This window comes from Helicobacter sp. 23-1048 (genome assembly GCF_053654545.1).
Window position 1 is genome coordinate 1,152,317 of sequence record NZ_JBSIUT010000001.1, and the last position, 202,896, is coordinate 1,355,212.

Genomic DNA, 202,896 nt, shown 5'->3' on the forward strand with positions numbered 1-202,896 from the left:
TCATCGTTGATATTGTCCGTATATGCAAATATTGCAAAACCCACGAAACCTATGAATCCCAAAATTGCGAATCCAAAAATCAAAGAATTTTTATTTTGCATAATTTATTCCCCATTTTTTCGCTTGTAGCAATAAACTTGCGTCTTAACCACCTACACATTAAACCGAAAGTGCATTACATCGCCGTCTTGGACGATATAGTCTTTGCCCTCGCTTCGCATTGCGCCCGCTTCTTTTGCCTTTGCCTCGCCTCCGTATTTGATAAAGTCATCATAGCTAATCGTCTCCGCACGGATAAAGCCTTTTTCAAAGTCGTTGTGGATTATGCCTGCGGCTTGCGGGGCTTTGCTCCCTTTTGCTATCGTCCAAGAGCGCACTTCTTGCACGCCCGCAGTAAAGTAGCTAATAAGCCCGAGTTTTTCAAAGCCTAAGCGAATGATTTGCTCTAGCCCAGATTCTCCCACGCCTAGCTCACGCAAAAATTCTGCCCGCTCTTCCTCGCTTAGCCCCACCATTTCCTCTTCGATTTTAGCGCATAGCTTTATCGTTTCAAAGCCGTTTTTTGTGCCATATTCACGCACTTTTTGCACATATTCATTCTCATTTGCTAGCTCGCCCTCACTCACATTCGCACCATAAATCACCTCTTTTGCACTTAAAAATCTTAGCTCTTTATTTAAAATCTCATATTCTTTGCTTGCAGATTCTGCGAAACTTCTCGCAGGATTATTCCCCTCTAAATGCGCTAGTAACGCCTTTGCACATTCTAAAATCTTTCCTGCGTCTTTGCTTGCTTTTGCCTCGCGCTCTAACTTCCCCACTCGCTTTAGCAAGGTGGCAATGTCGGCTAAAACTAGCTCTAGCTCGATGATTTCTATGTCGCCTAGCGGGTCGATACGATTCTCAATATGCGTAATGTCAGAATCTTCAAAACACCGCACGATATGCAAAATCATATCCGCTTCTTTAATGTTTGCTAAAAATTGATTGCCAAGTCCCTCGCCCTTGCTCGCCCCGCGCACAAGCCCTGCAATATCGACAAACTCGATTTGAGAATGCAAAATCCGCTGTGGATTGACAATTTTTGCTAGCTCATTTAAGCGCGTATCAGGCACTTCGACAATGGCTTTATTTGGCTCGATAGTGCAAAATGGATAGTTTGCGCTTTGGGCATTTTGTGCTTTTGTCAGCGCGTTAAAGGTGGTGGATTTGCCGACATTTGGCAAGCCCACTATGCCTATGCTAAGTCCCATTTCACGCCTTTATTTGGATTTTTTGGGAGGGGTTTTTGGCTGTTTTGATAAGGGCTTTACTTGCTTAGAGTTGCGCGCAGGCAATTTTTGCTTAGAATCTTTGGCGTAATTATCTAAGATAAATTCCACTCCCGCTCTAACGCCAGCCCCGCTCGCACCATAGGGGTTTATATCCCACTCTTTCTCTACAAACGCAGGTCCAGCAATGTCGATATGAAGCCATTTGTCCTTATACTCATCGCGGATAAACTCGCCCAAAAACATTCCAGCACTTATCGCCCCGCCATAGCGCGAAGAGGCGGCATTGCTGACATCGGCGATTTTGGATTCTATGAGTTTGCCTATGTGGCGGTTAAATGGCAGGCGTGCGACTAGCTCGCCACTTTTTAGCGCGGATTTTTCAAACTCCTCTTTGAGATTCTCATTATAGCCCATTATCCCGCTTGTATATTCGCCTAGCCCCACTACGCACGCCCCTGTGAGTGTGGCAAAATCAATCAGCACATCAGGCTTTAAATCCTGCGCGTAAGAGAGACAATCAGCAAGGACTAATCGCCCCTCTGCGTCCGTATTTTTGACTTCGATAGTAACGCCCTCACGCGAGAATAACACATCATCGGGCTTATAGGCATTGCCTCCTATCATATTTTCAGCCGCCCCGATAATCCCGTGAATCTCATAATTTACTCCCAGTTGCGCAGCGATATTTAAGATTCCAATTACTGCACATCCTCCGCCTTTATCAGCTTTCATCGTTGTCATATAATCCGCTGGCTTTAAGCTAAGTCCTCCGCTATCATAGGTTAGCCCCTTGCCTACAAAAACAATTTTTTTGGCATTTTTATTTTTTGGCTTATAGTGGAGGTGGATAAGGTAGGGTGGATTAGTCGAGGCTTCATTCACAGCGAGATATGCCCCCATTTTTTCCTTAATGAGAGCTTTTTTATCTAAGATAGTGCATTTAATGTCAATGTCTTTTGTCATTTTAGTGCAAAAATCAGCGAGATACTTTGGTGTGGCGACTTGAGGTATTGTATTGACCAAATCGCGCACCATATTAAGATTTCTTGCTATGATATGTGCTTTTTTGGCGAGATTCTTAAGTGTGGGTTGTGCGAGTTTTTTACTTGGGCTTATAAATATTTTTTTGTAAGTTTTTGGCTTCTTTTCACTTTTATATATTGCACAATCATAATCTCCTGCTAAGATTCCAAGCATTAGTGCATAAGTGAGATTCTCATCATCAAAGGAACGAATGCCTATACTTTCGTATTTAAGCGTCTTAAAATACTTGCTTATGCCAGCTCCAGCTTCACGCACACTATCGCAATCCACGCTTTCAAGCACAATGAGAAGTGTTTTTTTGGCTTGTAAGAAAAACTTTCCTTTACCTTCAAATCCTAATGCTTTTGCTTCTTTGAGTAGCGTAGATTCTACTTTCTTGCTGATAAACTCTACTTGCGCTTGCGTGTTTTTATTTTCTGCTATTTGTAGTTCAAACATAGCGTTATTGTGTAATTTCATTATTGCTCTCCTTTTGTAGTTTTTTATCTATGCGCCTTGTTTGTGTGTGAAAATACCAAAAAACTCCTCCACCAATGCAAATAGCAAGCGGAATAAGTAAATATGGGTGATTCTTAAACCAATCAAGCACAAGAAAAATTTCCTCACCAAAATACCAAGTGAGTAAAATCGTAATTGCCGCCCAAACTTGCGCACACAAAAAGTTGATAATACAAAACTTTAGCGCGCTATATCGTGTAGTGCCGATACTCATTGGGATAATGGTGCGCATACCATACATATATCGTTGGATAAAAATAATGCTCCATCCATATTTTTGCAATAAAAGATGAGCAAGCGCAAATTTACGCCGTTGGCTTTCAAAATTCTTTTGAATGCTTTTGCGGTTAAGTCGCCCGATGTAAAAATAAATTTGGTCTCCCGCAAAGCCACCGAGCCCAGCGATAAAAATGGCAAGCCATAGAATCATTTTGCCATCGTGCACTGCTAATCCAGCAAAGATTAGCCCAAGTTCTCCCTCCAAAATCCCCCAAAAAAACAAAATCACATATCCCCATTGTTCGACATATTCTTCCCATAGATTCTTAATAAACTCCTCTAATGAGAATCCTGAATTTTGATACAAGATAAATAGGGTAATTACAGCAATGGCTAGCAATATCCAAACAGCGAATTTTTTGGGTTGTGAAGTGATAAAATCCTTTGTGCTTTGAGTGATTTTTGCAATATCCATTTGCTTACTTTAATCCTTAATTTATGCTCAAATTTCTAACGCGCTAAAAACTCTTGTATGTTCTTGGAGTTTTTTTGCTCCACCGAGTTCTACAAGGTTAAGCAGGAAGCACGCCTCAATGCACTGGGCATTAAGTGATTTAATGAGATTGAGGCTTGCTAGTGCCGTGCCACCTGTGGCTATTAAATCATCGACAAGCACCACGCGTGCATCTTTTTTGCTTTTAAACGCATCAATGTGAATCTCAATTTCATCAAATCCATATTCAAGTGCGTATTTTTCACTGACTGCCGTGCTAGGGAGTTTTCCCTTTTTTCGTATGGGGACAAATCCTATTTTAAGGGCATTTGCTAACGCCGCACCAAAGATAAATCCCCGCGCTTCAATACCCACGATAAAATCGATGCGCTCATTTTCATATCGCGCTTTAAGAGATTCTATAAACTCACCAAAAACCTCCCCATTGCCTATCATTGTGGTAATATCATAGAATAAAATCCCAGCCTTTGGGTAATCTTTAATTGTTCGTATAGAATCTTTGAGTTTTTTGCTATCCATTCTCTCTCCTTAAAATAAAAGCAATATTCTAGCGAAAATTTAGAGTAATGCTTCAATTTTTTGCTCTAACTCTTTAATGCGTGATTTGTATTTATCAGTTTCGATTCTGTATTGTGAGTTGCGTGCTTTTAGGAGTTTGACTTCATTTTTGAGCGCATTCATTTCTTGTTGCATATTATCGATATTTCCTAATGCGCGTTGGAGTTGAAGCTGGTGCTTACGCACAAGCACTTCTGCTTCGCTTAGTGTGAGTTTCATCGAGGCGGAGTTGCGCTCTTCCTTGCGTGCCACACTTTTGTAAAAAAATGTCCTAATAATCATATAAAGCAAAAAAAGGATAAAACCTGCGAGGAAAAACCATCGCGCAAGAATACTCTCTCCCATATCAATCCTTTGTGTGTAGTTTTTTTATTCTATCAATATGTCTGCCACCCTCAAACTCTGTGTGCAAAAAAGCATTAAGTATGCCAACTAATGTATCCTTTGGTGTGATTCTCGCGCCAAGACATAACACATTAGCGTCATTATGCGCTCTTGAGAGTTCTGCCATTTGAGAATCTTTACAAAGCGCAGCACGAATGTGTGTGTATCGATTTGCAGCAATGCTCATTCCAATGCCACTTCCACAGATTAAAATCCCTTTTGTTTGTGGATTTATGGATTCACAAAGTTCCTGTGCGTAATCAGGGTAATCTACGCGCTCATTTGAATGCGTGCCAAAGTCGCGCACTTCGTAGCCTTGTTGTGCGAGAATCTCTTTGATATATTCCTTTATTTCATATCCTGCGTGGTCGCAAGCAATGCAAATTTTCTTTTCTTCCATAATACATTCTCCCTTTAATGTAAGAGCATTTCCTTTAAAGTTCCTTAACGCCCATTGGAACTACAACTTTTTTATTCTCTTGTATTGTTTGAGCAAGATTATCTAATCCATTAGTTCCTTTAAACATTCGCTCCCAACGGACAATATAACGCTTTTTCTTATCCATATCTGCACCCATTTCTTCGCTATTTGCACGATTGATACTAAAGTAAATAAACCAAGGTTTTCCCACAATGTCCTTGTATGGCACACTACCAAAAAACCTAGAATCAAAACTATTGTTGCGATTATCGCCTGTCATAAAGAAATTGTCTGGTTCAATTTTGATATAAAAAAATGTTTCTCCATTCTGTGTGTGTTTGCTCATTTTTGTGTCTATGCCCTTTGGACTAAGCATTTCCTCATAAGTAATATTTTTGACTAAGACAAAGTTTTGTGCTTCCTCATCGCTAAAGGACTTTTCAAACAAATCACAATCCGCGCGCATATCTGCATCTGAGATTTTTATCTCACCTTGTGCGCAGACTTTTTTGTAAAACTTCATAGCTTTTTCATCGTAAAAATATTTTGTTCGCGCCGCAGGGCGAGTGAATGGATTTACATCGTCTTTATGCCAAAAAACTTCTTCATACATTATTCCGTTGAATTGCTCAATAAATGGGTCTTTGATGAAAGTTTTGCCAAAAAATTCTCTTTTTTGTGCGTGAGGATACATTTTTGAAATTTCCTCATCGCCACCATTTGGGCGTAAAAAATAGCCTTCTTTGGTAAAAATCACTTCATCGCCACCCACGCCATACACACGCTTAACATAATGTGTTTGCTCAATAGGAGGGATAAACACTACCACTTCGCCTTTTTTGGGTCGCTCTCCCTCGATGATATGTCCATTGCCACGAAAGTCTGGCATAAGCACAACATCAAAATACGGGGCTCTAGGAAGCGGTATCCCATAACTGAACTTTTTAACAAAGAGAAAATCTCCCTCTAAAAATGTCCCAACCATTGAGCGAGTAGGGATTGTAAAGGCTTGAGCGAAAAAGAATATTAACAAGAGTGCTAAAATTATCGCTCCCGTCCAAGTCGAGCAAAATTCCCATAGAGATTTTAAAAGTTTCATTTGCTAATCCTTTAATGATGAAGTTTTGTGTGAGTTTATAGAATCTTGCGCCATTTGAGTGGCTTTAAGTGTGTTTTGTAACAATGAAGCAATCGTCATTGGTCCAACTCCACCCGGCACAGGAGAGATAAAACTACATTTTTTTGCCACATTATCAAAATCTACATCTCCTACAAGTTTGCCAGAATCTAAGCGGTTAATGCCAATATCTATCACAACTGCACCTTGTTTTATCATTTCTGCTTTGATGAGATTGACCTTTCCTACGCCGACACAAACAATATCAGCGTTTTTGGTATAAAGACTTATATCTTTAGTAAGGATATGACAAATGCTTATCGTTGCTCCAGCATTAAGCATAAGTGTCGCTAGTGGCTTGCCAACGATATTGCTTGCCCCTATGATAGCGACATTTTTACCACTCACTTCAATGCCATAATGTGCGAGCAAATTCATCACGCCTAATGGTGTAGCTGGCGCAAAAGATTCTAACCCTGCACTTAAACGCCCAATGTTGTAAGGATTAAACCCATCAACATCTTTATGAGGAGCGATAGATTCTAAAATTGTCGCACTATCTATGTGTTTGGGAAGTGGAAGTTGAACTAAGATTCCATTGATTTTTTCATCAGCGTTAAGTTTATGAATAAGTGCCAAAAGTTCTTTTTGTGTGGCATTTTTGGTGAGTTCAAATTTTAGCGAATAAAATCCAACGCGCTCGCACGCCTTTTGTTTCATATTGACATACGCCTTGCTTGGTGCATCATCGCCCACTAAGATGACCGCAAGCCCGGGTTTTATATTACTAGCACTTAGGGTGTTGATAATGTCTTGTTCGATTTTTTGTGCGAGAGGCTTGCCCTCTAGTAAGGCGTATGATGAGCTTAGAGATGAAGATTGCGACATATATTTCCTTAAATGTAAAGTGTTTTGTATTTTTAGGGTTTTGTTTTGTGATTATAGTATAATAAGATTTGTAAAATACAAAATTTGGTGGCTTTTAGTATGAAAAAATTTCTAACTTTTTTTTTAGTTAGTGTGGCAGTGGCGTTTTTTAATACTACAAATGCCCAAGAAAACGATGATGGATTGGATTTAATTTCAGCAAAAGATGAAGACCTTGATGTGCTCTCAAGCGCAAGAAGCAACCAAAATGAGGACTTTGAGGGGCTTATCAGCTATTTTGAGTATGGAAAAAACCTCTATGAGAATCCGCGTGGTATCGGATGCAATAAGTGCCACGGAGCGCAAGGGCAGGGCAGTGTAATAGCCAACTACACACACAAGGGTGTTGATAAGATTCTTAGTGCGCCAAGTATTAAAACACTATTATATGAAGATTTTATTGAAGTATTGCAAAATCCCAAACAATCAAGCGTTATGCCAAGATATTATCTTACACAAAAAGAAATTGAGGCAATTTATCACTATGTAAAAGAGCAAAGCAACAAACAAAGTGAATGATATTTTCTTATTTAGATTGCAACTTAGTATTTGTTTAGAATCATTACTTACTTAGTGCAAAATTAAGAAAATTACGCTACAATTATTTCTCGGTATTTTTGATATAAGGCATAATGTATGAGAGTAAATCTAGATAATGACGAAAGCAATAATGGCTTAGAAGATGGCTTAGATTTTGGAGCACTTCTTAAAGAACACGAAAACGCTACAAGTGGCGAGATACAAGTAGGAAAAATAATCCAAATAAACGATGAGTTTGCGATGATTGCTCTTCCTTATAGTAAGGTTGAGAGTAGGCTTCCTGTTAGTGAAATCAAAGATAAAAATGGTAGCCTTTTGTTTAAAGAAGGCGATGAGATAGAAGTCTATGTAGAAAGAGGCAGGGTATCTCACCAAAAAGTAATGCGGACAAAGCGCACCGCACAGAAAATCAAAGAGCTTGGCAACGAGATTCTTAATAGGGTTATTGAAGCAAAAGTTATCCAAAAAAACAAAGGTGGCTTTGTGATGGATTATGACGGGATAGATGTGTTCTTACCGCGTAGGGAATCTGCCTTTAAAGAGGGACTTAAGGTTGAGGATAAAAGCTATAAGGTTATGGTTACAAAAATTAGCGAGGAGAAAAACTCTATCATCGTTTCACGCAAAAAGTTTTTTGACTTTGAAAAAAATAATAGAAAAGCAGTAGTAGAGCGATTGTTAAGTGGCGATAAAGTGGTGAAAGCACGCGTTAATAGCACGACTACATTTGGTGTATTTGTAGATATTGATAATGTTGAGGGGCTTATCCATTATACAGAATTAAGCCATAAAGGACCTGTAAATCCACAAAAATACTTTAAAGTCGGTGATGAAGTGGAGGTGAAGATTCTAGGATATGATGAAGAGAAAAAGCGACTTACGCTTTCGTTAAAAGCGTTGATGAGCGACCCTTGGCAAGAAATTGGCAATACGCTAGAAGTCGGTTATGCGATTAAAGTTGTGGTTACAAATATTGAAGAGTATGGTGCGTTTGTGGATTTGGGTAATGATATTGAGGGATTCTTGCATATTTCAGAAATCTCTTGGGATAAAAATATCAAGCACCCTGCAGATTACTTAAAAATTGGACAAGAAATTGATGTGGAGATTATTGAGATTGATTTGGTTAATAAACGCTTGCGCGTATCACTCAAAAAACTCTTACATAAACCTTTTAGTGCTTTTGCCAAAGCACATAAGGAAAATGAAACAATCACAGGCAAAATTGTTACTCTTACAGATTTTGGTGCATTTATCAATCTTGGCGCGGTTGATGGGTTATTGCATAACGAAGATGCGTTTTGGGAGCGTGGATTGCGTTGCAAAGATACATTTAAAGTCGGCGATGAAATAGAAGTAAAAATCGTAAGGATTGATTCCGCGAACGAAAGAATTTCTCTAAGCAAGAGACTTTTAAGTGATTCTCCAGCTAAAGCGTTTGCTAAAAAGCACGGGATAGATTCTATTGTTGAGGGAGTCATTATGGACATCAAGGATTTTGGTGTGTTTATTGAGGTTGATGGCGTGGAAGTGCTCGTCAAAAATGAAGATATTCCAAAAGACCAAGTCGAAAATCTTAAAAAAGGAGATACTTTAAAATGCGCTATATATGCTATTGATGAGCGTAATAATAAAGTCCGCGCTTCTGTCAAACGACTAGAACGCGTGCAAAATAAAGAAAACCTTAAAGCGTTTAATCAAGCAAATAAAGAAAGCCAAACAATGACTTTAGGAGATAAGATTAAAAATAAATTTTCTTAAGGTGTTTGAATGAAGAAAGTTCTCTCCAGCATAGGAATTGTATTTTTTCTTGTTGCACTTGGGAGTGTAGCGGCGTTGGTGTATTTTAAGACGGATTTGATAAACCCCAAAGTCAAGCCAAGAGAATACCCAGACGCCCAAATCCCCGTGTCTAATATCACACGCGATAGCGTGTGGTTGGAGAATTTTGGTGTAGATTCTAAAGATAGCTTTCAATATCCTGCCACAGAACTTTTTGTGAAGTTTGATTTTTTAAATGGCGATGAGCAAGATATAATGCGTAGCATTGAGATTACAGGACTTGATGAGTATAAGTTTTTTTGCGTCTCTCAAGTGCTAAAACAAAATCGCCTTGATAGCACTTATTATAAAAGTGGCAATGCCTTAAAATTGCTCGTATTTATCAACGATAAAGCTAAATTAGAACGATTATTGGCAGATTTACAATATTACAGAATCCAATATGTAATGAAATAAACTTAAACTTAAGGAGTGCAAATGGCTACAAAAATCGTGGTGTGCGACCATATTCACAAGAGTGGTTTGGATTTATTAAAATCCCAAAAAAACATAACTTCACAAGACCTTTCATCTTTGCCAAAAGATGAATTGCTAAACAATCTCAAAGAATGCGAAGTTGCGATTACGAGGAGTTCCACAGATGTGGATAGTGCGTTTTTAGAGGCTGCACCAAATGTGAGGGCTATCGTGCGTGCTGGAGTGGGCGTAGATAATGTGGATATAGAATCTTGCTCCAAAAAGGGTATAGTAGTGATGAATGTCCCAACGGCAAACACCATAGCTGCAGTAGAGCTTACAATGGCACATCTTATCAATGCCGTGCGGAGCTTCCCGGGAGCAAATCATCAGCTCAAAAATGAGCGCAAGTGGAAAAGAGAGGATTGGTATGGCACAGAATTAAAGGGCAAAAAGCTCGGCGTGATTGGCTTTGGAAATATTGGTTCTCGTGTAGCAAAACGCGCTAAAGCCTTTGAAATGGAAGTGCTTGCCTATGACCCTTATGTGAGCGCATCAGTGGCGTTAGACGCAGGGATTAAATACACCACAAAGTTTGATGAGATTCTCGCTTGTGATATTATTACGATTCATACGCCCAAAAATAATGAAACAAAAAATATGATAACCAAAAAAGAAATCGCCAAATGTAAAGACGGCGTAATCTTCATAAACTGCGCGCGAGGAGGGCTTTATAATGAAGATGATTTATTCGAGGGATTAAAGAGCGGTAAAATTCGTTGGGCTGGCATTGATGTCTTTAACAAAGAGCCCGGCATAGACAACAAACTTCTTGATTTGCCAAATGTCTATGTAACGCCTCACATTGGCGCAAATACCTTAGAATCTCAAGAAAAAATCGCCATTCAAGCTGCTGAAGCCGCCATAGAAGCCGCTCGTGGCTCAAGTTATCCAAATGCGTTGAATCTGCCCATTAAGGAAGTGGATTTACCACCAAGCATTAAAATGTATTTAGAGCTTATTCAAAAACTTTCATTTATCTGCGCTCAAGCAAACAAAGGCGTTTTTAGCTCGTTAAAAATCACTGCGCAAGGCGAGGTAAGCGCATATAAAGATTCTCTTAGCACATTTGCTTTGGTTGGCGCGCTAAGTGCGAGTTTGGGTGATGCTATCAATTATGTTAATGCGCCATTTGTGGCAAAAGAGAGAGGATTGGAAGTAGAATTTAGTGGCAAAGAAATTTCACAAACCTACAAAAGCCATATACAAGTTACATTGCGTTCTCAACAAGATAGTTTCAGCGTTGATGGCGCAGTGTTTGAGGACAAATATTTAAGAATCACGGGGGTAAATGGCTTTATTTTTGATGTCGAGCCAAATGGGAAAATGATATTTTTTAAGAATACCGATGTGCCGGGTGTCGTTGGAATGGTGGGAAATACTTTAGCAAAGCATAATATCAATATTGCAGATTTTCGTATGGCACGCAAAGATAAAGAAGCGTTAGCGGTGGTTGTGGTCGATGATGATGTGAATGAAGCGATTTTAGGCGAGTTGGAATCTATCCCAGCGTGTCTTGGATTAAAATATGTCGTTGTATAAGATTACAATAAAGAAGCAACAATGAAAAGAAACACACAAGAACAATATTTACAAGACATTACGCGTAAAAGGCTAAGTGAAGTCTTTGTGGGCTTTATCAAAGCAGAATCTTTTAGTGGTATTTTGCTCTTTTTTTGCGCGGTATGCGCGATGTTTGTAGCAAACTCTTCTATTTCTCAAGAATATTTTGACTTTTTCACACAGAGGTTTGGAGTTTCTATTGGAGAAGAGAGATTCTATGGATTTAGCATTCAAGAGTGGGTGAATGATGTGCTAATGGTGCTTTTTTTTCTTATGGTTGGTTTGGAGATTAAGCGAGAAGTGCTTTTTGGTGATTTAGCTGGGTTTAAAAAAGCGGCATTCCCTGTCATTGCAGCACTTGGTGGTATGGTCGCACCGGGCATTATTTATTTCGCGCTTAATGCACAAACACCTTCTTGGCACGGCTTTGGAATCCCAATGGCTACGGATATTGCATTTGTTTTGGGCGTGATTTTGTTGCTTGGTAAATGTGTGCCAATGGCATTAAAGGTGTTTTTGGTTACCTTAGCGGTGGCTGATGATTTAGGCGCGATTATGATAATAGCCACAGCCTATCCATCACCTGAGGGCGTGCATTTTGTTTGGCTAGGATTTTCAGCACTCATAGTTGTCGCCCTCATAGTGCTTAATAAAATCGGTGTGCGAAATTTGGGAATCTACTTGGTGGTTGGTGGATTGCTTTGGTTTTGTGTGCATCATAGTGGGATTCACGCGACTATCGCGGGAGTTATTTTGGCATTTTGTGTGCCTGTGAAGCCCAAAATGCCAAGCGAGCAGTTTCTCAACCTTTTTGAAGAATTACCTCAAAAGTTTAAGCAAATGGATAGAGATAAAAAAAATGTGCTCCTCACACGCGAACAAATGGATATTTTAAGCACTATGGCAAAAGATTCTATCAATGTTCAAAACCCACTTTTGCGTTTAGAGCACGCTTTGCAGCCACTTTGTGCGTATTTTATAATGCCACTTTTTGCGTTTAGTAACGCAGGAGTAAATCTCTCTGGTGGCATTGATTTTGGATTGGATTATATCGCACCGGGCATATTTCTTGGGCTTGTAGTTGGCAAACCTATTGGCATTTTGCTTTTTACATTTCTTAGCGAGAAGTTGGGTGTCGCAGCGCGTCCTGTGGGGATACGATGGGCAGAGATTCTTGGGGCTGGAATGTTGGCTGGCATTGGATTTACAATGTCGATTTTTGTCTCAAATCTTGCTTTTGATTCATTTGGTGGGGGAGATTCTCAAAGTGCTGAAGATGTTGCGAAGATTTCTATTTTGATTGCCTCTAGCACGGCAGGTATTCTTGGCGCGCTTTTTTTGTTTGTGTATAGTTTTATAAAAAAGCGTTAGCCCACAGCACACTTATGTAGCTATTTTAGAGATTGCAGTAGCAATTCTTTGTGCAAAATCAAAATCTTTTAAGCAAAGAATTGCTACAATTTCACACCTAAATCACAAAAAGGATAGCAAATGAAATGTAAATTGTTCTTTTTAACTTTAATAAGTGCGTGCGTGCTTATAGCTGATGAGATTCCCGCTCAAAGACCTCAAGCTGGCGTTGATGATACGCTTATAGGATTAGCACCTATTGCGTTTTTTATCTTGTTGATTTATTTTCTCATTGTGCGCCCACAAAACACTCGCCGTAAAAAACATCAAGAAATGATAACAAGCCTTAAGAAAGGTGATAAAATTATCACCACAGGTGGTTTGATAGCTGAAGTGGTAAAACCAGAAGATGATTTCTTTAGTGTGCGCTTAAATGATGATACAATAGTAAAACTCTCAAGAGAGTTTGTCGCTTACAAAATCGATGATACACAGCAAAACAACTAAGTGATTATGACGCGATGAATCAGGGTATCAACTTTCGCCTCTTAAGTCTTATTGGGGCAGCAATTTTTGGAATCTTTTTTAGCCTGCCGTCATTTTTTGATATACAAGGGCGCAAGATTACGCTTGGACTTGATTTACAAGGCGGGCTTAATCTCCTTTTGGGCGTTAAGAGTGAAGAGGCGGTGAATGCAAAACTCTCAAGTCTAGCTTCAAGCATTAAGTTTGAAAGTGAAAACAAAAAACTTTTAGTAGATTCTATAAAAATGCGTGCAAACAAGCTTACTTTTGAGGTGTTAAATCCACAAGATAAACCAGAAATACAAGCAATGCTAGAAAAATTTGATGGTTTAGTAGTGCTTGAGGAAAACAACATCTACACCATATCGTTTAGCGAAGAAGAAATCAACAAAATCAAAGAAGACGCTATCGAGCAAGCTATCGGCACAATTCGCAAGCGATTAGATATTTTTGGTCTAAGCGAGCCTAGCGTTACAAGGCAGGGGAAGGAAAATATCCTAGTCGAAGTGCCCGGTGAAAATACACCGCAAGAAGAGGAGCGGTTGCGCAATCTTATCTCCAAGCCTTCGTATTTAGAGTTTATGGCGGTTGATGAGGAGCGCAACGCACGAGTAAATCTAATGAGTGATTTGGAAGCTGAGGAATATGGTGATATAATTTTGCCATTTGCTAAGAGCACTTCTACTAGTGGAGAGAGTGGCTTTTTGCTTGTAAAAAAAATCCCTATTTTAGATGGTTCATCAATCACAAGTGCTTCCCCAAGCAGAGACCAAAATAACCAATATGTGGTGAGTTTTACGCTAGATTCTGCTGGAGCGAGAATCTTTGGGGATTTTTCTGGTAAAAATATTGGCAAGCGATTGGCTATCGTGCTTGATGGCAAGGTGTATTCCGCGCCTGTGCTTCGTAGTAGGATTACTGATAGCGGGCAAATAAGTGGAGACTTTGATAAATATTCCGCTGCAGATTTAGCCCTCACGCTCAAAAGTGGTGCATTGCCCGCTTCTATGGAAGTCTTAGAGAAGCGTGGAGTGGGACCAAGTTTGGGTGAAGATAGTATTAGAGCGTCTATGATTGCCCTTATAAGCGGATTTGTGTTGGTAGTAATCTTTATGATAGCGTATTACAATGTCGCTGGAATCATTGCTGTGGTGGCATTGTTGGTTAATATTGTGCTTATTGTGGCTGTTATGGCACTTTTTGGCGCGACACTCACATTGCCCGGAATGGCTGGAATCGTGCTCACCGTCGGTATGGCAGTCGATGCCAATATTATCATCAATGAGAGAATCCGCGAAGCCTTACGGGGAGGGAACTCTATCACGAAGTCCATAGAGCTTGGCTATGCTAACGCCTCTAGGGCGATTTTTGATTCAAACATCACTACGCTTTTGGTCGCTATTTTACTTTATGCTTATGGCACAGGCGCGGTGCAAGGATTTGCCATTACGCTAAGTCTTGGAATCATTGCCTCGATTCTCACTGCTATTGTCGGCACACACGGAATCTATCAAGCCATTTTGCCAAAAATCGCTCATTCAAAGGCATTATGGCTATGGTTTGGTGTGAGCAATGCGACAAGAGATTCTCAAAAACTTGGATTAAGCAAGTAAGGAGGGCACAATGGAAGTATTTAAAAAAGTAAAGATTTATGATTTTGTCAAATATAGCCTCTATGGTCTTATTCTTTCTGTGGTGCTTTGCGTTGCTTCAATCGCGCTTATTGTGATAAAAGACTTTAAGTTAGGCATTGATTTTGCGGGCGGGAGTATTGTGCAGATTCAATACACCGATTTACAAAAAGCTCCAATTCAGCAAATTAGAGAGATTCTCTCAAATGATGAGCGATTTAAAGGATTCCAAGTAAGTGAGTTTGGCGAACCAAATGAAGTGTTGCTAAAGCTCCCTGAATTTGGCGAAAGTAGCGCGCAAGTAGCTCAAATTGTCCAATCTCTTTTGGTATCCACAGGAGCGTTTGAAATCCGCCGTGATAATACCATTAGCGGAAAAGTGGGTGATGAATTTAAGAAAAAAGGGATTATTGCCATTGTGCTTGCCTTAGCGGCAATGATGGTATATATTTCTTTTCGCTATGAGTGGAGATTCTCTCTTGCTGGGATTTGCACGCTCGCACACGATGTAATCATTGTCTCTGGCATTGTGATTATCACTGATATTGATTTTAATTTAGAGGTGCTAGCGGCGTTACTAACGCTTATTGGTTATTCGATAAATGACATTATCATCATATTTGATAGAATCCGCGAGCAAATGCTTTCAAAGCGAATGAGTGATATGAATTTTGTGATTAACGAGGCGGTTTCTGCCACACTTTCGCGGACGATTCTCACTTCTGTAACGGTGTTTTTGGTTGTCTTAACGCTCTATCTCTTTGGTGGGGATATTATCAAAGGATTCTCACTACCAATGCTTGCTGGCGTGTTGATTGCGACTTATAGCTCAATGTTTGTCGCACCAAGACTAGCGATTGTATTTGGCTTTAGTTTGGATACATATTACCAAAAAGAGCTAGAGAAGAAAAAAAGAGCACAAGAGAAAGAGCGGTTACGCGCAATGTATGAAAATGGTCGTGTATAGCACAATAAACTTAAAGGAGTGGTATAAATGAATTGGGGAAGAGTGTTTTTTGTATTTTTTAGCGTGATGGGACTAACGCTTGGCGTGGAGTTTTTATACGAGGGCAATATTGTGATTTTATTTTTATGTGCAAGTGTGAATTTCTTGTGTGCAACCTTTCGCATAGGCATAAAAAGCTCTCTATCAGCCGAGATTTTGGCGACTTTTGTGGTGGCGATATTTCATTTAGCAGCAGCATTTATCATTTTGCAAGTTTTTGGAATGAAGCACTTAGGATATGGGATAGTCATCGGCGCAGTGGTCGCAAACTTTTATGCCCTCGTGCTCCTTACTATTGAGAGCATAAAAGATGGGAGAGAGGAAATTTAAAGGAATAAAAAATGAGTGATATGAATGCAATAAACAAAGGAGAGGGAATGCAAGAAAATCAAAGCCCGCTTATCGAGCGCAAGAAAATCTATAATCCACATAGCACAGAGGGTGTGAATGAACGCAAAATATTTGGCGGGAATCCTACAAGTATGTTTGATTTAAACAAAATTAAATATCAATGGGCATATAATTTATGGAAGACAATGCTTGCAAACACTTGGTTTCCAGAAGAAGTCAATATGAATGCTGATAAACGCGATTATAATGGTGGATTAGCTCCACAAGAAAAACTTGGCTATGACAGAGCACTTGCTCAGCTTATTTTTATGGATTCTTTACAAACGAACAATTTGATTGACAATGTCAATCCCTATATGACGAGCCCAGAAATTAACCTCGTGCTTGTGCGTCAAGCCTACGAAGAGGCTTTGCATTCACAAAGCTATGCTGTAATGGTGGAATCTATCTCTGCTAATACAGAGGAGATTTATGATATGTGGCGCGTGGATATGCAGTTGCGTGCGAAAAATGACTATATCGCCGATGTGTATATCGAGCTTGCCACCAACCCAACGGAATATAACCTTATTAAAGCAATGTTTGCAAATCAAATTTTAGAGGGGATTTATTTTTATAGTGGATTTTGCTATTTTTACACACTTGCTAGAAGTGGCAAAATGCTTGGCAGTGCGCAAATGATACGATTTATCAATCGCGATGAAGTAACGCATTTAGTCCTTTTTCAAAATATGATAAACTCAGTGCGCAAAGAGCGACCCGATTTATTCACCAAAAACCTAGAAGAAGAAGTCATAGAAATGTTTAAAAAAGCCGTAGATGTAGAATCTTCTTGGGGTGAGTATATCACGCAAGGACAGATTTTAGGACTTACAGGCGATATTATCCGCCAATATATTGAGTTCCTTGCTGATGAGCGATTAAGCAGAGTAGGGCTACCAAAGCTCTACAACGCCACACATCCGATTAAATGGGTGGATAAGTTTTCAAGCTTTAATGACCAAAAAACCAACTTTTTTGAAGCGAAGGTAACGAATTACGCAAAAGGGAGTATTGATTTTGATGATTTCTAAGAATCCATATAGGAAACTTTACGCCTTGCAGGTGAAAATCGGACAAGATTTTGAGTTAAATTTAAAAAAAGTGCTTGAATGCCTTAAAAATGTCGAGCAAGATTCTATTGTTTGCACGCCAGAAGTGGTTTTTAGCGGGTTTGCGTATCAAAAAATGGAAGAGGCGAGCGAGTTTTCAAAAGTTGTTACGCAAAAACTTTTAGAATCTAGCGAAAAATGCACCATAGTAACGACAATGATAGAAAAAAAGCGCAATAAATTTTATAACAACCTTAAAGTATTTCATAAAGGCGAGGTGATACACAAACAATCCAAACACAAGCTCTTTGAGCTTGGCGATGAGAATCTGCACTTTGAAGCTGGAAGCGAAGATGAGATTTTGCCTTTTTTTGTGGATTCTATAAAATGCGCGGCGATTAACTGCTTTGAATTGCGTTTTATTGATTTATGGAAGCGCGTTCAAGGAGCGGATATTATTTTTGTCCCAGCAATTTGGGGCAGGGCGAGAAAAGAGCAATTTGAAACTCTCACCAAAGCCCTTGCTATTAGCAATCAAGCCTTTGTAGTGGCAAGTGATGGTGCAAATGATACAATGGCTAAGGGAAGTGCAATTATAACGCCGTATGGAATCGTATATAAAAATGATAAAAAAGAGATTGTAAGCACGCAAGTTGATTTGCGTGATAGTGCAAAAATGCGCAAACATATCCAAACAGGAATCCCAATCAACTCATAATAAAATCTAAAGAGGTGCGAATGTCCCAGCATTTGGTTAAAATGGTAGATGAGATTCAGCGGTTTGTGCGTTTATCGCCAAAAGTAATAAACGCTATGCAAAGTGTGGATAGGGCATTTTTCGTGCCAGAGATTTTTTTAGACAAAGCATACAGCCTCGATGCGTTGCCAATAGAGCAATCTCAATGGATTAGTTCTCCGCTTACTGTGGCGATAATGACGCAATCCCTTATGCCACAAGGTGGGGAAAGTGTGTTAGAAGTCGGCTGTGGAAGTGGCTATCAGGCGATGATTCTCTCTAAACTTTTTAGACGCGTTTGCACGATTGAGCGCATAGAGAGACTTTTTTTAGAAGCGCGAAAGAGGTTTAGTGCTCTCAGTGCGGATAATATTTTTAGCAAACTTGGTGATGGGCAAGATGGCTGGGAAGAGCACGCACCCTATGATGCTGTGATTTTTAGCGCGTGTGCGCAGGGTATCCCGCTAAAGATTATCGAGCAGTTAAAAGAGGGTGGTGTGCTTTTGATGCCATTTTTACAAGATGGCAAACAGCATATCACGCGTTTTGTGAAAATTGATGGTGTGTTAAGCAAGCCACTTGTGATTACACAATGTCTTTTTGTCGATGTGTGTAATGGAATCTTAAGGCAATAGTGTATGTTTGAAATCTATGTGCCTGTGCTCATAGTGGGTGTTTTAGCGAGTTTTTTTACTACGCGCTTTTTGAGTGAAAATTTTTGGAATCCTTATGGGCTTTTTGGGCTATGTCTTGGTATTTGTGTGTTGTTGCTTGTGCTTCTAGATTCTGCTTTTTTGTGTTATTCGCTATTCTTGTATGGATTTTTTGTAGTTTTATTTGTGTTGGCACTTGTTGATATGGAGTTTTTAGCATTGCCAAATGGAGGACTTTTGGTGTTTTTATCCATAAGTATTATGGTAGGTTTTTTTACACCAGATAAGTTAGTTTCTATGCAAATTACGCAAATCACACAAGGCTTTGCTATAATGGGAATATTGTTTGTCCTTAAAGTCTTTTTAGAATCTTTTTGGCAAAAAGAACTTTTTGGCGAAGCAGATATTGTCGTATTGGGTGGCATTGGAATGGTTTTTGGAGTGAAGTTTTGTGTATTTAGCATTTTTGTTGCTTCTGTATTTGCGCTTATTGTGGCGTTTGGTGTGAAAGCTATAAAACGCGTTATTTGGCGCAAGATTCCATTTGTAAGTTTTTTATTTCTCGCTGTTTGTGCGGTATTTTTTGGCGGAGCTGAATTTTTAGATGAGTTTATAGGCGTAATAGGAGGGGTGAATGTTTAAACGCTATTTGTTTTTGTCGTTCTCTCAACTTTTTTTCCCATTTTTGCTGGTGTTGTTATTTATCGCGTCTGTGGTGTTGCTTATATCTATTGCTGGTCGCACTTATGTGGTGAAAATGGACTTTTTAGACCTTTTTACGCTTTTTTCTTATTCGATACCTTCAAGCATTTCTTTTATCATTCCTATTGCATTTTTTGCTTCCTTAGTGCTTGGAATCTCGCGCTTAGCTTATGATTATGAGTTAATGGTATTTTTTTCATTAGGAGTGAAGCCTATTGCAATCCTTAAGGCATTCACTCCCATTATTTTGCTTGTTACGGCAATTTTGTTTGTTTTTTCATTGGTGGTTGTCCCACTCTCATCGAGCGCGAGTATCAACTTTGTCTCCAAAAAACGCGCTGATGTAGATGTGAATTTGCGCGCAGGAGAGCTCGGGCAAAAGATTGGGAATTGGCTTGTGTATGTCGATAAGGCAGACAAACGAAAATATGAGAATCTTATTTTGTATTCGCAGGGTGGGTTTGATAAGCGAGATAGCGCAGAGTCCTTTGTCGTGGCTAAAAATGGAAGCACAAAAAATGAGAATGGAATCTTTGAGCTGATATTAGAGAATGGTGAAGCGTATTTCGCTAGCGAGGAAGAAATCCGCAAGATTGGGTATGAATTGATGAATATTTACCAAGTGATTGCTGAACCACAACTAAGCGCATATCAACTTGTTGATTATTGGCGTAGTGCATTTGATGGCTCTTCTAAGAGCAAGAAGCGAAAATTCGCCCAAAGTGTGATGCTTTCACTTTTTCCATTATCTTCGATATTTTTGATTCTTGTTTTTGGCGTGGCTAATCCGCGTTTTCAATCTAATATGTCGTATTTTTATGTGATTGGTGCGAGTATTTTGTATTTTGTGTTGCTTTATATTAGCGCGGAGAATTTTCCTTTTATTGGCATTGTGTGTATCCCTAGTGCGTGGTTTATACTTTCTTATCTGCTTTATCGTAAGAGTATTAAGCCATATTATTAAATTGTGATGAGATTATTAGCTAAGATTGCTTATGATGGAAGTGCGTTTAGTGGATTTGCTATCCAGCCAGATTCCCACATACACACGATAGAAGGCAAATTAAGCAAAGTGCTACAAAGCGTGGGGATAGATTCAGTGCTTTTGTATGCTGGGCGCACGGATAAGGGAGTGCACGCAAGTGGGCAAATGATTAGCTTTGAGAGTGAAATACATTGGAATCTCGTGCGATTAAAAGAGTTGCTCAATCAAAAACTTTATCCACATATTTATTGCAAATGTATATGGAGAGTGCCAAATGATTTCCATCCTCGATATAATGCGTTATGGCGAGAATATCGTTATGTCGCCACTAAAAAAATGCCAAATGTGCTGTGTGCTCGCTTTGTTGGATTTGAAGATTATGGCGATATGTCTCGTGTGCGAGAATCATTAGGATATTTTATAGGTGAGCATAATTTTAGATTCTTTAAAAAGCAAGGCACGCTGAGCAAAAGTGATACGCGTCATATTTTTCGCGCAAGTTGCTACACTTATCGAGAATGCTTGGTTGTAAAGGTGCGCGGAAATGGCTTTTTACGCGCACAAGTGCGACTAATGCTAGGGACAATCTTTGCCTTTGGACGCGGCGAGATTGCAAAAGCAGATTTGCTTAGACAAATTGATGCCAAAGAGCGCGTATTTTGGCAGCCAATTAGTCCAAATGGATTGTATTTAAGTGCTGTTGGGTATGAAATATTTAGCTCGAAGTTATAAATGTATAAATTCTGTGCTACAATATAAGCATTTTTATGATTTGTGTAGCCAAATTAAGAGGATAAGTCTTTTAAAAAGAAAGGGATTGTTTTGAAAAAAAAGATTAAAACACTTGCAGGAAGCATTGATAAGGCGTTTGCAGATATAAAGGATTTAAAAGAACTTGAAAATCTAAGAATCCAAATGGTAGGGAAAAAGGGTGAGTTAAGCGCGCTCTTTGCTGAATTAAAGGAACTTAGCGAAGAGGTGAAAAAAGATGTAGCCAAAGAACTTAATGCCCTTAAGACACATTTTGAAAGCACTCTTGAAAAGACAAAAAAAGACTTAAGCGCACAGGAGGTGGCAAAAAATCTCAAGCAACAATATGTTGATGCCTCGCTTTTTACCACACTAAAAGCCACAAGTAACGGACATCCAATCAATCAAGTAATGGACAAAATTATTGAATATTTTGTCAATATGAATTTTTCTCTCCAAACAGGACCACTCGTAGAAGATGACTTCCATAACTTTGAAGCACTTAATATCCCAAAATATCACCCAGCACGGGATATGCAAGATACATTTTACTTCAAAGATTCTCTTTTGCTCCGCACGCATACAAGCCCCGTGCAAATCCGCACAATGCAAAATGCTAAACTCCCCATTCGCATTATTGCTCCGGGTGCGGTGTTCCGCAGGGATAATGATGTAACACACTCGCCAATGTTTCATCAAATTGAAGGGTTGGTGGTGGATTCAAAAGATAAGGTGAGTTTTGCGAATTTAAAATATATTTTAGAGGATTTTTTACGCTATATGTTTGGCGATGTGCGAGTGCGCTTTCGCTCGAGTTTTTTCCCATTTACAGAGCCAAGTGCAGAAGTGGATATTTCCTGTGTATTTTGCAATGGTGTCGATGAGAATGGCAAGGGAGGCTGTCGCGTGTGCTCGCATACAGGCTGGCTTGAAGTGCTGGGTTGTGGTGTCGTGGATAGCAATGTGTTTAAAGCCGTTGAGTATGAAAATGTAAGTGGATATGCGTTTGGTCTTGGTATAGAGCGATTTGCGATGTTGCTTAGTAGAGTGAATGATTTGCGCAGTTTCTTTGAGAGCGATTTGCGCGTGTTAGAACAATTTTAGGAGGAAGCAATGATTGTTACAAAGCACCTTCTCTCTGATTTTGTAGATATATCTTCTCTCTCACTAGATAAACTTTGTGTTGGACTTAATACTATTGGTTTGGAAGTAGAGAGTGTGGTGGTTTTTGAGATTCCACAAAAAGTCGTTGTGGGCAAGGTTATAAGCAAATCTTATCACCCAAATGCAGATAAACTTAGCGTGTGTGAAGTAGATGTGGGGAGTGAAGTGCTACAAATTGTTTGTGGGGCGAAAAATGTCGATGCCGAGCAATTTGTTGCGGTCGCATTAGAGGGCGCGACTATTCCAGCTAGCAATAAGGAATCTAAACCGCTAACAATTAAAAAAACTACCCTGCGTGGCGTAGAAAGCTGTGGAATGATTTGTTCAAGCGTGGAGTTAGGATTGCCTAAAATCAATGATGGGATTATGGTGCTCGATTCTAGCATTGGGAAGTTTAGTATAGGGCAGCAACTTTGCGATTTAGAGTTTTTTAATAATTATGCTATTGAAGTTTCTATCACTCCAAATCGTGGTGATTGTCTAAGTGTGCTAGGAATCGCGCGTGATATAAGTGCGTATTTTGACTTGCGTTTAAAGCCTATTAACGACATTGATAATATTTTGTCTCTTGGGCTTGGACGCGTGCTTGGGATAAATGTCGAAAACAAACTTTACTCGCACTTGCTGTATCGTGTGGCTCAAATCAATTCATTTTCCTTGCCACTCTCAGTGGCTCTTGTTTTAGGCTTTAATGATACGCTCAAAGATGATGTAGTGCAGAGTTTCTTAGAATATGGGCGGTATCTTAGTGGAGTGATATTTAACGCATATAAACTTGATGAGTGTCGATTGCGTGATAGCGATGAAGATTCCCTTGAAGCACAACTCTATGTCAAAAAGGATAAAAATGGTGTGGAAACAATTTGCACAAAGGATAAGATTCTCTCTCAAGTGGGAATCTTCCACAATGATACAAAGTTTGATTGCAAAAATGAGATTATCGTTATAGAGGCAAGTTATGCACCACCAAAAATTATCGCCGAAGCCATTTATAACCACAAACTAAAAACCACGCCACATATCGCCTATCGTTCTACACGAGGGAGTAATCCAGACTTAGAGCAAGGAATGAATATTTTATGTAGGGCAATGTTACAAGATTCTAAAACTTTGGTGTATTCAGGCACGCACAACATTGACCAATATGACCAAGAAAACAAAATTAAAACAACCTTTGATTCCATTACCCATATCATTGGCGATGTGCTTGACAAAGAAGAAATGAGCTCAATTTTGAAGCGATTGAAATTTGAGTTAGAAGTAACGGGTAGTGAAAGTTTTTTCATCGCTTCTGTGCCACCATATCGCCACGATATAAGTAATACACAGGATTTAGCGGAGGAAATTTTACGAATCTATGGGATTGATAATATCACTCCAAAGCCGTGTGCGTTTAGCGAACAACTTCAGCTTACACTCCCATACGCACGATATACTTATAGACGCAATGTTGCAAAGTCTCTTTTGGCGCACGGGCTCTATGAGTGCGTGCATTATGTCTTTGCTAGTTTGGCACATTTAGATTCTCTTGGCTTTGCGTGTGTAGAAAATGAGCTAGATTTGCAAAATCCAATTAGCAGTGAAATGGATACTTTGCGCACTAGCCTTATCCCAGCAATGATAGAATCTACTAAGCGCAATAAGAATCTTGGATTTAAAAACATTCGATTCTTTGAGATTGGCTCGGTATATAATGCTAAAAGAGAGGAGAGCACGCGTCTTTGTGTGCTTTTAAATGGAGCACTAAGTCAGGAATGCTATCCAAATATAAAACCCAAAAAATGGGATATATTTAGCGTGGCAAACATAATTTGCAGTGCAGTTGGAGAGTTTAGCTTGCAAAACGCCTTACAAACACCGCTTAAAGATGAATTATTTAACAAATTTGGCTTTAAGAGCGATGGGGAATTCCCACATATACTGCACCCATATCAATGTGCGTTTATTTTTCAAAACAATGAGTGCATAGGATTTATAGGCAAATTGCACCCAAGTTTAGAGATTGAGGATTGCTTTGTGTGTGAGGTATTACTTGATGAGCAATATGCAAAAATCCCGCATTTTAAGGATTTTTCAAAATATCAAAAATCACAGAGGGATTTGACCTTGCTTCTTAGCGATGATATTCCTTTCCATAAAATTCGCACGGCAGTGCTTTTAGCACAGATTCCGCATTTGCAAAATATTTATCCTGTGGATGTTTATGCTCAATCTAAGGGGGTTATTGCACTAAGCATTCGTCTTATCTTGCAATCGATGCAAAAAACCTTAGAAGAAAAAGATTTGGTAGATTCCACCAATGCGGTTTTGGCACTCTTAGAGCAAAAATTTGATGCCAAACTTAAAACTTAAGATGTTGGAATCAAATGCGAAATATAAGTATAAGCGCGAGTAAGAAATTTCATTGTGCGTTTGACGCAATCGCCCCAGATAAATCTATATCTCATCGCGTGGCTATGTTTGCGCTTTTAAGCAATGGAAAGTGTGAAGTGCAAAATTATCTGCTTGGCGAGGATACACTTGATACATTAAAAATCGCCCAATCACTTGGTTTGGAGGTTAAACAAACCGCACAAAATAGCTTTATTTTCACTCCGCAAAGCGTAGATTGCATAGATGAAAGAATCTTAGAGCCCCGTGATATTCTTAATTGTGGCAATGCTGGCACTGCTATGCGACTATATACAGGGCTTTTGTCAGGGATTAAGGGGTATTTTGTCCTAAGTGGTGATAAATATCTTAATGCTCGTCCTATGAGACGCATTATTGAGCCACTTAGCAGTATTGGTGCGAGTATTTATGGGCGAGATGGTGGTGCATTTGCTCCGCTTACCATCATTGGCAAACATTTGCAAAACTTCTCTTATGAGAGCAAAATTTCATCAGCTCAAGTAAAAAGCGCAATGATTCTCGCGGGACTTTTTGCTGGAGAGAGTGGCGGGGAAAATACTTTTAGCGAACCACTTTTAAGCAGAGACCATACAGAGCGTATATTGCAAGCTATGGGAGTGAATTTCACAACCTCGCAAAATGCGCAATCACACACACTGCGATTCCAATCGTTGCCTAAAAATGCCAAACTTCAATCCTTTTCACTCACAATCCCTGCCGACCCTTCTAGCGCATTTTATTTCGCACTTGCTGCGTGCATAGTGCCAGATTCCTGTGTGGTGATAGAAAATATATTGCTTAATCCTACGCGCATTGAGGCGTATAAAGTGTTAGAAAAAATGGGAGCAAAGATTTCTTATCATCTCAAAAGCTCGCATTACGAGGATATTGGCGATATAGAGGTGCGCTATGCTCCACTAAAGGCGGTGAATGTGAGTGAAAATATCTCGTGGCTTATTGATGAGATTCCTGCATTGGCTATTGCATTTGCCTGTGCTAACGGAAAAAGCAAGGTTTGTAACGCTAAAGAATTGCGCGTGAAGGAATCTGATAGGATTGCAAGTGTGGTTGAGGGTTTGCGTGCTATGGGGATTGAATGCGAGGAATTTGAAGATGGGTTTAGCGTGCAAGGTGGCGAGCTCAAATCTGGCACTATCGATTCTCACGGGGACCATAGAATCGCTATGAGCTTTGCTATTGGTGCGTTATTATGCGGAGCAAAGATTACAGATACGCAGTGCATTGACACTTCATTTCCTAATTTTTTAGAGCTTTTAGGTAAAATTACAACCGTTACAATACACAACGCTTAAAAGGGACATTTTATGGAAGTAAGATTGGCGCAAAATTATGGTTTTTGCTTTGGCGTGAAGCGTGCTATCAAAATTGCTGAAGAGCATAAAAATGCTATCACACTTGGACCGCTTATCCACAATGCAAAAGAAATCACGCGTTTGAAAATGGATTACAATGTCGATACAAGTGAAACTTTAGAGAATCTCCAAAAGGGTAGGCAGCTTATCGTGCGCACTCACGGGATTCCCAAAAAGGATTTAGAGCGTTTGCAATCGCAAAAATTTGAAGTCATAGATGCTACTTGTCCATTTGTGCGCAAACCACAAATGATAGTCGAGGAAATGAGTGCTAAGGGGTATGATATTATCGTGTTTGGCGATGAGGAACACCCTGAAGTCAAGGGCGTGGTAAGTTATGCGAATACAAAATCAAATGCACAAGATTCTAAATCGGCTGTAAAAGTAGTGGCAAATATGGAGGAGCTTAGTCATTTGCGTTTAGGCAAGAAAATCGCGCTTATCTCACAGACAACCAAACAACCAGAGATTTTTGGGCAAATTGCGAGTTATCTTATTATGCGTGTGGCTGAAGTGCGAGTTTTTAACACTATTTGCAATGCGACATTTGAGAATCAATATGCCGCAGACGCACTAAGCAAAGAAGTGGATATAATGATAGTCGTGGGTGGGAAAAATTCCTCAAACACAAAACAACTTTTAATGATTTGCAAGAAAAACTGCAAAAATAGCTATCTTGTCGAAGATGAAAAAGAATTGCAAAATGTGTGGTTTAAAAACAAAAAAATATGCGGAATCACCGCAGGAGCAAGCACGCCAGATTGGATAATCCAAAGAGTGAAGCAAAAAGTAGTGGCGTTGTAAATTATTGTGTTAAGAATCTCGCGTTATTTAAACATTTTCCTCAATCGCTTTTTACCAAACTCTACGCCGGGCTGGTCATAAGTGTTTATCTCTAACGCACAACCTGTCGCAGATGTAAGTAGTTCAAAATATGCTATAAGCCCACCTACACTCACTTCGTCTAAAGATTCTAACTCGATGCTATCCACAGGGATATTTTGGGCTTGAAGTGTCTCTAATGTCGCGCATTTTTGCTTTTCTAAGAGCTCACAAAATTTCACTTTATTGATAAAATCTGTGGATTGCAAATGTGGTAAGCTAAGATTTGGAATTTCTGGAGAATCTTTTGGTATAGCGTGTGGCGAGAGTGAAAGAAAACTCACACTTTTATCAGCGCGTCCCTGCACGATAAGTTGTAAAAATGAATGCTGGTCAATGCTCCCAATAAGCCCTATGGGACTTAAGCCTACATTATTGCCCTGTTTGTCAATTTTTCCCAAACTTTCCCCCCATAACTGCACAAACCACGCATTAAATTCTTTAAAAATGCTTGAATAAGAAAAAAGCACGCTCATTGGATATTGAATGTGGTTTTTTGCAAGAAAGAATGCCTTGTATAAAATGTGCTCCTCCTTGCGTGCAAAAAAGAGTTCCATAAATGATTGCGCCCCCTGCAAAAGCGCGTATGTATCATAGCCGAGCAATCTTAGTGGAAGTATCCCCACAGCACTAAGCACAGAGAATCTGCCACCGATATTAGGCGCAATAGTGATATGCGCGATGTCTTTTTCTTTAGCAAAACGCGCTAAAGCAGAATCAACATCTGTAATAATGGCTAAGTGTTTTTTTGTTTTATGAGATTCTAAGAGATTAAATTCATTGATGACATATTTTAGCAGACTTGAAGTCTCAATAGTCGTCCCAGACTTAGAAATAGCGATAAAAAGTGTGTTTTTACGCTTGCAGTTTGTAAGCAAATGTGGAATCATAAGCGCATCTGTATGCTCTAAAAATATAAGGTTAGGGCGTGAATCGTGGCGTTGTGTGTTTTTATGAGGTTTATGACGCAATAAGCAATCAATGGCTTTAAGTCCAAGAGAACTCCCTCCAATGCCAATAATCACAAGATTTTTAAGATTTTTGAGAATCTTTTTGCGAGATTGGATAAATTCTTCGCAATCTTGCAAGGCACGATTACTAAAGGGTAGGGCGTAATATCCGCTTGCTTGTTCTTCTCGCTCTTGCAATATCTTGGCAAACAACGCTTCAATTTGTTTATTTGGAGTATCTATATCAAAAGAACCTATGTAAAAATCTTGCTCAAATTCCAACATTTACTGCCTTTCTTTAAGATTAAACATTAGTGCAAAAGTGCATAAACACACATATCAACCAATCTACTAGAATATCCCATTTCATTATCATACCACGCGAGAATCTTAGCAAACTTCTCGCCAACGACATTTGTTTTATCAGGCACGATTATAGCACTATAACTTGTGCTGATAAAATCACTTGATACACATTGTTCATTATCGACATAAAAAATATCTGGACGCGCCCTTGCTGCGTCTATAAAGAGTGCATTGATTTGCTCTTTGCTTGTGGATTTGCTAAGATTCACGCTTAAATCTACAAGACTCACATCGGGTGTAGGCACACGCAGGGCATAACCACTAAATCGTCCCTCAAGCTCTGGGATAACGAGTGAAATCGCCTTCGCCGCTCCCGTAGAAGTGGGAATCATACTAAGATTTGCCGCTCGCGCCCTGCGCCAATCTTTATGCTTCACATCAAGGAGATTTTGGTCATTGGTGTAGCTGTGAATAGTTGTCATTTGCGCGGATTGTATGCCAAAATTTTCGTGTAAAACCTTAGCAATAGGCGCGAGGCAATTTGTCGTGCAAGAAGCATTAGAAATAACAGCCTCGCCATTATAGTTGTGTTCATTTACTCCATAGACAAAAGTCGGGGTATTTTGCGCTGGGGCAGAGATAATGACGCGTTTGATTGTATCGCGCAAATGCACACTTGCCTTATCAAGTGCATTAAATTTGCCCGTGCATTCAATCACAGCTTGTGCCCCAAACGCACTAAAATCAAGTTTGCTTGGGTCTCTGTCGCTTAGAATCTTTACACGCTTAGATTTGCCAATGCAAAGTGTGCTATCATCGACTTTGTGTGCTTCATATCGTCCGTGCACAGAATCATAGCGTAACAAATGTAAAAGTGTGTCAATATCAGCAGTGGTATTCATCGCCACAAGCTCTATGTCATCTCTATTTCCAATGATTCTCGCAGAGCAAAGTCCAATGCGTCCTGTGCCATTTATTGCTACTTTTAGACTCATATCTATCCTTTTGTTTTTAGATTGTCTTTTTTGATGTATTTATTACAGCGGTATTTTAATGCAAAAAGGCAAAAAAATATTGATTTGTGTGAAAAATGTAAGTAGAATCTGCATTCTAAGTGATTTGTCCTTGTAGCTCAGCTGGATAGAGCGTTCGATTCCTAATCGAGAGGTCGTGGGTTCAAATCCCGCCGAGGACACCAGATTCTCAAAGACACTTAGCTTAAGGATACTTATGTATATCATTTTAGCCACTTCAAATGTTAATAAGCGCATTGAAATTAACAATATTTTTTCACATTATGAGATAAAGGGCATTGAAGTTGTGAGTTTTAGCGATTTTATAAAGCCTTTTGAAATCGTTGAAAACGGAAGCACTTTCGCACAGAATGCCAAAATCAAAGCCAAAGCGATATATGAAGTATTAAGTGAGCATTTTAGCGATGCAAAGAGCACTAAAAACTTCTTAGTGCTAAGTGAAGACAGCGGACTTTGTATAGAGGCATTAAATGGTGCGCCTAGCGTGTATAGCGCGAGGTTTAAAGACATAAATATCCATAATTTTGCCTGTGGTAGCCCTCACACACACTTTGATGATGATAATGTGGATACTTGGGTGCGCTATCAAGCCACTCTTCCACGCACGCTAGACACAGATTCTATCAATGTGGAGCGGGTAGTTTATGAGTTGGGCTTAAGGGGGTTAGAATCTTCAAATGCCACCTTTGTGGCAAATATGTGTCTTTTTGGTAAATTAAATGAAGTAAAAAATCCATTATGCGAGCACTTTGAGGGGATTTTAAAGGGCAGGGTAGTAACGCAAAAATCTGGCGACAAGGGTTTTGGTTACGACCCAATCTTTATCCCTGATGGCTATACACAAACGCTCGCCCAAATACCCAATAAAGATTCTCTTTCGCATCGCAAAATGGCATTAGAACAATGTGTAGAGTTTTTGCGTAAAACTTTATGCCTAAGTGCAATGTAGTCCGTTTTTTGTTGTTTGCATTTCCTCTCACCACTGAGAATCTAAACACTAAAATCCTTCCCACCAACGCGTATCTTTGGGCGTATTGCCAATGATATACACTTCGCCAATTTGTGGGACATTGTAGCCTATATCACGCTCTTTGGCAAGATTGCCTAGTATCTCTACAGGCTCATTCCAGCCGTGAGAGCCAGCCATAAACCGCCCCCAATGGATTGGTTGAAGCACTTTGGCGCGAAGTTCTTGTGCGGCTTGTATAGTTTGCTCTGGGAATGAGTGGGAATATTTCCACGCTTGGTTGTATTGTCCATTTTCTAGCAAAACCAAATCAAACCCGCCAAAATAACTGCCAATTTCTTTAAACCGCTCATCATAGCCTCCATCACCACTGAGAAAAACTTTCTTTTCTCTCGTTTCTAATACATAGCTTAGCCATAGCATTTCATTTGTCTTATAGCCAAGTCGTTTGGTGCTATGCAGTGAGGGTGTGGCGGTAATTTTTAAACGCGTGAGATTCTCATTTTTGAGCTCTATGCCTTCCCACCAATTGAGCTCAACGATTTTTTTGGCTTCCACTCCGTATTTTTGTAGTAATGGCGCGGTATTTTCAGGCACGACAAAGAGTTGAGCGACTTTGGCAAGGGACTTTATCGACTTTTTATCCAAGTGGTCATAATGTGAATGCGTGATAAGCACAATGTCAATGGGTGGAAAGTCCTTTGATATGTAAGTTTTATGTGCCTTGAATGCGCGATTGATAAAGGGTAGGGGCGAAGCATAGGTATTAAAAACAGGGTCAATGAGGATATTCACACCATTACTAGAGATATACAGTGATGAATGTCCGAGCCATACGACAAAATCTTTTGTAAAAAGTTCAGAATCTAAGCTGATAAAATCTTTATTTGCCATAGGCAATGGCTTTGATGGTTTGGTGTTTTTGGCATTTTTAGACCTGTAATATTTCCACACATCGCTAAAGGTAACCTTTTGTGCGGAGAGTATATCAATGCGCTCATTAGTGTAAATAGAGCGATTTTTGTGTGGTATTTGTTGAGATTTTTGACGCGTGTTTGAGTGGATAGAAAATTTCACATACTCCATACATTTATCCTCTTGCATGTTCTCTAGCGTGCTGTCGATGTGTGCTGGCGTGATGATTTTAGATTCTGTGTAGTTGGCATTATAAGCACACGCATTCAAAAGCCAAACACACAAAAACGCTAGCAATACCTTAAATACATTTGTCATTTAAGTTTTAAGCCCTTTATTTTGGGTTAAAAGAGTTAAAAGCAACATTGTAGCATAAAAACTTTTTGAAACTTTTTTGTGTAATTTTAAATATGAAGTCGGGGCGGATAGATAAATAGTAATTTGAAAATTATAGTTTTCATAAATGAATTTAAGTATTCTCAATTTTATTTCAGCGTTTTGTTTAAGGCAAGTTTCTGGTTTCTGTGAGTTGTCCTTGTTGTGCCAAATACTTTGGATATTTTTTTGTTTTGGTTGCATTAGTTTTATTTTTACGAAAGGAGGTTACGAAAAAGTTTTTTCTATTGCTCGGTACAACAAGATTCAGTGATGACAACTCACAGGTATCCTATGTTTTAGTGGGTTATCCATAGGATACGCGCGTATTATAGTGTTTTTTTTTACAAAATTCATTTACCAAGTAAATTTTGTGTTAGAATTTCATTTACAAAATCTAAGAGAATCTGTAGATTCCACTAGGGGTGCGATAAATGAGCCTTTGGCAAAAAGTGAAACACTTTAGCGAATTAGTTGTGTTTGAGCATACAGCGTTTTCTGCAGCCTTTATCCTTGTGGCTATGGTTGTGGCAAGTTTGCAAAAACACGCAGGCATTTGGTTTGGTTTCCCTACCCTACTCCTTTGTGCCCTCGCACTCATTAGCGCGAGAAATTTTGCAATGGGTTTTAATCGTTTAGTTGATAGAGATATTGATGCTCTTAATGAGCGCACAAAAAGTCGTCCAAGTGTCGATGGACGCATTTCCGCTACACCACTTGTCATTTTTTGCGCGCTTAATGCCACGATTTTTGTTGTTACCTCATATTATATCAATGATTTAGCATTTTATCTCTCATTGCCGTTTTTGGTGATTTTGGGTGGATATTCGTTTATGAAAAGATTCTCATCAATGGCGCATATCGTGTTAGGACTTTCGCTTGGACTTGCTCCTATTGCAGGTTGCATTGCGATTTTAGGTAGTATGGAATTTTGGTGTTTAGCACTTTGCATTGCGGTGATGTTTTGGGTGGCAGGCTTTGATTTGTTATATTCTTTACAAGACATAGAGTTTGATTGTAAGCATCGCCTACATTCTATTCCAGCGCGATTTGGTGCAAAAACTACTTTATACATTTCAAGAATCTTTCATTTCTGTGCGGTGGTATTTTGGGCATTTTTCATTTCACAAACAGAAGTGCTTGGTGTCTTTTCATATATAGGGCTTTGTGTTTGCGCGCTAATGTTAATATATGAGCAATACTTAGTGCATAAAGACTTTGAGAATATTCCACGAGCATTTTTTACTACGAATGGATATTTAGGATTTGTTTTTTTGACATTTATTCTTATTGATGGGGGATTGCATTATGGAATCTAGCTTTGAGACACCACTCATTTTGGCGAGTGATTTTAAGCAAATACTTCAAACATTTGACATTCAAACACGACTAGGGAGCACCCACACTCAAATTACCTATGAATTTGTCAATGAAACAAATATCAAAACATTCCAAGATGAATTTAGTGCTTTAGCAAACTTAAGTGAAACACCGATGATGAAATGGATACATTCGAGGGGAGCTAAGGGGAAATTGGATTCTGGTGAAGAAGTGTTGTTTGAAATTTTAGTTGAAATGTATAAAAAAATTGAGAATCTTGAGCGACTTATCAAAAAGGAAGAGCGCACCCTCCCCCCGCTAGCAAACACCGCTAAACTTGGATTTGTAGGACATAATGTGCTTTGCCTTAAAGATGGACACAAATTTGACAATATGGGCGATATTTATGTGCGAATGTTTTTGCCGATTTTCCCTGAGCGTGATATTGGAATCTTTGCTAAAGTCATTCATTCGCAAATCGCACATATTCAAAAACTTCACTTGCGCGATACGAGAGGATTTGATAGTTTTGTGGTAGAATGCGAGCGTGCAATGATACTAGATGCTAAAAGCAATGAAATAAAAGAATAAAAGCAATTAAAGGAAAGTTATGGAGATTTCACTAGAGAATATCAGCATTGTTTGTAGTATTTCTTGCCTTGGCGCGGTGATTATCCTCTCTGTGTTAAATTTCTTTAAAAATAGCGATATGACCAAGCGTCTTAGGCGATTTGAGCGCGGATTTGAGGATATTAACAAAGAAGTGTATAAAATCAAAAAGTGGATAAAAGACACCGAATTAGAGAGCGAATACAACAATAACGCCATACACACGAAAATCAAAACCGAAGTCAAAGACGCACTGAATAATGGAATCATCAATGTCCAGCGACAAATTGAAGTTTTAGAATCTCAAACACTCAAGCAAAATGATTATGTCGAGGAGAAAATGCTCCAGCTCGAAGAGAAGCTACGGGGACTAAACTATACGCCTTCAAATGGCAATGCGATTGATGAGAAAAAAATCATAGGACTATTTAGAGATGGTTGGAGTGTCGATGCTATCGCTAAGGAAATGCGTTTAAATAAAGGCGAGATTGAATTTATCTTAAAACTTTCAAATATACGCTAATATGGTTTTTAAATGTGTTTCATCGCATTGGGGTTGATAAATAGAGGTTAAATTTGAAATATTACATTTATGGTGCTTTTGCGTTATGTATGTGTGGATGCTCGACAACTTATAGTGGCTTTTCATACAGCCCCATAACACAAACCGCAGATTCCAAACTAAGGGGCACATACCAGCAGGATTTACCAAACAAACAAATCCACAAACGCACTTCAGGGCGTAATACATTCTTCTCTCGTGATAGTATTTTAGAGCAATCAAGTCTTGCGCTAGAGAGTGCGTTATCAGATTTAGATTCCAATCGTGGTAAGGAGCTAAGAGCCGCACACGAGGCTTATAAAAAAGAAATTATCACTCTAAGTGATAAGGTGATAGAAAATTGGGGAAATGATGAAGTAGAGCTGACTTCACAAGATTCTATTATCAAATATTCAGACCATTATCTTTCGCGCTCAAAAATTAACTTTAGTGATGGAAAAATCCGCGTGGAAACGGTGGATAAATCAAACCCCGAACAATCCTTGCAAAACGCTATTGTATCGACATTGCTTACGCCCGATGACCCCAGAAGTATAGATTTGTATTCAGATTCTGCAGTGAAGTTCGGCGGGAAGCCATTTCTCTCGGGCTTAATCAAAGATAATGAGGGTAAAGAAGTGCTCTATGAGTGGAGAGCAAAAAAATATGCGCAATATCTCGTGCAAAATAAACTAAAAACGCGCAAGGATAGCAAAGGTGATGAAGTGTATTATGTGGATTTGCAAATGGAGGGAAATTATGCCGAGCTCGCGGGGAATAATTATCAAGCGTTTGTGAAAAAATACGCTAAAAAATATAATCTCCAACCTGCCCTGCTAATGGCAATTATCCGCACAGAATCAAACTTTAATCCCTATGCGATGAGCTATGTCCCAGCATTTGGACTTATGCAGGTTGTGCCAAGCACAGCGGGGGCAGATTCCCACGAGCTTATCACGGGGCAAAAAGGCGCACCAACCAAACAAATGCTTTTTACCCCAGAGACAAACATTCACTATGGAAGTGCCTATCTCCATATTCTTTATACACGCTATCTTAAAGATATTAAAAACCCACAATCCCAAGAATATTGCGTGATTGCAGCATACAACACAGGCAGTGGTAATGTGCTTAGAGCGTTTCATAATGATAGAACAAAAGCTATCGAAGTTATCAACTCGCTTTCTCCAAAGCAAGTGTATAAAAAGCTCGCAAGCAAACTCCAAAAAGCCGAAGCAAGGGAATATGTGCAAAAAGTAAGCGGTTTTAAGCAACAATATAAAGGTATGATATGAGGCTGTTTGAATTTTACGCTGAGCCAAAGGAATGTAGCTACCTAAGCGATAAAATTAGTAGATTTCGTTATTTTCATATACAAAATTGCTCAGATTCCTTTTATATTGGGCTTTTAGAGCGTGGATGGAGACGATTTGGGAATTATTTCTTTGTGCCAATGTGTGGCGAATGCCAAAAATGTATCACTATACGCACCCTTGTGGAAGAATTTAAATTTAGCAAAAACCATAAAAGAGTGATAAAAAATAACTATAACACCGAACTATACATACAAAAACCAACTATTAGTCAAGAGCATTTGAATCTCTATGACAAATATCACAAAAAAATGCACGACAAAAAAGGCTGGGAATATATCCCAATCACGCAAAAAAGCTACACAGAGATGTTTATCGAAGGACATCAGCATTATGGTTATGAATTTTTATACCTCGTGGATTCTCAGCTTGTAGGCGTTGGTTTGGTGGATATTTTACAAGATAACATTAGCGCGGTGTATTTTTTCTACGACCACGATTATCAACATTTAAGTCTTGGGACTTTTAATATTTTAATGCAGTTGCGTATCGCTAAGGAAAAGAAATTGAGATATTTTTACCCGGGCTATTGGATTGATGGACACGGCTCAATGGGATACAAAGAACGATTTAAACCATTTGAATGCCTAATAAACACGCCTGATATTTTTGATAGCACACAGTGGTTGCTTCATACTAAGGAGATTGACATTGCACAAAAAAAGGAGGAGTGTATCAATAGTGTGTTGCAAAAAGCACAACCAAGCCAACCTCTATATGAAGATTCTAAGCAAATGCAAGGTGTCTTGCCAGCGCAGGAGCAAAATGAGGATTTTTACAATAACACAGGAAAGCCCTAGATGAATAGCGCATTAAGCGGACTTTATGGCATTAGCGATACAGCCCTCACGCCAAAAGAAACAATCTGCACTCAAGTGCAAGAAGCAATCAAAGGTGGAATGAGAATCTTTCAATATCGAGATAAAATTAGCGATGATAACGATATTATAGAGATTATTTATCACTTAATGGATATTTGTGCTAAATCTAATGTTCTTTTTGTGCTTAATGATAGAGTGGAGCTTGCTATTAGACTTCGATGTCCTGCCTTACACATTGGTAAAGATGATGGAGATATACAAGTCATTCGTAAAAATTTTACAGGGATTTTAGGAGCTTCATCATATAGCGATATAACCCGCGCAAAAGAATTGCAAAAGCAAGGGATTGACTATGTGGCTTTTGGCTCGATATTCCACTCACCCACCAAACCAAATGCCAAATGCGTGGGTGCAGAGATTCTCTCTCAAGCAAAAAAAGAATTACACATTCCTATTTGTGCGATTGGTGGGATTAGCAAAGATAATATTTCATTGCTAAAAAATGCTAATATGTTTGCTGTGATAAGTGCTTTGTGGAATGGAGATGTGTATAAAAATGCACGGAATTTGTGTCAAAATACCTCATTATAAGTGGAATCTTATATGCTAACGCCTGTTTTCCTTTATAGTGGTGATTTTCACTGTGATGAGTTTTTGCGCGATGATGTCCATTGTCCTGCTCTTTTGTCAGGTAAAAATACTCTTTATCGCACACATAATATGTGGCTAAACAACGAAGTGCAAAAAACTATCCTCCCGCTTTGCCAAAGCACAAAATCCGTGCAATCTCACAAACCAAAAAACAATCAATCTCAACCTATTATCATCTTTGTTGGTGGATTTTTAGACAGCATTCATCGAGTCGTTTTTAGGGAGTTTGCGAGTTTTACCCTAGATTCTTGCGCGCAGTTTTCAAGCATTCCATTTATGGCAAAAATATACACCACATTTTATTGCAAACGACTTTTTGTTTCTCTATTGCCCGAGATTCTTGCTTTAGGCTATACGCCATATATCATCGCACACAGCTGGGGAGCAAGCAATGTATGTAAGGCATTAGAGAATCTAAAAGAAAAATTACCACGCAATTCAATTCCAATTTTACTCACACTTGACCCCGTTGGATATTGGCGACCTACGCACGAGATTGAGTGTGTGGAGAAATGGGTCAATATCTATATTGCTGATAAATGGAAATATTGCTTTAAATCCTCAAATATATGCACTTTTATCGGGCACGCGTGGAATGAATGTAAATACGCAAATAAGAACATTTCGATTAAAAACAAGCACTTAAGCGATATAAGTGATAAAAAATTTATAACTCCAAGAAAAAAACCCATAAATCACGCAAGTGTAAGGACAATGCTAAGTGTTTTTAATAAAAATTTATCTTAATTTTACTTTAAGTTGTGAGATTTGGATTGCAAATTTAACCTTAAAAAATAATACATTTTCTATCCCAAAATAATCGAAGATTCTCTAAAGTTAAGCACCTCGCCGATTATATCTGCTCTCTCATATCCTGCCAAGCGCAAGTCATATACTAAAGATTTCGCCTCGCTCGCTGGCAAACTAAACACCAATCCCCCACTTGTCTGCACATCATAGAAGATAATATCATCATCTATGCTACACTGCACGCTTACGCGTTTGGAGAAAGCTGATTTGTTGTTATGTGTGCCACCGGGGATTATCCCATCATTTACAAATCCTACCGCCCCATCAAAGAGCGGAATATCTTGGGTGTAGAGCAAAAGAGTTTTATCCCCACACATCTCAAGTGTATGCCCGATAAGCCCAAAGCCCGTAATATCCGTGCAAGCGTGGATTTGATATTTTTTTGCCTCAAGACTCGCGCGCAAGTTAAGCGTAGTCATTGATTGCACCACTTCGCGTTGATTAAAGGATAATCCACCCTTGATAGCCGTGCTTAAGATTCCCGTGCCAATAGGTTTGCAAAGCACGAGTAAATCGCCCACCTGCACGCTATTATTGCGCCATAGTGCGTTTTTTTGCACCAAACCATTTACACACAATCCATATTTTTGCTCATTATCACTCGTAGTATGTCCGCCAAGCAAGAATGCACCAGATTCTGTGATTTTATCTAATCCCCCGCGCAATATTTCCTTAGCCGCATTTGTATCGACATTTGTGCTATCCCACATAAAGAGATTCAGTGCGTTAATCGCCCTACCTCCCATTGCAAAAATATCACTTAGAGAGTTAGCCGCTGCGATTTGTCCATATAAATACGGGTCATCAACAATAGGTGTGATAAAATCCACCGTGCTAAGCAAGACCAATCCATTTGGTAATTCTCTGCTTTGTGGCATACCCTGCTGGGAATCTAGCAAGCAATCTAAGGCAAGCGCACCCGCATCATCACTGCTCTCAAAGCCAACTAAAAGTGCGTCATTGTGCGGTTGGGTAAGGCTACTTGTAATTTGTCGTAAGTCCTCCGGACCCATTTTTGCAGCTCACCCAGCACAGGAGACAAATTGCGTTAATTTATACTCATTCATTTAACCTCGCTTACAATGATATAACGCCCTCACCTTTTAGCATTTCTTCGATTGCTTCTAATGCGTTGCCTATCATTCCTACCTTTACTCGCTCTGTAAGCGCAAAGTAACTTAGGCAAGAACCACAGGAATATACCTGCACGCCGAGCTTTTCGAGCTCTTTTAGGGCTTCTACGATTTCATCATTTTGCACTTCGCCATTATCGGTGGTGAGAAGCACGCCACGATTGAGAAAGAATATTCTTTGCGGGAGAACTTGTGTGTTTGTAAGGGCTTTTAAAAATGCGTTGATAAGCATTACACCAAGTTCGCCCTCGCCTATTTTATCACTTCTTACAAGGAGTGTTTTAGGCAGAATCTTGTTGCTTAATTCCTGTGTTTTTTGTGCTTCTGACTTTGCTTTTATGATTATCATAAATTGTTTTTTGTCATTGGAGTGTCCAACTTCAAAAGCATAGCCTTCCTTTTTTAAAAATCGTGAGATATTTTCCTCTGCACTCACGCTATTGCCTATGACCTCATAATGTGCGTGCTTGAGCGTCTCGCTTGTTACTCCATTGAGTGTTTTTTTAACACGCAAAAGTGGCTCAGGACAAGCTAAATTGCGCACATCAATATTGACATTATCACCCATTGTTTATCCTTGTATTAAAACTTCAATGCAACGCGTATTGTAGCATATTTTGCTTTTTTTAAAGGATTAAATCATAAGCAAGTGAGAATCTAATGCCATTTTTGTGAGTGGAGGCGACATTTTCCACGCTTTAACTTTCCTAAAAAAAGGATTTTTGTGCGTGTTTTGCGTGTGATTCTCTTTAGTGCGTGTCTATGCTTGGCGTGGATACAAAACAATATCTCATACTCCTCTCCGCTTTGGATACGCCATTTTTGCCCTCCATTTTGAAATCGTTTAAATGTTTGGCTTGGGATAAAGGTTAAATTTGAATGCGATAAAAGTTTAGGAATGTCTTGGAGTAAGCCATCAGAAATATCCATACTTGAGCAAATGTATCTGCCAAAAGATTGCATAAAACAAATGCGCGGCAATGGGAGATAAAATCTATTATGCAGGCTTTTTCTTTGATTTTTTAGCACTTGCGTTGTAAGATTGCTTAGATTTTTTTGCATTGGCTTAAAGCGCAATAAATCACGCAATGTCTTTAAACTCAATCCTATTCCAAAATCTCCCTGTGTGCAAAAAAGCAAAGAACCACTTTGGCTATGGCGCGAAATAGGCTTGTTGGCAAATCCAAAAAGCGTGATATGAAAGGCGAGTTTTTCGCCCAACATTGTATCTCCGCCTATGATACGAATGTGAAAGTTTTTGCACACATCGCTAAATCCATTCACTATTTGAGTAATTTGAGATTTATTCATATCTTTGGCGATTACGAGGCTTATGAGGGCAAATGTTGGCGTAGCATTTTTGGCAATAAAGTCAGAAATATTGACTAAAAATGCCTTATAAGCGAGCATATAAGGACTAAACCATTCTCGCTTGAAATGAATATCCTCACAAAACCCATCAACCGCACTAATAAAATGAGAATCTTTTGCAAGGGGTTGAAAGTCTTTGGTAGAATGATTGCCTAAAGAAGGGGTATTCCTCCAAGGCAAATATTTGTGTGTGTGATGATGTAATTCTTTTTTACATACAAAGACATCATCATCAAATTTAGCACACACGCCATTTTTTTGTCCGACTTTTTGCAAAGAAGCGATAAAGAATTCTTCAATGCTTTGTGCCATTCACGCGTGCTTTATCTCTTTTATAGGGTGCGTTTTCTCTTGCTAGTCGAAAGAGAAAGTGTGTGAATCTCATCTAAGATTCTCACTTCAATGCGTAAAACCCCGCTTTTTAAGGACTTTGGAGGAATGACGATAAAGCCACCTTTTGCCTCTCCATTCGCCTTAAGTGTATTTTTACGCAAATAGCTTGAGAGGATAATAGACTTTATGCGCCGTTTTTCTTCTAATCGTTGCTCTTGTTCGATTCTATCGCGCGCGCCAAACCACGGGTCATAAAAAACAAATCCGGGGTATCCACGATAGATTAAAGAAGGATAGGTAGCGTAAGGATATGCTTTAGATTGCGATGGCTCTTTAGACACAACAACACCAAACGACTCAATAGCAAGCCCAAAATTCAAACCAGACTGCTTTACCTCTTCAAAATTTAAAATTTTCACAGGATTGGAGTTATAAAACGCGGACACACTAGGCGTATCAAAGATAAATTCCTCGTCATTTTCTTGTGTTTGTGTGTTTGATTTTTCTTGGGTTTTTAGCGTAGCACTAATGTAAATTGTTAAAGGCTCATTTTGGGTTTTGTTGAGTTGCTCTTGGGCGACTTCAAAACGCACAGAAGAATGAGTCTTTGTAGAAGTAACAAGCATAACGCCATTTGTATAAGCTTTTTCTTGTGTGCCATAGCGATTAGATTGAGAATCAAGAGTGTTGATAAAAATTTTCTTTTGCGTGCAACCAAAAAGCGTGAGAGAAACAACACCTATAAGCAAATACTTAAGGCAAGTTTTCAATGGATTGCCAAATGCCATATTTATCTCCTTTGTGTCTTTTTGTGTCAGTGATTGCAAGTCTAGCACAAAATTTACAGAGAATCTAAAACAAAATCTCATTTTATAAGAAAATTTTTTGCGAATACTCAGGTTTTTATAAGTTTTAAGGATTAAAACTTGCTTATCATCATAAAACAATCGTTTTAGAGGAATGCAATGGAATTTGTCAGCATTATTATGGGGAGCAAAAGTGATTATGAAGTAATGAGTGAGTGCGCCAAAACCTTAGAGAAATTTGGTGTGTCTTATGAACTTATCATATCCTCCGCTCACCGCTCACCTGAACGCACAAAGGATTATATAAAAGACGCTCAATCTCGCGGAGCGCAAGTTTTTATCGCGGCAGCTGGTATGGCAGCGCACTTGGCTGGTGCAGTTGCTGCGCAAACTTGCAAGCCTGTGATTGGCGTCCCGCTTACTAGCACACAAAGTGCTGTAAATGGGCTAGATTCCCTGCTTGCCACAGTGCAAATGCCAAGCGGTATGCCTGTGGCGACTATGGCGATAGGCAAGGCTGGAGCGATAAATGCCGCACATTTAGCAATGCAAATACTGAGCCTACAAGATTCTCGTCTTGCTAAAAAACTTAGCGATGAACGCGCTAACAAGCTAAAAGATTTAGAGCAAAGCTCACAAGAAATCCAAGTATTACTAAGAGGATAAAATGTCAGAAAATCAGATGCCACCAAATGAAATGCCACTAAGCGAAGCGAGTGAGATAAGTGAGAGAAATACAGATGGAGATTCTCCAAATGCACAAGTCGCTCTACCACAAACACAGCCAACTCCTGTGCCTGCAAATATCCAAGCCTCTACCACTTGGATTAGCGTTGATGAGTTTGCTCAACTTTCAGGATTAAGCAAGGAGAAAATCAACGAACTTATAGAATCTGGCACACTAAACACAAAAAAAGACGCAGAAGCGATACTCATTGATGCGAGTAGCGGGACTTATGCGCTTATCAAGCGCGTGCAAGGTAGCCTTGTAAGTGAGGGTGAGCTCAATCCTATGTTTGTCGAAAAGACTATCGCGACTATCCTAAGCCTACACGATAAGGTGATTGCAAGCAAAGATGAAACTATTAGTGCGTTTAAAAACGAAAACACATTCCTAAAAGATGCTCTTGTATCAATGCAAGAAGTCTATGATGATGATAAAAAGACAATGGAAACCTTGCGCCAAGAGCTCGAACACGCAAGAGAAGAAGTGGAATTTATGAAGCGCAAATACCGCTTAATGTGGGGAAAGGTTTCTACCATTACTGAGGGCAACAAACCCATTGATAGCAACAAAAGCTAACACGCGATTTTCTTGCATTGCATAACTTTATGATTCTAAAATTCCTTTCTTAGCGAAGCGTTTAGTCCTATTGTATTGTTGATACCATAATTTACAAAAAATCCACCCACATCAACAAAGGTATTATTTGCCAGAGTAAAACTTCCACCAAAAGCGATATTAAGTGTATTGTAAAGTGGTGGAGCATAAGTCAAACTTTGTGTGCCATAGAGCACTTTGATGTTTTTGTTTTCCTCCATAGTCATAACTTCATAATGAACCTTTCCAAATATATTATAACCATTAAACAAATAATTCCCCTTGATTCCAATCCCTACCCCAAGCGCATAAAAACTATTTGTTTGCGTTTGCAAGGCATTAGAAGCATTTTCTTTGAGTGCCTCTATGCTATACACATAATGGTGTAATCCTGCATAAGGCGTAAATGCAATGCGCTCACCCATAGAAAATGCCTTAAACAACAAAGAATCTATTTGGATAATACTCATATCTTGGGAAGCATTTGTGCGAGATTGCACCAATGTATTGTGGCGATTTACCTCTCCAAATGAGCTAAAATATGCTCCACCCAAGAGAAAATGCAGAGCTTGCGAGAGTTCGATAGTTTGTGTAGCCCTAAACATAACATTATGACTTGTGTGTGTGATAGACTGTGCGCTGTTTGTGTGCTCTATGTTTGCCTTACCATAACTTACACTAAAAGCTGTGTTGAATATTTTGCTACCCACTTGCGCCCCAATAAGCGTGCCGACATTATTCCCGTGATTTCCAGTGAGAAATTTTGAGCCAATCACACCAACTCTTAGATTCTCCCCTGCTGTGTTAGAATCCATAAAGTCAGCACTTGCATTTTTAAGGCTAAAAAGTGCGCTAAATGGAGCATTGATAATATCATTTATACTTTGATTAGTGCTACTCATATATTGCTTAATTTGCCCGCTACTCCCACTTGAGTAAATGACATTCCCCATAACAGCCTTATTTGCTTCAAAAATTGCGCGTTCATTGCCAACCAACCCTTGTGTGAAAGTATTTACTTTTGTGGAATCTAAGTTGTAAGTGGCACTTCCACCATTAAGGATAATATTAGCAAAGTCTGCGTTGGTGTAGGTTATGTTTGCTCCATTTATCGTGCCTGTGATGAATTGATAGGTTTGTCCATCACTTGCACCAGAAAAATCCACAACTACACTCCCACCATTATTGGTGAGATTCCCTGCGAGTTTTCCCATTGTGCCATTTTGTATCCCAAATGTAAGTGTGCTGCCACTATTGTTTTGCAATGTCCCAACTTGAAGCGTCCCGCCGTAGATTGAAATGCTAGAATTGCGTGGATTATAAATCCCGCCGCCATTGATAGAATCCCCACCCATTTGCGAAATCAATGTCCCTGTAACGCTCATCGTGCCACCATTTGTGATGATGAGATTCCCACCACCACCAAAGGCAGGGTCAAAGGCATTAAACAATCCACCGCCCGTAGTATCCACGCTCATATCTTTTGATTCTATTCCGTTGTAAAAATTGCCCGTGATTGTTACGCTTCCGCCATTTAGCGTGAAATTTGACACTGAATTACTTTGAATGCTACCTGAATAGCCGACATTATAGACATTGCCCGTTAGATTCACACTTCCGCCGTTGTTTGTTAGACTATTTTGCAATCGAATTGTATTGGCAGATATTTTAAGATTCGCGCCTTGAGAAAGGTTTGTGCTTCCATTGTGGATAAAAAATTTGGCATTACTAAAATCCGCAGTGGCATTTTGTGTGAGATTTAGTGTAGAGCCACTTCCAAATCGCACTTTGGATTCACCACCATATTCCGAGCCTTGTGCGTTGATTGTGTTTCCGCTTGAGATGACACTCAATTTCGCTCCATTGCCGATATTGACACTCCCATTTTCAATGCTAAGCGTATGCGCACTTATAAGCGTGGATTCTATCCCACTAGCCACGCTCAATCCACTTGAATAAAAAGTTGTAGTGCTGTCTTTGATTGTGAGCGCATATTGCGAGCCTGCCGCGCCGTTTATGCTTAAATGCGGATTACGATTTAGCCCTATGGTAGTCATTTGCCAGCCTTGCGGGCTTTTTGTCGAAGTTATAGTATCTTGCCTTTGTCCGCCATTTAGTGTGATGCTTGTCGGCAAAGTAGAATTCGTCCAATCAACGCCATAAGCACCGCTCAATGTAAAACATACAAGTAAGAATTTTGCACCGCGTTTATTACACATAATTTAATCTTTAGTTTAAGAATCAAAAAAGAGATGTTCTATGAGAATCTTTATCCCCAAAAGCACCAAAATTCCTCCGCCTAAAAATTCTGCCTTGCGCCCCAAAAATAATCCAAATTTATTGCCAATTTTGAGTGCAACAATACAAAAAATAGCCGTTACAATACCAATACAAGCTACACTCAATAACAAATTTGTCTCTAATACCGCAAAGCTAACTCCAACCGCAAGTGCATCAATACTTGTGGCAATCGCAAGAGGAAGCATTGTTTGGTATCCAAATTTATCACTATCGCTTGCGCATTCTTGTGGCTGGAAAGATTCTTTTATCATCTTAAAGCCAATACAACTAAGCAAGACAAAAGCAATCCAATGGTCATAATCGGCGATAAAACCTGCAAATATAATGCCAAGAAAAAATCCCAAAGCAGGCATTAAAGCTTGGAATCCACCAAAGTATAACGCAACAACCATACAATGCTTAGGAGTAACGCTACGCACACTAAAGCCCTTACATAAACTCACAGCAAAAGCATCTGCTGCTAAAGCACAAGAAAGCAAAAAAATACTCCAAGTATCCACACTTAATCCTTCCTAAAATATTGTTGTTGAGTTTTACTAAATCAAACAATATTCCGCGAGGTTAAGTAAGTTTGCTAAATTTTAAACGGATTCTCAACAACCTTTTTTCTATCCACAATATATGGAATCAATGCCATATGACGCGCTCGTTTAATCGCTACTTCTGCGCGCTCCTGCCATTTTTTTGTGTTGCCTGTAAGTCGGCGAGGCATTATCTTGTATCGCTCTGAGAGCGAATGCTTTAGCATTTCAATATCTTTGTAGTCAATAAACTCTAGCCCTGCCTCTGTGTATCGGCAGTATCGCTTTGAATATTTTCTTTTTTCCATTGTTTCTCCTTTAAAATGGTATATCTTCGTCATTTATGTCAATTTCTGGGATATTTTGATTATATCCTCCCGCGTTACCTTGTGTGTTGCGTGGTTGTGAATTTTGATAACCTTGATTTTGGGAATCTTGGCTATATCCATCACTTTGAGTATATTCTCCACCACCTTTGCTATCGAGCATTTGCATACTTTCAGCAATAATAGTGTGTTTTGAACGCTTTTGCCCACTTTGGTCGCTCCAGCTTTCAAAATTCAATCGTCCCTCAATAAGCACTTTTGAGCCTTTTCTTAGATATTGCTTGGCGACCTCTGCGGTGCGCCCAAATAGCTTCACATCGACAAAGCAAGTTTCCTCGCCCTTTGTGCCATCTTGCTTGTTGTATCGTCTATTTGATGCAAGCCCTAAGGTGGCTACTGCGCTTCCACTTGGCAAATAGCGAATGTCCTCAATATCACGCGTGAGATTCCCTATAATGATAACTTTATTATACATTACACAACCTTAAGATTCTGTAGATTCTTGCTTTGTTTCCACAGATTCTTGTTCTTTGGGAGAATCCTCAGGCACACTCACACGCTCTTTTGGCTTCCTCTTTGGTGCTTCCACTTTGCCATTTGCCCTATCTACAAGTGTTTGCCACGCTTTTTGTTCTTTTTTGCTCTCATATTTCACAATGAGGAATCGCAAAATATCCTCGTTGATTCTGTAATTACGCTCTAATTCGGCAATAAGGCTTGGGTTAGATTGAAAATAAATGACAAAATAATATCCGCGCTGATTTTTCTTAATCTCATAGGCAAGATTACGCATACCCATATCTAAGCAGGTTTCAATCACCCCTTCATTTTTAGTGATAATGTCCTTAAAGAAATCAATTTTTGCTTTGATTTCTTCCTCTTGTAGTGTCGGTTTTACGATAAACATCGTTTCGTAGTGTTTCATTGTGTCTCCTTTTGGTTATCGCCCTTTCTTTGAAACTACCTATCTTTCGATATTTGTAGTGATTTTACAAAAAAGAGCAAGGTTTAAAGTGCTAATTCTACCCAATCATTGCTTGAATTTTCATTAAAATCGTTGCAGAATTTTTACTTTTTCCACTTTTTGCCTCCAAATCCCACGAATTAAGCAAATCAAAAATTTCAACATAATCGCGCTCTTTTAATTTCATACAATATCGACTTTGTCGCTCAATAATAGCCTTAGGAGGATTAAAGCCTAAAATTTCTCCCGCATCTGGCGCACCTTTGGTCTTAATGTAGGCAAAAAATAAGAAAAGTTGATAAAAAAATCTCTGCACATCTCTAGCTAGTGCGACTTCATTCACGCCTTCTTCATAAAGCGTTTGGAGAATCTTCACAATAGGCTTTTTTTCCATAATGGCACAATTCAATTCTTCTGTGTTAAAGCTTGCCACTCCTTCGCATAAAAATCGCACCGATTGAGTATCGATAATTTTTGTTGGTTGAGCCTGTGATTTTGAATCTGCGCTTGGAGATTTTACGCCTATGCCAAATTTTTCAATCTCTTTGCAAGCAATGGCAAGATTGTTGTTTTGTAATTCTAAAATATAGCGCAAGTCTTGGCTATGAATCTCGATGCCAATCTCCTTGCATCGCGCCCTTAAAAATTCTAATCCTTCTTGTATGCTAGGCTCAAAAAACCGCACTTCAGCGACTTGCATATTTGGATTTTTAAAACTTTGAGCAAAGGCACGACAATCTTGCATATATTGCGCATCTGTTTTTGAGCTAGCGATGTAAAATTCAATGATAAGTCCGTTATTTGGGTGTTTAACAAGCGCGTTTAAAAACTTTTCACAAGTTTTTTTATCAAACTTTTTATCAAGTTTTAATACAATGAAAGTGTCTCCACCAAAAAGAGAATCTTGAGTAAGCATTGAGAGAATGCTATCTGGCTCGCATTCATCGTAATAAAAAGTAGTTATTTCTTGACCTTGTGCTAAAAGCGTGGAAATCTTCTTGCCATAATGGTGTATCAAAAACTCACTTGCACCATAAAGTAAATATGCACGCGGTGGATTTGGTTTAAGCAAAAGAGAATCAAGCTCTTTTTTATACATTGTTTCCTCTTTTTATCTTAGTTTTGGCACGCTTGCTGGTGCGAGCTGATTTTGCATTATATCGTTTTTGAGTTATTTTTTGTGGGTGTGTTTGTTTTTCTTGTTTTGGCAATCCCTCACTCTCACAGGCAATGACTTCGCCAAAAATTTCACGCGTTAAAATATTTGCCCCTATAATGCGTAAATACACAATACTTAGTTTCCCAAAACTTGCAGATTCTACTATAATCCTCGCCTCAGGAATACAATCTAGTGCCACACACACCATAGGAGAGCTATCATCGATAACCACTGCCCTGCAAGTGAGTTTTGGTGCATTTTTGGCGCAAAAACGCGCAAATTTCAAATCCAAAAAATCAAACCACAAACGCATATATTCACGCTCTTTTATGTTGAGCTCACGCGCTATTGCTTCGAGGTTTTGGCTCAAAAATCCCACTTCATTGCTTTTATGTAAATGTGCCTTTAAGATTCTATGCACGCAAAGGTCGCTATATCGGCGAATAGGCGAAGTAAAATGTGTATAACACGCAAACCCAAGTCCAAAGTGAGAATCTGCGATATGACTATAAATAGCTTTGCATTGGGCTTTAATTATAATCCAATCTATAATTTGCTCTAATCCTAGCATTTTTGCTTGGTTTTGAATCTGTGTAATTTGTGCGTGTAAAGAATGTAATGATTGTTTTTTGTCTTTTTTAACAAGATGAGAATCATTGCCCTGTTTGCGTGCATTATCAAAATTTTTTGCATACACGAATAATTCTGCAATTTTTTGAGGCTTTGGGGCTTCGTGGATTCTATACATTGCACTTTTTTTAGAGATTGTAGTGAGTAAATTTGCAGAAGCGACATTTGCTAGAAGCATTGATTCTTCAATAATGCTATGAGAAAGTGCGAGGGCTTGCTTTTGTGAATCTAAGAGTGCCTTTGGAGCGAATGAAGCAACCTCTCCATTGCCTTTAAGCCTAATGTGTGCTTGCAATCCCTCAAATTCATAGCCATTTTTTAGTCTTTTTGTGCGAAGTTTTTTTACTTGTGTCATATAGCTTTTGAGCCATAATAGCTCTTTGTTGAATTTATGAGATTCTATAAAGTTTGCCACTTGCTCATAAGTAAAATGCTCCCTTACTTTTATAATTCCCTCTTTAAGAGAGCAATCAAGCATTTGCCCATTGTTAATGTGGATTTCCCACACTAATGCCAAACGCTTTAATCCAGCCTGCAATGAGCAAAGTCCGCTTGAAAGAGCAAAAGGGAGCATTGGGACAACACAATCTGGGAAATACACACTAAAGCACCGCTGTTGTGCGTCTTTATCAAGTGGAGTGTTGTGCGCTACATATTCCCCCACATCGGCGATAGCGACATAGAGTTTTTTTGTCTTTGTATCATAATAAATCGCATCATCGTGGTCTTTTGCATCTTTGGGGTCAATGACGCAAAATGGAATATGCGTATAATCCTCTCTATGCGGATAAAGCTCTGAATCAATAACGAACTTCCCTCCTCTTTTAAAGGATTTTTCAATATTTTGTGTGTATTCAACGCATTTGTGGCTAAATTCTTGTTCCACAGCATATTCTTTTAACACAATATCTTTATCAATCACCTCATTATCAAACACTCCTAGCACCTCAATAATCTCGCAAGTTTGCATATTTACTTGAAGCACGGCTTGCTTTGGTAATGTTCGCAGAGATTTTTGCGTTGCCTTAAGGGAGAGAATCTTCCTCTCACGCAAGGCAAACCCCACAATCGTATTTTTATGCTCTATGGCGACACATACGCTTAGTGGCACTTTTGGCACAAGTGTGGCGATAAACTCCGCTACAAGTTTATTTATCATCACTCCAGCACGCTTACCTTGCTTGATATAGCGGATTTTAGCGATGAGTATATCACCTTTATTGGCATTTGGCGGGAAATCTTTTAACATAAAGTCTTTTTGTAATGTTTTAGAATCTAGTGAGATTCCAATATTTGTAGGTGTATAAAATGGCGATAAAAATGCCTTTTTTGGGGAATCTTTACTTTGAGTTTTTGAAGTATTTTTAGAATGTTTTGTAACAATATCAAGTCTTCCTACAAGCAAATGTGGCTTTAAACGCAAGGTATTATTTTCGCACTCAAGCGCGTCTATGGCGAGCAGATTCTCTATTATAGTGTGCGGGGGTGTAGATTTTTTTATGCTTTTTGCATTTATGCCCTTTGTGTAGAGCTCATAAAATAAGAGGTGGTATGGAAAATCTTTGTTATTGTGTATTTGAGGCGACTTCATTAGAGTCCTGCATTACCACTCTTACGCAAAAACACTTTGTTTGTGGGCAAATTTTTTGCGATAGTTTTGTAAAATTTCTCCTAGTGTGCGCGGGATAAAGGCGAGATTCTCACAGCTTACATTGATACAAAAGTCATTTCCACTTGGTTTTGAGTGTAAATGTCCGTGTATATTCAGCGAACATTGCGAAAGTTTAAACGCTTCATCAAGCACATCTCGCGCCGCTACAAATCTATCGCGCGCCTTGCGATTAAACACAGGAAAATGTGAAAACATAATCCGCTCACCATCAAAATCACACACAATGGCATTGAGATAAATATTTTTGAGACACATTTCGCCAAATTTTTTCTTTAATGTTCTTTTGATAAACTCACGCTCTGGGATTTGAAGTTTGAGTTTTTTGCACACCCTCCAATCGCTTTGTTTTTTGACATATTCAAACTTTCCAATATCGTTATTGCCTACGATAAGTGTTTTTTGCCCGTTGAGACGCTTGAGGCACTTTATCCCATCGCCAAAATACAAATCACCCAAATGCCACACTTCGTCTTTTTTGCCAATGCTCTGATTCCATAACATAATGCTAAATTCATCAAAATCTCTAAATCCGTGCGAAAGCGCACTATTTAAGCGGATTGGTTCTTTCACTAAGGCTGCGAAATGCCCAAAATGGGAATCTGAAATAAGAAAGGTTTTATCGTGTATGTGGTAATTCAATCTCTGCCTTTAATCGTTATTCTTTTGTCATTATAGCATTGTGGTTGCAATATTTGACAATCCTCAATAAAAATTCGTGCATTCATATCGCTTGTGAAATGCAAAACTTTAGCGCACTCCTTTTGTTGTGCTTCTTGTCTTTGTGTTGAAATAATGAGTAAGTTATTATCGTCTGTGTGGTTTGCGTGTAGTGGTTATTTCGTTGAGTTTGTTTTGTTTTTCTTGTTTTAAGGCAATATCTGCAATTTGGTCTTTTACGCTGATTCTATCTGGTGCATTTGAAATATCAAATTCTTGCATACATTTCCGCAACCAAGTAAATTTTTTGGCTAATTCTTCAATGATTCTATATATTTGATATTCACTTAAGGGTTCTTTTGATATATAGCCTGAATATTGCCTATGCTCAAATCCTTTATCCTCAAAGAATTTTTTAATCAATATGTAGGGCTCTCGTGTGCTATCGGGGAATATTTCTCTTAATTGTTTGGTGTCTAAATCAAAATTTATGCACTTAATGTGTTTTTCATCTGTATTATTATCTAATCCCATATACCATCTCCATTTTCTTTTGCTGATTTTATCACATTTGTAGATACAATGCCATCTTTTAACCAATACCATTCTTTGACATTGCGCGTGATTGCTTCATTGTGTATAGCATTGTTTATTGTAAAAATTGCAATATGCGCCATATCGCTTTCACTTTTTTGGGCTACATAGGTGTATTTATCGCGTTTGTGGAGTTTTGCCTCTTTTGCTATCTCATCTAAATACGCATATAAATCCTCTAACTTATACTTGCCCTCACGCAAGATTTTTTCCTCATCTAGCACGATTCTCACACTTTTTTCGCTTCTTGTTTCATTTGCTGACATTGTTTATCCTTTTTTTTTGCAAGTTTTGCAAACATAGCACAATCGCCTTGTTTGTTTAAGGCGATTATAGCACACTCATTGCCTTTTAGCAGATAAGATGCCCTCTTTTATTGTTTTTAGGTATATTTATTTTTTAATGTTTGCTATGTCTGTTTCGCTGCGTGCTTGAGAAATGTAATTCTCTCCTTTATAAGCAGAATTAGCGCGCTTTACTATGTGGGTCAAATGCGTCTCTAATGCCCTCCCCTATGAATACAAGGATTGAAAGCAAGATTGAAAGCACAATAAACACACTAATGCCAAGATGAGGGGAAGTGAGATTATTTTTACCCTGCGCGAGAATCTCGCCTAAACTTGCACTTTGCGCAGGCATACCAAAACCTAAAAAATCCAAACTCCCAAGTGTAATTATGCCTGAAGCCATAATAAAAGGGATATAAGTGATTGTGGCGACCATCGCATTTGGTAAAATATGTTTTAGCATAATAGTAAAGTTACTTAGTCCAAGTGCTTTTGCTGCTTTGACATACTCCAAATTGCGCGCCTTTAGAAATTCTGCCCTTACCACGCTCACAAGGCTAATCCACGAAAATGCCAAAATAATGCCTAAAATCCACCAAAAATTTGGCGTAATGAAATTTGAGATAATAATGATGACAAATAAAATAGGCACAGAATTCCAAATTTCAATAAGTCGTTGTCCAATTAAGTCTAGCGCACCACCATAATACCCTTGAAACGCGCCCAAAGCCACACCAATAAGCACACTAAAGGTTGTCAGCAATAATCCAAAAATAATGCTAAGGCGCAATCCGTATAAGATTCTCGCTGCTACATCTCGAGATTTGTCATCTGTGCCAAGTATATGCTTAGAATCTGGCGGAGTAGGCGATGGAGTGCCTAAATCAAAAATGATAGTATCATAACTATAAGGGATAGGAGCAGTGATAATCAACGAATCTTTAAGCAAAACTTCCTGCACATAGGAATCTAAATAATCTGTATAACTTTCAAAATCCCCGCCAAACTCGCTCTCTGCATAATTTACAAAAACAGGAAAATATGCCTTATTATTGTGATAAATGAAAAGAGGCTTTTCGTTTGCGATAAATGGTGCAAGCAAACTCACCACAAACAATACCACAAAAAGTATAAGCGAAATGTATGCGCGCTTATTGGAGGTAAATATATGCCATTTATGTGCAAAGTCCATTATTTTAACCGCCCTCAATCAATACAATGTCATTGTAATTTTTTGTAAATTTCGCAATCATTTACTAAACAATAAAAATTATTTATAAAATACACAAAAATAAACAAAAAGAGTGAAATTATACTATGGAAATCACCACAAACCAAATTTTAATTGCTTTTATGCTTGCAGCTTTGGCTGGATTCTCTACTGCTATTGGCGCAGTGATAGCATTTTTTTCAAGGCAAGATAACTTCAAATTCCTCTCTATTGGGCTTGGATTCTCCGCAGGAGTGATGATTTATATTTCTTTTATGGAGATTTTGCCTAAGTCATTTGAGGATTTTAGCAAGGTATATACGGGTGTTTGGGGAGAACTTTTGGGGATATGTTGCTTTTTTGTGGGCATTATCATCTCTGTGTTTGTAGATAAACTAATCCCTGAAAATTTAGATTCTCATTCGCAAGAAGAATATAAGGAGCTAAAATTTTGCAATTTACAAGACAAAGCCTATCATCAAGCCAAACAATCAAACACCGCTATAAAACGAGCGGGAATCTTAACTGCCATAGCCATTGCTATCCATAACTTCCCTGAAGGTTTTGCGACTTTTATTTCTTCGTTGGAGAATCTCTCCTTTGGGATTGCTATTGCCATTGCAGTGGCGATTCATAACATTCCTGAGGGAATGGCTGTCTCACTGCCTATTTATCACGCCACAGGAGATAAGAAAAAGGCATTTATTTACTCCGCGCTCTCTGGTCTCACTGAACCAATTGGTGCGCTTTTTGGGGCATTTATTTTATTGCCTTTTATCGGCGAGCTCACATTAGCGGTTACTTTTGCCATTATTGCTGGCATTATGGTGTATATTTCTTTTGATGAGCTTTTGCCTGCCGCGAGAGTATATGGTGAGGCACACCATTGCTTGTATGGATTGCTTGCTGGTATGGGGATAATGGCAGTAAGCCTCGCTATGCTCAATCACTTGTAGATTCTTTAGATTTTAGAATCTATAAGTCCCATAAATCGCACTTTTGATATTGAGCTCATAGTATGTAAGTGTATAAGAAATCGCGCTTTTAGCAAGCAATGAAAAATGCTTCGTATGAGCGAGATTTACCCCAATTTCTCCTAAAACTCCATTTGTAATCCCATCTCTATCATAAATGATAGAATTATCAGCAAGTAACCCAATCCCATTACCAGAGAGATTGCAATCACTCAAAACGCCCACACTCGCCCACCAATCCCATTGCATAAAGTCCTGCATAAGTTTGATTCCTAAAATAGCGTTTAAGCCATAATCCTTTGGCTCTCCATTTTGGTTTTGTGCGAAAAATATATATTGCTCCACACGCACGAATGGATACAATAAAAGTTCCCCAAAGCCAAAGACATATCCATAATCTACATTAAGTAACGCACTATGCTCGTTAAATTGATTGCGCGCTCCATTTGCTATCAAACTTCTGCCATAGCCAATTTCCACTCCAAGCAAAGATGTCCAAATGAAGTATCACTAAATGAAAAATCAAATGCGCCAAAAAGCCCAATATTGCTCGCCGTTGCGGAAAAAACCTTAGAAGTTACAGAATCTTTTGGATTATATAATGCGGTATCCATTATATTAAGCGCAAAAAGATTGCGATTAGAATCGTTTGTATTGTAGTATTGCAAACTCACGCCTTGAGAGAAAATGCTAAAATCGTGGTTTTTCATATATGAATGCAAATACGCAATGCTTGTGTAATGCAGCCTTGCGCTATCATTAGGATAATCTTGGTGCAGAGATTCTCTTTGTAGGGTTTGTTGGTTTGGGGAAATAGGTTTTTGTAAAAATTCTAGTGCCTCTTGGTGTTGAGATACGAGAATCTGCACGCTACAAAAGACAAGATACAATATACGCTCTATGAAATATCTCTGTTTCATTGACTTTGACCAAATGACTTAATGGGTGTAGCTTGTAATGTATTCACGGATTTGACGCAAGATTTGAGAATCTATACGAAGTTTTAGACGCAAAACACTCAACTCAAACCCCATATCTTGGAGCTTCACTTCGTCTTTAGAAGTTACAAGGAGGCTTGTGGCATTGTGTTTGTCAATTTGTGTGCGTAAAAATCCCTCATCAAATCGACTATGGTCGCTTAAAAAAATTTTTCCAACCACTGCTGGCAAATATTCCTCCAAACGCGATGGATTAGCGATGGCGGTAAGCAGGAGCATTCGTTGCGTTTGATTCTCTACAACGACCTCTCTGTCATAATCCCTACCCTCCAATACAAGCAAATCCGCACTTTTATACAAATATGGCATTTCACGATAAATCCCACTAGGTAGGACAAATGGGAAATATGGAGCAAGTTTTGGTTGTAATAAAATATTAAGTTTTTTGAAAGCAAAACGAAATCCATCATCGAGGAAAATGCACTTCGCGCCGAGATTTTTCGCTTCTTCTATGGCCTTTGTGCGATTTTTACACACAATAACCGTGGCATTTGGCAAACTTTTAGCAATGAGAAATGCTTCATCTCCAGCTTCTACTTGCTTACAAGTAATTTTTCCATTATGAGAAACCACCAAAAGCCCCTTGCTTTTGCGTTTATATCCCCTTGAAATGACTGCCACATTGTCAAATTCGCGCGCCACTTCTATGATAAATGGTGTTTTGCCACTACCACCTACGACAAGATTCCCCACACTCACAATAGGCACACCAAAATCACGCAATCCAAACACCCTACCAAGCACTCTACGCAATGTCGCACTCACACCATAAAATACCGAAACGGGTAAAAGCGCGATACTAAGGCATTTTTGAAAAAAATTCGGTCGATAGAAATATGAATCTACAAAACGCATACCCTACTCCATAGAATTAAAAATTTTTGGCAGATGAGATTTAAACGCATTTCTTAAGATTCTACGCATAAGAGAAACTACAAAAGGTTTTTCAAAGCCCATTTTCTCCAGCTCATCTGCAATCAAAACTAAATCAGTATAATCTTTTTGACTTAATGCGCTAAATTTTACATTATGCTTTTGTAAAAGTGCTTCAAATGCAGATAAAAACGCATCAATTTGCTTATAAGAATATCCTAAATCCGCTTCATCACTTTGATTTTCAAATAAATCCGCGCTTGGTGGTTTATCAATAATTTCTTGTGGGATTCCCAATACTTTGGCCAGCGCAAAAATTTCACTTTTAAAAAGTCCGCCTATTGGGTTTATCGCGTAGGCCAAATCACCAAAAATCGTCCCATATCCTAAAAGAATCTCACTTTTATTGCTCGTGCCAATGACAAGGGAGTGATTTGCAAGTGAAAAGTCATACAAAATCGCCATTCTTATTCTTGCACAAAAATTACCAATGCGCAAATTATCAAGTTCATTGGTATTTATAGAATCTTTAATGGCAAAATTTACCAAAAGGTTTTCTCGCATTTGAGCTTCAAATGACGCAATGGGTATCTCAATGTGCTTCATACCAATGGAAGCAGCAAAATTCTTTGCATCATACAAATTGCGTGGATTAGAAGTAGAAGATGGCATTAAAATGGCAGTGGCATTGTCTTTAAAAACTTCCACACAAAGTTTCGCCACCACAGCGGAATCTATCCCGCCACTAAGCCCCAAAACAACACTATTAAAGCCAGCATTATGCACTTGAGTGTGTAAAAAATCACACATCGTTGCAATATATTTTTCCCAATCACGCATTTTACACCCTTATACACATTCACTCTACATATAAAGTCCCTAACATTAGGGAATCTGTAAGTATAATGTTTCATTTCCGCATTATAGATTCTTAAAATAATGTGTAATATTAGCCATTTTGCATTAAAAATTACAAAAAAAGTGAAAAAATAAAAAACTTTTAAGCAAATTTTTACTATTATCAAGGCTTTAAAGAGAATCCAACAATAAGGAGTAGAAATGTCAGAAGAAGTTGTTGAGAGACGAGATTTTCTCGGTATGGCTTTAGGTGGCGTGGCTGCTGTGGGAGCAGTGGCTTCGCTCTATGCGATGAAAAGGTCTTGGGACCCGTTGCCCAGTGTTGTTTCTGCGGGTTTTACTACGGTGGATTTAAGCACATTACAAGCTGGACATTTAAGTGCGGTTGAATGGCGTGGCAAACCTGTGTATATCCTTAAAAAACAAGACGGCTCACCAAAAGTAGAGGGGAGAGATTTTGAGATAAATGGTGCAATTTACACCGTTGGTATCCAAATTTGCACGCATTTAGGGTGTATACCGGGCTTTAATGAAAAGACACAATCATTCTTGTGTGCGTGCCACGGAGGGAGATTTGACTCTTCAGGTGTGAATATCGCTGGCACGCCTCCACCAAAGCCAATGGAGATTCCTCCATTTAAGCTTGATGGGCTAAAAATGGTTTTAGGTGAGGAGGGCGAAGAGTATAAAGCCCTCAAACAAGCATAGATTCTAAAAGGAGCGAATAATGGAAGTAAGAAAAGCAGATGGAATTATTGATTGGTTAGACCAACGAACGAATCTCAAAAAAGTCATCGAAGTATTGATGACAAAATACTGGATTCCCAAAAAGATTAACTTTTTGTGGGCTATGGGCGTAGTGCTTTTGACACTTTTCACGCTATTGGTGGTTAGCGGGCTGTTTTTGCTGATGTATTATAAGCCTGATGTGAAACTTGCCTTTGATAGTGTAAATGACACAATTATGCGTGAAGTGGCGTTTGGTTGGTTATGGCGTCATATACACGCTGTGGCTGCGAGTATGGTATTTTTAATTATCTATATCCATATGTTTGTGGCTGTGTATTATGGTTCATATAAAAGTGGCAGAGAAATGGTATGGATTGGTGGAATGCTCCTCTTTGTGCTTTTTAGTGCGGAGGCTTTCAGCGGATATATGCTTCCTTGGGGGCAGATGAGCTATTGGGCTGCAGCAGTTATCACTAATTTGCCTGACGCCGTGCCTATGGTTGGTCCTGCGGTTGTAGAATGGGTTCGAGGAAATTTTGTTGTCGCAGATTCTACGCTGACAAGATTTTTTATGCTTCATGTGTGTTTGTTGCCTATTGCCGTGCTAATGGTGATTGCGTTGCACTTCTATACATTGCGCACTCCTCATGTCAATAACGAAGAGGGCGAGGAAATCGACTTCGCAGCAGAAGCAAAAAAATACGAAGAGGGCAACAAGAAAGAATCTAAAGTTGTAAGCTTTTGGCCTGATTTCCTCTCAAAAGATATTTTTGTGGTTAGCGTATTTATGATGTTGTTTTTCTATCTTGTGTGCTATCACTTTGATTTTGCGATGGACCCCATTAACTTCGACCCAGCTGATAACCTAAAAACTCCACCGCATATTTACCCTGAGTGGTATTTCTTATGGAGCTATGAAGTATTGCGTGGATTTTTCTTTAGTGGAGATGTGGGACTTATAGCATTTGGCATTGCGCAAGTGGCATTTTTGTTCCTCCCTTGGCTTGATAGGAATCCAGCTGTCGCTCCAGCGCATAGACGACCTCTCTTTATGGTGTGGTTTTGGGTATTTATTGCAGACCTCATTGTGCTTACTATTTATGGTAAGCTACCGCCAGAGGGCATAAATGTCTATGTTGGATTCGTAGGGGCTATTGGATTTTTAATTTGGTTCTTTATTGCGTTACCTTTGGTTACCATTATGGAGCGCAAAAATAACGGAGGTGCGCAATGAGAGAAATTAAAATTTTAGTTGTTTTGATTGTAGTGGTTGGTGTTTTGTATTGGGGTGTCGAGCCTTTGGCGCACTCTGTATTTCACCCAAAGGCTGCACCTGCAGACTTTGAGTTTAGAGATTTAGCAAGAATCGACCTCTCAAAAGGTAATAAAGAAAGAGGGGAAGAGTTGTTTCAAGGGAATTGCCAAAACTGCCATAATCTTAAAGCAAAGGGCTTTGAATCTGAGCAGAGTGAGATGGCAGGCGTTGTAATGCCTGATTTATCCACAGCTGGAGCAATTTATAATGAAAATTTCTTAGCTGCATTTATCATTAACCCTGCCCAAGCGGTTAAGTTGGAGCATAAAGACTATATGATGCCACCATATTTCGCACAGGGCGAAGATGAGAATCTGGAGCAAGAAGTTGCTGACATCGTGGCATTTTTAAAATCTATCGGTGAAGCTTCACTCAAACAAGCAGTGAATTTCAATGATGAGTTCATCGCAAGAAAAGAAGCGATTGAAAAATCAAACCTTTCAGAATCGCAAAAGAGTGAGGCGATTGAGAATGCTAGAACACATATAACTGATAAAGTCATTTTCCTTGATGCGTGCTCACGATGCCATAGTATCAAATACGATGAGCCAAAAACTGCAGAGCAAATTGCTGCTAACAATCAAAAGAAAGTGGATATAGAGGCTTATCTTGGTGCGAAAGCCCCTGATTTGTCAATGATGATTCGCTCTAAGGGTGAGCATTATTTGGAGTGGTTTATCAACGACCCACAAAAGAAATCTTACAAAGAGATTAAAACTGCTATATTAGATGAAGATGCGAATGCTAACCTCTCTACAAACACAAAGAAATCTGAGTGGCAAGAAGATGAGGACTTTAGCAATCTCGCAAGAGAAATGGGCGTCTTACCTGTGGGACTTTCAATGCCACGCGTGGGATTAAATGAAGAATCGCAAGGTCGCGTGGTGCGCTATTTGGAATCTATCGGAGATTCTAAAAAAGCCGAGCGTGAAAGTCTTGGCGTCTCTATCATTATATTCTTTGGTGTGCTAAGTATCTTTGCATACTTGTGGAAACGCAAGAAGTGGAAAGACTTACACTAACAAAATCTCCACACGCTAATCATACAGCGTGTGGAATTCCTTCTAGATAGGACTAAGTGGTCTCATTTTATTTTTCCTTAGGTTGCTTTTTATGAACTACAAACTGCTAAATTTACAAGTTTTTGGTGATGAGCGGGGCAAACTCATCTCACTTGAATCAAACAAAAATATCCCATTTGAGATAAAGCGCGTGTATTGGATTTATGATACTTTGCCTGACATTGATAGGGGATTTCACGCACACAAGGACTTGGAGCAAGTCATCGTAGCAATGGATGGGGCGTGTGAGTTTGTGCTTGATGATGGGGTTAGCCGAGAGCAAGTGTGGCTAAATCGCCCTGATGTAGGCTTATACATAGGCAAAAATATGTGGCGCGAGATGAAACACTTTTCTTATGGGTGTAAGCTAATGGTTTTAGCAAGTGAATACTACGATGAAAAAGAATACATTAGAGATTATCAGGCATTTTTAGAATCTACAAAAGCGCAAAATGGCTTTAAGATTCTAACCGCAAATGGGGGGGGGGAACTCACTTAAAAGTGGCTTAACTTGCCCTTTTGAAATTAAAAGAATATTTTACATTTTTGGCACAAAAGGCGATATTGTGCGTGGTTGCCACGCTAATAGAGATTCTGAATTTTTTATGTTTTGTCTGCAAGGAAGCTGTCGCGTGAGAGTTGATGATGGCAAAGTAAAAAGCGAAGTGGCACTAGATTCTCCACATACCGCACTTTACCTTGAAAAAATGGTGTGGAAAGAAATGTTTGAGTTTTCAAATGACGCGATTTTGGTAGTGGCGACAAATACTTTGTATGACGAAAACGAGTATGTGAGGGATTATGGGGAATTTTTGAATATAATAAAAATTAAAAATAGTTTTGCATAATAGATTATTGATAGTTCTGGACGGTGTGTGGATATTGACATTATTTTTATTTTGTCATATAATTCTAGTTGTTCAAATTAAGGAGTATTTTCAAATATGGCAGAGTTTGGAAAAGCTAACTTAGAATTATCTTTTAAAAATCGTCCTCATCTTGTGATATTAGGTGCTGGTGCTAGTGTGGCTACAATACCAAATGGCGATAAGAATGGCAAAGAAATATCAACTATGAATGGGTTTATTGAAAAAATTGGACTATCCGATTTGCTTAAAGATATTAAATTAAAAACAAGAAGTAATAATTTGGAAGATATTTATTGTGAATTATATGAAAATAAACAGTATAATGATATTAGAATAAAGTTAGAAGAAGCTATTAGAAAAGAATTTGGATCATTTCAAATCATAGACGAACCGACCATTTACGATTTTCTGTTGCTTTCTTTAAGAAAAAAAGATTTGATAGCAACTTTCAATTGGGATCCATTGCTTTTGCAGGCATATCAAAGGGTAGTTAAAATAACCAACAATTTACCGGAATTAGCATTTTTACACGGCAATGTCTCTATCGGTTCTTGTGATAATCATAAAGTGGTCGGTGTATTAAGCGAACAATGTCCTAAATGTGGTAAGTATTTTACACCATCTATACTACTATATCCAATCAAACAAAAAGACTATACCACAAATTTATACATAAACGATTTTTGGAAAAAATTTAGAAATATTATGAAACAAGCCTATCAAATTACTGTTTTTGGGTATAGTGCCCCAATAACAGATATAGAAGCAAAAAAAATAATGAAAGAATCTTGGGGCAACAATAAAACTCTAGAAGAATTTGAATTTATAGACATTGATAAAGAAGAAAATGTTATTTGTAAATGGAAAGATTTTATATATTCGCATCATTACCAATATTGTAATGATTTCTTTGAATCTACTTTGGCTAAATTTCCAAGAAGAACGACAGAATCTCTTTTTGATACTACTATGAATTGCTACTTTATAGATAACTCAAAAAATGAATTTAAGAAAGATATGAGTTTTAAAGAATTGCAAATAGTCATTGATAGGTTAATATTGGAAGAACAAAATGTAAAAAATGGATACATAACTATGCCACATAAAAATATGTAGAGAAAAAATAACTATGATTCACCCATTATCTGATGTGCAGAGCAAAAATATAGGTGCAAATACAAATATTTGGTAGTATTGTGTGGTGTTGCCAAATGCAAGAATCTTGGCAAATTGTCATTTGCAATTAAAATACTAATTTGAAGGAGTTTGTATGAAACTAGACGCAACTAAAAATGAGATTGACAACTACGCAGTGGATTACATAGAGCACGATAAAGAAGATTCTGTAAGACGCTTTCGCCAAAAGAAAGTTATTGAAATTTTAAATCATCATAAGCCTAAAAACATTTTAGAGATAGGCTGTGGGTGCTGGTCGTTTTCAGAACTTTACCACGATTATGATAAATTTTTCATAGTTGAGCGTTCGGAACGATTTTGCAAAATTATACGAGAATCAAAGCATTACAACTCAAAGATAAATGTTTTGGAGGGTTTTTTGGAAGAAAACATAAACACCCTAAAAAACGAAAAATTTGATTTTATTTTGCTTAGTGGGGTGCTTCACGAAGTGCCAAATCAAATTGAGTTACTAAATGCCATAAAATCTCTTTGCAATAAAGATACTATTTTGCATATCAATGTGCCAAACAATAAAAGTTTTCATTTGCTTTGGGCTTATGAATCTGGGTTAATACAGCAAATAGGTGATTTAACGGACACGGCAACACATTTTAAGCGTCATTCTACTTTTGACTTAAAAAGTTTAAGTTCTTTTGTAAATAGCTGTGGTTTTAAAGTGCTTGATACTGCGGGGGGGGGGGGGTTCATACTTTATGAAGCCATTTAATCACGCCAAAATGACGGAGTTAATAAATCTTGGCATTATCGATGAAAATCTACTCAATGGCTTAAACAAACTTGCCAAATACTTCCCTGACAACGGCGCAGAGATTTTTGTGAATTGTAAAATCGCAGAGTAAGCATAGAGAAGTGAAGCGATGAGGAAAGAAATCGGCGGATTCATAGAGTTAGAACTAAGTCAAGGCAAGCATTTTCATAAAAGTGCTATTTTGCTAAATTCTGCACGAAATGCCTTGCGCTATGTGATTCGCGTTTATAATATACGAGAAATTCATACACCTTATTACACTTGCCCTGTGGTTTGGCAGGCGATAGAATCCGAATCTTGCAAAATAATCCCCTATGAAATAGATGAAACTTTTATGCCAAAAACTAAATTTGACAAAAAAGATTTCATTATATATACAAATTATTTTGGAATATGCGCAAAGCAAATAAAAACTTTGGCAAATCTCTATCCAAATCTAATTGTCGATAATGCTATGGGGTTTTATATGAGACATTTTGGGTTGGCAAGTTTTTATTCTCCGCGCAAGTTTTTTGGTGTGCCAGATGGTGGAATTTTGTTTTGCGATAAACGATTAAATGAAACATTGCCAAAAGACACTTCATATCAACGCTTTTCTCATCTTATCAAACGCGTTGATGGTGGCTCAAATTTTGCCTATGAAGATTTTAATAAAAATGATGATTCTCTAATAAATGAGCCTATAAAGCAAATGTCAAATTTGACAGATAAAATGTTACAAAATATAAACTACAAATATATACAAGAAAGACGACTAAAAAATTATAATTACTTAAGCCAAAAACTAGATTCTATCAATTTGCTTAAAAACACATTAAAATATTGTAATGTTATGCAGGGGGGGGGCAAAGGCGAAAATGTGCCTATGTATTATCCGTTGTTATTAAAAAATGCTTCAAAGGTTTATGAAAAATTACTGAAAAATCAAATCTATTGTCCTAAGCCTTGGCGTGGAATGCTTGATTTAATGAATGGCAAACAATGCAAAGTCGAACAAAATTTTTATGAAAATCTAATCCCTCTAATTATCGACCAGCGATACGACAAAGAGGATTTAGATAGGTTGATAATGGTTATAAATAAATGTTAAACAAACTCGCCAAATACTTCCCTGACAACGGCGCAGAGATTTTTGTGAATTGTAGAATAGGGATAAATAAGGTATAAAATATGTTTTAATGGATTTTTAAGGTATTGGCTGTTACAATTCTGAAATTAAAATTTTTGTTTTTTAGGTATTAGACGATGGAGTTGAAAAAGTATTGCGGTAGGTTTCCTAGTATTTTGCAACAAGCATTTAGAGATGGTAAAGCTGTAATTCCACAAAGTGATGATACTCGGTGTGTAAGTTACATATATGTAGCTACGGAGGCTTATAGGGCAATAGATGTTAATGATGATAAGCCAAATATCACACAATATGATTTTGAATCTCGTGTTGAGAGGGAGATAAGAGAGGGCAAGTTTAAAAGTTTGCCAAAAGGGTTTACATATTATAGTTGCTCTTGTTTTTTTACTGAACAAAAATTGCTTGAAAAAGTAACAGATTTAAAAAACAAAATTATTAAAGGTAAAAGCAAAATAGCAAAAGGAACTTTGAAATTTAGAAATGGTCCCATACTTGTAAATAAAAAGAAAGGACATATAGATTGGTTTTTGTTTGAAAAAGCCGATGTGGTAGGGGATTTTGAATTTATATAGTTAAATTTTCATAGAAAGGGGAGGATTATGGAACATTGGGTAAATATAGATGGCTTTGGAGCTTTATTTATAGAGCAAGAATTAGCTAGACTAGATATACCTTTTATATTTGTATGTTTAGATGATAATAATATGAGGTATTTAGCTTTATGCTATAATGATAGGGACTATAAATACATCTTGGCAAAATGTGATAGCTATTCTTTGATTCAAATATTAAAAGGCAAACTAAGTATAGATACCTTTATTCAAAAGTCAGATAAGATATTTTTGCTTGATTTGATTGATTGGGACAAGGCAATTATACAAGAAATGGTGTATACTAATTTGTCTAATGAGGTATTGCCAAAGAAAGATACTTTCTTTACAATAGAAAACAAAAGTATAGACGACTATATAGAAAAATTGAAAAGTGAGACAATAGCAGAAAAAATGCTATATAAGAATATTAACAACTTATGTATTGCTAGTTTAACCATAAACAATAAGCAAAAATCCATAGAAAATATAATTCAACTGGTTGAGAATATTATACCGCACGACAATATTTTGGAGTTATTACAGATTGATAAAATTGACAATGTATCTAAAAATACCTACAAAGTAGATAAAGGAGTTGCAAATGGACAAGGTAAAAAAGGCTACTTCACAAGCGCAGCCTAGCAATGCGTTTAAAATAGAAACTATTCAAGTTAAAAAATTTAACTTTGAACAAGTAAATAAACTTGGGAAAAGCGAGTTGATTGAGATAAAACAGGGGGTTGGTGCTATTGCAGAAAAAGATAAAAATACTTATACGATTCAATCAAATATAGATATTTCATTTTTACAAGGAGAGCAAGAAATATTTTATATCAAGTCTGCCATAGTCGGCATAATTGGAGTTGAGTCTAATTTCAATGAAAAATTTCTTAATAATATGGTAGCCATAATGTATTCTTATTTGCGACCTTTAGTAGCTCAAATGACTGTTATGGCGAAATTGCCTCCGCTTGATTTGCCACCACTGAACTTTGAAAATTTCAAAGTTAATGTCAAACATAAAGATGGCTAGAATTTTATAAAGAATGCCTAATGACCTGTCAGCCCGTATCCAAAGAGCAGTATAAAGCCCTAGTAGAATCGCCATTTAGTGGATTTGATAGCGTGGAGTTTGCCGAGCTAAACGCACACAAAGTCGATGAAGTGAAGTATTTTATCTTTGGCGATAAGGCAAATCATTTTGCGCTAGTAGCAGGGATAAAGGACAATGTGCTAAAATGCCCATTTTCAGCTACTTTTGGTATTTTTAGCGAGATACGACAAAATAACCAAATCAACTACTATTATGACGCGATTTGCGCACTTGTATCGTGGTGCAAGGACAATGGATTTGAGAAAATCATCTTTGCCACGCCACCACTCTTTTACAATCAATCCCATATCACAAAATTTCAAAATGCCCTGTTTTGTGCTGGATTCAAGGTGGTGGATTATGATATGAATTTTGAATTTTTCTTAAAAAATGCGATAAATTATCACGAGATTATCAATAGAAATTCCAAAAGAAAGCTAAAAATAGCCTATGAACACAACTTAAAATTCAACAAAACAAGCGATTTAAGCCAAGTCTATGAAATCATAAAGGCAAATCGCAAAGGGAGAGGATTCCCACTATGGCTAAGCCAAAAAGATATTAGCGATACGGCTAGATTTATCAAGTCGGATTATTTTTTGGTGTCTTGCGGGGGCAAAGCCATCGCATCGGCATATATCCAGCATATCACGCAAAATATCGCAAATGTCGTATATTGGGGCAATATAGCCGAGTCAAACGAGCTTTGTCCGATGAATTTCCTAGCCGAGCAAGTCTATATGCACTATCAAAATGATAGCAAAATCAAATACATAAGCATAGGTACTTCTACGCTAGATAGTGTGGCAAATGTCGGGCTATGCTATTTCAAAGAAAGTATCGGCTGTGTGGTTTCGCCTAAACTGCGATTTGCACTAGATTTGACACAAGAAAATCAATCTCTCATAGCTAGTGCGATTATCGGGGGGGGGGGGGGAAAACTAGCTCTTATTTATTTTTTGCTGCTACGAATCTCACAAAGGGTAGCTTTTTTCTATTTTACTTTACTTCTCAATGCTTTTGCTTTTGTGCTTTATCTTTCATTTTATACACAATCAAGGACTTTAAATGAAAAATATTAAGTCCGTGATGATTCACCCATTATCTGATGTGCAAAGCAAAAATATCGGCGAAAACACCAACATTTGGCAGTATTGCGTGGTGTTGCCAAATGCCAAAATCGGTGCAAATTGCAATATTTGCTCACATTGCTTTATAGAAAACGATGTCATTATCGGCGATAGCGTAACGATAAAGTGTGGGGTTCAGCTGTGGGACGGCGTTCGCATTGATGATAATGTATTCATCGGTCCAAATGTAAGCTTTTGCAACGATAAATATCCAAAATCTAAAAATAAAAATTTCAAGCTAGAATCTGTCATCATCAAGCAAGGCGCGAGTATCGGTGCAAATGTTACGATTTTGCCCGGGGTAACCATAGGGGAAAATGCGCTTATCGCCGCTGGTAGCGTGGTAGCAAAAGATATTCCTGCAAATGTGAAATTTATAAATGGCAAAATTGTAGCAAATACTACTCACAACAAAATGCAATCAAGTTCTGTTAATGGGGGGGGGGGAACTCTACCTAAACTCTGCGTATTTTGCAAATCTCATCAGTGGCGAAACGCTGCGTAAGGCGGGATAATGATAAAAATCCTGCCTTACAATGCCGAGCTAAAAGCCGCTTGGGATAGCTTTGTCGAATCTTCTAAAAACGGCATTTTTATGTTTAAGCGCGATTTTATGGACTATCACGCGGATAGATTTGTGGATAATTCGCTTTTGTTTTATAGTGATGATGAACTTATCGCGCTTTTGCCACTCTCGCGCCACGATAATGTTTTAAAATCACACGGCGGACTTACCTTTGGTGGCTTTATATCTAGCGCAAATATGAAGCAAATCAAAATGAATGAATGCGTAGAATCTTTGATAGAATACTTGCGGGAGCGAGATTTCACGCATTTAGAGTATAAAAAAGTGCCACAAATTTATAACGAGATTCCAAGCGAGGAGGACATATACGCGCTATGGAGGCATAATGCTATTCTCTCAAAAGTCGAGCCATCTACGGCGATAAATTTGTGTGCACCTGTTAAAATGTCAAAGGGACGCAAAGCGCAAATCTCACGGGCAAAAAGAGAGGGCGTAGAAGTGGTGGAATCTAGTGACTTTGAGGGTTTTATTGCCCTTGAAAATGAGATTTTAGCTAAATATCACAACGCAAAAGCCGTGCATAGTGGGGCTGAACTTGCATTGCTTGCTGGGCGATTCCCCGAGAATATAAAACTCTATATCGCTAGGCAAAATGGCAATGATGAGATTTTAGCTGGGGTGGTGCTGTTTGTCTATAAAAATCTCGTGCATACGCAATATATGGCAAGTAGTGAAAAGGGGCGCGAAATCGGCGCGTTGGACTTGGTGGTGGCAACCTTGCTTGACAAATATAGCGATAAAATTTATTTTGATTTTGGCATTTCAAGTGAAAACAATGGGTTGAATCTTAATACAGGTTTAATTGCTCAAAAAGAAAGTTTTGGTGCAAGGGTGTTAATCCATAGTGCATTTACGCTTTACCAAAACGGGGGGGGGGGGATTATTAACCCTTAATCTTTCGTGTAAGATAAGATTTATTTGGCATTTTGATAATAATCAGCACTTAAATTTATGTCATATTTCTCAAAAAGGCTTGGGAAATGTCGCATAAAAAGTCGCAAAAATTTATTGCGGGTAAAAGTATAAATTTACGCGAAGTAGGGATTGCCGATGCGGAATTTATACTTGCATTAAGGTGCAATGAGGAAAAGGCAAAATTTTTACATAAAACAGAAAATGATTTAGCAAAGCAAATCGCTTATATTGAGAACTATAAAACAAAGGAAAATGAATGGTATTTTATCATTGAGAGCAAGAGTGGAGAGCAACTTGGCACGGTGCGAATCTATGATGTGGTGGATAATGATGACTTTTGCTGGGGAAGCTGGATAATCAAAGATAGTGCACCCGCTAATGCAGCCATCGAATCTGTGCTACTTGTGTATGAATACGCTTTTTATACACTTGGTTTTACCAAAGCACACTTTGATGTCCGCAAAGATAATGCCAAAGTCCGCGCTTTTCACAAAAGATTTGGCGCAAAAGAAGTGAGCGAGAATGATAAAGATGTGTTTTATAGATTTTACAGGGAGGATTATGAGATGATTAAGGGGAAATTTAGGAAGTTTTTGGTATAACGACAAAATTTAAAAATACAAATAAGAAATGAGGTCGAAATGATGAATGCGAAAATCGAAAAACTAGAAAAAGAGATTGAACACGAACAACGAAATGTTTCTTATGATACGAGAGAATACACCATTGAATACATAGTCGATAAGTATTCAAAGGGGATTGATAAAGATGAAAATGAATTTTTTGTCCCAGATTATCAAAGAGAGTTTGTTTGGAGCGATGGGCGACAATCTAAATTTATAGAATCATTGCTTGTGGGGTTACCCATACCATACATTTTTTTAGCCGAAACAAAAAATGGCAGATATGAGATTGTTGATGGCTCTCAACGCATAAGAACATTGGCAGCTTTTTTGCAAAATGACTTAAAAATAGAAAAACTTGAGGTTTTAAAGTCGTTGAATGGTTTTAAGTTTAGTGATTTGGATGTGGCTAGGCAAAGAAAATTTAGAAATATATCGCTAAAAATGATTGTATTGTCTGAAAAAACAACAGACGAAACAAAAAATGAAATTTTTGAACGGATAAACAGAGGAAGCGATTTACTCAAAGATATGGAAAAAAGAAAAGGAATATATAGAGGAGAATTTAATGACTTTGTTTATGAAGTGGCAAAAAATAATATTTATTGTGAAATTACTCCTATAGAAGGCTGGTTTGCAAATAGGCAAGAAAGAGAAGAATTATTGCTTAGATATTTTGCTTTTTTGGAATGGTATCCACATTTTAAACAAAGAGGTGGAATTGCAACACAACTTGATGAATATATGGATAAAAAAAATCAAACATTTAACGAGCAGACAAAGGATGCTATGGAAAAAGATTTTTATAAAATGATAGATTTTGCAAAGAAATCATTGCCTTATGGTTTTTCTAAAGGCAAAGGGGCACATCAAGTTTCAAGAGTATATTTTGAGGCTATTTCTGTGGGCATAACACTTGCATTACGCAAAAACCCAAATTTATCACCCACTGACTGCAACTTACAGGATATTATTAAATCACCAAAATTTAAACAAGTTATTTCTGGTAAATACCATACTCACACTCCCAAAAGAATTATTGAAAGAATTGATTATATAAAAAATTATCTTTTAAACAATGGATAAAATTGAATGTTTCAAACATCTAGAAGGGAACTCACATCAAGAAATAGTGATATAAAAATAATAATTGCGGAGTTACCTAAGATAAAAGTTGATTGTTCGACAATACTAAAATCATCAATTATTGTAATGATATACAATATGATTGAAGGTGTATTTTTTCATATATTACAAGAATCTTTTGACAAAGTTGCTCAAAATGAAAATAATTGCCCTGATGAATTTTTATTTATGGTTGCTGATTATTATTTTAGGACAATAAGCAATGATTTAAAAGAATTAAATAAATATAACGAAAACCAAAAATCAAAACAACCTAAACTTAATTTTATTGAATATAAACAAAGTATTGACACTCATAAAAATGTAAATAATATACAAAATAATTTCAATAAACTACAAACATTTCATCATAATATAGAACACATTCCCTCATTTTCTGACTATATAAGTAACTTTAAACTCTTTTCGGGCAATTTGGATGAAAAAGAAATAAGAAAACATACCGAAAAATTTGGAGCAAAATTTAATGGTGTAAATTCTGATAAGTTACTTACATTAGTAAAAGAAAAAAGAAATAAATTGGCACACGGAGAAGCAAAATATAGCATAGAATGCAGAGATATGTTAGACACAGATATAAAGAAAATTCAAAGAGCGGTTTTTGGCTATATGAAAAGAGTCATACAAGCATTTGAGAAAGTTTATATATGATTAAGAATGATAAAGTGACCAAATTCCTAGACCTACAAAAGATAAACAATCGCTTTCGAGCGGAGATAGACGCTAGAATCAAAGCTGTGCTAGATAGTGGCTGGTATTTAGAGGGTGTGGAAAATGAAAGATTCACAAAGAATTTTGCCACATTTTGCGGGACGAAATTTGCTCTTGGCGTGGCAAATGGACTTGATGCGATAAATCTCATTATCCGCGCTTATGAATTTGGTGTAGGCGATGAAATTATCGTGCCGTCCAACACCTACATAGCCACGATTTTAGCCGTGTCGCAAAATGGCTGCACGCCTGTGTTAGTCGAGCCAGACATAGACACTTACAACATAAACCCAGACTTAATCGAATCAAAAATCACGCCCAAAACAAAGGCTATTTTACTCGTGCATCTCTACGGACAAGCCGTGCAAATGCAAAAAATTTGGGCGTTAGCGCAAAAATACAACCTAAAAATCATCGAAGATTGCGCCCAAGCACACGGAGCGATATATCAAGGCAAAAGAGTGGGGAATCTAGGCGATGCGGGGGCATTTTCATTTTATCCGGGTAAGAATCTAGGTGCATTAGGTGATAGTGGAGGAATCACCACAAATGACGAAACCCTTTTTGCCAAAGTCAAAGCTATCGCAAACTACGGCTCAGATAGGAAATATCATCATATTTATAAGGGCGTAAATTCTAGACTTGATGAGATACAAGCGGCGATTTTGGATATAAAACTTGCGCATTTAGACGCAGACAATGCCAAACGGCGTGAGATAGCCAAAATCTACCGCGAATCTATCAAAAATCCTAAAATCATCTTGCCAAAGGCATACAATGAAAATGCTTGTGTGTGGCATTGCTTTGTGGTGCGCACGGATAAACGCGATGAATTTCAAGCGCATTTGAGCGAAAATGGAGTGCAAACTATCATTCATTACCCCACACCGCCACACAAACAAGGCGCGTATAAAGAGTGGGCAAATCACAGCTATCCTGTGAGTGAAGAAATCCACCGCACTATCATAAGCCTGCCTATCTCGCCTGTGATGAGTGATGAGGAAGTAGCAAAAGTTATAGAGGTGGTAAATGACTACTAATCCAAAAGTCTCTATCGCACTTATTACTTACAATCAGCAAGATTATGTGGGAAGGACTATTGAGAGTATTTTAAATCAAACTTATCAAAATTTTGAGATTATCGTGGGCGATGATAGCTCTACCGATGAAACGGCTAATGTTGTGAAATCCTACAAAGATGAGCGAATCAAATATTTTAAGACGGATTATAACATAGGCATAAATGGGAATTTAAATCTTGTTGCAAATAAAGCGACAACCGATTATGTTTTTTTTATATCTGGTGATGATAAATGGAGAGAAAACTATTTAGAACGCGTTGTAGATTGCTTTGAGAAAATGTCTAAAATAGATGTAGTGTATCCTCAACTTTGTGCCATTGATAAAGATGATAATTATATCAAAGGAAAAAATCAATACTTTTGGCGCATTCCAACAAATAGAACAAAAGAAGAGACTATTCATATTGCTTTTATGGAATGCAATGTCTTACCATCTCCCGGAATTGCAATGAGAAAAAGAGTAATAGATACGATATTTCCACTTCCTTGTTCTCTTGTCAATATGCAAGATTACGCAATGCATCTTGATATTTTTACCAATGACTTAAAAGTTTATGTATTAGATGAACTTTTGGTGGATTATAGAGTATCTGATGTTGGCATTTCACATAACAACAATAATAATATTGCACTAAAAAGAGAGCAAATGGAAATTGCTCCGCTTATGGATTATTTTTTAAAAATAGATGATTTAAATCTTTTAAAGGCAATTTTTGTAAATGAGATTCAAAACACCAAAATAGAACCTTTTAGCGACACTATCCCTTTCTTTTTAGGACAAATGGCATTATTATCACCGCACTTCAAACGCAAAGAATGGGGCTATCACACGATAATGAAATTTTTAAGCGATAAAAGCAATTTTGATATTGCAAATAAGCGATATGGCTTTACATTCAAGGATCATCTTAAACTTATCGAAAAAATATCTTTAAACGAAACTAAATATGTTAAAAAATATAAGAAATATAAAAAATCGTTCAATATATCGCTGATATTTTTTGCAGTTCTTTTTATCATCTTTATGATTCATATCTTTATTTTCGACTAAAAGTATTTTTGCTATAACACACATCATATTAACAATCCCTCACAAAAACTCACTATTTGTAATATCTAGACTTAGTTTATTAAGCGTGCGATTAAAGCTATCGTTGCGACACAAAATCGGGCATTTCGCACAAGTAGTCGCATTATACACTTCTCTAATTCGCGCACCACGCCAAATCTCCTCCAAGCTCTGCTCCCGCAAATCGCCCAAAAAGTGCTTCGCACTCTGCCGAAAATGCAAACACGCCCATACCTTAAAATCCGCACTTATCACCGTGCTAAAAAACATTCCGTGGCATTTGTCATATCCACGCCCTGCACCTTCATTTAAGCCTTCCATTTCTTTGTATTTTTGATAGCTCGCCACGATTTTAAATTCTGAATCCTCATATTTTTCGCGCAATTCTAAAAGTTTATTTGTAATATCAAGCCTATCGCCTGTGAATGGGCGAAATTGCGCAAAATCTGCACCTCTCTCTTTGACTAACCGCACAAAGGATTCCATATCGCCTTGCGTAATGTTGCTTGTGAGAAACCCCACGCCAAAGCTAGTCTTGCTTCCAAGTCGCGCCTTAGTATTTGCAAAACTCTCAATATTTGCCAAAGTTTTTTCAAAGTGTTTTGGCTTCATTCCGTGAATCTTCTCATACATTTCCGCACTCCCCGCATCAAGGCTAATCCTAAAATACTCCAAATTTTCCGCTATGATTTCATTTAATCGTTCATTGAGATTCATTCCGTGTGAATTTAGCCCAATATTTTGCCCCGCGTTTTTAAGCAATTTTATGGCGTATTCAAAATGTGGCGAACAAGTAGGCTCACCTCCACCGCTTAAAATCACGCCTTTATTGTCCATAGCTCTTAGATTGCGCACCACAGATTCTACCTGCTCTTTGTTTAGCTCGGCATTATTTTCATTATGCCCACAGCAGCCCGGACAGCGATGATTGCATTTGTTGGTTAGGTCAAGTTCGGTTACGATGAGAGTTTTGTGAGAATTGTAAAAGTAGTCGATTTTGCCCGTGTAGCGCAAAATCTTTTCATCTGAGTTGAAGTTATTTATTTTCATTATCCATACTCCGTTTGGTCGCTTTGGGTATATTTTTTGATATACCACTCTATTGTTTTTGCTATGCCAGATTCAAAGCTGTGTTTTGGCTTCCACCCAAGCGTTTTTTGCAGTTTGGTAGAATCTATGGCATAGCGCCTATCGTGCCCCGCCCTATCTTTGACAAAGCGAATCTGCTTTGCGTAAGTTTCTTTTTTGGGCAATTTTTTATCTAAGTAGGCGCAGATTTTCTTTGCAATATCAATATTTTCTTTTTCTTCGTTGCCACCGATATTAAAACACTCAAAAAAGACTTTGTTTTCATTAAAAATGCGTTGATTTTGGGGGCTGTTTTTTGGATTATGGAGTTTTTCATTTAGCGATTCCCCCCCCCATTTGAATCTAGCGCGATGATTTTATCTCTCGCATACGCAAACACCGCGCAAATCGCATCGCAATGGTCTTCTACAAAAAGCCAATCTCGCACATTTTTGCCATCGCCATAGATGGGGATTTCTTTGCCTAAAAGTGCGTTGCGGATAATGGTGGGGATTAGCTTTTCATCGTGTTGGTGCATTCCGTAGTTGTTTGAGCAATTTGTAATCACGCAATGCAACCCAAAAGTATGCGCATAGCTTCGCACAAGCATATCGCTAGATGCTTTTGAGGCAGAGTAGGGAGAATTTGGCTGATATGGTGTTTGCTCTGTGAAAAGCCCCGTTTTTCCAAGTGTGCCATAGACTTCATCGGTAGATATGTGGTGAAAAAGCGCGTTTTCATAGCCTTTTTTGTGGCAAAATGGCGAATCTAACCAATGTTTATACGCGCAATTTAGCAGATTCCAAGTGCCATAGATATTTGTTTTGATAAACACTTCGGGCGTGGCGATAGAATTATCCACATGTGATTCGGCAGCAAAGTGAATCACGCTAGTTACATTATAACGCTCAAAAATCTCGCTAACTAGCACACTATCGCAAATATCACCCTTTATAAAATGATAGTTTTTATGTTCTTTTACGCCTTTTAGATTCTCTAAATTCCCTGCATAAGAGAGGCAATCCAAATTGATAATCGTGCTATCTTTATCCGCACATTTTGGCAAATATTCGCGCAAAAAATGCTCGATAAAATTACTCCCAATAAACCCCGCCCCACCTGTGATAAGTATGCTTTTCATTTACTATCCTTTTTGCGCTTTAAATTTTAAAATGTCTGCCTTGCATTTGCAAGTGAGCTAAGATATACACCATAGTCGTTTTTATCAAGTTTGCTTGCTAACTCGCGCAATTTATCCGCGTTTATCCAGCCATTTAGGTAGGCGATTTCCTCCAAACACGCGATTTTTAGATTTTGGCGTTTTTGCAGGGTTTGGATAAAGCTACTTGCCTCTAATAGCGAATCGTGCGTCCCTGTGTCAAGCCACGCAAATCCTCGCCCCATAGTCGCGCATTTTAGGCGATTTTGCTCTAAATACATTTGATTTAGCGTGGTGATTTCTAGCTCACCACGCGCACTTGGTTTTATTTGCTTTGCTAGCGCACTCACTCCGCGTGGGTAAAAATACAGCCCCGTTACCGCATAATCGCTTTTTGGCAGGGCAGGTTTTTCCTCTAATCCTATGACTTCGCCTTGCGCGTTAAATTCGGCTATGCCATAGCGTTGCGGGTCGCGCACCTTGTAGCCAAAAATCGTGGCAAAGCCGTTTTGTGCGTCCGCTACGCCATTTTCTAGCAGGGGTGTCAGTCCGCTACCATAAAAAATGTTATCGCCTAACACAAGGCAGGACGAGCTTTCGCCTAAAAATTCCTCGCCCAAAATAAAGGCTTGGGCAAGTCCATCAGGGCTAGGCTGCACACAATAGCTAAGATTTACCCCAAAATCCGCTCCGTCTCCCAAAAGTGCCTTAAAATTTGCGCTATCTTGTGGCGTGGTGATGATGAGAATCTCGCGAATCCCAGCTAGCATAAGCACAGATAGCGGATAATAAATCATCGGCTTATCAAAAACGGGCAAAAGTTGCTTACTTATGCCCTTTGTGATGGGGTAAAGCCTCGTGCCAGAGCCCCCTGCTAGGATTATGCCTTTCATCTGTCGCCTTTGTATTTAGGATTTGCGCTTTTTGAAATCGCAATTATAGGATAAAATTTAGATTTTGCAAAATTTAAATTTGTGTGTCGCTATAATTTTCACACATATTTTTAAAAGCCCATTTTATTTTACTTGACCTAAATTTTACCACTACTCGTGGCGGAGGGCGTCAATAGGATTAAGCTTAGAAGCTCTTTTAGCGGGTAAATATCCAAACACCACGCCAATACACGCACTAAAGATAAATGCGACAATCGCCGTTGGCACATCAAAAATAAATGGAATCTCCATATAAAAACTTAACCCTAACGAAACAAAAAACGCCAATACAATCCCGATAATGCCACCGAGCGAACTAAGCGTAACAGATTCTATTAAAAATTGCCCCAAAACCTCGCTTTGTAATGCGCCAATCGCCATTCTTGTGCCAATCTCACGCGTGCGCTCTGTAACTGAAACAAGCATTATATTCATAATTCCAATGCCACCCACAATAAGGCTTACTCCAGCGACCATTCCAAGCAATGCCGTGAGCATTTTTGTAGTTTGAGTGAGCGTATCTGCGATTTGTTTGGTATCCATAATTTCAAAGCTATCACGCTCACCGGGCTTTGCATTACGCACTTTGCGCATTACCCTGCTTAATGCTGCCACCCCCTCATCAGAATCTACGCCATCTTGAAGTCGCAACATTAAGCGATTGGCAACAAACATCGTAGTATTGCGACTAATGGAGCGAGAATATGCGCGCATAGGCATTAAGATTACATCATCTTGGTCATTTCCAAATCCACCCTGCCCCTTAGATTCCAAAATCCCCACACATTCGCACACGATATTGCTTAGGCGGATTTTTTTACCTAGTGGATTTTCATCTTTAAAGAGATTTTTTTTCACAGAAGTCCCAATCATACACACATTGCTCCCCACGCGGTATTCGCTCTCTTCAAACGCCCTACCCTCTGCACTATCCCACTGTGTAACTGCAAAAAACTTCGCATTTATGCCCTGCACTTTTGTGGTGGTATTTTCAGACTTATACTGCACGAGGATTGAGTTAGATTCTGAAATGGGGGCAAGTGCCACGATATACTCACTCATTGATAGCTCTGTATCACTTGCTTCTTTTAGGCTAAAATTGCGCCTTAAATTCCAGCTGATATTACCGCCTCTAGCAGGAAAAACAAGCAATATATTACTTCCAAGCGAGGAGATTCTATCACTAATCATTTTTGTTGTCCCATTTCCAAGACTTATCATTACCACCACAGAACCAACGCCAATAATGACACCAAGCATTGTCAAAAACGCGCGCAAGAAATTCCTACGAATTTGACGCAGGGCGAGAAAAAACGCATTGATAATCATATACACACCTCAATTACACTCTGTTTGTTTAGAATCACTAAGCAGATTCCCATCTAAAAAATGCAGCTCCCTTGAAGCATATTTCGCCATTTCTGGCTCGTGGGTTACCATTAAAATAGTAATGCCAAGCGAAGAATTTAACTCACACAAAATCTCCATAATTTCCACACTTCGCTTAGTGTCAAGATTCCCCGTTGGCTCATCGGCGAGCAAAAATAGTGGCTCTGAGGCGATAGCTCGCGCAATGGCTACGCGTTGTTGTTGCCCACCGCTAAGTTTGGCACTTGTGTGTGTTGCCCATTGTGCTAGTCCTACTTTTTCTAATGCAGCATACGCGATTTCCTCTCTCTCTTGCTTTTTAACTCCTCGATACATTAGTGGTAATTCTACATTTTCTAATGCCGTAGTGCGAGCAAGCAAATTAAATCCTTGAAAAATAAAACCAATAAAATTCCTACGCAATAAGGCGCGTTGATTGTGCGTAAGGGCAAAAACACTTGCTCCACAAAACAAATATTCCCCGCTTGTGCCCACATCAAGAGTGCCTAAAATATTCGCCAAAGAACTTTTACCAGAACCACTAGGTCCCATAAGTGCCACAAACTCGCCTCTATCAATATTTAAGCTTACGCCCTTTAACGCCTCAAAGGCATTTTCACCCTTACCATAAACTTTATGGATATTGCGCAGTGTGATAAAATCACTCATTGTAGTTGCCTTATTTATTATTTTTTAGTGAAGTGATAATTTGCGTGTGCTCATCAATGCCACTTAGAATCTCGCTAAATTGTCCATCGGAGATTCCCACTTCTACATTTACAGCCTGTGGTTTGCCATCTACGACCACCCACAATGTGCCTTGTTTGTTTCCACCTTGCTTTTTTTCCGTCCTACCAGCTTTTGGACGCGGTGGTGGAGCAAACATTGAGCTAAGAGGGCTTCCTTGCGAACCCTTATTTTTATTTACACTGCGCTCAATGGCTCTATTAAGGTCAAAATACAATGCCGCACTTGGCACAAGCAAGGCATCTTTGCTTTGTGCTATGATAATATCCGCTGTAGCACTCATATCAGGGCGCAAAAGCAAGGATTTGTTTTCAACTTCAATGCGCGCAATGTAAGTAATAATGCTACTTGAAGTGCTACTTGAGCTTGAACTCGAACTTCCATCGCCTGAACCATAATTGACCTTATCAACCTTTGCAGAGAATCTTCTCTCAGGATACGCATCAACGGTGAAACTCACTTCTTGCCCCTCTTTAATCTTACCTATATCAGCCTCTGAAATATTTGCCTTTAGCACCATTTCTTCTAAGCTCTCTGCCACTTTGAAAAGCACCGGAGCTTGAAAGCTTGCTGCCACGCTTTGTCCAACTTCGATACTTTTAGTGAGCACCACGCCATCGATTGGTGAGATAATTTGAGAATTTTTTAAATCAATAGTTGAGCTTTTGATGTTTGTCTCAATTTCTATAATAGAAGCCTTTTTAATATCTACATCACTGAGCGCACTTGTATAGTTAGTTTTTGCATTTTGTAGTTCAAGGAGTGATGGTGAGCGACCTTTTGTGCTGTCATAGAGCTCTTGTAATCTATCGTAATTCCACTTTTTATCGATAAGTGTTTGCTGGCTAGCTCTAAGCTGGGCTTGGGCAGAGTTTAGCTGGGCTTGGTAGCGAGCAATTTGCTGATTGATAGTCTCTGGATTGATACGCGCGAGAATCTGCCCCTTGCTCACTCTATCATTTTCCTCCACGAGCACCTCTAGCACAATTCCTGAAATCACACTGCCAATTTCGACTTCATTAGTCGGTGAAAGCGAGCCAGAAGCAGAAATACTTGATTTAATATCGCCTCTTGTGGCTGTGGTGGTTTCAAACTCTAACTTTGGTGTATAAAATATCCCAAAATATACAATAATAAGCAACAAAACCCCAATGCCAGAAGCAATGGTAATAAGGTATTTGCGCGGAATGTCTTTTATCGTAAATTTTTTAGGATTTAGTGCCTTATATATGTCTATCATTAAGCTCTCCTAGTTTGATATGTTAGCTGTATTAGATTCTGTGATTTTATTCATTTTTGCATCGTTTTCATCAAACGAAATACTATCCGTAGGGAAATACAAATCCCCACCAAATGCTTTAAACAATGTAACAGCTGAAATAAGCTCATTGATTTGGGAAGTGAAAAATTGGCTTTGAAGCGTGTAATAGCTATTTTGGTTAGTTAAAAACTCGCTCCTATCAAGCATACCGCTCTTAGCGCGGATAATGTCGCTATCATAAGCCTCTTTAGCTATATCAAAAATAGCCCTATTGTTTTGCACTTGTCGTCTTTTGGAATCCGTATCAAAAAGGGCATTTTCCATTTCACTAATTGCCGTGTTAATGGTATTTTGCAGGGTATAAAACGCTTCATTGCTAAGCTCTTTTTGTATAAGATAATTTTGCTTAAGACTTGTCCTATTAAGTAATGGGGCACTTATAGAATTAGCTATTTGGTAAATTAGCGAGCCAGAGCCTGTATTTGAATACAACACTTCGCCAATAGAGCCACTTAGACTAATGGTAGGGAGTTGTGCGGCTTTGGCATTTGTTGTTTTATAAAGCTGTGAATGCAAGGCATAAATGCTCGCTTGCACATCAGGACGCTTAAGCACTACTTGAGCTGGAATGGTATTGACTTGAAATAATGCAATGTTAGGTAATTTATAAAAAGATTGTGTGCGGGGGGATTGTGTAATGTTATGAGAATCTGTATCGTTTGTTTGAATTTCTTGTGTGGCGTCCCTTGCTCCATCGGCTAAAAAATCCACTTTTTGCGCCAAATCTTCATCATTTATGTCAAGGAGGACTAAAAGCGCATTTTTGTTTTGTTCATAAGTGTATCGCAAACTCTCATAAGAGTTTTGTTGGGTGATAAGACTTGCTTTAATGGTTTTGTAGTCGTTAATACTAATAAGTCCTTGCTTGTAGCGCACTTGCGCAATCTCATCGATTTCTTTGAGATTCTCTAATATTGCTTTATTTGTGCCAAGACTATACGCATTATCACGCAAAGTAAAATACAAGTTTGCCACCTCACCAATGAGTGAAATTTGTGCGTTGGCAAGATTGCTTTGCGCTTGCTCATAAGCCTTTTTGCTACTCTTACGCAAGGCATTAAGTTTGCCAAATAAATCTAACTCCCAGCTAAGCCCCAAACTTGCGTTAATTGAATTTGTCCCCGGTCGAATGTTAATGGCTTGATTTTGTGTGCGTCTATCGGTGTAATTTGTATTAAGCGAACCATTTATAGTTGGGAGCATACTTGCGGTGCTGGTTTTGACTTGGGATTTTGCTTGTTTAATCCGAGAAGACATAATAAGCACATTGGTGTTGCGCTCTAAACCAATTTCTAGCAATGTAATAAGCTCCTTATCATTTACAAGCGCGCCAAATTGTGCTAATGCTTCTCTTTTTTGCGTAAGATTACTCATATCATTAGAGTTGTTAGTATTGGAAAAATTCTCTTTAATATGTGTTTTATTTGCAATTTCTGCATTATTTGGAATCTTTGTGCTACACGAGATAAAAAAGACTTCAAAACATATCATTAGTATAGAAATGTATCTCAACGATTTCTCCGTAAAATTGATTTTAATGCCACATTGTAAAAATAAAAAGTGAAGTAAGCGTGAAATAAAAAGTTTAGTGTGTGTTTTTGTTTGTCTTGTTAGTAGCGTTTATTTTGTCATTGATTTTTTGAAGTGTTTGGCAAGATTGCTCTATGTTTTTAAAAAAACACTCCTCTTGTAATCTATCAAACTCTAAGGCTTCATTTTGAGCTTTTTGGGCGAGTTTTTGGCGATGTTCTTTCATATCAAAATAATGTCCCACATACACCACCGCACAGACAAAGAGGATAAGCAAAATATTCACTAAATTAAATTGAAACTTAAAGCAAAACCTGCAACCACGCTTTGACAAAAATTATCCTTTTTTTGCCAATTTGCTTTGTGTTTTAGGTTTTTTGGCTTGATTGCTTCTAGGATTAGGCTTTTTTGGATTCTTTTTTTGTGTGTGCGAGGCGATTTTATTAGCAAGTGCGCCTTTAAGCCAATCCTCATACGCAGATTCCACATTATCTATGGGTAATGAAATAATCTGTGGGGTTTGATAATTATGATGTTGTTTGATAATTCTAGCAATCTGCTTAAAATGCTCCGCCCTACTCTTTATTTGTAGTAAAAATTCCTTGTGCTCGCAAATCTTTTCCTTCCAAATATATAAACTTTGAATCTTGCTAATTTGCGCACAAGCACAAAGCTCCTCTTCTAGTAACAATCGTGCAATTTTGTTTGCGTGCCTTTTGCTGTTTGTTGTTGTATGAATAGCGATATACATTTTACTTCCCTTTATAATCGCAAAAGTTTGCAACTTATGTCTTAATAAGCTGCATAAACTCTGCCCTCGTGCGAGAATCTGTCTTAAAAAGCCCTCGCAATGCGCTTGTGATAATAGTAGGATTCTTCTGCACGCCTCGCATACTCACACATAAATGGTGCGCCTCACATACAACTATCACACCTTTTGGCTCAAGCGATTCTAGTAGGCATTGAGCGATTTGCTCTGTGAGGCTTTCTTGAATCTGCAATCTCCGCGCAAAAACCTCTACTAACTTTGCTAACGAACTAATCCCAGCTAAATGCTGATGAGGAATATAACCAATGCTAATATGCCCAAAAAATGGCAAAAGATGATGCTCACACATTGAATAAAATTCAATGTCCTTTGCTATCACCATTTCATCGCATAATCCCTCTTTAAAAACCGCACCAAGCACGGCTTTTGGATTCTTCGTGTAGCCCTCAAAAAGTGTTTGGTAGGATTGTAAGATTCTTTGTGGTGTTTGACTTAGTCCTTCTCTTGTAGAATTTTCGCCGATATTATCACACAAAGCACTAAAAAAACTTTGCAATGATTGGAATATTGCCTCATTGTTGTCGTTTTTCACATATACTCCTTGCTAAACACGCGCATATTATAGCGTAATTTTAGTGTAAAATTTGCTTTTATAATTACACAAATGAATTTTTGAGGAACACAAAATGAAAAAATCTATTGATATAGGCAAAGATTCTCTTATACGCTTGTTTTTTTACTTTTTTATCCCTAATCTTTGCGCTATGCTTGCTCTTTCTACTTACTCCACAATCGATGGAATCTTCGTGGGGCAAGCTATCGGTCGCGAAGCCATAGCCGCTATTGGTGTGTGTTGGCCCGTTTTTCCCGTGCTTATTGCTTTTGAATTGCTTTTTGGTATGGGCGCAGCGAGCATTGCTTCATATTATTTAGGCAAGGGACAAGAACATCGCGCAAGGCTTATGTTTAGCTCTGTGTGCTACTTCGCTGGGGTGAGCAGTGTGATTTTTGGCATTATCTTATGTATTTTTGTGGAGGATATTGCTTTTGCCTTAGGCGCAAATGATGAGATTATGCCATTGGTAAAAGAATATTTACGCATAACATTTTTGGGCTCATTTATTATTGTGCTTCACCCATTGCTTGATATTTTTGCTATAAATGACAAACGCCCGATTCTAGCGATGAGTGCAATGATAATTGGCTCTGTTGCAAATGTCATTTTAAATTATTTATTTTTGTTTGTGTTTGATTTTGGGATTGCTGGCTCAGCGAGTGCCACGATAATCGGACATTTTTTAGGAATGAGTGTGTTGCTCAGTCATTTCATCACAAAGCGCGGGAAAATTTATTTTATCAAATCCTTTAGATTCTCTTTTGTGCTTGCTTCTATGCGTAATGGCGTGCCGATGAGCTTCTCAGAGCTTAGTGTCTCATATATAATGGTGCTTGTGAATAATAAATTAGAGAATCTCGGTAGCACGGACGCACTTGCGGTTTATAGTATCCTTATGTATAGTGGGATTGTGATTTTTACCATTATCCTTTCGTGCGCGGAGGGGCTTCAGCCCATAGCGAGTTTTAATTATGGTGCAAGGCAACTTAGCAGGGTAAAAAATATTTATAAACTTATTGTTGCATTTGCCACCATTTGTGGTATCACTCTTTATGGAGGATTTATTCTGTTTGATAGCTTTATTGCTGGATTATTCTTAGGCAAAAAGGATATTTTAGCAGATTCTCTACTTGAGCCCACTACCAACGCTATGCACATCTATTTTTTGGGCTATATATTTTTGGGGTTAAATTTAGTGAGTTCGATTTTCTTGCAATCAATCCAACGCCCAATAAGTTCATTTATCGTTACGCTTTGCACAAATCTTTTGTTTATGGTAATATTTGTAAATGTGCTAAGCGCGTATTTTGGTATCGATGGAATCTGGGCGAGCTACCCAGCTTCTTTGATATGCGCTAGCGTGGTGAGTTTATGTGTGATGTATTATGAATTTAAACACGGCGCACTTCGCATAAAAGATAAGTAAATTGCGTGAAAAGAGGACAAAATAATGCCAAAAAATGCCATTATTCTTTTTGACCTTGATGGGACACTTATAGATTCCACTCCTGCAATTTATTTTAGCTTTTCTCAAGCATATAAAGAGCGCGCCTTACAACCTCCAAGCCTAGAATCTGTAAAGCAAAGTATCGGACACACGCTGGAGGATATGTTTTTGGCGCAAGGTGTCTCAAAAGATGAAGTGAGTGAATTTATCAAATCCTATCGTTTGTCCTATCGTGCGCAAATGGAAGCAGGCACGACACTTCTACCAAATGCCAAAGAAGCGATAATGTTTGCCTATGAATTTGCACATTTAGGTATTGTTACCACTAAGCGTGGGGATTTTAGCGCAAAACTTTTAGAATCCTTTGGTGTTTTGCATTACTTTAGTGTTGTAGTTGGAATCGAAAATGTCAGCAACCCAAAACCTCATAGTGAGCCTATTATTTGCGCGCTAGATTCTATCCGTGAGGTGAAAAAATGCGACATTGCAATGTCCTCTTGCTTTATGATAGGCGATACGATACTTGACTTGCAAGCGGCTAACAATGCTGGAATTACGGGTGTGGGTGTGTTGTGTGGGTATGGAGATTCTAAAGATTTGCGACAACAAACGCAAAATATCTACCAAGATACCCTTGAAGCGACAAAGCATATCCAAGCAATTCTTAGTATTTAGCAATTTAGTTAATGTGGAATTAGCTATAATGACATAAAACTTTCCAAAATGGAGTAAAAATGAACAAAGAACCAATGACAGAATATGGCTACAACAAACTAAGGGCTGAATTAAAAGATTTGCAAGAAGTCCAACGACCGCACATTGTCAAAGAAATCGATATTGCTCGCTCACACGGAGATTTAAAAGAAAATGCCGAATATCACGCCGCAAAGGAAAAACAAGCATTTATAGAATCTCGCATAGCCGAGCTTGGCACAATGCTAGCAAATGCACAAATCATCGACCCAAGCAAGCTAGAGCACAAAAAAGTGAGCTTTGGAAGCACGATAAAAATCTTAAACCTTGATACAGATAAAGAGCTTACATATACTATTGTAGGCGCATTAGAGAGCAATCCACAAAAAGGACTTATCTCTTCCTCATCGCCCATTGCTAAAAGTCTCATTGGTAAGGAAGTGGGTGAGGAGGTAACGATTAAACTTCCAAGTGGGGAGAGCGATTTTGAAATTTTAGAAATTGGCTATAAAGCATTTAGTTTAGAGGATTAAATTGCCTTATTTATGGTAAAATCCCCCTGCTAAATATGATAATCTTAACGCAAACCTTAAGGAATATCAATGAAAATTAAGATTAAGAAATTAGAATCTAGAGCGATTATCCCACAATATCAAACTCCACAAAGTGCTGGGTTTGATTTACATAGCTTAGATTCCCATACTTTAAAGCCAAAAGAGCGCAAACTTATCCCAACAGGGCTTGCCTTTGAAATCCAAGATGGATACGAGCTCCAAGTGCGCCCACGCTCTGGGCTTGCACTCAAAAATGGTATAACCGTGCTAAACACTCCTGGGACGGTAGATAGTGATTATCGCGGGGAGATAAAAACACTTCTTATCAACCTAAGCGATGAGGATTTTACTATCAATGCTGGCGATAGAATCGCCCAATGTATAGTAAGCAAGGTATATAAGGCTGAGTTTGAGGAAGTTGCAGAGCTTAGCGAAACTTTGCGCTCAAGTGGTGGCTTTGGCTCAAGTGGTGTGAGTGAAAAAGGCACATACAAGCAATCTTAGAAACAATACAATTTAGGAGAAACAATGAGTATAAAAAAAGACTTAGAACAAATTAAAGATTCTTTTGATAGAGATGGGCAGATTTTAGAGAGTGCATTTCGCTTTGAAGTCCTCTTCAAACGATATAAAAAGATACTGTTTGCCTTTGGTGTAATCGTTATAGTTGGAATCATCGCTTGGCTTGGTAATACTGCAATCACACAAAGCAAACACGATAAGGCTGCTAAGGCGTATTATGATTTGCTTAATGCTAATGAAAACGAAGATTCTGAAAATCTTTTGCATATCATTAAAGAAAACAATCCTGTGTTGCACGATTTATATGTCCTCTCGCATAATCCTAGCGAAGAGCAATTTCTCGCTCTCACAGATTCTCAAAATGCCTTTATCGCAAAAATCGCAACCTATCAAAATGCGCAAAATGCTGTTGCAAAAATCCTACAAGAACTTGAAAGCAACCAAGAGCAATCCTTTAGCCCAAAATTAGACGAAGCTCTAAAATCACTAGATTCTATTGATGATAAGCATTTGAAGGCTTTTGCCCTATTACAAGAATCTGTCTTGCTTCTTAGAGAGGGGAGAATACAGGAAGCAAAACATAAAGCCCAGCTTATTGATGAAAATTCCCCATTTGCAAAATTTGGCGAGCTTATCAAGCACTACAAATAAGGACAATCAACAATGATACTTAGATATTTTCTTTGGGATTTTTTGACGCACAAAATTATAATATTGCTGTTTTTCCTTATTGGAATTGTGCTTTTTACAAATGGGTGCTCATCAAAAAAATATTTCACATCTGATACGAATCTTACAATGGAATTTGCGCAAAAACTTCCATCAAAGATTACCCACTCCTCGCGTAATGGCGCGGTGCTTGCAAACAATGATGTGCTTGACAATAAAGGAGAAATCTTACTCACCATAAAACCAAATCAAAAATTTTTAGCCAAAAGTGGCGAAAAGTATTTATTACAAGAAGGTTGTAAGAATTTGCTTATTGTTGATTCCAAGCAAGAATCCCTGCAAGATATTCCATTTGATAAATGTGTGGCAAGTGCTACTCTAAGTGGGAATCTCATTGCTCTTGTAAGTGTAGAAAATGCCATAGCACTTATTGATATAAGTGCTAAAAAGGAGATTTTTACTCAAAAACTTTCATCTGTAATCGCTATAAACTCACTTAATGTCTCGCCTATATTTGATAGAAACACTATTATTTTTCCCTCACTCGATGGGAGGATTCTCATCTATAACACAAACACAAAAAACATCACAAAAGACATTCTTATCCAAAGTGATAAATTTTTCAACAACATTATCTATCTTTATGCCCACGAGAATCTCATCATTACCGCTACACAAAAACGCATTAGCACTATTTTAGGCAATAATAAAACTTTCAACTACGATGGAAACTTCAATGATATGCTTGTGTATAACAATAGACTTTTGGTTTTAAGCAGTGATGGGAAAATTATAGAACTTGACAACACTCTAAAACCTTTGCGCGAGACAAATTTAGAATACGCCAAACTCGCTTCTATTGTGGTTAAAGAGGGCAAACTTTATACTCTTGATAGACATAAACACCTCATAGAAGTGGATTTACAAAACTTTGAACCAACAATATATAAAATAAAGCTACCAGCTAAAAAATATATTTTTTACACCAATGATAGTATCTTTTATGATGGTGTTTATAAGAGGTTTTAATGGTATTGTGTGATGTGGGGAATACATTTTTACATTTTTTTTACAAGGGCGAAATACGCAAAGAAAAACTAGATGCCCTAAAACCCAAAAAACCAGAAGTGTGTATTTATTACATTAGCGTAAATAAAAAGGCGGAAAAAAAACTTCTCGCCTCTCATAAAAACTGCATTAACCTAGCTCCATACTTTGAGATTAACACGGGATATAGTGGCATTGGCATTGATAGAATCGCCGCTTGCGCAGGGATTGAAAGTGGCATTGTCGTTGATGCAGGTAGTGCAATCACCATAGACATTGTGCAAGACAATGTGCATTTAGGAGGCTATATTTTACCCGGCTTACAGGCATACAGAGATTCTTATAAAAGCATTTCTAATGCGCTTGATTATGATATAGATTTAAGCACCAAACTTGATGCCCTTCCTCTCAACACACGAGCTGCCATTAGCTTTGGGTGTATTAAAAGCATTATTTTAATGATAGGCGATAGCGCAAGGGGCAAAAAAATCACATTTACAGGTGGTGATGGAAAATTTTTTAGTCGATTCTTTGAAAATAGTATTTTTGATGAAGCTGTTGTGTTTAAAGGAATGCAAAAGGCTTACGAAAATTTTATCAAACAAAAGGATTCTTGCAATGATAACAATCGCCTTGCCTAAAGGGAGAATCGCCAAAGATAGCCTTGAGCTATTTTCCAAAATCTTTGGTTGTGAATTTGGCTTTGATGATAGAAAGCTAATTTTACAAAAAGATGGGTTTAGATTTTTGCTCGTGCGTAGCCAAGATGTTATCACTTATGTAAATTACCAAGCCGCTGATATTGGCGTTGTTGGGCTTGATGTGATTGAAGAGCACGGCATACTAAACACTATCAAACTCCTTAACTTAGGCATTGGTAATTGTAAAGTTGTAGTTGGCTCGGAGGTTGGCAAGAATCTAGATTATCAAAAGCCCCAAATTAAAATCGCTACCAAAATGCCAATCATTACTCACAAACACTTCTCTAAAAAGGCAATCCCTATCGAAATCATCAAATTGTATGGGAGCATTGAGCTCGCACCATTGGTTGGATTAAGTGATGGAATCGTGGATATTGTCGAAACGGGAACGACAATGCAACAAAATAATCTCAAAATCGATGAAGTCATTATGGAATCTTCTGCGTATTTAATCGCTAACCAAAATAGCTTTTATCAAAAACAACGCCAACTCTTGGATTTTAGTAAAAAATGTAGCGAACTTCTAAAACAAATACAAAACTGATAAACTTTATGGTAGAATCGTGCTTCCAAAGATAAGTTACAAATGGAGGTGTAACAATGAAAGCACTATGGAAAGTTACTCTAATATGCGTTGTGTTTATAGGCAGTTGCCTTGCTGATTGGAAAATGTTTAGCGATGGGATAGACACTTATATCTATAATGATAAAAGTGGAGAAATTTATATTCGTCATAAACTTGGCAAACAAAATTATGAAGATGTGTTTGTCAAAATGCCTCACGGCACACAACCAAGCGAATTAAAAAGCAAAAAAGAACCAAACCAAAACACACAAACCAAAGCTCCAAACAACATAGACCAAGAGCGATACAAACTCGAAGCACTCAAAAAATCTCAAGAGGCACTTAATAGTGCCCTAGAGTTTTAAGATTCTTAAAAATTAAACAACACAAAAAGCAAGATACGAGAATCTAACCCTACGAATTATGGTTTATCCGTGCTTCTCGCTCGTCCTCTTGCTCTTTATACAGCATAGCGCACGCTTTGGCAAGCTCGCGGATTTTTAGGATATAGTTTTGTCGCTGTGCGACTGAAATAGCCTTGCGCGCATCAAGCACATTAAAATAATGGCTTGAAAGCATAGTATAATCATACGCAGGCAATGGCAACTTAGCCTCTAAGCACCGCTTCGCCTCGCCCTGCGCGCTCTCAAACGCACCAAAAAGCATAGCAGTATCTGCCACTTCAAAATGATACTTACTAAACTCAAACTCGCTTTCTTTATGCACATCTTTGTAATACACGCGCTGTTTAAGAGAATCTAGCCCCCAAAAAATATCAAACACGCTCTCCACGCCTTGAATATACATCGCAAGTCGCTCCACACCATAAGTGATTTCTACCGCCACAGGCTCGCAGGGTAGCCCACCCACTTGCTGAAAATAAGTAAATTGCGTAACCTCCATACCATCTAGCCACACCTCCCAGCCTAGCCCCCACGCACCAAGCGTAGGAGATTCCCAATTATCCTCCACAAAGCGCACATCGTGCTTAGTCGTATCGATGCCAAGTTGCTTTAGCGACTCTAAATACAGCTCTTGGATATTACTAGGATTTGGCTTTATAAGCACTTGAAACTGATAGTAGCTTCCTAAGCGATTTGGATTCTCCCCATAGCGTCCATCAGTAGGACGGCGCGATGGCGCGACATACGCGACACTCCACGGCTTAGAATCCAAACTCCTAAGCAAAGTCGCAGGGTGAAATGTCCCAGCTCCCGCAGGAATGTCATAAGGCTGGACAATCAAACAACCCTGCTCTTTCCAATATGATTGCAGGGTTAATAAAATATCTGAGAAGCTTTGCATTTTTATCCCCTTATACATTCTATATTGCAAATAACTGCCTGCTTTATGCAATGCAACAATACAAAGTGGCATTATAACTTAAATACAAACAAAAATTTCTCTAAAACCAGCTTAGAACTTAAAAAATACAAGACAAATTTTGTGTTATTGTTGAAGTAAATAAAGAATTTTTGTGTTGTATTAGTGTGATATGCAATTTTTTTATATTATGATTGCATTAAAGAATTGTTGGATTTGCAAGATTCCTCAATCAATACCAAAACAATAAGGAGAAAAAATGAAAAAATATAATCGTGTGTTAGTGAAATTTTCGGGCGAGGCATTAGCTGGAAAAAGTGGTTTTGGTATTGATGTGAGTATCTTAGAATATATCGCTAAGGAAATTAAAGAGTTAAAAGACGCGGGATTAGAGATTGGGCTAGTTATCGGCGGGGGGAATATCATTCGCGGGCTAAGTGCTTCTCAAGGCGGACTTATACGGCGCACGAGTGGGGACTATATGGGTATGCTCGCCACCGTGATTAACTCTGTGGCTATGCAAGAAGCATTAGAATCTTTTGGTGTGGATACACGCGTGCAAAGTGCCATAGAAATTAGGGAAGTTTGTGAAAACTACATTCATCGCCGTGCTATTAGGCATTTGGAGAAAGGGCGTGTAGTGATTTTTGGTGCAGGCACGGGGAATCCATTCTTTACTACTGATAGTGCGGCTACACTTAGGGCTGTTGAGATTGAAGCAGATGTCATAGTCAAGGCGACAAAGGTCGATGGCGTGTATGACAAAGACCCACATAAATTCACAGATGCTAAAATGCTTAATAATGTAAGCTATGATGATGCACTAAGAGACCATATCCGCGTGATGGACGACACAGCGATAGCCCTCGCAAAAGAAAACAAACTGCCTATTTTAATTTGCAATATGTTTAAATCTGGGAATCTGCTTGAGATTCTCACAAAAAATAAGGGAACTTATTCCATTGTCCAGTGATTTTGCAAGATTCTTGAAAAGTTAAATCTTTAGGGTGCTTGCTTAGGCAAGATTCTCTTTGGCGTTTCTCCCAAAATCACTAGAAAATCCCTCACAAAAGCGCATTCCACAAAGCACAATAAACCAAGAAATATAAATCCACAGCATTAAAAACAATAAAATGCTAATTTGTCCATACATACTTTTATAAGTTTGGTTGTAAAAAATATAATACATAAACCCCCACTTCGTGATAAGCCAAACTGCCGTGCTAAGAAAACTTGAGAGTGCAAGCGAGATGAATGGTAGGCGTTTGTTTGCCGAGATCTTAAAGAGCAAGAAAAACATCACCCAAGTAATAAAATAGGGCAAAATCTCAAACAAAAAGCTAAAATCCGCCACACCCTTAAGCGTTTTTTGCACTTCGCCACTAAAATAAATCGAAAGCGCAAGCGAAATAGGAAAAAGCGTAATCATCGTCCAATACACAATAATAGAATCTAAGAATCCTCTAGGCTTAGAGTTAAACATTTTGGTAGAAACATACTCAAAGTTACGAAAAAATAAAATCGAAGTCGCCAACACATACGCCAAACCCATCATTCCAAGTTTTGAACCATTTTGGATAAATGTATCAAGGTATTGGGAAAATACATCAGAGTTCGTAGGCACGAGATTTGAAAGGAGCATTTCTTTGATATGTTGCACTTCGCTTTGAAATTGAGGCAAACTCAATAAAATAGAAAAAAACACCAACAAAAGTGGAATGAGTGCAAAAATACTATAATAGCTCAAAGATGCCGCATAAATAAGCGGTTGATTTTGCTCGAAGTAATCATATATGCGCTTACACTCACCACGCGTAACGCCATATAATGCACTGAGTTTTTTACGCATATAAATCCTAAATGTTGTTAAAACCCTAGCAAGCCACCAAGTGTATTAGAGGATAAACCACCATAATTCATCATTGAAGCGTAATTCCTACATCCACCATCTATGCCATAATCACACGCCAACCCAAAGAGCTCTACTGCACGCGCTTTGTTCTGCTTCACACCTGAGCCACTATCATACAACACACCTAAGTTATTGCAACTTTGCATATGACCGCCATCACACGCGATACTAAAATACTTCGCCGCATAATAATAACTTTGCTCTGCGCCCTCTTCGCCTTTAGCATAAAGATAGCCTAGATTTCCACACGCGACTAAGTCTCCTTGCTGGCAAGCAACATAATTCATCTCTAATATGCCCATTTTGTCTTTAGTCATTCCATAGACATTGTTTGTATTTGTCATCAAGCCTAAATTATAGCACCCCAAATCACTTCCTAAATTACACGCCGAGCGATAAGCCTGTAAAGCCTTTGCATAATCTTTTTGCACACCAACGCCATTGGCATACATCCAGCCTAAATTCGTGCAAGCAAGACTATCGCCACCAGAGCACGCCACTGTGTATAAATCAGTCGCAAGTTTTTTGTCTTGGGTAACTCCATTACCGCTATCATAAGCAAGAGCGAGATTCGCACACGCAGTAGCATCGCCACCAGAGCACGCTTGGGCGTAATACTTTACCGCTGTATTTGCATCTGGCACGCCATTTGTCATTCCGTGCATATAGATAAGTCCGCTACCAAAGCAACCAGCAGCATTTCCAGCCTTGCAAGATTGGGTAAAAAGCTCTAAGGCTTTGTTGTATTCGCCCATTTTTGCAAACGCCATCGCGGAATTTAGTGCTGCATTAGCATTTCTCATTTGCTCATTAAATTGCTCAACAGCGTTATTTTCTGCGGTTTGCTCGGGAGTTGGCTCAAGCTGTGGAAGTTGAGGTTGAGAATCCTGTGTTATGTTTTGTTCTGGGGTTGGTTCTTGTTTAATAGTAGCATCTTGGGAATCTATGGGCTCTTCACCAAAGACTAAATGTGCGCCAATCATTAGCATTACAAGAAATATGACTTTTTTCATTGCTCTCTCCATAGATAATGTGAAAATTTCACTATGAGTAAGCAAAAAAAATGCCAAATTATCAAAGTGTCTTTTGTAGGCTAAGAATCCAAAACTTTAGTAGAGCAAATAAAAACTAAAAAACACGGTTAAAGAGATTTTAGGGAAAATTCTCATTTAGACTCCCCCCCCCGAAGTATATATGCACTACCCCACTCTACAATCCAGCTCACAAAGACAAACGCATACATCATATAACGCACTACAAAATAATCCAAACTTGACGCCAAAACTACTGAACACAGCAAAACACACACCATTCCTGCAACAAACACAGCAACATTGGCGTATCCAAAAAAGTCAAGTTTATGGCGATTTCTCATAAATACAGCAACAAAAAGTGCCACGCCACACAAAAGAGCAAACAAATCCAAATAATCAAAAATATTTTCTCTATAATAATATGGCTGAAACGAACAAGCAAAAAGTGCCATAACAACGATACAAAGAGATGGGGAAATAAAAGAAAGAATCCTACCAACAGCACTTTGGGAATCTGCCCGCAAACCAAAGAGAGTAAAAATAAGTGGCAAAAAAATAAAAAATACATATATAAACACACTAAGCAAAATACGCACCTTATACCCGAACAAAATCTCCCACGCGTCTCTTTGCTCAATGCTAGATTCTATGGATAATAGCGCGTTTATATCCTGCTCTTGTGTATCTTGCGTATAAAAAGCAATGCTAATAAAACCAACACAACACACAAACATAAAAAGACTTAAAAAAATATTTGTTTTCTTCTTAATCGCACAAAAAATCACAAAAAATAATGACAATCCAGCCCCACAAAGCAAAATAGTGGTTTTTATTACATCAAAAACATTGCCATCACGCACAAAAATAAAAAAGATATAAGAAAAAGTCTCCGTGTAAGCTGAACCCAAAATGCTTATCATAATCCAACAAAAAAGCGCGAAAAAGACACTAGAGAGGACGGTGTGAGTGCGATTAGTATAAACTTTCATTTGTTTTGCCTACCTTGTTATGAAATTATACAGCCTTAATTTTTCTCAAAATACTCATCAATTCCATCAGCTATGCCTTGAGCGATGAGTTTTTGATAGTCTTTTCTTGTAAGTAATTTTCCTTCTGTGGCGTGTGAAACATAGCCAATTTCTATAAGAATTGATGGCATTAACGCACCTGCTAGCACCCAAAATGGACCATCACGCACACCACCATCAATAGTATTTTTATGTTTTTTACGCACAGATTCTAGCATACCGCCTTGAATATCCACTGCCAGCTTACTTGAAGCAATGAGACGATGAGTATTGATGATATTAAGTGTGATTTGCTTAGAAAAATAGTTGGTTATTTCAATGTCGCCAATATTTTCGGCTTCTACAACCTTAAGCGAACGCTCAGAACGATTGTTAGAAAGGAAATAGGTTTCTATGCCACTTGGAGATTTTTTTCCCTTAGGGATAGAGTTTGCGTGTATAGAGACAAACAAATCCGCATTTTTATCATTGGCTAATTGTGTGCGCTTGATTAAATCAATAAAAGTATCCTTATCGCGCGTCATAAATACATTATAGCCACGCTTTTTAAGCTCTGTGCTTAGGACTTTTGCCACTTCTAAAACAATAACTTTTTCACATACTTTCGCCACACCCATAGCACCGCAATCTTTGCCTCCGTGTCCGGGGTCTATGGCGATAACTTTCTTTTTCTTGCTACTAGATGTAGAGTTTGTTTGTGGTTTGGGCTCTAGTGTTTCTTTGGCTAGTGATTCTTTTGAGGGAGATTCTTTGGTGTTTTTATCTGTTTGGGTGGATTGTGCTTGAGGAGGTTTGGAATCTTTGACGCCAAACTTCACATAAAGATTCTCTTTTTCTTTGATGAGCGCGTAGTCTTTTGTTGGTTTAATGACAATACGCACGATTTGTGGCGTGTTTTGCGCAATGGTAGCAGTAGAATTATCCTTAAAAGCAAAATTTTTCTTGCCTACAACTAAGATTGATTGTATATCGACAAACACTCGCCCATCATTTAGCTTGCTTTCTTTTAATTCTAACCCTGCAATCTCACTATCAAAAACAATTTTTAGATTATTATCCCCAAATGGGACAATATTAAGAATCTTATGCTCACTAAAAGCTAAAGATAAACAACATAGTAAAGAAAGAATAAAAACACGCATACCTACTCTTTATCACTTGTGAGTTCGGTGATAATCTCTTTAACACTTTGGATTTTTTGGATTTTATATCCATTTGCTCCTGTAAAATAAAGTCCATTTTGCAAATCACCCAAATGCGCAGCCCCTAAAGAATCTGCAATGCAATATCCCACTTTTTTAGCCTCTACACCGCGTTTGCAAGGCGAAACACAATTACTCACACAAGCGACTTTGGGCGCATTTCCCTCTTTAATGCGTGATAAAACGCCCATCTTTATCGCACGCGCAGGATACCCCACAGGAGACTTCACAAGCTCAATATCATCTTTTTGCACGCTTGGCATAATCTCTCTATACGCCACAGCATCACATTCATAACTTCCCAAAAATCTCGTGCCCATTTGCACGCCCTGTGCGCCAAGTTTAAAAATCCTATCAATATCATTTCTATCCCAAATGCCACCCGCAGCAACTATGGGGATATTCCCCCATTTTTTGCTCTCATCAACCACTTCAGGCACGATAGATTCTAATTGACACTCTGGTTTGAAGCAATCTTCATAGTTGAAGCCTTGATGTCCGCCACTTAGCGGTCCTTCGACAACCACTGCATCGGGAATCTTGGCATATCTATCCATCCAACGCTTACAAATAATACGCAATGCTTTCGCTGATGAGACAATAGGCACAAGCGCAACATCGGGGAAATTTTTAGCAAATTCTGGCATATTAGTTGGCAACCCTGCGCCTGTAACGATAATATTTGCTCCAGCCTCGCACGCATCTCGCACCACGCGCCCATATTCATTGATAGCATAGAGGATATTTACACCTAGTGGAGCGTTATCACAAATCTTTCGAGCATTTTTGATAATTTCATTTAAGGCTTGCTTAGAATAAAAATTTATCGCTTCAAATGGCTTTGAACTAATAAGCTTTTGTGCAAACTGCATTTTTTTGTAGTATCCTGTCCCAACGGCACTTACAATGCCTAAAGCACCCTCCTTTGAAACATTCCCAGCCAAGTTATCCCAGCTGATACCCACACCCATACCACCTTGAAATATGGGGTATTTGATTGTATGTTTTCCTATTTTTAGCGGTTTAAGCATTTAATATCCTTATTTTATTGTATGAGTATTTTTGCGAACTTCCTCTTACCCACTTGCAAAGTATATTCGCCTTTGTTAAGCTTAAGATTCTCATCGCTCACCTTTTCTCCATCAAGTTTGAGCGCACCTGCTTTAATGTCTCTGCGCGCTTGTGAAGTCGAAGCACATAGATTAGATTCTAGCGCAATTTTGCAAATCCACTCACCATTTTGGAATACAAAAGTAGCAATATCACTTGGAATTTCCCTATTTGTAAAAATTTTATCAAATTCTTCTTTGGCTTGCAAGGCAAGATTCTCATTATGATAGCGAGCAGTAAGCTCTAAGGCAAGATTTTCTTTGGCTACTTTTGGGTGGAGTGTGCCTTGTTGCACTTGGGATTGTAAATGGTGTATATCTTTAAGACTTTTTGTAGAGAGCAACTCATAATACCGCCACATCATAGAATCCGAAATGCTTAAGATTTTAGCATACATTGTCTTTGCCTCCTCTGTTACGCCAATATAGTTGCCTAGTGATTTGCTCATCTTTTGCACGCCATCAAGCCCCTCTAAAAGTGGCACGGTAAGCACACTTTGCTCTTTATTAAGCCCATAGGCGCGCTGCAGTGTCCTGCCAACAAGCAAGTTAAACTTTTGGTCGTTTCCTCCAAGCTCAATATCAGATTCCAACGCCACAGAATCATACCCCTGCAAAAGCGGATACATAAACTCCACCATAGAAATGGGTTGATTATTTTTATATCGCTTTGTAAAGTCATCGCGCTCAAGCATTCTAGCGACAGAAAATTTTGAAGTGAGATTGATGATTCCCGCTGTGCCAAGTGTGCCAAGCCATTTAGAATTAAAGCAAACCTCTGTGTGTGCAGAATCTAAAATTTTAAACACCTGCTCTTTGTAAGTAAGTGCGTTTTGTTCTACTTCTTGCTTACTGAGCGGTTTTCTGGTCTCGCTTTTCCCGCTTGGGTCGCCGATTGTCGCAGTAAAATCCCCAATCAAAAACTTCACATCTCCGCCAAACTTTTGAAAAGTAGCAAGTTTTTGAATAAGCACAGTATGTCCCAAATGTAAATCAGGCGCGGTAGGGTCAAAGCCCGCTTTGACAATAAATCGCTCTTTAGTATGTAAAAATCTCGCCACTAACGCACGAATATATTCCTGCCCGATAAATTCTGTGCAACCGCGCCCTATTTCATTCATAGCGTCTTGTAATTCTTGTTTCTTTTTGGAATCTAGCTCGTTTTCAAAGTCGTTGAGATTTGTTTGCTTCATATAATTACTCCATTTTTTAAGAATACGCATCTTTTAATGCACTAAATTCAATGATTTTGTATTGAGATTCTAGCGTATTTTTCAGTGTTTTGACACTCCCAGCAAATTCAATAAACACTTCACAAAATGTAGAAAATGTGCTATTCATTCTATCGTAATCTACTTTCAGTATGCGTATTTGATGTTTGGCTAAAGTGCTTAAAAACTGCCCTATTACTCCGCGTTTATCCTCAAAAGCGACAATAATTTTATACACAGCCTTTTGGTTTTGCGCCCATTGAGCAAAAACCATTTGTGTATCTTGCTTGATTTGTTCATTTGCCCTCGCACAAAGTTTATGATGGATAAATATTTTATTTTCGTTTTTTATAGCGATGATTTCATCACCATATTTTGGCTGACAGCAATAATCAAACAACGCCTCGTTAATAGAAAAATTGCTAAATACGACAATGTTATCAAGTCGAATCTGACGCACTTTGAAGCGATTATTAAGCTTAAAAAAATCTAAAACTCCCTTTTGTTTTTGCAAATGTGTCCTTAAATAATTTTTTGTATTTTTAAAAAAACCTCTGTCGTGCATTATTTTATGCACTTGAGAATCTAAATTATAATCCTTTAGATACTCTTGTATTTGTGCTGGGGTTCTTTCAAACATTGTGGATAAAATATTTATCGCAGAAATCCTATCAACTTCTTTAATGCGAGATTGGCACGAGATTCTAATTTGAGACTTTGCTTTAGAGGTTTTAATCGCGTCAATCCAACTACAACGAGGCTTGACCTCTTCATTCTCCTCAGCCGTGATGATGCGCACAATATCGCTGTTTTTAAGTGGTTGGAGCAATGAGGCTTGTTGGTTATTCACATACGCGCTTTTTGCTCTATTCCCCACATCGGTATGCACAGCATAGGCAAAATCAAGCACCAAAGCACCGACAGGCAAGCTATAAGTATCGCCCTTTGGTGAAAATACGACAATATCCTCTTTGTATAAATCATTTTTGGCAAGCTCATAAAACTCCTCAATGGATTGGTCTTGATATTGTAAATTGCTTACCCAATTTAAATTTGGGTCTATTCCACCGCGCTTATACTTCCAATGCGCCGCGATTCCATATTGTGCGGATTTGTGCATATCAAAAGTGCGGATTTGCACTTCAAAAATGCTTGATTTATCAAAAATGGTGGTGTGGATTGTTTGATAGCCATTTTCCTTTGGGATTGCGACATAATCCTTTAAACGCGAAACCACAGGCTTAAGGTTAAGGTGCAAAATACCAAGCACTTTGTAACAATCAAGTGGCTTTTTGACGATTATGCGCACTGCAAGCAAGTCTAGGATTTCATCAATGCTAACACCTTTGCGTTGCATCTTTTGATAAATAGAATAATACCGTTTGATTCGATGTTCGACCTCAAAGTCCTTATCTTTATAGCCATTGGTTTGTAATAAAGTGCGAATAGAATCTATAAAAGAATTCAGTTTTAAAATAATGGATTGGTAGTTGTCTCTAATATACGAGTCAATTTTCTCATATTCTTTGGGAAAAAGATAAAAGAAACTCTTATCCTCTAATTCGGCTTTAAGCGATGAGATTCCAAGTCTATGAGCGATTGGCGCATAGACAAGAAGTGTTTCCTCTGCGATGCGCACTTGCTTGTGATGAGGGAGTGCGTCTAAAGTCAGCATATTATGCAATCTATCGCAAATTTTAATCACAAACGCTCGAATGTCTTTGATTGAAGCAAGCAAAATTTTACGAAAAGAAAGCGCGGAAGCGACAAGTTTTTCATTGCTCGCATTGCCAATTTCTTCTTCGCGAATTTCTACGATTTTTGTGAGCGCATCGACTAAATGAGCAATTTCCCAGCCAAAGCCCTGTCCGACATCTTCTATCGTGCAGTGCGTATCTTCGACTGCATCGTGGAGTAATGCCGCACAAATCATCGTCTCATCGCCACCATAAAATGCTACGATACACGCCACACAAATAGGATGAACGATATAAGGGATACCGCTTTTGCGGAGTTGCCCTTGATGATATTCACTAGCACATTGGATTGCTTGTTGGATTTTAGGGGTTAGTGGCGTTAGAGATTGGAGTTTATTTATAGCCAAATCGACACTATCAACCACTCCAACTTTTTCAAAAAAACTCAAAACTACATCCTTGCCTCATTTTCTTTGAGAATCCATAGAGAAGATTCTAAAAAAAATCAGCATTTTCGTCTTGGATTTTCTCTAGTGTTACTTTTCCTTCAGCTATTTCAAATATAGCAATATCAGTGAGTTTATGAGTCTTTGTATTCATATTTTCTACAAGCACGGGCGCACCAAGACTTAGTTCCTTTACGCGTGCAAAGATGAGATTTGATAAAATGTAGCGGTCATTATTAAGTCTATCAAGGGCTTTTGCAACAATTTGTTCCATTCTCATTGGACTTCCTTACATTGGATTTAAGGCGACATTCTAGCCAAAAAATCATTTATTTTAGCTTAATTATGGTGCAAAAATAGACTTCATTGCATAAAACGCACTATCTAGCTCACGCTTAAAGTGCATATACATTGATGGGAGGATAACAATCAACACACAAAAAGCAATAGCAATTTTTACAGGGAATCCAATAACAAGCAGGTTAAATTGCGGATGTGTTTTCATAATCATACCAAAGATAATATCTGAAAACAAAATAATCGCTACAATAGGAAACGCCATACTAAAGCCCACAACAAACAAGGACGCCAACGCACCAGCAAAATGCGCCATTCCTTTTGGCTCAAAGACAAAACTCCCCACAGGCACAGAATCCAAACTTTGAGCAATAAGCATAAGCACAATATGATGAAAGTCAAAACTTAACGCAAGCAATAAAGCTAGGATTGCTAAAAGTTGCGCTATGATAGGCTTTTGTGCTCCTGTTAGAGGGTCATAGGCACTCGCCATTGTAAGTCCCATAGAAAAGCTAATAATCTCGCCACCAAAGCTAATCATCGCAAATACAATCTGCAAGCATAATCCCGCTAAAAATCCAAACAACAACTCAAAAAGTCCAGCCACCATTAAATCAACCACTGTGATTTGTCCTAAATTATATTGGGCTAATGGAAAGCAAACCAAAGTCATAAAAAATATCATTGCTCCACGCACACTTACAGGGATAAGCGTGGAATCAAAAAATGGAAAAAACGCAAACACCCCGCTAAAACGCATTAACAACAATAAGAAAGTAACAACATTCAAATCATTTGTAAGTAGTGGGACAATTTCCATTTACACGCCTCCTTGCGCTACGAAGTTATTTTAAGATTTCATTTTTTTGGGTAATTTCCTCAAATTCCAACTTGGCAGATTCTAACATATCTTGGGCTTGTTTAAGAATCTCTGTGCCCTCTTTAAATAAAAGCAACGAATCTTTTAATCCAATATCATTCGCATTGAGCTTAGCGACAACTTCTTTTGCCTGTGCTATAAGCGTTTCAAAATCTTTTTGTTCGCTGCTTTGCTCTAATAATGTCTTTTGTGCCATATTATTCCTTATGTTTTTAGGTTTATCCGTGATAATTTGGTGCTTCTTTAGTAATATCCACATCGTGCACATGAGATTCTCTCAAGCCTGCGGCTGTAATCTCCACAAACTCTGCTTTGCGCCACAATTCTTCAATGCTTGATGAACCAAGATAGCCCATAGAGCTACGAAGTCCGCCTGTAAGCTGATGGATAACTTCGCTAATTTTCCCACGATATGGCACACGCCCCTCAATCCCCTCTGGGACGAGCTTATCTTGTGCTGTCCCCTCTTGGAAATATCTATCCGCACTCCCTTTGTTCATCGCACCAATGCTCCCCATACCACGATAATTTTTATATTGTCGCCCTTGATAGAGGATTAAATCACCCGGTGTTTCTTCTGTGCCTGCGAGTAGCGAGCCTATCATCACGCTAGAAGCACCAATAGCCAAAGCTTTTGCGACATCACCAGAATATTTTATCCCACCATCAGCGATAATTGGCACATTGTGCTTTTTGGCAGCTTGTGCGCACGCATCAATGGCAGAAACCTGTGGCATACCAACGCCCGCTACAATACGCGTAGTGCATATTGAGCCCGGACCAATGCCGACCTTTATCCCATCAGCACCCGCCTCTATGAGAGCTTTTGTGGCACTTGCTGTTACGACATTCCCCACCACGACATCAACGCTAAGTTTTTTCTTTACCTTTTTGACCGTTTCAATGACATTTTTAGAATGTCCGTGCGCAGAATCTAACACCAACACATCAACTCCCGCATCGACTAGCTCTTGCGCTCTCTCTATATCAAACACACCAAATGCTGCGCCCACACGCAATCGCCCAAAATCATCTTTGTTAGAATCTGGATATTCAATGCGCTTATGAATATCCTTAATGGTTATAAGTCCTTTTAGAGTATTATTTTTCCCAACTATTGGGAGTTTTTCGATTTTGTGCTTTTGCATCATTTCACGCGCTTGCTCAAGTGTCGTACCTACACTCGCTGTGATAAGGGGCATTTTCGTCATCACATCGCCGACTTTTTTCTTTAGATTGGTCTCAAAGCGCATATCACGGTTGGTTAAGATTCCAATAAGTTTGCTATGAGAATCCACCACAGGCACGCCAGAGATTCTGTAATTATCAGTAATTTGCTTTGCCTCTGCTAAAGTAGCGTCCGCTAAAATGTAAATAGGGTCAATAATAACACCACTCTCGCTTTTTTTTACCTTTCTTACTTGGTCTGCTTGAGATTTAATGTCCATATTTTTGTGGATTATACCAATCCCACCAGCACGCGCCATAGCAATAGCAGTCCTATATTCCGTTACTGTGTCCATCGCTGCAGAGACAATGGGAATGTTAAGTGTAATGTTTTTACTCAAACGAGTGCGCAAACTCACATCTTTGGGTAAAACCTCCGAATACGCTGGAATAAGCAACACATCTTCAAATGTTAAGGCTTTTTGTAGTGATTTCATTTATTCTCCCTTAATTATTTCTTATTTATACAATCTCTTATGAATTTCCAAGTTCCTTTTGCAATCCATACGCGACATTTAAAATCTCTTGCTCAGCTCCAAAAGCACCGATAAACTGCATTCCAATGGGAATCTCTTGTTTATCACTACTTGATGGCACGCAAATAGCAGGCAATCCAGCGAGATTCACACCAATAGTGTAAGTATCGCTAAGATACATTTCAAGTGGCGTGCTAGTCGCACCAAATTTTGGTGGGATTGTTGGAGCAATGGGCGTTAGCAACACATCGCAAGACGCAAATACATCGCTATATTGAGATTTAATGTATTCACGCATTTTTTGTGCCTTTAAGTAATACGCATCATAATATCCACTGCTAAGCACAAAGCACCCAAGCAATATACGCCTTTTGACTTCCTCACCGAAGCCTTGCGAGCGTGTGTTAAGATAAAGTTCTTTGAGATTGTTTGCTTGTGCCCTACTCCCATATCGCACGCCATCAAATCGCGCAAGATTAGAGCTGGCTTCTGCTGTGCTTAAAATATAATAAGTTGATATGTGATAATCTGTCTCTAGCATTGGCTTTTGTGAAAGAGCGTTTATGTCTATGATAGTATGTCCCATTGATTGAAGTATTTTTATAATTTCCTCATATCGCTTTTGTGTGGGCTCATCGGCTTTTTTTAGCCACTCTGGCAAGATTCCCACCTTGTAGCGCACATTGCTATCAAGGTTTTTAAATGTATTAGTCGCTGGGAGAGCCAAAGAAGTAGAATCTGCGCTATCGTGTCCGCTAATACTATCAAGTAAAATCGCACAATCTTCGACATTCTGCGTGATTGGTCCCACTTGGTCTAGGCTTGAGCTATACGCCACAAGTCCATAGCGACTCACGCGCCCATAGCTTGGCTTTAACCCCACGCAACCACAAAAACCAGCAGGCTGACGAATAGAGCCACCCGTATCGCTCCCAAGAGATGCAATAGCAAGCCCCCCGCCTACCGCAGCTGCTCCACCGCCAGAGCTACCACCCGGCACACGCGAAATATCACGCGGATTTTTCACGCGCCCATAGCAACTCGACTCACTTGTGCTTCCCATCGCAAACTCGTCCATATTAGCGCGTCCATAACCACACATTCCATTTGCGTGGAGATTCTCAATTACGGTGGCATTGTATGGGGATTTATATCCTTTTAAAATCTTGCTCGCACAGGTAATTTCCCAATCCTTAACACTAATGTTATCTTTAATGAGAATTGGCACGCCTAGTTTATTTTGCGTCTGCTTTGTGCTTGTAGAAATGGGAATCTCGCCGTTAGATTCCATAATATAGGCGTTGAGCTCAATATTTTGTGCGACTTTTTGTTTAATTTGGGTAAAAACCTCTTGGAGCTGTTCTTGGTTTAGGCTTAATGCCTGCTTTAGTGTAATCATTACAAAACCTTAAATAAAACAAATTTTGCGCACATTATAGCATTTAGAGTTGAGATTCTCCCCAACAAAACACCATTTTATTTCTTTAAATCTTAAATCTTGCAAGTGATTGGCTAATATCCTCTGTTTGTTGTTTAAGTTTATATTGCGTATCTTGCATTTGTGTGTTTATCCTTGCAAGCTCTTTAGCAAAAATATCAATTTGTTGCCCGTTGTCAATAAGATTAGAAACATTACTATTTACAACATTGCTCATTTCTTGAGAATCTAGTGATTTTTGGCTTGCCTGTGTGATAGATTGTGAAATGACATCAATATCACCCTGCATTGTCTCAAAACTTTGTGTGAGAGTATCCATCGACTTGACATTTGATTCTATTTGTGTATTGATTTCTTCAACTGACTGCACCACACTCTTAATCACTGCACTTGTTTCACTCACGCTTTTTGTAGTTTTTTCAGCGAGTTTTCGCACTTCATCAGCCACTACGGCAAACCCTCGCCCGTGCTCTCCTGCGCGTGCTGCTTCAATAGCGGCATTGAGGGCAAGGAGGTTTGTTTGCTCAGCAATATCTGTAATCATTGAAAGCACATTTTGAATATTTTGTGCTTCCTCTGCAAGAGAGCGAATCTTAAGCGCGCAATCTTGCTCCTTAGTTATGCTTTCTTGGACTTGTTGTCCAATATGCTCTACGACTTGTTTGGTGTTTTGCATATTATTTAAGACTTCTTGGAGTTGCTCCTTAGTGCTTAGCGATAGTTCAATGCTTTTATTGAGTAATTCGCGAGATTTTTCTCCTAAATTTGCATTATCTTGACTAATGTGTTCAATCTTATTGGTGTTAGAATCGAGCTCTTTTGAGACTTCATTTATGGTTTTTACCACTACTTGGTTGTTTTTAATCGCACCTAAAATATCTTTAAATATGTTATGCACATAGCGCAAAAATGTATTGAGTGAGCCTGCCATTTTACCCACTTCATCACTAGATTTTATTGTTATCTCCTCATTAAGTGCTTTATTGTTGGTAATGTAGAAAAGTTTATCATTCATCACATTAAGGTTACTCAAAATATTTTTCGTAATAATCACACACAATGCGAGCGTAAGCACCAACACAACAACCTCTATGGTTAAAGATTGCCAAAAACTTGCACTCTGTTGTTCATAATCACTTTGAAGCGCAAGTTTAAGATTATTTACCACACCATCTTCTATATCTTTTAAAATATTGATTTTTTGCGTGATAGTATCAAACCACACCTTTGCTTCTATGCCATATTCGCCCTCTTTATACTTTTGTTTGATAATTTGGCGCATTTTTTCAACTTCTTCAAAACTTTGATTGTGTAAAGATTTTTCAAATGCCTCGATACTTTTTGTATCACTAAAATCCTTAAAAGCATTATTGTATGATTCTTGTTTGGCAAGCAAACTTATAAAGGTATTATACTGCGTATCACTTGCTGGAGATTTGCCCGCAAATATAGCATTTGCTGTGGCACGCTCTAAGCCTGCACTCTCTTTGGCTTGTAAAAAATTGAGATAACCAAAAAGCAATCTTGTAATATCACCTTCTTCTATGAGCCTTGTTGATTCTACAATGCTGTGAAGTAAGTTTGTTATTGTGTCTGTATAAAAGCCAATGGTTTGAGGCAAAGCTGGCGTTTGACTTATAGAGTTATCAGCATTTGAGCGCACAGATTGCAAATCCTTTAACCCATCTAAACTCTTTTGTAAAATTGCCTTGTATCCTACGCTTAAATCCTTAGAAACTCCCACGCTAGTTTGTAAATTCAAAAGCGCGTTATCGGTAAGTTTGCGTTGCTCTTTTAATTCATTTGCAAAATTATTCCCCCTACTGCTTAAAAATCCTGCACTCAATCCTCGTTCTTTTTGCATTTCGTGGACCAATAAAGAAAGTTTTTCTGATATTGTGATTTGCATTTGAAGTTGTTTGGTTGTTTGAAGTTGTTGTTCTGTTTGATAAAGCGAGCCAAGCATTACAACCAACATTGCAAAAAGTGGCAATAATACAAGCAAGAGAATCTTAATTTTAAGTGAAATTTTATTAAGCAATGCCATAGCAAACTCCTCAAAAAAAGTAATACACCAAACAAAGTATCCAAGCATTATAGCAAAATTTATATCACAAATAATACTATCTTTTTGTTATTGATAGTTTTTAAGCTTTAGGCAAGGCATAAAAGTTGCTAAATTCCTACTCAATTCAACAAAGGGGCTTTTATGCGACTTTTACGCACCATTAAAGAAGTGAGAGATTTTAGGATAGAGTGTCAATCATTAGGTTTAGTGCCGACAATGGGCGCACTACACAATGGGCACAAAAGCCTAATGCAAGAATCTCTAGCCAATAATTCTCATACTTTAGTGAGCATTTTTGTCAATCCCACACAATTTGCACCAAATGAAGATTTTGACACTTATCCACGCGACTTGCAAAAAGATTTAGACATTTGTGAGAATCTTGGTGTAAGCGCGGTATTTGCACCAAATATAGAAGAAATCTACCCACTAGATTCTCATAGCCTTAGTGCGCACGATGAAACCACCCTAAACCCACCCCGCACTATGGGATATATTTTAGAGGGATTTAGTCGACCGAGCCATTTTGCGGGTGTTTTGCAAGTGGTGCTTAAACTCTTTAACCTCACAAACCCAACTCGCGCGTATTTTGGCAAAAAAGATGCCCAACAAGTCCTCCTCATACAAAAAATGGTGCGTGATTTATTCTTGCCCGTTGAGATTGTGCCTTGCGAGATTGTGCGTGATGTCGATGGGCTAGCTCTAAGCTCACGCAATGTCTATCTAAGCCCAAAAGAGCGAGAATCTGCACTATGTATCCCAAAATGTATTGACCTTATCGCCTCACAGATTCAAAACGGCATAGAAAATGTCGCCACGCTTGAATCAATGGCAAGAGAGTGCTTGCGTGAAGTAGAGTTAGAATACGCGAGGTTTTATTCACGCACACTTAAACCCATACAAAAAGTGCAAAAGACAAAAAGCATTTTTCTTATCGCAGTAAAAGTTGGCAAAACACGATTGATTGACAACTTGTGGTATTAGATTCTATAAATCCAAGATTTAATAATGTGTTATTTGCTTATGTGCTTTGATTTTTAGTTATAATATCTACCTAAGTTTATCAATACTTTAAATTCTTTAGGAACAAATAATGACCAATCTTATCCTTTGTGGTGGTAGTGGGACGAGGCTTTATCCGCTCTCGCGTGGCAATTTCCCTAAACAATTTTTGCCCCTTTTTGAGAAGCAAAGCCTCTATGAGCTCACCCTCAAGCGCAATGCCAAAATCTGCCAACACACGATTATCGCGGTAAATAATGAGCAGTATTTTTTAGCCCAAAATCTTTATGAAAATCTCTGTGAGGGCGAAAAAATCACGCCAAATGCGCATTTCCTCGTAGAATCAAAAAGTTGCAACACTGCCCCTGCGATAACGCTATCAATCCTTAGCCTACTAGAAACTAGCATTTCCCAAGACCAAATCGTGCTAATCACGCCAAGCGACCACTTAATCCGCGATGAAAATGCCTACAAACAAGCCATTCAAAAAGCTAAAGACTACGCACAGCAAGATTTTCTCGTGTGCTTTGGCATTACGCCAAAAGCAATAGAAACGGGCTTTGGCTATATCCACGCTGGCGCAAATGATGAAGTGAAAGGATTTTATGAAAAGCCAAGCTACAAGCAGGCAAAGGAATTTATAGAATCTGGAGAATTTTTCTTTAACGCGGGGATTTTTTGCTTCAAAATCAGCGCGTTTTTAGAGCAGATGAAAATTCACGCCCCAAAGATTTTGCAAGAATGTCAAAAAGCACTAAACCACACGCTACAAAGTAGCACAAACCAAATTAGGGGGGGGGCAAATAATAAAAACAAACAAGGCGATGAAAGCGCGCAATCTCGCACGATAAAAATCGCTGATATGAGCGCAATCCCCGCAGATAGCATCGACTACGCGCTAATGGAAAAATGCAAAGCCCTAAAATGCGTAAGCGTAGATATGGGCTGGAGCGATTTGGGGAGCTTTGATAGCCTCTATGATGAGCTCGCAAAAACAAATGCCGATGAAAATGCCAATGTCGCCCCGCAGGATTCTATTTTATTGCAATCAAAGGCAAATCTCTTTGTAAGCAGTAGCCAAAACAAGCGCATTTGCGCGGTGGGCGTAGAAAATCTCATCGCCATAGATTCGCCTGACACACTTTTGCTTTGCAAAAGAGGAGAATCCCAACAAGTAAAGCAAATCGCCCAAATCGCGCAAAAAATACAAAACAACGATGAGTGCTACCATACCATAACGCGCCCTTGGGGGAACTACACCGTCCTAGAAGTCGCAAATGGCTACAAACTCAAACGAATCGAAGTCAAGCCAAACAAGCGTCTAAGCCTACAAAAGCACTACCACCGAAGCGAGCATTGGATAGTGCTAAGCGGGAGTGCAACCGTAACCATAGAGGGCAAAACCCAGCTAGTGCGGGCAAATGAAAGCGCATACATACAAATGGGGCAGGTTCATCGCCTAGCAAACGAGGGCAAAATCCCCCTTGTCATCGTAGAAGTCCAAGTAGGGCAATACACGGGCGAAGATGACATCGTGCGGATAGAAGATGACTTTGCGCGGGGCTAGAGCAAAAAGATAGAGGTTTGCCAAATGCGTGGCTTTGTAAAAAGATTAGTTTGATAAAGCGTGTGCAAAATCTTAAATGGGCTTGAATTTGGCTTTAAATTTTAAAATTTAAAAAGGAGCATAGATGAAAAAAGCACTTATCACAGGGATTACAGGGCAGGACGGCGCATATTTGGCGGAATTTTTACTCAATAAGGGCTATGAGATTCACGGCATAAAGCGCAGAGCTTCACTCTTTAACACCGATAGAATCGACCATATTTATCAAGATTTTCACACGCAAAATAATAATTTTTTCCTGCATTACGGCGATTTGACAGATTCGATGAATCTTACCCGCATTATCCAAGAAGTGCAACCAGATGAGATTTACAATCTCGCTGCGATGAGCCATGTAGCCGTATCCTTTGAGACACCAGAATACACCGCAAACGCCGATGGCATAGGAACTTTGCGGATTTTAGAAGCGGTGCGGCTTTTGGGATTGACAGACAAAACTAAAATCTATCAAGCCTCCACAAGTGAGCTTTATGGGCTTATTCAAGGCTGTCCGCAAAATGAAAAAACGCCATTTTATCCGCGCTCTCCGTATGCGTGCGCGAAGCTCTATGCGTATTGGATTACGATAAACTACCGCGAAGCGTATAATATTTTTGCAAGCAATGGCATTTTGTTTAACCACGAAAGCCCCATTCGTGGCGAGACATTCGTTACGCGTAAAATCACGCGCGCAGTGGCAAAAATCGCGCTTGGCTTGCAAGAGAAGCTGTATTTGGGAAATCTAAGTAGCAAACGCGATTGGGGACACGCAAAGGACTATATCGAGGCGATGTATTTGATTTTGCAACAAGAGGTGGCAGAAGATTTTGTCATCGCCACAGGGGTAACGACTGAAGTGCGTGAGTTTGTGCGAAAGGCGTTTGAAATTGTTGGTATCGAAATCGAATTTATCGGTGAAGGCGTAAATGAAAAAGGCATCATAAAGGCGTGTCGTGGCGATTACAAGCTAGAAAAAGGCAAAGTCGTAGTCGAAGTAGATAGCGGATATTTTCGCCCCACAGAAGTGGATTTGTTGCTAGGCGACTCTACCAAAGCGCGTGAGAAGCTCGGGTGGAAGCCCAAATATGATTTAGACTCGCTTATCAAAGATATGATGCAAAGTGATTTGAAGCTAATGCAAAAGGACAAATTTTTGCAAGACAATGGCTATAAAATTTTGCGATATTTTGAGTAGGATTTATGGGATTTGCTAGATAAAATGTTCGAGTGAGATTTTGGAATTAAATATTTTGCGAATGTAGTTATGTAATTTTAATTTTCAAGCTAGCGAAGTAGGTATGTTTATTTTTGACTCAATAATAAAATTTAATCTCAAACAAAAGATATTAAAACTAGGACTGCACTCTAAATTTATTTTAACAAAATTTTAAGTAGCGGGTTGTATACCTGTTTTTATTGTATATATCACTCTTTTTTATATTTATTAAAGTAGGTTGAGTCCAAAATATTTTAGGCACAAGACAACTTAATCTCACATAAGGGAGCCTTAAGTTATGATGTCAGCGATAAAAAACAAGTATATTGCTACACATAAAAACCTTTGCAAGAATTTCAGAGGCTAAAACAAGAGAGATTTAAAAAAAGATTCTTAAATATATTTCCTACTTCGCTTACACTCGTAGCTTTTGTAAGAAGTCTTGATATTGAGGCTGTTAAAATTGCAAAATTAAGCAAAATTTCTCGCCAAAGTGTCAATAAAATTTGCAAAAACATTAGAATCTTAATCACAAAAGAATGTGAGAAAATATCTAAATTAAATGGCGAAATAGAGATTGATGAAAATTATTTTTTTGCTTCGTTTCGCTTGTAGCTACAAGCAGAATGCGCTATGCAAAACATAGATTAAGCAAATTAAAGGAATCAAAAAAGAGAATTTCTTGCTTCACTTAAAAGAAACAGAATTTAGGTATAATACTCAAATTAAACAGCAAGATTTGTATAAAATCTTATTAAAAATGATAAGAAAACAACCGCTTAAGTTGTCTTGAGTCTTATTTAAAATAAGCCACATACTATAACATTCAGCTCATTGTTATGAAACACGACATAAAACTTATGGTTATGTGCTTATTTTTTACTAAAATAATTTTCCCATAGATAGTCATATTTGCTTGTGTATTGCTCCATTACGCGTTTGTAATTATCTAGCACGGCGGGGAGTCTGCGCTCGTATTCTTGCGGTGTGCATTGTTTGAGAACTTCTTTAATGTCACTTTTTGTGGTGATTTTGATAATACCTTCGCTATTAAAAAACTTATCAATCTCCGTTGCGCCAAGATAAATGGGAATCGTTTGCGCTGCAAAAGCGGAAGTCAGTCTTTCTGTAAAAAGATATGGTTGCACATCATTTTCTATACAAATAGTGAATCTATAATCATTGAGTGTATCGCTAATATTTTTCACATACCCCCCCCCGTCAAATCGCCCAAAAGTATCGCAAAGATTTTCGCGTTTGCAACGCAATGCCAAATCAATGCGGAATTTATGCAATTCACACATAATCTTATCACTACTCAAAAAACTTACATTTTTGCTCTTTTTGGTGTATAAATCAGGCGCAATCGAATCTTCATTCCAAATCTCTGATGCAAATGGCACAAAACGCGCATTACTTATCGAATCTAAAATTTTTGCAGAGCTAGTAAAAATCAGGTCAAAGTCTTTCTCTAGTCCTTTGTGCCTATCAAAAATTTTGTAGTCATTAGGAACGAAAATTTCTGCTTCTAAGAGCATTCCATAGCGTCTTTTTGGTTTTCCAATTGTTTCTAACATAGAGTTATTAGTGTAAAAATGTGTTTGCAACCCGAAGTTATATCTATCCCATAAGATTCGCCGTGAGCGTGTAGTGCCAGCGTGTGCGCAGTGAATATCGCGAATAAAAAAGACTTCTAATTTTTCGCCAAATTCGTTATAAACATTCAAATCGTTCTGCCCTATTGGAGTAGATAGATTGTAGTGTGGGTAATAGATTTTGCCATAAATTTTATGATGGGCATTTAACAAACATTTTTTAAACATCACTTCTCCCAAAACTTTTCATTTTATTTGAAAACCAAATATCCAAGTAGAAATGTATAAATAGCTAATATTACACACATTGCATTAAAAAGTCCTTTATATTTTTTGTATTTTTTTGTTATTTTGCTTTCTGGTATAAATTCCTCAAAAAGTTTATGTTTTGGAATAATAGTTTGCGGACGAACATATACATACACATTGTCTAAGTTTGGAGATTCCATATAATCCAGATTTTTACACATCCAAAGTGTTGTTTTCTTGTTTTTAGATAAAAGTTTAGCCATAGGACCGAATGACCCATTCGATGAAATAATGTGTTTGCACCAAGTTAGTAAATAAAAATCTAAATAGCCTTTGGTTTGGTCGTTTTTATTGCATATCCTATATTTTATATCTTTACTTAAATGCGGAACTATATTTTCTTTTACCCATTCAGGCGTATCTGAAAACAAATAAAAATAAACATTTTTGTTTGTTTTGTTGATGATATTTATTGTCTCTAAAAAATATTTTACATCTGCAGGAGAACCATACACTGGGTGAAACTCTGATAAATCACCTCTTCTGCAATGGACACCACAAGAATTTGTCTCTTGAATTTCTTTTAATAATTTATATTGTTCGCTATTTGTATCATCAAATTCTTTTGGATGAAAGGCTTGTAAAAAAAAATCTTTATATTTCGCTATAAAAAATTCATCTTGTCTATATCCTCCAACATAGGCTGGTGGAATAATATCCAAAGTAGATAGTTTCGGTTTTGTTGTATATTTTTGTTTATACAAAGTAATTTCTTCTTTAGAGGCAGATTCTATCGTTATACTTGGAAATGCTTTATCTAAAGCATAAGTCCCTTGCGGCAAATCTGCATTTTCTTCATACCAAGACATATCATATTTTACTTGATAACCTTTATCTTGGAAATACTTTCCAAGTGCCATAAAACATATTTGTGAACATAAACCGCCATCCATATAGAGGATTATTTTTTGCATTTTACAACCTTTTATTTTAAATATTTAGCAAAATAAATTCTTATTTTGCACAAAATCCTAGCTCAACATATACAAGTTTGTATTATATCTAATTTTTTAGATTGTGGCAAGAAAATCTCTTTGTTTGACTCCTTTCCCAAGTTCTTTTGAGAAATATGGCGTAAATTTAAGTGTGGATTATCAGCAAAATATCAAATAAACCTTAACTCACACAAAAGATTAAGAGTTAATCCCCCCCCCCCTATTTTGATAAAGCATAAATGCGCTATGGATTAGCACTCTCCCACCAAAGCACTCTTTTTAAGCTATTAAGCCTTCATTTAGCGTTAGTCCATTATTTTACATAGAGATTCCAAAATCAAAATAAATTTTATCGCTATATTTGTCAAGCAAGGTTACCATTACCAAGTCCAAAGCTCCGATTTCGAGCCTTTTATGTAAGTTTGCGATATATTGCACATGTGCGACATTTGGGGTTTCATAGATTACCACACCAGGGTGCATTTCACGCCTACTATAAGAAGCATAGAGTTTGATATTTTTCGGGAATTTGTTTGAAAGATAGATTAGCTCATCTGCGCTATGAGTTGGCTTTGCGTCGTGATGTGTGACTAGGATTTCGCTTAATAGCGTAATATAGCCACTTTAATAGATATTGGTTTTTTAGGATTAAGCATTTATTTGACATATCGCGTAGGATTTGTACTTAAAATGCCACTATATAGCGCGAATCTCACACTCAAAAAGCACATTTGAAATACGCAAAATTCGGTATTTTTACATATTTGCAGGAGTAACTATTTGCAATTAAGTGAATATTATACGAATCTTCACAGAGGTAAGTATTATGAGGGTGCGATTTTGCACATCAAATCTAAACTCAAAAAACCGTATATCTTCATTTTTAGCAACCATATTGAGTGGCGTGAGCGCATTTTTTTTGGCGATGCTAAACAATGAATCTAAAATGGAACAATGTTTGAATTTATTGCAAAACAGTGGCGAATATAGCGTAGCACAAGAAATAAAGCTAATGTGCTATTGCCAAAATTCAATAATAGCAAATAGTGCTTTTAGTTGGTGGGCAGGATATTCGATAGTAATCCGCGCAAAAATGTTGTTATATCAAACGCTTGTGCTGTAGGCTTTAAAGCTATAACTTACAGCAACAAATCGCAAGTTTATTTAGTCTAACCTCAATCAAAGAAAAATATCAAAAGAACTTAATCTCTAACAAATGAGATTTTAAACTATGATGTGATAAAAACAAACTTTTGTATTTTTTTAAAATGGGTTGTATCCTTGTTTTTTATTGCATTAATCGTAATTAATATTTTTTTGTTATATTAAAGTTGTCCTAAATCAATTAAATGACCAAATAATCAGCGATTGCTAATTAGTTTATAGATTCACCATAAAACTCCCCTATTTTCTCGCAGATATACCCTACTTCATCATCGCTTAGTTGCGTGGCTGAGGGTAGCCATAGCCCTTTTTGCCCGATGAGATTTGAGACTTTATGCTCACCGCTTACTTGATAAGCCACTTGCTTATTTATGGGCGGATACATTACGCGTGTGCCGATATTGTTGCGTTTTAAGAACTCTTGGAGTTCCTCTCGCCTCTCACACAAGCTGTCATAAAACCACGGCACCGTGCAACTTAAATCCTGCTTAAAAAGCTCTATGCCTTTGACATTTTGCAACCCCTTTTCATAAAGCCTATAAATCTCTTTTTTACGCGCGATTCTAGATTCTAGCTTTTTCATCTGCTCGATTCCCACACAGGCTTGAAGTTCCGTAAATTTAAAATTATAGCCTATGGTGTCGTGTATGTCATTTCCCCCGCCACTACGCCCGAAGTCTTTTAACTTGCGGATTTTAGAAGCTAGATTATCGTCATTTGTGATAAGCGCACCGCCCTGCCCTGTGGAGATGATTTTAGGCGCGGAGAAAGAAAAGCTCCCAATCGCTCCCATCGTGCCGATATGTTTGCCATTTGGATAAAATGAGCCAAGCGATTGTGCGCTATCCTCGATAAGAGCGAGACTACGCTCTTTGCAGAGATTTACAAAGGCTTCAATCCCCGCTTTTGGATAGCGTCCATTTGCACTCACTAGCATTATCGCCTTTGTGCGTGGCGTGATAGCCTCCTTTGCCCGCTCTATATCCATACACAAAGTTTCGCGCTCCACATCGACAAACACGGGCTTTGCGCCTATCATTTTCACCGAATTTGGCGTGGCTATCATCGTGTAATTTGGCACGATGACTTCATCACCCGCTTCAATGCCAACCGCCAATGCCCCAAGGGTTAGGCTTATCGTGCCGTTATTTACCACGATACAATGCTTTGCACCCGTGAAATCGGCTATCATTTGCTCAAATTTCTCTGTGCGTTTAAATTCTGTCAAAAAGCCATCTTCGTCCATATATTCGCTTAACGCACGCTTTTCCTCCGCGCCAAACCACGGACGCATTTGCATAATAAATTCCATTTCACTCTCCTTTAATTGAATCTAAAAATTCCTTTTCAAGTTTCAGTAATTTCTTACTTCTCTCTTTTATCCTTTTGGCTGGGATTCCAGCATAGATTCCAAAGGGTTTAGTCGAATCTTTTACCATACTCATAGCACCTATACTACTACCTTGCGCTAATGTAACGCTTGGCATTATTAGCACACCAGAGCCTATAAGAGAATGCTTTTGCACTTCGATTTTGCCTTTTTGGGTATTTTTGAATCTTTCAGGCGCACACGAAGTTACCATACTTTCGCCAGAATAATCATCAGAGCTACAAAGAAGCCGAGAATATGAGCCTATATTGACAAAATCCCCTATTGTAATGCCAAGATTCCCAGCATTTAGAAAGCAATACGATGCTATATGCACATAGCTACCTATCTCAATATTCCCAGATAAAATACAAAAACTCCCTATCCGCACATTTGAGCCAATAGAGATTCGCTCAGGTTTGTAAATTGGCGTTAATCTATCAATCATCACATTTTCACCTAAATTTTTAAAATTCATTGATTCTAACTCTTTGCGTGTAAAAAATATTTCTTGCTCTTTTAGGCGCATAGCTTACCTCCAAAAAGAGCAGATAAATCACATAAATCAATGTGATTCCCCCCCCCCGATAGAAGTTTTTCTTCGAGCGCAAGGATATTTTGCTCTCGTGTGCCTATATATCTAGCGGGAGCACCAAAATATATGCCAAAGGGCTTTGTAGGTTTGGTTAGCATACTCATCGCGCCTAGCACCGTGCCGATTTCTAAACTTGCTCCGGGCAAAAGCAATGCTCCGCTCCCCATTAAAGCGTGTTTTTTGAGTATGATTTTTTGGCTATCATCTTTACGAAACGATTCTGGCACGGTAGGATTAGCCAAAAAATTACCGCTATAATCACTTGATGAAGTGATGATGCGACTATATGCAGACATTCCGCTAAATGCTTCAAGTTCGATTCCCGCTGCGCCATTTAAAAAACAATATGAAGCAATATGCACATAATCGCCTATGGTAATATCGCCCGATAAAATGCAAAAACTTCCTATACGGACATTTGAACCGATAGAAATTTTCTCTGGTCTATAAATAGGCGTAAGCCTATCAATCAAAACATTTTCGCCCAAACTCTTAAAATTCATCGCCTCTAACTCTGTGCGTGAGAAAAACATATCATTTACATTCATTGTCTTATCCTTTGATATTTAGATTTTTGTCGCTTCGACATTAAGCGAGATTAAAATCCCATTTTCTTTATCCATATGCGGATAATAGGCTTGTGAGTGGTCATCATAATCCTTGTGAATTGTTGTTCGCCAATCATATCGTCGCACATCGCTAAAGCCATTAGATTGTAGAAATTCGCTTAAAAGCGTAAAATTCCACACGGTTTTATGGTATATCATTAAATCCCCCCCCCCGATAGAATCTTTTGCATTAGAATCGTTGCAATTAGGATTTTGCGCGTTGGCATTTTTCACGCTCATTCTGCCATAGAGCGGTCCTAGCACCTTTGTCAAATCGCCTGTGAGATGATACACTTCGATAAGTTTGTCAAAGTCTGGCACGGCAAGGCGCAATGTCCCGCCTTTTTTAAGCACTCGATGCCATTCTTTAATGACATTTACCGCCTCAAATCTATCAAAATACTCAAAACTATGCGAACTATAAATCAGCTCCGCGCTTTCATCTTCAAACATCGATAAATCATCAATGCTACTTTTGTAGTGAATATGTGGCATATCGCATAAATCCACATTGATAAAATCAGGGATATTTCTATGCCAGCACCCAAGGTGGAGTTTCACTGCTCTATCCTCCTTCTATCAAGCTCTGCGCCCACATAAGGACCATTTTTGACTTCTAGCACTTGTGTGCCATTCTCAAGTATGTCATATCCGTGCGCCCCGCGAAGCATTATCAAAATATCTCCCGCCACTGCTTCAAACTCCTCGACAAAGTTTTCTTTTGTGTCATAGATTCGCGCTTTTATGCGCCCTTTTTTGATAAAAAGCACCTCTTGCGTCCAATACACCTTGCGCTCGACTTCATTGTGAATATGCGCTAGGAGCTTTTTGCCACTATCATAGCCCCAAAATCCCACTTGGATAAACTCATCATCATTTGAAAAAAAGTTTAACCCGCCATTTTTAGAATCCACGCAATCAGCCTCGCTAATATGCCTTGCTAACACTAAATCGCCTTCTTTTATTTCTCGCATTGTTGCTCCTTTTTACAATTTAAATTCTGAATCTACGCCTATTTTGCGCCCTCACTTGTGCCACGATTCACACTTTGCAAATCGCGCGATGAAAGGACGGGCGTAACGCCATTTAGCTCCCAATCAATGCCGATTTTCTCGTCATTATAGGGAAGCGAAAACTGCTCTGGCGCGTCTATATACTCGCCATCATAAGCAAGTTTGTAATGATAAATCGCTTCTTTACTTCGCACAAAATACGCATTGCCCATATTTGGCGGGATTAAAATAAATTTTTGTGCGTTTTTGCTAGAATCTGTGCTCGTGGTATTTGCGCTAATGTAAAATTTCTCATACGCCAAATATGTCGGGCTATCCTTACGGCAATCCACCACCACTTGCAAAATCTCGCCATACACGCAAGATACGAACTTGTAAGATTTATTGTCGCCGTGGATTCCGCGCAGGACATTTTGGGTAGAGTGCGAGAATTTATCGTGCTTGAAAGAAAGACCTTTTGGGAGAAGCGCGTCAATTTGTTCTTGTAAAAACGAAGTGTAGATATTGCCACGATTATCGCTAGCAATGCTTGGTGTGATGATATACACACCTTTGATTTTGGTGGATTCTACAATGCTAAACTCTATCATCACGCCACCTTTTGTTTTAAGAATTCAACAAAAACTCTATTTTGTTTAATGAATCTTAACAAAATAATTCTTAAAAATGGCAAATTCTTAAAGTCTTTTGAGTTTATATTCTAGTGGAATCTCAAGTCGTAAGTTTTTAGTTACGCGAGGGAAATGCTTGGAGGCATCTTTTATCGCCTTGATAGCATATCGATTGAAGTCATCGTGCTTAGATGGACGCACTACGTGTATATTAGTAACCTTGCCATCAGTATAGATGACAAATTCTACCAATACTTCATCTTCAAGCCTGCGTTTAACCATCATCGGTGGATGTTTTTGTTTTTTGTTTATTTCTCTTCTAATTTGCGAATACAGCTCGTTGTGCTCACCTTCGTGGTATGTAAGCGTTTCGATTACATCGCCTTCGTTTTGCTGATTTGCTTGGGCTGCTCTTGTTGATTGAGAAGATTCCTCTTGTTGGATATGCTCTTGGATAGGATTTGCCGTGTGGTGAGGTCTTGGCTTAGGCTTATGATGGCGTCTTGGCTTAGGTTTTGGCTCGTGAGAATCTTCATTGCTTGGATTTTGGATAGTCGCAAGAGAGAGCATAACTTCATTCATACCATTTTCTTCTACTACGCTTTGACGCACAAAATCAACAAAACACAATGCCACAGCTATATGCAATATCAAAGAACATAAAAATCCCACGCGCATAGGCGTGAAAAAGCATTCGGCATTATTTTTTTGTTGTGGCAATACTGACATTTTCGTGTCCTCTTTCTTTTAAAATATCTGCGATTTGAACAAAAATATCAAACTTCGCATTTTTATCAATCTCAAGTTTTAAAAGCACTTTAGAATCAAGCTCCGAAATTCGTTCCTTGAGAGTGTCTATATCTACTGCCACATTATCATAAAAAATCTCACCCTCCTCTTTGACTGAAAGTGTAATGATTTGAGATTCTGTGGGAGTGCTCTCTTGGCTAGAATTAGGAAGCTCGACTTTTATCTGTCCTTGCGCGATAAAGGTAGAGACGCTTAGCACGATAGCCAAAAGCACTAGCATTACATCAATAAGTGGGATAACATTCAATCCGTCTTTTTTAGGAAGCCTCATAGCATATACTCCATAATTAGCTTTATCCTCATAATTCAATCAAAAATAATATTATTTTTTCTCTTGCCAAATAGCGTAACGATTGAGATATACATCAACTTTGCGTAAAAACACATTATACACAATCAATGTAGGAATCGCTACCACAAGTCCAAGCGCAGTCGCCTTAAGTGCAGTGGATAGCCCTATCATAATGCTTTTGGCATCGAGTCCACCACTCACTCCCATATCATAGAAAGTTATCATAATGCCAACCACCGTGCCTAAAAGACCGATATAAGGTGCATTTGAATAAATAATATACAGCGCGGTAAGATTCTTACTTAAAGCTTCCTCTAACTCTTCTTTGTTTGGATAGGATTGGATATTTAACTTCATAAAAAACAACACGCGCTCGATACTAAACCATACAACTAAAAAACTCATAATTCCTAATATGCAAAATATACAAATATCAATATATTCTTTTAAAAGTTCCATACTTAACCCCTTAGGATTCAAAAATTATCGGGGTATAATATAGTAATTATTCTTAAAAAAATCTTAAAAATAGTCCAAAATTCACATATTTTTCACAAATTGTTGAAGCATTTGTAAAACACAATAATAAAGAAGTTTTAAGCGAAGTATAATGAATTACAATAAAAATGAAGGAGCGACAAATGACAAAATATTCCCCCCCCATTGCGGATGGGGAGTTTTGATGGAAATCGCATTCACAATGGAGGGGGAGAATTTTTTAACTTCGCGGGAATCTAATCATCTTTTTTAACCAAAATCAATTCTTCGTAGCCAAAAATAGCATTTTCTACAATTTCATCAATTTTGCTTTCTAATTGTTCTTGTGCAGGTTCTGAATCAAAACTATACAACGCTTTAAAATAGATTTCCCCGCCCTCCAAAAATTCATATTTTTCGGGGCTACTAAGCAATGCGATTTTTTCATCATTATCGCTTGTAGATTCGTTGAGAAAATCCAAAAATGCTTCAAAAATATCATCGTTAATTCCCCACGCATTTATTAAATTTTCCTCATCTTGCGCAGTTTTTGGAGTAATGTGATTGTTTTTATCTATCACAAACACCACTTGTTCTTTTGATTCACCCATAGTTGCTATAATTTCCATTTTGTCCTCCCTTAATCGTCAAATAATTTTGGTTCTTTTGTTTTGAGTTTCCATTCGCCCGTTTCTTTATTTTCAATGGCAAGTTCGCTTAAAATTTCACGCACTAGCTTTTTATTTGCTTGAATCCCATTTTTTAGCAATGGTAAAATATTCAAACATAGCGAATCAAATTTTACGCCACTATTTTCTCTATCTGCTTTTTTTAGTTCGCCTAAAATGTAATATCTAGCCCGTTCTTCGATAGGAATGCCGTAGTTAAAGATTTTTGCCGAATCTCTTATATGATAAAGTTTTGTTTCGCTGTCATAGTCAAATCGTTCATTTATTAGCAAAAGCACATTTTCAAATTTGCTCATAAGTGTGTGATAGCCACCTTCTAATGCCATTTTAACAAGATTTGCATTGATTAGCTCCAAACTTGCGCCATCATTTTCAACGATAACTTTTTCAATATCTTTAAACATTTGCTCCAAAGATTCAGTCCCTGTTTCAGTTTTTGCTCTTGATTTTGCATTGTCTATTTTTTTGAAATACAAAATAAGTTGCCCTTTAAGCACTCGGGTAGGAAATTGTCTTTTAACAAAAGTTGTTTGTCCATTATCTTGGCTAATACAACCCACATATTCAAAGCCCACATTTTCGGCAGATTCGACAATGACTTGAAAAAGTCTTGTATCTTGGTGTTGAAATACAAATGCTAACCAGCGATTAAATTTAAGCACACGATACATTTCTTTGAGCGACTTTTTCATTAAATCCTCATAGTCATATTTGGATTTTTCTAAGCTACCTTTTTCAATGCACTCTTTTTCGCGCGTTGCCAAATCCACAGGCAAATCTAACCACGCATTCCACAATACGCTTAAATCCAAATATGGGATTTTCGCTCCATAAGGTGGGTCAGTGTAGATAAAATCCACACTTTGCGATTCTATCTCTGCTAGATTCGTAGCGTCTGCTTGAAATATTTTTTCGCCGTTTGTTTTGGATTCGAGCGAATCTACTTTTTCTAAATTTTCTCTTTGGCTTAACATTGTGCTTTTAAAATCTTTAATAACGCGTTGCAATGACTCAAAATAGGCATTATAAAAATGTGGCGAATTTTCTAGCTCTCTTTTTCCCATTAAAACGCGTTTAATTTTTTGTCTAAACACAGAATTTGTATTTAAAAATATAGGTTTTTTTGCAACTCTATATCGCTTATAAAACGCAAAATAATTGCCTCCGCCATCTGGTGTAGGGTGAAAAGTTAGGTTAATTAAACTCAATGTATTATAAAATGCCAAAAGTAGCGAATAGCGCATTTCCTTTTGTTTGATAGTTTTTTGCAAAATTAGCTTTCGCAAAATGGCAAGCTCGGCAAGTTGCATTTTTGTAAAAAGTTTTAATACGGAATCTACATCGCTACCTTTTTTGGGCAACATTTCATCTTTGGGAATCCATAGCGTAGAATCTTGCATTTTTGTGCTTGCCACTTCGCCAAACTCTTTGTCAATAGCGTTTGGATAGTATTTTGCATTTTTAAGCAATGCCTTTGCTTCTTTGTCATTTTTGGGGCGGAGCGTTTCAAATTCGCTTAAAATCTCTTCGCTTAAATCATACAAATCCCCTAAATTCACCTTTGCGCTGAGTGCTTTTACCATAAAGATAGAGAGCGGGTTTAAATCCGTGTGAATGCCGTAGCGATTATTCATCATCGCTTCAATCGCCGTAACGCCTGTGCCACCAAATGAATCAAGCACAATGTCGCCTTCACTTGTAAATGCTTTGATATTTTGCGTAACAATATCCCAGCTTTGGCGCGTAAAATAGGCAAGGCAACCAAAATGTCGCCTTGCTTCTTGTTTCTTTGGATTTAAAATCGGCTTTGGAATCTCGCGTGAGAGATACCACTCATCATTCTTTTTACTTGGGATTTTGCTTGATTTTTGCGCTTTTTGCTTGGTAAGTAGCTCTTTAAGTTCGGGCATTTTGGATTCGCGCTCATTTGTCAAATCCACTTCAACTACCACGCCTTGCGCGTTAAAGGCGATAAATTTGCGCCCATTGCATAGCGCGTAAAGTTCGCACTCAAAGGCAAGCATATAGCTTAAAGCCTGTTTTTGCGCCTTGCTACCTTTGCTTATGTCGATTTTGGGGGCTTTGGCGTCCAAAATGCAATGCGCCTTAGAATCCACGCACAGCAAATAATCAGGCGTCAAATCCGTATCAATGCTTTTGTTGCTACCGATTTGGATTTGCGCTTTGAGCGTTTTTGAAAGCACGAGTTCCAACTTTTGTGGGCTTTTGTCGTTTTTTAGCACAAAGCCAAAATCCGCCAAAATAGGCGCGATGATAAATTCACGGACGGAATCTTCTTTAAAATCATCATTGTCTAAAAGCGTGAAATCAAAATTTTTTAGCGTATTTTCTAAAATAAAGCCTTTTTACACAATATTAGGCAGAATTGTAGCAAATCAAACCTTAAACTTCTTGTGAAATCTCAATAGATTCTATGACATCGCCTTGCTTGATAGAATCTAGCACCTTTAAACTCTGCGTATCATCTGGGCTAATGCGTCCAAACACCGTGTGTTCTCCATCTAAATGTGGCTGAGGCGCAAAGCAAATAAAAAATTGACTTCCACCGGTATTGCGCCCTGCGTGCGCCATTGAGAGTGTGCCCTTTTTGTGTAGATGAGGATTATTTTCTAACTCACAGGCTATCGCATAACCCGGACCACCTGTCCCAGCCAAGCGTGGATTATCTTTGCTATGCGGACAACCACCTTGTGCCATAAAACCAGCAATCACACGATGAAAGCTAAGTCCATTATAAAAGCCTGCATTAGCCAAGCTAGCAAAATTGCTTACCGTATTTGGCGCATCATTTGGAAAAAGCTTGATACACATTTTTCCTTTGTTTGTAGTAATTGTCGCATAATTAAGCTTCTCAAGCTCTTCTTGTGGCAAGTTAAATGTTTTTAATTCACTCATTGTAGTTCCTTTAGCGTTTGTTAAGCGGTGTTGCATATATCCAAAGCCAGCACAAATCTTGCAAATGGGAATCTTACATACAATCTCGCTTTTAAAAAGCCACATTTTACCGATATACAAGAAACAATTTGCAATTAGTGCTTAAATTTTATACATAGAAACCAAAAACCACAAAGAGGATAAATGTCAGGGCTAGGACGGCTTATTTTTGAAGTTATAGTAGTGCTTTACCCCGCTTTTACTAAGGGCGTTGATGTATGATTAGAGTATATATTGGCGGGCTTTTACTTGGCATTATCTTGGCGTTTGTGGCGTGTTCAGAGGAGGATTACCCCATAGGCGCATCACCTGCGTGGAATTATATCCCAGATAATATTTCCTCTCTCACGCCTAAGGAGCAAGAAGAATTGCGAAAAAGACTTACCACAGCAAGCAATGATAAAAGCACCAATGAAACAGATAAAGACAACAAACAAGATGATGAATCCAATAAGCAAAAGACCCCAAAACCTCAAAATACCAAAAAAGCCCCCTCCAAATCCCCTGCCCCACAAAAAAGACAAAAAGACCCTTTCCTCCCACAGCAAAAAGTTACAACAAAACCTTTGCCAAGTTGGATTTATTCTACTGCTATTATCGAAGTGCATTTCCACGATGGCAGTATGAGGAAGGGATTTGCCACAATGGTAAAGAATGGATTGTATCTTACTTCCTCAGAGATTGTGTATAGTGACTCCCTTATACCGAGTGCTATCTTTGCCAAAATACAAGATACAAGTGCTAACATTATTATTTGCGCCTTTAAACTCGACCTTAGAGCTATTGATATGGATAGTGGCTTGGCACTGCTTGAAAATATCGCTAGCACCGATGATTATTGCAATGTGCGAGAAAAAAGCTACTACCACGATAGAATCCAAAAAAAATATGCTGTTGATATTTTTTCCCCTACGAGCAAACTTACTCAAAACCAAAAAGTCTTTTATTCATTTATCGATGAGGGCTATTCATTTGTCCCAAAAAGTTTAAAGTTAGGGCGTGCGGAGAGCTACTTTGATGAAAAAAGACATAGAGAAATCCCCTATGGTTTCAACATTGCGCGTGAAGAATACGAGAATCTTCTCTTTGGTAAGGGGATTTTTGATAGCAATGGGAGGTTTTTAGGGATTGTTTCTTTAAGCCCAAAGAGCTTTTTACCTGTGTTTGTAAAAAAAGAGGTATTGCAAGATTTTGTGTGTGATTTAAATGAAAGGTCTATTGTGAATAATGCAGAAATTACGCGTGGGTGTAAAAATCTAAAATACAGAGAGCGATACTTCTTAAGTAAAAGCTCTCTATAAAATTATAAGATTGTAATCTTTGTAAAAATTATTGGATAAACTCAATAATTGCCATTGGAGAAGCATCGCCTCTTCTTAAGCGAGTGCGATTGATACGCGTATAACCACCATTGCGCTCTTTGTAACGCGGGGCAATTTGTGTAACGATCTTTTTGGTGCTCTCCTTGTCTTGTAGGTAAGAGAAAACAAACCTATGAGCATTTGAGTCGCCTTTCCTTGCAGTGGTTACAAGTTTTTCAACATAGCTTTGTAACTCTTTTGCCTTAAAAACACCTGTTTCAATCTTCTCATACTTAATGAGTGCTATGGCAAGATTCTTTAACAACGCTTTTCTGTGCGAACTTGTGCGCCCTAACTTTCTATATCCGTGATTATGTCTCATTGTCTTTCCTTATGCTTTAAGTTTGGCGAGCTTACGCTGAAAGGCAAGCTCCACTTCCTTTGGTAATTCCACCCCAATGGGATAACCAAGCTCTTTACATTTACTAGAGATTTCCTCATAGGATTTTTTACCCATATTTTTGATACCCTTTACTTCACTCTCTTGCATTAACACGATTTCACCAATGTATTTCAAGTGCGACCTATCAAGGCAGTTGAAACATCGCGCACTTAAATTAAGAGAATCTAAAGTAATAAGAAGCGTTCTAAGCTCACCAGAATCCTCTGCATTTTTGTTTGGTAGAGAAATCTCATTAAGATTCACACCATAAATACTCATTTGCTTATACATTACGGTGATAGCATCATTGAACGCCTCTAATGGCTTAATTTGCCCATCTGTCTCAATATCAAAAACAAGTTTTTCAAAATTTGGATTATCTTCTAGTAAAACATTACTAATATCATACACTACTCTTTTTACAGGAGTGAAATACGCATCTAACGGGATATAACCCTCCTGCACATCAGGACGCAAATCCTCACTTGGCACATAACCTATGCCTTTTTTAATCACTAACGAAAAATTTAATTCAAAGCCCTCATTTATCGTGGCTAAATACACTTCAGGATTCACGACATCAGTAACGGAGTTTTGCAAATCCTTGCTATTAAGCACCATCGGACCTTTAAAACTATAAGTAACCTCATTACTCAAGTCGTTGTTGTCGTTTTTATCGACAATATTAAACCGAATATTTTTAAGATTAGCGATGAATTGTGAGACATCTTCTACCACACCGCGAATAGAATCAAACTCGTGTGTAACGCCGTCTATCTTAAGCGCAGTAGCTGCGTAGCCCACAGAGCTAGAAAGTAGCAATCTGCGCATAGGGTGAGCAAGAGTGATAGCATAGCCAGATTCAAAAGGAAAAACCGTGAGTTTAATGCGATTTTCTCCTATCTCCTCGACTTCAACGCTCTCAGGAATATATGGCTCTGTTTTAATTACTTTCATTTTTACCACCTTTACTTTTTATTTTTACTTAGAATACAACTCGACTATAAGTCTTTCCTCAATAGGTATAACGACTTCTTCTCGCTGTGGATAGCGCGTATAGATTCCAAAGGCTTTGTCTTTATCCACATCAATCCAAGCTACAATGCCTGTTTGCGCACTAAGCTCGATAGCACGCACAATTTGTGGATTATTTTTGCTTTTTTCTTTTATTTCAATCTTTTGTCCTGCGCGCACACTGTATGATGGTATATCCACTCGCTTACCATCAACTAAAATATGCCCGTGCGTAACAAGCTGTCTAGCAAATCGCCTTGTAGTAGCAAATCCCATACGATATACAACATTATCCAATCTTGATTCTATAAGTCGAATGAGATTTTCTCCTGTGTTGCCTTCTTGTCTATTTGCCTCTTTAAAAAGTGAGCGGAATTGTCTCTCGCTTGTCCCATACATTATCTTAGCTTTCTGTTTTTCGGCAAGTTGAAGTCCATACTCTGAAATCTTCCCTCTACGAGCTCCGTGCTGACCCGGTCCATACGCTCTTTTATCAAGCGCACTTTTCCCAGCCAATCGCCTCTCACCCTTTAAAGCCAAAGATACACCAAATCGTCTTTCTAATTTCTCTACTGCTCCTCTATATCGTGCCATATTTGCTCCCTTTGTCAATTATTTCATAGAATCTAGCTTACACGCGTCTGCGTTTTGGTGGTCTGCAACCATTGTGTGGCAATGGCGTTACATCTTTTAACCAAAGCACCTTAATGCCCTCAACTCCACCAATGCTTTTAATCGCTGTTTCTCGCCCACTTCCCGGACCTTGCACTTTGATTCCCACTTCTTTAACTCCGTGTTCCTTTGCTTTAGCAAGCGCGCTCTCCACAGCTTGTTGCGCAGCATAAGGAGTGGATTTTTTACTTCCCTTAAATCCTAAACCACCAGCTGTCGCCCAACAAATAACATTTCCCATTTCATCGGTTACAGTTACATTGGTATTATTAAAACTCGCCGAAATACAAACAATCGCTTTAGCAATATTTTTTTTTGCTACTTTTTTCTTTGTTACATTGCGTTTTGCCATTATTGCGCTCCTTATTATTTGCTACCTACGGTTTTTTTCTTGCCCTTGCGTGTGCGAGCATTGTTTTTAGTCGTCTGTCCGCGCACAGGCAATCCCTTTCTATGTCGCAAACCACGATAAGAACCTAAGTCCATTAGTGCCTTGATATTCATCGTTACCCTCTTGCGTAGGTCGCCCTCCACTATGTAACTCTCCTGAATCTTCTTAGCAATACTTGAGATTTCACCCTCATTTAAATCACTAACGCGCTTATCAAAAGAAATATTAACCGCCTGCAAAATATCCCGTGAGCTCTTAAGCCCAATGCCATAAATATAAGTAAGCGCGTATTCTACACGCTTTTTCTTTGGCAAATCTACACCAGCAATTCTCGCCATATTGTTATCCTTGTCTTTGTTTATGTTTTGGTGTTACGCAAATTACACGCACCACGCCCTTACGCTTGATAATCTTGCATTTATCACACATCTTTTTGACCGAAGTCCTTACTTTCATACCATTCTCCTTAAAAGATTATTTTGTGTGTCCAAAGAGGTTGGATTCTACACAAAAAAGCATTAAAACCTTCTTAGATTCCATAAATTTATAGAATCTACCGCTTAAGATTCTCTTTTGTATTTAGGTGAGAATCCTAAACGCTAGCTTCTACAAACCCAATCATCTAACCTCACTTACTCCTATAAATGATGCGCCCCTTATCGAGGCTATAAGGTGTAAGTTCAATTTTCACCTTATCGCCAAGCAAAATTTTGATGTAATTCATTCGCATTTTCCCAGCAATACGACATAGCACAATATGTCCATTATCAAGTTGCACGCGAAATGTGGCATTTGGTAACACTTCAACCACTTTGCCATCAACTTCTATCACATCATCTTTTGCCATTTTGCTCTCCTATGCCTGCGTTAATATCTGTGCTTTGCCACCGATAACTGCCACTGTGTGCTCATAATGACTGCCATTTAGCCCATCTTGTGCGATTACCGACCAATTATCATTCAAAATTTTTGGAATCCCATCCTTTTGCGCTATCATTGGCTCGATACAAAACACCATTCCATCGCGGATTTTTGGACCCTGCTTTGGATTTGGAGACTCCAAGTAATTGGGAATCTCTGGTTCTTCGTGAGGCTTGCGACCGATTCCGTGTCCACAAAATCCCCTTAGTGGAACAAAACCACGAGCATAGATAAAATCTTCAAGCATTTTGCTTAACTCTTTAAAATGCAAACCACTTCGCACACAATCAATAGCATAATACAACGCGTCTTTAGCACAGCCAATGAGATTCTCATCTTGTTTGCTAATATCTCCAATCCCAAAAGTTACCGCTCCATCGCCATACCAGCCATTATACTGCACACCCACATCAATGCCTACAATATCACCATTTTTTAGCGTATAATCACTAGGGATTCCGTGAATGATAACTTCATTCACGGAAATACACACAGCATTTGGGAATCCATACAATCCCTTAAATGAGGGTGTCGCCCCCCTTGATAAAATATAATCCTCAATAATAGAATCCAACTCATTTAAACTCATTCCCTCTTTGGCACTTTTTTGCCCAAGCAAAAGAGCTTGCGCGACTATTTCATTTGGGATTTGCAAACAAGCAATTTCTTTAGGATTCTTAATTGTTATAGCCATCCGCGCTCCTATAAACTTACTGCACTTAAGGTTTTGTATTTATTCATATAAATTTGCGCTTCAATTTTACGCATTGTATCAATCGCTACTTGCACAACGATAAGCACAGCCGTCCCACCAAAGTAAAACTGAATGCCCGTAGCCTTGACAATAAGCCAAGGAAGCGTAGATACAATAGCAAGATACAATGAACCCCAAAGCGTTAGATTGCTTGCCACAGCATTTAAAAATGTCGCTGTGCTTTCACCCGGACGCATACCGGGGATAAACCCGCCTTGTCGCTTGAGGTTATCAGCAATATCTTTAGAATTAAATACAATAGAAGAATAAAAATACGCAAAGAAAACTACCAACAAAAACATAAGAGCATTATAATAATATCCATTAGGACTAAGAATCACAGCGACTTCACGCACTACATCATTTGATGATGCACTATTAAGTAATGTAGATGGAAACACCAAAATAGCAGAAGCAAAAATAGGCGGAATCACCCCGCTTAAATTGATTTTAATAGGAATGTAATTCATAATGCGCTTATTTTGGTTTTGCATAATTACTTTCCTTGCATAAGAGACTTGCACCCTACGCTCCGAAAGCTCCACCATAATAATAGCAAGCACGGTAAGCACCACCACTGCAATAAGTCCAAGGAATACAAAGATATTGATTTGGTCTGTATTGACGAGCTCAAAGAGCGTTTGGATAACAGATGGAATCCCTGAAACAATCCCAGCAAAAATGATAAGACTAATACCATTACCCACACCCCTTTGGGTAATCTGCTCGCCAATCCACATTAAAAGCATTGTCCCCGTGAGCATTGAAAACACTGCAAGACACATAAAAGTCGGCATATCTAGCGTAACAGCTGAGCGCGAGCCTTCTTGCACACTCCCTAGCCCAATACTCACGCTCACTGCTTGGATAATTGTGATAACAATGGTTACATAACGAATGATTTGCATATACTTTTGCATTCCATCGCGTTCTTTTTTCATCTTCGCTAATCCCGCAAAAGTCGCACTCAAAAGCTCCATAATAATCGAAGCAGTAATGTATGGCATAATGCCTAAAGAAATAATGCTAAATCGCTCTACGGCATTACCATTAAACATATTAAATAAGCCCAAGATTCCATCTGCGTGCTGGTTTATAATGTTTTTAATAACACCCACATCGACACCGGGCACGGGAATATACGCTAAAATTCTATACGCAAATAAAAACGCAAGAGTGATAAGAATCTTATTGACCAATGCCCTCGTCATCTATTCTGCCTTTGCTTCTTTGGTCTTTTTTTGACCGCTTGTTGTGATATTTTTATCCTTAATCTTTGTAGCAAAAGACTTTGCCTTTTGACCAATAATTTTGACTTTCTCAACATACAAAGGGATACTGAAATGTTGGCGTAAGGATTCTACAGTAATCTCTGTAAGAGAATCTAGCGACTTAGCTTTGTCTGCATTGATTATGTATGGCTTTTTCACACGAGAAGTAAAACCGACCTTTGGCAATCTCCTTTGCAATGGCTGTTGCCCACCTTCAAAACCTCTCTTTGCTTTATAGCCTGTGCGAGCAGTTTGTCCTTTACCACCACGGGTAGAGGTTTTACCCATACCACTGCCTTGTCCGCGCCCCACTCTTTTGATTTTCTTTACACTGCCATTAGCTGGCTTAATGTTTTCTAACGCCATTATAAACTCCTTAATGTTTTAGGCTTTCATCTTTGCTAACGCATCAAATGTCGCACGCACAATATTGTAAGGGTTGTTTGAACCAAGTGATTTGGTCAAAATATCCCTAATTCCTGCTAGCTCGACCACAGGGCGCACTGAACCACCAGCAATCACGCCTGTCCCCTCACTTGCGGGCTTAAGTAAAATTTTACTTGCGTTGTATTTATACTCAATGTCGTGAGGAATTGTCGTGCCCTTAATATTGACTTTAATGATATTCTTAAATGCATCATCAATCGCCTTTTTGATTGCATCTGGCACTTCTCTCGCTTTCCCTAAACCAAAGCCAATAAGTCCCTGCTTATTTCCAACAACCACCAACGCATTAAAACGGAATCTTCGTCCGCCTTTAACCACCTTTGTTACGCGTCCAATATTCACCACTACTTCACTAAATTCTTCTCTGTTGATTTCCATAACGCTTCCTTTTTATAGCTCTATGCCATTTTCTCGTAAAGTATCTGCAAATGCCGCCACAACGCCGTGATACAAGTATCCATTTCTATCAAAAACCGCCTTAGAAATGCCAACTTTTTTTAAGTCTGTGGCAAAGGCTTGAGCGATTTTCTTTACACTTTCTTTGTTGTTATTTAAACCAAGCTTTTTGCCATCTACCGCCGCGATTGTTTTGGATTGTGTATCATCAATAGCCTGAGCATAAAAATATTTATTAGAACGAAAGATAGAGATTCTAGGTGCTTGTGCCACTCCATAGATTCTACCCTCACCATTTTTGCCTCTCACTCGAAGCTTACGCTTAATGCGTAAAAGCTTTTTTCTTTCTAATACATTTTCTCTCATTGTTTATCCCTTATTTTTTAGAAGTTTTACCAGCTTTGCGAATGATAACTTCATCGCTATATTTTATGCCCTTACCTTTATAAGGTTCAGGTGGGCGAAACTCACGGATTTCAGCAGCAATTTGCCCAACCTGCTGCTTGTTGCTCCCCTTAATGGTAATAACATTTTTATCTACACTCATCTCAATGCCCTGTGGTATATCATATACTACAGGGTGTGAAAATCCAAGTGCAAGCTCAAGTTTTTTTCCATTTACCGCGACCTTATAGCCCACACCATTTACCTCTAGCTTTTTAGAGAATCCTTGAGAAAGCCCGACTACGATATTGTTCGCCAATGCTCTATATGTCCCCCAAAATGCACGAGATTGCACGCTATCATCTTTTTTACTAAAGCAAAGATTGGCATCTTTTAGCTCAACGCCAACGCGTCCAAAAGTCTCCAGTTCTTGACTTTCTTTTGCTCCCTTAAAGAGAATCTTAGAGCCACTTACACTTACTTCCACACCCTTAGGGATACTAATTGGTCGCTTTCCAACTCTTGACATACTTCCCTCCTACCAAATACTACACAACGCTTCGCCACCGACATTTTGGCGATACGCTTCATCATTTGCAATCACACCTTTACTTGTGCTCACTACAATCACACCATAGCCATTTTTAAACCGCTTTAGTTCGCTACGAGCCTTGTATATGCGTCTCCCTGAAGTGCTTATTCGCTTAATCTCATTGATGGCACTCCTACCTTGCTCGTCATATTGAAGTTGCACGGTGATAGACTGCTTGCCATTATTTTCATTTACTCTAAAATCCCTAATAAAACCTTTTGCCTTAAAAACCTCAAGGATAGAAACAACGATTTTTGCATAATACAAATTCGTTACTTCAAGGCGTCTCATTGAAGCATTTCGGATTCTAGTTAGAGAATCTGCAATAACATCATTTACCATTTTTGCTCCTTACCAGCTTGCTTTACGCAATCCGGGGATTAACCCCTCATTGCCCATCTTTCTCAGACATACACGACAAAGTCCAAAGTCTCTATACACAGAATGCGGTCGCCCACAAACCTTACAACGCGTATAAGCACGCACACCAAATTTTGCCTTTCTTTTTGCCTTTGCTACCATTGATTTTTTTGCCATTTTATCGTCCTTTTGAGAAAGGCATACCAAATAGTTCTAACAACTTGAATGCCTCCTTATCATTGTTGGTTGAAGTGATGATGTTAATGTTCATACCGTGCGTTACCATAATATCATCATACACGACTTCTGGGAATATAAGCTGTTCGCTAAGTCCAAAGCTAAAATTCCCTCGTCCATCAAAACCGCTACGCTTAATCCCGCGAAAGTCTTTCACCCTAGGAAGTGCAATAACAATAAGCTTCTCTAAGAAGTTATACATCATATTTCCCCTAAGGGTAACTTTAACACCCATTGGCATTCCCTCACGCATTTTAAATCCAGCCACAGACTTTTTTGCTTTGGTAATAATTGCCTTTTGACCAGCAATAAGCGAAATGGTATCTGCGATATTTTGCATAATCTTAGAATCTTTAGCGTGTTCGCCAGCACCGACACTAATAACAATTTTTTCTAACTTTGGCACAAGCATAGGATTGCTAAGTGAAAGCTCGCCTTTTAGCTTTGGCGCAATTTCCTCTTTATACTTTTTTCGTAATGCAAACATTATTCAACCCCTTCTGATTTTTTAACATTTGAAATGTGCATTGGCATTTCCTTATTGATAAATCCACCCTTTGGTTCTTTTTCCGTAGGTTTAATGGCTTTTTTTACCATCTTTAATCCCTCAACGATAACCTGAGCCTTTTTGGGAATCACCTTTAACACCTTGCCCTTTTTACCACGCTCATCGCCAGCGATGACCTCTACCGTATCGCCCTTTTTAATCTTATACTTTACCATTATACGCTCCTTATAACACTTCGGGTGCTAGTGAAACAATTTTCATAAAGTTTGCGTAGCGCACCTCACGGCTAACAGGACCAAATATTCTCGTTCCTATTGGTTCTTTCTTGGCATCAAGTATCACTGCCGCATTTTCATCAAAACGCACAAGAGAGCCATTTTCTCTGTGGATTTCTTTTTTTGTGCGCACGATAACTGCTTTAACTACCTGCCCTTTTTTCACCTTGCCATTGGGGATAGCTTTTTTTACCGAAGCCACAATCACATCACCAACCCTCGCATATCGCCGATGACTACCACCAAGCACCTTTATACACATTATCTCTTTTGCACCACTATTGTCAGCGACATTCAAGCGTGTAAAACTCTGTATCATAGCTCGACTCCTTTAGTGATAATTTCCTTTAAGCTAAATGCCTTTGTTTTAGAGATAGGCTTACATTCAATCGCGCTTACCACATCACCTACTTTTACACTATTGCCCTCATCGTGGATAGTGTATTTTTTGAATCGCTTTACGATTTTTCTATACTTTGGGTGAAGCACCTTGCGCTCCACCAAAACTACAACACTCTTATCACCAGCCTTACTTACAACCTTGCCAGCAATCACCCTTTTATGTGCTTGTTTTTCACTCATTTTGTATCCTTATTTGTATTTTGCTTGACATCTTGCTTCGCACCTATGGCGGTGTTAATCCTAGCAATGTCCTTGCGCACAACCCTTAGCTCACTTGTATTTGGCAACTGCATTGTCTTTAGTTTAAGTCTCTTTTCAAAGAGCAACGACTTCTTTTCTTTTAACAATTCTTGCAACTCAGCAATGCTTTTATCTTTTAACTCAGTAAATTTCATTTTCACTCTCGCTCGTTATAATTTTTGTCTTAAATGGTAGCTTGCTCTGCGCTAAGGCTAATGCTTCGCGTGCCAAACTCTCCTCAATCCCTGTCATTTCATAAATGATACGACCCGGCTTGATATTCATAACCCATTTTTCCACACTGCCCTTTCCTTTACCCATTCTCACTTCTAGTGGTTTTGCAGTAAGTGGCTTATCGGGGAAAACACGAATCCAAACCTTACCAGCCCTTTTGATATGTCTTGTAAGGGCAATCCTTGCTGCCTCAATCTGACGGGAATCAATGCGTCCAAGCTCCAATGCCTTGATACCGATATTTCCATACGCCAAGCTCGAGCCACGCATCGCCTTACCACGATTGCGCCCCTTCATCTGCTTACGATATTTTGTCTTTTTTGGCATTAACATTTTTTATTGCCTCCCTCTTTTTGTTCTTTTTTGAGAATCTCTTTCTGCTCCATTGTCTCTTTCGTCTCTCTCATCTCTTTCTTGTTGGATTCCCTTTTGTAAAACTTCGCCTTTAAAAATCCACACTTTTATACCTATGATTCCGTAAGTTGTGTATGCTTCAGCAAAACCATAATCGATTTTTGCGCGAAGTGTATGAAGTGGCACACGACCTTCCATATACCATTCGGTGCGAGCCATTTCAGCTCCTGCCAAGCGTCCAGAGACTTTTACTTTAATGCCCTTTGCGCCTGATTTAATCGCTGATTGCATAACTTTTTTCATCGCTCTTCTAAACGCCACACGCTTTTCTAATTGTGTTGCGATATTTTCTGCAGCAAGTTGAGAGTTTGTTTGTGGGCGTTTTGCTTCTTTTATATTGATAGTTACTTCCTTACTTACAAGTTTTTTAAGCATTTCTCGGTTTTTCTCAATATCTACACCCTTCTTACCAATGATAAGTCCGGGTTTAGAAGCGACCACAGTTACGCGGACTTTCCCAGCTGCACGCTCAATGATAATCTCACTCACCCCTGCATAATACATTTCTTTTTTCAAAAATTTACGAATTTTATGGTCTTCTAAAATATTTGAAGGTGCTTCATCAAAAGCTGGAAACCAGCGTGAAGCCCAATTTCTGTTTATCCCTAATCTTAACCCAATCGGATTTACTTTTTGACCCATACTTATTTGCCCTCACCTTCAGTTTTTTTGTTTGCCTTTGGCTTAGTTTGTTTTGGCTTTGCAGAATCTACACTAGATTGCGCATTTGCCTTTGTAGCCTTAGGTTTAGTTTGTGTTGTTTTTGACTTAGATTCCACTTGTGTAGATTCCTTAGTCTTAGGTTTAGCTGTTGCACTTGTTTTTGTCGCTTGAGGTTGAGTTGTGCTAGTTTTTGTGCTTTGTTGTGTCTCTTTAGAAACCACTTTGTCATTGTTTTTAGTTTTTGCTTGTTGTTTTTGTTTTTCTTGAGATTTTTGTGTCCCAACTTCTACAAAAATATGCGACATTGGCTTTCTAATAGGTGTGGCTCGACCACGCGCTCTAGGTGTGAAACGGCGTAAAACCGCACCTGCATCAACCCTACAAGAAGTAATAATAACCTCTTTGGCGTCATAGCTTCCATTTGCCACAGCTGAAGCGATGACTTTATAAATCACCCGTGCTACCTTATTAGGTGTAAATTCCAAACTTGCAAGCGCAAGCTCTGCGTTCATTCCTTGCACTTCTCTTGCCACTAAACGCGCCTTTGTTGGAGAAAGTCTAATATTTCGTAACAATGCTTTACTCATTTTCTACCTCTACTTATCAATCTTTATTTGCCAATTTTCTTTTGGACACTGCCCTTGTGCCCCTTGAATGTCCGTGTAGGTGCAAACTCCCCGAGCTTGTATCCCACATGATTTTCTGTAATATATACAGGCACAAATGCCCTGCCATTATGGACATTAAAAGTTAGTCCGATCATATCAGGGAGAATCGTGCTCCTGCGCGACCAAGTTTTGATAGGTTTATTGTCTTTTGCCTCTTTGCTTTTGGCGACTTTCTTTGCCAAATGAGAATCTATAAAAGGACCTTTTCTAATCGACCTTGCCATTGTTGCTTCCTTTGTTATTTTTTCTTTCTTGAGATAATAAGTCTATCGCTCGCTTTTTTCTTGCGAGTTTTAAAGCCCTTAGCAGGCGTGCCCCAAGGTGAAACAGGGTGTCCGCTAGAGCCTGTCTTGCCCTCTCCACCGCCGTGTGGGTGATCTACAGGGTTCATCGCACTACCACGAGTTTGTGGGCGCACTCCCAAATGACGATTACGCCCTGCCTTGCCAATAGAAATGTTGATAAAATCTTCATTTCCTACCACGCCGATTGTCGCCATACATTCTTCTAAGATATAGCGCATTTCACCGCTTGGCATTCTTAGGATAATGTATTTGCCCTCACGCCCCATTATCTGCGCACTTGCTCCTGCACTTCTAGCGAGCTGTCCGCCAGCACCTGGGTGCATTTCGATATTATGCACGATTGTGCCTATGGGGATAGCTTTTAGCTTCATCGCATAGCCTGTCTTTATGTCTAGCCCAGATTCCGCTGCAATAACTACACTGCCCACACTTAGCCCACTTGGCTGTAAAATATATCGCTTCTCGCCATCAGGGTAAGAAACAAGCGCGATTCTGCAGTTGCGATATGGGTCGTATTCAATCGCCACCACTTTGCCCTCGATATTAAATTTATTGCGCTTAAAGTCAATAATTCTATAGAGTTTCTTTGCACCACCCTCTTTGTGTCGGCTCGTGATTCTGCCATTGTTGTTACGCCCTGCACTTACAGGCAATTTTGTCAAAAGTCCGCGCACACTAGGTTTAGCGGTAATATCTTTTGAGCTAAGGTTGCTCATAAACCTGCGAGATGGCGTATATGGTTTATAGGTTTTAATTGCCATTTGTTACTCCTTATACTGATAGCGCATCGATTTTTGCGCCCTCTGGAATCTTTACATAAAATTTCTTAAAAGAAGCTCTTTTGCCAGCTCTTCCACGAAATCGCTTTGACTTTCCCTCTTGTCTTAAAGAATTGATTCTAATAGGGGTGAATCCAAAGTATTCTTTAAAAACAGCTTTAAGTTGATTTTTGCTTACGCCATCAGCTGTCTGCACGACAAGCACACCGCGCTCCTGCATAGAAAGCGACTTTTCTGTATAAAGAATTGCTTTAATATCTGTTATATCTGCCATTGTCGCTCCTTATGCCTCTTTAGGTTTTTTTGTGGATTTTGTGCTTGTTGGCTTAGATGAGGGCTTTTTTGCCTCCTCTTTTTGTGTGCTTTGCTTTACTTTGTCTTGTTTTTGTGTAGATTCCTTACCGATGAGTGCCTCAAAAGCCTGCTTCTCTATTACTACTGAGCGAAAGGTCGCCACAAGATACGCATTAAGCTCATCAAAATCTACCAAAAAGCAATCACGCAAATTACGAAATGCTAACGCACTCTTTTCATCACTAAACTGCGCGACAAAAAGCGCGTCTCGCACACCAAGCTTTGAAAACTTAGCAAAAGCATCTTTTGTCTTCCCGCTGCTTACCGATACAGAATCTACGATAAATAAAGCTCCATTTTGTGCCTTTTTCTCTAGCGCATATTCCAATGCCAAACGCTTTTGCTTTTTGTTGATTTTTAATGTATAGTTGCGCTTGCTCGGTCCGTGCGCCACACCACCGCCTACAAACACAGGCGAAGTGATACTCCCTGCGCGCGCTCTACCGCCACCTTTTTGCGCCCAAGGCTTTTTGCCACCGCCACTTACATTGCCACGAGTCTTTGCTAATGCACCATTTGCGCGGATAGAAGCCTCATACGCCTTAACACACAAATAGAGATTATGCTCGTTGATGTCGGCATACGCCTTTGGTAGCTCGACCTCACTACTTTTTTTAAGATTCTCATCTAAGAAAATTGCCTTACTCATTGCCTAACCTTTATTTTAACTTTTTTAATAAATCCATAATTAAATCACTTGGATTCTGCCATAAGCACCCTTATGTCCAGCGACAGAGCCCTTAAGCACCAAGATATTACTTTGCTTATCAAACGAAAGCACCACATTTTTACCATTCACAAGCTCATTGCCATAATGCCCAGCCATTTTTTTGCCCTTTTGCACGCGTCCAGGCCACTCGCGATTCCCAATAGAGCCTAATCGTCTATGGAATCTTGAGCCGTGCGCCGCAGGACCACCTTGAAAATTCCACCGCTTCATCGCACCGCTAAATCCACGCCCTTTGGTGTAAAATATGCTTTTCACTGCTTTAGCAGATTCTAAAGCATCAAGGCTCAAATCACCTTGCTGTGCGCCCTCTAACTCAAGTGTAGCAAACTTGTTAAATTCTTTACTTAAGTTATACTTTTTTTGTGCTCCCGCTATGGGTTTGTTTGTGCCCTTGCCTTTAGAGTAGGCTACTATGGCTTTACCATTTTCGCCCACTTCGCACACCTTAGCATTTAGGACACGAAGCAGTGTAACCGCCTCGCTCTTGCTCCCTATGGTGCGACTCATACCAATCTTTTCAACGATAAACTCCATACAACTATCCTTTTATAAATGTAATCAAATCTACTTATCCATTGAAGTTACTTCTACATCAACCTCAGGGGCAAGTGCCAAACTCATTAAGCTATCCACGGTCTCAGGTGTAGCTGATATTATATCAATGATACGATTATGCACGCGGATTTCAAACTGCTCGCGTGAATCTTTGTTGATATGTGGCGACTTGAGCACGGTATAGCGTCTCTTTTTAGTCGGTAGTGGGATAGGTCCTTTGATTTCTGAACCTGTGCGCTTAACTGCCTCGACAATAGCCGAAACAGAGCGGTCTAAAACCCTGTGGTCATAAGCCTTTAACTTCAATCTAATCTTTTCCATATCTATCCTTTTTGCACAAAGAACTCATTACTTTTGCAATGTTTTTAAGGTGTGAATTGTAGTAAAAAAATTATTTTTTTGCAAGAGTTTTTCACACTTTTGGCATTTTAATTTAAATTTATTTCCTTTTTATAAGGAAATTTAATGTATGCTGCAAATAAAATTGTTTTATATATGTTGAGCGAAGCGAAATATCTAAAAATAATACAAAAAGAGATACTTTAGCTTCTATGAAGCCTCAGTATGACAAATAAGATTTTGGATATTTACAATATGACTGAGTGAAGTCTATATAAGATTGCCACGAATCGCTTGCGCGATTCTCGCAATGACAAATGCAAATTTGTCGTATTGAAAGGCAAAATGCCCAAAGTATGAAGTATCTAAATTCCTAAAAATTAAACATATACCTCAAAAAAACATTCCATCCTTGTCTTGATTTGATGACATTATTCATTACGTGCATTATACCGCCACCTTGCATATTAGTCGCTGTCTCGCCATCGAGGACTGCTCTAGAGTATATCGGCACTCGCACGCCTAATTCCCAAGTCTGAAAGCCATAAGTATTCGCCCTTAAGCCCGCAGTAATCGCCATATCAAGCCCGAAGCGACTATCATCTAATCGCTGATTATTTTTATTATACCCACCAATGTTACCATTGACGGAAGTATTTTGAAGGTCATTATATACGCCTAAGATTTCTTCTAAGCGTGAAGAGTTCCAATACTGTATCCCAGCACTCGCCCCTGTAAATACGCCTGCCGTAAAATTCTTGCGGAAAAAGAAATTTAGCATTACATCGACATTGGCATTAAAATTGATTTGATAAGTTTTTATATTCTTGCCACCGGGTATAGTAAAAAGATTGTTGTAACTCAACTCCTTGCTCTCAAAGGTAAAATCGTTATAAAATACCGAGTTATAGACCCTTAAGCCAAAATGTCGTCCAAACCAATGGTTATATCCCGCTAAAAGCCCATATCCTATCCCATTATCTCTATGGCTAATGGGATCTCCTTTACCATTAGTTACAGTTAAGCCTGAGAGTTGTTTATGTTTATGATTTTCGTTGTATAAAAAGTCGCCATATAAAACTTGCAGACCAACAAAAAAGCCATTCTTATCACTGGGCTTGATTTTTTTCTTTTGATTTTGAAATCTCGCCCTCGCATCAAATAAATCATCAATGTTAGGAGCCGCCTGCAATGGGATAAAGCCCACTATCGCTATCACAAGAGAAGCGATGATTAGCTTACGGGGGGGGGGGAGACTGCGTGTCGTCATTGCGTGAGAAATTTTTGTCATAATTAACTCCTTGTTAATAATTTTATTTAATTAAGAAATTCTAGCATAGAAATCGAATGTTTTTACAGAAAATCACTTTGCAATATAAAAAAATCCTAAAATAAATTTTGCCCTAAGATTCTCATTTATTGCTATTTTTTGCTAACATACTCGATTATATTATCATAAAAAATTTTAGGGAATCACCAATGTTTAAAGACATTTTCGCACTCACGCTCGTTTCATCGTTGCGCTTCTTTGGGCTTTTTATCGCATTGCCTGCTATTGGCATTTATACTAAAAGTTTTGAGACAAGCGCATTTTTGGCAGGCATTGCCGCTGGTGGGTATGCTATCACACAGATTATTTTTCAAACCCCATTTGGAATCTTAAGCGACAAATACGACAAGAAAAAAATCATTATTGTAGGACTACTGATTTTTATCGCGGGCTCTCTTATCTGTGCGTTTTCAGACTCTATTGCTATGCTTATTGTCGGGCGATTTTTACAAGGAGCAGGGGCGATTGGCAGTGTGATAAGCGCGCAAATCGCCGAACTGACAAGAGAAGAGCAACGCACCAAAGCAATGGCGATTATGGGGGCTGGAATCTTTATAGGATTTATCTTAGCGATGATTTTAGGACCACTTGTAGCAGGATATTTGGGACTTAATGCCATATTTTTCCTCACTGCGATTTTAAACATTATCGCTCTTGGTATTTTGGTGCTAAAAGTCCCTCCCACACCAAGTATTCGATATTCTTTTAGTAATGCGCCTTTTAGTGATGTATTAAAAAACAAAAATTTACAAGTGATGAATTTAAGCGCGTTTTTGCAAAAGTTTTTAATGATTAGCACCTTTATCCTTGTCGCACTTACGCTAGATTCTAAGTTTTCTTACAATGAGCAAGATTTGTGGGAGATATATGCGCCAGCTGCAATTTTAGGGCTTTTGGCACTTGGTCCAAGCAGTATCTTAGCACAAAAAAAGGGCTACTTCAAGCAAGTAATGCTTTTTGGGATTGTATGTTTTGCCCTATCTTATCTTTTGTTGGGAATCGGCGTGTATTATAATGCACTTTGGGTGTTTGTGATAGGTGTGTTTGTGTTTTTTATAGGATTTTCCATTCACGAGCCTATTATGCAAACGCTCACAAGTCGCTATCCTAAAGCTCACCAAAAGGGAAGTGCGCTTGGGTTTTTTACTACAATGGGATTTGTGGGGTCTGCACTTGGTGCGATAAGTGCTGGAGAGGCATATCAACATTTTGGTTTGCTTACCTTAAGCATAGCCACAGCGTTTGTATGTGTGGCGTGGGGGATTGTGATGATATATTTCTTAGAGAATCCAATCAATGAAAAAAATCTCTATTTTGAGATGACACGCTATCCACAAGAGCACTACAAAAGGTTAGATTCTCTAAATGGCATTATTGAGTGGTATAGCAATCTCACACAAGGTGTAGTGATAGTAAAGTTTGATAATACACAAGTAAGTGAGGAAAAGATTATCCAAACTCTAAAATAAGGGGTGTAAAATTATGGAAGGTGAAAAATTTGTCATAGCGGGCGTCTTAATCGTGTATATGATTTTTTTAATCTATCGCAATCGCCATTACTTTAAAAAAGACTAATATTTGGAGAAAACAATGCAAGACTTTCCATTCAGCGATGAGGAACTACAAACTCCCGTAAGAGTGGTTATTGAGAAAGTGCGCCCAATGCTAAACCTTGATGGCGGGGATATTAGCATTTTGGGGATTAAGGATTCTAAAGTGTATGTGAGATTAGAGGGTGCGTGCCACGGATGTCCAGCAAGCGCAAATACACTAAAATTTGTCGTGGAAAATAAATTAAAAGAAGAAATTCACCCTAATATTGAGATTATCAACATTCCTCACGACCAGCCAAATCCCTTTGCTTAAGCTCTGTGATTAGCGTATATTGATAGGAATCTTTAGCGAGATTCTAAAAGAATGCTGTGTGGGCGTATCTTTCGCATAATCTGTGCGATAAATCAATGCAAAATGCACGGGGAAACTTGGGTAAAGCAATGCACCAAAATCTATATAATTTCCACTCTCTAAATTTGCGTGCTTAAATCGATAGCCAAATCCAAGAGAGAAGCTTAGGGCTTGATGTCCTTTGAAATTTAAAAGCTGTGGGTGATAATATCCCTCTGCACCCAATCGAAATACAGAATCTAATGGTGCGTGAATATCAAGTGCTTGCTCATAACGCGCCCTTACACCAAAGAAAAACTTCCTATTTGCACACTCACTGGGTAATCCCAAAGAACCTATGTCAAATGAAAAAAATCTCGGAGGTAAGGGTTTGTTTTCATCTCGCAAATTCCACATATAACCAAAGCCAAAACTTGCAGAATTAAAGCGATTTGATATGACATTAAGCCCGTGAGCGCGAGAAACTCTACCCTCCTCGCAAAAAATCTTTGGAGTGGGTTTGCCGTTATAAGTTATTTCTCTTTGCTCATCTTGCATTTGTGATTGTATCAATCCATCTAAATACTGCATTGCGCGAATCTCATCTTCTTTTGTAAATTCATCGCCCAATGCTATTAGCGGAGCTAGCACAATACACAGCATAAAAACAACTTTGCTAAGCACAATCTCTCTTTTGTGTGGATTCCAAATTTTGTGTCTCATCGCTCACTCCAAAAAGTAAATTCCTAATCATAGCAAAAAGCGCGTAAGATTCTCAAATTTTACCCTATTTAATTTTTCTTTCTACGATTTCAAATGGTGCTTCGCGTAACATTTGTGCATAAGAAAACACCACGCCAATCATTATATTATTCCCACTTACGCGCATATTTTTGCCTTGCAAGGCATAAAGTTTAGCAAAAGGAGCGATTTTAAGTTTTTTATAGAGATTAAGATTGTAGCGCACTTCAGTTTCTAAGTAATACTTTGGATTATATTCACTCTGCGTTGTATTGTGCAAATAATCACGAAAATTAAGCATAAAGGTTAAATTTGTGGTATTTCTTAGTCGTTTATCAAGGCTTAGTCCAATCTCATACCCAAAACTTTGTGTTGCAATATTTGGGTTAAAGTCTTTCTCGCCAAAGGCAGTAAGCATAAAGTCCTTTAGCACAATCCCGCTAAAAAGTTTCAATCCCGCATTGATACGCACGATTTGTCGCCTGCCTAACTCACTTGTCGATGGCACAAATTCTGTTTGATAAGAAAGCCTACTATATGGACCAAATTCAAAATGCCACTTTGGCACGCCAAACGCCTCATTAATCTCCCATAGTCTTTGTGTATAATCCGAGCTTAGTAAGATTCTATCAATCGTTTTGTTATCAATGGTTTTAGAATCTTTTGGGAAAATAACCGTGCGTCCATACTCAGCAAGGAGTGAATTAAACACCACAAAGTTGCGCGTATAATAATCTGCATTTAAACTCAATATACCTTGTGCGACAATTTGAGAATCTCCTTGCAAGCGCGTATCCGCAGAAATCGCATACAAATCTTGGTTTTGCAAAGTAGTAGAAGAGAAATTTATTGACATTTGCTTTAAATCAATTTGCCAACCAATTTTTTGCTCCTTATAGACAATCTCCACTTCCTCTTGCTTTGGTTGCTGGACTTGTGCTTGTATGGGTTGTTGCTCTTTTGACTGCTCTGGTGTTACTTGCTCGTTATTTGGTTGCTCTTGTTTTGGTTGTTCTTGTTGGTTTTGGGTGGGTTGCTCGCCCTCACCTTGCGCACAAGTGATAAGTAATCCACCTATGACACACACTCGCAATACATTCCATAGCAAAGTTTTCATTTTTGTCCTGTGTTATGAATTTTCTCTAACCACTCATTAAGTGTTTTTTCAAAGCCCTTGTTTGTAGATTCTACAAGATGTAAATCTTTAGCAAGATAGCTTTGCTCTACCCAACCACCAAAATCGTGGGGATAAAGATACTCTTTTGCGTGGGGTAAAATATTTGGTGCGATAGGAATTATCTCACCAGATTCTATCATATCTAATGCTGTATTTATCGCCTTATATGCAGTATTTGATTTTGGAGAACTTGCGAGGTAAATCACACATTGAGAAAGGATTATCCGCGCCTCTGGATAGCCTATTTTACTTACTGCAAGCATTGTGGAAGTGGCTATATTAAGCGCATTTGGATTGGCATTGCCAATGTCTTCGCTCGCCAAAATTACTAATCGCCTAGCAAGAAACTCCGCATCTTCACCTCCAGCAATAAGGCGCGCGAGATAATACACACTTGCATTGACATCACTACCACGAATAGACTTAATAAGCGCGGAAGCAAGATTGTAATGCGTATCTTGCTCGCTTGTCCCATCGTGCAGAGCATACGGACGCAGGGATTTTATAGAATCTATGTTAATTACTTGCGTGAAAGATAAGGCTTGCAAGGTATTTAACATAGCGCGGGCATCGCCTGCGCTCGTTGTGATAAGATACTCGCAAGCTTCTTTATCAATGCACTTTGTGGAATCTCTACTTTGTTCTGCGCTCAATTCCACAAACCCCAAAGATTGCAACGCTGTGTGTAAAATACGCTCCATTTGTGTGTAATCAAGTGGTTTAAACTCAAATAAAAAGCAACGCGAACGAATGGCGTTTGTGAGAGTGAAAAATGGATTATTTGTGCTTGCGCCTAAAATTAAACTTCTACCCTCCTCCATTATAGGCAACAAATATTCTTGCTGTGGTTTGCTTAAGCGATGAATTTCATCGATAAACACCACGCATTTAAGCAATGAATTTTCATATTGTGTAAGAAACTTTTTTAACTCTTCGAGTTTGAAATTTGTCGCATTAAAAAATCCAATTTCACGCCTTAAACTCTTAGCTATAATGCGTGCTATCGTAGTCTTGCCACTTCCCGGAGGACCGAAAAATATGCAATGTGGCGGAGCAAAACTCTCATCACTTAGGGCAGATTGTATGCTTTTACGCAATGGAGTATCTGCCCCAATGATATGCTCCTGCCCTACAAAATCATCAAAAGTGCTCGGACGCAAAAGTGTAGTAAGATTTTGCATTGTATGTGTCGCGTCTATTTTTTAAACAAGATAATTTCATAAGAGCTTTGCTTAATGTTAATCGCTTTGGAATCTTGTGCCTTTGGGCTTTTAGCAAGCTCATCTTTAAACTCATCAATGATAGAATCTAGCTCATCAAGTCGCTCTTTTAAACGCAAAATAATATCTACGCCTGCGAGATTCACACCTAAATCACGCGTTAAGCGCAAAATTGTCTTAATCTTATCAATATCGCGTTGCGAATACAGGCGCATTTTGCCCTCTGTCCTACCCGGCTCGATAAGCCCCTCTTTTTCATATTGACGCAAAGTCTGTGGGTGAATCTCTAAAATTTTTGCCACCACACTAATCAAATACACAGGTTCATCATAACTATACATTTGCTCTCCTTAAGTTTATTGCTAACTCTGCTTTATTTATGGTAATTCACTTTGAAGCAAATCGACTAATTCCTTGCTTAAATTTTCCACTTTAGGCAAGACAACCTTTAAACACACATACAAATCCCCTGTATTTTGTGTTTTGCGATTTTTTAATCCCAACTCCTTAATACGCATTTTTTGCCCATTTTTTGTGTTTGGTGGGATTGTAAGTGTAACTTCTTTTTGCAATGTCTTAACTTTGAGTTTCCCTCCAAAAAGCGCAATCTTTAATGGCACTTCAATATCTTTTAGCAAATCATCGCCACTAATTTCATATTCATCGCTTGAAGCGACATTAACTTTCAACAACAAATCGCCCACGCTAGACTTTGAAGTCAATCCCTTTTCTTTTAATCGTATCGTTTCGCCATCACGGATTCCAAGCGGAATTTTGATATTGAAGTCCTTACCATTTCGCGCATAGTGATAACTCCCGCCCACAATCGCACTCTCAAAGGGAATGGTAATAGAATCACTAATATCCAAATCAGGCTCTTCAAAGCCACTTGCCCCACTAAAACCTCCAAAACCACCAAATCCAGCACTCCCAAAATGAAAGTTTTGACTTTTGCCCGCACCAAAGCCACCTTGACCAAAAATATGCGACAAAATATCATCGAGATTCACACCTCCGCCTTGCGCACGGGAAAAATCGTGGAAACTCTGTCCGCCAAACATAGAATCACCAAACCTATCATACTGCGCTTTTTTTTGCGCATCGCTTAACACCTCATACGCAGCGTTAATCTCTTTGAATTTTTCCTCTGCTCCAGCGGATTTGTTAATATCTGGGTGATACTTTCGCGCAAGTTTGCGATAAGATTTTTTGATTTCTTCCGCGCTCGCGCTTTCTGGGACTTCTAATGTCTCATATAAACTCTTTGCCATACGCTCTCCTGCTATATTTTCTGTAATTTTATATTGTTTTAAATTTAGCGTGATTATATCATAAAAGTTTAGTATTATATAATCAAGTTTAAATATCGTTTGTGTAGAAAAGTTTTAAAAATTTTAGATTCTATACAAAGAGTTTTGCTTAAGTGTTGTGTGGATAAGACAGGACACTATCACTTAAAAAAACATAATAAAAATGTGGAGATTTTTGAAAAATTATGGGTTAATTTTGGTAGAATGTCAGCTTTCATTCACTAATTTTTTAAACATTATCTAAGGAGTTAAAGAATAAAAAAATTACTTGGAGGAAAATTTGTTAATGTCGCTAAAATCTTATAGTAGAGCATTGTTCGCTCTTTTTGTGCTCTCATCTCTCTCTCCTAGTGTGTGCTTAGCGTATTTAGACCCTGGCACAGGTTCTTTGCTTTTAAGCTCTATTGTAGCGATTTTTGCCTCTGTTGTTTATTTTTTTAAAAATTTATTTTATAAAATCACTAGCCTTTCGCCTAAATCTTTGAAATTCTCTTACGCAATCAAGGGGGGGGGGGGAAACGCCCATAATTTAGGCAAATCTACCCAAAATTTAGATTCACACCAAAATCCTAACTCTATCACCTTTTATTGCGAGGGCAAACAATATTATGGTTCGTTTAAGCCCATTTTAGACACGCTTGATATTCTCAAACACCCATATACTTATCTCACCAGCGATGAAAACGACCCCGCATTGAAGCGCGAATCTAACAATTTTAGCATTAAAGAATTTATCGGCACGGGCAACAAAGCCTACACGCGCCTAAATATGCTAAAAGCAGACATTTGCATTATGACTACGCCTAGTCTTGAAGTTTTGCAGATTAAACGCAGTCGCTTTGTGAAGCATTATTGCCATATCACCCATTCTTTGCTACCTATGACTTATCGTGCGTTTGCGTTAGATTATTTTGACTCTGTGCTAGTGGCAAATGAGATTCAAAAGGACTTTGTGCGCGAAGTTGAAAGGGCACATAATGTCAAAGTTAAATATATCGCTGTCGTAGGTTCGACATATTTAGATGAATTAGCAAATTTGCGTGAATCTATCAAAGAAAAAGCGCACAAAAAAGACAAACCTACCATTTTAGTCTCGCCATCTTGGGGTAAAGAAACGCTACTTAGCAAATATGGTATGCGCCTTTTAGAGCCACTTGCAAAATCCCCATATCACATTATCATTCGTCCTCACCCACAAAGCCTAGTGGGTGAAACTGAAAGCGCAAATATCAAACACCTCCAAGACGCACTCTCAAATTACAGCAATGTCGAATGGGACATCGGCACACCAAATGTCATTGCATTCGCAAAAGCAGATTTGATGATTAGTGATTTTTCAAGTGTGATTTTTGATTTTGTGTGTTTGGAGGGTAAGCCTGTGATTACGCTAGATTTTACCTTTGATAGCGCGGGATATGATTTGGCAGATATTTATGACAATATAGGCGAATTTTGGACTTTTAAGGCATTAAAGCAAATCGGTGGTAAGATAAATGAAAATGATTTTGCAAATATTGGTAAAATAATCGAATCCGCGCTTAAATCTAGCACAAACATAGATTCGCTAAATACTATCAAAAGCACTCTTTGGCAATATCCGCATAATTCTGGTAAAAAAGCAACGCTTGAGATTTTAAAGATTGAAAAATCTTTGCTTGAATCGCAACTAAATAAAAGCATTTTAAATCATTTGGATTTGACTAAAAACGCCATTGCAAATCTTAAATCACGCGAATCACACGGCGAATCACACAAAGATTCACATAAATCAAACAGCGATTCAAAACCCCATTCCGCGCCCAAAAAGGATTCATAATGTTAATTGACATTTTATATTACACATTTATTTTTCCATTACAATCTGTGCTAGGATTCGCGCTAGATTTACTGCATTCACTCACACACAACTACGGATTAAGCATAATTCTTTTAAGCCTTTTAGTCAATCTCTTTTTACTTAAACTCGCCAAAATCGCCGAATCCAAAGCCACAAAAATAAACGCCCTAAAATCAGTGTGCGATAAAAAAATCGCTGAATTTAAGCGCGTATTTAAGGGCGCGGAGTTACAAAGCTATATTCGCACTCTTTACCGCCAAAAGCATTATCACCCTATTTTTGCGCTATCTGCGCTTGGCGGATTAGCATTGCAAGTGCCGTTTTTTATCGCGGTGCTGTGTTTGCTACAAGAATTTGATGGGATTAAGGGCGTTTCGTTTCTTTGGATTGCTGATTTATCATTACCTGATTTAGTGTTTGGTGTGCATTTGCTCCCAATTTTAATGACAATTATTTCGCTTGTAAATGTGTGGATTGTGGCAAAGGATAAAGGCGCAAGGATTCAAGGCGCGTTAATTTCGCTTATCTTTTTGGTGCTACTTTATCAAATGCCTAGTGCGTTAGTGCTTTATTGGAGCACAAATATGGGATTTTCTTTGATTCGTGCAATTTGGGGCAAAGTTGAAGCAATAAAAAATCCCTGTCATACTGAGCGAAGCGAAGTATCTCAAACAAAAATTAAAAATAAAGATATTTCACCTACGGCTCAATATAACAAAGATTTAGATTCTTCGCTCACTGCGTCCGACCAAAACAACAAATGGGGGTTTTTTATCCATCACAAACCTTTTAAAATCGCCATCATTGCATTAAGTAGCATTTTGGCTATCGGGCTTTGCCTAACTTTCGCACTAATGCTTTATAGTAAAAACAATGTGCAAACAGCTGAACTAACTTTAAAAGACACTGGAATCGCAAAAATTCATTTCTCAAAATGGGATTTTTTATTGCGCTCAAAAAGTATTGCAAAAATTATAGCAGTTAATGTGGAGTGGGATAAGAATATAGATACAAGCAATATAAAAGTCTTTAGTGTTGCGAATCGTTATGTGCAATTTGGTGGCATCAAAAGTGTTGTGAAAAAAGGAGATTATATGGGACAAATTCTGTATAAAGCAGATTTTACACCTCTATTAAAAAATATTTTTGTATATTATTTCACTATTTTAGGCACAATACTTGGAGTTTATCTTCTACTTTGTGCAATTGCAAAATTTCAAACATATAGCAAATCAAATGCGTTAATCTATCGTGCTATCTCCATTTACGCCACCCTTTGCATTGCATTTTTGATTTGCGTTTTTGCGCCTTATCAGCTGTATAGCACGGATATTACGCAGTTTGATTCATCGCAGACGATTGCCACGCTATCTGCGCTATTTGGGGCATTTTTACTAATTAGCTTTATTGTGATTTACGCGCTTTCATTTGTGCCAAAGCGATTTAGCAATATCATCGCATTTGTTTTAAGCGTGATTTTATTTAGCGGGATTGTGTATAGCTTTATTTTGGTGGGCGATTATGGGGCGATGGATGGGTTTGTATTTAAACAATCATTTGAAAACTCTCAGTCAAAGACAAATCAAATTATAGAATTTAGCGTTGTTATGATACTTGGTGTGACAATAGCCATTTTTGCACTCAAAAAACTTTTTTATGTGTGGCAAATAGTCTTAATGTCTTTATTTATCCTTAGTGGGATAAATATTTACGATATTATCTCAAAAAGATTAAATGTTGCAACAGAAATACAAAAACACCAAAATAATACTAAATCAAAAGTGCCTTATGAAGATGAATTACTGTCTTATTCTAAAACAGATAAAAATATCGTAGTCTTTATGTTTGATGCCTTTAGTGGCTCGCACACACCATATATTTTGGAGCAATTCCCTGAATTTAAAGAACAACTTGATGGTTTTACACTCTTTGATAATACAGTTTCTACTTCAAGCGGAACAGTGCATAGCATTTCTACGCTTATTGCTGGTGAATATGCAACCGCATATAATATGAATAAAAGAAATGAAGTGTTAGCAAAGCAAATAAAAAATGCCTTTGAAAGCATTGCTTTAAATTTTGTTAATAGTGGATATCAGGTTGGACTTGTTACACTTATAAACCAAACAGGGGCAGATAATAAACTATCTAATCCACAATTTATTTCCCTGGACGACAATTTTGAGTATATAACCACACCGTATCTTGACTATGAAAAAGAAAACTTAAAAGAATCTAAAATACCTTATGGAATTAACAAGTTTCTTGGCTTTGGATTGTTTAAATTTGTTCCTAGGAACATTAAACAAAAAATTTATAGAAATGGACTTTGGTTATCGACAAGCAATCAAGTAAATTATCAATCTATAATTGGACACAGCTCCACTGCTTATGTTTATACACATTTTGGTAATACCAATGCTCAAAAACCCACTTTTAAATTTTTACATTCTTTAATTACACATACACCTTTGGGAATGTATTTTAAAAATAATAAATGTCATTTTTTCGATAAGAATACAGCCCTAGATGAAAATCCAAATATACAAGAAAAAGATTTTCTTAATACCCTCTATCAAAATGACGAGGGTATAAGAAAAGCTTATTATCAACATTATGATACCGAAGCTTGTGCCATTAAATATTTAACCGACTATATTTCAATGCTAAAACAAATGGGAATTTATGACAATACACAAATTTTTGTCATAAGCGACCACGCTGGAGAAGACAGCATTAATATTCCTATAGATAGCAATCCTGACACATTGTTTTTATTTAAAGATTTTGGGACTCGTGGAACGGTGAAAATCGATAATCGCCTTATGGCAAATTATGATATTGCAAGTATTTTTTGTGAAAACTTGCCAAATGGTTGTCCAAATGTGCCACCAAATATTCTCAAAAACTATCCACAAAATCGTGAGGTTATCCATTTAAAAATACCTTTTTTTCTACTTAAACAAAATTTACCACATCAATGGATAATACAAAAAGCCTATAAAGTGCGTGGCAATATCTATGATGAGAAAAATTGGACTGACATAAGCGATGAATCTTATGGAATCGTAAATATAAAAGAGTAAAAAATAACTAAATGGGATATAATACAAATATCAATAAAAGGACAAGAATATGGACAAAAGGTATTGGAGCAAATTTTATGCAAAACATAAAGTAGGTGAGAAGCCGTCATTATTCGCAGAGTTTGTATGGGAGAATTACCTATCCACACGCAAAGATTTGCACCTACTTGAGCTAGGCTGCGGCAATGGACGAGACGCGCTATATTTTGCCAAACAAGGCATACAAACCACTGCCATAGACCAAGTCCAAGAGGAAATAAACTATCTTGCTACACATTGTGCCACTACGAGAAATGGCGTAACAAATCCGCGTTTTATTGCAGGAGATTTTACCAACCTTGATGAAATTTTTAAAAATTTAACCTCTCTCTCGAGTAACACTCAAAGCAGAGGCATTGTATTTGATTGTATCTATTCACGCTTCACCTTGCATTCTATCACGCATACTCAGCAAGAGAGTCTCCTCTCTCAGATTCCAAACTTTATCGCACCAAAAGGGATTCTCGCCATAGAAGCGCGTGGCAAGAAAAACTCACTCTACAAGCAAGGAGAGCCCGTAGAAAACGAGGCAAATGCCTTTATCCACGACAATCATTATCGCAGGTTTGTAGATTTTGACAATCTTTGCGAGATAGTAGAATCTCAACTAAACCTTGAAATTCACTTTGCTAAAGAAGACAGGGGCTTTGCGCCATTTAATGGCGAAGATGATTACTTTTTCCGCATAGTTGGCATCACACGCCACGAGAGAGAGAGAGAGAGAGAGAGAGAGAGAGTAGAACGCGCTAGGGCGTTTATAGTTTTTGTTGCCTTTATCAAGCTAGATTCTAGCGACAAAGGGGTTTCTTATGTCGCGTGAATCTAGCAAAAATAATAAAAATATAACACTTAATAAGAAAAATGATAGGCGAAGTATTTCGGCGATAAAATCGGGGTTTTGCGAAACGAGTAACGAAGATAGGACAGGTAGTCCATCAAGGAAGCGAGTTGAAGTAATCTCCGATTTTAGCCCGAAAGACAAGCCTAGCGTATATGTCGCAATGAGTGCGGATTTAATCCACCCCGGACACATCAATATCCTAAAAATCGCCAGAGATTACGCCACCAAAATAGATGGCGAAGTAGTCGTGGGGCTTCTCACCGACAAGGCAATCGCCTCTTACAAACGCCTACCCTATATGAACTACGACCAGCGTAAAGCTGTGCTTGAATCTATCGCACTAATTGACAGAGTAATCCCGCAAGACACGCTAAGCTATGAGGGCAATATCCGTGCGTTACGACCCGCATTTGTCATTCACGGCGATGATTGGCAAAGTGGCGCACAGGCAAAAACCCGCCAAAATGTGATAGATACGCTAAATGAGCTAGGTTGCGGGGAGCTAGTTGAGCCACATTACACACAGGGCATTAGCTCCACGCAGCTAAACGAAAATGCCCGTGCCATAGGCATTAGCACCAATGCTAGATTATCGCTACTGCGCCGTCTCATCAATGCCAAAACGCCATTGCGCTTTATCGAAACGCATTCGGCGATTTCAGCACTCATCGCGCAAAATGCCTTTGTGAATCAAAATGGCACAAAAATCGAATTTGATGGCTTTTGGAGTAGTTCGCTCACAGATTCGACTTCGCGCGGGAAGCCAGATATAGAGGCAGTGGAGCTACAAAGTCGCCTAAATACGATAAATGAGATTTTTGAGGTAACCTCAAAGCCCCTTATTTATGATGCCGATACGGGCGGAAAAGTGGAGCATTTTGCCTTTGCGGTGCGGAGTTTGGAACGCACGGGGGTGAGCGCGTGTATCATCGAGGATAAAACGGGCTTAAAGAAAAATTCGCTTTTAGGCAATGAAGTTGCGCAAACGCAGGATAATATAGAGGATTTTTGCGACAAGATTCGCGCGGGCAAAGACGCCCAAATCACGCAGGATTTTATGATTATCGCGCGGATTGAATCGCTGATTTTGGATAAAGGAATGGAGGACGCGCTAAATCGGGCGTTCGCCTATGTCGATGCGGGGGCTGACGGGATAATGATACACTCGCGCCACAAAAGCCCAAATGAGATTTTGGAATTTATCGCCAAATTTCGCGCCAAAAATAGCCTAACGCCTATCGTAGTCGTGCCGACAAGTTTCAATGAAATCACTGCGCGTGAGTTAGGCGAGGCTGGGGCAAATATCATCATCTATGCAAATCACTTGCTTCGGGCGAGTTTTGTAGCGATGAAACAAGTCGCACAGGGGATTTTGGAAAATGACAGAAGCGCGGAGGTAGAATCTCAATGTATGAGTGTCAAAGAGATTCTCTCGCTAATCCCGGGCACGATTTAGTGTGTGCTTGTATTTGCGATGATAAATCGCAAATACTTCTCGCACATTTTTTTGCAGTTGCGAGACTTACTTGCAAGTCGTGGCAATCTAGATTCTAGAATGCACACAAGCGAAAACTTGTAAAACTAAAAATTTAAAATGTAAAGGACATACTATGAGTAAAATCGTAATTTTTGGTGCAGGCAACTGCGGACGGCTAATCGCACAAAATCTAGCCCAAAAGGGTGAGCAAATTTTGTGCTTTATTGATAATGACCCATTAAAAGCAAATTCTAGTATAAAGCTAGATTCTAACGGGGGGGAATAGTGCTTTGAGTGCGCCATTAACCTTTCAAATCCACACAAGCGAAGCATTGCAAGACATAGATTTTGATTCTATTGTCATTGGCACTTTCACGGGATTTTATGAAATCCGCGCACAACTTGAAAAACTAGGCATAGCGCGGGACAGAATCGATGTAAGCTATATCGAGCTAAGTGTAATGGCAAGAGAAATATTTTTAGAAAATTTCGCCACAGAAATACACGCGCAAAATCTAGTAGGTAATGTCGCAGAGCTAGGCGTCTATCGTGGGGATTTTGCACGGCGCATAAATGAATGCTTTAAAGATAAAATCTTGTATTTATTTGACACATTTGAGGGTTTTGAAGACAAAGATTTATCTCAAAGCAAAGACGGCGCAATGGGCGCAAATTTAGGCAAAAAGCACTTTTCAAACACAAGCGTAGAACTCGTGCTAAGCAAAATGCCCTACCCAAAGCAATGCGTGGTAAAAAAGGGCTGGTTTCCACAAAGCGCAGAAAATGGCTTAGAAAATGAGCAATTTTGCTTTGTCAATCTTGACGCGGATTTATACGAGCCTATTTTGGCAGGGCTAAAATTTTTCTACCCCAAAATGGTGTGCGGTGGCGTGATACTAATCCACGAGTATTTTTCGGCTGGATATGTGGGTGTGAGAGAAGCGGTGAGCGAGTTTATGGGCGAATATGGCTTATCAAACACTCAAAAACTCCCCATAGGCGATAATTTAAGCATAGCGATAATAAAAAATTAAAATTTCAAAAAAGGGGCAAAATGCGGACAGAGGATTTTGGAGCGGAGCTACAAAGGCTAGGATTTAGCGATTTTGCAGGTGTGCCGTGTAGCTATCTTGCGCCACTGATAAATTGGGCGATAAATGAGAATGCCTTTATAATGGCAAATAATGAGGGAGAAGCAGTGGCGATTGCTAGTGGGATAAGCCTAGCCTGTGCGTTGCCTTTGAGCGATAAATCGGGGAGTGCTTCGGCTCACTCACTGCAACGCACGGCAAGTGCATCTCATTCGTTCGCCTCGCATAACCCCGATTTCTCATCTCAAATGCTACCGCACGAATCTGCTATTGTAAAAAATTCAAGCGATTTGTCATTGCGAGAATCGCGAAGCGATTCGTGGCAATCCACAAAAAACAATCGCAAGTATGGAGTCGTTTTAATGCAAAACAGCGGATTAAGCAATGCCTTATCCCCGCTTACAAGCCTAAATCACACTTTTAGCATTCCCATACTTGGCTTTGTATCCCTGCGTGGTGAGCCAAATGAGCAAGGGCAAAATACCGATGAGCCACAGCACGAATTATTAGGACGAATCACCGATAATCTTTTGCAAACTTGCGAAGTGGAATGTGCATTTTTGGATTCGCGATTAGAAGTGGCAAAACAGCAGTTAGCCCACGCAAAAGAGATTTTAGAATCCAATAAAAGTTTTTTCTTTATAGTCCGCAATAATTGCTTTGAAAAAGTCGCGCTGATAAATAATCCACTTGATTTAAATTTTAAAAACGCTGAATCTAATACGCACACCACTTCAAATACAAACGCCCAGCGCGGAAGTATTTTGCGATGGATTTGTGGGTTGTGCAGTTGTGAGCGAGGAAATAGAACTAATAGTTCATTGACGAAGCAAACAACAAATCTCCCACAAATACACGCAAAAGACAACGCGCCACCACACAATAAACCCACACGCTTACAAGCACTGCAAATTATCCAAAATCTAGGGCAAAATTGTGCCATACTCGCCACCACAGGCAAATGCGGACGCGAACTCTACGAACTAGGCGACACACCAAATCAGCTCTATATGGTAGGCTCTATGGGCTGTGTAAGCGCGTTAGGGCTAGGAATCGCGCTAAAATCGCACAAAAAAGTCATCGCCATTGATGGCGATAGTGCGCTTTTAATGCGACTTGGCACACTTGCTGGCAATGCGTATTATGCAAGGTGCGTAAACAAGGGCAATTTCTGCCATATCTTGCTAGATAATCAAAGCCACGATAGCACGGGAGGGCAGTTTAATATCTCGCCATTTGTGGATTTTGTCGCAGTGGCAAAATCCTGTGGTTACGAAGTGGCAAAAAAAGCGCAAAATTTAGATGAATTTAGCGCGATTTTAGTGGAGTTTTTGGACGCACAAAATGGCGGGGCGTATTTTATCTACCTTGATATTGCAAAGGGAAGCAAAAAGGATTTAGGACGCCCCAAAATCACACCAAAGCAAGTGGCACAGAGATTTAGTGCGTGGCTTAATGAATCGTAATTTCAAAGAGTGGCGATGAAATTTACTTATTACAATCCTGTGAAAATCCGCTTTGGCGTAGATTATTTAGAGGCGATTAAAAGCGTGGCGAATCGTTTGCAAGGTGCGCGATTTTTGCTCGTTACAAGCAAGGGATTTAGTAAAAGAGGGTTAAGCGATAAGATTGCAAACGCGCTAGGGACGCAACTTGTCGGCATTATAGATGAGATTACACCAAATCCGCAAGTTAAGCATTTGCAGGGGATAAAATCTACATTGGCAGAATTTGATGCGATTATCGCACTTGGTGGAGGGAGCGTAATTGATAGCGCGAAATTTTTAAGCGTGGATAGTGTGCTTGAAAATGGAAATTTTATAATCAAATCGCAACCTAAATATCTCTATGCTCTGCCGACTACTTCAGGCACTAGCTCCGAGCTCACGCACTGGGCGACTATCTGGGATAATGACGCCTTTATCAAGCATTCTTTGAGCGATGAGATTCTCTATCCAAAAAAGGCGATTTATGACCCGCGACTTACGCTAAGTCTGCCCCGTGAAACTACCATACACACGGTACTTGATGCGCTAAGCCATAGCTTTGAATCTATTTGGAATAATAACGCAAACCCCATATCCACGCATTACGCGTTAAATGCGATAGAGATTATCTTGCGTAATTTGGTGGATTTAAGCCACAATTTAGATTCGCTCCCCTTGCGAACTCATATAATGCAAGCGAGTATGTATGCAGGACTTGCTTTTAGCAATACCCAAACCGCTCTAGCCCACGCGCTAAGCTATCCGCTAACTATGCGCTTTGGCACTCCGCACGGGTTAGCGTGTAGTTTTAGCCTGCCTTTGCTTTTGGATTGCCTACCAAAAAATAGTGAGGCGGACGCGCTTTTATCGCCATTTAGGGAGCGACTTTTATGGCTTTTTGACACGCTAGAAATTTCTACAAATCCAAAAGATTATGGACTAGATTTGGCATTTATCGATGAAATCTTTGCTACACTAAACGCTAGAGCAAAAAACGGGATTTTTGATATAGCTCGAGTAAGAGATATGTTAAAAAGACAATCAAAATAAAAATTTAAACTTTTTTTGGTTATATTCCTTGATAATAGCCTTTTGGAAAAATATGACTTATATAGCAGAATCTCAACTAAACCTTGAAATTCACTTTGCTAAAGAAGACAAGGGCTTTGCGCCATTTAATGGCGAAGATGACTGCTTTTTCCGCATAGTTGGCATCACACGCCACGAGAGAGAGAGAGAGAGAGAGAGTAGAACGCGCTAGGGCGTTTGTAGTTTTTGTTGCCTTTATCAAGCTAGATTCTAGCGACAAAGGGGTTTCTTATGTCGCGTAAATCTAGCAAAAATAATAAAAATATAACACTTAATAAGAAAAATGATAGGCGAAGTATTTGTAATGATTTCTCACACAAAGACTGCAAGACATAAAGGCTAAATTAGCAGATTTTGATGGAATTTTTGTGCTTGGTTGGAGGGAGCGTGCTTGATAGTGCGAAATTTCTTGTTAGCAATTCCTCTCTTATAAATAGTTTGAGAGGCACAAAATCTAGCACACACAAAAATAATGTCGCGGAAACATCTTGTGATAAATTCACTAATAAACTTTGGTTTCATCTTGTTTTTGAGGTTGTAGAAAAATTCGAGCGAGGCAAGCCACACACCTATCCAAGTAAGAATCTTTCAAACTCCCGCAAATACTCATTAGAAAGTCCCACAATCACCATAAATTTATTTTTTGTCGCTCTTTTTTGCAAGTGTGCTCTGCTTCATAATGTGGAATAAAGCGACAAATCTAATCGGCGTTGTTCGCACAAATATCTATGTTTATCTCACGCCCGTATTAACCATAATTGCATCGATTGTAGTGTTAGATGAGAGACTTAGTCTTGTGGCTTGTTTGGGCGTGGCTTTGGTGATTTTGGGCGTGGTAATTTCTGAATACAAAAAATCTACACCCAAAAACAATCCACACCTATAAATCCCATAAATTTTTTGTCGATTTGTGAAAACTTGCATAGAAAGTGCAAACAAAAATATATTTCAATAAAAAATTTCGTTTAGGAATTGTAATATTATAAAAATTTTTGTATTTTTAAGCAAAATTTAAGGTTATAATAGCTTATAATATCGTTTTAGAATTATTTAAGGATTATTACAATGTTAGGCATAAAACAAAACAAATTAGAAAAATTTCACAAAGAAAGAAAGCAAATGCGAGAGCAGATACACGAAATTCATAATAAATTACAAGAAATGAATGGAAATGACACACAAAAGCTTAGCATCAAAGATATAAGTCCTGCTAAAATGGGCTCATCTGCTTTGGCAAGTGCTTGGGTCATAGGGATTTTATTCATATAGTGCTTACATATCTCACATAACAACAACTAAAGCAAGAATAGAGTTTGTATAAAGTAGAGAATCTAAATCTCTATCTTTGCTTCTAAGAAATAATTCCTCCCCTCACCTGCGAGATAGCGTCTTGTAATGGCATTGTTTGTGCCAATAGAGCTTCGCTGGTAACTCACATAAAAGCTATCATACACATTACGCACGCCTGCAGATACAGCAAAGTTTTTATATTTGTAATTGAGCCCAATATCCCCTAACACATACCCTCCTTTATTCATTATAAAATAATTGTTATCAAGCTGGCTTGCGTAATAACTATGATTTATAAAAATATCTAGTGCGTGGTTGTTTGCCTTTATCGCCCTAATGTTACTAGATAGGCTAACCTTAAAACTAGGCGTATAGGGAATCTGCGTTCCCTCTTTAAAAGAATCTGTAATCGCACCCTGCGTAGCAGAAGAGCTATTGATACTTGCAGCATTACTGCGTCCCTTTAATACATTAGAGTAGTTAAAATTTACCGATTCTTGCAAACTTACAATCTCACCAAGATATTGACTACTAGAGAACTCTACTCCAAATCGCTGTGTCTCTCCTAAGTTATACCAATTCCGCAACGGCACGGCAAAAAACACAGAGCGAATCTCATCATAAGTGTGCGTATAGTAAATGCTTGTCTGCAAACTCCCAAAACTAAACTCATCTTTTAATCCAATTTCAGCGGTGATATAGGATTCAGGTTTGACATTGCTAGCTTCTGGCGTGCCATTCACTCGATTGCCCGCACTATCATAGAGATTCCCTACATTCACTAGCTGACCAATGCTAGGCGATATAAACCCATACTCCCCCTTAAGATACACACTCCCTGTGCTCGTGTAGTTAAAACTTGGGCTAATTTCTGCGGAATAGTTACTCTTTATGGACTTTCTATAATCCCTCACTAAAATATGTGCTTGTGGTCGCCCCACATTAACTAATCTATTGATGTCATAATAAAGCAACTCACCTCGCACGCCAGCTATAAGTCCAAATTTGCCTTTATTGATAGAATCTAGTGCATAGATTCCCAGCGCATACTTAGCACCATTGCGTTTATCATAGCTTGCGCTCACCGCTTCACTTACCTCATAAGTGTTATCAATCCCTAAAAGCCAAGCGTGTATATCGCCCTTATATTTTAATCGCAGATTTAGTCCTGTATTGTGGTTTTTGTTTGTGCCCGTGATATTGCCTGTGCTATCGCCACTTTCCACATCTTCATCATTTTTGTATGAGTAGAAAAAATCACTAAACGCATAGAATCCCAACGCTTCAAAATTTGTTTTTTCGCTCAAACCTGCATTATATTTGATGCTTGCTTGGGCTAAATCCTGCTGTGCTGGACCATTTAGAGATTGAGAATCTGGCATTGCATATCGCTCAAATTTTAATTGAGAAAGAGATTTTTCACTTCCATCAGCATTAAGTTTGTTATTATATCCCAAAGAGAGTTGATGAGATTTTGTGTAACTTGCATTTATATCAACTTTTGAATTTTGGGTAATCTCATAGATTCCCTGTAATGCAGCATAAGTGGCTTTGGTGTATTCTCCCTTGCGTAAGCCATTTTTGTATGAATAGCTCGCATTTGCTCCAAGATAGAATCTATTGCTAAAGTTATATCCTCCACCCACACTTGCCTTTGCATTACTAGGCAATGAATGATGAGAAAACACCCCGCCTAATAAAGAAGTCTTAACAAAATCTTGGGGGGATTTTTTGGTTACGATATTGACCACTCCACCGCGTGTGCCACTACCATAGACCACAGAGCCACCACCGGGCAAGATTTCAATAGATTCTATATCATTGACATCAATGAGGTTGAAAGGATTTGCACCATTAAGCACAAAACTTGAACGCGTTGCACCATAACCAGAATCATTGATATTGATTGGCACACCATTGACCATAATTTTTACCGCCTTTAGTGCGTCCATTCCCTGTCCTCGTATGTCAATTTGCTTTTGTCCATTGGGTCCGGGAGTAAAAGTTATGGCAGGTTGGTGTTCTAAGGCTTGCTCGAGGTTTGTATAGCCCTTATTGGCTATATCATCTTTATCAATCACTATGATATTTTTAGCCTCGCTTTGTATATCATATTCATTAGCCGTAGCGGTTACTTTATCTAACTTGATTTGTGTCATATCGCTCTGTTTGGAATCTTGACTTGCATTTTGCGTAGATTGCATATTTTCGTTAGGGTTAGCATTTGCTTGCTCTACAAAAATCAAAAATACTCCCAAAAAATAATAACGCGATAGACAAATATCACCACAAAATAACTTTTTTGTATTTTTTAATTTTAAAGTCAAAAATAAATAATAATTCTTAAATATTTTATTTGCACTTTTCGTTATATTGTGTATTTTATCGCTTATTGACATTTTGTATTTTTTCATTGTTATCTCCTTAAATCTCCATAAACAAACTAAAACTTTGCTTAAAATAACCCTTATAATCCCCATTTATTAGGGACTATACCGATGCTTCACTCTTTGGTATAGAGACATTTTTTTTTAAAATGCTATGGGCTGGATTTATAGCACAATTTTGTAAAAAAAAACGATAAAAAGTCTTATTTTAAGTAAAAATTAAGGTTTTTTAATTTATAACGCTTCTTACAATTTTAATTTTAAAGGATTTACTATGATAGAACAAAAATCAACCAAACTAGAGAATCTCCATAAGCAAAGAATACAAAGACGAGCACAAATAGGCGAAATTTTTAACGCAAAGTTAAGCAAGGATACACAAAAGCTAAACTCTAAAGTAAGTTCTGCGCTTGCATTTATCCTTATTTTGGGAGGAAGTGTGCTCCTAGCGCAACAACCAAATGATATTACCAACAACGACAAAGATTCTAAAGATTCTAAAGACGAACAAATGCAACAAGTCAAACTTGACAAAGTAACAGCCACTGCGGATAAAGAACTTGATTTACCAGAGAACGCACAGCGCAATGTCATTGTCATTGACAAGCAAGATTTGCAAGACAAAGGTTATACAAACCTCGAGCAAGCCTTAGAACACCAACCCGCCATAACCTTTAATCCCGGACCCAATGGACAAAAGCAAATTGACATACGAGGACAGGGAATGGATTCTATGAAAGCGGTAAAAGTGCTTGTCAATGGCGTCTCAATCAATCCAAACCAAACGGGATTTGGCGCGACAGGACACGGACTGAGAATGGGAGGAAACACGCCTTTTGACCTCATTGATGTCAATGATATAGAATCTATTGAAATCTTGCCCGGTGGTGGCTCTGTGGTCTATGGTAGTGGCACACGCGGTGGAGTAGTCAATATCGTAACCAAAAAGCCAAGCCAAAATTTCACGCGATTCTCTTTAACAGGCTCAATATATGAGTATATCCCATCAAATGCGCCAATGTCTAAACCGCGCGGAACTGCTAAAGCAAGTGTAGGCACGGGGTATAATCTTAATGAGAAAAACTTTTTAAATGTCTCAGCAAGCTATATGTATAAAAATGGCTTACGCAAGGGAGAATACACCAAAGATGCGTATTTTTCCATTGGCAATAGTTATGACAAAAGCGAGCACGAACGGCTTGATTTTTCTGCGAGTTACACACGCCATCACTCCTACTTTTTAGGCTACCAAGACAAACAGGGCAAAACTTTAGAGCAAATGAAACAATCGCGCTATGACTTACCCACAGGCAATCTCGCAACTTCAGTTGGATACGCCAAACAAGATTTAGCTCAAGCCTCATTAAAATACACCAACGATACAAGTGAAAATTGGCGATTTGAAGCGTTAGGATTCTATGCGTTTAGTGATTTTTCATTCCCAACAAGCATTACCGCAGATACTGAAAGTGTCCCAAATACTACTTATGCCAACACTTCAGGGACCAACCTTAACCACAACGGCGGGGTTAATATCAAACTCAAACGCACCACTGATAACAATACGCTACTTTTAGGATTAGATAATAGTTTAGAATATAGCGAAGCAATCCGTCTCCCAAGCTCTAGTGGATATAGAGACAGACGCAAGGGATACAAATACGCTGGTGCATTGTATGCTTTAGATTCTATGCGTTGGAATCTTTTTGGACTTACCACAGGATTGCGCGGTGAGGGATTGTATTATAGCGTCAAAAGACGCGGTATGACTAACCGCGTAGCAGGGACAGGAGCTGGCGGACACCCAACCGTTGCTTCTTTTGAAATTGAGGAGGGAGGTCAAGGCGAATGGAAATTTAATTACGCGGCTGAAGTTACTCCAAGTGTGCATTATAGTGATTCTGGGATTGTATATGTAAAAGGCGAGCTAGGGTTTATCAATCCCACTATCGCGCAAATCACTAATGTCGTAGAAACAGGGCAAACAAGTAGTGGAGGACAAACAACCATAAACCGCGAATTTAGAAGCACAAACCTGCGCCCTGAGCAATACATAACCACCGAAATTGGCTGGAGAGATGAATTTGCTAGCTCCACTTGGTCTTTGGCACTCTATTACACGCATAGTTTTAATGAAATCCGCTATATCCCAGAAACTTACGCCTATAATTACTATAATTTAGGAGAAACGCAAAGGGTTGGAGCGGAGTTTAGTGCAAAACAATATCTTTTTAGCAAGATTCTCACTCTCCAAGAATCCATAAACTTTAATCAATCAAATGTCATTAAAGGGCGAGAAAATGCAGGGGGCTCAAGCGCGAGTGAGCTTAACAAACAAAATCAAAGCATTCCGTATGTCCCACATTTAAAGGCTAGTGTGCTTGTAAATATTGCAGCACTAAAAAGAGGAAATCACGCGCTAAATATCTTTGCTAATCACAGCTACACTTCACAAATGAGAGATTCTGCTTATGAAATAATGAATGAGGGCGGATACACACTTGGCGATATGGGATTATCTTATAAATACAAAAGTTTGGGCTTAAGTGCTGGTGTGCGTAATGTGTATGATACTTTTTATGTCGCCTATCAGGCAAATGGTCGCTATTACCTCGCTGGCGAGGGGAGAAACTACTATGCGGAGGTGAAGATGGGATTTTAAATAGTATAAAGTTGTCGAATAACTATTTTTTAACAAGCCGACTTTAGTAAGATAAAACAAGGAGTTAAGATGATAAATACAAAAAAAATGCTCGCTGCAAGTGCATTGCTATCTTTTGCAATCACTGCATTTGCAGCAGACTTTAGTGGCAAAAGCAATGAGGAGTTACTCAATCTCTATGCCCAATACGGCAGTATGAGTGTGAGTGATACAGCAGATTTGCGTTTGGAGTTAATGCGCCGTGCAGATAAACTACAAGGCAATGAGAAAAAATCCTTTATGGATAAAATGCGTGGGAATTATGACAAAGCTACGGAATCTTGGAGTGTAAGCAAATGGAGAAATTACAGAGAAAGCGTCAATAAAGAGTATGATAAAAAACGACAAAATGACGCTCTTGCAAAGCAGGCTAAATATGGTTCGCTTTCGGCTACTGAGGCTGCTGAGTTGCGCTTAGAGATTCACAAAATTACAGCTTTCCTTGACCCAGCAAGCAAAAAGACATTCCAAGAAAAGCTTACAAAAGCTCAAGATAAAGCCATAGGTTCTTGGACTATGAAAAAATACCGAGAATATCGCACGGCAGTGAATAACGAGTTTAAAAAACTTACCGAAAAAATGCCTGAAGATGAGAAAAAACGATTAGGCATCACAGCCACACATTAAGTGCTATTTGTTGTTTTTTGGAAGTAGAGTGGGTGCTTTTTAGACTTTTATAATCAGTCTAAAAAGCATTAGAGATTCTAAAGTCGGCTTGTTAAAACATAGTATCAAAACTCTATTTTACAAAATTACATTCTATACGCTTCTTCGCCGTGTAAGTGAATGTCTAAGCCCTTTTCCTCGATTTCCTCCTTGACACGCAAATCCGTAAAAAGCGCGATTATCTTAAAAATTATCACACTTACCACTGCAGAGAGCCCAGCGCACACCACAATAGCAAAAATCTGCTCCAACAATAGCGCAAAAGAGCCACTAATCAGTAAGCCCTCGCCCAAAGCACCATCTGCGATTATGTCAGGATTTACCGCACCAGAAGCAAATAGTCCTACGGCGATACCACCCCAGATTCCCCCGATGCCGTGCAGTGAAAACGCATCGAGGCTATCGTCCCATTTGAGTTTGTATTTGATATAAAATAGCCCGAAGTAGCACACCAGCGCGCTTATCATACCGATTAGCACGCTTGACCAAATCCCTACAAACCCAGCTCCCGGGGTAATGCCCACAAGCCCTGCCACAAGACCGCTTAAGCCACCTAGCACCGTTGGCTTTTTGTGCTTTATCCATTCAAGTAGCACCCAGATTAAAAATCCGCTTGCCGCTGAAATAATCGTTACAATAAAGGCATTTACCGCGATGTCATTTACCGCACCCGCACTACCTGCGTTAAACCCTAGCCAGCCGATAAAGAGCAAAATCGCGCCCAAAAACGCATAAGGCACAGAATGCGCACCGCTTGTCGAAGCGGGGGTTTTACGCGCACCCACGAGGAGCGCACCCACAAGCCCAGCCACGCCAGAGCTAATATGCACGACTCCGCCACCTGCGAAATCTAAACTCCCTCGAGATTCTAAAAATCCGCCACCCCAAATCATATGCGCGAGCGCGTCATACACCACCGTGCTCCAAATCAGCAAAAACACCACCAGCACGCCAAGCTTAATGCGCCCAACAAGCGAGCCTGTGATAATCGCTGAAGCGATAAGCGCAAACATCATTTGAAAGAGCATAAAAAGGATATGTGGCACGCCATCATCATTAAATCCGCTAATCCCAGCAAGGGCGAAATTCTCAACATTCCCGATAATGCCAGCATTATCCCCGCTAAAACTTAAACTAAAGCCCACAATAATCCACTGCAAAGTAATCACGCCAAAGACGATAAAGCCGTTCATTATGGTATTTAGGGTGTTTTTAGTCCCCACCATACCAGAATAAAACATCGCCAGTGCAGGCGTCATCAGCAAGACTAAAAGTGAGCATAGCATTATGAAACTTGTGTTTATAGTATCCATTGCGAACTCCTTATTTTTTTTACACGGCGAGTGTATCTTAAATATCATAAATTTTTACTTAAATATGTTTATTTTAAATTCATAGATTCCAAAACTTCACGCTTTTTGTCATCAAAAGTAAAAAAATTTGTTAGCATTGAGAAATACTAAACAAAACAAGGAATATAATGCTTGATACACCACATTTAGAATCTACCACACACAGTCAAAAATCACAATGCGCCACGCCCCAAATCAGTAAAAAAATCTTACGCCTTGTAGGTAAGACAAATGCACAATACAAACTCATTGCAGATGGGGATAGAGTGCTTTTGGGGTTAAGTGGGGGGAAAGATTCTATCCTACTTGCCACCATTTTAGCCTATATGCAAAAGCACGCACCTTTTAACTTTGAGTTTAAGGCACTCACGGTTGATTATGGGCGCGGAGGCGAGTATGAGTATATTTTTGAGTATTGCGAGAAATTGCAGATTCCCTATGAACTTTATCGCACAGATATTTACAAAATTTTAGAGGAACATAAACGCGGTGGCACGGTATATTGTAGCTTTTGCTCGCGTATGAGGCGGGGCGCACTTTACACAAAAGCACTAGAGGGAGGATTCAATAAACTCGCTCTAGCACATCACTTCGATGATGCTGTGGAGAGCTTTTTTATGAATCTAAGCTACAATGGCGCACTGCGCTCAATGCCACCGATTTATACCGCACAAAATGGCTTGCGTGTAATCCGTCCGCTCATTTTTTTGCGCGAGAGAGCGATTAAGGACTTTATCACGCATAATAATATCTATATAGCACCTGATTGTAATTGTCCGATAAATTGGCTGCCTGAGGATAAACGACCTTTTGCACGCGAAAACACCAAGCAATTTTTGGCTCAATTAGAATCTCAAAATGCCGAACTTTTCAAATCCCTAAAGAATGCTTTTAGTAATTTACACACAGGAAGTTTTTGTGATGAAAGATTTTTAGAATGATAAAACAAACTTTTATAGAGAAGTCTTTATGTATGATGAAGTATAAATTGTGTGTTTTATAAGAATCTATGCAAGCCCTAAGGCTTGCATAAAATTAGTGATGTCCGCTCACTCGCATAGAATCGAGCTTACCGCTCTTTTTTAAATCCTCATAATAAAAGCTATGAAGCATTGAGACTTCCTCTTCGCCCATATTTCCATTGATGATAGATTCCATAGCACCTTCAATCGCAAAGGCAGCCATATAAATATGCGTAATGAGTAACGCCACCACCAAGAAACCAACAACATTGTGAATAAGAGCCATAAGGCGCAATGTGTTAATATCTGTGTTTTGGAAAAACATTACTGCTCCTGTAAAGACCATTACTGCTCCACCAAGCGTAGCCACCCAAAACCACATTTTTTGTCCTGCGTTAAACTTGTGTGCTGGGATTATTTTATTTACCTTATCAAGGTAACCACCCATTATCATTAGCCACTTAATATCATAACTTTTAGGAAAGCAATCTTTTACCCACATTAAAAACATTAGTGTGCCAAAAATCGCAAACACAATCGTAGATAATCCGTGCAAATCACGCGCAAAGCGGATAAGCCCGCCTCCACCAAGTTTATCACCAAAAACCATCATAAGCCCCGTAATGCAAATAAGCACAAAAGGCACTGCGGCAAACCAATGCACGAAAATATTATATTTGCTAAATACTTTTAGCTTGCTAGCGTGATTGTATTTACGCGCACCGATGATTTTATAATGTCCAAAAAATGCCAATGGCACAAAAAGCACGATAAGGAGGAAAATCGCGGCAAAATATCCACCTTGCAAGATAGTAAAGATTTCGCCCAAGCCATTCCAACCGCGAATCCCCTCAATAGGTTTCCCCATTGTCGCAGGCTCGATACTCCCACCATCACCGGGCACTGCTGTGCCGAGCACTACGCCAGAAGTCTTGGTGTTAAGCCCCCAATTTTTAATCGCCTCAATTTGCTTCGTGCCATAAATGTCCTTGTTATAGCCCAAATCCACTTCTTCATCGTGTGTGCCAATATGCGATGGGTCGACATAATTCTTCCCATCAGTAGCACTAAATAAAGAGCTCGAAAAAAGCGTTATCGCTAGTAACCAAACTATTGCTTTCATACTCGCCCCCTTATCAGCTACCATACGCTTTTTCCCAAGTATATGGAATCTTAGGCTCGCCCTCTCCTTTTGTAAGGCTTCTTAAGCGAATAATGGCACTCACATCATCACTACCACCAGCAAGCAATGCTTTAGTAGAGCACATTGCCGCGCAAGCAGGCACTTTACCTTCTGCGATTCTGTTTTGTCCATATAAACGCCATTCTTCCTCGCTATGTGTCTCTTCAGGTCCGCCAGCACAGAATGTGCATTTATCCATTGAGCCGCGTGAGCCAAAGACATCACTTTTTGGGAATTGTGGTGCGCCAAAAGGACAGGCATAGAGGCAGTAGCCACAGCCAATACAAGTCTTTTTGTCGTGCAAGACAATGCCATCAGCACGGATATAAAAGCAATCCACAGGACAAACCTTTGAGCAAGGTGCGTCTGCGCAGTGCATACAAGCAATAGAAATTGACTTCTCAGCTCCTACAACTCCGTCATTAAGTGTAACTACGCGTCTGCGGTTCATTCCCACAGGCAAGTGGTGTGCTTCCTTACAAGCGACATCACAGCCGTGGCAATCAATACAGCGAGAATCATCGCAGTAAAACTTAATGCGAGCGTGTCCGGGTTCATTAAATCCATTAACTGCTGTTGTGTTACTCATTTTATCCCCCTTATGCTTTTTCTATGCGGCAAAGTCCGCATTTTGTCTCTGGGCAACCTGAGTTGTAATCAATACCATAGCTTGAAATCATATTCGCAGATTCTCCAATGGCGTAAGGTTCTGTGCCCGCTGGATACTTGCTTAGCAAATTTTCTCCTTGGTCCATACCAGAGAAGTTTTGTGGTAACCACACACTATTGTAATCCACGCGTTGGCTAATTTTGGCTTTTGTGAGCATTTTTGTGCCCATTGTGCCGTGTAACCACACCATATCGCCGTCTTTAATGTTAAGTTCAGCGGCTTTATTTGGGTGGATTTCCACAAACATTTCACCATACACTTCAGCCAAGTATTTTGCACTTCTTGTCTCTGTGCCTGTCCCCATATGTGCGACTAATCGCCCGCTAAGCATATTGACAGGATATTCTTTTGTCCATTCTCTTTCCATTTGTCTTGAGCGATATTCCATATTTGCACGATAGAGATTCTTTCTATCAGGGAAACTTGGATACTTCTCAAGCAAGTCTGGGCGCACAGTGTGTAAAGGCTCTCTATGCAATGGAATCTTATCAAACCAATTCCACACCACCATACGCGCCCTACCATTACCATAAGGGCAAAGTCCAGCCTCTAGTGCCTTTTCCGCTAGGATATTGTTACCAAATCCTATCGCATAAGTTTGTCCCTCAACTTGTCTTTTCTCCTCTTCGGTGAGTTTAAGTCCTAAAGATTCTGCATTTGCTGCACTTATAGGAGCGTGTCCAGCAATTTTAGAATCTGGCAGGCTTCTAGTAGAAAGCATAGACTTTCCATCAGGGCTTTCCACTCCCCAATTCACACGGAATCCCATTCCGCCTTCCATTACAGGCTTAGTGTCATCGTAGAATACAGGGGTTCCGGGGTGCTTATCACTCCAGCAAGGCCAAGGAAGTCCATAGTATTCGTTTTTAAATGGTCCTGTTCCTCTGAGTGTTACTTTATCAAACATATGCCAATTCTCTTGATGTGCTTTTAATCGCTCTGGGCTCATTCCTTGCAAACCAATGCTTCGTATGCTCTGTGTATATTCAGTAGTCGCATCTTCAGGCCACACAAATTCATCTCGCCCTTTAGATTTAGCAATCTCATAAAGACTTCGCTGAAATTCCTCTAAGAAGCCCATTCTTTTCGCAAAATCAAAGAGAATGTCGTGGTCTGTTCGGCACTCATACATTGGCTCCATAACCTTGCTTCTCCATTGATAGCTACGATTAGTTGCTGCTAGGCTACCGCTAGTCTCCATTTGGCTTGCTGCTGGGAGCAAGTAGAGATTGTTATCCTTTTCGCAATAAATCGCCAAGTCATTAACATACGGGTCGATAAACACTACAAGCTCTAATTTGTTCATCGCTTGTCGTTGCAAATCAAGGAGATTCACAGTTGTCATACCCGTGCCGATTACGACTAATGCGCGAAGCATTGTGCCACCATTATTTTCAGCATTTTCAGGATTAAGCACGCCAAATTTCCAAGTAGAGTGCGCAAAGCCACCCGCTTCCATCATTTCCTTGCTTTTATAACGACCTAAAAGCCACTCATAATCTACACGCCAATGCTTAGCAAAATGTCTCCAAGAGGTTTCTGAAAGGTTGTAATAACCCGGCAAAACATCAGGGTTTGCTGCCATATCCGAGCTTCCTTGCACATTATCGTGCCCGCGCAAGATATTCACGCCACCGCCATTTTTACCCATATTGCCTAAAAACATTTGTAAAATTGGCACAATACGCGTATTTGATGTCCCAACTGTGTGTTGTGTCAATCCTTGATTCCAAATTGCAGCCGCTGGTTTGGCACTCGCCATATCGCGTGCAATGTGAATGATAGAATCTGCTGGGATACCTGTAATATCACTCACTTCTTGTGGAGTGAATTTCTCTGCTTCTTTCATAATAGATTCATATCCATAAACGCGCTCTTTAAGGTATTGCTCATCATAAAGTCTTTCTTTGATGATAACATGCAACAATCCATACACAAATGCAATATCTGTCCCGCTTCGGATTCTATGGAACTCATCAGATTTCGCTGCAGTCTTACTAAAATGCGGGTCAATGCAAACAAGCTTTGCTCCACGCTCTTTAGCACGCAAAATATGCACCATTGATACAGGGTGATTTACCGCTGGGTTTGCCCCGATGATAAGAATGTATTTTGAAAACATCATATCACCAATATGGTTTGACATTCCACCATATCCAAATGTATTCGCCACACCGGCGACTGTAGGTGAATGTCAAACGCGGTTACAATGGTCTAAGTTATTAGTCCCAAAAAATGCTGAAAATTTACGCAAATAATAGCACTGCTCGTTTGAGAGTTTCGCACTTCCTATCCACATAACAGCATCAGGTCCGCTCTCCTCTCGAATCTGGAGAAGTTGCTTTGAAATTTTATCCATAGCACTATCCCAATCTGTGCGTTGCCATTCGCCATTGACTTTGTGTAATGGATAGCGCAATCTTGTCTCGCTTCTCGCCCTATCAATCAAGTCTGCACCTTTACAGCAGTGTCCGCCCTGTGAGATTGGGTGGTCTTGTGCTACTTCTTGGCGCACCCATACACCATCTTGGACTTCCGCAATGATTCCACAGCCCACAGAGCAGTGTGTGCATATTGTTTTCACACGCTTTGCTTCGGGGAACATTTCCTTTAGCTCGCCTTCACTTGCCTTGCGTATCACACGCTCGCTATCACTTCCAAACGCTCCACTCACTCCAGCGACACCCGCTAGCGCAGAGAGCTTAAGAAATGAACGGCGTGCGTTTGAACGCGTATTTGTGTTACTCATTTCTTACTCCTTTTGTTGTTATTTTGCTTATCAAAGCCTACTTCGCAACAGCAAGATATTCCTGCCAATACTTCGTATCGCTTCTATGGAGGACTTCTTGCTTCTTGCTTGTCCCCTTAATAACCTCTTTTTGTTCAATTCCCTTTGAACAACCGCTAACTAACGAGCCAACTGCCAAGCCAACGCCACCTAACGCTGCAACCTTAACAAAGCCTCGTCTTGATTCAATTTCACTAGAAGATTGAACCTCATTTTGCTCTTGTGCCATCGCGACTCCTTAAGTGTGGATTTAGGGGGTTAATACCCCTATGCAAATCTTTGGGTTAAGACTTGCATAAAGGCATTAAACAAATGCTAATATTGAATTATCCGTTGATATGCTCCTCCATTGTGATGAAATTTTTTAACAATGCGCCAACAAGGCTAAAGCAAGGCAAATCATCTCGCTTTTGCAATGAAAGTGCGATTGGCATCGCCATTGGCTTAAGACATTCTTTAAATATTTCATTTGCTTGGGTATTTTGAGAATCTTGAAGCAAATGGCGCATAAGCATTAACAAAAATCCAAAATGCTCTTCGCTCTCTTTAAATTCTTCGTTTAGGCGAAAAGTTGTTTTTTTGGTGAGCATTTTTGCCTTTACTAAACTCTCGCCATTTAAACAACCCTCAACATAATGCGAAAGATAAAGAAAAGTTTGTGGATTCCCAAATGAACGGGCTTTTTGACCCTTGACTAATGGCGGGGTTTTGCCTGTGTTAAATGGGATATTAAATGCCACGCTGTATTCCCTTGCTATTTCTTGTGCAGTGGTATTTGAGAGGTGATTTTTTAGCATTACAAAACTTTGCAAATCCTCATCACTAAGTGGAGCTTGAGAAAGCACTTCAATTTGCTTGTTAAAAAGCTCAAACCGCTTTGCAATAAGCTCATAAAGAAAAAATCCTGCAAAGAAGTCATAATACAGCGCACGAGCAGAGTTTATCGCCTCTTGGCTTTGTGTGGTAGCACTCTTAGATTCTCTATGGTGAAATGAAGCATCACGCTTAGAATCTATTTTTTGGGCGTCATCTTGTAATAGGGAATTTTGCAACGCAGGGTTAAAATCTTTTGTATTTTTGTCAGTAAAATGCAAATTTTCCATTTTATTTCCTTGCTATGAGTTCCCTTTGGGACCAAAGATGATTTTTACCTTGCAATCCGCACAACACTCAATACTTTTCATTTTTATATCATCGCCGCTAAAGCTACTTGCAAGAATGCCCTTAATCTTTGCGATAGATTTGGTAGTGGCAAAGATTTTCCCACATTCTACACATTTAAATGGCTCATCATACGCCTTTTGCACATATTCAAAGCTCTGAGCCTCTAAGTGCAAGGTGCGAGATTCTATAGTGATGACTTTCTCAGCACACGCATCAGCGCAATATCCACAATCCGTGCAAAGACTATGTTTAAAAAGCAACTCAAAACTTGCATTATTATTGATGAGTGCCTTTGTATTACACGCTTCTACACAAGAGAGACATAGCGTGCATTTATGAGAATCCACTTTGATATTCGCACTCGAGCGCACACCCACACTGCCAAAACTCCCGCCTCTAACCCACGCATAAAGACGCGCTGATAGGACTTCTTTGGCACTCTCATCGGCATTTGGAGTGTAGAGATAGGCGAGATTATGTGTGTGAGATTCTAAAGATTTGATTGTATTTATTGTATTGCGCAACTCTTGTGCGTTGCTCGCTACAAAAAGCGTATCAAAGCCAAAAATACAGCGCGTGATTTCATTTATGCCCTCTATGGCTTGCATATTGCTTGGAGTAAAATCACCATAAAGTAGCACTCTAGAGCCACTCTCTTGGATAAGACTTAGACAAATAACCTCATTTAAAATATGGGGTTGCGCAACAACAAATGGTAATACCTTGCTCCCCTTAAAATCTCTTAAAACATCCGCCACTTCACTCATACAAGAATCTTGTAGCACAAGCGGTATATAACCATTATACATTCGTGCTTGCAAGGTAAGCGATTCTAAACTTTCAGTTATGCGGGAGAGTGCTCCTGTGGGGCAGACACTCACACATTCGCCACACGCCACACAATCAAGCGGATTTAGGTTAATCTCCATTTTTCTCTCATCTTTGTAGATTCCATAAGTTTGGCACACCCCCACACACGCAGCACAATATCCGCTACCATCTGCTTTAGCACGGCGATGATAAAAATCACAAAGATTGGGATTAAGGTTTAATGGGACTTCGTAGGAGTATGCACCCACAAAGTTTGTTAGCGCGTTGATGAGTTCAGTTGGATTTGCATATTCATTGACAAAATGCACGCCCTTAATGCGCGCGACATTATCAAACTTCGTAAAAAATATCACTTGAGACACACACAATGGGGTAGATTTAAGAGAATCTTGCGCGCGCAAAATAGTAAAATTCCCAAGATTACCATTTGCACCCATAAAATCCTGTGGCTCAATATGTGTAATCTCCCAAGTGATGTCTTGTGTATTTGTGCTTTGCAAGATAGAAATGAAGTTTTGCACGCCCTCACCCGCACCGATAATGGCAACTTTAGGTTCAAGGAAAATACTTCTATGATTCTCAAATGGAGTGTAATCAAGACGAATTTCATTAACCTCATTAAGCAGTGCTACTTGAGAATCTGCGTATATATCTAAATCTAAGATAGGTTGATAGACATTGTCTTGGTAAATTTCTTGTTGCATTTTATCCACCATTTGTTGTGCTTTAGGTATAAATTCTTTACCCTTTGTGTGGATAATAACAAAAAATCATACAAAAATTACATATTCCAACAAGAAAATATGTATCTAATAAAATATAGCGTTTAGAATAGTAACACATTAAATTAGCGATTCCCTATTAACCTCTATGGCAACGGAAATCGCTAATTTTATATATTGTATGTTTAATCTGTGAAGTTAGGTTGCATTTACACAAATACAACAAAAATTCTTAAGGATTGCGGAGTGGTTGCGTTGGATTTATTTCATCTGGTATTTGTGTGTCCTCAGGCAACTCAATCGCTTCGATATGTTCAGGTTGTTCATCATCAATAAGCCCATCATCAATCCCAGCAAATTCTACAAAGCTTTTACCATTAAAGCGCATATCCTCTCCCATACCTACAATCTCTAATACATACCTACCCTCATTGTTTTGTATCAATTCTATATCAGCAAGAAATCCAGGTAAAAGCTCACTAAAATGCACATTGCTCGTAAGTAAAAGATTCACTTCCACTTCTGCATCACCTTTGATTTTCTTTATAAAGCCATTAGCTTTGAAATCATTGTTGTCTTTGTGGAAACTTATATCACTAATCTCCATTTGACTGCTTGCATTGTCCAACATAGCCAATATTTCTTTTGTATCATACATTGCAACAAGTAACTGATAATAAACCTTCACAGGAATCTCTTTGATGAGTATTTGTGCGTTTATATCATTAAGTGCTATCTTGCTGTCATTTTCATTTATGTTAAGATTCTTAATTTTTGTAGTTGTGTTGAAATTAAATGTCTCGCTCTCTCCACTATTTGAAGAATTTTTATCATCACTTGCTTGAGCTTTTATGTCAAATGTCGTTTCAAGAATCTCCACGCCATTGCCAAAATCCTTAAATCCCATACTTTTGATGCTCGTGTGCGAGTCATAATCCACAAGTTTTAATCCAATCGCACCAAAGAAATCAACGGGTTCATTAAACTTCGTATTAGAAACTACTTCTTTCATATAATATGCTTCGTTTTTATCTCTAATCTCAAACCCTCCAAAGTGTAAAGAGCTAGAAGTAAGTTTGCTATCACCATCAATCTTAAACATTGCAACAAAATCCTTAAACTCCATAAGCTCATTATCACTTGCCTTAAGTGTTATATCATTGATTCTCATCTCTAATGATGCCCCACCAAACAAAGAAATATTCGCCTTTGCCACAATGAGATTTTTATCCATATTAACCGTTATCCCAGATGCACTAGCAAGTATTGAGAGCATCTCGTGGAATGGATTTTCAAGCCTTGCTGTGTAATTTTGTGAGCTAAAAATATTATTTTTTAGCTCTATTTTCACGGTTATTGGAGGAATTTCGCCAACACCTCCACCAACAAGACCAGCAGCATCAAGAAGTATATCAAAACTTGCCTCTGAGCTAAAAAATCCTCGCTCAAAAGTTTCATTTGCGATTGAAAAATGTCCATATACCTCTTCTATTTTTGCTAGCTCACCAATGAGCTCTTTAGCTGTCTTTTGCGTATTTTCATAAAACCTCTGATTTACCCCACCCATATAAAACACCTGAGCAAGATATAAGGCAATGACAACTATTGTAGCGACACCAACCGCTATAACCTTCTTTGATTTAAGTTTTTGTAGTATTTGTGCTGTTTCCATTTCTTTATGTCCTCCAACTCTTTAACAATAATAAACAACTTGAGGTTTTTTATCGTTTGATTTATTAAAATTGATTTGGTTGCGGAGGATGGATTTGAACCACCGACCTTTGGGTTATGAGCCCAACGAGCTACCGGACTGCTCTACCCCGCGACAAATGGCTGGGGTACAAGGATTCGAACCTCGGAATGCCTGGACCAAAACCAGGTGCCTTACCGCTTGGCGATACCCCAATTTCCAAAAAATTTATACAAAGAAAAGATTGCTTTTTAGCAAAACCAAATAAAAAGCTAGCGATTATATAGGATTCACTACAAAAAGTCAAGCCAAAGTGTCAAAGTTTTTATCACTTTGCTTACAATTATTTGTATTTGCGCTCCTTAAGATTTAACAAGGATTATGTTTTACTCACCCTCCCCTCCCGTAACGACTTTGCTATCAATGCTTTGAATGCTCTTTGAGTGTGAAGAAGTAGAATCACTATTTTGTTGCTCCTTGCTTTGCGTGCTTTGATTGTGTGTATCGCCTGTATAAAATGGCGCGCTTTTATACCCGCAAGCACTCAAAAGTATCGCTAAATATGCTACCATTACCAAATGAAAAATTCTCAACATATCATATCCTTATTAAAATTACAAAAATCTTACGCACCACTGCGCATAAAAGATGAAATCAATCTCTTTAAAGCAGCATATCTCACGCCAGCGTTAAAAGAGCGCATTGCATATATTTATCATAAGGAGCGCACGATTTTTTTTGCCGTTACACACCCAAGTCTATGCCAAGAGATAAACTATATCGGCAAGCAACTCTTACAAAGCATAAAGGACAATCCACAAAAATTTCCTACGCTATGCAAGATGGATTCCATAAAGGCATATATCCCTAGAAACTTCACACACAATCAAACACACACTTCTACACACAATCAAAATACCACTAAGATTCCATACAATGAATACGCCAAAGGTGATTTCATTAACCATTGTGAGCAGGACTGCGTCCTTTTTGATACATTTGAACGCATTAGACTTCTTATTAAAAATCATCACAAAAACACCAAAATTCCATAATTTTATATTATAATGCCCTTGCTTTAGCTAACTTTAAGGAAAGGTTATATACAATCCCACTTTTCTTGCAAGAACTTCAACATAGCCAGCAAAGCTTTTAAGTTTTTCAAAACGCAACTCCAAAATTAAGGAATAATTATGGCAGAGACAAAAACTCGCACACATACGCCCGTTGAGGGTTATAAAATCGAAGATTTAAAAGGCAAGACACTCCCCAAACTTATCGATATTGCCACAAGTCTTGGTGTAGAGAATCCACAGGAATTTTTACGCCAAGATTTGATTTTTGAGATTCTAAAGACACAGGTTTCACAAGGTGGATACATTCTTTTTGAGGGTGTGTTAGAGATTATGTCAGAGGGGCACGGCTTTTTGCGCTCATCAGATAAGAGTTTTAGCAATAGCCAAAATGACACTTATGTATCTCAAAGTCAAATCCGCCGTTTTGCATTGAGGAATGGGGACATTGTAATGGGACAAGTGCGCCCACCAAAGGACCAAGAACGATATTACGCACTCTTAAAAATCGAAGCGGTTAATTTCATTTCACTTGATGAAATTAAAAACCGCCCACTTTTTGACAACCTCACGCCACTTTTTCCTATTGAACAACTCAAACTCGAATACCAATCACAAGGCATTACAGGGCGAATGCTTGACTTATTTAGCCCCATTGGCAAGGGACAACGCGCACTTATAGTCGCCCCTCCACGCACGGGAAAAACAGAGTTAATGAAAGAACTTGCACACGGAATCGCGCAAAATCACCCAGATGTCGAACTAATGGTGCTTCTTGTCGATGAGCGACCAGAGGAAGTAACAGATATGGAGCGCAGTGTAAAGGGACAAGTGTTTAGCTCAACCTTTGACCTCCCAGCGACAAACCACATTCGTGTGGCTGAACTTGTCATCGAAGGAGCAAAACGACAGGTTGAAATGGGCAAAGATGTCGTTATCTTGCTAGATTCTATCACAAGATTAGCGCGCGCGTATAATGCCGCGACACCATCAAGTGGCAAGGTGCTAAGTGGTGGTGTTGATGCCAATGCCTTACATAAGCCTAAGCGATTTTTTGGTGCGGCGCGTAATATCGAGCAAGGCGGAAGTTTGACTATTATCGCCACAGCACTCATTGAGACAGGGAGCAGAATGGACGAAGTGATTTTTGAGGAGTTTAAGGGCACGGGCAATAGTGAAATTGTTCTTGCACGCGCTATCGCTGAACGCAGAATCTACCCAGCTTTTGATATTTTAAAAAGCGGGACACGAAAAGATGAACTTTTGCTTGGCAAGGATAACTTAAGTAAAGTTTGGGCGTTGCGCAATGTAATGCACTCAATGGACGATGTGGAGGCGTTGAGTTTTATTTACTCTAAAATGAAGCAAACCAAAGACAATCAAGAATTTCTAAGTGCAATGAACTCACAAGAATAACGCAGAGTGTGAAAATGAAAATTGGGGTTTTTGATAGTGGTGTTGGTGGCTTAAGTGTGCTAAAAAGCCTACTTGAGGCAAGGCTTTTTGAATCTGTTATCTATTATGGCGATACTGCGCGCGTGCCTTATGGGACTAAAGATAGACAAACTATCATTCGATTCTCACTTCAAGCCTTAGAGTTTTTTTCCTCACACAATGTCGATATGCTTATTGTCGCGTGCAACACAGCGAGTGCGTATGCGCTAGATTCTCTTAAAGCAAGTGCAAATTTCCCTGTCGTAGGGGTGATAACGCCCGGTGTAATCGCCACACAAAACAAACTTAAATCAAAAGATTCTCAAATCCTTGTCATTGGCACGAAAGCCACTATTCGCTCAAACCTCTATGAAAAAAAACTTAGACAAAAAGGATTTAACAATATAAAGAGTCTTGCCACAGGACTTTTTGTGCCATTTGTCGAAGAGGGAATCTTTAGCGGTGAGCCTCTGCTTGCTCTCTTTAAGCATTATTTTGCTCACATTCAAAGCCCAGAGGCATTGATTTTGGGTTGCACGCATTTTCCACTTATCGCGCAGAGTTTGCAAGAATTTTTTGGGAATCAAACGCTTCTTATCCATAGTGGAGAGGCGATTGTGGAGTATATCCAAAACACTTATAACCTGCAATCAAATAAGATTCTAAAATCTCTTAGCTTCCACGCTAGTGATGATGTAGGCGCGCTTAAAGCAAGTGCAAAAATGTGGCTTGGCAAAGATTATTTATCAAACTAACATAATTTTGCGTAAAACAACCAAATTTACAATTTGTATGCTTTTAAGCATTACAATACTAAAGATTTTAAGGAGTAGCAAGAATGAATAAAACCTTTCTTATTTTTTACACTATAATATTTAGTCTTTTTACCGCTTGCACAGATATTGAACGATTGCGTCTTAATGTAAATCTAAAAGATAAAGATTGGGTGGTGCTTGGCGTAGAATCTAGACAAAAATTCACCCAAGCTGTCGAGGGAGCGACTTTAGTTTTCAACATTGAACAAAGGCGGGTTTTAGGCAATACAGGGTGTAACAGCTACACAGCGAATTTTGAAATCAAACAACATATCATTACGATTAGCAACCATTCAGCCATTAGAAAGATTTGCGATAGACAAAGAGCTATGGTGTTTGAATTTGAGTTTTTACGCACTATTGAGGGAAAATTTGAACTAACAAGCCTTGATAAATACAAACAACGCGAACTAAACTACAAAGCACCAGAAGCAGATTATGGGAATCTCCCTAAAAACACAATGGTGCTTGTGGGTAAAAATGCTGCGTATTTTTTACACAGCGAGTGATAATGCCTAAAGAGCAGACGATAAAAACTTGCAAAACACAATCTAGCGGTGTTTTTGAGATTAAGGGCTCAAAATTTTTAAGTTTCCTTTTTCCTATTGCAGAATTCAAACAATCCTTAGCACTCCTTAGAGATTCTCACCCAAAGGCTGTGCATTTTGTTAATGCAACGCGATTTTATGACACACAAAACACTTATCAACTCACAGAATCTTTTAGCGATGATGGTGAGCCAAAAGGAAGCAGTGGAATGCCAATCCTCAATGTCTTGCGTGGAGAAAATCTCATTGATATAGGTTGTGTGGTGGTGCGCTATTTTGGTGGGATTAAACTTGGGGTGGGCGGACTTGTGCGTGCTTACACACAAAGCGTGCAAGAATGTATCAAAAATGCCACGCTTATTCCCTACCTCAAACAAGAAATCTTAGAAATAAAAATCCCTTATAACGCCATATCAAAAGCACAATACCACGCGCAAAAACTTGGTATTACACTTCACAAAGAATTTACAGATAAAGATATAAAAATTTTTTGTCTTGGCGATAAAAATTCGTTGGAAATATTGAAAAATTCGTTATAATCGCTTTTTATAAAATGCAATAAGGATTGGTATGGAATTTTTAGGGCAATATTACTTATGGATTAAGGCAATTCACATTATCGCGCTTGCCTCGTGGATGGCTATGCTTTTTTACCTCCCTAGACTTTTTGTATATCACGCACAAAATGCAGATAACAAAGATTTTACTACTATTGTCAAGCTCCAAGAAATACGATTATATAAATACATTGGAATGCCTGCATTTGTGCTTACTCTCATAAGCGGATTGGCACTTATGTTGCGTGATTTCCCTGCTATTTTTCAAAGTGGTGGTTGGTTTCACGCCAAACTTTTTGTGCTTGTTTTTCTTATTGCGTATCACTTTTTATGCGGATATTTTATAAAAACCCTTAAACAAAACACTTGTAAAAAAGGTGAAAGATTTTTTCGATTCTATAATGAATTTCCTACACTATGCCTTATTGTCATTGCAATTCTTGTCATAGTGAAACCATTTTAATGGAGTTATTTTAGTGGCGAAACTTTGGGGTGGGCGATTTAACAAGCAATCAAGCAAACTCTTAGAAGACTTTAATGCTTCTATTGGCTTTGATTACAAATTATGGCGTGAGGACATCGCTGGGTCAAAAACACACGCTACAATGCTTCAACGCATAGGAATCTTGCATAAAGATGAGCTCCAAGCCATTTTACAAGGATTAGATTCTATCGCAGAGGAAATCCAAGCAGATAAATTTACATTTAGCAACAGCGATGAGGACATTCATATGGCAATAGAATCTCGCTTAAGTGCGCTTATTGGAGAAAGTGGTAAAAAACTTCATACCGCACGCAGTCGCAACGACCAAGTTGCTCTTGATTTTCGTCTTTACTCACTGCGTGCTAATGTCGCCTTGCAAAAACGCATTCTTAGCCTTATGCAAACTCTTCTTAATCTTGCTAAATCACACACACATAGCATTATGCCCGGTATGACACACCTCCAGCACGCCCAACCTATTAGCTTTGGATTCCACTTGGTTGCGTGGTGTGCAAACTTTATGCGCGATGTAACGCGTTTGCAAGACACTTATAAGCGCAATAATTTTTGTCCTCTTGGTGCAGGAGCACTCGCTGGCACACCATATAAAAACGACAGAGAATTTGTCGCTAAAGAGTTAGGATTTCTCGCTCCCACACTTAATGCAATGGATAGCGTAAGTGAGCGAGACTTTGCACTTGATTTATTATATGACATCGCTATGCTTATGATGCACATTTCACGCATTGCCGAAGAATTAGTGCTATGGAGTAGTAGTGAATTTAAATTTATCACACTCAGTGATGAATACTCCACAGGAAGCTCAATAATGCCACAGAAAAAAAACCCCGATGTCCCAGAGCTACTGCGTGGAAAAAGCGGGCGTGTGTATGGGAATCTCTTAAATCTTTTAGTAGTGATGAAAGGCTTGCCACTTGCATACAACAAAGATACGCAAGAGGACAAAGAATCACTTTTTGATAGCATTCAAACCGCTCATATGTGTTTGGAAATTTTAGAACAATGTATCGCCACAATGGAAGTCAATACGCAAAATATGCTTAAAATGGCTAAAATCGGTCATTTAAGCGCGACTGATTTGGCTGATTTTCTTGTGCGTGAGTGCGACATTGCCTTTAGAGATGCCCACCATATCACGGGCAGAGTCGTAAGCCTCGCTGAACAAAATGGCGTAGATATAAGCGAACTTCGCTTTGAAGAGATTGCAAGCATTGATAATCGTATAAAAAGCAATGTGTGCGAAGTGCTAAATTTGGAATCTAGTATGCAAGCACGAGATAGTCTAGGTGGCACTGCAAGCACGCAGGTGCTCTCTCAAATCTCACAACTAGAGCAATGTATAGAATCTGCACTCGCGTTTAAAGACATTCATCAATTACACAAGGAGTAACAATGAAAAAACAAGCAACACAACAAGAAATCATACAAATGTTTGATGACATAGCCCCTACTTACGACATAGCAAATCGTGCGATGAGCTTTGGTGTGGATATTTTATGGCGCAAGGAAGCCTGCCAAAAAGCCTACCAAAAAATCAAATCACAAAACCTCATCATCGCTGACATTGCCTGTGGTAGTGGCGATATGATAACCCATTGGATTGATGGGGCAAAAAGATTTAACGACAAAACGCGTGAATATTTTAAAGACATTTTGGGCAAAAAAATACAACAAGATTCTATAAAAATCACCAAAATTTATGCCTATGATAGCTCGGAAAAAATGCTCTCAATCGCCAAGAAAAAACTCGAATCAAAAAATAATGTAACAATAGAATTTTTGCAAGGCGAGGCAAAAAAACTCCCCTTTAAAGATGAAAGTGTTGATATTATCTCTATCGCGTATGGACTGCGTAATGTGCTCGAATACGAGGTTGCGTTAAGCGAATTTGCCCGTGTGCTAAAAAAAGATGGGGTATTAGTAATTTTAGAATTTTTAAAAAACAACCAAAAGGGTATAGCAAACCAAGTGATGAATTTTTATACACGCAAAGTGCTACCATTCATAGGTGGGATAATCTCATCAAACTTCAAAGCCTACAATTACCTACCAAACTCCATTGGGGCATTTATCTCTCTTACTCAACTAGAAAGCCTGCTTAAAAAACAAGGTATTACAAAAAGCTTTACAAAATCTTATAGTGCTGGTGTTTCGACACTTTTTATAGGGGTAAAAAAATCTAAAACGCCAATTAAGAGAACCTCAAAAAAAGACAAAGATTCTACAGAATCCACAACACAATCTAGGGCAAACACCAAAACTCAAAAAAAACCAAAAACCACGACCACAAAAAAAATCACCCAAAAAACCACACAAACAAAAAATGAAGTCAAGGGCACAAAAAATATCGCCAAAAAACCTACGGATTCTAAGATAAAAAGCGCGACAAAGACTAACACCAAAGCTACAACCAAAAAATCTACCCTAAAACCAACAAAAAAAGTGGCTATCTCTAAAAAAACTCCAAAAAACACCACCTCCACAAAGGCTTAACTTGCGTATTGACTTACATAATCACACTCCTTTATGCAATCACGCCACAGGAAAGCCAGAGGAGTATATCAAAAGAGCAATAGAGCTTGGCATTGGAATCTATGGCTTTTCTTGCCACGCACCAATGAACTTCGATGAGCAATATCGAATGCGCGAAACACAACTCACAGAATATCTCACAACGCTTAAGGACTTGCGTGAAAAATATGCCGATAAAATCGACTTGCGTATCGGCTTGGAAGTGGATTTTATTTTGGGGCGAGAAGACTTAATGCTAGAATCTGTGCTAAATTGCGAGGTTGATTATTTGATTGGTTCTGTGCATTTCCTCAATGAATGGGGATTTGATAACCCAGAATTTCTTGGAAATTATGAGAATCTTGATACGCAAAAATGTTGGGAACATTATCTTGATTCCATTGAGGCAATGGCAAAAAGTGGATTTTTCCAAATTATTGGACATTTTGATTTGTTTAAAATCTTTAACAATCAACCACCACAAGCCATATATCCTATAATCAAACGCGCTCTCCAAACTATCAAAAACCACTCCTGTGTGCTTGAGATAAATGCTTCAGGGTTACGCAAGCCTTGCAAACAACAATATCCCTCTAAAGAGATTCTCACAATGGCGCGTGAGCTTGACATTCCTATCACTCTTAGCTCAGATGCTCATAGCGTAGAAAATGTAGGCTTTGGCTATGAAGAGTGCAAAAATCTCGCACTTGAACTTGCATTTGATAAAGTCTGTGCGTTTAAAGATAAGCAAATGCAAGTTTTTGACATAAACTAAGAAAAATTTTGCTACAATCTTAAGCGTAAAATGAGTGTATAAAGGCAATGGATGGCAAAAAATAAAACCGCACAAAAACTCACACAAAAACTTAACCCTTTTATGCGCGCGATTTTTGGGTCTAAGGATTTGAGTGTTGTTGTATTTATTGTCGCTATTATGGCAATCATCATCGTCCCATTGCCAAGTGCTGTGCTTGATTTTCTCATCACTATTTCTATCGCGCTTTCTGTGTTGATTATTTTTATGGTGCTTTATGTTGATAAACCCACAGAATTTTCTGCTTTTCCTACCATTTTGCTTATTGTTACACTTTATCGTTTAGCACTCAATGTAGCCACCACTAGAATGATTCTTACCGAAGGTGGAAATGGAAGTGATTCTGTAAGTAAGATTATCAACTCATTTGGGCAATTTGTCGTAAGTGGAAACTACATTATTGGAATCATCGTTTTTACTATTTTGGTTCTTGTCAATCTTATCGTTATCACGAATGGTGCAACTCGTGTAACCGAAGTGAGAGCGAGGTTTGCACTTGATGCGATGCCCGGTAAGCAAATGGCGATTGATGCGGATTTAAATGCTGGACTTATCAAGCAAGAAGAAGCGCGAGCTAGGCGTGAAGCATTGCAACAAGAAGCAGATTTCTACGGCACAATGGATGGTGCGAGTAAATTTGTCAAAGGTGATGCCATTGCTTCTATCATCATCACGCTGGTAAATATTATTGGTGGATTTTTGATTGGTTATTTTCAATATGGATTGCCTGTGAGCGAAAGTGCGAAAGTCTTTACAATCCTTACCATTGGCGATGGTTTGGTGGGGCAGATTCCAGCCCTTATCATCGCTACTGCCACAGGTATTATGACCACACGCGCGGCTAAAAGTAGTGGGACAAACTTTGCGAGCGATATTATCAACCAACTTATCTCAAGCTCAAAAATTTTGCTTATTGTTGGTTTTATTTTATGTCTATTTGCTACCGTGCTTGGTAGTTCATTTGGCTTTGTAGGATTGTTTTTCTTGCTTATTGCGTGGCTTAGCAATAGAGAAGACCCAAAGAGTATTGTGTCGTTGTTTGAAAATTGGTTTAACAAAAAACTCAACAAGCCACAAGATACAAAATCTCAAACAAACCAAGAAGATATAGAGCGACACAAAGGAGAAAAAATCCAAGCAAGTGAAGAAGAAATCAAACAAAAAGAAGAAGCAATGCTTAATGAAGCCCTCAAACTTGAAATGCTAGAAATCCACTTAGGATATGATTTGATGCGCTTTGCAAATAAAGATGAAAATGGCGACTTGATAGAGCGTGTGCGCTCAATGCGCAAGCAAATTGCTAGTGATTATGGATTCCTTATCCCTCAAGTGCGCATTAGGGATAATCTCAAACTTAAACCTGAGTGTTATAATATCTTGCTAAAAAATGTCATCATAGGACAAGGGGAGCTAATGCCAAACAAACTCCTAGCACTTGATACAGGGCAAGTTATCAACAAAATTGATGGGATTGAGACTAAAGAACCAGCAATGGGATTAGACGCGCTATGGATAGATGCCTCTGCGAGAAATGACGCCGCGCAAAAAGGCTATATGATTATCGAGCCACCAAATATCATCACCACGCATTTATCTACACTGATTAAAAAATACGCAGAGGAATTTATCACTATTGATGAAGTAAAGAATCTAATGAATAAACTGAGTGATAAATATCCAACCGTGGTAGCTGAGGCGCAAAAAATCCCTCTTAGCACAATTAAAAAAGTTTTACAAAATCTTTTGCACGAGCAGATTCCAATCCGCGATATGATAAGCATTTTAGAAACGCTCATCGACATATATCCAAACTTACAAAATGACATAAGCGCGCTTAGTGAATATGTCCGTGCTAGCTTATCGCGCACTATTACAGATTTATACAAATCTGATGATGGCACACTAAAAGCAATGACATTTTTCATAAAAACCGAACAATTTTTGCTAAGCAAACTTAAAGACCAAACAAACACCAAAGCGTTACTTTTAAGCATCAATGAAACACAAACGCTGGTAAATACTATCGTTGATGAAATGTCAAAGATTAGAGATAGTGGCATTTCTCCTGTGGTGTTACTCGTGGATTATCGCTTAAGAAAGGCATTGGCAAATCTCTTAGAAGAGCATAAACTCGAAGTGGTGGTGCTTGGAAATTCTGAAATCGACCCAAGAATTGATTTTGAGATTCTTAGCACGATTGATGTGGCTTTTACTTAAAGAGCAAAAGAATAAAAGAATCTAAAGGAATAAAATGAAAGTATTTCATCTCTCGCATATTGACTTAGATGGTTATGCGTGTCAATTTGTTGCTAGAGAGTTTTTTGATGATATTGTATTTTTTAACGCCAATTATGGCAAAGAAGTTGGTGTGCGCTTAGATTGTATTTTGGAGCAAATCCCACTCAATCACACTCAAATGCTTAGCGCAAAATTTCGCACTAAAACAAAGCAATCTAGCGAGCCACAAGAGTATATGATTCTCATTAGTGATTTAAACCTCACACTCCAAGAATCAAACACCCTACACCAAAAGGTGCAAAACCTCAAAAATGCTGGCGTGCATATCACGCTTACTTTACTTGACCACCACATTAGCGGGCAAGAATGTGCGAACAAATTTTCGTGGTATCACTTAGATTCTAATAAATGTGCGACAAAACTTGTATGGGAACATTTGAATGCCAACTTCACACTCCGCAATGAGGACAAAAAGCAATGGTTGCATAATCTTGTAGAAATGACAAATTCGGTGGATATTTGGCTTGAAGATTCTTATGAGTTTGAGTTTGGTAAGGTAGCAATGAATATGATAAGCCAGAGTAGCGAACTTAATCGCTTTATGTTTGAAGAGGAGCATAGGGAGTATAAATTTAACCTGCTTGAGAGCACGCGTGAATTTTTAGGCAAGCAAAATGGCGCAGTGGAATTTGATAACGCATTATTTTGCCTAAAAAAGCAAATCTTAGGCGGGAATCCAGCCACACAAACAATGGATAGCATTACTTCACTCGCTCAAGCAAAGCTCCTTAGTCAAAAAAAAGAGCAATGCTCGATTTATTATGAAGACAAATTAGGATTTTTAAGCTATTCAATGGGTGGCATTAGCGTGCTTGCAAATTTATTTTTGCGTCAAAACACAGAATTTGCCTTTTATATGGATATTAACGCCAAAGGCAATGTGAGCTTGAGAGCGAATGGAGAGTGCGATGTCAGCGCAATGGCAAAGGAACTTTTTAATGGTGGAGGACATAAAAATGCTTCAGGTGGGAAAATGGACGGCTTTAAAGAAAGTTTTTTATACGAGGACATTAAACAGCAAATCCTCCAACGCTTACAAAAATCCTAGATTCTAATCTTACATAAAGTTTTTCTATGCAACAAAAGACAATAGTGATTTTATTTAGTGGCAATGGAAGCAATATGATACATCTCATAAACACTCTGCACCAAAAGGTTTTTATAGAATCTGCAAGCAAAAAATCCGTGCTTTTAACCGTTGCGGGTGCGATTTGTAATAATCCAAACGCCAAAGGTTTGCAACGATTAAAAGACTACACAATCCCTTGCGAGCTTATCCCACATAGCAATCTTTCGCGTGAAGAATTTGATACAAAACTCGTAAAAAAAATCACAGAATTTGCACCAGATTTATGTGTGCTAAGTGGCTTTATGAGAATCTTAACACCCATTTTTACCTCGCGCATTAAAGCTATCAATATCCACCCGTCATTTTTACCATTACACAAAGGCGCAAACGCCATTACACAAAGCTATCAATCAAATGAGGATTTTGGTGGTGTGAGTGTGCATTGGGTAAGCGAAGAATTAGATTCTGGAGATATTATCTTGCAAGAAAAGCTCCCAAAGATTCCCAATGAGAGCTTGCAATCTTTTGAATCACGCATTCACAATCTCGAATACACGCTATTCCCAAAAGCTACGCTACAAGCACTACATTTAGAAGAATAAAGGAGTAAAATGCAAGAATATGCACTTTCTTTTGCTGTTTTTGGTGCGCTTATTGTGTTTGCTATCCCGCTTCATAGCGTGCTTAAAATCCCTATAACAGTGGCAGAAATCTTACTTGGCATTATCGCAGCATATATTGGTGTGGTAGATTCTACGCAAACCCACATTAGTGTAATGGCAAATGTAGGATTGTTGTTTTTAATGTTTTTGTGCGGTATGGAAGTGGATTTGAAGTCTTCTTTTTCGCTTGGCAAGCGATTTTTATACCAAGCACTATGGTATTTTGTGATTTTATATGTGCTTTGCGTGCTTGTTGTGATTGTTTTCAAATTGCCTTTTATTTTTATAGCAATCCTGCCTGTGATGAGCTTGGGTATGATTATGGCGTTAATCCGTGATTATGGCAAAAGTCGCGCTTGGCTTAATCTCACCCTAAAAATTGGCATAATAGGCGAGCTTGTTAGCATTGTCGTGCTTATCACACTAGAGGGAATCTATCACTATGGATTTAGTATTGATTTATTGGAGAGTTTGCTTATTTTGTGTGGATTCTTAATTGGCGTGGTGTGTATTTTTAAAATGGCAAATGTGTTGTTTTGGTGGTTTCCAAATCTCAAACTCTTTCTTTTACCACACGATGATACCAACTCCAAAGACATTCGTTTCGTGTTTATGCTTTTTATTGTATTTATTGCCATTACCTCATTACTCCATTTAGAACCTGTGCTTGGCGCATTTATCGCAGGCGTCATCATTACTACTTATTTTAAATACAAACACACACTTCCTAAAAAGCTTGATGATATTGGCTTTGGATTCCTTGTGCCATTTTTTTTCGTATATGTAGGCACGACTATTGATTTGACACGCGTATTTATCAATCCAGAGATTTTGCTGTATGCGCTATATCTCATTGTTACAATGTTTTTAGTGCGCTTAATCGCTTCTGTTCTTGTGTTTTTAAAACACTTTAAAAGTGCGAAAAACACGCTCCTTTTTGCACTGAGTAATTCAATGCCACTCACATTTTTAGTCATCACCGCAAGCATTGGGCAAAAATTTGGTGTGCTTAGCGAAGTAGCATATATTTCGTGTATCTTTGGCGCGATTTTTGAGGGGATTTTCTTTAGCATTGCCATTAAGCTCATTCACACACTATGGCGCACTAAATAAAATAAGCGATGAATTTATGAGAGTGCGTAAAAAATCTACCATTTTGTTAAGCAAATGTGGGAAGTGTGGCGCATTTGGTGCAAAATCCATAACAATCCTTAAAATGTTTTATATGCGTGATTATAGCCAAGTTTAAAAGAGATTTTCAAACTTATAAATTATGCGGGGCAAAACACTAAACTACTTGCAAATGCGACTTTGTTACAAATAATTTTTGCGCAAAATCTTACAATGTGGCTTTAAATTTTAAACTTCAAAATAAGGAGACAACAATGAGTAATGTAGATAAAAGTATTCGGCTAGCAATCGCTACGATTTGGATATTTGCCTTTGGATTTGTGTGTGAGAGCTGGTGGTGGCTTGTGGGATTAGCACCGCTTCTAAGCGCGGTGTATGGGTATTGCCCGCTGTATAAGCTCCGCGAAAACTGCCCACTATGCAAAAAGGGCAAATGTGAAGTCAAAAAGTAGGATTTTGCGCGAAGTTTGGGCGAGATTTTATACTTAGATTCGCGTGAAATTTATGCGAATTTTAATGGTTTATGAGATTTTGCGTGAATCTCAAAATGGCTTTATGCAACGATTTGCGCAACTCCAAATCCTGCGTTTATGTTTTTTAAATTCGCGTAAAATCTAGTGCAAATTTGGCGCAAATATCAAATGACTTCACGCTAAATCCACCCAAAAACCTTACGCCTTTGATAGCAACTTTAATCCCACCACGCCTATGAGTATGAGCGCGATGCAAAGGATTTTTATCGCGCTTACTTGCTCTCTAAATACCACAAATCCCACGCAAGACACTAGCACTAGCCCAATCCCAGACCACACGGCATAAGCGGTGCTTAAATCGATAGTTTTTATCGCTTGATAAAGTAGCGCAAAGCTTACCCCCATAAGTAAAACAAAGCCTGCGATAAAGATTTTGCTACCACTTATCGCGGAGTATTTTAGCGCGGTTGTCGCGCTCACTTCGCACAAAATCGCAAATGATAAGATTATCCACGCATTCATTTTTGCCCCTTTTGATTTGATATTTCTTGCTCCAAAGTTTGGCTAAATGCGACTTCAAAATCCTTAAAAATTTCGATAAGTCGCTCTAACTTTTGCGCCCCTAACTTTTTATAGACTTTTTTCTCAAATGCCACATATTTTGCGATGATTTTTTCGGCGTAAGATTCCCCGCTTGGCGTGAGATTTATAATCTTTTCGCGTTTGTCATTTGGGCTTTGTGATACCGCTATAAAGCCTTGTTTTTGCAAAGATAAAATGACATTATTTATCGTTTGCTTGGGCATTTCGTAGCGTTGCATTATGTCTTTTTGTGTGTGAATCTCACTTACCAAAAGCGCGTGCAGGACTTTGAAAAGATAGCCATTTATGCAAAGCGCATTATCAAGTCGCTCATACAAGCCATTTAATCTATAATACAGCCTATGAAACTCGTAGATTTTGGATTCGCTAATCTCTTTTTTCATTGTGTTTGCTCCGTTTTATTTAGTATTTATAGGGACGAATTATAGTCTTTTTAAGGACTAATGTCAAGAGAGAAATGCAAGATTTTGGATTTCATTTTAGATTTGCATAAAGTTTGCGTGAATCTATAATGTGGATTTGGTAGATTTGCTAGGCAGGGTTGTTTAGCAAATCTTTAAAATTTAAATTCTAAAGCGGTTTCATAAAGCAAAAATGCGACTCTAAATCAAGGGCAAATGAAACTTCTTGTCAAAATTTGCATTTAAAAACTTGTTATTTTTATAATCTAGGAAAAGATTTTTCTTCTCTGCATAAGTTACCGCAGTATTTTTCCAATAGATTTTCTATGTTTTTGTGGTAAGTAGGGCTATCATACATAATAAGGCACGATTTTAATGACTTGATGTCGTTTGTATATGCGCGGATTTCATCAAAGATATTTTCATCTATACCCTCAAAGAAAAAAATTTCTTCCGCAAGGCAACTCCGCCATTCGCCATTCTCCGTAGTAAGATTAAAATCCCAACGCCAACCTTTAGGGCGTTTAGGCTTTTTGTTATTGCCAAATTCATCAAGATTAAAATCTATATGGCACATTTTATTCTTCACTATACATTCTTCCTCATCTTTGTAGACAATTTCGCCCTTATCCACATCAAAATAAGAAGACTTAAAGCAGTCCGTCCTCTCTTGTTTGGTGTATGCTTTTTGCTCTAGTGAAGCTATGCAATATGAAAGTCCATATTGTTTAAGTTCTTTTACCCTAAAATCCCAATCCACATCCCACCACTGCTTCCCATACGCTACTCCTATGCACAGCGCACAGCACAAAATACATTTTTTCATCATTAGAGTATCCTTGTATTTAACTTTATTGAATGGAGCATTTTGGGTCAGTTTGCCAAAAATGAAATATTTGCATATTGTTTTTCCAAGCTCGATAAATTCGGTCTTTGCACTTCGATAGAGGTGCTTACTCCATTGCAAGTTGCAGTTACTATATAGCCCATTTTTACTCCTTGCTTTTGTCATCTGCCTTAGGTTTTTCACAAGTGTTGCAATATTTTTCTAATAAACTTTCTATGTAGCTAGTAGGGCAAATTCTCCCATAAGAGTTGTAATATATCCTAAAACATTCGCCTATAGTCATATATGAAATTATCAATTCTTTATCCATTTCAAATCCTTTATCAATGTCTGCCCTTATTTCATCAAAGATTCTCTTATCTAGCTTGCGCAAGAGTTTTTTATTTTGCACGAAGCAATCCTTTTTGCACAATCTAGGCTCTTGCTGATACCTGCTTCGCTCTAGATTTGCTACACAATAAGAGAGTGCGTATCGCTTCAACTCTAGCACCGTAGAATCCCAATCTAGCGCGCATATTTGCCCAAAGCAAAGCAAAGACATCATAATCATTAGCAAAATTTTATAACGCATCATCGCAATCCTTTTAGAAAATCTCATTCTAACTCATTTTATAAACATCTTTCTACGATTTTATGTTCTTTAAAAATATGTTGGGTAAATCTTTGTATGGATTTGTTGAGAGATATTGCTTGAAACATTCTCATTTTATACGCGTATTGATAAAAATTTACAAGTTTTTAGCGTTTTTGCCAAAATAATATGCTACCATTTTGCCATTCCACAACAACTAATTAGGAGGCAAAAATGAGAGAAATTGATTGTGCCACAATCGCACAAAGCGTGGAGAAGCTTTGCATTCAGGCGTGCTGTGTGCAGACAGATGACATAAAGGTGGCGTTTAAAAAAGCCCAAGAGAGAGAGACTTCGCCACTAGGGCAAAGCATACTAGGCAAACTTGTCGAAAATGGCAAGATTTCAGAGCAAACGCTAGTGCCGATTTGCCAAGATACAGGCTTAGCGGTGGTGTTTGTCGAAATCGGGCAAGATGTGAGAATCACAGGCGGATATATCGAGGACGCTATCAATGAGGGCGTGAAAAATGGCTATGTCAATGGTTATTTACGCAAAAGTGCCGTAGCAGAGCCACTCTTTGAGCGCAAAAACACCACAAACAACACCCCAGCAATAATCCACACGCGCATCGTAAAAGGCGATAAACTCAAGCTAAAAATGGCTGCAAAGGGCTTTGGGAGTGAAAATAAAAGCATACTCAAAATGCTAGTCCCAGCCGATGGAATCGAGGGCGTGAAAAAAGTCTTTACCGAAGCGGTGAATCTCGCAGGACCAAATTCTTGTCCGCCTATGGTGATTGGCGTGGGAATCGGCGGGACTATGGAAAAAGCCGCAATGCTTGCCAAAGAAGCTGCCGTGCGCGAAGTGGGTAGCCACAATAAAGATGAACGCTACGCAAAGCTAGAGGACGAACTGCTAGAAATCGCAAATAGCTCAGGTGTAGGACCACAAGGGCTTGGAGGCAATACAACGGCGTTTGCGGTGAATGTCGAGTGGTATCCTACGCACATAGCAGGGCTTCCTGTGGCAATCAATATCAACTGCCACGCCGCAAGACACGCGGACATTGAACTATAAGGGGGACACTATGGAAATCAAAATCAAAGCACCATTCACAAAAGAGGAAGTAGCACACTTAAAGGCGGGGGATAATGTCCTAATCACAGGGCAGATTTTAGTAGCGCGAGACGCCGCGCACAAAAGGCTTTTTGAAGTCGTCCAAAATGGCGAGAAACCCCCTGTGGATTTAACAAATCAAACTATCTACTATATGGGACCTAGCCCAGCCAAACCGGGCGAAGTCATCGGCGCAGCAGGACCTACGACAAGCGGGCGAATGGATAAATACACACCGCTTACAATGGAGCTAGGCATAAGCGGAATGATAGGCAAAGGCTATCGCAATCAAGCCGTAATTGACGCCATAATCAAGCATAAAGTCGTGTATATGGTGGCTATCGGGGGCGCGGGTGCGCTGATTGCTCAAAGTATCAAAAAATACGAAGTGCTAGCCTACCCAGAGCTAGGACCTGAAGCGATTGCGAGGCTTGAAGTGGTGGATTTCCCAGCGATTGTGGCAATCGATAGCAAGGGAACAAATTTTTATGAGATCGGACAAGCGAAGTATAAAAGAGCGTAGTTTATGGGGATTGCTAGTGAGTAGTGGCATTATAAGTCGGATTTCTCACAAGATTCCCCCCACTTGATAAAACTTAAACCCACAAAAAATATCCATTGTTTGATTCGCCTTAGATAGCTTGTGGATTCTTCGTTTATTTGTAGATTTGGTATTATAGCCATAAACTTTATTTTTTATCTAGCACAGCAAAGGCGGGCAAGACCTTGCCCTCAAGGAGCTCTAAGCTCGCCCCACCACCTGTGGAGATAAAACTCATATTATCTCGCTCGCCAGCCTTATCAATCGCATCTGCAGTATCGCCACCACCAATAAGACTAAAAGCATAAGTATCGCTCACAGCGTGCGCAAGACTAAATGTCCCACGAGAAAATGAGGCTATTTCATAGATTCCAAGTGGTCCATTCCAAATGATAGTTTGACTATCACGCACCACTTCGCTAAAAAGTCTCGTGGTCGCAGGTCCCATATCCACCGCCATATAATTCTCTGGTATATCTTGGGCTGGCGTGATTTTGATATGCTGATGTTGCTTTATATCATCAGTGCTTACGACATCTACGGGGAGATAAATTTTTACACCCTTTTGCTTTGCAGTATCTAAAATCTTGCGTGCTTCCGCCACTAAGTCATCTTCGACTAAGGATTTTTGCATATCAAACCCGCGTGCTTTGAGGAAAGTATTACTCATCGCTCCACCAATTATAATCTTATCAATGGAATCTAAAATGTTATACAGCAGTGTGAGTTTAGAGCTCACCTTGCTCCCTCCTACGATAAGAAGCACGGGCTTAAGCGGATTTGAGAGGGCTTTAGCAAATGAATCGATTTCTTTTTTAAGCAAGAGTCCCGCTACTTTTTCCTTAGCAAACTTAGTGATACCATAAGTGCTAGCGTGCGCCCTGTGGCTTGTCCCAAAGGCATCATTGATATACACATCACACAGATTCCCTAAATCGCGCGAAAGTTCATCGCTATTTTGCTCCTCGCCCTCTTCATAACGGATATTCTCACACAAAATCACCGCATTTGGTGTAGCAATGCTTTCTTGTAAAGATTGTATAGAATCTATGCTATCAGCAAAGGCAATATCCTTGCCAAGCAGTCGCTCCACGCGTTTTAAAATATGTTTGAGTGAAAATTTTGGGTCATTGCCATTGGGACGACCTAAATGGCTAATAAGTGTAATGTTTTTTGCGCCATTATCAATGCAGTAGTTTATCGTAGGCAATGCCTCGCGGATTCTCGTATCATCAGAAATGTCAAAATCCTCATCCATAGGCACATTAAAATCCACCCTAATCAACACTCGCTTGCCCTGCAATTCAATATCACGCACACTTTTGACTTTTTGCATTAACTCGATTCCAGCGATTTTATTCATTGCTCTCTCCTCAAAAATTTTCTTAGTATTTTATTGTATTTTTTTACACTATTTACAAACAACTTCTTTACTTCCTTTGGTATTCGCTTCTTTAAGCAAAAAACTTCGAGCCAATGCGCAACATAGTCGCCCCACACTCAATAGCAATATCAAAATCCCCGCTCATTCCCATTGAGAGAATCTCCGCTCCATCGCTTTGAAGTGTATCAAAGATTTCTTTCGCAATCTCAAAACTCCGCTTGATTACCTCACGCTTATTTGTATGCGCTCCAATCGTCATAATGCCTTGTAGCTGTATGTTTTGACACTCACGCGCAATCTGTCTATACACACTAATGGCTTCATTTGGATATACACCACTTTTACTTTGCTCAAAAGAAGTATTAAGCTGAAGCAATGCGCGCATTGTTTGCCCCTTAGATTCTAATCGTTTTTGTAATGCGTATGCGAGCTTTAGGGAATCTAGCGAATGCAAAAGCGCAGGCTTTAGTGCGATAAGTGCGTTGATTTTGTTTTCTTGCAAAGTGCCGATAAAATGCCATTGCAAATGAAGCGATTCTAAGGCGTTGCATTTAATCTTTAAATCTTGGACTTTATTTTCACCAAAAGCGACTTGCCCGCATTTATGCAGGGCTTTAATCTGCTCTATGCTTTGATACTTACTCACAGCGATGACTTCAATGGGATAAGAGCGATTATAAAGGCTTTTAGATTCTGTGATTTGCGCGTATATGTGCTTAAAATTACTTGTATAATCCATTTTATCCTCGCTTATCATATTTTTTGGCAAATTTCTCTTAATATGTGAGATTGTAGGGCGTTTTGTTTAATATCTTTCGTGTTTTGGCTATAATTGCACTTATGAAAAGGTTGTGGAAGTTTCTTTTATTGCTTGCAATCACTCACTCTGTGTGCTTTGGTGCGCGCCCTATGAACACTGATGATGGACGCGTAGTCGATGAACACTCCTGCCAGATAGAATCGTGGATACGCACAGGACAGAGCTTAGAATATTACGCAATGCCCGCGTGTAATTTATTTTTAAACACCGAAATTTCTGTGGGTGGAAATGTGGATTACGCAGATTCTGTGCTTACGCCTGCGATGATTTTCACACTTAAAAAGGTCTTTTTGGATTTAGAGCAAGATGGGTATAGCTTTGGTCTTAGTCTTGGCAATATGCGTTCAGGCAGGATTTTAGATACAAACAAAGAGCTTTATGCGTATGGGATTGCAAGCAAATCATTGTTAGAAAATCAGCTCTTTTTGCACGCTAATATAGGCTACAAACTCCAAAATCTCGCCTATTCGCAAAGGCTTTATTACACGGGCTTTGGCGTGGAATATGACCATAGCGAGCATTTTTGGTTTATAGGAGAGGCATTCTATGAGCAAGGCAGGAGGGCAAGCTATCAGCTTGGCGTGAGAATCTGGCTTAAAAAAGACAAACTTCAAATCGACTGCACCTATGGCAATGACTTTATCACGCCATTTGGGAAAAATGGCGCGTTTGCTAGTGTGGGTATCCGCGTGCTAAGCGATACACTCTTTTAAACATAATATAGCCAATGCTATTATTACAAAACAAACAACGATATTACACTATAAATAAAATTATTTCTCATTATTTAAGCTAGATTTAAGATTTTATGTGTTAGATTCCTACCTTTTATTTTACACTTTGTAGGAATTGATAATGAACGCTAGAATCTTATGTGTTGCATTTGTGCTATGTGGCTTTGCATTAAGCGATGAGTTAGAGCAATCATCAAAGAGTGCAATTACCCCCCCCCCCCCCCGAAACACAAGATAACAATCAAGTAGAAAATAAAAAAGATTTACAAAAAGTCCAATTAGGCAAAGTAACTGCTACGGCGGAGAGAGAATTTGAAGCCTATCAAAGTGGTAATCAAATTGGACGAGAAATGTTAGATTCTAATCCAAGTGGAAATGGGGATATTACAAGTATTTTAAAAATCCTCCCAAATGTGCAGTTTGACAACGCGCAGTACAAATCCACTACGCCCGGAGAAATTGACCCTGCCAACATATCCATAAGCGGAGGGCTTTTTTACCAAAACAATTTTCAGTTAGATGGCTTTAATATGAATAATGATTTAGACCCATTAAGAACAAACAACAATGGTGATGGACCTCCAACCGTGCAAGGCGGACGCTCTCAAGGGTTAGCAGTGGATACAAGCTTACTAGAATCTGTAACTGTGCTAGATAGCAATGTAAGCGCAGCTTATGGGAGATTCACAGGTGGCGTGGTGGAGGCAAATGTGCGCAAACCGCGACAAGATGAGGGAGGCATTAAAGGTTGGCACAGTAATTTTAGCTATCAACACACCTCAAGTGGCTTAACACAATACTATATCCACGAAGATTCTCTATCTAGCTTTGCTACGAGCAGTGATGAAAACTATCAACCAAACTTTAACAAACATATCATTCGTGCTAGCGTAGAGGGCTGGGCGAGCAAGAATCTAGGACTAATTGCTAGTTATTCTACTACGCGTTCATATATTCCGCTAAATGCCTATAATAGCACCATTGTAGGAGGCACTTCAAATGGTGATAAAAGAGAGCAAACCCGCACTATTGATAATTACTACGCAAAGCTGCATTATAATCCACTTGAAAATCTCACCATAGAAGCAAACCTCGCCTATATGCCCCAAGATAACACCTACTTTAACGCGCTAGCAAAGGATAGCTTTCGCCATATCAAAAGTGGGGGCATACAAAGTGGAATAAAGGCTCTGTGGCAAACTCCTGTGGGATTATGGAGCAACTCTTTAAGCTATTCGTTCTTAGAGCAAAGCAAGCGAAGTGAGGCAGATTATTGGCTACAGTGGTATCGAAGCGATGATAAAAATTGGGCGTGGAATGCGAATAATATCCTGTATGAAGGTGGCACGGGAAATATTGATAAAACTCAACACACAGTAGAATTTAAAACCGATATGACATTTACTTCATTGGTTACGGCTATGTTAAGTCAAACCTTTCGTATCGGGTTTGAATCAAGCTATCAATACGCTAAAAGAGATAGATTGCAACATTATTATCGTGGAAATTGGGCAAATGCAAACTTAAATGGTGCATCGTGGTGCAACCCAAATATCCCTGATGAATTGGGACTATTTTCTTGCTCACTAGGGCAAACTACAAATGGGTTTAACGGACAATATGTTAGCCAACTTATCAATCTTAAAGCGGGTAAAGTGTCGCTTGATACCTTTACTTATGGAATCTATGCCGAAGATGACGCAAATATCGATTTAGGAAAAGGTGGTAGCATAAATACGCGTTTTGGCTTACGATTAGATGGTGATAATTATATGAGCAAACACACACTTGCACCGAGATTCTCGCTTAACTATGTAACGCCTGCACCAAAGCAATACAAAAGCCAACTTACCTTTGGGATAAATCGCTATTATGCAAGAAATCTACTAAGCTACAGACTTTATGATTTGGAGAAAAACTTCCAAGCGCGTTGGGTAAGAGATGCTGCCACAGGAAAATGGACCGACCAACTAGCAGGCACTGGACAATTTGCTCGCCCCAATTATGTCTCTTTTGGCTCTCTTAATGTCCCTTATAGCGATGAGCTAATGGGAGGTGTATTACAGAATCTAGATTTTGTTAGCATAAACCTTAAATACATTTATCGCGCTGGCAAAGATGAACTAATGCAAAAATTCATAAATGGCGTAAATGGCACAAGGGAATGGAGCAATGATGGACGCTCTCAAAGCCACATTGTAAGCCTCATAATATCAAATGCTGAGCCCATAAATACCTTTGGCGTGCTTCATCATTATCTCTTTGCATTTGATTATACCAAAGTATATCGTAGTTATAATTTGGATTTTTCTACTACTGAACTAGGATATGATGAACAAACAATGATTGATTATAATGGAAGCATTATCGCTTATGAAAATCGTCCCACGCAAAATTGGGCGCGTCCCTTTACTTTAAGATTTAGCACCACGCATAATTTTAATATTGGGCGCACAAAGTGGCTGTTAAATAATTTCTTTCGCTATCGCGCAGGTTATGAAGCAATGGTGCTAGTAGGCAGTGCTGGTAGCAATAATCCAAATGGTGGAACTTATGCGTATGATACTTATAGAAAATGGGACTTTTTAGGCGCGTTTAATTGGGATATGCGCTTGGGCTTTGAAGTGGATATATGGCGCGGGCAAACGCTTTATTTTAATGCAGATATTTATAATGTGCTAAATGCTAAAAATATGACAACACTTGGCACAAGCGATGGTTCTATTGCTTCTGGAATTGCTTTAGCTAGCACAGCAATTCCCGTGTATGAGCTAGGGAGGCAATTTTGGTTTCAAGTGGGGTATAAGTTTTAGAGTGCCATTAAAAATGCCTTAAGTGCCTCTAATTCCTCATCGCTTAAATGCAACTTTATCAGCAAAGAATCTGTTATAGGGAACAATGGGTCATTGCGTTCTTGCTCGTTTTTTGGCTCCCAATGATACATTCCCGCATTATAAGAGTGGAGCACGGTCTCAAAGTCTGGGTATCTGCCATTGTGCATATATGGCGCGCTTTTACCCACACCTCTTAGGCTTGGTGTTTTGAACTTCGCCACATCGCTAATCACCCCTGTAATCTCATACCGACCAAAGTCTTGCCATTTCGTGCCATACCACGCGTGCCCAAGATTATGGAATCTATCATCGCTTAATGCCACGCCATTATGGCAGTTGATACACCGCGCCTTCGTGCGAAAGAGATGTAATCCCAAAACCTCCTTATCGCTTAATATCTTAGAATCTCCTAGTAAAAATCTATCAAAGTTGTTGCGTATTGGCATTAAACTTCGCTCATAAGTGGCGATTGCCTGTGCCATTAGCTCTTGTGTGATTTCTCGTGTGCCAAAGACTTTTTCAAACTCATCTCTATACTCTTTAATGGTGTTAAGCTTCTTAGCAGCGAGTTGCGCACTATACGCCATTTCTTTTGGGTCAGCAATGGGGAAAAAGACTTGCATTTCGAGATTCTTTGCTCTGCCATCATAAAATTTATGTGTGCCAAATGCGCTCATTATTATACTTGGTGCATTTCTGCGCCCTTGTGCTCTATTGTGTCCATAGCTTACCCTGCGCCCATCGGAGAATCCAAATTCCCTATCGTGGCAAGAAGCACAAGCGATTTGTTCGCTTTGGGATAATCGTGGGTCATTAAAGAGTTTCTCGCCCAAAGCGCGTTTTTCCTCGCTAAATGGGTTAGATTCTGGGTAAGGTGGGCTTAAGGGCAAGGGCTTAATCTCTAAATGTTCGCGCACTTGTGCCAATATATCTTCACGCGTTATGGAATCTAGCTTATCCAAACTTTGTGTAGTTTTTAATAATCCTAATTCTTTAGCAAAGTCCTCCACCACGCTTGTATCAATATGTGCTCTCTCCCACTTGGTGGAATCACCATTGCTATACATTTTGCGGAGATTCTCATAAAATTGTAGTTTTTCGCTCTGTGCAAATTGCGTTTTGAGAGAATCTAAACCCTTTATAAACACATAAAAAAACCCAACGACACTTATTGTCGCACACACCGCTAGTATTGATAATTTTATCCTTTTTGTAATTTTTTGTTGCATCTTTACTCCTTTGTTGTTGTTTAAAATTTATACCCCACTTGTAACCAAAATTGCCGTCCTACTTCATATACAGGAGTTTGAGAGAAGCTAGTCGCTCCATAGCTCCCAGAAGTGTTAATCACGGCGATATTTTTAGAATCTAGCACATTATAGACATCTACATTGACAAACAAAATATGTGTCTTGCTCCCAGAGTGCAATAAATTCATCTCAAATCCTAACCTTATATCCCAATTAAACGCTTCTTTCATCTTTAATGCGCGGTAGGTTGTAACGGGCGTGAGCACACCATCGATTTCAAAGCTATCTTTGTTTGCGTCATTGGTGCTTACCATTGTGTTGTGCGCACTTCGCAAGCGAAAGAAGTTATTAAGCAGCCATTTTGTTCGTTTAAATGTGGTCGTATGCGTGGTATTAAATCTCAAGGTGTAAGGGCGGGCAAAGTTTGTCGCTGGACGCTCTGAGTAAAGCATAAGCTCTCCATTCCAACTAATATAAGTATCAGGCGTTAATGAGCTAGAAAGTTCTGTGTTGTAACTTGCATAATTGCGTGTAACTTTAGTGTAATCAAAAGCCAGCAAGTAATAATGAGAGATTCCATAAGTTTGTATTGGCGAAGTATTTTGCACACTTAAGCTAAAAATATCGCTATCGCTTTTCCCGTCATTATTGTAGCGATATTCTCCTGTTTGCGCGCTATATTTTTGTCTCAAACAACTTCCACCAAGCAAACCTGTGGTTTTATTATAGCACCCCATACGCACTTCATCGCGCCCAAATCGATGGATATACTTTGCGCCTAACTCCACTATGTGGATTCTTTGCACTATACCGACCATCAACTCATCAGCATAAGGGACTTTTAGCTTGCTAAAGTCTGTATTGTTTGTATATTGCGTGGCAGTCCATTGCGTGTCAGTTTCATTCGTGCGCGTAATGTCATAATGCAAGCTGTAGCGTCCATCTGCTAAGGCATAAGCAAAGATGTTGCGCCCATAGTAGCGATTTGCACCAAAAGTGATTTGCGTGGTTAGCTCCTTTGGCGCGGGTGTGATGTAGTTAAGCGAGAATCTGGGCGCGTAAGTTGCCTTACTCATATAAGTGTCATAATCTAGTCTTACGCCTAATCTTGTGTTTATCTCGCCAAACCACCCAAAATCAAGTTGCATATCATCTTCGCCCCACGCACCAAATGTATAATTATCTAGCGCGATTGTGCCAGCATCAAAGCGATACCCACTTGTAAAAAACTGCCCGCCATTTGTAGCTGCACTTTCACCAGCTCGTATCACAGGAGAAGCAGAACACCATTCCCAATGAGTGCAAGTGCCACCCACAGGAAGTCTCCCAGCACTTGCAACCCAACTTGGTTGGAATTGGTAGTAATCCTCTTTGCGATTAAAATACGCATATACATAGCCCAATTCCCCACCCACATTAAAACGATTTTCCAAAAATCCTAATTTTAGGGGTTCAAAATCCTCAAAAACCTTTATCCCCATATCGATTTGACGCGTATCAAAATTGCCTAATGTTCCTTCGGGTTGTGTGGCTGCACTTGACCAATTTTTTTCTGCGCTTGGAAGCCACAATTTTTGATAATTTACTCCATTTAATCGTGAATTATCTAGGATACTACCATTTGCCTGCATACTAAGAATCCCTACTTGGTTTTTTAAAAGGGCTTTTAGAGCTAGTTGATGTCCGCCATTTAAGATGTCATAACTCGAATTACGCGAAGTGGCGATAAAATACTCGTTGTATTGTGGTGCGTAAGTATAACTTCCCTCTAAACTTAGATTCTCCCCTATGTCATAATATCCTTTTAAGAAAAAATTATAACTTTGACGCTTTTGGTCTTTTTTGCTTGCATCTGCAGTTTCATTTTGCAAGGGAATGAAACTCTGTGTAGTCGAAAGACTAGCGATAACGCCAAGATTATTATTAAGTTTAGATTCTACACTAGCGCGGATTAAATGCTTAATAAAATTGGGTTGGTTATCCGCACTCGAAGAATTCAAAAAACTCTCTAAGTTATTATTTGAATCATAAATATGATAATTTGTAAGACTAAAGGCTTTAGGATTTGCGTTTCCCTGCGTGATTTGATAGCTCACGCTTGCACCAAATTCTTTTGTAGGTCTTTTGGTCTTTGCTTCGACTACCCCGCCTGTAAATCCACCATAAGCTGCTCCAATATTAGAATCTTGCACGGTGATAGATTCTAATAAACTTGTATCAATGTTAAGCCCTTGTGAGCGTGATACCGTGCCATAAAATCCACTTGTAGAGTTGTTTGCTGGATCTAAATCATTATTCATATTAAAACCATCAAGCTGAAAATTGTTTTGA

The 202,896-nt window shown here is 38.8% G+C and carries 223 protein-coding genes, 3 tRNA genes and 3 pseudogenes (1 of these 229 running past the window's edge); 103 read left to right on the top strand and 126 right to left on the bottom strand.

Going from position 1 to position 202,896, the window contains the following annotated elements:
• The 9 genes and pseudogenes from ACWIWK_RS05660 to folD all read right to left on the bottom strand — a co-directional run.
• Nucleotides 1-101 carry the beginning of a tetratricopeptide repeat protein gene (locus ACWIWK_RS05660; protein WP_454151622.1) on the bottom strand. The gene continues 1,258 nt to the left of window position 1, outside the view, so 101 of the gene's 1,359 nt are visible here — the first part of the coding sequence; the start codon lies at nucleotides 99-101; its stop codon lies beyond the left edge, outside the window.
• A gap of 51 nt (nucleotides 102-152) precedes the next feature.
• A complete protein-coding gene (ychF, locus tag ACWIWK_RS05665; RefSeq protein ID WP_454151624.1) occupies nucleotides 153-1,253 on the bottom strand; it encodes a redox-regulated ATPase YchF in 1,101 nt (366 codons plus the stop codon).
• 117 nt (nucleotides 1,254-1,370) lie between these two features.
• Nucleotides 1,371-2,777: pseudogene (locus ACWIWK_RS05670) on the bottom strand (leucyl aminopeptidase); the annotation flags it as partial.
• On the bottom strand, nucleotides 2,761-3,510 hold the full coding sequence (locus ACWIWK_RS05675; protein ID WP_454151626.1) for a DedA family protein: 750 nt from the start codon (nucleotides 3,508-3,510) through the stop codon (nucleotides 2,761-2,763). The pseudogene ACWIWK_RS05670 and the gene ACWIWK_RS05675, both read right to left, overlap by 17 nt.
• A 27-nt stretch (nucleotides 3,511-3,537) precedes the next feature.
• Nucleotides 3,538-4,068 (bottom strand): adenine phosphoribosyltransferase, encoded by a 531-nt coding sequence (gene apt, locus ACWIWK_RS05680; RefSeq protein WP_454151628.1) that lies wholly within the window; start codon nucleotides 4,066-4,068, stop codon nucleotides 3,538-3,540.
• A gap of 39 nt (nucleotides 4,069-4,107) precedes the next feature.
• Nucleotides 4,108-4,440, bottom strand: a complete 333-nt coding sequence (locus ACWIWK_RS05685) for a hypothetical protein (RefSeq protein WP_454152034.1) — start codon at nucleotides 4,438-4,440, stop codon at nucleotides 4,108-4,110.
• Nucleotides 4,441-4,453: 13 nt separating this feature from the next.
• A complete protein-coding gene (gene rpiB, locus ACWIWK_RS05690; RefSeq protein ID WP_454151630.1) occupies nucleotides 4,454-4,891 on the bottom strand; it encodes a ribose 5-phosphate isomerase B in 438 nt (145 codons plus the stop codon).
• Nucleotides 4,892-4,925: 34 nt separating this feature from the next.
• Nucleotides 4,926-6,011 carry a signal peptidase I gene (lepB, locus tag ACWIWK_RS05695; protein WP_454151632.1) on the bottom strand — a complete coding sequence of 362 codons (1,086 nt, stop codon included), beginning with the start codon at nucleotides 6,009-6,011 and terminating at the stop codon, nucleotides 4,926-4,928.
• A gap of 3 nt (nucleotides 6,012-6,014) precedes the next feature.
• Nucleotides 6,015-6,917, bottom strand: coding sequence for a bifunctional methylenetetrahydrofolate dehydrogenase/methenyltetrahydrofolate cyclohydrolase FolD (gene folD, locus ACWIWK_RS05700; RefSeq protein ID WP_454151634.1), 903 nt, complete (start codon nucleotides 6,915-6,917; stop codon nucleotides 6,015-6,017).
• 99 nt (nucleotides 6,918-7,016) lie between these two features.
• On the opposite strand from folD, the gene ACWIWK_RS05705 reads away from it, so the two are divergent.
• The 19 genes from ACWIWK_RS05705 (at nucleotide 7,017) to ACWIWK_RS05795 (ending at nucleotide 26,869) form a co-directional block, all read left to right on the top strand.
• A complete protein-coding gene (locus ACWIWK_RS05705; RefSeq protein ID WP_454151636.1) occupies nucleotides 7,017-7,475 on the top strand; it encodes a c-type cytochrome in 459 nt (152 codons plus the stop codon).
• 117 nt (nucleotides 7,476-7,592) lie between these two features.
• Nucleotides 7,593-9,257 (top strand): 30S ribosomal protein S1, encoded by a 1,665-nt coding sequence (locus ACWIWK_RS05710; RefSeq protein ID WP_454151638.1) that lies wholly within the window; start codon nucleotides 7,593-7,595, stop codon nucleotides 9,255-9,257.
• Between the two features lie 9 nt (nucleotides 9,258-9,266).
• Nucleotides 9,267-9,734: a hypothetical protein gene (locus tag ACWIWK_RS05715; RefSeq protein ID WP_454151640.1), complete on the top strand. Its 468-nt coding sequence runs from the start codon at nucleotides 9,267-9,269 to the stop codon at nucleotides 9,732-9,734.
• A gap of 21 nt (nucleotides 9,735-9,755) precedes the next feature.
• Nucleotides 9,756-11,336, top strand: a complete 1,581-nt coding sequence (gene serA, locus ACWIWK_RS05720) for a phosphoglycerate dehydrogenase (RefSeq protein ID WP_454151642.1) — start codon at nucleotides 9,756-9,758, stop codon at nucleotides 11,334-11,336.
• Nucleotides 11,337-11,357: 21 nt separating this feature from the next.
• Nucleotides 11,358-12,728 carry a Na+/H+ antiporter NhaA gene (nhaA, locus tag ACWIWK_RS05725; protein WP_454151644.1) on the top strand — a complete coding sequence of 457 codons (1,371 nt, stop codon included), beginning with the start codon at nucleotides 11,358-11,360 and terminating at the stop codon, nucleotides 12,726-12,728.
• 120 nt (nucleotides 12,729-12,848) lie between these two features.
• Nucleotides 12,849-13,214, top strand: a complete 366-nt coding sequence (yajC, locus tag ACWIWK_RS05730) for a preprotein translocase subunit YajC (RefSeq protein WP_454151646.1) — start codon at nucleotides 12,849-12,851, stop codon at nucleotides 13,212-13,214.
• 14 nt (nucleotides 13,215-13,228) lie between these two features.
• Complete coding sequence (gene secD / locus ACWIWK_RS05735) at nucleotides 13,229-14,845, top strand: protein translocase subunit SecD (protein WP_454151648.1); 1,617 nt, start codon at nucleotides 13,229-13,231, stop codon at nucleotides 14,843-14,845.
• Nucleotides 14,846-14,855: 10 nt separating this feature from the next.
• Complete coding sequence (secF, locus tag ACWIWK_RS05740) at nucleotides 14,856-15,830, top strand: protein translocase subunit SecF (RefSeq protein ID WP_454151650.1); 975 nt, start codon at nucleotides 14,856-14,858, stop codon at nucleotides 15,828-15,830.
• Between the two features lie 27 nt (nucleotides 15,831-15,857).
• On the top strand, nucleotides 15,858-16,199 hold the full coding sequence (locus ACWIWK_RS05745) for a DUF6394 family protein (RefSeq protein ID WP_454151652.1): 342 nt from the start codon (nucleotides 15,858-15,860) through the stop codon (nucleotides 16,197-16,199).
• A gap of 47 nt (nucleotides 16,200-16,246) precedes the next feature.
• Nucleotides 16,247-17,293: a ribonucleotide-diphosphate reductase subunit beta gene (locus ACWIWK_RS05750; RefSeq protein WP_454152035.1), complete on the top strand. Its 1,047-nt coding sequence runs from the start codon at nucleotides 16,247-16,249 to the stop codon at nucleotides 17,291-17,293.
• On the top strand, nucleotides 17,283-18,029 hold the full coding sequence (locus tag ACWIWK_RS05755; protein WP_454152036.1) for a carbon-nitrogen hydrolase family protein: 747 nt from the start codon (nucleotides 17,283-17,285) through the stop codon (nucleotides 18,027-18,029). Before ACWIWK_RS05750 ends, ACWIWK_RS05755 begins: the two co-directional genes overlap by 11 nt.
• Nucleotides 18,030-18,049: 20 nt before the next feature.
• Nucleotides 18,050-18,682 (top strand): protein-L-isoaspartate(D-aspartate) O-methyltransferase, encoded by a 633-nt coding sequence (locus tag ACWIWK_RS05760; protein WP_454151654.1) that lies wholly within the window; start codon nucleotides 18,050-18,052, stop codon nucleotides 18,680-18,682.
• A gap of 3 nt (nucleotides 18,683-18,685) precedes the next feature.
• Nucleotides 18,686-19,342: a prepilin peptidase gene (locus ACWIWK_RS05765; RefSeq protein ID WP_454151656.1), complete on the top strand. Its 657-nt coding sequence runs from the start codon at nucleotides 18,686-18,688 to the stop codon at nucleotides 19,340-19,342.
• Complete coding sequence (locus ACWIWK_RS05770) at nucleotides 19,335-20,366, top strand: LptF/LptG family permease (protein WP_454151658.1); 1,032 nt, start codon at nucleotides 19,335-19,337, stop codon at nucleotides 20,364-20,366. Before ACWIWK_RS05765 ends, ACWIWK_RS05770 begins: the two co-directional genes overlap by 8 nt.
• A gap of 6 nt (nucleotides 20,367-20,372) precedes the next feature.
• Nucleotides 20,373-21,119 carry a tRNA pseudouridine(38-40) synthase TruA gene (truA, locus tag ACWIWK_RS05775; RefSeq protein ID WP_454152037.1) on the top strand — a complete coding sequence of 249 codons (747 nt, stop codon included), beginning with the start codon at nucleotides 20,373-20,375 and terminating at the stop codon, nucleotides 21,117-21,119.
• Between the two features lie 183 nt (nucleotides 21,120-21,302).
• Entirely contained in the window at nucleotides 21,303-22,241 is a 939-nt protein-coding gene (pheS, locus tag ACWIWK_RS05780) for a phenylalanine--tRNA ligase subunit alpha (protein WP_454152038.1), read from the top strand.
• A 9-nt stretch (nucleotides 22,242-22,250) separates the two neighbouring features.
• Nucleotides 22,251-24,653 (top strand): phenylalanine--tRNA ligase subunit beta, encoded by a 2,403-nt coding sequence (gene pheT / locus ACWIWK_RS05785; protein WP_454151660.1) that lies wholly within the window; start codon nucleotides 22,251-22,253, stop codon nucleotides 24,651-24,653.
• Between the two features lie 14 nt (nucleotides 24,654-24,667).
• A complete protein-coding gene (aroA, locus tag ACWIWK_RS05790) occupies nucleotides 24,668-26,005 on the top strand; it encodes a 3-phosphoshikimate 1-carboxyvinyltransferase (protein ID WP_454151662.1) in 1,338 nt (445 codons plus the stop codon).
• A 12-nt stretch (nucleotides 26,006-26,017) separates the two neighbouring features.
• Nucleotides 26,018-26,869, top strand: a complete 852-nt coding sequence (locus ACWIWK_RS05795; protein ID WP_454151664.1) for a 4-hydroxy-3-methylbut-2-enyl diphosphate reductase — start codon at nucleotides 26,018-26,020, stop codon at nucleotides 26,867-26,869.
• A gap of 23 nt (nucleotides 26,870-26,892) precedes the next feature.
• Here ACWIWK_RS05795 and ACWIWK_RS05800 read toward each other — a convergent pair whose 3' ends face one another.
• Nucleotides 26,893-28,182 (bottom strand): glucose-6-phosphate isomerase, encoded by a 1,290-nt coding sequence (locus ACWIWK_RS05800; protein WP_454151666.1) that lies wholly within the window; start codon nucleotides 28,180-28,182, stop codon nucleotides 26,893-26,895.
• A gap of 26 nt (nucleotides 28,183-28,208) precedes the next feature.
• Nucleotides 28,209-29,198, bottom strand: coding sequence for a type I glyceraldehyde-3-phosphate dehydrogenase (gene gap / locus ACWIWK_RS05805; protein WP_454151668.1), 990 nt, complete (start codon nucleotides 29,196-29,198; stop codon nucleotides 28,209-28,211).
• A gap of 126 nt (nucleotides 29,199-29,324) precedes the next feature.
• On the opposite strand from gap, the gene ACWIWK_RS05810 reads away from it, so the two are divergent.
• Nucleotides 29,325-29,401 (top strand) — tRNA-Arg (locus tag ACWIWK_RS05810).
• Nucleotides 29,402-29,433: 32 nt separating this feature from the next.
• The gene (locus ACWIWK_RS05815) at nucleotides 29,434-30,186 is read left to right on the top strand and encodes a non-canonical purine NTP pyrophosphatase (RefSeq protein ID WP_454151670.1); all 753 of its coding nucleotides are present in this window, start codon (nucleotides 29,434-29,436) and stop codon (nucleotides 30,184-30,186) included.
• 48 nt (nucleotides 30,187-30,234) lie between these two features.
• Here the strand turns inward: ACWIWK_RS05815 and ACWIWK_RS05820 are convergent, their stop codons facing one another.
• On the bottom strand, nucleotides 30,235-31,437 hold the full coding sequence (locus tag ACWIWK_RS05820; protein ID WP_454151672.1) for an MBL fold metallo-hydrolase: 1,203 nt from the start codon (nucleotides 31,435-31,437) through the stop codon (nucleotides 30,235-30,237).
• Nucleotides 31,438-31,928: 491 nt separating this feature from the next.
• On the opposite strand from ACWIWK_RS05820, the gene mqnP reads away from it, so the two are divergent.
• From mqnP to ACWIWK_RS05855, 7 genes are read left to right on the top strand one after another with little or no spacing between them, the layout of a single operon-like run.
• Nucleotides 31,929-32,813 carry a menaquinone biosynthesis prenyltransferase MqnP gene (mqnP, locus tag ACWIWK_RS05825; RefSeq protein ID WP_454151674.1) on the top strand — a complete coding sequence of 295 codons (885 nt, stop codon included), beginning with the start codon at nucleotides 31,929-31,931 and terminating at the stop codon, nucleotides 32,811-32,813.
• Nucleotides 32,803-33,405, top strand: coding sequence for a hypothetical protein (locus tag ACWIWK_RS05830; protein ID WP_454151676.1), 603 nt, complete (start codon nucleotides 32,803-32,805; stop codon nucleotides 33,403-33,405). The genes mqnP and ACWIWK_RS05830 overlap by 11 nt, the downstream gene beginning before the upstream one ends.
• Nucleotides 33,406-33,424: 19 nt before the next feature.
• A complete protein-coding gene (locus ACWIWK_RS05835; protein ID WP_454151678.1) occupies nucleotides 33,425-33,946 on the top strand; it encodes a hypothetical protein in 522 nt (173 codons plus the stop codon).
• Between the two features lie 53 nt (nucleotides 33,947-33,999).
• A complete protein-coding gene (locus tag ACWIWK_RS05840) occupies nucleotides 34,000-35,259 on the top strand; it encodes a murein transglycosylase domain-containing protein (RefSeq protein WP_454151680.1) in 1,260 nt (419 codons plus the stop codon).
• Nucleotides 35,256-36,137: an arginyltransferase gene (locus ACWIWK_RS05845; protein ID WP_454151682.1), complete on the top strand. Its 882-nt coding sequence runs from the start codon at nucleotides 35,256-35,258 to the stop codon at nucleotides 36,135-36,137. The genes ACWIWK_RS05840 and ACWIWK_RS05845 overlap by 4 nt, the downstream gene beginning before the upstream one ends.
• Nucleotides 36,138-36,749: a thiamine phosphate synthase gene (thiE, locus tag ACWIWK_RS05850; RefSeq protein ID WP_454151684.1), complete on the top strand. Its 612-nt coding sequence runs from the start codon at nucleotides 36,138-36,140 to the stop codon at nucleotides 36,747-36,749.
• A gap of 12 nt (nucleotides 36,750-36,761) precedes the next feature.
• The gene (locus ACWIWK_RS05855) at nucleotides 36,762-37,556 is read left to right on the top strand and encodes a hypothetical protein (RefSeq protein WP_454151686.1); all 795 of its coding nucleotides are present in this window, start codon (nucleotides 36,762-36,764) and stop codon (nucleotides 37,554-37,556) included.
• Between the two features lie 59 nt (nucleotides 37,557-37,615).
• Here the strand turns inward: ACWIWK_RS05855 and selD are convergent, their stop codons facing one another.
• The 4 genes from selD to ACWIWK_RS05875 form a co-directional block, all read right to left on the bottom strand.
• Complete coding sequence (gene selD, locus ACWIWK_RS05860) at nucleotides 37,616-38,632, bottom strand: selenide, water dikinase SelD (RefSeq protein WP_454151688.1); 1,017 nt, start codon at nucleotides 38,630-38,632, stop codon at nucleotides 37,616-37,618.
• A 64-nt stretch (nucleotides 38,633-38,696) separates the two neighbouring features.
• Nucleotides 38,697-39,320 carry a sulfurtransferase-like selenium metabolism protein YedF gene (yedF, locus tag ACWIWK_RS05865; RefSeq protein WP_454151689.1) on the bottom strand — a complete coding sequence of 208 codons (624 nt, stop codon included), beginning with the start codon at nucleotides 39,318-39,320 and terminating at the stop codon, nucleotides 38,697-38,699.
• 89 nt (nucleotides 39,321-39,409) lie between these two features.
• Nucleotides 39,410-40,435, bottom strand: a complete 1,026-nt coding sequence (locus ACWIWK_RS05870; protein ID WP_454151691.1) for a thiamine-phosphate kinase — start codon at nucleotides 40,433-40,435, stop codon at nucleotides 39,410-39,412.
• Nucleotides 40,436-40,455: 20 nt separating this feature from the next.
• Entirely contained in the window at nucleotides 40,456-41,244 is a 789-nt protein-coding gene (locus ACWIWK_RS05875) for a hypothetical protein (RefSeq protein WP_454151693.1), read from the bottom strand.
• Nucleotides 41,245-41,421: 177 nt separating this feature from the next.
• Here ACWIWK_RS05875 and purE point away from each other — a divergent pair, with 177 nt between their 5' ends.
• Both purE and ACWIWK_RS05885 read left to right on the top strand, forming a co-directional pair.
• Nucleotides 41,422-41,928 (top strand): 5-(carboxyamino)imidazole ribonucleotide mutase, encoded by a 507-nt coding sequence (purE, locus tag ACWIWK_RS05880; RefSeq protein ID WP_454151695.1) that lies wholly within the window; start codon nucleotides 41,422-41,424, stop codon nucleotides 41,926-41,928.
• 1 nt (nucleotide 41,929) lies between these two features.
• Nucleotides 41,930-42,565 carry a DUF3972 domain-containing protein gene (locus ACWIWK_RS05885; RefSeq protein WP_454151697.1) on the top strand — a complete coding sequence of 212 codons (636 nt, stop codon included), beginning with the start codon at nucleotides 41,930-41,932 and terminating at the stop codon, nucleotides 42,563-42,565.
• Between the two features lie 35 nt (nucleotides 42,566-42,600).
• On the opposite strand, the gene ACWIWK_RS05890 is transcribed toward ACWIWK_RS05885, so the two are convergent.
• From ACWIWK_RS05890 to ACWIWK_RS05940, 11 genes are all read right to left on the bottom strand, one after another.
• On the bottom strand, nucleotides 42,601-44,802 hold the full coding sequence (locus ACWIWK_RS05890; RefSeq protein WP_454151699.1) for a hypothetical protein: 2,202 nt from the start codon (nucleotides 44,800-44,802) through the stop codon (nucleotides 42,601-42,603).
• Between the two features lie 15 nt (nucleotides 44,803-44,817).
• Nucleotides 44,818-45,384: a manganese efflux pump MntP gene (locus ACWIWK_RS05895; RefSeq protein WP_454151701.1), complete on the bottom strand. Its 567-nt coding sequence runs from the start codon at nucleotides 45,382-45,384 to the stop codon at nucleotides 44,818-44,820.
• A 74-nt stretch (nucleotides 45,385-45,458) separates the two neighbouring features.
• Nucleotides 45,459-45,713, bottom strand: a complete 255-nt coding sequence (gene rpsR, locus ACWIWK_RS05900) for a 30S ribosomal protein S18 (protein ID WP_454151703.1) — start codon at nucleotides 45,711-45,713, stop codon at nucleotides 45,459-45,461.
• Nucleotides 45,714-45,723: 10 nt separating this feature from the next.
• Complete coding sequence (locus tag ACWIWK_RS05905; protein WP_454151705.1) at nucleotides 45,724-46,206, bottom strand: single-stranded DNA-binding protein; 483 nt, start codon at nucleotides 46,204-46,206, stop codon at nucleotides 45,724-45,726.
• Nucleotides 46,207-46,215: 9 nt separating this feature from the next.
• Nucleotides 46,216-46,656 (bottom strand): 30S ribosomal protein S6, encoded by a 441-nt coding sequence (gene rpsF, locus ACWIWK_RS05910; RefSeq protein ID WP_454151707.1) that lies wholly within the window; start codon nucleotides 46,654-46,656, stop codon nucleotides 46,216-46,218.
• Nucleotides 46,657-46,753: 97 nt separating this feature from the next.
• Entirely contained in the window at nucleotides 46,754-47,794 is a 1,041-nt protein-coding gene (gene holA, locus ACWIWK_RS05915; RefSeq protein WP_454151709.1) for a DNA polymerase III subunit delta, read from the bottom strand.
• On the bottom strand, nucleotides 47,787-50,075 hold the full coding sequence (locus tag ACWIWK_RS05920) for an RNB domain-containing ribonuclease (protein ID WP_454151711.1): 2,289 nt from the start codon (nucleotides 50,073-50,075) through the stop codon (nucleotides 47,787-47,789). The genes holA and ACWIWK_RS05920 overlap by 8 nt, the downstream gene beginning before the upstream one ends.
• 21 nt (nucleotides 50,076-50,096) lie before the next feature.
• Nucleotides 50,097-50,795 carry a metallophosphoesterase gene (locus ACWIWK_RS05925; protein WP_454151713.1) on the bottom strand — a complete coding sequence of 233 codons (699 nt, stop codon included), beginning with the start codon at nucleotides 50,793-50,795 and terminating at the stop codon, nucleotides 50,097-50,099.
• 165 nt (nucleotides 50,796-50,960) lie between these two features.
• Entirely contained in the window at nucleotides 50,961-51,347 is a 387-nt protein-coding gene (gene vapD, locus ACWIWK_RS05930; protein WP_454151715.1) for a VapD family protein, read from the bottom strand.
• Nucleotides 51,338-51,673, bottom strand: coding sequence for a hypothetical protein (locus ACWIWK_RS05935; RefSeq protein WP_454151716.1), 336 nt, complete (start codon nucleotides 51,671-51,673; stop codon nucleotides 51,338-51,340). Before ACWIWK_RS05935 ends, vapD begins: the two co-directional genes overlap by 10 nt.
• Nucleotides 51,674-51,872: 199 nt before the next feature.
• The gene (locus ACWIWK_RS05940; RefSeq protein ID WP_454151718.1) at nucleotides 51,873-52,886 is read right to left on the bottom strand and encodes an ABC transporter permease; all 1,014 of its coding nucleotides are present in this window, start codon (nucleotides 52,884-52,886) and stop codon (nucleotides 51,873-51,875) included.
• 125 nt (nucleotides 52,887-53,011) lie between these two features.
• Here ACWIWK_RS05940 and zupT point away from each other — a divergent pair, with 125 nt between their 5' ends.
• Nucleotides 53,012-53,860 carry a zinc transporter ZupT gene (gene zupT / locus ACWIWK_RS05945; RefSeq protein ID WP_454151720.1) on the top strand — a complete coding sequence of 283 codons (849 nt, stop codon included), beginning with the start codon at nucleotides 53,012-53,014 and terminating at the stop codon, nucleotides 53,858-53,860.
• A gap of 12 nt (nucleotides 53,861-53,872) precedes the next feature.
• Here the strand turns inward: zupT and ACWIWK_RS05950 are convergent, their stop codons facing one another.
• From ACWIWK_RS05950 to ACWIWK_RS05965, 4 genes are read right to left on the bottom strand one after another with little or no spacing between them, the layout of a single operon-like run.
• Nucleotides 53,873-54,367 carry a hypothetical protein gene (locus ACWIWK_RS05950; RefSeq protein ID WP_454151722.1) on the bottom strand — a complete coding sequence of 165 codons (495 nt, stop codon included), beginning with the start codon at nucleotides 54,365-54,367 and terminating at the stop codon, nucleotides 53,873-53,875.
• Nucleotides 54,331-54,798 carry a hypothetical protein gene (locus tag ACWIWK_RS05955; RefSeq protein ID WP_454151724.1) on the bottom strand — a complete coding sequence of 156 codons (468 nt, stop codon included), beginning with the start codon at nucleotides 54,796-54,798 and terminating at the stop codon, nucleotides 54,331-54,333. Before ACWIWK_RS05955 ends, ACWIWK_RS05950 begins: the two co-directional genes overlap by 37 nt.
• Before the next feature lie 18 nt (nucleotides 54,799-54,816).
• Nucleotides 54,817-55,731 carry a tetraacyldisaccharide 4'-kinase gene (locus ACWIWK_RS05960; protein WP_454151726.1) on the bottom strand — a complete coding sequence of 305 codons (915 nt, stop codon included), beginning with the start codon at nucleotides 55,729-55,731 and terminating at the stop codon, nucleotides 54,817-54,819.
• Nucleotides 55,732-55,734: 3 nt separating this feature from the next.
• Entirely contained in the window at nucleotides 55,735-56,589 is an 855-nt protein-coding gene (locus ACWIWK_RS05965) for an NAD+ synthase (RefSeq protein WP_454151727.1), read from the bottom strand.
• Between the two features lie 219 nt (nucleotides 56,590-56,808).
• On the opposite strand from ACWIWK_RS05965, the gene ACWIWK_RS05970 reads away from it, so the two are divergent.
• From ACWIWK_RS05970 to ACWIWK_RS06065, 20 genes are all read left to right on the top strand, one after another.
• Nucleotides 56,809-57,315: a Rieske 2Fe-2S domain-containing protein gene (locus tag ACWIWK_RS05970; RefSeq protein ID WP_454151729.1), complete on the top strand. Its 507-nt coding sequence runs from the start codon at nucleotides 56,809-56,811 to the stop codon at nucleotides 57,313-57,315.
• A 19-nt stretch (nucleotides 57,316-57,334) separates the two neighbouring features.
• On the top strand, nucleotides 57,335-58,570 hold the full coding sequence (locus ACWIWK_RS05975; RefSeq protein ID WP_454151731.1) for a cytochrome b: 1,236 nt from the start codon (nucleotides 57,335-57,337) through the stop codon (nucleotides 58,568-58,570).
• Nucleotides 58,567-59,673, top strand: coding sequence for a c-type cytochrome (locus tag ACWIWK_RS05980; protein ID WP_454151733.1), 1,107 nt, complete (start codon nucleotides 58,567-58,569; stop codon nucleotides 59,671-59,673). Before ACWIWK_RS05975 ends, ACWIWK_RS05980 begins: the two co-directional genes overlap by 4 nt.
• 91 nt (nucleotides 59,674-59,764) lie before the next feature.
• Complete coding sequence (locus ACWIWK_RS05985) at nucleotides 59,765-60,211, top strand: sugar 3,4-ketoisomerase (RefSeq protein WP_454151735.1); 447 nt, start codon at nucleotides 59,765-59,767, stop codon at nucleotides 60,209-60,211.
• Nucleotides 60,189-60,560: a sugar 3,4-ketoisomerase gene (locus ACWIWK_RS05990; protein ID WP_454151737.1), complete on the top strand. Its 372-nt coding sequence runs from the start codon at nucleotides 60,189-60,191 to the stop codon at nucleotides 60,558-60,560. Before ACWIWK_RS05985 ends, ACWIWK_RS05990 begins: the two co-directional genes overlap by 23 nt.
• Nucleotides 60,561-60,656: 96 nt before the next feature.
• Entirely contained in the window at nucleotides 60,657-61,697 is a 1,041-nt protein-coding gene (locus tag ACWIWK_RS05995) for a hypothetical protein (protein ID WP_454151739.1), read from the top strand.
• A 154-nt stretch (nucleotides 61,698-61,851) separates the two neighbouring features.
• A complete protein-coding gene (locus ACWIWK_RS06000) occupies nucleotides 61,852-62,487 on the top strand; it encodes a class I SAM-dependent methyltransferase (protein WP_454151741.1) in 636 nt (211 codons plus the stop codon).
• A complete protein-coding gene (locus ACWIWK_RS06005) occupies nucleotides 62,474-62,620 on the top strand; it encodes a hypothetical protein (protein ID WP_454151743.1) in 147 nt (48 codons plus the stop codon). The genes ACWIWK_RS06000 and ACWIWK_RS06005 overlap by 14 nt, the downstream gene beginning before the upstream one ends.
• Before the next feature lie 18 nt (nucleotides 62,621-62,638).
• Nucleotides 62,639-63,619, top strand: coding sequence for a hypothetical protein (locus tag ACWIWK_RS06010; RefSeq protein WP_454151745.1), 981 nt, complete (start codon nucleotides 62,639-62,641; stop codon nucleotides 63,617-63,619).
• A 155-nt stretch (nucleotides 63,620-63,774) separates the two neighbouring features.
• Entirely contained in the window at nucleotides 63,775-64,230 is a 456-nt protein-coding gene (locus tag ACWIWK_RS06015; RefSeq protein ID WP_454151747.1) for a hypothetical protein, read from the top strand.
• 27 nt (nucleotides 64,231-64,257) lie between these two features.
• Nucleotides 64,258-64,893: a hypothetical protein gene (locus tag ACWIWK_RS06020; protein WP_454151749.1), complete on the top strand. Its 636-nt coding sequence runs from the start codon at nucleotides 64,258-64,260 to the stop codon at nucleotides 64,891-64,893.
• Nucleotides 64,853-65,284, top strand: coding sequence for a protein-export chaperone SecB (locus ACWIWK_RS06025; protein ID WP_454151751.1), 432 nt, complete (start codon nucleotides 64,853-64,855; stop codon nucleotides 65,282-65,284). The genes ACWIWK_RS06020 and ACWIWK_RS06025 overlap by 41 nt, the downstream gene beginning before the upstream one ends.
• A gap of 20 nt (nucleotides 65,285-65,304) precedes the next feature.
• Nucleotides 65,305-66,426: a hypothetical protein gene (locus ACWIWK_RS06030; RefSeq protein WP_454151753.1), complete on the top strand. Its 1,122-nt coding sequence runs from the start codon at nucleotides 65,305-65,307 to the stop codon at nucleotides 66,424-66,426.
• Between the two features lie 7 nt (nucleotides 66,427-66,433).
• Nucleotides 66,434-66,979, top strand: a complete 546-nt coding sequence (locus ACWIWK_RS06035) for an acyltransferase (protein ID WP_454152039.1) — start codon at nucleotides 66,434-66,436, stop codon at nucleotides 66,977-66,979.
• A 9-nt stretch (nucleotides 66,980-66,988) separates the two neighbouring features.
• Complete coding sequence (locus ACWIWK_RS06040) at nucleotides 66,989-67,954, top strand: GNAT family N-acetyltransferase (RefSeq protein ID WP_454151754.1); 966 nt, start codon at nucleotides 66,989-66,991, stop codon at nucleotides 67,952-67,954.
• Between the two features lie 86 nt (nucleotides 67,955-68,040).
• Nucleotides 68,041-68,577 (top strand): GNAT family N-acetyltransferase, encoded by a 537-nt coding sequence (locus ACWIWK_RS06045; protein WP_454151756.1) that lies wholly within the window; start codon nucleotides 68,041-68,043, stop codon nucleotides 68,575-68,577.
• A gap of 39 nt (nucleotides 68,578-68,616) precedes the next feature.
• Nucleotides 68,617-69,684 carry a DUF262 domain-containing protein gene (locus ACWIWK_RS06050; RefSeq protein ID WP_454151758.1) on the top strand — a complete coding sequence of 356 codons (1,068 nt, stop codon included), beginning with the start codon at nucleotides 68,617-68,619 and terminating at the stop codon, nucleotides 69,682-69,684.
• Nucleotides 69,685-69,690: 6 nt separating this feature from the next.
• Nucleotides 69,691-70,395, top strand: coding sequence for an MAE_28990/MAE_18760 family HEPN-like nuclease (locus ACWIWK_RS06055; RefSeq protein WP_454151760.1), 705 nt, complete (start codon nucleotides 69,691-69,693; stop codon nucleotides 70,393-70,395).
• Between the two features lie 14 nt (nucleotides 70,396-70,409).
• A complete protein-coding gene (locus ACWIWK_RS06060; RefSeq protein ID WP_454151762.1) occupies nucleotides 70,410-71,495 on the top strand; it encodes a DegT/DnrJ/EryC1/StrS family aminotransferase in 1,086 nt (361 codons plus the stop codon).
• Nucleotides 71,485-72,588, top strand: coding sequence for a glycosyltransferase (locus tag ACWIWK_RS06065; protein WP_454151764.1), 1,104 nt, complete (start codon nucleotides 71,485-71,487; stop codon nucleotides 72,586-72,588). Before ACWIWK_RS06060 ends, ACWIWK_RS06065 begins: the two co-directional genes overlap by 11 nt.
• A 39-nt stretch (nucleotides 72,589-72,627) precedes the next feature.
• On the opposite strand, the gene ACWIWK_RS06070 is transcribed toward ACWIWK_RS06065, so the two are convergent.
• The 11 genes from ACWIWK_RS06070 to folE all read right to left on the bottom strand — a co-directional run bounded on the left by ACWIWK_RS06070 (nucleotide 72,628) and on the right by folE (nucleotide 82,056).
• Nucleotides 72,628-73,656: a radical SAM protein gene (locus ACWIWK_RS06070; RefSeq protein ID WP_454151766.1), complete on the bottom strand. Its 1,029-nt coding sequence runs from the start codon at nucleotides 73,654-73,656 to the stop codon at nucleotides 72,628-72,630.
• On the bottom strand, nucleotides 73,656-73,967 hold the full coding sequence (locus tag ACWIWK_RS06075) for a GDP-mannose 4,6-dehydratase (protein ID WP_454152040.1): 312 nt from the start codon (nucleotides 73,965-73,967) through the stop codon (nucleotides 73,656-73,658). Before ACWIWK_RS06075 ends, ACWIWK_RS06070 begins: the two co-directional genes overlap by 1 nt.
• Nucleotides 73,968-74,011: 44 nt before the next feature.
• On the bottom strand, nucleotides 74,012-74,815 hold the full coding sequence (locus ACWIWK_RS06080; RefSeq protein ID WP_454151768.1) for a dTDP-glucose 4,6-dehydratase: 804 nt from the start codon (nucleotides 74,813-74,815) through the stop codon (nucleotides 74,012-74,014).
• Nucleotides 74,816-74,841: 26 nt separating this feature from the next.
• On the bottom strand, nucleotides 74,842-75,726 hold the full coding sequence (gene rfbA / locus ACWIWK_RS06085) for a glucose-1-phosphate thymidylyltransferase RfbA (RefSeq protein ID WP_454151769.1): 885 nt from the start codon (nucleotides 75,724-75,726) through the stop codon (nucleotides 74,842-74,844).
• A 150-nt stretch (nucleotides 75,727-75,876) separates the two neighbouring features.
• A complete protein-coding gene (locus ACWIWK_RS06090) occupies nucleotides 75,877-77,094 on the bottom strand; it encodes an ABC transporter permease (protein WP_454151771.1) in 1,218 nt (405 codons plus the stop codon).
• A 9-nt stretch (nucleotides 77,095-77,103) separates the two neighbouring features.
• On the bottom strand, nucleotides 77,104-77,802 hold the full coding sequence (locus ACWIWK_RS06095; RefSeq protein WP_454151773.1) for an ABC transporter ATP-binding protein: 699 nt from the start codon (nucleotides 77,800-77,802) through the stop codon (nucleotides 77,104-77,106).
• A gap of 10 nt (nucleotides 77,803-77,812) precedes the next feature.
• A complete protein-coding gene (locus tag ACWIWK_RS06100) occupies nucleotides 77,813-79,120 on the bottom strand; it encodes an efflux RND transporter periplasmic adaptor subunit (protein WP_454151774.1) in 1,308 nt (435 codons plus the stop codon).
• Nucleotides 79,121-79,129: 9 nt separating this feature from the next.
• Nucleotides 79,130-80,713 (bottom strand): TolC family protein, encoded by a 1,584-nt coding sequence (locus ACWIWK_RS06105; protein ID WP_454151776.1) that lies wholly within the window; start codon nucleotides 80,711-80,713, stop codon nucleotides 79,130-79,132.
• A 73-nt stretch (nucleotides 80,714-80,786) separates the two neighbouring features.
• Nucleotides 80,787-81,065: a hypothetical protein gene (locus tag ACWIWK_RS06110; protein ID WP_454151778.1), complete on the bottom strand. Its 279-nt coding sequence runs from the start codon at nucleotides 81,063-81,065 to the stop codon at nucleotides 80,787-80,789.
• A 3-nt stretch (nucleotides 81,066-81,068) separates the two neighbouring features.
• Nucleotides 81,069-81,482, bottom strand: a complete 414-nt coding sequence (cutA, locus tag ACWIWK_RS06115) for a divalent-cation tolerance protein CutA (protein WP_454151780.1) — start codon at nucleotides 81,480-81,482, stop codon at nucleotides 81,069-81,071.
• A gap of 34 nt (nucleotides 81,483-81,516) precedes the next feature.
• The gene (gene folE, locus ACWIWK_RS06120) at nucleotides 81,517-82,056 is read right to left on the bottom strand and encodes a GTP cyclohydrolase I FolE (protein ID WP_454152041.1); all 540 of its coding nucleotides are present in this window, start codon (nucleotides 82,054-82,056) and stop codon (nucleotides 81,517-81,519) included.
• Nucleotides 82,057-82,186: 130 nt separating this feature from the next.
• Between folE and ACWIWK_RS06125 the strand changes: the two genes are divergently transcribed.
• From ACWIWK_RS06125 to ACWIWK_RS06165, 9 genes are all read left to right on the top strand, one after another.
• A complete protein-coding gene (locus ACWIWK_RS06125) occupies nucleotides 82,187-83,542 on the top strand; it encodes an MATE family efflux transporter (protein ID WP_454151782.1) in 1,356 nt (451 codons plus the stop codon).
• Between the two features lie 24 nt (nucleotides 83,543-83,566).
• On the top strand, nucleotides 83,567-84,238 hold the full coding sequence (locus ACWIWK_RS06130) for an HAD family hydrolase (protein WP_454151784.1): 672 nt from the start codon (nucleotides 83,567-83,569) through the stop codon (nucleotides 84,236-84,238).
• Between the two features lie 59 nt (nucleotides 84,239-84,297).
• Complete coding sequence (gene greA / locus ACWIWK_RS06135) at nucleotides 84,298-84,789, top strand: transcription elongation factor GreA (protein WP_454151786.1); 492 nt, start codon at nucleotides 84,298-84,300, stop codon at nucleotides 84,787-84,789.
• Between the two features lie 69 nt (nucleotides 84,790-84,858).
• Nucleotides 84,859-85,314, top strand: a complete 456-nt coding sequence (dut, locus tag ACWIWK_RS06140; RefSeq protein WP_454151788.1) for a dUTP diphosphatase — start codon at nucleotides 84,859-84,861, stop codon at nucleotides 85,312-85,314.
• A 24-nt stretch (nucleotides 85,315-85,338) separates the two neighbouring features.
• Nucleotides 85,339-85,983 carry a hypothetical protein gene (locus tag ACWIWK_RS06145; protein ID WP_454151790.1) on the top strand — a complete coding sequence of 215 codons (645 nt, stop codon included), beginning with the start codon at nucleotides 85,339-85,341 and terminating at the stop codon, nucleotides 85,981-85,983.
• A gap of 12 nt (nucleotides 85,984-85,995) precedes the next feature.
• A complete protein-coding gene (locus ACWIWK_RS06150; RefSeq protein ID WP_454151791.1) occupies nucleotides 85,996-87,030 on the top strand; it encodes a plasminogen-binding protein in 1,035 nt (344 codons plus the stop codon).
• A complete protein-coding gene (locus tag ACWIWK_RS06155; RefSeq protein WP_454151793.1) occupies nucleotides 87,030-87,689 on the top strand; it encodes a type III pantothenate kinase in 660 nt (219 codons plus the stop codon). The genes ACWIWK_RS06150 and ACWIWK_RS06155 overlap by 1 nt, the downstream gene beginning before the upstream one ends.
• Nucleotides 87,667-88,293, top strand: coding sequence for an ATP phosphoribosyltransferase (gene hisG / locus ACWIWK_RS06160; protein ID WP_454151795.1), 627 nt, complete (start codon nucleotides 87,667-87,669; stop codon nucleotides 88,291-88,293). The genes ACWIWK_RS06155 and hisG overlap by 23 nt, the downstream gene beginning before the upstream one ends.
• Nucleotides 88,294-88,349: 56 nt before the next feature.
• Nucleotides 88,350-88,679 carry a hypothetical protein gene (locus ACWIWK_RS06165; protein ID WP_454151797.1) on the top strand — a complete coding sequence of 110 codons (330 nt, stop codon included), beginning with the start codon at nucleotides 88,350-88,352 and terminating at the stop codon, nucleotides 88,677-88,679.
• Between the two features lie 49 nt (nucleotides 88,680-88,728).
• Here the strand turns inward: ACWIWK_RS06165 and glyQ are convergent, their stop codons facing one another.
• Nucleotides 88,729-89,619: a glycine--tRNA ligase subunit alpha gene (gene glyQ / locus ACWIWK_RS06170; RefSeq protein WP_454151799.1), complete on the bottom strand. Its 891-nt coding sequence runs from the start codon at nucleotides 89,617-89,619 to the stop codon at nucleotides 88,729-88,731.
• Between the two features lie 277 nt (nucleotides 89,620-89,896).
• Between glyQ and pyrH the strand changes: the two genes are divergently transcribed.
• Nucleotides 89,897-90,610 carry a UMP kinase gene (gene pyrH / locus ACWIWK_RS06175; RefSeq protein ID WP_454151801.1) on the top strand — a complete coding sequence of 238 codons (714 nt, stop codon included), beginning with the start codon at nucleotides 89,897-89,899 and terminating at the stop codon, nucleotides 90,608-90,610.
• Between the two features lie 42 nt (nucleotides 90,611-90,652).
• Here pyrH and ACWIWK_RS06180 read toward each other — a convergent pair whose 3' ends face one another.
• The 13 genes from ACWIWK_RS06180 to ACWIWK_RS06240 all read right to left on the bottom strand — a co-directional run bounded on the left by ACWIWK_RS06180 (nucleotide 90,653) and on the right by ACWIWK_RS06240 (nucleotide 105,641).
• Nucleotides 90,653-91,486, bottom strand: a complete 834-nt coding sequence (locus tag ACWIWK_RS06180) for a YihY family inner membrane protein (protein WP_454151803.1) — start codon at nucleotides 91,484-91,486, stop codon at nucleotides 90,653-90,655.
• A gap of 17 nt (nucleotides 91,487-91,503) precedes the next feature.
• Nucleotides 91,504-92,562 (bottom strand): tetratricopeptide repeat protein, encoded by a 1,059-nt coding sequence (locus ACWIWK_RS06185; RefSeq protein WP_454151805.1) that lies wholly within the window; start codon nucleotides 92,560-92,562, stop codon nucleotides 91,504-91,506.
• A 152-nt stretch (nucleotides 92,563-92,714) separates the two neighbouring features.
• Nucleotides 92,715-93,572, bottom strand: coding sequence for a hypothetical protein (locus tag ACWIWK_RS06190; RefSeq protein ID WP_454151807.1), 858 nt, complete (start codon nucleotides 93,570-93,572; stop codon nucleotides 92,715-92,717).
• A gap of 35 nt (nucleotides 93,573-93,607) precedes the next feature.
• Nucleotides 93,608-94,753, bottom strand: a complete 1,146-nt coding sequence (locus ACWIWK_RS06195; protein WP_454151809.1) for an N-acetylmuramoyl-L-alanine amidase family protein — start codon at nucleotides 94,751-94,753, stop codon at nucleotides 93,608-93,610.
• 2 nt (nucleotides 94,754-94,755) lie between these two features.
• The gene (locus ACWIWK_RS06200; RefSeq protein ID WP_454151811.1) at nucleotides 94,756-95,844 is read right to left on the bottom strand and encodes a nitronate monooxygenase; all 1,089 of its coding nucleotides are present in this window, start codon (nucleotides 95,842-95,844) and stop codon (nucleotides 94,756-94,758) included.
• A 14-nt stretch (nucleotides 95,845-95,858) separates the two neighbouring features.
• Entirely contained in the window at nucleotides 95,859-97,115 is a 1,257-nt protein-coding gene (gene tyrS, locus ACWIWK_RS06205) for a tyrosine--tRNA ligase (RefSeq protein WP_454151812.1), read from the bottom strand.
• Between the two features lie 16 nt (nucleotides 97,116-97,131).
• Nucleotides 97,132-99,279: a RelA/SpoT family protein gene (locus ACWIWK_RS06210; protein ID WP_454151814.1), complete on the bottom strand. Its 2,148-nt coding sequence runs from the start codon at nucleotides 99,277-99,279 to the stop codon at nucleotides 97,132-97,134.
• Nucleotides 99,280-99,325: 46 nt separating this feature from the next.
• Nucleotides 99,326-99,556 carry a DNA-directed RNA polymerase subunit omega gene (locus tag ACWIWK_RS06215; protein WP_454151816.1) on the bottom strand — a complete coding sequence of 77 codons (231 nt, stop codon included), beginning with the start codon at nucleotides 99,554-99,556 and terminating at the stop codon, nucleotides 99,326-99,328.
• A 63-nt stretch (nucleotides 99,557-99,619) separates the two neighbouring features.
• Nucleotides 99,620-100,393: a flagellar biosynthetic protein FliR gene (gene fliR / locus ACWIWK_RS06220; protein ID WP_454151818.1), complete on the bottom strand. Its 774-nt coding sequence runs from the start codon at nucleotides 100,391-100,393 to the stop codon at nucleotides 99,620-99,622.
• A gap of 25 nt (nucleotides 100,394-100,418) precedes the next feature.
• Nucleotides 100,419-100,649, bottom strand: a complete 231-nt coding sequence (gene xseB, locus ACWIWK_RS06225; protein ID WP_454151820.1) for an exodeoxyribonuclease VII small subunit — start codon at nucleotides 100,647-100,649, stop codon at nucleotides 100,419-100,421.
• A 22-nt stretch (nucleotides 100,650-100,671) separates the two neighbouring features.
• The gene (guaB, locus tag ACWIWK_RS06230; RefSeq protein ID WP_454151822.1) at nucleotides 100,672-102,117 is read right to left on the bottom strand and encodes an IMP dehydrogenase; all 1,446 of its coding nucleotides are present in this window, start codon (nucleotides 102,115-102,117) and stop codon (nucleotides 100,672-100,674) included.
• A 37-nt stretch (nucleotides 102,118-102,154) separates the two neighbouring features.
• Nucleotides 102,155-103,555 carry an Asp-tRNA(Asn)/Glu-tRNA(Gln) amidotransferase subunit GatA gene (gene gatA, locus ACWIWK_RS06235; RefSeq protein WP_454151823.1) on the bottom strand — a complete coding sequence of 467 codons (1,401 nt, stop codon included), beginning with the start codon at nucleotides 103,553-103,555 and terminating at the stop codon, nucleotides 102,155-102,157.
• An 85-nt stretch (nucleotides 103,556-103,640) separates the two neighbouring features.
• The gene (locus ACWIWK_RS06240) at nucleotides 103,641-105,641 is read right to left on the bottom strand and encodes a methyl-accepting chemotaxis protein (protein WP_454151825.1); all 2,001 of its coding nucleotides are present in this window, start codon (nucleotides 105,639-105,641) and stop codon (nucleotides 103,641-103,643) included.
• Nucleotides 105,642-105,803: 162 nt separating this feature from the next.
• Here ACWIWK_RS06240 and panC point away from each other — a divergent pair, with 162 nt between their 5' ends.
• From panC to ACWIWK_RS06260, 4 genes and pseudogenes are all read left to right on the top strand, one after another.
• The gene (gene panC, locus ACWIWK_RS06245; RefSeq protein WP_454151827.1) at nucleotides 105,804-106,646 is read left to right on the top strand and encodes a pantoate--beta-alanine ligase; all 843 of its coding nucleotides are present in this window, start codon (nucleotides 105,804-105,806) and stop codon (nucleotides 106,644-106,646) included.
• Between the two features lie 109 nt (nucleotides 106,647-106,755).
• A complete protein-coding gene (locus ACWIWK_RS06250) occupies nucleotides 106,756-108,231 on the top strand; it encodes a mannose-1-phosphate guanylyltransferase/mannose-6-phosphate isomerase (RefSeq protein ID WP_454151829.1) in 1,476 nt (491 codons plus the stop codon).
• A 124-nt stretch (nucleotides 108,232-108,355) separates the two neighbouring features.
• A complete protein-coding gene (gmd, locus tag ACWIWK_RS06255) occupies nucleotides 108,356-109,465 on the top strand; it encodes a GDP-mannose 4,6-dehydratase (protein WP_454151831.1) in 1,110 nt (369 codons plus the stop codon).
• Between the two features lie 653 nt (nucleotides 109,466-110,118).
• A pseudogene (locus ACWIWK_RS06260) lies at nucleotides 110,119-110,279 on the top strand (IS1595 family transposase); the annotation flags it as partial.
• 79 nt (nucleotides 110,280-110,358) lie between these two features.
• On the opposite strand, the gene ACWIWK_RS06265 reads toward ACWIWK_RS06260, so the two are convergent.
• The 3 genes from ACWIWK_RS06265 to ACWIWK_RS06275 all read right to left on the bottom strand — a co-directional run bounded on the left by ACWIWK_RS06265 (nucleotide 110,359) and on the right by ACWIWK_RS06275 (nucleotide 112,808).
• Entirely contained in the window at nucleotides 110,359-111,309 is a 951-nt protein-coding gene (locus ACWIWK_RS06265) for a glycosyltransferase family 10 domain-containing protein (RefSeq protein WP_454151833.1), read from the bottom strand.
• Nucleotides 111,310-111,332: 23 nt separating this feature from the next.
• Nucleotides 111,333-112,304: an alpha-1,2-fucosyltransferase gene (locus ACWIWK_RS06270; RefSeq protein ID WP_454151835.1), complete on the bottom strand. Its 972-nt coding sequence runs from the start codon at nucleotides 112,302-112,304 to the stop codon at nucleotides 111,333-111,335.
• A 339-nt stretch (nucleotides 112,305-112,643) separates the two neighbouring features.
• Nucleotides 112,644-112,808, bottom strand: coding sequence for a hypothetical protein (locus ACWIWK_RS06275; RefSeq protein WP_454151837.1), 165 nt, complete (start codon nucleotides 112,806-112,808; stop codon nucleotides 112,644-112,646).
• 297 nt (nucleotides 112,809-113,105) lie between these two features.
• On the opposite strand from ACWIWK_RS06275, the gene ACWIWK_RS06280 reads away from it, so the two are divergent.
• Both ACWIWK_RS06280 and ACWIWK_RS06285 read left to right on the top strand, forming a co-directional pair.
• Nucleotides 113,106-113,264 (top strand): hypothetical protein, encoded by a 159-nt coding sequence (locus tag ACWIWK_RS06280; protein WP_454151839.1) that lies wholly within the window; start codon nucleotides 113,106-113,108, stop codon nucleotides 113,262-113,264.
• 7 nt (nucleotides 113,265-113,271) lie between these two features.
• Nucleotides 113,272-113,448, top strand: a complete 177-nt coding sequence (locus ACWIWK_RS06285) for an alpha-1,2-fucosyltransferase (RefSeq protein WP_454151841.1) — start codon at nucleotides 113,272-113,274, stop codon at nucleotides 113,446-113,448.
• A gap of 252 nt (nucleotides 113,449-113,700) precedes the next feature.
• Here the strand turns inward: ACWIWK_RS06285 and ACWIWK_RS06290 are convergent, their stop codons facing one another.
• From ACWIWK_RS06290 to ACWIWK_RS06345, 12 genes are all read right to left on the bottom strand, one after another.
• The gene (locus tag ACWIWK_RS06290) at nucleotides 113,701-114,801 is read right to left on the bottom strand and encodes a DegT/DnrJ/EryC1/StrS family aminotransferase (protein ID WP_454151843.1); all 1,101 of its coding nucleotides are present in this window, start codon (nucleotides 114,799-114,801) and stop codon (nucleotides 113,701-113,703) included.
• A gap of 1 nt (nucleotide 114,802) precedes the next feature.
• A complete protein-coding gene (locus ACWIWK_RS06295; RefSeq protein WP_454151845.1) occupies nucleotides 114,803-115,387 on the bottom strand; it encodes an acyltransferase in 585 nt (194 codons plus the stop codon).
• Complete coding sequence (locus tag ACWIWK_RS06300) at nucleotides 115,378-116,001, bottom strand: acyltransferase (RefSeq protein WP_454151847.1); 624 nt, start codon at nucleotides 115,999-116,001, stop codon at nucleotides 115,378-115,380. Before ACWIWK_RS06300 ends, ACWIWK_RS06295 begins: the two co-directional genes overlap by 10 nt.
• A gap of 18 nt (nucleotides 116,002-116,019) precedes the next feature.
• Complete coding sequence (locus ACWIWK_RS06305) at nucleotides 116,020-116,622, bottom strand: class I SAM-dependent methyltransferase (RefSeq protein ID WP_454151849.1); 603 nt, start codon at nucleotides 116,620-116,622, stop codon at nucleotides 116,020-116,022.
• Nucleotides 116,619-117,035 (bottom strand): hypothetical protein, encoded by a 417-nt coding sequence (locus ACWIWK_RS06310; protein ID WP_454151851.1) that lies wholly within the window; start codon nucleotides 117,033-117,035, stop codon nucleotides 116,619-116,621. Before ACWIWK_RS06310 ends, ACWIWK_RS06305 begins: the two co-directional genes overlap by 4 nt.
• Nucleotides 117,036-117,073: 38 nt before the next feature.
• Nucleotides 117,074-117,667 carry a dTDP-4-dehydrorhamnose 3,5-epimerase family protein gene (locus ACWIWK_RS06315; protein WP_454151852.1) on the bottom strand — a complete coding sequence of 198 codons (594 nt, stop codon included), beginning with the start codon at nucleotides 117,665-117,667 and terminating at the stop codon, nucleotides 117,074-117,076.
• 84 nt (nucleotides 117,668-117,751) lie between these two features.
• Complete coding sequence (locus ACWIWK_RS06320) at nucleotides 117,752-118,414, bottom strand: energy transducer TonB family protein (protein ID WP_454151853.1); 663 nt, start codon at nucleotides 118,412-118,414, stop codon at nucleotides 117,752-117,754.
• Nucleotides 118,386-118,766: a TonB system transport protein ExbD gene (exbD, locus tag ACWIWK_RS06325; protein WP_454151854.1), complete on the bottom strand. Its 381-nt coding sequence runs from the start codon at nucleotides 118,764-118,766 to the stop codon at nucleotides 118,386-118,388. The genes ACWIWK_RS06320 and exbD overlap by 29 nt, the downstream gene beginning before the upstream one ends.
• Before the next feature lie 51 nt (nucleotides 118,767-118,817).
• Nucleotides 118,818-119,246: a TonB-system energizer ExbB gene (gene exbB, locus ACWIWK_RS06330; RefSeq protein WP_454151855.1), complete on the bottom strand. Its 429-nt coding sequence runs from the start codon at nucleotides 119,244-119,246 to the stop codon at nucleotides 118,818-118,820.
• A 275-nt stretch (nucleotides 119,247-119,521) separates the two neighbouring features.
• Nucleotides 119,522-119,893, bottom strand: a complete 372-nt coding sequence (locus tag ACWIWK_RS06335) for a hypothetical protein (protein ID WP_454151856.1) — start codon at nucleotides 119,891-119,893, stop codon at nucleotides 119,522-119,524.
• Nucleotides 119,894-119,904: 11 nt separating this feature from the next.
• Complete coding sequence (locus tag ACWIWK_RS06340; RefSeq protein WP_454151857.1) at nucleotides 119,905-122,214, bottom strand: DNA methyltransferase; 2,310 nt, start codon at nucleotides 122,212-122,214, stop codon at nucleotides 119,905-119,907.
• Nucleotides 122,215-122,356: 142 nt separating this feature from the next.
• Nucleotides 122,357-122,869 carry a peptidylprolyl isomerase gene (locus ACWIWK_RS06345; RefSeq protein WP_454151858.1) on the bottom strand — a complete coding sequence of 171 codons (513 nt, stop codon included), beginning with the start codon at nucleotides 122,867-122,869 and terminating at the stop codon, nucleotides 122,357-122,359.
• Between the two features lie 257 nt (nucleotides 122,870-123,126).
• Here ACWIWK_RS06345 and ACWIWK_RS06350 point away from each other — a divergent pair, with 257 nt between their 5' ends.
• Nucleotides 123,127-124,209: a hypothetical protein gene (locus tag ACWIWK_RS06350; protein ID WP_454151859.1), complete on the top strand. Its 1,083-nt coding sequence runs from the start codon at nucleotides 123,127-123,129 to the stop codon at nucleotides 124,207-124,209.
• Between the two features lie 28 nt (nucleotides 124,210-124,237).
• Here ACWIWK_RS06350 and rplQ read toward each other — a convergent pair whose 3' ends face one another.
• The 30 genes and pseudogenes from rplQ to ACWIWK_RS06500 all read right to left on the bottom strand — a co-directional run bounded on the left by rplQ (nucleotide 124,238) and on the right by ACWIWK_RS06500 (nucleotide 139,847).
• Nucleotides 124,238-124,591, bottom strand: a complete 354-nt coding sequence (gene rplQ, locus ACWIWK_RS06355) for a 50S ribosomal protein L17 (protein ID WP_454151860.1) — start codon at nucleotides 124,589-124,591, stop codon at nucleotides 124,238-124,240.
• A 9-nt stretch (nucleotides 124,592-124,600) separates the two neighbouring features.
• Nucleotides 124,601-125,608: a DNA-directed RNA polymerase subunit alpha gene (locus ACWIWK_RS06360; RefSeq protein WP_454151861.1), complete on the bottom strand. Its 1,008-nt coding sequence runs from the start codon at nucleotides 125,606-125,608 to the stop codon at nucleotides 124,601-124,603.
• A 24-nt stretch (nucleotides 125,609-125,632) separates the two neighbouring features.
• Nucleotides 125,633-126,259, bottom strand: a complete 627-nt coding sequence (rpsD, locus tag ACWIWK_RS06365; RefSeq protein ID WP_454151862.1) for a 30S ribosomal protein S4 — start codon at nucleotides 126,257-126,259, stop codon at nucleotides 125,633-125,635.
• 37 nt (nucleotides 126,260-126,296) lie between these two features.
• The gene (gene rpsK, locus ACWIWK_RS06370) at nucleotides 126,297-126,689 is read right to left on the bottom strand and encodes a 30S ribosomal protein S11 (protein WP_454151863.1); all 393 of its coding nucleotides are present in this window, start codon (nucleotides 126,687-126,689) and stop codon (nucleotides 126,297-126,299) included.
• Between the two features lie 14 nt (nucleotides 126,690-126,703).
• The gene (gene rpsM, locus ACWIWK_RS06375) at nucleotides 126,704-127,066 is read right to left on the bottom strand and encodes a 30S ribosomal protein S13 (RefSeq protein ID WP_454151864.1); all 363 of its coding nucleotides are present in this window, start codon (nucleotides 127,064-127,066) and stop codon (nucleotides 126,704-126,706) included.
• Between the two features lie 4 nt (nucleotides 127,067-127,070).
• Nucleotides 127,071-127,184, bottom strand: a complete 114-nt coding sequence (gene rpmJ / locus ACWIWK_RS06380) for a 50S ribosomal protein L36 (RefSeq protein WP_454151865.1) — start codon at nucleotides 127,182-127,184, stop codon at nucleotides 127,071-127,073.
• 172 nt (nucleotides 127,185-127,356) lie between these two features.
• Nucleotides 127,357-127,575: a translation initiation factor IF-1 gene (infA, locus tag ACWIWK_RS06385; protein WP_454151867.1), complete on the bottom strand. Its 219-nt coding sequence runs from the start codon at nucleotides 127,573-127,575 to the stop codon at nucleotides 127,357-127,359.
• A 9-nt stretch (nucleotides 127,576-127,584) separates the two neighbouring features.
• A complete protein-coding gene (map, locus tag ACWIWK_RS06390) occupies nucleotides 127,585-128,343 on the bottom strand; it encodes a type I methionyl aminopeptidase (RefSeq protein WP_454151869.1) in 759 nt (252 codons plus the stop codon).
• An 8-nt stretch (nucleotides 128,344-128,351) separates the two neighbouring features.
• A complete protein-coding gene (secY, locus tag ACWIWK_RS06395; RefSeq protein ID WP_454151871.1) occupies nucleotides 128,352-129,614 on the bottom strand; it encodes a preprotein translocase subunit SecY in 1,263 nt (420 codons plus the stop codon).
• Entirely contained in the window at nucleotides 129,615-130,040 is a 426-nt protein-coding gene (rplO, locus tag ACWIWK_RS06400; protein WP_454151873.1) for a 50S ribosomal protein L15, read from the bottom strand.
• 18 nt (nucleotides 130,041-130,058) lie between these two features.
• Nucleotides 130,059-130,499, bottom strand: a complete 441-nt coding sequence (rpsE, locus tag ACWIWK_RS06405; protein ID WP_454151875.1) for a 30S ribosomal protein S5 — start codon at nucleotides 130,497-130,499, stop codon at nucleotides 130,059-130,061.
• Nucleotides 130,500-130,511: 12 nt separating this feature from the next.
• Nucleotides 130,512-130,883, bottom strand: coding sequence for a 50S ribosomal protein L18 (rplR, locus tag ACWIWK_RS06410; RefSeq protein WP_454151877.1), 372 nt, complete (start codon nucleotides 130,881-130,883; stop codon nucleotides 130,512-130,514).
• A 10-nt stretch (nucleotides 130,884-130,893) separates the two neighbouring features.
• Nucleotides 130,894-131,430, bottom strand: a complete 537-nt coding sequence (rplF, locus tag ACWIWK_RS06415) for a 50S ribosomal protein L6 (RefSeq protein WP_454151879.1) — start codon at nucleotides 131,428-131,430, stop codon at nucleotides 130,894-130,896.
• 9 nt (nucleotides 131,431-131,439) lie between these two features.
• On the bottom strand, nucleotides 131,440-131,835 hold the full coding sequence (gene rpsH, locus ACWIWK_RS06420) for a 30S ribosomal protein S8 (RefSeq protein WP_454151881.1): 396 nt from the start codon (nucleotides 131,833-131,835) through the stop codon (nucleotides 131,440-131,442).
• A gap of 9 nt (nucleotides 131,836-131,844) precedes the next feature.
• Nucleotides 131,845-132,030, bottom strand: a complete 186-nt coding sequence (locus ACWIWK_RS06425) for a type Z 30S ribosomal protein S14 (RefSeq protein ID WP_454151883.1) — start codon at nucleotides 132,028-132,030, stop codon at nucleotides 131,845-131,847.
• A 1-nt stretch (nucleotide 132,031) separates the two neighbouring features.
• The gene (gene rplE / locus ACWIWK_RS06430; RefSeq protein ID WP_454151885.1) at nucleotides 132,032-132,577 is read right to left on the bottom strand and encodes a 50S ribosomal protein L5; all 546 of its coding nucleotides are present in this window, start codon (nucleotides 132,575-132,577) and stop codon (nucleotides 132,032-132,034) included.
• A complete protein-coding gene (gene rplX / locus ACWIWK_RS06435; protein ID WP_454151887.1) occupies nucleotides 132,577-132,813 on the bottom strand; it encodes a 50S ribosomal protein L24 in 237 nt (78 codons plus the stop codon). The genes rplE and rplX overlap by 1 nt, the downstream gene beginning before the upstream one ends.
• Nucleotides 132,814-132,823: 10 nt before the next feature.
• Entirely contained in the window at nucleotides 132,824-133,192 is a 369-nt protein-coding gene (gene rplN / locus ACWIWK_RS06440; protein WP_454151889.1) for a 50S ribosomal protein L14, read from the bottom strand.
• Nucleotides 133,189-133,455, bottom strand: coding sequence for a 30S ribosomal protein S17 (gene rpsQ / locus ACWIWK_RS06445; protein WP_454151891.1), 267 nt, complete (start codon nucleotides 133,453-133,455; stop codon nucleotides 133,189-133,191). The genes rplN and rpsQ overlap by 4 nt, the downstream gene beginning before the upstream one ends.
• Complete coding sequence (gene rpmC, locus ACWIWK_RS06450; RefSeq protein WP_454152042.1) at nucleotides 133,452-133,670, bottom strand: 50S ribosomal protein L29; 219 nt, start codon at nucleotides 133,668-133,670, stop codon at nucleotides 133,452-133,454. Before rpmC ends, rpsQ begins: the two co-directional genes overlap by 4 nt.
• On the bottom strand, nucleotides 133,657-134,082 hold the full coding sequence (gene rplP, locus ACWIWK_RS06455) for a 50S ribosomal protein L16 (protein WP_454151892.1): 426 nt from the start codon (nucleotides 134,080-134,082) through the stop codon (nucleotides 133,657-133,659). Before rplP ends, rpmC begins: the two co-directional genes overlap by 14 nt.
• A gap of 3 nt (nucleotides 134,083-134,085) precedes the next feature.
• A complete protein-coding gene (gene rpsC / locus ACWIWK_RS06460) occupies nucleotides 134,086-134,805 on the bottom strand; it encodes a 30S ribosomal protein S3 (RefSeq protein WP_454151894.1) in 720 nt (239 codons plus the stop codon).
• A 2-nt stretch (nucleotides 134,806-134,807) separates the two neighbouring features.
• Nucleotides 134,808-135,413, bottom strand: coding sequence for a 50S ribosomal protein L22 (gene rplV, locus ACWIWK_RS06465; protein WP_454151896.1), 606 nt, complete (start codon nucleotides 135,411-135,413; stop codon nucleotides 134,808-134,810).
• A gap of 23 nt (nucleotides 135,414-135,436) precedes the next feature.
• Nucleotides 135,437-135,718, bottom strand: a complete 282-nt coding sequence (gene rpsS, locus ACWIWK_RS06470; protein ID WP_454151898.1) for a 30S ribosomal protein S19 — start codon at nucleotides 135,716-135,718, stop codon at nucleotides 135,437-135,439.
• 14 nt (nucleotides 135,719-135,732) lie between these two features.
• Nucleotides 135,733-136,560, bottom strand: a complete 828-nt coding sequence (rplB, locus tag ACWIWK_RS06475; protein WP_454151900.1) for a 50S ribosomal protein L2 — start codon at nucleotides 136,558-136,560, stop codon at nucleotides 135,733-135,735.
• A 10-nt stretch (nucleotides 136,561-136,570) separates the two neighbouring features.
• Nucleotides 136,571-136,852, bottom strand: coding sequence for a 50S ribosomal protein L23 (locus tag ACWIWK_RS06480; RefSeq protein ID WP_454151902.1), 282 nt, complete (start codon nucleotides 136,850-136,852; stop codon nucleotides 136,571-136,573).
• 132 nt (nucleotides 136,853-136,984) lie between these two features.
• A pseudogene (gene rplD / locus ACWIWK_RS06485) lies at nucleotides 136,985-137,581 on the bottom strand (50S ribosomal protein L4); the annotation flags it as partial.
• A gap of 39 nt (nucleotides 137,582-137,620) precedes the next feature.
• Nucleotides 137,621-138,196, bottom strand: coding sequence for a 50S ribosomal protein L3 (gene rplC / locus ACWIWK_RS06490; protein ID WP_454151904.1), 576 nt, complete (start codon nucleotides 138,194-138,196; stop codon nucleotides 137,621-137,623).
• Nucleotides 138,197-138,226: 30 nt separating this feature from the next.
• Nucleotides 138,227-138,538, bottom strand: a complete 312-nt coding sequence (rpsJ, locus tag ACWIWK_RS06495; protein ID WP_454151906.1) for a 30S ribosomal protein S10 — start codon at nucleotides 138,536-138,538, stop codon at nucleotides 138,227-138,229.
• 391 nt (nucleotides 138,539-138,929) lie between these two features.
• Complete coding sequence (locus ACWIWK_RS06500; RefSeq protein ID WP_454151908.1) at nucleotides 138,930-139,847, bottom strand: outer membrane beta-barrel protein; 918 nt, start codon at nucleotides 139,845-139,847, stop codon at nucleotides 138,930-138,932.
• A 188-nt stretch (nucleotides 139,848-140,035) separates the two neighbouring features.
• On the opposite strand from ACWIWK_RS06500, the gene ACWIWK_RS06505 reads away from it, so the two are divergent.
• Together ACWIWK_RS06505 and ACWIWK_RS06510 are read left to right on the top strand one after the other, a co-directional pair.
• A complete protein-coding gene (locus ACWIWK_RS06505) occupies nucleotides 140,036-141,355 on the top strand; it encodes an MFS transporter (RefSeq protein WP_454151910.1) in 1,320 nt (439 codons plus the stop codon).
• A gap of 121 nt (nucleotides 141,356-141,476) precedes the next feature.
• Nucleotides 141,477-141,752 (top strand): NifU family protein, encoded by a 276-nt coding sequence (locus ACWIWK_RS06510; RefSeq protein WP_454151912.1) that lies wholly within the window; start codon nucleotides 141,477-141,479, stop codon nucleotides 141,750-141,752.
• 9 nt (nucleotides 141,753-141,761) lie between these two features.
• Here the strand turns inward: ACWIWK_RS06510 and ACWIWK_RS06515 are convergent, their stop codons facing one another.
• From ACWIWK_RS06515 to ACWIWK_RS06535, 5 genes are all read right to left on the bottom strand, one after another.
• Nucleotides 141,762-142,493, bottom strand: a complete 732-nt coding sequence (locus tag ACWIWK_RS06515; RefSeq protein WP_454151914.1) for a hypothetical protein — start codon at nucleotides 142,491-142,493, stop codon at nucleotides 141,762-141,764.
• Nucleotides 142,494-142,557: 64 nt separating this feature from the next.
• On the bottom strand, nucleotides 142,558-143,628 hold the full coding sequence (locus ACWIWK_RS06520) for a hypothetical protein (RefSeq protein WP_454151916.1): 1,071 nt from the start codon (nucleotides 143,626-143,628) through the stop codon (nucleotides 142,558-142,560).
• Nucleotides 143,625-144,869: a replication-associated recombination protein A gene (locus ACWIWK_RS06525; RefSeq protein ID WP_454151918.1), complete on the bottom strand. Its 1,245-nt coding sequence runs from the start codon at nucleotides 144,867-144,869 to the stop codon at nucleotides 143,625-143,627. Before ACWIWK_RS06525 ends, ACWIWK_RS06520 begins: the two co-directional genes overlap by 4 nt.
• A gap of 14 nt (nucleotides 144,870-144,883) precedes the next feature.
• Nucleotides 144,884-145,249 (bottom strand): heat shock protein transcriptional repressor HspR, encoded by a 366-nt coding sequence (locus ACWIWK_RS06530; protein ID WP_454151920.1) that lies wholly within the window; start codon nucleotides 145,247-145,249, stop codon nucleotides 144,884-144,886.
• A 36-nt stretch (nucleotides 145,250-145,285) separates the two neighbouring features.
• Entirely contained in the window at nucleotides 145,286-146,179 is an 894-nt protein-coding gene (locus ACWIWK_RS06535) for a DnaJ C-terminal domain-containing protein (protein WP_454151922.1), read from the bottom strand.
• Between the two features lie 325 nt (nucleotides 146,180-146,504).
• On the opposite strand from ACWIWK_RS06535, the gene ACWIWK_RS06540 reads away from it, so the two are divergent.
• The 12 genes from ACWIWK_RS06540 (at nucleotide 146,505) to ACWIWK_RS06595 (ending at nucleotide 158,434) form a co-directional block, all read left to right on the top strand.
• Complete coding sequence (locus tag ACWIWK_RS06540) at nucleotides 146,505-148,034, top strand: CDP-glycerol glycerophosphotransferase family protein (RefSeq protein WP_454151924.1); 1,530 nt, start codon at nucleotides 146,505-146,507, stop codon at nucleotides 148,032-148,034.
• Nucleotides 148,034-151,141, top strand: a complete 3,108-nt coding sequence (locus ACWIWK_RS06545; RefSeq protein ID WP_454151926.1) for a YidC/Oxa1 family membrane protein insertase — start codon at nucleotides 148,034-148,036, stop codon at nucleotides 151,139-151,141. Before ACWIWK_RS06540 ends, ACWIWK_RS06545 begins: the two co-directional genes overlap by 1 nt.
• A gap of 49 nt (nucleotides 151,142-151,190) precedes the next feature.
• Nucleotides 151,191-152,000: a class I SAM-dependent methyltransferase gene (locus ACWIWK_RS06550; RefSeq protein ID WP_454151928.1), complete on the top strand. Its 810-nt coding sequence runs from the start codon at nucleotides 151,191-151,193 to the stop codon at nucleotides 151,998-152,000.
• A gap of 181 nt (nucleotides 152,001-152,181) precedes the next feature.
• Nucleotides 152,182-153,477 (top strand): phosphoenolpyruvate mutase, encoded by a 1,296-nt coding sequence (gene aepX, locus ACWIWK_RS06555; RefSeq protein ID WP_454152043.1) that lies wholly within the window; start codon nucleotides 152,182-152,184, stop codon nucleotides 153,475-153,477.
• 154 nt (nucleotides 153,478-153,631) lie between these two features.
• Nucleotides 153,632-153,784, top strand: coding sequence for a hypothetical protein (locus ACWIWK_RS06560; RefSeq protein ID WP_454151930.1), 153 nt, complete (start codon nucleotides 153,632-153,634; stop codon nucleotides 153,782-153,784).
• Nucleotides 153,785-153,788: 4 nt separating this feature from the next.
• Complete coding sequence (locus tag ACWIWK_RS06565; RefSeq protein WP_454151932.1) at nucleotides 153,789-154,532, top strand: TylF/MycF/NovP-related O-methyltransferase; 744 nt, start codon at nucleotides 153,789-153,791, stop codon at nucleotides 154,530-154,532.
• A gap of 20 nt (nucleotides 154,533-154,552) precedes the next feature.
• Nucleotides 154,553-156,055, top strand: coding sequence for a thiamine pyrophosphate-dependent enzyme (locus ACWIWK_RS06570; RefSeq protein WP_454151934.1), 1,503 nt, complete (start codon nucleotides 154,553-154,555; stop codon nucleotides 156,053-156,055).
• Nucleotides 156,056-156,070: 15 nt separating this feature from the next.
• Nucleotides 156,071-157,126 carry a phosphonoacetaldehyde reductase gene (locus ACWIWK_RS06575; RefSeq protein WP_454151936.1) on the top strand — a complete coding sequence of 352 codons (1,056 nt, stop codon included), beginning with the start codon at nucleotides 156,071-156,073 and terminating at the stop codon, nucleotides 157,124-157,126.
• A gap of 52 nt (nucleotides 157,127-157,178) precedes the next feature.
• Nucleotides 157,179-157,337, top strand: a complete 159-nt coding sequence (locus ACWIWK_RS06580) for a hypothetical protein (protein WP_454151938.1) — start codon at nucleotides 157,179-157,181, stop codon at nucleotides 157,335-157,337.
• Nucleotides 157,338-157,522: 185 nt separating this feature from the next.
• On the top strand, nucleotides 157,523-157,855 hold the full coding sequence (locus tag ACWIWK_RS06585) for a hypothetical protein (protein WP_454151940.1): 333 nt from the start codon (nucleotides 157,523-157,525) through the stop codon (nucleotides 157,853-157,855).
• Nucleotides 157,845-158,051, top strand: a complete 207-nt coding sequence (locus ACWIWK_RS06590) for an EamA family transporter (protein WP_454151942.1) — start codon at nucleotides 157,845-157,847, stop codon at nucleotides 158,049-158,051. Before ACWIWK_RS06585 ends, ACWIWK_RS06590 begins: the two co-directional genes overlap by 11 nt.
• A gap of 179 nt (nucleotides 158,052-158,230) precedes the next feature.
• Nucleotides 158,231-158,434, top strand: a complete 204-nt coding sequence (locus ACWIWK_RS06595; protein ID WP_454151944.1) for a hypothetical protein — start codon at nucleotides 158,231-158,233, stop codon at nucleotides 158,432-158,434.
• A gap of 62 nt (nucleotides 158,435-158,496) precedes the next feature.
• Here the strand turns inward: ACWIWK_RS06595 and ACWIWK_RS06600 are convergent, their stop codons facing one another.
• The gene (locus tag ACWIWK_RS06600; protein ID WP_454151946.1) at nucleotides 158,497-160,701 is read right to left on the bottom strand and encodes a TonB-dependent receptor; all 2,205 of its coding nucleotides are present in this window, start codon (nucleotides 160,699-160,701) and stop codon (nucleotides 158,497-158,499) included.
• A 415-nt stretch (nucleotides 160,702-161,116) separates the two neighbouring features.
• On the opposite strand from ACWIWK_RS06600, the gene ACWIWK_RS06605 reads away from it, so the two are divergent.
• Both ACWIWK_RS06605 and ACWIWK_RS06610 read left to right on the top strand, forming a co-directional pair.
• The gene (locus ACWIWK_RS06605) at nucleotides 161,117-163,504 is read left to right on the top strand and encodes a TonB-dependent receptor (protein ID WP_454151948.1); all 2,388 of its coding nucleotides are present in this window, start codon (nucleotides 161,117-161,119) and stop codon (nucleotides 163,502-163,504) included.
• A 69-nt stretch (nucleotides 163,505-163,573) separates the two neighbouring features.
• The gene (locus ACWIWK_RS06610) at nucleotides 163,574-164,170 is read left to right on the top strand and encodes a DUF1104 domain-containing protein (RefSeq protein WP_454151950.1); all 597 of its coding nucleotides are present in this window, start codon (nucleotides 163,574-163,576) and stop codon (nucleotides 164,168-164,170) included.
• Between the two features lie 125 nt (nucleotides 164,171-164,295).
• On the opposite strand, the gene ACWIWK_RS06615 is transcribed toward ACWIWK_RS06610, so the two are convergent.
• Nucleotides 164,296-165,522 (bottom strand): ammonium transporter, encoded by a 1,227-nt coding sequence (locus ACWIWK_RS06615; protein ID WP_454151952.1) that lies wholly within the window; start codon nucleotides 165,520-165,522, stop codon nucleotides 164,296-164,298.
• Between the two features lie 167 nt (nucleotides 165,523-165,689).
• On the opposite strand from ACWIWK_RS06615, the gene ACWIWK_RS06620 reads away from it, so the two are divergent.
• Nucleotides 165,690-166,502 (top strand): tRNA 2-thiocytidine biosynthesis TtcA family protein, encoded by an 813-nt coding sequence (locus ACWIWK_RS06620; RefSeq protein ID WP_454151954.1) that lies wholly within the window; start codon nucleotides 165,690-165,692, stop codon nucleotides 166,500-166,502.
• A 94-nt stretch (nucleotides 166,503-166,596) separates the two neighbouring features.
• On the opposite strand, the gene ACWIWK_RS06625 is transcribed toward ACWIWK_RS06620, so the two are convergent.
• The 10 genes from ACWIWK_RS06625 to ACWIWK_RS06670 all read right to left on the bottom strand — a co-directional run bounded on the left by ACWIWK_RS06625 (nucleotide 166,597) and on the right by ACWIWK_RS06670 (nucleotide 176,167).
• On the bottom strand, nucleotides 166,597-167,646 hold the full coding sequence (locus ACWIWK_RS06625) for a formate dehydrogenase subunit gamma (protein WP_454151955.1): 1,050 nt from the start codon (nucleotides 167,644-167,646) through the stop codon (nucleotides 166,597-166,599).
• 13 nt (nucleotides 167,647-167,659) lie between these two features.
• A complete protein-coding gene (gene fdh3B, locus ACWIWK_RS06630; RefSeq protein ID WP_454151956.1) occupies nucleotides 167,660-168,295 on the bottom strand; it encodes a formate dehydrogenase FDH3 subunit beta in 636 nt (211 codons plus the stop codon).
• Nucleotides 168,296-168,305: 10 nt separating this feature from the next.
• Complete coding sequence (locus ACWIWK_RS06635) at nucleotides 168,306-171,125, bottom strand: molybdopterin-dependent oxidoreductase (RefSeq protein WP_454151957.1); 2,820 nt, start codon at nucleotides 171,123-171,125, stop codon at nucleotides 168,306-168,308.
• A gap of 37 nt (nucleotides 171,126-171,162) precedes the next feature.
• Nucleotides 171,163-171,393 (bottom strand): twin-arginine translocation signal domain-containing protein, encoded by a 231-nt coding sequence (locus ACWIWK_RS06640; protein WP_454151958.1) that lies wholly within the window; start codon nucleotides 171,391-171,393, stop codon nucleotides 171,163-171,165.
• 97 nt (nucleotides 171,394-171,490) lie between these two features.
• Nucleotides 171,491-172,267 carry a TorD/DmsD family molecular chaperone gene (locus ACWIWK_RS06645; RefSeq protein ID WP_454151959.1) on the bottom strand — a complete coding sequence of 259 codons (777 nt, stop codon included), beginning with the start codon at nucleotides 172,265-172,267 and terminating at the stop codon, nucleotides 171,491-171,493.
• 12 nt (nucleotides 172,268-172,279) lie between these two features.
• Nucleotides 172,280-173,863 carry a 4Fe-4S dicluster domain-containing protein gene (locus ACWIWK_RS06650; RefSeq protein ID WP_454151960.1) on the bottom strand — a complete coding sequence of 528 codons (1,584 nt, stop codon included), beginning with the start codon at nucleotides 173,861-173,863 and terminating at the stop codon, nucleotides 172,280-172,282.
• A gap of 250 nt (nucleotides 173,864-174,113) precedes the next feature.
• The gene (locus ACWIWK_RS06655) at nucleotides 174,114-175,553 is read right to left on the bottom strand and encodes a DUF945 family protein (RefSeq protein WP_454151961.1); all 1,440 of its coding nucleotides are present in this window, start codon (nucleotides 175,551-175,553) and stop codon (nucleotides 174,114-174,116) included.
• Between the two features lie 76 nt (nucleotides 175,554-175,629).
• Nucleotides 175,630-175,706 (bottom strand) — tRNA-Met (locus tag ACWIWK_RS06660).
• A 5-nt stretch (nucleotides 175,707-175,711) separates the two neighbouring features.
• Nucleotides 175,712-175,786, bottom strand: a tRNA-Gln gene (locus tag ACWIWK_RS06665).
• 171 nt (nucleotides 175,787-175,957) lie between these two features.
• Nucleotides 175,958-176,167, bottom strand: a complete 210-nt coding sequence (locus ACWIWK_RS06670) for a hypothetical protein (RefSeq protein ID WP_454151962.1) — start codon at nucleotides 176,165-176,167, stop codon at nucleotides 175,958-175,960.
• On the opposite strand from ACWIWK_RS06670, the gene ACWIWK_RS06675 reads away from it, so the two are divergent.
• The 14 genes from ACWIWK_RS06675 to ACWIWK_RS06740 all read left to right on the top strand — a co-directional run bounded on the left by ACWIWK_RS06675 (nucleotide 176,150) and on the right by ACWIWK_RS06740 (nucleotide 189,440).
• Nucleotides 176,150-176,626, top strand: a complete 477-nt coding sequence (locus ACWIWK_RS06675) for a hypothetical protein (RefSeq protein ID WP_454151963.1) — start codon at nucleotides 176,150-176,152, stop codon at nucleotides 176,624-176,626. The genes ACWIWK_RS06670 and ACWIWK_RS06675 overlap by 18 nt on opposite strands.
• A gap of 138 nt (nucleotides 176,627-176,764) precedes the next feature.
• Nucleotides 176,765-178,060 carry a transcription termination factor Rho gene (gene rho, locus ACWIWK_RS06680; RefSeq protein ID WP_454151964.1) on the top strand — a complete coding sequence of 432 codons (1,296 nt, stop codon included), beginning with the start codon at nucleotides 176,765-176,767 and terminating at the stop codon, nucleotides 178,058-178,060.
• Nucleotides 178,061-178,074: 14 nt separating this feature from the next.
• The gene (murI, locus tag ACWIWK_RS06685; RefSeq protein ID WP_454151965.1) at nucleotides 178,075-178,833 is read left to right on the top strand and encodes a glutamate racemase; all 759 of its coding nucleotides are present in this window, start codon (nucleotides 178,075-178,077) and stop codon (nucleotides 178,831-178,833) included.
• An 83-nt stretch (nucleotides 178,834-178,916) separates the two neighbouring features.
• Entirely contained in the window at nucleotides 178,917-179,402 is a 486-nt protein-coding gene (locus ACWIWK_RS06690; protein WP_454151966.1) for an META domain-containing protein, read from the top strand.
• A 2-nt stretch (nucleotides 179,403-179,404) separates the two neighbouring features.
• Nucleotides 179,405-179,980 (top strand): IMPACT family protein, encoded by a 576-nt coding sequence (locus ACWIWK_RS06695; RefSeq protein ID WP_454151967.1) that lies wholly within the window; start codon nucleotides 179,405-179,407, stop codon nucleotides 179,978-179,980.
• Nucleotides 179,981-180,011: 31 nt separating this feature from the next.
• The gene (gene hemJ / locus ACWIWK_RS06700; protein ID WP_454151968.1) at nucleotides 180,012-180,461 is read left to right on the top strand and encodes a protoporphyrinogen oxidase HemJ; all 450 of its coding nucleotides are present in this window, start codon (nucleotides 180,012-180,014) and stop codon (nucleotides 180,459-180,461) included.
• 13 nt (nucleotides 180,462-180,474) lie between these two features.
• Complete coding sequence (argH, locus tag ACWIWK_RS06705; RefSeq protein ID WP_454151969.1) at nucleotides 180,475-181,893, top strand: argininosuccinate lyase; 1,419 nt, start codon at nucleotides 180,475-180,477, stop codon at nucleotides 181,891-181,893.
• Between the two features lie 2 nt (nucleotides 181,894-181,895).
• Nucleotides 181,896-182,996 carry a bifunctional demethylmenaquinone methyltransferase/2-methoxy-6-polyprenyl-1,4-benzoquinol methylase UbiE gene (gene ubiE, locus ACWIWK_RS06710; protein WP_454151970.1) on the top strand — a complete coding sequence of 367 codons (1,101 nt, stop codon included), beginning with the start codon at nucleotides 181,896-181,898 and terminating at the stop codon, nucleotides 182,994-182,996.
• Nucleotide 182,997: 1 nt separating this feature from the next.
• Complete coding sequence (hisJ, locus tag ACWIWK_RS06715) at nucleotides 182,998-183,789, top strand: histidinol-phosphatase HisJ (protein WP_454151971.1); 792 nt, start codon at nucleotides 182,998-183,000, stop codon at nucleotides 183,787-183,789.
• Between the two features lie 51 nt (nucleotides 183,790-183,840).
• The gene (gene flhA / locus ACWIWK_RS06720; RefSeq protein ID WP_454151972.1) at nucleotides 183,841-186,045 is read left to right on the top strand and encodes a flagellar biosynthesis protein FlhA; all 2,205 of its coding nucleotides are present in this window, start codon (nucleotides 183,841-183,843) and stop codon (nucleotides 186,043-186,045) included.
• 34 nt (nucleotides 186,046-186,079) lie between these two features.
• On the top strand, nucleotides 186,080-187,174 hold the full coding sequence (locus tag ACWIWK_RS06725; protein ID WP_454151973.1) for a DHH family phosphoesterase: 1,095 nt from the start codon (nucleotides 186,080-186,082) through the stop codon (nucleotides 187,172-187,174).
• A gap of 26 nt (nucleotides 187,175-187,200) precedes the next feature.
• Nucleotides 187,201-187,797, top strand: coding sequence for a phosphoribosylglycinamide formyltransferase (purN, locus tag ACWIWK_RS06730; RefSeq protein WP_454151974.1), 597 nt, complete (start codon nucleotides 187,201-187,203; stop codon nucleotides 187,795-187,797).
• A gap of 9 nt (nucleotides 187,798-187,806) precedes the next feature.
• Entirely contained in the window at nucleotides 187,807-188,970 is a 1,164-nt protein-coding gene (locus tag ACWIWK_RS06735) for a cation:proton antiporter (protein WP_454151975.1), read from the top strand.
• 272 nt (nucleotides 188,971-189,242) lie between these two features.
• Entirely contained in the window at nucleotides 189,243-189,440 is a 198-nt protein-coding gene (locus ACWIWK_RS06740) for a YgaP family membrane protein (RefSeq protein ID WP_454151976.1), read from the top strand.
• Between the two features lie 219 nt (nucleotides 189,441-189,659).
• Here ACWIWK_RS06740 and ACWIWK_RS06745 read toward each other — a convergent pair whose 3' ends face one another.
• The 4 genes from ACWIWK_RS06745 to ACWIWK_RS06760 all read right to left on the bottom strand — a co-directional run bounded on the left by ACWIWK_RS06745 (nucleotide 189,660) and on the right by ACWIWK_RS06760 (nucleotide 191,910).
• Nucleotides 189,660-189,983 (bottom strand): DMT family transporter, encoded by a 324-nt coding sequence (locus tag ACWIWK_RS06745; protein ID WP_454151977.1) that lies wholly within the window; start codon nucleotides 189,981-189,983, stop codon nucleotides 189,660-189,662.
• Nucleotides 189,980-190,447: a MarR family winged helix-turn-helix transcriptional regulator gene (locus tag ACWIWK_RS06750; protein ID WP_454151978.1), complete on the bottom strand. Its 468-nt coding sequence runs from the start codon at nucleotides 190,445-190,447 to the stop codon at nucleotides 189,980-189,982. The genes ACWIWK_RS06745 and ACWIWK_RS06750 overlap by 4 nt, the downstream gene beginning before the upstream one ends.
• 277 nt (nucleotides 190,448-190,724) lie before the next feature.
• On the bottom strand, nucleotides 190,725-191,294 hold the full coding sequence (locus ACWIWK_RS06755) for a hypothetical protein (protein WP_454151979.1): 570 nt from the start codon (nucleotides 191,292-191,294) through the stop codon (nucleotides 190,725-190,727).
• Between the two features lie 163 nt (nucleotides 191,295-191,457).
• Complete coding sequence (locus ACWIWK_RS06760) at nucleotides 191,458-191,910, bottom strand: hypothetical protein (protein ID WP_454151980.1); 453 nt, start codon at nucleotides 191,908-191,910, stop codon at nucleotides 191,458-191,460.
• A 207-nt stretch (nucleotides 191,911-192,117) separates the two neighbouring features.
• On the opposite strand from ACWIWK_RS06760, the gene ACWIWK_RS06765 reads away from it, so the two are divergent.
• Together ACWIWK_RS06765 and ACWIWK_RS06770 are read left to right on the top strand one after the other, a co-directional pair.
• Nucleotides 192,118-192,963 carry a fumarate hydratase gene (locus ACWIWK_RS06765; RefSeq protein WP_454151981.1) on the top strand — a complete coding sequence of 282 codons (846 nt, stop codon included), beginning with the start codon at nucleotides 192,118-192,120 and terminating at the stop codon, nucleotides 192,961-192,963.
• Nucleotides 192,964-192,973: 10 nt separating this feature from the next.
• A complete protein-coding gene (locus ACWIWK_RS06770) occupies nucleotides 192,974-193,525 on the top strand; it encodes a Fe-S-containing hydro-lyase (RefSeq protein ID WP_454151982.1) in 552 nt (183 codons plus the stop codon).
• A 166-nt stretch (nucleotides 193,526-193,691) separates the two neighbouring features.
• Here ACWIWK_RS06770 and ACWIWK_RS06775 read toward each other — a convergent pair whose 3' ends face one another.
• Nucleotides 193,692-194,906 (bottom strand): phosphoglycerate kinase, encoded by a 1,215-nt coding sequence (locus tag ACWIWK_RS06775; RefSeq protein WP_454151983.1) that lies wholly within the window; start codon nucleotides 194,904-194,906, stop codon nucleotides 193,692-193,694.
• 91 nt (nucleotides 194,907-194,997) lie between these two features.
• Nucleotides 194,998-195,666, bottom strand: coding sequence for a YggS family pyridoxal phosphate-dependent enzyme (locus ACWIWK_RS06780; RefSeq protein ID WP_454152044.1), 669 nt, complete (start codon nucleotides 195,664-195,666; stop codon nucleotides 194,998-195,000).
• A gap of 101 nt (nucleotides 195,667-195,767) precedes the next feature.
• Here ACWIWK_RS06780 and ACWIWK_RS06785 point away from each other — a divergent pair, with 101 nt between their 5' ends.
• Together ACWIWK_RS06785 and ACWIWK_RS06790 are read left to right on the top strand one after the other, a co-directional pair.
• Nucleotides 195,768-196,460: a hypothetical protein gene (locus tag ACWIWK_RS06785; RefSeq protein WP_454151984.1), complete on the top strand. Its 693-nt coding sequence runs from the start codon at nucleotides 195,768-195,770 to the stop codon at nucleotides 196,458-196,460.
• Nucleotides 196,461-196,681: 221 nt separating this feature from the next.
• Nucleotides 196,682-199,294, top strand: a complete 2,613-nt coding sequence (locus ACWIWK_RS06790) for a TonB-dependent receptor plug domain-containing protein (RefSeq protein ID WP_454151985.1) — start codon at nucleotides 196,682-196,684, stop codon at nucleotides 199,292-199,294.
• Here the strand turns inward: ACWIWK_RS06790 and ACWIWK_RS06795 are convergent.
• On the bottom strand, nucleotides 199,291-200,544 hold the full coding sequence (locus tag ACWIWK_RS06795; protein ID WP_454151986.1) for a cytochrome-c peroxidase: 1,254 nt from the start codon (nucleotides 200,542-200,544) through the stop codon (nucleotides 199,291-199,293). The two genes, ACWIWK_RS06790 and ACWIWK_RS06795, sit on opposite strands and share 4 nt — an antisense overlap.
• A gap of 20 nt (nucleotides 200,545-200,564) precedes the next feature.
• Nucleotides 200,565-202,896 (bottom strand): TonB-dependent receptor (locus ACWIWK_RS06800; RefSeq protein WP_454151987.1); only part of this gene is annotated, 2,332 nt, incomplete at its 5' end.

Coding starts and splice junctions, on each gene's coding strand:
- ychF (WP_454151624.1), bottom strand. CDS start 1,253: ATGGGACTTAGCATAGGCATAGTGGGCTTGCCAAATGTCGGCAAATCC.
- ACWIWK_RS05675 (WP_454151626.1), bottom strand. CDS start 3,510: ATGGATATTGCAAAAATCACTCAAAGCACAAAGGATTTTATCACTTCA.
- apt (WP_454151628.1), bottom strand. CDS start 4,068: ATGGATAGCAAAAAACTCAAAGATTCTATACGAACAATTAAAGATTAC.
- rpiB (WP_454151630.1), bottom strand. CDS start 4,891: ATGGAAGAAAAGAAAATTTGCATTGCTTGCGACCACGCAGGATATGAA.
- lepB (WP_454151632.1), bottom strand. CDS start 6,011: ATGAAACTTTTAAAATCTCTATGGGAATTTTGCTCGACTTGGACGGGA.
- folD (WP_454151634.1), bottom strand. CDS start 6,917: ATGTCGCAATCTTCATCTCTAAGCTCATCATACGCCTTACTAGAGGGC.
- ACWIWK_RS05705 (WP_454151636.1), top strand. CDS start 7,017: ATGAAAAAATTTCTAACTTTTTTTTTAGTTAGTGTGGCAGTGGCGTTT.
- ACWIWK_RS05710 (WP_454151638.1), top strand. CDS start 7,593: ATGAGAGTAAATCTAGATAATGACGAAAGCAATAATGGCTTAGAAGAT.
- ACWIWK_RS05715 (WP_454151640.1), top strand. CDS start 9,267: ATGAAGAAAGTTCTCTCCAGCATAGGAATTGTATTTTTTCTTGTTGCA.
- serA (WP_454151642.1), top strand. CDS start 9,756: ATGGCTACAAAAATCGTGGTGTGCGACCATATTCACAAGAGTGGTTTG.
- nhaA (WP_454151644.1), top strand. CDS start 11,358: ATGAAAAGAAACACACAAGAACAATATTTACAAGACATTACGCGTAAA.
- yajC (WP_454151646.1), top strand. CDS start 12,849: ATGAAATGTAAATTGTTCTTTTTAACTTTAATAAGTGCGTGCGTGCTT.
- secD (WP_454151648.1), top strand. CDS start 13,229: ATGAATCAGGGTATCAACTTTCGCCTCTTAAGTCTTATTGGGGCAGCA.
- secF (WP_454151650.1), top strand. CDS start 14,856: ATGGAAGTATTTAAAAAAGTAAAGATTTATGATTTTGTCAAATATAGC.
- ACWIWK_RS05745 (WP_454151652.1), top strand. CDS start 15,858: ATGAATTGGGGAAGAGTGTTTTTTGTATTTTTTAGCGTGATGGGACTA.
- ACWIWK_RS05750 (WP_454152035.1), top strand. CDS start 16,247: ATGCAAGAAAATCAAAGCCCGCTTATCGAGCGCAAGAAAATCTATAAT.
- ACWIWK_RS05755 (WP_454152036.1), top strand. CDS start 17,283: ATGATTTCTAAGAATCCATATAGGAAACTTTACGCCTTGCAGGTGAAA.
- ACWIWK_RS05760 (WP_454151654.1), top strand. CDS start 18,050: ATGTCCCAGCATTTGGTTAAAATGGTAGATGAGATTCAGCGGTTTGTG.
- ACWIWK_RS05765 (WP_454151656.1), top strand. CDS start 18,686: ATGTTTGAAATCTATGTGCCTGTGCTCATAGTGGGTGTTTTAGCGAGT.
- ACWIWK_RS05770 (WP_454151658.1), top strand. CDS start 19,335: ATGTTTAAACGCTATTTGTTTTTGTCGTTCTCTCAACTTTTTTTCCCA.
- truA (WP_454152037.1), top strand. CDS start 20,373: ATGAGATTATTAGCTAAGATTGCTTATGATGGAAGTGCGTTTAGTGGA.
- pheS (WP_454152038.1), top strand. CDS start 21,303: ATGGTAGGGAAAAAGGGTGAGTTAAGCGCGCTCTTTGCTGAATTAAAG.
- pheT (WP_454151660.1), top strand. CDS start 22,251: ATGATTGTTACAAAGCACCTTCTCTCTGATTTTGTAGATATATCTTCT.
- aroA (WP_454151662.1), top strand. CDS start 24,668: ATGCGAAATATAAGTATAAGCGCGAGTAAGAAATTTCATTGTGCGTTT.
- ACWIWK_RS05795 (WP_454151664.1), top strand. CDS start 26,018: ATGGAAGTAAGATTGGCGCAAAATTATGGTTTTTGCTTTGGCGTGAAG.
- ACWIWK_RS05800 (WP_454151666.1), bottom strand. CDS start 28,182: ATGTTGGAATTTGAGCAAGATTTTTACATAGGTTCTTTTGATATAGAT.
- gap (WP_454151668.1), bottom strand. CDS start 29,198: ATGAGTCTAAAAGTAGCAATAAATGGCACAGGACGCATTGGACTTTGC.
- ACWIWK_RS05815 (WP_454151670.1), top strand. CDS start 29,434: ATGTATATCATTTTAGCCACTTCAAATGTTAATAAGCGCATTGAAATT.
- ACWIWK_RS05820 (WP_454151672.1), bottom strand. CDS start 31,437: ATGACAAATGTATTTAAGGTATTGCTAGCGTTTTTGTGTGTTTGGCTT.
- mqnP (WP_454151674.1), top strand. CDS start 31,929: ATGAGCCTTTGGCAAAAAGTGAAACACTTTAGCGAATTAGTTGTGTTT.
- ACWIWK_RS05830 (WP_454151676.1), top strand. CDS start 32,803: ATGGAATCTAGCTTTGAGACACCACTCATTTTGGCGAGTGATTTTAAG.
- ACWIWK_RS05835 (WP_454151678.1), top strand. CDS start 33,425: ATGGAGATTTCACTAGAGAATATCAGCATTGTTTGTAGTATTTCTTGC.
- ACWIWK_RS05845 (WP_454151682.1), top strand. CDS start 35,256: ATGAGGCTGTTTGAATTTTACGCTGAGCCAAAGGAATGTAGCTACCTA.
- thiE (WP_454151684.1), top strand. CDS start 36,138: ATGAATAGCGCATTAAGCGGACTTTATGGCATTAGCGATACAGCCCTC.
- ACWIWK_RS05855 (WP_454151686.1), top strand. CDS start 36,762: ATGCTAACGCCTGTTTTCCTTTATAGTGGTGATTTTCACTGTGATGAG.
- selD (WP_454151688.1), bottom strand. CDS start 38,632: ATGGGTCCGGAGGACTTACGACAAATTACAAGTAGCCTTACCCAACCG.
- yedF (WP_454151689.1), bottom strand. CDS start 39,320: ATGGGTGATAATGTCAATATTGATGTGCGCAATTTAGCTTGTCCTGAG.
- ACWIWK_RS05870 (WP_454151691.1), bottom strand. CDS start 40,435: ATGGCACAAAGCATTGAAGAATTCTTTATCGCTTCTTTGCAAAAAGTC.
- ACWIWK_RS05875 (WP_454151693.1), bottom strand. CDS start 41,244: ATGGCATTTGGCAATCCATTGAAAACTTGCCTTAAGTATTTGCTTATA.
- purE (WP_454151695.1), top strand. CDS start 41,422: ATGGAATTTGTCAGCATTATTATGGGGAGCAAAAGTGATTATGAAGTA.
- ACWIWK_RS05885 (WP_454151697.1), top strand. CDS start 41,930: ATGTCAGAAAATCAGATGCCACCAAATGAAATGCCACTAAGCGAAGCG.
- ACWIWK_RS05890 (WP_454151699.1), bottom strand. CDS start 44,802: ATGTGTAATAAACGCGGTGCAAAATTCTTACTTGTATGTTTTACATTG.
- rpsR (WP_454151703.1), bottom strand. CDS start 45,713: ATGGAAAAAAGAAAATATTCAAAGCGATACTGCCGATACACAGAGGCA.
- ACWIWK_RS05905 (WP_454151705.1), bottom strand. CDS start 46,206: ATGTATAATAAAGTTATCATTATAGGGAATCTCACGCGTGATATTGAG.
- rpsF (WP_454151707.1), bottom strand. CDS start 46,656: ATGAAACACTACGAAACGATGTTTATCGTAAAACCGACACTACAAGAG.
- holA (WP_454151709.1), bottom strand. CDS start 47,794: ATGTATAAAAAAGAGCTTGATTCTCTTTTGCTTAAACCAAATCCACCG.
- ACWIWK_RS05920 (WP_454151711.1), bottom strand. CDS start 50,075: ATGAAGTCGCCTCAAATACACAATAACAAAGATTTTCCATACCACCTC.
- vapD (WP_454151715.1), bottom strand. CDS start 51,347: ATGGGATTAGATAATAATACAGATGAAAAACACATTAAGTGCATAAAT.
- ACWIWK_RS05935 (WP_454151716.1), bottom strand. CDS start 51,673: ATGTCAGCAAATGAAACAAGAAGCGAAAAAAGTGTGAGAATCGTGCTA.
- ACWIWK_RS05940 (WP_454151718.1), bottom strand. CDS start 52,886: ATGGACTTTGCACATAAATGGCATATATTTACCTCCAATAAGCGCGCA.
- zupT (WP_454151720.1), top strand. CDS start 53,012: ATGGAAATCACCACAAACCAAATTTTAATTGCTTTTATGCTTGCAGCT.
- ACWIWK_RS05955 (WP_454151724.1), bottom strand. CDS start 54,798: ATGAAACAGAGATATTTCATAGAGCGTATATTGTATCTTGTCTTTTGT.
- ACWIWK_RS05960 (WP_454151726.1), bottom strand. CDS start 55,731: ATGCGTTTTGTAGATTCATATTTCTATCGACCGAATTTTTTTCAAAAA.
- ACWIWK_RS05965 (WP_454151727.1), bottom strand. CDS start 56,589: ATGCGTGATTGGGAAAAATATATTGCAACGATGTGTGATTTTTTACAC.
- ACWIWK_RS05970 (WP_454151729.1), top strand. CDS start 56,809: ATGTCAGAAGAAGTTGTTGAGAGACGAGATTTTCTCGGTATGGCTTTA.
- ACWIWK_RS05975 (WP_454151731.1), top strand. CDS start 57,335: ATGGAAGTAAGAAAAGCAGATGGAATTATTGATTGGTTAGACCAACGA.
- ACWIWK_RS05980 (WP_454151733.1), top strand. CDS start 58,567: ATGAGAGAAATTAAAATTTTAGTTGTTTTGATTGTAGTGGTTGGTGTT.
- ACWIWK_RS05985 (WP_454151735.1), top strand. CDS start 59,765: ATGAACTACAAACTGCTAAATTTACAAGTTTTTGGTGATGAGCGGGGC.
- ACWIWK_RS05990 (WP_454151737.1), top strand. CDS start 60,189: ATGGGGGGGGGGAACTCACTTAAAAGTGGCTTAACTTGCCCTTTTGAA.
- ACWIWK_RS05995 (WP_454151739.1), top strand. CDS start 60,657: ATGGCAGAGTTTGGAAAAGCTAACTTAGAATTATCTTTTAAAAATCGT.
- ACWIWK_RS06000 (WP_454151741.1), top strand. CDS start 61,852: ATGAAACTAGACGCAACTAAAAATGAGATTGACAACTACGCAGTGGAT.
- ACWIWK_RS06005 (WP_454151743.1), top strand. CDS start 62,474: ATGAAGCCATTTAATCACGCCAAAATGACGGAGTTAATAAATCTTGGC.
- ACWIWK_RS06010 (WP_454151745.1), top strand. CDS start 62,639: ATGAGGAAAGAAATCGGCGGATTCATAGAGTTAGAACTAAGTCAAGGC.
- ACWIWK_RS06015 (WP_454151747.1), top strand. CDS start 63,775: ATGGAGTTGAAAAAGTATTGCGGTAGGTTTCCTAGTATTTTGCAACAA.
- ACWIWK_RS06020 (WP_454151749.1), top strand. CDS start 64,258: ATGGAACATTGGGTAAATATAGATGGCTTTGGAGCTTTATTTATAGAG.
- ACWIWK_RS06025 (WP_454151751.1), top strand. CDS start 64,853: ATGGACAAGGTAAAAAAGGCTACTTCACAAGCGCAGCCTAGCAATGCG.
- ACWIWK_RS06030 (WP_454151753.1), top strand. CDS start 65,305: ATGACCTGTCAGCCCGTATCCAAAGAGCAGTATAAAGCCCTAGTAGAA.
- ACWIWK_RS06035 (WP_454152039.1), top strand. CDS start 66,434: ATGATTCACCCATTATCTGATGTGCAAAGCAAAAATATCGGCGAAAAC.
- ACWIWK_RS06040 (WP_454151754.1), top strand. CDS start 66,989: ATGATAAAAATCCTGCCTTACAATGCCGAGCTAAAAGCCGCTTGGGAT.
- ACWIWK_RS06045 (WP_454151756.1), top strand. CDS start 68,041: ATGTCGCATAAAAAGTCGCAAAAATTTATTGCGGGTAAAAGTATAAAT.
- ACWIWK_RS06050 (WP_454151758.1), top strand. CDS start 68,617: ATGATGAATGCGAAAATCGAAAAACTAGAAAAAGAGATTGAACACGAA.
- ACWIWK_RS06055 (WP_454151760.1), top strand. CDS start 69,691: ATGTTTCAAACATCTAGAAGGGAACTCACATCAAGAAATAGTGATATA.
- ACWIWK_RS06065 (WP_454151764.1), top strand. CDS start 71,485: ATGACTACTAATCCAAAAGTCTCTATCGCACTTATTACTTACAATCAG.
- ACWIWK_RS06070 (WP_454151766.1), bottom strand. CDS start 73,656: ATGAAAATAAATAACTTCAACTCAGATGAAAAGATTTTGCGCTACACG.
- ACWIWK_RS06080 (WP_454151768.1), bottom strand. CDS start 74,815: ATGAAAAGCATACTTATCACAGGTGGGGCGGGGTTTATTGGGAGTAAT.
- rfbA (WP_454151769.1), bottom strand. CDS start 75,726: ATGAAAGGCATAATCCTAGCAGGGGGCTCTGGCACGAGGCTTTACCCC.
- ACWIWK_RS06090 (WP_454151771.1), bottom strand. CDS start 77,094: ATGATTATCAATGCGTTTTTTCTCGCCCTGCGTCAAATTCGTAGGAAT.
- ACWIWK_RS06095 (WP_454151773.1), bottom strand. CDS start 77,802: ATGAGTGATTTTATCACACTGCGCAATATCCATAAAGTTTATGGTAAG.
- ACWIWK_RS06100 (WP_454151774.1), bottom strand. CDS start 79,120: ATGATAGACATATATAAGGCACTAAATCCTAAAAAATTTACGATAAAA.
- cutA (WP_454151780.1), bottom strand. CDS start 81,482: ATGTATATCGCTATTCATACAACAACAAACAGCAAAAGGCACGCAAAC.
- ACWIWK_RS06125 (WP_454151782.1), top strand. CDS start 82,187: ATGAAAAAATCTATTGATATAGGCAAAGATTCTCTTATACGCTTGTTT.
- ACWIWK_RS06130 (WP_454151784.1), top strand. CDS start 83,567: ATGCCAAAAAATGCCATTATTCTTTTTGACCTTGATGGGACACTTATA.
- greA (WP_454151786.1), top strand. CDS start 84,298: ATGAACAAAGAACCAATGACAGAATATGGCTACAACAAACTAAGGGCT.
- dut (WP_454151788.1), top strand. CDS start 84,859: ATGAAAATTAAGATTAAGAAATTAGAATCTAGAGCGATTATCCCACAA.
- ACWIWK_RS06145 (WP_454151790.1), top strand. CDS start 85,339: ATGAGTATAAAAAAAGACTTAGAACAAATTAAAGATTCTTTTGATAGA.
- ACWIWK_RS06150 (WP_454151791.1), top strand. CDS start 85,996: ATGATACTTAGATATTTTCTTTGGGATTTTTTGACGCACAAAATTATA.
- ACWIWK_RS06155 (WP_454151793.1), top strand. CDS start 87,030: ATGGTATTGTGTGATGTGGGGAATACATTTTTACATTTTTTTTACAAG.
- hisG (WP_454151795.1), top strand. CDS start 87,667: ATGATAACAATCGCCTTGCCTAAAGGGAGAATCGCCAAAGATAGCCTT.
- ACWIWK_RS06165 (WP_454151797.1), top strand. CDS start 88,350: ATGAAAGCACTATGGAAAGTTACTCTAATATGCGTTGTGTTTATAGGC.
- glyQ (WP_454151799.1), bottom strand. CDS start 89,619: ATGCAAAGCTTCTCAGATATTTTATTAACCCTGCAATCATATTGGAAA.
- pyrH (WP_454151801.1), top strand. CDS start 89,897: ATGAAAAAATATAATCGTGTGTTAGTGAAATTTTCGGGCGAGGCATTA.
- ACWIWK_RS06180 (WP_454151803.1), bottom strand. CDS start 91,486: ATGCGTAAAAAACTCAGTGCATTATATGGCGTTACGCGTGGTGAGTGT.
- ACWIWK_RS06185 (WP_454151805.1), bottom strand. CDS start 92,562: ATGAAAAAAGTCATATTTCTTGTAATGCTAATGATTGGCGCACATTTA.
- ACWIWK_RS06190 (WP_454151807.1), bottom strand. CDS start 93,572: ATGAAAGTTTATACTAATCGCACTCACACCGTCCTCTCTAGTGTCTTT.
- ACWIWK_RS06195 (WP_454151809.1), bottom strand. CDS start 94,753: ATGCGTGTTTTTATTCTTTCTTTACTATGTTGTTTATCTTTAGCTTTT.
- ACWIWK_RS06200 (WP_454151811.1), bottom strand. CDS start 95,844: ATGCTTAAACCGCTAAAAATAGGAAAACATACAATCAAATACCCCATA.
- tyrS (WP_454151812.1), bottom strand. CDS start 97,115: ATGAAGCAAACAAATCTCAACGACTTTGAAAACGAGCTAGATTCCAAA.
- ACWIWK_RS06215 (WP_454151816.1), bottom strand. CDS start 99,556: ATGAGAATGGAACAAATTGTTGCAAAAGCCCTTGATAGACTTAATAAT.
- fliR (WP_454151818.1), bottom strand. CDS start 100,393: ATGGAAATTGTCCCACTACTTACAAATGATTTGAATGTTGTTACTTTC.
- xseB (WP_454151820.1), bottom strand. CDS start 100,649: ATGGCACAAAAGACATTATTAGAGCAAAGCAGCGAACAAAAAGATTTT.
- guaB (WP_454151822.1), bottom strand. CDS start 102,117: ATGAAATCACTACAAAAAGCCTTAACATTTGAAGATGTGTTGCTTATT.
- gatA (WP_454151823.1), bottom strand. CDS start 103,555: ATGATTACACTAAAGCAGGCATTAAGCCTAAACCAAGAACAGCTCCAA.
- ACWIWK_RS06240 (WP_454151825.1), bottom strand. CDS start 105,641: ATGGCATTGCTTAATAAAATTTCACTTAAAATTAAGATTCTCTTGCTT.
- panC (WP_454151827.1), top strand. CDS start 105,804: ATGCGACTTTTACGCACCATTAAAGAAGTGAGAGATTTTAGGATAGAG.
- ACWIWK_RS06250 (WP_454151829.1), top strand. CDS start 106,756: ATGACCAATCTTATCCTTTGTGGTGGTAGTGGGACGAGGCTTTATCCG.
- gmd (WP_454151831.1), top strand. CDS start 108,356: ATGAAAAAAGCACTTATCACAGGGATTACAGGGCAGGACGGCGCATAT.
- ACWIWK_RS06265 (WP_454151833.1), bottom strand. CDS start 111,309: ATGTTTAAAAAATGTTTGTTAAATGCCCATCATAAAATTTATGGCAAA.
- ACWIWK_RS06270 (WP_454151835.1), bottom strand. CDS start 112,304: ATGCAAAAAATAATCCTCTATATGGATGGCGGTTTATGTTCACAAATA.
- ACWIWK_RS06275 (WP_454151837.1), bottom strand. CDS start 112,808: ATGCACCCTGGTGTGGTAATCTATGAAACCCCAAATGTCGCACATGTG.
- ACWIWK_RS06285 (WP_454151841.1), top strand. CDS start 113,272: ATGGAACAATGTTTGAATTTATTGCAAAACAGTGGCGAATATAGCGTA.
- ACWIWK_RS06290 (WP_454151843.1), bottom strand. CDS start 114,801: ATGGAATTTATTATGCAAATGCGTCCGTGGTTTGGCGCGGAGGAAAAG.
- ACWIWK_RS06295 (WP_454151845.1), bottom strand. CDS start 115,387: ATGCGCCTAAAAGAGCAAGAAATATTTTTTACACGCAAAGAGTTAGAA.
- ACWIWK_RS06300 (WP_454151847.1), bottom strand. CDS start 116,001: ATGAATGTAAATGATATGTTTTTCTCACGCACAGAGTTAGAGGCGATG.
- ACWIWK_RS06310 (WP_454151851.1), bottom strand. CDS start 117,035: ATGCGAGAAATAAAAGAAGGCGATTTAGTGTTAGCAAGGCATATTAGC.
- ACWIWK_RS06320 (WP_454151853.1), bottom strand. CDS start 118,414: ATGTCAGTATTGCCACAACAAAAAAATAATGCCGAATGCTTTTTCACG.
- exbD (WP_454151854.1), bottom strand. CDS start 118,766: ATGAGGCTTCCTAAAAAAGACGGATTGAATGTTATCCCACTTATTGAT.
- exbB (WP_454151855.1), bottom strand. CDS start 119,246: ATGGAACTTTTAAAAGAATATATTGATATTTGTATATTTTGCATATTA.
- ACWIWK_RS06335 (WP_454151856.1), bottom strand. CDS start 119,893: ATGGAAATTATAGCAACTATGGGTGAATCAAAAGAACAAGTGGTGTTT.
- ACWIWK_RS06345 (WP_454151858.1), bottom strand. CDS start 122,869: ATGAGTGAATTAAAAACATTTAACTTGCCACAAGAAGAGCTTGAGAAG.
- ACWIWK_RS06350 (WP_454151859.1), top strand. CDS start 123,127: ATGATTAGAGTATATATTGGCGGGCTTTTACTTGGCATTATCTTGGCG.
- rplQ (WP_454151860.1), bottom strand. CDS start 124,591: ATGAGACATAATCACGGATATAGAAAGTTAGGGCGCACAAGTTCGCAC.
- ACWIWK_RS06360 (WP_454151861.1), bottom strand. CDS start 125,608: ATGAAAGTAATTAAAACAGAGCCATATATTCCTGAGAGCGTTGAAGTC.
- rpsD (WP_454151862.1), bottom strand. CDS start 126,259: ATGGCACGATATAGAGGAGCAGTAGAGAAATTAGAAAGACGATTTGGT.
- rpsK (WP_454151863.1), bottom strand. CDS start 126,689: ATGGCAAAACGCAATGTAACAAAGAAAAAAGTAGCAAAAAAAAATATT.
- rpsM (WP_454151864.1), bottom strand. CDS start 127,066: ATGGCGAGAATTGCTGGTGTAGATTTGCCAAAGAAAAAGCGTGTAGAA.
- rpmJ (WP_454151865.1), bottom strand. CDS start 127,184: ATGAAAGTAAGGACTTCGGTCAAAAAGATGTGTGATAAATGCAAGATT.
- infA (WP_454151867.1), bottom strand. CDS start 127,575: ATGGCAAAAGATGATGTGATAGAAGTTGATGGCAAAGTGGTTGAAGTG.
- map (WP_454151869.1), bottom strand. CDS start 128,343: ATGGCTATAACAATTAAGAATCCTAAAGAAATTGCTTGTTTGCAAATC.
- secY (WP_454151871.1), bottom strand. CDS start 129,614: ATGACGAGGGCATTGGTCAATAAGATTCTTATCACTCTTGCGTTTTTA.
- rplO (WP_454151873.1), bottom strand. CDS start 130,040: ATGGCGTTAGAAAACATTAAGCCAGCTAATGGCAGTGTAAAGAAAATC.
- rpsE (WP_454151875.1), bottom strand. CDS start 130,499: ATGGAAATCAACAGAGAAGAATTTAGTGAAGTAGTGGTGAATATTGGA.
- rplR (WP_454151877.1), bottom strand. CDS start 130,883: ATGAGAGAAAATGTATTAGAAAGAAAAAAGCTTTTACGCATTAAGCGT.
- rplF (WP_454151879.1), bottom strand. CDS start 131,430: ATGTCAAGAGTTGGAAAGCGACCAATTAGTATCCCTAAGGGTGTGGAA.
- rpsH (WP_454151881.1), bottom strand. CDS start 131,835: ATGGTAAATGATGTTATTGCAGATTCTCTAACTAGAATCCGAAATGCT.
- ACWIWK_RS06425 (WP_454151883.1), bottom strand. CDS start 132,030: ATGGCAAAAAAATCAATGGTAGCAAAGGCAAAAAGAAAGGCAAAATTT.
- rplE (WP_454151885.1), bottom strand. CDS start 132,577: ATGTTTGCATTACGAAAAAAGTATAAAGAGGAAATTGCGCCAAAGCTA.
- rplX (WP_454151887.1), bottom strand. CDS start 132,813: ATGGTAAAGTATAAGATTAAAAAGGGCGATACGGTAGAGGTCATCGCT.
- rplN (WP_454151889.1), bottom strand. CDS start 133,192: ATGATACAGAGTTTTACACGCTTGAATGTCGCTGACAATAGTGGTGCA.
- rpsQ (WP_454151891.1), bottom strand. CDS start 133,455: ATGAGTGAAAAACAAGCACATAAAAGGGTGATTGCTGGCAAGGTTGTA.
- rpmC (WP_454152042.1), bottom strand. CDS start 133,670: ATGAAATTTACTGAGTTAAAAGATAAAAGCATTGCTGAGTTGCAAGAA.
- rplP (WP_454151892.1), bottom strand. CDS start 134,082: ATGTTAATGCCAAAAAAGACAAAATATCGTAAGCAGATGAAGGGGCGC.
- rpsC (WP_454151894.1), bottom strand. CDS start 134,805: ATGGGTCAAAAAGTAAATCCGATTGGGTTAAGATTAGGGATAAACAGA.
- rplV (WP_454151896.1), bottom strand. CDS start 135,413: ATGAGTAAAGCATTGTTACGAAATATTAGACTTTCTCCAACAAAGGCG.
- rpsS (WP_454151898.1), bottom strand. CDS start 135,718: ATGGCAAGGTCGATTAGAAAAGGTCCTTTTATAGATTCTCATTTGGCA.
- rplB (WP_454151900.1), bottom strand. CDS start 136,560: ATGGCAATTAAAACCTATAAACCATATACGCCATCTCGCAGGTTTATG.
- ACWIWK_RS06480 (WP_454151902.1), bottom strand. CDS start 136,852: ATGGCAGATATAACAGATATTAAAGCAATTCTTTATACAGAAAAGTCG.
- rplC (WP_454151904.1), bottom strand. CDS start 138,196: ATGGAGTTTATCGTTGAAAAGATTGGTATGAGTCGCACCATAGGGAGC.
- rpsJ (WP_454151906.1), bottom strand. CDS start 138,538: ATGGAAAAGATTAGATTGAAGTTAAAGGCTTATGACCACAGGGTTTTA.
- ACWIWK_RS06500 (WP_454151908.1), bottom strand. CDS start 139,847: ATGACAAAAATTTCTCACGCAATGACGACACGCAGTCTCCCCCCCCCC.
- ACWIWK_RS06505 (WP_454151910.1), top strand. CDS start 140,036: ATGTTTAAAGACATTTTCGCACTCACGCTCGTTTCATCGTTGCGCTTC.
- ACWIWK_RS06510 (WP_454151912.1), top strand. CDS start 141,477: ATGCAAGACTTTCCATTCAGCGATGAGGAACTACAAACTCCCGTAAGA.
- ACWIWK_RS06515 (WP_454151914.1), bottom strand. CDS start 142,493: ATGAGACACAAAATTTGGAATCCACACAAAAGAGAGATTGTGCTTAGC.
- ACWIWK_RS06520 (WP_454151916.1), bottom strand. CDS start 143,628: ATGAAAACTTTGCTATGGAATGTATTGCGAGTGTGTGTCATAGGTGGA.
- ACWIWK_RS06525 (WP_454151918.1), bottom strand. CDS start 144,869: ATGCAAAATCTTACTACACTTTTGCGTCCGAGCACTTTTGATGATTTT.
- ACWIWK_RS06530 (WP_454151920.1), bottom strand. CDS start 145,249: ATGTATAGTTATGATGAACCTGTGTATTTGATTAGTGTGGTGGCAAAA.
- ACWIWK_RS06535 (WP_454151922.1), bottom strand. CDS start 146,179: ATGGCAAAGAGTTTATATGAGACATTAGAAGTCCCAGAAAGCGCGAGC.
- ACWIWK_RS06540 (WP_454151924.1), top strand. CDS start 146,505: ATGTCGCTAAAATCTTATAGTAGAGCATTGTTCGCTCTTTTTGTGCTC.
- ACWIWK_RS06545 (WP_454151926.1), top strand. CDS start 148,034: ATGTTAATTGACATTTTATATTACACATTTATTTTTCCATTACAATCT.
- ACWIWK_RS06550 (WP_454151928.1), top strand. CDS start 151,191: ATGGACAAAAGGTATTGGAGCAAATTTTATGCAAAACATAAAGTAGGT.
- aepX (WP_454152043.1), top strand. CDS start 152,182: ATGAGTGCGGATTTAATCCACCCCGGACACATCAATATCCTAAAAATC.
- ACWIWK_RS06560 (WP_454151930.1), top strand. CDS start 153,632: ATGAGTAAAATCGTAATTTTTGGTGCAGGCAACTGCGGACGGCTAATC.
- ACWIWK_RS06570 (WP_454151934.1), top strand. CDS start 154,553: ATGCGGACAGAGGATTTTGGAGCGGAGCTACAAAGGCTAGGATTTAGC.
- ACWIWK_RS06575 (WP_454151936.1), top strand. CDS start 156,071: ATGAAATTTACTTATTACAATCCTGTGAAAATCCGCTTTGGCGTAGAT.
- ACWIWK_RS06580 (WP_454151938.1), top strand. CDS start 157,179: ATGACTTATATAGCAGAATCTCAACTAAACCTTGAAATTCACTTTGCT.
- ACWIWK_RS06585 (WP_454151940.1), top strand. CDS start 157,523: ATGGAATTTTTGTGCTTGGTTGGAGGGAGCGTGCTTGATAGTGCGAAA.
- ACWIWK_RS06590 (WP_454151942.1), top strand. CDS start 157,845: ATGTGGAATAAAGCGACAAATCTAATCGGCGTTGTTCGCACAAATATC.
- ACWIWK_RS06595 (WP_454151944.1), top strand. CDS start 158,231: ATGTTAGGCATAAAACAAAACAAATTAGAAAAATTTCACAAAGAAAGA.
- ACWIWK_RS06605 (WP_454151948.1), top strand. CDS start 161,117: ATGATAGAACAAAAATCAACCAAACTAGAGAATCTCCATAAGCAAAGA.
- ACWIWK_RS06610 (WP_454151950.1), top strand. CDS start 163,574: ATGATAAATACAAAAAAAATGCTCGCTGCAAGTGCATTGCTATCTTTT.
- ACWIWK_RS06615 (WP_454151952.1), bottom strand. CDS start 165,522: ATGGATACTATAAACACAAGTTTCATAATGCTATGCTCACTTTTAGTC.
- ACWIWK_RS06620 (WP_454151954.1), top strand. CDS start 165,690: ATGCTTGATACACCACATTTAGAATCTACCACACACAGTCAAAAATCA.
- ACWIWK_RS06625 (WP_454151955.1), bottom strand. CDS start 167,646: ATGAAAGCAATAGTTTGGTTACTAGCGATAACGCTTTTTTCGAGCTCT.
- fdh3B (WP_454151956.1), bottom strand. CDS start 168,295: ATGAGTAACACAACAGCAGTTAATGGATTTAATGAACCCGGACACGCT.
- ACWIWK_RS06640 (WP_454151958.1), bottom strand. CDS start 171,393: ATGGCACAAGAGCAAAATGAGGTTCAATCTTCTAGTGAAATTGAATCA.
- ACWIWK_RS06645 (WP_454151959.1), bottom strand. CDS start 172,267: ATGGAAAATTTGCATTTTACTGACAAAAATACAAAAGATTTTAACCCT.
- ACWIWK_RS06650 (WP_454151960.1), bottom strand. CDS start 173,863: ATGCAACAAGAAATTTACCAAGACAATGTCTATCAACCTATCTTAGAT.
- ACWIWK_RS06655 (WP_454151961.1), bottom strand. CDS start 175,553: ATGGAAACAGCACAAATACTACAAAAACTTAAATCAAAGAAGGTTATA.
- ACWIWK_RS06675 (WP_454151963.1), top strand. CDS start 176,150: ATGAAAAATTCTCAACATATCATATCCTTATTAAAATTACAAAAATCT.
- ACWIWK_RS06670 (WP_454151962.1), bottom strand. CDS start 176,167: ATGTTGAGAATTTTTCATTTGGTAATGGTAGCATATTTAGCGATACTT.
- rho (WP_454151964.1), top strand. CDS start 176,765: ATGGCAGAGACAAAAACTCGCACACATACGCCCGTTGAGGGTTATAAA.
- murI (WP_454151965.1), top strand. CDS start 178,075: ATGAAAATTGGGGTTTTTGATAGTGGTGTTGGTGGCTTAAGTGTGCTA.
- ACWIWK_RS06690 (WP_454151966.1), top strand. CDS start 178,917: ATGAATAAAACCTTTCTTATTTTTTACACTATAATATTTAGTCTTTTT.
- ACWIWK_RS06695 (WP_454151967.1), top strand. CDS start 179,405: ATGCCTAAAGAGCAGACGATAAAAACTTGCAAAACACAATCTAGCGGT.
- hemJ (WP_454151968.1), top strand. CDS start 180,012: ATGGAATTTTTAGGGCAATATTACTTATGGATTAAGGCAATTCACATT.
- ubiE (WP_454151970.1), top strand. CDS start 181,896: ATGAAAAAACAAGCAACACAACAAGAAATCATACAAATGTTTGATGAC.
- flhA (WP_454151972.1), top strand. CDS start 183,841: ATGGCAAAAAATAAAACCGCACAAAAACTCACACAAAAACTTAACCCT.
- ACWIWK_RS06725 (WP_454151973.1), top strand. CDS start 186,080: ATGAAAGTATTTCATCTCTCGCATATTGACTTAGATGGTTATGCGTGT.
- purN (WP_454151974.1), top strand. CDS start 187,201: ATGCAACAAAAGACAATAGTGATTTTATTTAGTGGCAATGGAAGCAAT.
- ACWIWK_RS06735 (WP_454151975.1), top strand. CDS start 187,807: ATGCAAGAATATGCACTTTCTTTTGCTGTTTTTGGTGCGCTTATTGTG.
- ACWIWK_RS06740 (WP_454151976.1), top strand. CDS start 189,243: ATGAGTAATGTAGATAAAAGTATTCGGCTAGCAATCGCTACGATTTGG.
- ACWIWK_RS06745 (WP_454151977.1), bottom strand. CDS start 189,983: ATGAATGCGTGGATAATCTTATCATTTGCGATTTTGTGCGAAGTGAGC.
- ACWIWK_RS06750 (WP_454151978.1), bottom strand. CDS start 190,447: ATGAAAAAAGAGATTAGCGAATCCAAAATCTACGAGTTTCATAGGCTG.
- ACWIWK_RS06755 (WP_454151979.1), bottom strand. CDS start 191,294: ATGATGAAAAAATGTATTTTGTGCTGTGCGCTGTGCATAGGAGTAGCG.
- ACWIWK_RS06760 (WP_454151980.1), bottom strand. CDS start 191,910: ATGAGATTTTCTAAAAGGATTGCGATGATGCGTTATAAAATTTTGCTA.
- ACWIWK_RS06765 (WP_454151981.1), top strand. CDS start 192,118: ATGAGAGAAATTGATTGTGCCACAATCGCACAAAGCGTGGAGAAGCTT.
- ACWIWK_RS06770 (WP_454151982.1), top strand. CDS start 192,974: ATGGAAATCAAAATCAAAGCACCATTCACAAAAGAGGAAGTAGCACAC.
- ACWIWK_RS06775 (WP_454151983.1), bottom strand. CDS start 194,906: ATGAATAAAATCGCTGGAATCGAGTTAATGCAAAAAGTCAAAAGTGTG.
- ACWIWK_RS06780 (WP_454152044.1), bottom strand. CDS start 195,666: ATGGATTATACAAGTAATTTTAAGCACATATACGCGCAAATCACAGAA.
- ACWIWK_RS06785 (WP_454151984.1), top strand. CDS start 195,768: ATGAAAAGGTTGTGGAAGTTTCTTTTATTGCTTGCAATCACTCACTCT.
- ACWIWK_RS06795 (WP_454151986.1), bottom strand. CDS start 200,544: ATGCAACAAAAAATTACAAAAAGGATAAAATTATCAATACTAGCGGTG.